This window comes from Pseudomonas sp. C9-3, from assembly GCF_032392015.1.
Taxonomy (GTDB): Bacteria; Pseudomonadota; Gammaproteobacteria; order Pseudomonadales; family Pseudomonadaceae; genus Pseudomonas; species Pseudomonas nitroreducens.
In genome coordinates this window covers 3,079,670-3,309,144 of sequence record NZ_CP135919.1, presented here as the reverse complement: position 1 = coordinate 3,309,144, position 229,475 = coordinate 3,079,670, and the positions used below count along the sequence as shown (strand labels likewise).

200 protein-coding genes and 1 pseudogene (2 of these 201 running past the window's edge) are annotated in these 229,475 nt (G+C 65.1%); 108 read left to right on the top strand and 93 right to left on the bottom strand.

Annotated features, from left to right (window positions below; all coding sequences use genetic code 11):
- On the bottom strand, positions 1-406 hold the 5' portion of the coding sequence (locus RS899_RS14755) for an SDR family NAD(P)-dependent oxidoreductase (RefSeq protein ID WP_233297842.1). It extends 368 nt beyond the left edge of the window; the window shows 406 of its 774 coding nt (coding positions 1-406); its start codon is at positions 404-406; its stop codon lies beyond the left edge, outside the window.
- Between the two features lie 179 nt (positions 407-585).
- Between RS899_RS14755 and gcvA the strand changes: the two genes are divergently transcribed.
- Positions 586-1,503: a transcriptional regulator GcvA gene (gene gcvA, locus RS899_RS14750; RefSeq protein WP_315810375.1), complete on the top strand. Its 918-nt coding sequence runs from the start codon at positions 586-588 to the stop codon at positions 1,501-1,503.
- Between the two features lie 112 nt (positions 1,504-1,615).
- Here gcvA and RS899_RS14745 read toward each other — a convergent pair whose 3' ends face one another.
- The gene (locus RS899_RS14745) at positions 1,616-1,960 is read right to left on the bottom strand and encodes a VOC family protein (protein WP_315810374.1); all 345 of its coding nucleotides are present in this window, start codon (positions 1,958-1,960) and stop codon (positions 1,616-1,618) included.
- Between the two features lie 131 nt (positions 1,961-2,091).
- Entirely contained in the window at positions 2,092-2,748 is a 657-nt protein-coding gene (locus RS899_RS14740; protein ID WP_315810373.1) for a hypothetical protein, read from the bottom strand.
- 272 nt (positions 2,749-3,020) lie between these two features.
- On the opposite strand from RS899_RS14740, the gene RS899_RS14735 reads away from it, so the two are divergent.
- From RS899_RS14735 to RS899_RS14680, 12 genes are all read left to right on the top strand, one after another.
- Complete coding sequence (locus RS899_RS14735; protein ID WP_315810372.1) at positions 3,021-4,949, top strand: LTA synthase family protein; 1,929 nt, start codon at positions 3,021-3,023, stop codon at positions 4,947-4,949.
- A gap of 179 nt (positions 4,950-5,128) precedes the next feature.
- Positions 5,129-5,473: a cupin gene (locus tag RS899_RS14730; protein ID WP_315810441.1), complete on the top strand. Its 345-nt coding sequence runs from the start codon at positions 5,129-5,131 to the stop codon at positions 5,471-5,473.
- A 406-nt stretch (positions 5,474-5,879) separates the two neighbouring features.
- A complete protein-coding gene (locus RS899_RS14725; RefSeq protein WP_315810371.1) occupies positions 5,880-7,394 on the top strand; it encodes an ABC transporter substrate-binding protein in 1,515 nt (504 codons plus the stop codon).
- A 14-nt stretch (positions 7,395-7,408) separates the two neighbouring features.
- Entirely contained in the window at positions 7,409-8,404 is a 996-nt protein-coding gene (locus RS899_RS14720; RefSeq protein ID WP_315810370.1) for a flavin reductase, read from the top strand.
- Between the two features lie 21 nt (positions 8,405-8,425).
- Positions 8,426-9,478 carry an LLM class flavin-dependent oxidoreductase gene (locus RS899_RS14715; protein WP_084357586.1) on the top strand — a complete coding sequence of 351 codons (1,053 nt, stop codon included), beginning with the start codon at positions 8,426-8,428 and terminating at the stop codon, positions 9,476-9,478.
- A complete protein-coding gene (locus tag RS899_RS14710; protein ID WP_037015607.1) occupies positions 9,478-9,687 on the top strand; it encodes a tautomerase family protein in 210 nt (69 codons plus the stop codon). Before RS899_RS14715 ends, RS899_RS14710 begins: the two co-directional genes overlap by 1 nt.
- A gap of 11 nt (positions 9,688-9,698) precedes the next feature.
- Positions 9,699-10,478: an alpha/beta fold hydrolase gene (locus tag RS899_RS14705; RefSeq protein ID WP_315810369.1), complete on the top strand. Its 780-nt coding sequence runs from the start codon at positions 9,699-9,701 to the stop codon at positions 10,476-10,478.
- Positions 10,479-10,582: 104 nt separating this feature from the next.
- Entirely contained in the window at positions 10,583-11,539 is a 957-nt protein-coding gene (locus RS899_RS14700) for an ABC transporter permease (protein WP_054909865.1), read from the top strand.
- 10 nt (positions 11,540-11,549) lie between these two features.
- Positions 11,550-12,365: an ABC transporter permease gene (locus RS899_RS14695; protein ID WP_315810368.1), complete on the top strand. Its 816-nt coding sequence runs from the start codon at positions 11,550-11,552 to the stop codon at positions 12,363-12,365.
- A 35-nt stretch (positions 12,366-12,400) separates the two neighbouring features.
- The gene (locus RS899_RS14690) at positions 12,401-14,014 is read left to right on the top strand and encodes an ABC transporter ATP-binding protein (protein ID WP_315810367.1); all 1,614 of its coding nucleotides are present in this window, start codon (positions 12,401-12,403) and stop codon (positions 14,012-14,014) included.
- A 27-nt stretch (positions 14,015-14,041) separates the two neighbouring features.
- The gene (locus RS899_RS14685) at positions 14,042-15,523 is read left to right on the top strand and encodes an aldehyde dehydrogenase (RefSeq protein WP_315810366.1); all 1,482 of its coding nucleotides are present in this window, start codon (positions 14,042-14,044) and stop codon (positions 15,521-15,523) included.
- 76 nt (positions 15,524-15,599) lie between these two features.
- Positions 15,600-16,250, top strand: coding sequence for a TetR/AcrR family transcriptional regulator (locus RS899_RS14680; protein WP_193452284.1), 651 nt, complete (start codon positions 15,600-15,602; stop codon positions 16,248-16,250).
- 54 nt (positions 16,251-16,304) lie between these two features.
- Here RS899_RS14680 and RS899_RS14675 read toward each other — a convergent pair whose 3' ends face one another.
- The gene (locus RS899_RS14675; protein ID WP_054909862.1) at positions 16,305-16,994 is read right to left on the bottom strand and encodes a GNAT family N-acetyltransferase; all 690 of its coding nucleotides are present in this window, start codon (positions 16,992-16,994) and stop codon (positions 16,305-16,307) included.
- A 501-nt stretch (positions 16,995-17,495) separates the two neighbouring features.
- Between RS899_RS14675 and RS899_RS14670 the strand changes: the two genes are divergently transcribed.
- Both RS899_RS14670 and RS899_RS14665 read left to right on the top strand, forming a co-directional pair.
- Positions 17,496-18,590 carry an NAD(P)-dependent alcohol dehydrogenase gene (locus tag RS899_RS14670; RefSeq protein ID WP_054909861.1) on the top strand — a complete coding sequence of 365 codons (1,095 nt, stop codon included), beginning with the start codon at positions 17,496-17,498 and terminating at the stop codon, positions 18,588-18,590.
- A gap of 336 nt (positions 18,591-18,926) precedes the next feature.
- Positions 18,927-19,997, top strand: coding sequence for a DUF748 domain-containing protein (locus RS899_RS14665; protein WP_315810365.1), 1,071 nt, complete (start codon positions 18,927-18,929; stop codon positions 19,995-19,997).
- Positions 19,998-20,288: 291 nt separating this feature from the next.
- On the opposite strand, the gene RS899_RS14660 is transcribed toward RS899_RS14665, so the two are convergent.
- The 6 genes from RS899_RS14660 to RS899_RS14635 all read right to left on the bottom strand — a co-directional run bounded on the left by RS899_RS14660 (position 20,289) and on the right by RS899_RS14635 (position 24,598).
- Entirely contained in the window at positions 20,289-20,816 is a 528-nt protein-coding gene (locus RS899_RS14660) for a ProQ/FinO family protein (RefSeq protein ID WP_315810364.1), read from the bottom strand.
- Between the two features lie 198 nt (positions 20,817-21,014).
- Complete coding sequence (locus RS899_RS14655; protein ID WP_315810363.1) at positions 21,015-21,578, bottom strand: fasciclin domain-containing protein; 564 nt, start codon at positions 21,576-21,578, stop codon at positions 21,015-21,017.
- Between the two features lie 74 nt (positions 21,579-21,652).
- Complete coding sequence (locus RS899_RS14650; RefSeq protein ID WP_315810362.1) at positions 21,653-22,360, bottom strand: anti-sigma factor; 708 nt, start codon at positions 22,358-22,360, stop codon at positions 21,653-21,655.
- A complete protein-coding gene (locus RS899_RS14645; protein ID WP_315810361.1) occupies positions 22,357-22,932 on the bottom strand; it encodes a sigma-70 family RNA polymerase sigma factor in 576 nt (191 codons plus the stop codon). Before RS899_RS14645 ends, RS899_RS14650 begins: the two co-directional genes overlap by 4 nt.
- Before the next feature lie 290 nt (positions 22,933-23,222).
- Positions 23,223-23,864, bottom strand: coding sequence for a glutathione S-transferase family protein (locus tag RS899_RS14640; RefSeq protein WP_315810360.1), 642 nt, complete (start codon positions 23,862-23,864; stop codon positions 23,223-23,225).
- Between the two features lie 131 nt (positions 23,865-23,995).
- On the bottom strand, positions 23,996-24,598 hold the full coding sequence (locus tag RS899_RS14635) for a glutathione binding-like protein (RefSeq protein ID WP_315810359.1): 603 nt from the start codon (positions 24,596-24,598) through the stop codon (positions 23,996-23,998).
- Between the two features lie 226 nt (positions 24,599-24,824).
- Between RS899_RS14635 and RS899_RS14630 the strand changes: the two genes are divergently transcribed.
- The 8 genes from RS899_RS14630 (at position 24,825) to RS899_RS14595 (ending at position 34,890) form a co-directional block, all read left to right on the top strand.
- Positions 24,825-25,724 carry a LysR family transcriptional regulator gene (locus RS899_RS14630; RefSeq protein ID WP_315810358.1) on the top strand — a complete coding sequence of 300 codons (900 nt, stop codon included), beginning with the start codon at positions 24,825-24,827 and terminating at the stop codon, positions 25,722-25,724.
- Between the two features lie 186 nt (positions 25,725-25,910).
- Entirely contained in the window at positions 25,911-26,603 is a 693-nt protein-coding gene (locus tag RS899_RS14625) for a gamma-glutamylcyclotransferase (protein WP_315810357.1), read from the top strand.
- A 31-nt stretch (positions 26,604-26,634) separates the two neighbouring features.
- The gene (locus RS899_RS14620) at positions 26,635-27,807 is read left to right on the top strand and encodes an efflux RND transporter periplasmic adaptor subunit (RefSeq protein ID WP_315810356.1); all 1,173 of its coding nucleotides are present in this window, start codon (positions 26,635-26,637) and stop codon (positions 27,805-27,807) included.
- A 12-nt stretch (positions 27,808-27,819) separates the two neighbouring features.
- A complete protein-coding gene (locus RS899_RS14615; protein ID WP_315810355.1) occupies positions 27,820-31,059 on the top strand; it encodes a multidrug efflux RND transporter permease subunit in 3,240 nt (1,079 codons plus the stop codon).
- Positions 31,060-31,069: 10 nt separating this feature from the next.
- A complete protein-coding gene (locus tag RS899_RS14610) occupies positions 31,070-32,551 on the top strand; it encodes an efflux transporter outer membrane subunit (RefSeq protein ID WP_315810354.1) in 1,482 nt (493 codons plus the stop codon).
- Between the two features lie 106 nt (positions 32,552-32,657).
- Entirely contained in the window at positions 32,658-34,199 is a 1,542-nt protein-coding gene (locus RS899_RS14605) for an MFS transporter (RefSeq protein WP_315810353.1), read from the top strand.
- A gap of 51 nt (positions 34,200-34,250) precedes the next feature.
- Positions 34,251-34,565: an antibiotic biosynthesis monooxygenase gene (locus tag RS899_RS14600; protein WP_315810352.1), complete on the top strand. Its 315-nt coding sequence runs from the start codon at positions 34,251-34,253 to the stop codon at positions 34,563-34,565.
- Positions 34,552-34,890, top strand: coding sequence for a LysR family transcriptional regulator (locus RS899_RS14595; RefSeq protein ID WP_315810351.1), 339 nt, complete (start codon positions 34,552-34,554; stop codon positions 34,888-34,890). Before RS899_RS14600 ends, RS899_RS14595 begins: the two co-directional genes overlap by 14 nt.
- 521 nt (positions 34,891-35,411) lie before the next feature.
- Here the strand turns inward: RS899_RS14595 and RS899_RS14590 are convergent.
- Entirely contained in the window at positions 35,412-36,443 is a 1,032-nt protein-coding gene (locus tag RS899_RS14590) for an IS110 family transposase (RefSeq protein ID WP_205335385.1), read from the bottom strand.
- A gap of 158 nt (positions 36,444-36,601) precedes the next feature.
- Between RS899_RS14590 and RS899_RS14585 the strand changes: the two genes are divergently transcribed.
- Entirely contained in the window at positions 36,602-37,222 is a 621-nt protein-coding gene (locus RS899_RS14585; protein ID WP_196708768.1) for a tyrosine-type recombinase/integrase, read from the top strand.
- A gap of 132 nt (positions 37,223-37,354) precedes the next feature.
- Here RS899_RS14585 and RS899_RS14580 read toward each other — a convergent pair whose 3' ends face one another.
- On the bottom strand, positions 37,355-38,146 hold the full coding sequence (locus RS899_RS14580; protein ID WP_315810350.1) for a helix-turn-helix transcriptional regulator: 792 nt from the start codon (positions 38,144-38,146) through the stop codon (positions 37,355-37,357).
- 129 nt (positions 38,147-38,275) lie between these two features.
- Here RS899_RS14580 and RS899_RS14575 point away from each other — a divergent pair, with 129 nt between their 5' ends.
- Together RS899_RS14575 and RS899_RS14570 are read left to right on the top strand one after the other, a co-directional pair.
- Positions 38,276-39,091, top strand: coding sequence for a carbon-nitrogen hydrolase family protein (locus RS899_RS14575; protein ID WP_315810349.1), 816 nt, complete (start codon positions 38,276-38,278; stop codon positions 39,089-39,091).
- Between the two features lie 79 nt (positions 39,092-39,170).
- Positions 39,171-40,265 carry a polyamine ABC transporter substrate-binding protein gene (locus RS899_RS14570; protein ID WP_315810348.1) on the top strand — a complete coding sequence of 365 codons (1,095 nt, stop codon included), beginning with the start codon at positions 39,171-39,173 and terminating at the stop codon, positions 40,263-40,265.
- A gap of 92 nt (positions 40,266-40,357) precedes the next feature.
- Here the strand turns inward: RS899_RS14570 and RS899_RS14565 are convergent, their stop codons facing one another.
- Entirely contained in the window at positions 40,358-41,278 is a 921-nt protein-coding gene (locus tag RS899_RS14565; protein WP_315810347.1) for a LysR family transcriptional regulator, read from the bottom strand.
- A 117-nt stretch (positions 41,279-41,395) separates the two neighbouring features.
- Between RS899_RS14565 and RS899_RS14560 the strand changes: the two genes are divergently transcribed.
- Genes RS899_RS14560 through RS899_RS14550 form a run of 3 tightly spaced genes read left to right on the top strand, consistent with a single transcriptional unit; the run spans position 41,396 to position 43,936 of the window.
- Positions 41,396-42,310 carry an alpha/beta hydrolase gene (locus RS899_RS14560; protein ID WP_315810346.1) on the top strand — a complete coding sequence of 305 codons (915 nt, stop codon included), beginning with the start codon at positions 41,396-41,398 and terminating at the stop codon, positions 42,308-42,310.
- A gap of 27 nt (positions 42,311-42,337) precedes the next feature.
- Positions 42,338-43,267 (top strand): alpha/beta hydrolase, encoded by a 930-nt coding sequence (locus tag RS899_RS14555; RefSeq protein ID WP_315810345.1) that lies wholly within the window; start codon positions 42,338-42,340, stop codon positions 43,265-43,267.
- Positions 43,268-43,297: 30 nt separating this feature from the next.
- Complete coding sequence (locus RS899_RS14550; protein WP_315810344.1) at positions 43,298-43,936, top strand: SDR family oxidoreductase; 639 nt, start codon at positions 43,298-43,300, stop codon at positions 43,934-43,936.
- Between the two features lie 218 nt (positions 43,937-44,154).
- Here RS899_RS14550 and RS899_RS30965 read toward each other — a convergent pair whose 3' ends face one another.
- The 5 genes and pseudogenes from RS899_RS30965 to RS899_RS14530 form a co-directional block, all read right to left on the bottom strand.
- Positions 44,155-44,370 carry a DUF7661 family protein gene (locus RS899_RS30965; protein ID WP_425475327.1) on the bottom strand — a complete coding sequence of 72 codons (216 nt, stop codon included), beginning with the start codon at positions 44,368-44,370 and terminating at the stop codon, positions 44,155-44,157.
- Positions 44,371-44,469: 99 nt separating this feature from the next.
- Positions 44,470-44,714 (bottom strand): annotated as a pseudogene (locus RS899_RS14545) (tyrosine-type recombinase/integrase); the annotation flags it as partial.
- 287 nt (positions 44,715-45,001) lie between these two features.
- Positions 45,002-46,102, bottom strand: coding sequence for a polyamine ABC transporter substrate-binding protein (locus RS899_RS14540; RefSeq protein ID WP_315810343.1), 1,101 nt, complete (start codon positions 46,100-46,102; stop codon positions 45,002-45,004).
- A gap of 33 nt (positions 46,103-46,135) precedes the next feature.
- A complete protein-coding gene (locus tag RS899_RS14535) occupies positions 46,136-47,473 on the bottom strand; it encodes a hypothetical protein (RefSeq protein ID WP_315810342.1) in 1,338 nt (445 codons plus the stop codon).
- Between the two features lie 117 nt (positions 47,474-47,590).
- Positions 47,591-48,838, bottom strand: a complete 1,248-nt coding sequence (locus RS899_RS14530; protein ID WP_315810341.1) for a serine hydrolase — start codon at positions 48,836-48,838, stop codon at positions 47,591-47,593.
- Between the two features lie 145 nt (positions 48,839-48,983).
- Here RS899_RS14530 and RS899_RS14525 point away from each other — a divergent pair, with 145 nt between their 5' ends.
- Positions 48,984-49,586 carry a TetR/AcrR family transcriptional regulator gene (locus RS899_RS14525; RefSeq protein WP_315810340.1) on the top strand — a complete coding sequence of 201 codons (603 nt, stop codon included), beginning with the start codon at positions 48,984-48,986 and terminating at the stop codon, positions 49,584-49,586.
- A gap of 321 nt (positions 49,587-49,907) precedes the next feature.
- The gene (locus tag RS899_RS14520; protein ID WP_315810339.1) at positions 49,908-50,294 is read left to right on the top strand and encodes a hypothetical protein; all 387 of its coding nucleotides are present in this window, start codon (positions 49,908-49,910) and stop codon (positions 50,292-50,294) included.
- A 402-nt stretch (positions 50,295-50,696) separates the two neighbouring features.
- Here RS899_RS14520 and RS899_RS14515 read toward each other — a convergent pair whose 3' ends face one another.
- From RS899_RS14515 to RS899_RS14505, 3 genes are all read right to left on the bottom strand, one after another.
- Positions 50,697-53,168, bottom strand: a complete 2,472-nt coding sequence (locus RS899_RS14515; protein ID WP_315810338.1) for a TonB-dependent siderophore receptor — start codon at positions 53,166-53,168, stop codon at positions 50,697-50,699.
- 113 nt (positions 53,169-53,281) lie between these two features.
- Positions 53,282-54,238 (bottom strand): FecR domain-containing protein, encoded by a 957-nt coding sequence (locus tag RS899_RS14510; protein WP_315810337.1) that lies wholly within the window; start codon positions 54,236-54,238, stop codon positions 53,282-53,284.
- Complete coding sequence (locus tag RS899_RS14505; protein WP_315810336.1) at positions 54,235-54,744, bottom strand: sigma-70 family RNA polymerase sigma factor; 510 nt, start codon at positions 54,742-54,744, stop codon at positions 54,235-54,237. The genes RS899_RS14510 and RS899_RS14505 overlap by 4 nt, the downstream gene beginning before the upstream one ends.
- A 309-nt stretch (positions 54,745-55,053) precedes the next feature.
- Here RS899_RS14505 and RS899_RS14500 point away from each other — a divergent pair, with 309 nt between their 5' ends.
- A complete protein-coding gene (locus RS899_RS14500) occupies positions 55,054-55,914 on the top strand; it encodes an SDR family NAD(P)-dependent oxidoreductase (protein ID WP_315810335.1) in 861 nt (286 codons plus the stop codon).
- A 198-nt stretch (positions 55,915-56,112) separates the two neighbouring features.
- Here RS899_RS14500 and RS899_RS14495 read toward each other — a convergent pair whose 3' ends face one another.
- Complete coding sequence (locus RS899_RS14495; RefSeq protein ID WP_315810334.1) at positions 56,113-56,541, bottom strand: hypothetical protein; 429 nt, start codon at positions 56,539-56,541, stop codon at positions 56,113-56,115.
- A gap of 65 nt (positions 56,542-56,606) precedes the next feature.
- Here RS899_RS14495 and RS899_RS14490 point away from each other — a divergent pair, with 65 nt between their 5' ends.
- Positions 56,607-57,149, top strand: coding sequence for an autotransporter outer membrane beta-barrel domain-containing protein (locus tag RS899_RS14490; protein ID WP_315810333.1), 543 nt, complete (start codon positions 56,607-56,609; stop codon positions 57,147-57,149).
- Between the two features lie 361 nt (positions 57,150-57,510).
- Positions 57,511-58,995, top strand: a complete 1,485-nt coding sequence (locus tag RS899_RS14485) for a lytic transglycosylase F (RefSeq protein ID WP_315810332.1) — start codon at positions 57,511-57,513, stop codon at positions 58,993-58,995.
- A 158-nt stretch (positions 58,996-59,153) separates the two neighbouring features.
- Here RS899_RS14485 and RS899_RS14480 read toward each other — a convergent pair whose 3' ends face one another.
- Positions 59,154-60,410 (bottom strand): hypothetical protein, encoded by a 1,257-nt coding sequence (locus RS899_RS14480; protein WP_315810331.1) that lies wholly within the window; start codon positions 60,408-60,410, stop codon positions 59,154-59,156.
- A 221-nt stretch (positions 60,411-60,631) separates the two neighbouring features.
- Here RS899_RS14480 and RS899_RS14475 point away from each other — a divergent pair, with 221 nt between their 5' ends.
- Positions 60,632-61,108 (top strand): hypothetical protein, encoded by a 477-nt coding sequence (locus tag RS899_RS14475; RefSeq protein WP_054910662.1) that lies wholly within the window; start codon positions 60,632-60,634, stop codon positions 61,106-61,108.
- A 166-nt stretch (positions 61,109-61,274) separates the two neighbouring features.
- Here the strand turns inward: RS899_RS14475 and RS899_RS14470 are convergent, their stop codons facing one another.
- Entirely contained in the window at positions 61,275-62,312 is a 1,038-nt protein-coding gene (locus RS899_RS14470) for an ABC transporter substrate-binding protein (RefSeq protein ID WP_315810330.1), read from the bottom strand.
- 157 nt (positions 62,313-62,469) lie between these two features.
- Positions 62,470-63,438, bottom strand: coding sequence for an agmatinase (speB, locus tag RS899_RS14465; RefSeq protein WP_315810329.1), 969 nt, complete (start codon positions 63,436-63,438; stop codon positions 62,470-62,472).
- Between the two features lie 256 nt (positions 63,439-63,694).
- Here speB and RS899_RS14460 point away from each other — a divergent pair, with 256 nt between their 5' ends.
- Positions 63,695-64,594, top strand: coding sequence for a LysR family transcriptional regulator (locus RS899_RS14460; protein ID WP_315810328.1), 900 nt, complete (start codon positions 63,695-63,697; stop codon positions 64,592-64,594).
- Positions 64,595-65,015: 421 nt separating this feature from the next.
- On the opposite strand, the gene RS899_RS14450 is transcribed toward RS899_RS14460, so the two are convergent.
- Both RS899_RS14450 and RS899_RS14445 read right to left on the bottom strand, forming a co-directional pair.
- Positions 65,016-65,486, bottom strand: a complete 471-nt coding sequence (locus tag RS899_RS14450) for a hypothetical protein (protein WP_315810327.1) — start codon at positions 65,484-65,486, stop codon at positions 65,016-65,018.
- Positions 65,487-65,892: 406 nt separating this feature from the next.
- Positions 65,893-66,741, bottom strand: coding sequence for a helix-turn-helix transcriptional regulator (locus RS899_RS14445; protein WP_315810326.1), 849 nt, complete (start codon positions 66,739-66,741; stop codon positions 65,893-65,895).
- Positions 66,742-66,899: 158 nt separating this feature from the next.
- Here RS899_RS14445 and RS899_RS14440 point away from each other — a divergent pair, with 158 nt between their 5' ends.
- A complete protein-coding gene (locus tag RS899_RS14440; protein ID WP_233297824.1) occupies positions 66,900-67,286 on the top strand; it encodes a hypothetical protein in 387 nt (128 codons plus the stop codon).
- A 19-nt stretch (positions 67,287-67,305) separates the two neighbouring features.
- The gene (locus RS899_RS14435) at positions 67,306-67,632 is read left to right on the top strand and encodes an antibiotic biosynthesis monooxygenase family protein (protein WP_315810325.1); all 327 of its coding nucleotides are present in this window, start codon (positions 67,306-67,308) and stop codon (positions 67,630-67,632) included.
- Between the two features lie 171 nt (positions 67,633-67,803).
- Here the strand turns inward: RS899_RS14435 and RS899_RS14430 are convergent, their stop codons facing one another.
- The 9 genes from RS899_RS14430 to RS899_RS14390 all read right to left on the bottom strand — a co-directional run bounded on the left by RS899_RS14430 (position 67,804) and on the right by RS899_RS14390 (position 82,952).
- The gene (locus tag RS899_RS14430) at positions 67,804-69,537 is read right to left on the bottom strand and encodes a ShlB/FhaC/HecB family hemolysin secretion/activation protein (protein WP_315810324.1); all 1,734 of its coding nucleotides are present in this window, start codon (positions 69,535-69,537) and stop codon (positions 67,804-67,806) included.
- 2 nt (positions 69,538-69,539) lie between these two features.
- Positions 69,540-73,505 (bottom strand): MBG domain-containing protein, encoded by a 3,966-nt coding sequence (locus tag RS899_RS14425; protein ID WP_315810323.1) that lies wholly within the window; start codon positions 73,503-73,505, stop codon positions 69,540-69,542.
- 318 nt (positions 73,506-73,823) lie between these two features.
- Positions 73,824-75,179 carry a DUF1329 domain-containing protein gene (locus tag RS899_RS14420; protein WP_054910673.1) on the bottom strand — a complete coding sequence of 452 codons (1,356 nt, stop codon included), beginning with the start codon at positions 75,177-75,179 and terminating at the stop codon, positions 73,824-73,826.
- Positions 75,180-75,193: 14 nt separating this feature from the next.
- Positions 75,194-77,044: a DUF1302 domain-containing protein gene (locus tag RS899_RS14415; protein WP_315810322.1), complete on the bottom strand. Its 1,851-nt coding sequence runs from the start codon at positions 77,042-77,044 to the stop codon at positions 75,194-75,196.
- Between the two features lie 112 nt (positions 77,045-77,156).
- Positions 77,157-78,173, bottom strand: coding sequence for an MBL fold metallo-hydrolase (locus RS899_RS14410; protein ID WP_054910675.1), 1,017 nt, complete (start codon positions 78,171-78,173; stop codon positions 77,157-77,159).
- A gap of 51 nt (positions 78,174-78,224) precedes the next feature.
- On the bottom strand, positions 78,225-80,126 hold the full coding sequence (locus RS899_RS14405; RefSeq protein ID WP_315810321.1) for an acyl-CoA synthetase: 1,902 nt from the start codon (positions 80,124-80,126) through the stop codon (positions 78,225-78,227).
- Positions 80,126-81,079: a fumarylacetoacetate hydrolase family protein gene (locus RS899_RS14400; protein ID WP_315810320.1), complete on the bottom strand. Its 954-nt coding sequence runs from the start codon at positions 81,077-81,079 to the stop codon at positions 80,126-80,128. The genes RS899_RS14405 and RS899_RS14400 overlap by 1 nt, the downstream gene beginning before the upstream one ends.
- A gap of 75 nt (positions 81,080-81,154) precedes the next feature.
- The gene (locus tag RS899_RS14395) at positions 81,155-82,258 is read right to left on the bottom strand and encodes a VOC family protein (protein ID WP_315810319.1); all 1,104 of its coding nucleotides are present in this window, start codon (positions 82,256-82,258) and stop codon (positions 81,155-81,157) included.
- A 79-nt stretch (positions 82,259-82,337) separates the two neighbouring features.
- On the bottom strand, positions 82,338-82,952 hold the full coding sequence (locus RS899_RS14390) for a TetR/AcrR family transcriptional regulator (protein ID WP_054910679.1): 615 nt from the start codon (positions 82,950-82,952) through the stop codon (positions 82,338-82,340).
- Between the two features lie 253 nt (positions 82,953-83,205).
- Between RS899_RS14390 and RS899_RS14385 the strand changes: the two genes are divergently transcribed.
- From RS899_RS14385 to RS899_RS14360, 6 genes are read left to right on the top strand one after another with little or no spacing between them, the layout of a single operon-like run.
- Positions 83,206-84,831: a bifunctional 3-(3-hydroxy-phenyl)propionate/3-hydroxycinnamic acid hydroxylase gene (locus RS899_RS14385; RefSeq protein WP_315810318.1), complete on the top strand. Its 1,626-nt coding sequence runs from the start codon at positions 83,206-83,208 to the stop codon at positions 84,829-84,831.
- Positions 84,828-86,474, top strand: a complete 1,647-nt coding sequence (locus tag RS899_RS14380) for an FAD-dependent monooxygenase (RefSeq protein ID WP_315810317.1) — start codon at positions 84,828-84,830, stop codon at positions 86,472-86,474. The genes RS899_RS14385 and RS899_RS14380 overlap by 4 nt, the downstream gene beginning before the upstream one ends.
- Positions 86,475-86,476: 2 nt before the next feature.
- Entirely contained in the window at positions 86,477-86,857 is a 381-nt protein-coding gene (locus RS899_RS14375) for a hypothetical protein (protein ID WP_054910682.1), read from the top strand.
- Positions 86,858-86,887: 30 nt separating this feature from the next.
- Entirely contained in the window at positions 86,888-87,961 is a 1,074-nt protein-coding gene (locus RS899_RS14370) for an amidohydrolase family protein (protein ID WP_054910683.1), read from the top strand.
- Positions 87,962-87,976: 15 nt separating this feature from the next.
- The gene (locus RS899_RS14365; protein ID WP_315810316.1) at positions 87,977-89,170 is read left to right on the top strand and encodes an amidohydrolase family protein; all 1,194 of its coding nucleotides are present in this window, start codon (positions 87,977-87,979) and stop codon (positions 89,168-89,170) included.
- Between the two features lie 4 nt (positions 89,171-89,174).
- Positions 89,175-90,404, top strand: coding sequence for an NADH:flavin oxidoreductase/NADH oxidase family protein (locus RS899_RS14360; RefSeq protein WP_315810315.1), 1,230 nt, complete (start codon positions 89,175-89,177; stop codon positions 90,402-90,404).
- Between the two features lie 6 nt (positions 90,405-90,410).
- Here RS899_RS14360 and RS899_RS14355 read toward each other — a convergent pair whose 3' ends face one another.
- Both RS899_RS14355 and RS899_RS14350 read right to left on the bottom strand, forming a co-directional pair.
- Positions 90,411-91,058 carry a TetR/AcrR family transcriptional regulator gene (locus tag RS899_RS14355; protein WP_054908504.1) on the bottom strand — a complete coding sequence of 216 codons (648 nt, stop codon included), beginning with the start codon at positions 91,056-91,058 and terminating at the stop codon, positions 90,411-90,413.
- A gap of 64 nt (positions 91,059-91,122) precedes the next feature.
- Positions 91,123-92,703 (bottom strand): bifunctional 3-(3-hydroxy-phenyl)propionate/3-hydroxycinnamic acid hydroxylase, encoded by a 1,581-nt coding sequence (locus RS899_RS14350; RefSeq protein WP_315810314.1) that lies wholly within the window; start codon positions 92,701-92,703, stop codon positions 91,123-91,125.
- Positions 92,704-93,190: 487 nt separating this feature from the next.
- Between RS899_RS14350 and RS899_RS14345 the strand changes: the two genes are divergently transcribed.
- Positions 93,191-94,243, top strand: coding sequence for a DUF2235 domain-containing protein (locus tag RS899_RS14345; protein WP_054908506.1), 1,053 nt, complete (start codon positions 93,191-93,193; stop codon positions 94,241-94,243).
- A 91-nt stretch (positions 94,244-94,334) separates the two neighbouring features.
- On the opposite strand, the gene RS899_RS14340 is transcribed toward RS899_RS14345, so the two are convergent.
- Positions 94,335-95,078 (bottom strand): class I SAM-dependent methyltransferase, encoded by a 744-nt coding sequence (locus tag RS899_RS14340; RefSeq protein ID WP_315810313.1) that lies wholly within the window; start codon positions 95,076-95,078, stop codon positions 94,335-94,337.
- Positions 95,079-95,706: 628 nt separating this feature from the next.
- Here RS899_RS14340 and RS899_RS14335 point away from each other — a divergent pair.
- The 3 genes from RS899_RS14335 (at position 95,707) to RS899_RS14325 (ending at position 99,295) form a co-directional block, all read left to right on the top strand.
- Entirely contained in the window at positions 95,707-97,092 is a 1,386-nt protein-coding gene (locus RS899_RS14335) for an APC family permease (protein ID WP_315810312.1), read from the top strand.
- A gap of 101 nt (positions 97,093-97,193) precedes the next feature.
- A complete protein-coding gene (locus RS899_RS14330) occupies positions 97,194-98,087 on the top strand; it encodes a LysR family transcriptional regulator (protein ID WP_315810311.1) in 894 nt (297 codons plus the stop codon).
- Between the two features lie 107 nt (positions 98,088-98,194).
- A complete protein-coding gene (locus tag RS899_RS14325) occupies positions 98,195-99,295 on the top strand; it encodes a M14 family metallopeptidase (RefSeq protein WP_315810310.1) in 1,101 nt (366 codons plus the stop codon).
- 7 nt (positions 99,296-99,302) lie between these two features.
- Here RS899_RS14325 and RS899_RS14320 read toward each other — a convergent pair whose 3' ends face one another.
- The gene (locus tag RS899_RS14320) at positions 99,303-100,211 is read right to left on the bottom strand and encodes a LysR substrate-binding domain-containing protein (RefSeq protein ID WP_315810309.1); all 909 of its coding nucleotides are present in this window, start codon (positions 100,209-100,211) and stop codon (positions 99,303-99,305) included.
- A gap of 158 nt (positions 100,212-100,369) precedes the next feature.
- Here RS899_RS14320 and RS899_RS14315 point away from each other — a divergent pair, with 158 nt between their 5' ends.
- From RS899_RS14315 to mrdA, 6 genes are all read left to right on the top strand, one after another.
- Positions 100,370-101,668, top strand: a complete 1,299-nt coding sequence (locus RS899_RS14315; protein WP_315810308.1) for an FAD-binding oxidoreductase — start codon at positions 100,370-100,372, stop codon at positions 101,666-101,668.
- 66 nt (positions 101,669-101,734) lie between these two features.
- The gene (locus RS899_RS14310) at positions 101,735-102,826 is read left to right on the top strand and encodes a polyamine ABC transporter substrate-binding protein (protein WP_315810307.1); all 1,092 of its coding nucleotides are present in this window, start codon (positions 101,735-101,737) and stop codon (positions 102,824-102,826) included.
- Complete coding sequence (locus RS899_RS14305; protein WP_315810306.1) at positions 102,823-104,091, top strand: FAD-dependent oxidoreductase; 1,269 nt, start codon at positions 102,823-102,825, stop codon at positions 104,089-104,091. The genes RS899_RS14310 and RS899_RS14305 overlap by 4 nt, the downstream gene beginning before the upstream one ends.
- A 52-nt stretch (positions 104,092-104,143) precedes the next feature.
- Complete coding sequence (locus RS899_RS14300) at positions 104,144-105,043, top strand: DMT family transporter (protein ID WP_315810305.1); 900 nt, start codon at positions 104,144-104,146, stop codon at positions 105,041-105,043.
- A gap of 51 nt (positions 105,044-105,094) precedes the next feature.
- Positions 105,095-105,493 (top strand): heme-binding protein, encoded by a 399-nt coding sequence (locus tag RS899_RS14295; RefSeq protein ID WP_054908516.1) that lies wholly within the window; start codon positions 105,095-105,097, stop codon positions 105,491-105,493.
- Between the two features lie 582 nt (positions 105,494-106,075).
- A complete protein-coding gene (mrdA, locus tag RS899_RS14290; protein ID WP_315810304.1) occupies positions 106,076-107,968 on the top strand; it encodes a penicillin-binding protein 2 in 1,893 nt (630 codons plus the stop codon).
- Positions 107,969-108,006: 38 nt separating this feature from the next.
- Here the strand turns inward: mrdA and RS899_RS14285 are convergent, their stop codons facing one another.
- From RS899_RS14285 to RS899_RS14270, 4 genes are read right to left on the bottom strand one after another with little or no spacing between them, the layout of a single operon-like run.
- On the bottom strand, positions 108,007-108,228 hold the full coding sequence (locus tag RS899_RS14285) for a formate dehydrogenase subunit delta (protein WP_315810303.1): 222 nt from the start codon (positions 108,226-108,228) through the stop codon (positions 108,007-108,009).
- Positions 108,225-111,128, bottom strand: a complete 2,904-nt coding sequence (gene fdhF / locus RS899_RS14280; protein ID WP_315810302.1) for a formate dehydrogenase subunit alpha — start codon at positions 111,126-111,128, stop codon at positions 108,225-108,227. The genes RS899_RS14285 and fdhF overlap by 4 nt, the downstream gene beginning before the upstream one ends.
- Positions 111,125-112,684: an NADH-quinone oxidoreductase subunit NuoF gene (locus RS899_RS14275; protein ID WP_315810301.1), complete on the bottom strand. Its 1,560-nt coding sequence runs from the start codon at positions 112,682-112,684 to the stop codon at positions 111,125-111,127. Before RS899_RS14275 ends, fdhF begins: the two co-directional genes overlap by 4 nt.
- Entirely contained in the window at positions 112,678-113,160 is a 483-nt protein-coding gene (locus RS899_RS14270; RefSeq protein WP_315810300.1) for a formate dehydrogenase subunit gamma, read from the bottom strand. Before RS899_RS14270 ends, RS899_RS14275 begins: the two co-directional genes overlap by 7 nt.
- Positions 113,161-113,544: 384 nt before the next feature.
- Between RS899_RS14270 and RS899_RS14265 the strand changes: the two genes are divergently transcribed.
- From RS899_RS14265 to RS899_RS14235, 7 genes are all read left to right on the top strand, one after another.
- Positions 113,545-113,910: a c-type cytochrome gene (locus RS899_RS14265; RefSeq protein ID WP_054908521.1), complete on the top strand. Its 366-nt coding sequence runs from the start codon at positions 113,545-113,547 to the stop codon at positions 113,908-113,910.
- A 16-nt stretch (positions 113,911-113,926) separates the two neighbouring features.
- Positions 113,927-115,321 carry a D-arabinono-1,4-lactone oxidase gene (locus tag RS899_RS14260; protein ID WP_409978066.1) on the top strand — a complete coding sequence of 465 codons (1,395 nt, stop codon included), beginning with the start codon at positions 113,927-113,929 and terminating at the stop codon, positions 115,319-115,321.
- A 16-nt stretch (positions 115,322-115,337) separates the two neighbouring features.
- Positions 115,338-116,615 carry a DSD1 family PLP-dependent enzyme gene (locus RS899_RS14255; RefSeq protein ID WP_315810299.1) on the top strand — a complete coding sequence of 426 codons (1,278 nt, stop codon included), beginning with the start codon at positions 115,338-115,340 and terminating at the stop codon, positions 116,613-116,615.
- A gap of 190 nt (positions 116,616-116,805) precedes the next feature.
- Entirely contained in the window at positions 116,806-117,846 is a 1,041-nt protein-coding gene (locus RS899_RS14250) for an AraC family transcriptional regulator (RefSeq protein WP_054908529.1), read from the top strand.
- Positions 117,847-117,937: 91 nt separating this feature from the next.
- Complete coding sequence (locus RS899_RS14245; RefSeq protein ID WP_315810298.1) at positions 117,938-118,390, top strand: universal stress protein; 453 nt, start codon at positions 117,938-117,940, stop codon at positions 118,388-118,390.
- A 159-nt stretch (positions 118,391-118,549) separates the two neighbouring features.
- A complete protein-coding gene (locus RS899_RS14240) occupies positions 118,550-118,801 on the top strand; it encodes a hypothetical protein (RefSeq protein WP_409978065.1) in 252 nt (83 codons plus the stop codon).
- 133 nt (positions 118,802-118,934) lie between these two features.
- The gene (locus tag RS899_RS14235; protein WP_064979916.1) at positions 118,935-119,537 is read left to right on the top strand and encodes a hypothetical protein; all 603 of its coding nucleotides are present in this window, start codon (positions 118,935-118,937) and stop codon (positions 119,535-119,537) included.
- A gap of 113 nt (positions 119,538-119,650) precedes the next feature.
- Here the strand turns inward: RS899_RS14235 and RS899_RS14230 are convergent, their stop codons facing one another.
- From RS899_RS14230 to RS899_RS14220, 3 genes are all read right to left on the bottom strand, one after another.
- Positions 119,651-120,550 (bottom strand): acetoacetate decarboxylase, encoded by a 900-nt coding sequence (locus RS899_RS14230; RefSeq protein WP_315810297.1) that lies wholly within the window; start codon positions 120,548-120,550, stop codon positions 119,651-119,653.
- Positions 120,551-120,698: 148 nt separating this feature from the next.
- Positions 120,699-120,884, bottom strand: coding sequence for a hypothetical protein (locus tag RS899_RS14225; protein WP_315810296.1), 186 nt, complete (start codon positions 120,882-120,884; stop codon positions 120,699-120,701).
- Positions 120,885-120,999: 115 nt separating this feature from the next.
- Positions 121,000-123,783, bottom strand: a complete 2,784-nt coding sequence (locus tag RS899_RS14220) for an ATP-binding protein (protein WP_315810295.1) — start codon at positions 123,781-123,783, stop codon at positions 121,000-121,002.
- Between the two features lie 463 nt (positions 123,784-124,246).
- Here RS899_RS14220 and RS899_RS14215 point away from each other — a divergent pair, with 463 nt between their 5' ends.
- On the top strand, positions 124,247-124,657 hold the full coding sequence (locus RS899_RS14215) for a helix-turn-helix domain-containing protein (protein WP_233297795.1): 411 nt from the start codon (positions 124,247-124,249) through the stop codon (positions 124,655-124,657).
- A gap of 188 nt (positions 124,658-124,845) precedes the next feature.
- Positions 124,846-125,475 (top strand): isochorismate family cysteine hydrolase YcaC, encoded by a 630-nt coding sequence (gene ycaC / locus RS899_RS14210; RefSeq protein ID WP_054908536.1) that lies wholly within the window; start codon positions 124,846-124,848, stop codon positions 125,473-125,475.
- Between the two features lie 712 nt (positions 125,476-126,187).
- Here ycaC and yghU read toward each other — a convergent pair.
- Entirely contained in the window at positions 126,188-127,024 is an 837-nt protein-coding gene (yghU, locus tag RS899_RS14205; RefSeq protein ID WP_315810294.1) for a glutathione-dependent disulfide-bond oxidoreductase, read from the bottom strand.
- A gap of 253 nt (positions 127,025-127,277) precedes the next feature.
- Here yghU and RS899_RS14200 point away from each other — a divergent pair, with 253 nt between their 5' ends.
- The 7 genes from RS899_RS14200 to RS899_RS14170 all read left to right on the top strand — a co-directional run bounded on the left by RS899_RS14200 (position 127,278) and on the right by RS899_RS14170 (position 136,255).
- Entirely contained in the window at positions 127,278-128,816 is a 1,539-nt protein-coding gene (locus RS899_RS14200; RefSeq protein WP_315810293.1) for a sugar ABC transporter ATP-binding protein, read from the top strand.
- Positions 128,809-129,831: an ABC transporter permease gene (locus RS899_RS14195; protein WP_315810292.1), complete on the top strand. Its 1,023-nt coding sequence runs from the start codon at positions 128,809-128,811 to the stop codon at positions 129,829-129,831. The genes RS899_RS14200 and RS899_RS14195 overlap by 8 nt, the downstream gene beginning before the upstream one ends.
- A 28-nt stretch (positions 129,832-129,859) precedes the next feature.
- A complete protein-coding gene (locus RS899_RS14190; protein ID WP_315810291.1) occupies positions 129,860-130,915 on the top strand; it encodes a substrate-binding domain-containing protein in 1,056 nt (351 codons plus the stop codon).
- 10 nt (positions 130,916-130,925) lie between these two features.
- A complete protein-coding gene (locus RS899_RS14185; RefSeq protein ID WP_315810290.1) occupies positions 130,926-131,609 on the top strand; it encodes a molybdopterin-dependent oxidoreductase in 684 nt (227 codons plus the stop codon).
- Between the two features lie 369 nt (positions 131,610-131,978).
- Complete coding sequence (locus tag RS899_RS14180; protein ID WP_315810289.1) at positions 131,979-134,360, top strand: TonB-dependent receptor; 2,382 nt, start codon at positions 131,979-131,981, stop codon at positions 134,358-134,360.
- Positions 134,361-134,420: 60 nt separating this feature from the next.
- Positions 134,421-135,797: an APC family permease gene (locus RS899_RS14175; RefSeq protein ID WP_315810288.1), complete on the top strand. Its 1,377-nt coding sequence runs from the start codon at positions 134,421-134,423 to the stop codon at positions 135,795-135,797.
- Positions 135,797-136,255, top strand: coding sequence for a DUF3574 domain-containing protein (locus RS899_RS14170; RefSeq protein ID WP_315810287.1), 459 nt, complete (start codon positions 135,797-135,799; stop codon positions 136,253-136,255). Before RS899_RS14175 ends, RS899_RS14170 begins: the two co-directional genes overlap by 1 nt.
- Here RS899_RS14170 and speE read toward each other — a convergent pair.
- The gene (gene speE, locus RS899_RS14165; RefSeq protein ID WP_315810286.1) at positions 136,240-137,106 is read right to left on the bottom strand and encodes a polyamine aminopropyltransferase; all 867 of its coding nucleotides are present in this window, start codon (positions 137,104-137,106) and stop codon (positions 136,240-136,242) included. The two genes, RS899_RS14170 and speE, sit on opposite strands and share 16 nt — an antisense overlap.
- On the bottom strand, positions 137,106-137,564 hold the full coding sequence (locus RS899_RS14160) for a DUF3574 domain-containing protein (RefSeq protein ID WP_315810285.1): 459 nt from the start codon (positions 137,562-137,564) through the stop codon (positions 137,106-137,108). Before RS899_RS14160 ends, speE begins: the two co-directional genes overlap by 1 nt.
- A gap of 438 nt (positions 137,565-138,002) precedes the next feature.
- On the opposite strand from RS899_RS14160, the gene RS899_RS14155 reads away from it, so the two are divergent.
- The gene (locus RS899_RS14155; RefSeq protein ID WP_315810284.1) at positions 138,003-138,518 is read left to right on the top strand and encodes a hypothetical protein; all 516 of its coding nucleotides are present in this window, start codon (positions 138,003-138,005) and stop codon (positions 138,516-138,518) included.
- A gap of 69 nt (positions 138,519-138,587) precedes the next feature.
- Here RS899_RS14155 and RS899_RS14150 read toward each other — a convergent pair whose 3' ends face one another.
- From RS899_RS14150 to RS899_RS14115, 8 genes are all read right to left on the bottom strand, one after another.
- Positions 138,588-139,184, bottom strand: a complete 597-nt coding sequence (locus tag RS899_RS14150; RefSeq protein WP_315810439.1) for an XRE family transcriptional regulator — start codon at positions 139,182-139,184, stop codon at positions 138,588-138,590.
- A 35-nt stretch (positions 139,185-139,219) separates the two neighbouring features.
- Positions 139,220-139,381 carry a hypothetical protein gene (locus RS899_RS14145; protein WP_089285704.1) on the bottom strand — a complete coding sequence of 54 codons (162 nt, stop codon included), beginning with the start codon at positions 139,379-139,381 and terminating at the stop codon, positions 139,220-139,222.
- 105 nt (positions 139,382-139,486) lie between these two features.
- Entirely contained in the window at positions 139,487-140,233 is a 747-nt protein-coding gene (locus RS899_RS14140; protein ID WP_233297784.1) for a UTRA domain-containing protein, read from the bottom strand.
- A gap of 8 nt (positions 140,234-140,241) precedes the next feature.
- A complete protein-coding gene (pnuC, locus tag RS899_RS14135) occupies positions 140,242-140,835 on the bottom strand; it encodes a nicotinamide riboside transporter PnuC (RefSeq protein WP_315810283.1) in 594 nt (197 codons plus the stop codon).
- 11 nt (positions 140,836-140,846) lie between these two features.
- The gene (locus RS899_RS14130) at positions 140,847-143,018 is read right to left on the bottom strand and encodes a TonB-dependent siderophore receptor (protein ID WP_315810282.1); all 2,172 of its coding nucleotides are present in this window, start codon (positions 143,016-143,018) and stop codon (positions 140,847-140,849) included.
- A 112-nt stretch (positions 143,019-143,130) separates the two neighbouring features.
- The gene (locus tag RS899_RS14125) at positions 143,131-144,006 is read right to left on the bottom strand and encodes a sulfurtransferase (protein WP_315810281.1); all 876 of its coding nucleotides are present in this window, start codon (positions 144,004-144,006) and stop codon (positions 143,131-143,133) included.
- Position 144,007: 1 nt separating this feature from the next.
- Positions 144,008-145,153, bottom strand: a complete 1,146-nt coding sequence (locus RS899_RS14120; protein ID WP_315810280.1) for a phosphotransferase enzyme family protein — start codon at positions 145,151-145,153, stop codon at positions 144,008-144,010.
- A complete protein-coding gene (locus RS899_RS14115; protein WP_315810279.1) occupies positions 145,150-146,070 on the bottom strand; it encodes an ABC transporter substrate-binding protein in 921 nt (306 codons plus the stop codon). The genes RS899_RS14120 and RS899_RS14115 overlap by 4 nt, the downstream gene beginning before the upstream one ends.
- 288 nt (positions 146,071-146,358) lie before the next feature.
- On the opposite strand from RS899_RS14115, the gene RS899_RS14110 reads away from it, so the two are divergent.
- Entirely contained in the window at positions 146,359-146,985 is a 627-nt protein-coding gene (locus RS899_RS14110) for a methylthioribulose 1-phosphate dehydratase (protein ID WP_315810278.1), read from the top strand.
- On the opposite strand, the gene RS899_RS14105 is transcribed toward RS899_RS14110, so the two are convergent.
- The 7 genes from RS899_RS14105 to RS899_RS14075 form a co-directional block, all read right to left on the bottom strand.
- Positions 146,982-148,451, bottom strand: a complete 1,470-nt coding sequence (locus RS899_RS14105; protein ID WP_054908558.1) for a sensor domain-containing diguanylate cyclase — start codon at positions 148,449-148,451, stop codon at positions 146,982-146,984. The genes RS899_RS14110 and RS899_RS14105 overlap by 4 nt on opposite strands.
- Before the next feature lie 225 nt (positions 148,452-148,676).
- Positions 148,677-151,217: a TonB-dependent siderophore receptor gene (locus tag RS899_RS14100; protein WP_315810277.1), complete on the bottom strand. Its 2,541-nt coding sequence runs from the start codon at positions 151,215-151,217 to the stop codon at positions 148,677-148,679.
- A 211-nt stretch (positions 151,218-151,428) separates the two neighbouring features.
- The gene (locus RS899_RS14095; protein WP_315810276.1) at positions 151,429-152,403 is read right to left on the bottom strand and encodes a FecR domain-containing protein; all 975 of its coding nucleotides are present in this window, start codon (positions 152,401-152,403) and stop codon (positions 151,429-151,431) included.
- Complete coding sequence (locus RS899_RS14090; RefSeq protein ID WP_315810275.1) at positions 152,400-152,933, bottom strand: sigma-70 family RNA polymerase sigma factor; 534 nt, start codon at positions 152,931-152,933, stop codon at positions 152,400-152,402. Before RS899_RS14090 ends, RS899_RS14095 begins: the two co-directional genes overlap by 4 nt.
- Before the next feature lie 105 nt (positions 152,934-153,038).
- On the bottom strand, positions 153,039-153,944 hold the full coding sequence (locus RS899_RS14085; RefSeq protein WP_315810274.1) for a LysR family transcriptional regulator: 906 nt from the start codon (positions 153,942-153,944) through the stop codon (positions 153,039-153,041).
- An 80-nt stretch (positions 153,945-154,024) separates the two neighbouring features.
- Positions 154,025-154,798, bottom strand: coding sequence for an SDR family oxidoreductase (locus RS899_RS14080; RefSeq protein WP_054908563.1), 774 nt, complete (start codon positions 154,796-154,798; stop codon positions 154,025-154,027).
- A 194-nt stretch (positions 154,799-154,992) separates the two neighbouring features.
- Entirely contained in the window at positions 154,993-156,915 is a 1,923-nt protein-coding gene (locus RS899_RS14075) for an alkyl/aryl-sulfatase (protein ID WP_233297774.1), read from the bottom strand.
- Between the two features lie 800 nt (positions 156,916-157,715).
- Here RS899_RS14075 and RS899_RS14070 point away from each other — a divergent pair.
- Complete coding sequence (locus RS899_RS14070) at positions 157,716-158,603, top strand: LysR substrate-binding domain-containing protein (RefSeq protein ID WP_054908564.1); 888 nt, start codon at positions 157,716-157,718, stop codon at positions 158,601-158,603.
- Here RS899_RS14070 and RS899_RS14065 read toward each other — a convergent pair.
- Positions 158,578-158,778, bottom strand: a complete 201-nt coding sequence (locus tag RS899_RS14065) for a hypothetical protein (RefSeq protein ID WP_139092928.1) — start codon at positions 158,776-158,778, stop codon at positions 158,578-158,580. The genes RS899_RS14070 and RS899_RS14065 overlap by 26 nt on opposite strands.
- Positions 158,779-158,845: 67 nt before the next feature.
- Between RS899_RS14065 and aguA the strand changes: the two genes are divergently transcribed.
- Positions 158,846-159,961: an agmatine deiminase gene (gene aguA / locus RS899_RS14060; protein WP_315810273.1), complete on the top strand. Its 1,116-nt coding sequence runs from the start codon at positions 158,846-158,848 to the stop codon at positions 159,959-159,961.
- Positions 159,962-160,028: 67 nt separating this feature from the next.
- Here aguA and RS899_RS14055 read toward each other — a convergent pair whose 3' ends face one another.
- The gene (locus RS899_RS14055) at positions 160,029-161,210 is read right to left on the bottom strand and encodes a GGDEF domain-containing protein (protein ID WP_315810272.1); all 1,182 of its coding nucleotides are present in this window, start codon (positions 161,208-161,210) and stop codon (positions 160,029-160,031) included.
- A gap of 217 nt (positions 161,211-161,427) precedes the next feature.
- Here RS899_RS14055 and RS899_RS14050 point away from each other — a divergent pair, with 217 nt between their 5' ends.
- Positions 161,428-161,691 carry a hypothetical protein gene (locus tag RS899_RS14050; RefSeq protein WP_037015552.1) on the top strand — a complete coding sequence of 88 codons (264 nt, stop codon included), beginning with the start codon at positions 161,428-161,430 and terminating at the stop codon, positions 161,689-161,691.
- Positions 161,692-161,846: 155 nt separating this feature from the next.
- Entirely contained in the window at positions 161,847-163,244 is a 1,398-nt protein-coding gene (gene hemN, locus RS899_RS14045; RefSeq protein WP_315810271.1) for an oxygen-independent coproporphyrinogen III oxidase, read from the top strand.
- A 58-nt stretch (positions 163,245-163,302) separates the two neighbouring features.
- On the opposite strand, the gene RS899_RS14040 is transcribed toward hemN, so the two are convergent.
- A complete protein-coding gene (locus RS899_RS14040; RefSeq protein WP_315810270.1) occupies positions 163,303-164,691 on the bottom strand; it encodes an aldehyde dehydrogenase family protein in 1,389 nt (462 codons plus the stop codon).
- A gap of 106 nt (positions 164,692-164,797) precedes the next feature.
- Here RS899_RS14040 and ptrR point away from each other — a divergent pair, with 106 nt between their 5' ends.
- Positions 164,798-165,697 (top strand): putrescine utilization regulator PtrR, encoded by a 900-nt coding sequence (gene ptrR, locus RS899_RS14035; protein ID WP_315810269.1) that lies wholly within the window; start codon positions 164,798-164,800, stop codon positions 165,695-165,697.
- Here ptrR and RS899_RS14030 read toward each other — a convergent pair.
- Together RS899_RS14030 and RS899_RS14025 are read right to left on the bottom strand one after the other, a co-directional pair.
- Positions 165,694-166,194 (bottom strand): ATP-dependent zinc protease family protein, encoded by a 501-nt coding sequence (locus tag RS899_RS14030; protein ID WP_315810268.1) that lies wholly within the window; start codon positions 166,192-166,194, stop codon positions 165,694-165,696. The two genes, ptrR and RS899_RS14030, sit on opposite strands and share 4 nt — an antisense overlap.
- Before the next feature lie 173 nt (positions 166,195-166,367).
- Positions 166,368-167,144 (bottom strand): helix-turn-helix transcriptional regulator, encoded by a 777-nt coding sequence (locus RS899_RS14025; RefSeq protein ID WP_315810267.1) that lies wholly within the window; start codon positions 167,142-167,144, stop codon positions 166,368-166,370.
- 143 nt (positions 167,145-167,287) lie between these two features.
- Here RS899_RS14025 and RS899_RS14020 point away from each other — a divergent pair, with 143 nt between their 5' ends.
- Positions 167,288-167,641 carry a VOC family protein gene (locus RS899_RS14020; protein WP_315810266.1) on the top strand — a complete coding sequence of 118 codons (354 nt, stop codon included), beginning with the start codon at positions 167,288-167,290 and terminating at the stop codon, positions 167,639-167,641.
- On the opposite strand, the gene RS899_RS14015 is transcribed toward RS899_RS14020, so the two are convergent.
- Positions 167,611-168,501 carry a LysR family transcriptional regulator gene (locus RS899_RS14015; RefSeq protein ID WP_315810265.1) on the bottom strand — a complete coding sequence of 297 codons (891 nt, stop codon included), beginning with the start codon at positions 168,499-168,501 and terminating at the stop codon, positions 167,611-167,613. The two genes, RS899_RS14020 and RS899_RS14015, sit on opposite strands and share 31 nt — an antisense overlap.
- 140 nt (positions 168,502-168,641) lie before the next feature.
- Between RS899_RS14015 and RS899_RS14010 the strand changes: the two genes are divergently transcribed.
- Complete coding sequence (locus RS899_RS14010; protein WP_315810264.1) at positions 168,642-170,174, top strand: MFS transporter; 1,533 nt, start codon at positions 168,642-168,644, stop codon at positions 170,172-170,174.
- A gap of 153 nt (positions 170,175-170,327) precedes the next feature.
- Positions 170,328-170,582, top strand: a complete 255-nt coding sequence (locus tag RS899_RS14005; RefSeq protein ID WP_024763757.1) for a hypothetical protein — start codon at positions 170,328-170,330, stop codon at positions 170,580-170,582.
- Positions 170,583-170,611: 29 nt separating this feature from the next.
- Here the strand turns inward: RS899_RS14005 and RS899_RS14000 are convergent, their stop codons facing one another.
- Positions 170,612-171,193, bottom strand: coding sequence for a sugar O-acetyltransferase (locus tag RS899_RS14000; RefSeq protein WP_315810263.1), 582 nt, complete (start codon positions 171,191-171,193; stop codon positions 170,612-170,614).
- Between the two features lie 199 nt (positions 171,194-171,392).
- On the opposite strand from RS899_RS14000, the gene RS899_RS13995 reads away from it, so the two are divergent.
- The 7 genes from RS899_RS13995 to RS899_RS13965 all read left to right on the top strand — a co-directional run bounded on the left by RS899_RS13995 (position 171,393) and on the right by RS899_RS13965 (position 178,445).
- Entirely contained in the window at positions 171,393-172,250 is an 858-nt protein-coding gene (locus RS899_RS13995) for a MurR/RpiR family transcriptional regulator (protein ID WP_054908575.1), read from the top strand.
- Between the two features lie 2 nt (positions 172,251-172,252).
- Entirely contained in the window at positions 172,253-172,894 is a 642-nt protein-coding gene (locus tag RS899_RS13990) for an isochorismatase family cysteine hydrolase (RefSeq protein ID WP_315810262.1), read from the top strand.
- Between the two features lie 15 nt (positions 172,895-172,909).
- Positions 172,910-174,250, top strand: coding sequence for a glutamine synthetase family protein (locus tag RS899_RS13985; RefSeq protein WP_054908577.1), 1,341 nt, complete (start codon positions 172,910-172,912; stop codon positions 174,248-174,250).
- Positions 174,234-174,977, top strand: coding sequence for an N-formylglutamate amidohydrolase (locus RS899_RS13980; RefSeq protein ID WP_315810261.1), 744 nt, complete (start codon positions 174,234-174,236; stop codon positions 174,975-174,977). Before RS899_RS13985 ends, RS899_RS13980 begins: the two co-directional genes overlap by 17 nt.
- Before the next feature lie 113 nt (positions 174,978-175,090).
- Positions 175,091-176,434 (top strand): APC family permease, encoded by a 1,344-nt coding sequence (locus RS899_RS13975; protein WP_315810260.1) that lies wholly within the window; start codon positions 175,091-175,093, stop codon positions 176,432-176,434.
- Positions 176,435-176,590: 156 nt separating this feature from the next.
- Positions 176,591-177,073: an Lrp/AsnC family transcriptional regulator gene (locus tag RS899_RS13970; RefSeq protein ID WP_024763763.1), complete on the top strand. Its 483-nt coding sequence runs from the start codon at positions 176,591-176,593 to the stop codon at positions 177,071-177,073.
- 310 nt (positions 177,074-177,383) lie between these two features.
- Positions 177,384-178,445, top strand: a complete 1,062-nt coding sequence (locus RS899_RS13965) for an ornithine cyclodeaminase (RefSeq protein WP_054908580.1) — start codon at positions 177,384-177,386, stop codon at positions 178,443-178,445.
- 3 nt (positions 178,446-178,448) lie between these two features.
- On the opposite strand, the gene RS899_RS13960 is transcribed toward RS899_RS13965, so the two are convergent.
- Positions 178,449-179,387, bottom strand: a complete 939-nt coding sequence (locus RS899_RS13960) for a LysR substrate-binding domain-containing protein (protein WP_038803648.1) — start codon at positions 179,385-179,387, stop codon at positions 178,449-178,451.
- A gap of 130 nt (positions 179,388-179,517) precedes the next feature.
- Between RS899_RS13960 and RS899_RS13955 the strand changes: the two genes are divergently transcribed.
- Positions 179,518-181,101, top strand: coding sequence for an amidohydrolase (locus RS899_RS13955; protein ID WP_315810259.1), 1,584 nt, complete (start codon positions 179,518-179,520; stop codon positions 181,099-181,101).
- A gap of 398 nt (positions 181,102-181,499) precedes the next feature.
- Here RS899_RS13955 and RS899_RS13950 read toward each other — a convergent pair whose 3' ends face one another.
- The 5 genes from RS899_RS13950 to RS899_RS13930 form a co-directional block, all read right to left on the bottom strand.
- Complete coding sequence (locus tag RS899_RS13950; protein WP_315810258.1) at positions 181,500-181,715, bottom strand: hypothetical protein; 216 nt, start codon at positions 181,713-181,715, stop codon at positions 181,500-181,502.
- Between the two features lie 15 nt (positions 181,716-181,730).
- Positions 181,731-183,767 (bottom strand): pyridoxamine 5'-phosphate oxidase family protein, encoded by a 2,037-nt coding sequence (locus RS899_RS13945; protein WP_315810257.1) that lies wholly within the window; start codon positions 183,765-183,767, stop codon positions 181,731-181,733.
- 53 nt (positions 183,768-183,820) lie between these two features.
- The gene (locus RS899_RS13940; protein WP_054908584.1) at positions 183,821-184,444 is read right to left on the bottom strand and encodes a glutathione S-transferase family protein; all 624 of its coding nucleotides are present in this window, start codon (positions 184,442-184,444) and stop codon (positions 183,821-183,823) included.
- A 317-nt stretch (positions 184,445-184,761) separates the two neighbouring features.
- The gene (locus RS899_RS13935) at positions 184,762-185,664 is read right to left on the bottom strand and encodes a LysR family transcriptional regulator (RefSeq protein ID WP_315810256.1); all 903 of its coding nucleotides are present in this window, start codon (positions 185,662-185,664) and stop codon (positions 184,762-184,764) included.
- A complete protein-coding gene (locus RS899_RS13930; RefSeq protein WP_315810255.1) occupies positions 185,661-186,572 on the bottom strand; it encodes a LysR family transcriptional regulator in 912 nt (303 codons plus the stop codon). The genes RS899_RS13935 and RS899_RS13930 overlap by 4 nt, the downstream gene beginning before the upstream one ends.
- A gap of 190 nt (positions 186,573-186,762) precedes the next feature.
- Between RS899_RS13930 and RS899_RS13925 the strand changes: the two genes are divergently transcribed.
- Positions 186,763-187,647, top strand: a complete 885-nt coding sequence (locus tag RS899_RS13925) for a DMT family transporter (protein WP_315810254.1) — start codon at positions 186,763-186,765, stop codon at positions 187,645-187,647.
- Positions 187,648-187,744: 97 nt separating this feature from the next.
- Here the strand turns inward: RS899_RS13925 and RS899_RS13920 are convergent, their stop codons facing one another.
- Positions 187,745-187,915 (bottom strand): hypothetical protein, encoded by a 171-nt coding sequence (locus RS899_RS13920; protein WP_164488274.1) that lies wholly within the window; start codon positions 187,913-187,915, stop codon positions 187,745-187,747.
- 282 nt (positions 187,916-188,197) lie between these two features.
- Between RS899_RS13920 and RS899_RS13915 the strand changes: the two genes are divergently transcribed.
- Complete coding sequence (locus RS899_RS13915; RefSeq protein ID WP_024763772.1) at positions 188,198-188,407, top strand: cold-shock protein; 210 nt, start codon at positions 188,198-188,200, stop codon at positions 188,405-188,407.
- An 82-nt stretch (positions 188,408-188,489) separates the two neighbouring features.
- On the opposite strand, the gene RS899_RS13910 is transcribed toward RS899_RS13915, so the two are convergent.
- On the bottom strand, positions 188,490-188,879 hold the full coding sequence (locus RS899_RS13910; RefSeq protein WP_054908588.1) for a response regulator: 390 nt from the start codon (positions 188,877-188,879) through the stop codon (positions 188,490-188,492).
- Between the two features lie 486 nt (positions 188,880-189,365).
- Here RS899_RS13910 and RS899_RS13905 point away from each other — a divergent pair, with 486 nt between their 5' ends.
- The 8 genes from RS899_RS13905 (at position 189,366) to RS899_RS13870 (ending at position 199,908) form a co-directional block, all read left to right on the top strand.
- Positions 189,366-190,427: a fimbrial protein gene (locus RS899_RS13905; RefSeq protein WP_315810253.1), complete on the top strand. Its 1,062-nt coding sequence runs from the start codon at positions 189,366-189,368 to the stop codon at positions 190,425-190,427.
- Positions 190,428-190,714: 287 nt separating this feature from the next.
- Positions 190,715-191,263 carry a fimbrial protein gene (locus RS899_RS13900; protein WP_315810252.1) on the top strand — a complete coding sequence of 183 codons (549 nt, stop codon included), beginning with the start codon at positions 190,715-190,717 and terminating at the stop codon, positions 191,261-191,263.
- Positions 191,264-191,356: 93 nt separating this feature from the next.
- The gene (locus RS899_RS13895; RefSeq protein WP_256546893.1) at positions 191,357-192,085 is read left to right on the top strand and encodes a fimbrial biogenesis chaperone; all 729 of its coding nucleotides are present in this window, start codon (positions 191,357-191,359) and stop codon (positions 192,083-192,085) included.
- Between the two features lie 76 nt (positions 192,086-192,161).
- A complete protein-coding gene (locus RS899_RS13890) occupies positions 192,162-194,669 on the top strand; it encodes a fimbria/pilus outer membrane usher protein (protein WP_315810251.1) in 2,508 nt (835 codons plus the stop codon).
- A 391-nt stretch (positions 194,670-195,060) separates the two neighbouring features.
- The gene (locus RS899_RS13885; RefSeq protein ID WP_054908874.1) at positions 195,061-195,594 is read left to right on the top strand and encodes a fimbrial protein; all 534 of its coding nucleotides are present in this window, start codon (positions 195,061-195,063) and stop codon (positions 195,592-195,594) included.
- Between the two features lie 86 nt (positions 195,595-195,680).
- Entirely contained in the window at positions 195,681-198,122 is a 2,442-nt protein-coding gene (locus RS899_RS13880; RefSeq protein ID WP_315810250.1) for a fimbria/pilus outer membrane usher protein, read from the top strand.
- A gap of 41 nt (positions 198,123-198,163) precedes the next feature.
- Positions 198,164-198,898 carry a molecular chaperone gene (locus tag RS899_RS13875; protein ID WP_315810249.1) on the top strand — a complete coding sequence of 245 codons (735 nt, stop codon included), beginning with the start codon at positions 198,164-198,166 and terminating at the stop codon, positions 198,896-198,898.
- Positions 198,895-199,908, top strand: coding sequence for a fimbrial protein (locus RS899_RS13870; RefSeq protein ID WP_315810248.1), 1,014 nt, complete (start codon positions 198,895-198,897; stop codon positions 199,906-199,908). The genes RS899_RS13875 and RS899_RS13870 overlap by 4 nt, the downstream gene beginning before the upstream one ends.
- A gap of 37 nt (positions 199,909-199,945) precedes the next feature.
- On the opposite strand, the gene RS899_RS13865 is transcribed toward RS899_RS13870, so the two are convergent.
- The 8 genes from RS899_RS13865 to RS899_RS13830 form a co-directional block, all read right to left on the bottom strand.
- Positions 199,946-200,353 carry a BRO-N domain-containing protein gene (locus RS899_RS13865; protein ID WP_315810247.1) on the bottom strand — a complete coding sequence of 136 codons (408 nt, stop codon included), beginning with the start codon at positions 200,351-200,353 and terminating at the stop codon, positions 199,946-199,948.
- A 554-nt stretch (positions 200,354-200,907) separates the two neighbouring features.
- Positions 200,908-201,681 carry an OmpA family protein gene (locus tag RS899_RS13860; protein WP_409978064.1) on the bottom strand — a complete coding sequence of 258 codons (774 nt, stop codon included), beginning with the start codon at positions 201,679-201,681 and terminating at the stop codon, positions 200,908-200,910.
- A gap of 8 nt (positions 201,682-201,689) precedes the next feature.
- Positions 201,690-202,103 carry a DUF4398 domain-containing protein gene (locus tag RS899_RS13855; protein WP_054908879.1) on the bottom strand — a complete coding sequence of 138 codons (414 nt, stop codon included), beginning with the start codon at positions 202,101-202,103 and terminating at the stop codon, positions 201,690-201,692.
- A gap of 119 nt (positions 202,104-202,222) precedes the next feature.
- Entirely contained in the window at positions 202,223-202,633 is a 411-nt protein-coding gene (locus RS899_RS13850) for a hypothetical protein (protein WP_315810246.1), read from the bottom strand.
- Positions 202,634-202,644: 11 nt separating this feature from the next.
- Positions 202,645-203,874: an EAL domain-containing response regulator gene (locus RS899_RS13845; protein ID WP_315810245.1), complete on the bottom strand. Its 1,230-nt coding sequence runs from the start codon at positions 203,872-203,874 to the stop codon at positions 202,645-202,647.
- A gap of 168 nt (positions 203,875-204,042) precedes the next feature.
- Positions 204,043-207,657, bottom strand: coding sequence for a transporter substrate-binding domain-containing protein (locus RS899_RS13840; protein ID WP_315810244.1), 3,615 nt, complete (start codon positions 207,655-207,657; stop codon positions 204,043-204,045).
- Positions 207,658-207,661: 4 nt separating this feature from the next.
- Positions 207,662-208,288: a response regulator transcription factor gene (locus tag RS899_RS13835; RefSeq protein ID WP_054908882.1), complete on the bottom strand. Its 627-nt coding sequence runs from the start codon at positions 208,286-208,288 to the stop codon at positions 207,662-207,664.
- 74 nt (positions 208,289-208,362) lie between these two features.
- A complete protein-coding gene (locus RS899_RS13830; protein WP_315810243.1) occupies positions 208,363-209,511 on the bottom strand; it encodes an EAL domain-containing protein in 1,149 nt (382 codons plus the stop codon).
- 406 nt (positions 209,512-209,917) lie between these two features.
- Between RS899_RS13830 and RS899_RS13825 the strand changes: the two genes are divergently transcribed.
- Positions 209,918-210,862, top strand: a complete 945-nt coding sequence (locus RS899_RS13825) for a Dyp-type peroxidase (protein ID WP_315810242.1) — start codon at positions 209,918-209,920, stop codon at positions 210,860-210,862.
- A gap of 4 nt (positions 210,863-210,866) precedes the next feature.
- Here the strand turns inward: RS899_RS13825 and RS899_RS13820 are convergent, their stop codons facing one another.
- On the bottom strand, positions 210,867-211,772 hold the full coding sequence (locus RS899_RS13820; RefSeq protein WP_054908884.1) for a LysR family transcriptional regulator: 906 nt from the start codon (positions 211,770-211,772) through the stop codon (positions 210,867-210,869).
- Positions 211,773-211,947: 175 nt separating this feature from the next.
- Here RS899_RS13820 and RS899_RS13815 point away from each other — a divergent pair, with 175 nt between their 5' ends.
- The gene (locus RS899_RS13815; protein ID WP_315810241.1) at positions 211,948-212,697 is read left to right on the top strand and encodes an SDR family NAD(P)-dependent oxidoreductase; all 750 of its coding nucleotides are present in this window, start codon (positions 211,948-211,950) and stop codon (positions 212,695-212,697) included.
- 118 nt (positions 212,698-212,815) lie between these two features.
- Positions 212,816-213,574, top strand: a complete 759-nt coding sequence (locus RS899_RS13810; RefSeq protein WP_315810240.1) for a class I SAM-dependent methyltransferase — start codon at positions 212,816-212,818, stop codon at positions 213,572-213,574.
- Between the two features lie 12 nt (positions 213,575-213,586).
- Here the strand turns inward: RS899_RS13810 and RS899_RS13805 are convergent, their stop codons facing one another.
- On the bottom strand, positions 213,587-214,285 hold the full coding sequence (locus tag RS899_RS13805; protein WP_315810437.1) for a phytanoyl-CoA dioxygenase family protein: 699 nt from the start codon (positions 214,283-214,285) through the stop codon (positions 213,587-213,589).
- A gap of 185 nt (positions 214,286-214,470) precedes the next feature.
- Here RS899_RS13805 and RS899_RS13800 point away from each other — a divergent pair, with 185 nt between their 5' ends.
- From RS899_RS13800 to RS899_RS13780, 5 genes are read left to right on the top strand one after another with little or no spacing between them, the layout of a single operon-like run.
- A complete protein-coding gene (locus RS899_RS13800) occupies positions 214,471-215,250 on the top strand; it encodes an efflux RND transporter periplasmic adaptor subunit (protein WP_315810239.1) in 780 nt (259 codons plus the stop codon).
- Complete coding sequence (locus RS899_RS13795; protein ID WP_315810238.1) at positions 215,247-216,566, top strand: efflux RND transporter periplasmic adaptor subunit; 1,320 nt, start codon at positions 215,247-215,249, stop codon at positions 216,564-216,566. Before RS899_RS13800 ends, RS899_RS13795 begins: the two co-directional genes overlap by 4 nt.
- Positions 216,563-218,659, top strand: a complete 2,097-nt coding sequence (locus RS899_RS13790; protein ID WP_315810237.1) for a site-2 protease family protein — start codon at positions 216,563-216,565, stop codon at positions 218,657-218,659. Before RS899_RS13795 ends, RS899_RS13790 begins: the two co-directional genes overlap by 4 nt.
- A gap of 33 nt (positions 218,660-218,692) precedes the next feature.
- Positions 218,693-219,493, top strand: a complete 801-nt coding sequence (locus tag RS899_RS13785) for an aspartyl/asparaginyl beta-hydroxylase domain-containing protein (protein WP_315810236.1) — start codon at positions 218,693-218,695, stop codon at positions 219,491-219,493.
- On the top strand, positions 219,481-220,461 hold the full coding sequence (locus RS899_RS13780; protein ID WP_315810235.1) for a sulfotransferase family protein: 981 nt from the start codon (positions 219,481-219,483) through the stop codon (positions 220,459-220,461). Before RS899_RS13785 ends, RS899_RS13780 begins: the two co-directional genes overlap by 13 nt.
- On the opposite strand, the gene RS899_RS13775 is transcribed toward RS899_RS13780, so the two are convergent.
- Positions 220,449-220,940 (bottom strand): GNAT family N-acetyltransferase, encoded by a 492-nt coding sequence (locus tag RS899_RS13775; RefSeq protein ID WP_315810234.1) that lies wholly within the window; start codon positions 220,938-220,940, stop codon positions 220,449-220,451. The genes RS899_RS13780 and RS899_RS13775 overlap by 13 nt on opposite strands.
- A 101-nt stretch (positions 220,941-221,041) precedes the next feature.
- On the opposite strand from RS899_RS13775, the gene RS899_RS13770 reads away from it, so the two are divergent.
- Positions 221,042-221,344, top strand: coding sequence for a DUF6916 family protein (locus RS899_RS13770; protein WP_315810233.1), 303 nt, complete (start codon positions 221,042-221,044; stop codon positions 221,342-221,344).
- A 23-nt stretch (positions 221,345-221,367) separates the two neighbouring features.
- On the opposite strand, the gene RS899_RS13765 is transcribed toward RS899_RS13770, so the two are convergent.
- A complete protein-coding gene (locus tag RS899_RS13765) occupies positions 221,368-221,940 on the bottom strand; it encodes a phage tail protein (RefSeq protein WP_054908894.1) in 573 nt (190 codons plus the stop codon).
- Positions 221,941-221,958: 18 nt separating this feature from the next.
- Entirely contained in the window at positions 221,959-222,546 is a 588-nt protein-coding gene (locus RS899_RS13760; protein ID WP_233297733.1) for a phage tail protein, read from the bottom strand.
- Positions 222,547-222,893: 347 nt separating this feature from the next.
- On the opposite strand from RS899_RS13760, the gene RS899_RS13755 reads away from it, so the two are divergent.
- Positions 222,894-229,475, top strand: the 5' portion of a protein-coding gene (locus tag RS899_RS13755) for a DUF4347 domain-containing protein (RefSeq protein WP_315810232.1). Its footprint extends 525 nt past the window's final position; only the first 6,582 of its 7,107 coding nucleotides appear in the window; its start codon is at positions 222,894-222,896; its stop codon lies off the right edge, out of view.

Sequence of the window (229,475 nt, the reverse complement as noted above, 5' to 3'; positions counted from 1 at the left end):
CGCCGCCGCCGCGCTGCAGCATGGCCTTGGCTGCCGCCTGGGCCATGAAAAACTTGCCCTTGAGGATGGTGTCGAGGAAGGCATCGTATTCCTCAGGGCTGACTTCCAGGAACGGCTTGGGCGTGAAGATGCCGGCGTTGTTGATGAGGATGTCGACGCCGCCGAACTCGCGCTGTGCCAGTTCGACCAGCGCCTGGGCGGTGGCCGGGTCGGCGATGCTGCCGGCGAGGGTGCGTACGCGTTGGCCGCTGGGGTCGATCTCACAGGCTGCGGCTTGCAGCTTGGCGCCATCGCGGCCGCCGATGACGACGCTGGCGCCGGCTTCGATGAGGCGCCGCGCGACTTCCTTGCCGATGCCTGAGCCGCCGCCGGTGATGATGGCGACCTTGTTAGAAAAACTATTCATGGTGGGAATCCTCGTTGTGTCCGGGAGGACAGTGGCCTGCGATTGTCGAGCCCTGCTCGGAGAGGCGTATCTGCTATCCTCCTGGCATGGATAAGGCTCTGGTCCGGTACGCATTGTCGAACCGGGCGAGGCGGCCAACAACGCAGAAGATCTTCGCTGGCGGAATAGAAAAACTATCAATGACCACTCCGGCCTACCTGAACGCACTGCGCGCCTTCGATGCCGCAGCACGGCACCTGAGTTTCTCTGCCGCGGCGGCGGAGCTGAATGTCACCCCGGCGGCAGTCGGCCAGCAGGTTCGCAATCTCGAATCGTGGCTGGGCGTCGCCCTGTTTTCCCGTGCCAGTAGCGGAAACGCGCGGCTGACGCTGACCGATGCGGCACGCGCCGCGCTGCCGGATATCCGCGAAGGTTTCGAGCGCCTGGCGACCGGCCTGGCACGGCTGAAGGACACCGGTGTGCAGGCCGGGCTGACGGTCGCGGTGAGTCCGGCCTTTGCCTCGAAATGGCTGCTGCCGCGCATCGAGGGTTTCCAGCAGGCTTATCCGAGCCTCGATGTACTGCTGGACACCAATGCGCGCGCAGTGGATTTCCAGATCGAACGCATCGATGTCGGCGTGCGCTATGGCCGTGGAAAATGGCCCGGGCTGCAGGCGGTGCAGCTGATGAGCGAGACGATCTTCCCGGTGTGTGCGCCGGACTTCCCGCTGCTCAAGGGCGGCAGGCTATCGGCCAAGGCGCTTGAGCGCGCCACGCTGATCCACGATCTGTCGATGGCCCACGATCCGGACTTCCCGACCTGGCGCATGTGGCTGGACGCCGCCGGCCATGGCGAGGTCGAGGCGAGCCATGGCCTGCGCATCAACAACTCGGCTGCGGTGTTGCAGGCGGCGATGGATGGCCAGGGCCTGGCGTTGGCCCGCAGCGTGATGGTGCGTGATGACCTGGACGCGGGGCGGCTGATTCGGCCCTTCGCCGACCGGGGTGTGAACTGCCCACTGACCCAGGCCTACTACGTGGTCTATCGCCCGGAGTGTGCCGAGCTGCCCAAGGTGCGGGCGTTTCGCGACTGGCTGCTGGCCGAAGCAGGGCAGTGAGGCGGTGCGCCCAGGCTGAGTCCGATTCCCGGCGTGAGCCGTCGACGAACCCTTTCTCGATCTGATTCTTGAGCGCTTCACTGCGCGCTCAGGAGCAGGTGTCGAGGCCCGTTCAGGCTGAGCTGTGCTGGGCGAAGGCCAGGTGATAGCCGTTGCAGTCGCGCACGCCGAATTCCCGCGAGCCGTAGGGCATGTCCTGCAGGGGCCAGGCGATCTGCGCCTGCTCCTTTACCGCGTCGTAGTAGCGCTGGATGTCGGCCAGTTGCAGGTAGAGGGTGCCGGAACAACCTGCCTCGCTGCCCCACAGGTCCTGCGCGGTGAACAGCAGGCGGCAGTCTTCCAGCTGCACGGTGAGCGTCCCCTCGGCGGAGTCGGTCACGGCAAAGCCGAGCACGTCGCGGTAGTGCTCGCGGGTGAGGTCCAGGTCGTGGCAGCGCAGCAGCAGGGTCAGCGGCATGGGAGCTCCGGAGGTGGGCGCGAAATCCGGATGATGGCACGGCCTGGGCCGGTCGTCAGCGTGGAATGACCTGCCGGCGGAGAACCAGGGCCGCGGCGAAGTGCAGGTCTGCCCGTGGAGGGCGAGAGGGCTTACTTGCGCAGGACGTAGATCCGCACCCCATCCACACCGGGGATCACGTTGCAATGGTGGATCTGGGAGAAGCCCAGGCGCTGGAACTCACGTTCCAGGGCGCGCGCATTGGCGAAGTCGGGGCCGATGGGGTGCGGGTCCGAGCCGCAGGGGCAGGGCTGTATGTCGTCGAGCGAATTCGAATGGCCGATGCGGGCGAACAGGATCACGCTGTCGCGGGTCACCGGAATCCATTGGTTCAGCAAGCGGATATTGCGGCTGTTGCAGGCGGTCTGGGGGATTTCCGGAAGCAGCAGGCAATCGACCGAGCCCTTGCGCAGTTCTGCGTCCTCCAGCGGCGCCGGCAAGTCGCGGATCCGTCGTTTCATCGCTTCGGGCAGCTTGCGGTGGGCGTCGGCCAGCGAGTCGCTGGACGGGCAGGTCGCGACGATGATGCGGTTGCTGTGCTCCAGCAGCACGGGCCAGGAGGCGCCGGGCGACTGTGAGACTTCCAGCATCAGGATCGGCTCCTCGGCCATGCGCAGGGCCAGGCGCAGCAGACGCTTTTCCCGCCACTGGCGAATCCGCCGGCATAGCCCGCGACCGGACGAGCTGCCGGCCAGGGCATCGTGCTGGTGTCGGGAAGAGGGGGTGAACAGGCGCTGGGGATCGTTCATGGGCGTCGACTCGTCAGTTACCGCCCATTGTCGAATCGCGCGATCAAGGTCTCGTCAAGGACATGTGAAAAAGACGTAGAGAGGGATTTTTCGTGCGCCGTTGCCTTGATATTCAGGTGAACGGTTCCGGATCGTGGGCAATTCACGAATCCCGCAGCTTAATTTGACGATTTCTTTTCCTTCTACCTTGTAGTGTCCCGCCCGGGTGCCGGTACCGGCGCCGACTTGCGCCGCGTTGTGCTGCGCAGGAAAGACTTCTACAAGGACACCCCATGCAACTCTTCCGCTCGGCTCCGACGCGCTTCCTGGCGCTGGTCGCCTTGCTCTGGCTGATCGTCTTCTTCCTGACCCGATTGGCCCTCCTGGTCGGCCATCTGCCCGAGGTGGGCACGGCCCATGTGGCGGTCTTCGCCATTGGCCTGCTCTACGACCTCAGCTTCCTGGTCTACGCCCTGTTGCCGATGGGTGTGGTCCTCCTGCTGATGCCCGCGCGGGTCTGGCGCAGCGCCAGTTGGCGCTGGCTGCTGGCGGCGATGCTGTTCACCAGCGTCTACGTGATGCTCTTCACGGCGGTGGCCGAGTGGCTGTTCTGGGACGAGTTCGGGGTGCGCTTCAACTTCATCGCAGTCGACTACCTGGTGTATTCCGACGAGGTGCTGAACAACATCCTCGAGTCCTATCCCATCGGCCTGTTGCTGAGCATCCTTGCGCTGCTTTCGCTGGGCGTGACCCTCGCGCTGTTCAAGGTCCTGGGTCGCCTGCGTGACGCCGAGGTGCCGCCGCTGTCGCGCCGCCTGCTGGGTTGCGCCGGCCTGGTGGCGATGGCGCTGGCGGCCGGTGTCCTGGTCGACCAGGATGCCCCGCGCGGCCAGGATGGCAATACCTACGCCCGCGAGCTGGCGAGCAACGGGCCGTACCAGTTCTTCGCCGCGTTCCGAAACAACGAGCTGGACTATCCGCAGTTCTACGCGACCCTGCCGCCCGAGCAGGTCACGCAGCGCATCCGTTCGGAACTGGCCGAGCCCAATGCCCGCTTCACCGGCACCGGGCCGATGGACATCCGCCGCAGTATCGCCAGCGTAGGGGCGCCCAAGCGCTACAACATCGTCCTGGTGACCATCGAGAGCCTGAGTGCCAAGTACCTGGGCAGCAACGGCGACGAGCGCGACCTGACCCCGAACCTGGACGAGTTGCGTCGCAACAGCCTCTACTTCAACAACTTCTATGCCACCGGCACCCGCACCGACCGTGGCCTGGAGGCCATCACTCTGTCGATTCCGCCCACGCCGGGGCGCTCCATCGTCAAGCGTGTCGGTCGCGAGAGCGGTTTCGCCAGCCTGGGCCAGCAGTTGAAGAACGTCGGCTATGAGGCCGTTTTCCTGTACGGCGGCCGCGGCTATTTCGACAACATGAACGCCTTCTTCGGCGGCAACGGCTACCGCATCGTCGACCAGTCCAGCGTCGCGGAGTCGGATATCCACTTCAAGAACGCCTGGGGCATGAGCGACGAGGATCTCTACGCCCAGGCGATCAAGGTGGCGGACGAGGATCACGCGCGCCAGCAGCCCTTCCTGCTGCAACTGATGACCACCTCGAACCACCGCCCGTACACCTACCCGGACGGCCGCATCGACATCCCCTCGGGCGAGGGGCGTGACGGTGCGGTGAAGTACACCGACTACGCCATCGGCCAGTTCCTCAAGGCGGTGAAGAGCAAGCCGTGGTTCGACAACACGCTGTTCGTGTTCGTCGCCGACCACACCGCGGGCAGCGCCGGCAAGGAAGACCTGCCGGTGGCGAACTACCAGATTCCGCTGTTCATCTACGCGCCCAAGCTGCTGCCGGCCGGCGAACGTGCGGAACTGGCGAGCCAGCTGGACCTGGCGCCGAGCCTGCTGTCGATCCTCAACCTGAGCTACACCTCGACCTTCTACGGGCGCAACCTGATGGTCCCGAACGCCTTGCCGCCGCGCGTGGTCATCGGCAACTACCAGCACCTGGGCCTGTTCGATGGCCGCGACCTGGCGATCCTCAGCCCGCGCGGCGAACTGCGCCGGCACAACCAGGCCCTGGGGGCGAGCACGGAAGTGCCGGCACAGGCGGACGATCCGCTGGTGGCGCGGGCGATCAGCTACTACCAGTCGGCGAGCCATGGGTTCAGCCATCACCTGCTGGACTGGAAGCCGGCGGCGGGGCAGTGAATGCGGGGCCGTTGAATCGGCCCTGCTCTTTTGCGGGAGCCAGCTGAGCTTGCTCGTGCTCGGGCGTCCTGGCGCCCGAGCAGTCGTGGGCTGAACAACCCTCCGTCACCTCGTTTCGAGTCCTGCCTGCCAGGGGCTTTACTGACAGGGAGAGCCTGTCGCTCGGCGAGGTACGCATGATGAACGGCCAGGAAGTGGCACCTGATACGCGAGGCGTGACGGTGGAACTGTTGTCATCGGTCGATCTCGGTCCCGAGATCGAGGGCATGGCGGGCCGCCAATTGCGGATGCGCCGGGTGACCATCGAGCCCGGCGGCGTCTTCGGGCCTGTCCATGACCATGTGGACAGGCCCGGCACTGTGTTCATCCTCCAGGGCACCATCACTGATCACCGCAACGGCCTCGCCACGGACTATGGGCCGGGTGTCGGCTGGCCCGAAGACCACAGCACTACGCACTGGCTGGAGAACCGCGGCAGCGTCACCGCCGTGGAAATCTCGGTGGATATCGTCCGGCGGGCCTGAGCCGGCTACGACGACCTGCAGGCAGCGAAGCAGCCGTTCCGCGCCTGCTGGCCTTGAGCGGCTTCCGGCTGGTCTTTACCCCAAGTGATCTTCCGTTGTTGTCGCGGCCGGTGCGTCATCACACCAACCTGTTTGCCAGATCATTCTGTACGACTGTACAGAAATTTCTTGCGCGCTCGGATTTTTGTCGCTAATAATCTGTACGACTGTCCAAAAGCAATCCGACAGAGAGCGCTTTGGCAGCCGCATTGAGGCGATAACAACCATCATAAGACCGCAGGTGCAACTTCGTCCTATGCCTGTACGGTCGTACAAAAACAAGTGTCTTGCGAGGTGTGGGATGAAGGAAAAGCAACCTGGGGAGCCATCCTCCGGCGTAACCCGTCGTGACCTGGTGAAAGGGACGATGGGGCTTTTGTGGGCCGGCGTGTTGCTGGGCGGCTTGCCGCTGCCGGCATTCGCCGAGCCGAAGAAGGGCGGGCGACTGGTATTCGGCCTGGCCGGCGCGTCGACCACCGACAGCCTCGATCCGGGCCTGGCCGAAGACGACTTCATGATGCTGCTGAGCCAGGCGCTGCGCGGCAACCTGGTGGAGATCGACAGCAGCGGCAACGCCATTCCCGAACTGGCCGAGTCCTGGGAGTCCTCGCCGGACGCCAGGGTCTGGACCTTCAAGCTGCGCAGTGGCGTGCAGTTCCACAACGGCAAGCCCTTCGTCGCCGATGATGTGGTGGCCACGCTCGACTACCACCGCAAGGACGGCTCCAAGTCCCTGTCCAAATCGATCGTCTCGCAGATCGACGAAGTGAAGGCGGTCGATGACTCGACGGTGCGCGTCAGCCTCAAGGGCGGCAACGCCGACTTCCCCGTGCTGATGAGCGACTACCACCTGAGCATCCTGCCGCGTGGCGCTGACGGCCAGGTCGACTGGCGCTCCGGCGTGGGCACCGGCGGCTACATGCTCAAGGAGTACAACCCAGGCGTCCGTGCCTTTGTAGTGCGCAACCCCAACTACTGGAAACCGGGCCGGGCGCACGTCGAGGAGGCAGAGCTGATCGCCATCGCCGACTCCGTGGCGCGGCAGAACGCGCTGCTCACCGGCAAGGTCAACGTCATCAACCGCGTGGAGATCAAGACCCTGTCGCTGCTGCAGCGCAGTAACAAGGTACGCATCGCCGAGGTCACCGGCCTGAACCACGCGACCATGCCGATGATCGCCAAGGTCAGCCCGTTCCAGGACAACAACGTACGCCTGGCGCTCAAGCACGCAGTGGACCGCGAGCAGTGGGTGAAGTCGATCCTGCGCGGCCACGGCAGCGTCGGCAACGACCACCCCATCGGCCGCCAGCAGAAGTACTTCAACAGCGAACTCGCCCAGCGCCAGTACGATCCCGACAAGGCGCGCTTCTACCTCAAGCAGGCCGGGCTGGACAGCCTGGATATCAGCATCAGCGCGGCCGACGCGGCCTTCGCCGGGGCGGTGGATGCCGGCGTGCTGTTCGAGGAAAGCGCGCGCAAGGCCGGCATCAACCTCAAGGTGGTGCGCGAATCCAACGACGGTTACTGGATCAACGTCTGGTCGAAGAAGCCCATGTGCATGTGCTACTGGACCGGCCGCGCCACGCCGGACTGGATCTTCAGCCAGATCTACGCCAGCGGCGCGTCCTGGGGTGACACCCAGTGGAACAACGAGCGCTTCGACAAGCTGATGCTGCAGGCCCGCTCCGAGCTCGACGAGGCCCGGCGCAAGGCCATCTACTGGGACATGCAGGCGATGCTGCGCGACGAGGGCTCCACCGTGGTGCCGATGTTCATGAACCACATCATGGGCATGGGCAACGACGTGGTGACGTCGCCGACCGTGGCCGGCGACATGGCCCTGGACGGCATGCGCGCCATCGAGCGCTGGTCGCTGGCGTGAAGCGGGAGAACGGGATGAGCAACCTCGACTGGCATTCGGTCAGCGCGGACGACACGCGCAGCCTGCGCAACGTCTTCGGCACCTTCATGACCGGCGTCACCATCGTCACCACCCGCGAGGCCGACGGCACGCCGCGCGGCTTCACGGCGAACTCCTTCACATCGGTCTCGCTGAGCCCGGCGCTGGTGCTGGTGTGCATCGCCAAAAGCGCCGGCAGCCTGGCGGTCTTCAGCGCGGCCGAGCGCTTCGCCGTCAATATCCTCGGCGACTGGCAGCGCGACCTGTCGAACCGCTTCGCCGGGCGCTCGGCCGACAAGTTCGCCGGGGTCGAGCTGTTGTCCTGCGAGGCCGACGTGCCGTGCCTGGCCGACAGCCTGAGCGTGCTCAGCTGCCGGCGCCACAGCCTGGTGGAAGCGGGCGACCACGTGATCCTGATCGGCGAAGTGCAGCGCTACCGCAGCAGTGTGGGCAGCCCGCTGGGCTACTTCCGCGGCAGCTACATCGACTTCGCCGAAGGGGCCAAGGCCATCCAGGTGGAGCGCGGCAGTGCGCTCAAGGTCGGGTGCCTGATCGCCCGCGACAACGGTGTGCTGCTGGTGCGCGAGCCGGGCCAGGAGTACTGGAGCATCCCGGAGGTGTTCTGGCGGGCCGGGGTGAGCCAGAAGGCGGTCATCGATGAGGTCTTCCGCCGGGTCGGCCTGGTAGGCGAGGTGTCGTTCATCTACTCGATGTTCGAGGAGGCGGGCGACGACTTCACCCGCCTGGTCTTCCGCGCCGATGCCAGCGCCGAACTGGCGTTGTCCGGCGACGCCGGGCGGGAAGTGCGTGTCTTCCGTGCCGAGGACGAGCCCTGGCTGCTGGTCCGCGGCGACTACTGCATCAGCATGCTCCACCGCTTCTTCAGCGAGCGGCAGGCCGACAGCTTCGGCATCTACTGCGACACCGCCGATGGCGGACGAATTGCCGGCATCGCGGGCAAGCCCGTGCATTGGCTGGACTGGAAACACTAAGACCACCGAGTGGACAACAACATGGAATTCAACCATTTCCTCAGCTCCTACCTGCCCGATCCGGATGCCTCCGGCAAACAGCTCTACGAGCACATGGTCGAGCAGGCCGTGGTGGCGGAAGAGGTCGGCTATGCCGGCATTTCCATCCCCGAGCACCATCTGATCAATATCCTGCTGGTGCCCTCGCCGCTGCAGATGGCGGTGAAGATCGCCGCGGTCACCCGGCACATCGAACTGGCTACCTCCATCGCCGTGCTGCCGATCCGCGACATGCGGGTATTCGCCGGCGAAGTGGTGCAGGCCGATGCCCTGTGCGACGGCCGGCTGGTGCTGGGCGTGGGGCGCGGCGCCTTCAAGTACGAGATCGAGATGCTCGGCGTGCCGATGAGCGAGACCCGCGAGCGCTTCGACGAATCCCTGGCCGTGCTGCAGGCCCTGCTGACGCGCAAGGAAGTGAGCTGGGACGGCAAGTACTACCAGTTCGGCCCGCTGACCGTGATGCCGCGCCCCGAGCGGGAGATTCCGCTGGTGGTGGCGAGCATGGCGCCCGAGGGCATCCAGGCCTGCGCGCGCCAGGGCTTCTCGGTGCAGACCACGCCGCTGAGCGGCGACCACCAGATGCTGCTGGACCAGGTCAACGCCTTCCGCCGTGGCAACGCCGAGGCGAAAGCGAAATCCGCCAGGCGCGCCCGGCTGTCGCTGCAGCGCGCGACCTATCTCGCCCGCGATGAAGCCGACGCCCGCGAGAAGCTGCAACTGGCCTACGAGTACTACCGCCGCTTCGACAACGTGTTCACCGGGCCGGGCATCGTCCATGGCGGTGGCATCGAAGCGCTGCCACGCCAGCAGTCCATCGAGGAGTTGGGCAGGAACCTGCTCATCTGCACCCGCGAGCAGATGATCGACCAGCTTTCCGCCTATGCCGAGGCCGGCATCGATGAAGTGATCATGACCGCCAATTTCGGCCAGTCCCAGGAAGACAGCCTGGACATGATGCGGCGCTTCGGCGAGCAGGTCATTCCGCACTTCAGTTCCCGCTCGAACCAACCCAACCTGAACAAGAGGACCGGCTGATGCCCCTGCTTACCGTAGAACTCTTCCCCGGACGTACCCCCGAAAAGAAGCGCGAGCTGATCCAGGCGCTGACCGACACCTACCTCCAGGTCTGCGGCGGCAAGGCCCAGGCGGTCACCATCCTGCTCAAGGAGGTGGACCCGGCCGACTGGGGCGTAGGCGGCCGCAGCTACGCAGAGATCATCGCAGAAGCAAAGGCCCAGGGCTGAGGAGGCGCGTGATGAACAAGGCAATCGATTGCGCCTATGTGGTGGACGGGCAGGGGCCCGCCCTGGTGATGGTGCACGGCATCGGCGCGCGCAAGACCGGCTGGGACAAGGTTACCGAGGCGCTGAAGGACAGCTTCACCTGCATCCGCTATGACCTGCGCGGCCACGGCGAGTCGCCGCTGCCGACCGGGGACTTCGGCCTGGAAGAACTGGTCGAGGACCTCGAAGCGCTGCGCGCGCGGCTGGGCATCGAGCAGATGCACATCATCGGCCATTCTCTCGGCGGGATGATCGGCCCCGCCTATGCGCACAAGTATCCGCAGCACGTGCTGAGCGTCGGGCTGCTGTCCACCGCGGCATTCCGCTCGCCGCAGGACAGCGAGAACGTGCGCAAGGTGGTCCGCGCCATGGAAGAAAAGGGCATCGGCCCGGTGCTGGATACCCTGACCCAGCGCTGGTTCACCGAGAGCTTCTGCGCGGCGCATCCGGAGGTCATCGAATGGCGCAAGCAGCAGGTGATGGACACGCCCGCCGAGGTTTTCCTCAACGTCTTCCACATCTACGCGGAGACCGAGATGGCGCCCTGGCTGCATGAAGTGAAGCAACCGTGCCTGGTGCTCACCGGCGAGTTCGACGGCGGCTGCAATCCGGGCCTGAACCGGCAGATCGCCGAGGCGTTGCCGCACTCGCAGCTGGTGGTATTGCCGGACCTCAAGCACGCCATCCTGATCGAAGCGAGCGACCAGGTGGTGCCCCACCTGAAAGCCTTCCTGGACAAGGCCTCGCACTAACACCTGCCGATACGCCGGAGGAGGGTGGGCACTGCCCAGCCCTCCCCGTAACCGCCCAGAACCATAAGAACAACAACTGCCCAACCGATCAGCAGGTCGATACCATGGCTTTGATTTATCCCATTCTCTTGCGGCGCATTCTTCTCGGAGCCCTGACCCTGTTGGGCGTCTCCGCACTCATCTTCGCGGCGGTGCAGCTGCTGCCCGGCGACATGGCGCAGAAGCTGCTCGGCCAGTCCGCCACGCCCGAGGCGCTGCATGCCCTGCGCCACGAGCTGGGGCTGGACCAGCCCGCGCTGAGCCGCTACCTGCACTGGCTGCTGGGCAGCCTGCAGGGCGACTTCGGCACCTCGCTGTCCAACGGCCGGGCGGTGTCCGAACTGATCGGCCAGCGCCTGCTGAACACGCTGTTCCTGGCTGGCTACACGGCACTGATCGCGGTGCCGCTGGCGCTGCTGCTGGGGCTGTTCGCGGCGCTCTACAAGGATTCGATCTACGACCGGGTGGTGAACATCGTCTCCCTGGCGGCGGTGTCGCTGCCGGAGTTCTTCATCGGCTACATCCTGATCCTCTGGCTGGCGGTGAAGCATCCGCTGTTTCCTTCCATCGCCGACGTACCGGCCTCGGCGAGCCTGCTCGACCACCTGCAGGCGGCCTTCCTGCCGGCGCTGACACTGACCCTGGTGATCACCGCCCACATGATGCGCATGACGCGCATCGCGGTGCTCGACCTGCTGCAGCTGCCCTACATCGAGATGGCCCGGCTCAAGGGCCTGTCGCGGCTGAAGATCGTCCTGCGCCACGCGTTGCCCAACGCCTGGGCGCCCATCGTCAATGTCATCGCGGTGAACCTCGCGTACCTGATCACCGGCGTGGTGGTGGTCGAGGTGGTGTTCGTCTACCCCGGCCTCGGGCAACTGATGGTGGACTCGGTGATCAAGCGCGACGTCATGGTGGTCCAGGCTTGTTGCTGCATCTTCGCGGTGGTCTATATCGGCATCAATCTGCTCGCCGACGTGCTGTCCATCGTTACCAACCCGCGCCTGCTGCATCGCCAGTGAGGACGAGCCGATGAATGCCTTGATCGCAACCTTCAAGCAGATGACCTGGACCGCCCGCATCGGCCTGCTGATCATCCTTTTCTACACCTTCCTCGCGCTGTTCGGCCCGCTGGTGGCAACCTTCGGCGAGACCGAGATCGTCGGCGGCGAATACGACCCCTGGAGTGCGCAGCACTGGCTGGGCACCGATGCCCTGGGGCGCGACATGCTCTCGCGGGTGATCTTCGCCGCGCGCAACACCATCGGCATCGCGCTGCTGTCCACCGCGCTGGCCTTCTTCATCGGCGGTTCGCTGGGGCTGATCGCCGCTGCCATGGGTGGCTGGGTGGACAGCGCACTGTCACGCCTGGTGGATGTGCTGATGGCGGTGCCGCAACTGATCTGCGCGCTGCTGTTGCTGACCATCTTCGGCACCAGCATCGCCAACCTGGTGTTCGTCATCGCCCTGGTGGACGCCACGCGCATCTTCCGCCTGGCGCGCTCGGTGTCGCTCAACGTGGTGGTGACCGACTACATGGAAGTTGCCCGGCTGCGCGGCGAAGGGTTGTTCTGGCTGGTGGCGGTGGAACTGCTGCCCAACGTGCGGGCACCGCTGGTGGCGGAGTTCGGCCTGCGCTTCTGCTTCGTGTTCCTGACCATTTCCTCGCTGTCGTTCCTCGGCCTGGGGCTGCAACCACCGTTGGCGGACTGGGGCAGCATGGTCCGCGAGAACGCCTCGCTGATTTCCTTCGGTGACCTGACGCCATTGATCCCCGCAGCCGCCATCGGCGTGCTGGCGATCGCCGTCAACTTCGTTGCCGACTGGTTCCTCGCCCAGCGGCGATGACCGTCCTGCCCACGTATTGTCCGAGGACACGCAGCATGAGCGAACCCCTACTGAAGATTACCGGCCTGCGCATCGAAGCTGGCGGCGCGGATGGCTGGAGCGAGATCGTCCACGGCATCGACCTGCAATTGCAGCGCGGCAGGATACTCGGCCTGGTCGGCGAGTCCGGCGCCGGCAAGTCCACCATCGGCCTCGCCGCCATGGGCTACACCCGCGACGGCTGCCGCATCAGCGGCGGCGAGATCCTCTTCGACGGCATCGACCTGCGCCAGATGCCCGAAGCGCAGCATCGCGAGCTGCTCGGCGCGCGCATCGCCTATGTGGCGCAGTCCGCGGCGGCGAGCTTCAACCCGGCGCACCGGCTGATCGACCAGCACTGCGAGAGCGCCCTGGAGCACGGCCTGGCGCCCCGCGAACAGGCGCGCCGGGATGCGGTGGAACTGTACCGGAAGATTTCCCTGCCCGAGCCCGAGTCGATCGGCGAGCGCTATCCGCACCAGGTGTCAGGCGGCCAGTTGCAGCGGATCATGACGGCCATGGCGATGTCCTGCCGGCCGGACCTGATCATCTTCGACGAGCCGACCACGGCACTGGACGTCACCACGCAGATCGACGTGCTGCTGACCATCCGCGAGCTGGTCCGGGAGTTCCAGGTGGCGGCCATCTACATCTCCCACGACCTCGCCGTGGTGGCGCAGATGGCCGACGAGGTGATGGTGCTCAAGGACGGCCACATGGTCGAACGCGGCGACAAGCGCCGGGTGATCGCCGAGCCGCAGGCGGACTACACCCGCTCGCTGTGGGCGGTACGCAACCTCGCGTGTGAGGCGCGTCCGCCGGTGGCCGCCGACCAGCAACCGCTGCTGGAGCTGCGCGGCATCCGCGCCGGCTACGGCAACAAACAGGTGCTCGACGACGTGTCGCTGAAGGTCTTTCCGGGGCGCACGCTGGCCATCGTCGGCGAGTCCGGCTCGGGCAAGTCGACGCTGGGGCGCTGCATCACCGGGGCCTTGCCCAGTCGCGAGGGCAGCATCCTGTTCCAGGGCAGGCCGCTCGCGGGGCATTACGCCAAGCGCAGCCGGGACAAGCTGCGTTCGATCCAGATGATCTACCAGATGGCCGACACCGCGCTGAACCCGCGCCACCGCATCGGTGACATCGTCGGGCGGCCGCTGCAGTTCTACGGCGGCCTGAGTGCCGCGCGACGGGAGGAGCGAACTCGCGAATTGCTCGATGCCGTGGGCCTGGAACCCGGCCGCTTCATGGCGCGGCGGCCGGGCGAATTGTCCGGCGGGCAGAAACAGCGGGTGGGCATAGCCCGCGCCCTGGCGGCGGACCCGGCAGTGATCGTCTGCGACGAGATCACCAGCGCCCTCGACCAGCTTGTCGCGGAGGGCATCCTGCGGCTGATCGACGACCTCAAGCAGCGCCTGGGCATCACCTACCTGTTCATCACCCACGACCTGTCGGTGGTGAAGTCCATCGCCGACGACGTGCTGGTGCTCAAGGCTGGCCGCGTCGTCGATTTCGGCGACAAGCAGCGGGTGTTCACGCCGCCGTGCGACAGCTACGTCACGCGCCTGCTCGACAGCATGCCGCAGATGGACCCGGACTGGCTCGACGGCCTGTCGCAACGGGGCGTGGCCTGAACTCATTTCCGCTCAAGGAGCAAACCCATGACCGCAACAACCCTGCAGGACTGGAGCGAGCGCGCTGCAACGCTCGCCATCGAAGGTCGCTGCTTCATCGACGGTGACTACTGCAGCGCGCAGGACCTGCGCACCTTCGACAAGGCCAGCCCGCTCGACGGGCGCCGCCTGGCGGCGATAGCCCGTGGTGGCGCAGCTGACGTCGAGCGCGCCGTGGCCAGCGCGCGCCGGGTATTCGAGGCCGGGCACTGGTCGCGCATGGCACCGGTGCAGCGCAAGCGCATCCTGATCCGCTTCGCCGACCTGCTGGAAAGCCACGCCGAGGAGCTGGCGCTGCTGGAAACCCTCGACATGGGCAAGCCCATCGCCCATTCCCTGGCCACCGACGTGCCCGGCGCGGCCAACGCCATTCGCTGGTCCGCCGAGGCCATCGACAAGGTCTACGGCGAGATCGCCACCACCGCCGAGGACCAGCTGGGCCTGGTCACCCGCGAAGCCGTGGGCGTGGTCGGCGTGATAGTGCCGTGGAACTTCCCGTTGCTGATGGCCAGCTGGAAGCTCGGCCCGGCGCTGGCGTGCGGCAACTCCGTGGTGCTCAAGCCGTCCGAGCGCTCGCCGCTGACGGCTATCCGTATCGCTCGGCTGGCCTGCGAGGCGGGCCTCCCCGAAGGTGTGCTGAACGTGGTGCCGGGCTACGGCGCCGAGGCCGGCGACGCCTTGTCGCGGCACATGGACGTCGACGCCATCGCCTTCACCGGCTCGACCGGCGTGGCCAAGCGCCTGATGGTCGCCGCCGGGCAGTCCAACCTCAAGCGCGTGTGGACCGAGGCTGGCGGCAAGAGCCCGAACATCGTCTTCGCCGATGCGCCCGACCTGCGCGCGGCGGCTATCAGCGCCGCCTCCGCCATCGCCTACAACCAGGGCCAGGTCTGCACTGCCGGTTCGCGCTTGCTGGTGCAGGAGTCGGTGCGCGAAGAGTTCCTCGAGCATCTGCGTGAAGCACTGGCCGCGTGGAAGCCGAACGACGCCCTTGATCCGACCAGCCGCTATGGCGCATTGGTCGACAGTCAGCATCTGCAATTGGTGCAGGGCTACATTGCCAGCGGCCTGGAGGAGGGCGCCCGGCTGGTGGCCGGCAGCGGCGAAAGCGAGGGTTGCTACCTGGCGCCGGTGGTCTTCGATGGCGTGCGTAACGACATGCGCATCGCCCGCGAGGAAATCTTCGGCGCCGTACTTTCGGTCATCAGCTTCAAGGATGCCGAGGAAGCGGTGGCCATTGCCAACGACACGCCCTACGGCCTGGCGGCGGCCTTGTGGACGTCCAACCTGTCCCGCGCGCACCAGGTTTCGCGTGCGCTGCGGTCCGGCTCGGTGTGGGTCAACCAGTACTCGGGCGGCGACATGACCGCGCCCTTCGGTGGTTTCAAGCAGTCCGGCAACGGGCGAGACCGTTCGCTGCACGCCTTCGACAAATACACCGAACTCAAGGCGACCTGGATCAGGCTCTGAATGAAGTAACTTTTGACCATGACGGACGCGGGGCGGAATAATCCGCCCCAACTGCCAACCTTGGAATCGGCACGCCATGTCACAACAGAAGGTGGCGCAGCAGAAAGCGGCGCAACAGAAAACGAAAAAGGTCTACGACCCTGAATTGCGCCGCGAGGAGATCATCAAGGCTGCCTTTCTCTGCCTGAGCGAAGAGGGCTACGCCAAGCTGTCCGCGCGCAAGGTGGCAGCGCGTGCCGAGATGGCGCTGGGGCACATCAGCTACCACTTCAAGGACATGAACGAGCTGCTGGTGGAGGCCTACAAGTACGCCTCGCACCAGCTCTACGAAGCCACCCGTGCGGGGCTGGTGGCCGAGCCGCGCACGTCCATGGCGCAGCTGGAAGTGTTCCTGCGCAGTGGCTTCACCAGCACTTTCCTCGACCGCAGTTACTTGTCGGTGCGCATCGACCTGTGGTCCGCCTCGCTGTTCCAGGAAGACATCGCCGATACCGAGCGCAAGCTCTACGCCATCTACCGCGAACGCCTGGTGGAAATCCTGCGCAGGATCGCCGAGGAGCGCGAGGTGGGCGCCGAGCGTATCGAGAAGTCGGCCGACGCCATCATGGCCATGCTCGATGGCTTGTGGCTGGACTGGCAGCGTCGGCGCAACATGAAGGCCATCGAGCATGGCATCAGTGCCTGTCTCGATCTGGTGGCGTTCTACATGCCCGAATCCGGGCGCTGAGACGGCGCGCGGGAGGGCCTGTTCGGGTACGCGGCAGACGACTCGAACCGCCCCTCAGTGAATCGTCGGGAAGCGCGCCTTGACCAGTTCCTGGGCCTGCCAGGTCATCTGGTCCAGCAGGCGATCGCGTTTCTGCTCGGCCTCGCGCATCGCCTTGCTGCCCTTCTGCTTCACCAGATAGGTGTGGATCTGCCGCACTTCCTTGGACTGGTAGATCGGCGCGAGATCCTGCACCGCGACCATGCCGTCGGAACGCTGGTCGCGGGTGTTCAGCAGCACGTGCGGCCCCTGCGCCGCCAGGACGCGGAAGCCCATCGCCTCGAAGACCGGCACCTTGCCCGCCGCGCAGGCCAGTTCCGCGTGGGGGCGATGCTCGAGCATCTTCTGCAGCATGGCGCGGGCGATACCGCGCCGGCGGTGGCTGGCCTGGACGGCGAGGTAGGCCAGGGTGCAGGCCTCGGCGTCATCCGCGCTCGGCAGGTAGAGGGCAAAGCCGAGCACCTGCGACGGGTCTTCATCATCCAGGGCGAGGATCAGCCGCGCGGGGCTCTGCGCCGAACCGTCCATGGCCTGCAGGTACAGGTGCACCTCAAAGCCGATCACGTACTGGTACAGCTGGAACAGCGGGTTGCTCGGGGTCAGAGGCACCGGGCTGATGTCGCTGAAATAGTCCACCACCATCTGCAGCACCTGGCTTTTCAGGGATTCGGGGGGCGAGGTGTCGAGGTTTACGAGGGTGAACATCTGAAGCTGGCTCCGGGCGTGCCTGATCCGGGGGAATCGGCGTGGTGCCCATTGTAACCTCCGCGGGCCTCGAACGATTCCTCCGGTGGGCGCTTGGCGGCAGGCGTTGCGCAGCTTCCCAGCTATCCCCCCGAGGGGCTTGTATAGGATCACTGCTGCGGCGCACCGGCACCCAGGCGTCGATTGGAGCTGGATGCGCGCACCTTCCACGCGTGCTACCAGGGCATCGCGCTGGACCTCCCGCTGGTGGAGTTGCGCATGCTCGCCGGACTGGCCGCGCGCCTTGTTTTTTGGCGATTCCGGTCAATGCTCTATCAGCCCGCCAGCGTTCCCGGCGGGCAGGCTGCCGAGCGAGCTTCCCCTTGGCTTGATATGTGTCAACGGGGTTTCGTTCCGGCCAAGCACACTGGGTCCGTTCGGCCGAGGGCGCCGCGGGCATTCGCTCCCTGCGATCCCCGGCCCTGTGCACCCATGGCGCATTCCAAGCGAGGAGAAACAACGATGGCAATGATGAAAGCGGCGATCTTCGTGGAACCGGGGCGAATCGAGCTGGCGGACAAACCCATCCCCGAGGTCGGCCCCAACGACGCGCTGATCCGCATCACCACGACCACCATCTGCGGCACTGACGTGCACATCCTCAAGGGCGAGTACCCTGTGGTCAGGGGGCTGACCGTCGGGCATGAACCGGTCGGCGTGATCGAGAAGCTCGGCAGCGCGGTCAAGGGCTACCGCGAAGGCCAGCGGGTCATTGCCGGTGCGATCTGCCCGAACTTCAATTCCTATGCCGCGCAGGATGGCGTGCCTTCGCAGGACGGCAGCTACCTCGTCGAGAGCGGCCGCTGCGCCTGCCACGGCTACAAGGCCACCGCCGGCTGGCGCTTCGGCAATCTGATCGACGGTACCCAGGCCGAGTACGTCCTGGTGCCCGATGCCGAAGGCAACCTCGCGCCGATCCCGGACAGCCTCACCGACGAACAGGTGCTGATGTGCCCCGACATCATGTCCACCGGCTTCAAGGGCGCCGAGAACGCCAATATCCGTATCGGCGACACCGTGGTGGTCTTCGCCCAGGGGCCGATCGGGCTGTGCGCCACCGCTGGCGCCCGCCTGCTGGGTGCCTCGACCATCATCGCGGTGGATGGCAACGCACACCGGCTGGATATCTCCCGCAGCATGGGGGCCGACGTCACCCTGGACTTCACGAAGTGCGACGTGGTGGAAGAGGTGATGAAGCTCACCGGTGGCCGCGGCGCCGATTCGTCCATCGAATGCCTGGGGCTGCCGAGCACGTTCGAGCAGGCGATGAAGGTGCTCAAGCCGGGCGGGACGCTGTCGAGCCTGGGGGTTTACTCCAGCGATGTGCACATCCCGCTCTCGGCCTTCGCCGCCGGCCTGGGGGATCACCGCATCAATACTGCCCTGTGCCCTGGCGGTAAGGAGCGCATGCGCCGCCTGATGAGCATCATCGAGTCGAACCGCGCCGACTTCGGCTCGCTGGTGACGCACCACTATGCGCTCGACGACATCGTCAACGCCTACGACCTGTTCGCCCATCAGCGCGACGGCGTGCTGAAGATCGCTATCAAGCCCTGAGGCTTCGCAAGGAGTGATCTGCTGCCGGCAGGCAGCAGATCATTTCTCGCAGTGCGGTCGCCGTCAGTGTTGGCTCCGCCTGATTGCGCCGGACGGGAGATATCCAGTCCAGAGTTGTTGAGAGCGATGATCACTGGACGGTCGCGCTCAACGGCAGCAGCCTGTCCGACAAGCCGTACTACCAGAGCGTGGGCGCCGTCTCCTGAGGCAATTTCTACGGTGACCGCGCTGCTTCATGGCGACCCTTCTGCGCTGTGCCTGGATGGGGGCGCCAAATTGGGGCTGAACTCCCCTCAGCTGCGCCAGTCCACTGCCAAAGAGTCTCTGGAGGCAGGGATGAAAAGACGCTACAGCGTACCCATGCTGAGCATCCTGGCGGTCCTGCTCGTGCTGCTGATCGCGCACATCGCCTTGCCCTATGTGATCCGTGATTACCTCAACGGCAAGCTGGATCGCATGGGCGATTACCACGGTCAGATCACCGACGTGGACTTGGCGCTTTGGCGTGGTGCCTATCGGATCAACGGCCTGAAGATCGTCAAGGTCAACGGCCGGGTGCCGGTACCGCTACTTGACGCACCGGTGATCGATCTGTCGGTGAGCTGGCACGCGCTGTGGTATGACCATGGCATCGTTGCGCGGGTAGTATTCCTGCGGCCGGAGCTGAATTTCGTCGACGGCGGCGACAAGCAGAATTCCCAGAGCGGTGCCGGCACCGACTGGCGGGAACAGTTGAACAAGCTGCTGCCCATCACCCTGGATGAAGTGCGCATCGACGACGGCCGCATTCATTTTCGCAACTACCATTCCAAACCGCCGGTGCACCTGACAGCCAGTGCAGTGCAGGCGAGTTTGTACAACCTCACCAATGTGGCGGACGAGAAAGGCGAGCGGGTGGCACGCTTCGACGGCCACGCACAGCTGTTCGGCCAGGCACCTGTGGAAGTGCAGGCGGCATTCGATCCGTTCGAGAACTTCGAGGATTTCGAGCTGCGCCTGCGCGCCAGTGACGTGGATTTGCGGCGAGTGAATGACTTCGCCTCGGCATACGGCAAATTCGACTTCAACCGTGGCCACGGCACGCTGGTAATTGAAGCCCGGGCGAACAAGGGGCAGCTCAGTGGTTACATCAAGCCTCTGCTGCGTGACGTCGACGTCTTCAACTGGCAGCAGGACGTGGAAGAGAAGGACAAGGGCGTGTTCCGCTCCATCTGGGAAGCCCTGGTCGGGGGGGGCGAAAGTGTGCTGAAGAACCAGCGCAAGGATCAGTTCGCGACCCGAGTTGATCTCAGCGGTAACGTCCACCGCCAGGACGTCAGCGCCTTCCAGGCCTTCCTCGGCATTCTGCGCAATGCCTTCATCGAGGCCTTCAATGCGCGCTACGAGCGCAATGCTCCGGACGAATGAAGGCGCCACCCGTTCGCTAACCAACTTGCGCTTCCCGCCGATTATTGACCCGATGAGAGACGACTGGCGATTGCAGACGACCATGTCGGCGAGTTGCCCCGACATGGCCGCCGGTAGTGTTGTCAGGTCATGGGCTGTGAGTAGAAAAGGGGACAGGTTTATTTCTCCACCCTAAAGGTCCCCTTTTGGCCGGCAGCTGCCCTTGGCCGATGTACGTTTCAGACGTCCAAAGGGACGTATAAGGCAGCTAGTAGTTACCTTGCCAGTGATCTAAGATGTCGGCGACTTCACTCAGGGGGCGACTGAGTTTGGCTCCGTTCCTTGTTTCTTCTCGGCATCGGCGGCAGGCCCTGGACTGGTGGTTTCCGACTTCGCACGATTTCGTCGGTCTAGGGTCCGTTGCCGAGAAGCCTGCTGCTTCGCGTACAACGCTTGAGCAGATGTCACAGTGCCGGCTGCCTGGCCGTTCAAGTCCAGACGCGGTGCATTCTCCACCATGCTTGCCCAGTATCGAATTCCTCGGCACCAGGTGGCGATGCCGAGCTTGAGCTGTTCGCTGGTTATTCCGAGCTGCTGCAGGTGTTGCTCAGCATCCTTGAGAATGCCCTCCTTAAGCGGCACTTTGGGAGCCGGATTGACAGGGAAGGCCAATGGAAAGTGCTTCTGCAATCTCCAGATCGCTTCCACCGCGGGATCTTGGTCGCGAGGCTTTACCTGGGAGGAGGTCTTCCGTTGGCGGTGCTTGGTGCTTTCGGCTTTTACCTGCTCTTTTTCAGCCCGCAGGCGGTCGCGGAGCACGGCTAGTTGTTCAAAACCCATCGTTCAGTTCACAGCTTCTTGGTTGATTGCTTGGCGCACGATTATTCCACGTATCCATTGGGAACATCTGGATCAGCACAAATCGCCTCTGATTTAGCGGTCCCTCGATGGCTGCTCCTAGACGATTTCTGCCTTTGACGTGGGGCAGCTACCGACCCATAGCGGACACTCAGGGGAGTGCCCGCCAGAGTCAGCCTGTTACTTCGGCATGAGTACGGTATCGATCACGTGGATCACACCGTTGGACTGCATCACGTCGGCAATGGTGATGGCTGCCTTGCCACCTTTGGCATCGACTACCCAAAGCTTGCCGTCGTGCAGTTTGACGGTCAGCGATTCACCTTGAACCGTTTTAAGCATGGTCATGCCGCCATTCATCTTGGCGTCGGCCATCAACTGCTTCGCGGTATGGGTGCCAGCCACCACGTGGTAGGTCAAGATCTTAGTCAGATCGGCCTTATGCTCGGGCTTGACCAGCGTGTCGACCGTGCCTGCCGGCAGCTTGGCGAAGGCTTCATTGGTCGGTGCGAAGACAGTGAACGGCCCCTTGCCATTGAGTGTGTCGACAAGGCCCGCAGCCTTTACTGCCGCAACCAGCGTGGTGTGATCCTTGGAGTTGACAGCATTCTCGACGATGGTCTTGGTCGGGTACATCGGCGCACCGCCGACCATCACTGTGTCGGCGGCGAAGCTGATGGAAGCGGTGGCGCAAAGTACGGCGAGACTGGCTACAGCGGCAATTCGTTGAAGAAAGGTGTGCATGATGCGTCTCCTGAGTTCTTCGGCCCTCCGGATGAGGGTGATGAATGTACGGAGCAGCCCGCGAAACGGATGCATCAAAGTGAAGTTATTTTGCCCTGGGCGATGACCGGTCCAGTGGGGAGCCCGGTCGGCGAGCCTGCTGGTGGCTCGAGTGATACCGCAATCACGGCGCCACCGGACACCGCGGCGGAAAGCTCGGCGGGCACCGCCAGCAACACTGCCGTACCGGCCGGGAGCAGCCCCAGCGAGTGCGGCTTGCCGTCAGCGGCGATGATCCAGGCCTGGGCGCTCTTGTCGTGCCAATCGGCCTTGCCCGTTGGAACGAACAGGACCTGCCGGCCGTCACGCTGCACCGTGGCGCTGAACAACAGGTTTCCATCGCTCTGTTCCAGGCGCGCGAGCAGGGTTGGCGCAGGCGCCTGTGCCGGGTGCAGCACCACGAGCACGGCCAGCACAAGCGAAGCGGCCAGCGCGATGGCTGTCGTCCAGCGCCACAGACGCGGGTTGTTCCATTGCCATGGCGGCTCAGCTGGTATCTCTTCTGCCGGGAATAGTCGTTGCTGGAGACCCTGCCAGACGCTGGCGGGGGGCTCGACGGTCGGAAACTCCGCGAGCCAGTCCGCGAAGTGTCGCTGCCACGCCGCCAGCAGTTCGCGATGCACAGGGTCCTGGCGCAGCAGTTCCTCCACTTGTATGCGCTCGTCGGCAGCCAGGACTCCCAACGCGTACTCCGCGATCAGAATCGAATGTTCCTCGGCGGGTGGAAGATCGTCTTCGCTCATAGTCCCAGGCACGCTCGCAGTTGCAGGAGTCCTCGCCGAATCCAGCTTTTCATCGTGCCGAGCGCGATGCGGTGCCGAGCGGCTAGCTCGGCGTACGAATAGCCCTCGAAGAAAGCGACGCGGATGTAGGTCTGTTGATCCTTCCCGAGCGTTTCCAGGCAATGGTCGATCTGGCAGCTTTGCCGGTGCGCTTCAAACACCCCGGCAACCGACTCCTGTGCCGGCAACTCACTGATGCTTTCGAGCGGCTCGTGACGGTGCTGCGCCCGGCGTCGATCAATGGCCTTGTGGCGAGCGATGGTCGCCAACCAGGTAATCGCGGCGGCAAGTCTGGGGTCGAAGGTCTCGGCCTTGAGCCAAACGGCGATATACACCTCCTGCAGCACCTCTTCAGCCTCTGCGCGGTCGCTCAGGTATTGCAGGCAGACGCCGAACAGCCTGCCTGAGGTGACTCGGTAAAGCGTTTCGAAGGCTAGGCGGTTTCCTTGGCCACAGGCTTGAAGCAGAACATTGAGAGCAACGGGTTCAATGCTCTCCGAAGTGCTGGCCGATGTTGTTGGGCTGATCGTCAAGGAAGACTTTCCGACAAGGTTTGCAGGAAATGTAGTTCTATTTCGTCAGGTGGGTAATTGCATGGACTTGCCCACCCATTTGCATTCGACCTGACCAGTCATTTGCATTCGTTCTGACCACCGATTGCATCGGCTTTTACCAGGACGATTTGTGGGCATGACCGGCAGAGAACGACCCAACGCGAGCTTTACTGACTTGCATGAATGAAGGGCTCGTACCGAGTAATGCTGATATGCAAGGGCGGTGAAAGTGCCCGGACGGGGATCTGATCCCCATCCGGGGGTGGGTATCAGGCGGTAGTGAGAGCCTTGTGCTGCGCGACTATCTGGGCTTGATCTTCAATGGTTTTTTTCGCTGACGGGCGTCCGTCGATTCGAGCCTTGTAGGCCATCAGGTGCTTCAGGTGGCCAATCTGCGCGCCGGAGCGTTCGTGCCACATGGTGGCCCAGACGTATGCGTCGGCGACCGTAAACTGGTCACCAGTCAGGTATGGACGGCCGTCGGAGAGACGCTGGTCCAGGGTGGTATAGGCGTTGACCAGCTTATTGCGGGTCCACTCCGTGCCTTCTTCGGTCAGCAATTTACGCATCAGCGGAATGTGTTTTTGCGCGATTTCTGTGGCGACGAAGGTCAGGAGCTGATTGAGCTTCGCACGCTCAAGACTGCCTTGCGGCGGTACCAGATTCGCCTCCGGGAAGGTATCGGCGAGGTAGGAGGTAATGACGATGGTTTCCGTGAGCACGTCCTTCTGCTCGTTATCCAGTTGCAAAGCAGGGACATAGAGCAGCGGGTTGACCTTGGCGAAATCTTCGCCGCTGGAGGTGCTCCTGTCCCAGACGTCAAAATGCACCAGTTCCAGCTCCAAGCCGAGCTCGTTGGCGATGATTTGTACGGCTTCGGAGCAGGTCTGGTCGGCAATGTAGAGTTTCATGAAGCGTCACCTTGATGGAAGGAAATTCCGCCCCGAAGCGGGGTCGGTGAGCGCAGTTTCGAAGTTTCCTTCCAAGGGATAAACGCGGCTTCAGGAGACGCTTTGTCGTCTTCCGCGCGACAATTAGCCTCTCATTCCAACTCGGCAATGAGCGCCGCTTTTACGGCTGGCCGTTGTCCGACCCTTTCCTGGAACAATGCCAGTGCTGGCCATCGCTCGAAGCCGATGGAGAACCAGCGCAGCCAGCTGAGCAAAGTGAACAGATAGGCGTCTGCCACGCTGTAGCGATTCTCGAGCTGGTAAGTCTGGTCATTCAGTTCCCGATCGAGCAGGTCGAGACGCTTGAACAGGCGTTCTCTGAACAAGGCTTTCACCTCATCGGGAATGGCGTCCTTGAACAGAGGATTCATGGTCGAGTTGAGTTCGCAGGAGAGAAAGCTCAAGCGTTCGCGCAGCCGCACACGCTCCCAGCTGTCGGCAGCAGGGGCCAGGCCGGCGTTGGGCTTCAGATCGGCTAAATATTCCAAGATTGCGGAGCCCTCAGTCAGCACGCGCCCATCGTCCAGCCTTAGCGCCGCCACATACCCGCAGGGGCTGATATCCAGGTAATTGTCGCCCTCTGAGGTAGTTTTGGTTGGGTGGTCGACTCGAACGAGCTGGAAGGGGATATCCAGTTCGCGCAGCACTATGTGCGGGGCGAGCGAGCATGCCTCGGGAGAGTAGTAGAGCTTCATGGTATGCCTCGGCGATCAGACACAACTGAGCCTAGCTGCCCAGGCATATTGTGGCGCTGCGGGCGATGAGCTGTTTCCGTTGTGCGGTTTATTCGCGAGTCGTGCCTTTGTAGTGTCGCGGCGGGCACCACCGCTAATGACGTGGGGGCTGACTGATTGTAGAGGTGGCGAAATGACGGCTAAGCTCGCAAAAACTCGCCCCATTGGCGCTCCTGGAGATACAGCCGTGGAACAGACAGATGCCTCCCTGCCGGAAATTGCAGCCTTCGTCGCTGTCGCGCAGACGGGGAGCTTTACCCGTGCGGCAGAACATTTGGCAACCAACAAGTCCAATGTGGGGAAGGCGGTACAACGGCTGGAAGCGCGATTGGGAACGCGGCTCTTCCAACGCACCACGCGCGCGGTCCGTCTCACCGAGGACGGCGAGACTTATCTCAGCGCCGCCCGTGGTGCCCTGGATACCCTGCGAGATGCTGCACAGGCGTTGGCTGCGCGCCGTGATGAGCCGATTGGCAGGGTACGCTTGGACATGCCCTCCGGCTTCCGCCAGCTCTTCCTGCCTACGCTGTCTGATCTGAGAAAACGCTATCCGAAGGTCACACTTGAGCTGTCGGTGACCGATCGCATGTCCGATGCGGTAGGTGAGGGGTGGGACCTTGTGGTACGGGCAGGGGAGTTGTCCCAGGACAGTGAGATGACTGTCCGCAAGCTCTGTGACATTCGCCTGCAGCTGTATGCCGCGCCGGAGTACCTGCAGCGAAACGGCATGCCTAGCTCTATTTCCAATCTACTGGATCACGATGCAGTGATCTTCCGTGGTTTCACGGGCCGGCTACGCCCCTGGACGCTGATGGAAAACAGCTACGCCAAGGAGTTTTCCCCCAATCCGGCACTGATTCTTTCCGATGGGCAGGCACTGATCGACTCCACTGTGACCGGCCTTGGAATCGCGCAGATCTATGACCGAGTTGCGCGCCCCTATGTCGAGAAAGGGCAGTTGGTTCCGATACTGCCCGAAACTGCGGTGCCAGGCCCGCCAGTACATGCATTGATCCCTGCGGGACATCGCATGCCCGCCAAGACCAGGGCCGTGCTCGAATACCTCGCTGAACGGCTGCGCGCCTGACGCGAAGTCCAGTGGGTTGGTAGTGCAGCCGCCCCGCCTCGTTACGGGAGTTTGCACGTTTGAAACCGCCCGATTGTAGAAGCAGGAACGACAAAGCGTCGCTCAGCAGCGAGTTTATCCACTTCAAACCCAGCGACAGAATTCCTCCCCATCAAGCACCACTTTCCTGGTGCGAGGAGGATTCCCATGCTGACCAAAGATGCGCTGAGCAACGGACTCTACCTGAAGAGCTTCTCCGCACTGGCGGATCTCGTCTGGAGTGAGGAGCGCATTCTCGAGTCGCTGGCCAACACGTTGGCCCGGCGGCCGGAAGGCGGTGATATCTGGCTGTTTGCCTACGGATCGCTGATCTGGAATCCGCTGCTGGACTTCGTACGTCGCGAAGCTGCGATCCTCACTGATTGGCACCGCAGCTTCTGCCTGAGGATGGTTGCTGGCCGCGGCAGCGTCGAGAAGCCCGGCCGCATGCTGGCAGTCGAGCCGGGAGGCCACACTCAAGGCATCGCCTTCCAACTGGGTGGACCGACTCTCGAACACGACCTGCAGTGCGTTTGGCGGCGGGAGATGGTGTTCGGTTCCTACATTCCGGTCTGGGCCAACATCACGCTGGCCAACGGCGCCCCGGTCCAGGCCCTGGTATTCGTCGCTGATCCGACCTACGCGCTGTACGAGCGCGACTCCACCATCACCCGCATCGCCCATCAGGTCGCTGTTGCCTGTGGGCCTCACGGCAGCAATGCCGAGTACCTCTATCTGCTCCGCAATGCCTTGCACGACAACGGGCTCAGCGACGGCTATGTCGCTGCACTTGCCCTTGAGGTCGAGCGCTGTTCCCGCGGTTGTCCTGCCGTCGCCGCTTCCCCATCGGACTGCCTGTAACTCAGCCAACCCTATTTCCAGGAGAAAAATCATGTTGGTCAAACGTAAAACGCTCGCGATCGCAGTCAGCGCACTAATCGCCTTTGGTGGGGCAGCTGGGGTAGCCATTCAGCATGGCAGCCCGTCCATCAGCCCTGCCCAAGCCGCCGCCGAAGCGCCGGCCGTCGAGGTCGATGTCGCTCCGGTTCTCAGTCAAACGATCACCGAGTGGCAAAGCTATTCCGGCCGGCTTGAGGCCATCGAGCACATCGAACTGCGTCCGCTGGTGTCCGGCACTATCGTGTCGGTGAACGTGAAAGATGGGGGCTTCGTCAAGAAAGGCGACCCGCTGTTCACTATCGATCCGCGGCCTTATGCGGCTGCAGTCGAGCGGGCCAGCGCCGAGCTCGCCGCCGCCGAATCGCGGGCCGGCTATGCGTCCGTTGATGCGGCTCGTGCGCAACGCCTGATCTCCAGCAATGCCATTGCCAAGCGGGAGTTCGATGAGCGCAGCAATGCCGCCCGTGAAGCGGCTGCCGCGGTCAAGGCAGCCAAGGCTGCACTGCAGGCCGCTCGAATCGACCTGGATCACACCCAGATCAGCGCTCCAGTAACCGGTCGCGTATCACGTGCGGAACTCACCGTTGGCAACATCGTCAGCGCCGGTGCGACTGCACCGTTGCTGGCCACTCTGGTTTCCGTATCGCCGATCTATGCCTCCTTCGAAGTGGATGAGCAGACCTACCTGCGTTACTTGCGCCATGCCGATGACAAGCCGGTGGAGGTAGCCCTTGGCCTGGCAGACGAGACTGGCTATTCGCGCAGCGGAACGCTGGTGTCTGTCGACAACCAATTGAACACCGGCACCAGCACCCTGCGGGTCAGGGCACGCTTCGACAACGCGGACGGATCGCTGCTGCCGGGGCTGTTCGCGCGGGTCAAGGTCGAGGGTGGTAAGCCCCAGCAGGCCGTGTTGGTCGATGACTCGGCTGTCGGTACCGATCAGGCCAAAAAGTATGTGCTCGTCGTGGATGCGCAGAGCCGCGTGCAGTATCGAGAGGTCCAACTGGGCGGCCTGCACGATGGCCTGCGCATCGTCACCAAGGGGTTGAGTGCCGGAGAGCGCATCGTCGTCAACGGTGTTCAACGGGTACGGCCGAACGATCTCGTTCAGGCTCATGACACCAGCATGCAGGTCAGCCAACCGCTGGCCATTGCCAACTGAGGCACGGCCATCATGAATATCTCCAAGTTCTTCATCGACCGGCCCATCTTCGCCGGCGTGCTGTCGGTTGTGATCCTGCTGGCCGGGATCATTGCACTAATCAAGCTGCCCACCGCGGAGTATCCGGAAGTTGTGCCTCCTTCGGTGCTGGTTCATGCGCAGTTTCCCGGCGCCAACCCGAAGGTGATCGCGGAGACTGTGGCTTCGCCCATCGAAGAGCAGATCAATGGCGTTGAGAACATGCTCTACATGCAGTCGCAGGCCAACAGCGACGGAAACATGACCACTACCGTGACCTTCAAGCTGGGCACCGACCCAGATAAGGCTCAGCAACTGGTGCAGAACCGCGTTTCCCAAGCTCTGCCGCGCTTGCCAGAAGACGTACAACGTCTAGGCGTGACAACGGTCAAGTCGACCCCGACCCTGACAATGGGCGTCAGCCTGCTGAGCAGCAACGATCGCTACGACCTGACTTATCTGCGCAACTACGCGGTCATCAACGTCAAGGATCAGCTCGCGCGTATTCCCGGTGTGGGACAGGTGGTGATGTGGGGCTCGGGCGACTACGCCATGCGCGTATGGCTCGATCCCCAGAAGGTCGCTCGCCAGGGCATGACTGCTTCCGAGGTGGTGGCTGCTATTCGTGAGCAGAACGTTCAAGTGGCTGCTGGCATTATCGGTGCGGCGCCGATGCCGGCTGACGTGCCGCTTCAACTGAGTGTTAATGCCCAGGGCCGGCTGAAGACTGAAGAAGACTTCCGCAACATCATTCTCAAGACCTCGGACAATGGGGCGATCATCCGCCTGGCGGATGTCGCTCGGGTGGAAATGGGGGCTGCAGAGTACGCGCTGCGCGCCATGCTCGACAGCAAGCCGGCCGTCCAGTTGATCATCTTCCAGCAGCCCGGTGCCAACTCGCTGCAGATCTCCACCGATGTGCGCCGCACCATGGCAGAGCTGAAAGCTGACATGCCGGAGGGCGTGGACTACGCGGTGCGTTACGACCCGACGCAGTTCGTGCGTGACAGCATTAATGCAGTCATCGATACCTTGCTTGAAGCCATCGTCCTTGTGGTGCTGGTTGTAATCCTGTTCCTGCAGACCTGGCGTGCCTCGATAATTCCCTTACTGGCAGTGCCCGTCTCGATCGTCGGCACCTTCTCCTTGCTACTGATGTTCGGCTTCACCATCAACGCGCTGTCGTTGTTCGGCTTGGTGCTGGCCATCGGAATCGTGGTGGACGACGCGATCGTTGTGGTGGAGAACGTCGAGCGGAACATCGCAGCCGGGATGTCGCCGCGTCAGGCAACTTACAAGGCCATGCAGGAGGTCAGCGGCCCGATCATCGCGATCGCACTGACGCTGGTGGCGGTGTTCGTACCTCTGGCGTTCATGTCCGGTCTCACTGGCCAGTTCTATCAGCAGTTCGCTATGACCATCGCGATCTCTACGGTCATCTCCGCATTCAACTCGCTGACCCTGTCGCCGGCCTTGGCCGCTCTGTTGCTCAAAGGACACCACGAACCCAAGGATCGCCTGACTCGCATGATGGATGCGCTGTTCGGTCGTTTCTTCTCACTGTTCAACCGAGTTTTCCATCTGGGCGCCGAGTCTTACGGCAGCGGCGTACGTCGCGTTATCACTCACAAGGGCGCGATGCTGCTGGTGTACGGTGTGTTTCTGGCCATGGCGGTCTATCTGGGCAAGATAGTTCCCGGCGGCTTTGTGCCTGGCCAGGACAAGGACTATCTGGTGGCCATCGTACAGTTGCCCAGCGGTTCGTCCTTGGAGCGTACCCACGAGATCACCAAGCTGATGAGTGACATCGCTCTGGCCCAACCGGGCGTGGCACATGTGCCGTCCTTCCCAGGACTGTCGGTCAATGGGCTGACTAACTCGTCCAGCAGCGCTCTGGTGTTCCCGGTGCTCAAGCCGTCACGCGAGCGGGGGGCTGGTGAAAGTGCGGCCGAAATTGCCCAGGCATTGAATGCCAAATACTCCCAGATCAAAGGCGCGACCATCGCCGTGTTCCCTCCGCCACCAGTATCAGGGCTGGGGACCGTTGGTGGCTTCAAGCTGCAGATCGAGGACCGTGGTGCACTGGGCTACGAAGCGCTGAATGCGGCTACGCAAGAGTTCATGAAGCGTGCAGCACAGGCCCCTGAGCTGGGCCCGATGTTCACCAGCTTCCAGATCAACGTGCCGCAACTCAATGTCGAGTTGGACCGGGTCAAGGCGAAGCAGCAGGGCGTATCCGTTCGTGATGTGTTCGACACCCTGCAGATCTACCTGGGCTCGCTGTACGTGAATGATTTCAACGCCTTCGGTCGGGTCTACCAGGTACATGCCCAAGCGGATGCGCCCTTCCGCGCAACCGCGGAGTCCATCGGCCAGTTGAAGACTCGTAACGCTGCCGGCGAAATGGTCCCGTTGTCGTCCCTGGTGAAGGTATCGCCGACTTACGGGCCGGAAATGGTCGTGCGCTACAACGGCTTCCTGGCGGCAGATATCAATGGTGCTCCGGCTCCGGGTTATTCCTCCGGGCAGGCCGAAGCGGCAGTCGAGCGCATTGCTGCAGAAGTCTTCCCACGCGGTATCAAGTTTGAATGGACGGACCTGACTTACCAGCAGGTACTGGCCGGAAATTCTGCCCTGTGGGTATTCCCGATCAGCGTGCTGTTGGTGTTCCTGGTGCTGGCGGCAATGTACGAAAGCCTGACCTTGCCGCTGGCAATCCTGCTGATCGTGCCGATGACTCTCCTGTCCGCGTTGGCTGGCGTTTGGTTGACCAACGGCGACAACAACATCTTCACCCAGATCGGCTTGATGGTACTGGTGGGGCTGTCGGCGAAGAACGCCATCCTCATCGTCGAGTTCGCCCGTGAACTTGAAATGAGTGGCCGCAGCGTTGTGCAGGCGGCCATCGAGGCTAGCCGTTTGCGTCTGCGGCCGATCCTCATGACCTCGATCGCTTTCATCATGGGCGTGGTGCCTCTGGTGGTTTCCAGTGGTGCCGGTTCGGAAATGCGCCAAGCCATGGGCATTGCGGTGTTCTTCGGAATGCTCGGTGTGACCCTGTTCGGACTGCTGCTTACCCCGGTGTTCTACGTCTTGCTACGCAAACTGTCGGGTGTCGAACACCTGGTCGACAAGCACGGCAAGCATGGCCACACCGATTCACTCGACGCTGACGCTTCTCATCCATCCACGCCTGCCTATCGGCCGACCGCCGAAGCAGCGATGCTCGATTGAGGACTGAATCATGAACGTCACTCTGACTAATCGTTCACTGCGCCTGGGTGTCCTGGCCAGTCTGCTGATTGCGCTGATCGCCTGCTCGGTTGAACCAACTTATGAACGCCCCGAGGCCCCGGCCTCGGCGGCATTCAAGGAAGAACTGTCCCCGGCGGAGCGCGGTACCTGGAAAACTGCTGAACCGGCGGACTTCAATGCGAGAGGTGAGTGGTGGAAGGTCTTCGCAGATCCGGCGCTTGATGCACTGGAAGTCCAAGCACTCGCGGCCAACCAGAATCTGCAAGCTGCCGCTGCCCGTATCAAAGAGGCGCGAGGGTTGAGCCAAAGTGCCCGTGGTGGGCTGTTCCCCAGTATTGATGGCGGGGTGGGGGCCACGCGCCAACGTGTTTCTGAAGCCGCTCAACCGGATGGTTCGAGTGCCTATCAGAACACCATGGTTCGCGCTCAGACCGGTATCGCTTATGAGGTCGACCTGTTCGGTCGAGTATCGTCCTCTGTACATGCAGCCCAGGCCGATCTTGAGCAGAGCGAGGCGTTGTTCAGGTCAGTACAGCTCGCCCTGCAGGCCGACGTCGCGCAGAACTACTTCTTGGTACGTCAGCTAGATGCTCAGGCTGGTGTACTGGCCGATGCTGTTGAGTTGCGCGAGCAGGCGTTGAAGTTGGTGGAGACGCGTTTTGCTGACAGCGAAATCGACGAGCTGGACGTATCCCGCGCCCGTGCCGAGTTGGCTACTGCTCGCTCCGATGCCATGACCGTCGCTCGCCAACGTGCCGCTGCGGAACACAGCCTCGCCGTTTTGCTGGGCAAGGCTCCCTCGGAATTCAGCCTGGCAGCAAAGCCTCTGGAAAGTGTGAAGGTACATGTTCCCGCGGGTCTTCCTTCGGCGCTTCTCGAACGGCGTCCGGATATTGCTGCCGCCGAGCGCGCGATGGCGGCGGCGAATGCCCGTATCGGGATTGCCAAGGCTGCATTCTTCCCATCCTTGTCATTGACCGGTTCGGCCGGCTTCGAAGGCTCTACGCTTGGCGATCTGTTCAACTGGAGTAACCGTACCTTCCTGCTTGGGTCGTTGGCCGGTACGGCTCTGAACATCCCGATCTTCGATGGCGGTCGCCGCAGTGGCAATCTCGCGGCAGCCCGCGCGCAGTATGAAGAGGACGTCGCCAACTATCGGCAGCAAGTCCTGGTGGCCTTCCGCGAGGTCGAGGACAACCTTTCTGACCTGAGCATTCTGGAGAGACAGACCCGAACTCAAGGAGAGGCGGTAGCGGCGTCGTCCAGGGCTGCGGATATTGCACGTACACAGTACGTCGAAGGTGCAGTGGCCTACCTAGATGTCATCGATGCCGAGCGTTCGGTTCTCCAGGCGCAGCGAGCCGCCATTGATCTGCAAGGTGTACAGGCCATCGCCACGGTAAACCTCATTCGAGCCTTGGGCGGCGGGTGGGGGACCACTGAAAGTAATGCCGTGGCGAGCAGCCGCTAACGCCCTTTGTGCCTGACTGGCTCAGGCCTCAACTTTCAACACTGTTCCCTCCACAGGTGGAGCGCCATGCGCTCCGCCAGAGGTAACTCTTTGCGTAGGAAAAACCATGACTGCGATAAGCAACGCTCGTTCTGACGAGCAAGGGAAAATCTGGATCTTGGTCTCGATCTGTTTGGCTGCGCTGGTTCTGCCCATGAGCTTCACCGGTGGGGCCGTGGCGCGCCCGGCCATCGGCCATGAGTTGGGCGGTACGGCAGTACAGCTGACCTGGATTACCAACGCCTTCATGCTGACGTTCGGAAGTCTGTTGATGGCTGCTGGGGCCTTGGCCGACCAGTATGGCCGCAAGCGGTTGTTCACGCTGGGAACCGGCCTGTTCACCCTCACTTCATTGGCTCAGGGATTTGCACCATCGGTTCCGTGGTTGGATGTGCTGCGTGCGCTCCAGGGTGTAGCCGGTGCCGCCGCCCTGGCCAGTGGTTCGGCGGCGCTGGCCCAGGAGTTCGAGGGGCATGCCCAAACTCGTGCCTTCAGCATGCTCGGCACCACATTCGGTATTGGTCTGGCCTTCGGCCCGCTGCTGTCCGGGGTGCTGATCGAGAGCTTTGGCTGGCGGGCCATCTTCTTCGCCACCGCGGCTCTCGGCGCTCTTTCGATGGTTTTCGGTCTGCCTCGTATGCGCGAGACCAAAGATCCTGGTGCCACCGGTCTGGACTGGCCTGGAACGCTGACTTTTACCGGAACGCTCGCCACCTTCACCTTCGGTGTAATCCAGGGGCCTGAGAGTGGCTGGGGAAGCCCACTGGTCATCGCGCTGCTCGTTTCATCAGCGGTTTTGCTGGCAGCCTTTATTGCAGTGGAAAACCGAGTGGCTCGTCCGATGCTGGACCTCAGCCTCTTCCGAATTCCGCGCTTCGTCGGTGTCCAAATTCTGCCAATCGGTACCTGTTACTGCTACATCGTGCTGGTGGTGATCCTGCCGTTGCGCTTCATCGGCATTGAGGGCATGAGCGAGATCGAGGCCGGCTGGATGATGCTTGCGCTTTCCGCACCGATGCTCGTCGTACCGTTCCTCGCGGCCAACCTGACGCGTTGGTTCTCGCCTGGTCTCCTGAGTGGCGTCGGTTTCCTGATTTCCGCAGTAGGGCTGCAGTGGTTCAGTCGAGCCGATGTGGGGGCTTCAGGTGCATCGGTGATTGTGCCGATGCTGTTGATCGGTGTCGGGGCAGGTCTTCCGTGGGGGCTGATGGATGGTCTGGCCATTGGCGTGGTCCCGAAGGAGCGAGCCGGCATGGCTACCGGTATCTTCAACACTGCGCGTGTGGCAGGCGAAGGCGTTGCCCTGGCGATTGTTAGCGCCATTCTTGCATCCCTGGCCCAGCAATACCTGATGCAGGCTGCTCCGACTGCACTGCCAGGGTTGGCGAGTGCAGCCCAGCAGGTGGCAGCGGGCGATCTTGCCCATGCCTCAGTTGCCCTACCTGAAGTATCGAGGGAGACGTTAGTTGCAGGCTACGCCAAGGCATTTGAGCTGCTGCTGCACATCCTCACCGGTATCACCATTCTTTCGAGTCTGGCGGTATTTGTCTTCCTTTCTCGTAACGCTTCCCAGGACGCAGCCAGTGAGGGTTTGGAGGCTGGCCACTAACGCTGATACAGCCGGCGCGCCGCGCCGGCTCCACTTCAAGAGGACATCGTCATGTCTATCAACGCCGTGAGCACTCTTGAAATCGAGTGGGGCAAGGGCATAGACGCTGAGCTAGCAGTCGGAATCAGAAATAGCGTCGCCGAGCTTCAGTGCTTGCAGGGGTGCCACAGCTATACCCTTACAGAGAGCGTCGGTCAGTCTCACCGCTGGTTACTGAGCGGGTATTGGTTGAGTGAGGAGGCGATGGATCGCCACTTCACCTCCGTTGCTATGGAGTTGCTACTGATCGCTATTGGCAACTCCGCCGCCGCAGTTCGCTTTGGCAGCTTCTCCCGGCGATTGGGTGAGCAACATGGCACTCGATGAGCAGCTCTTACGTAGCTTGGATCTGAATGCGCTCGTGGTCTTCATGGTGGTGTATCGCGAGCGCGGAGTTTCTCGTGCGGCAGAGTTGCTACACATTACTCAACCTGCCGTCAGCAATACGTTGCGGAAGCTACGCCGACACTTTGGTGACGCACTGTTTATGCCCAAAGGCAAGCATGTTTGTCCCACTGCTTTGGCCGTCCAGATAGCATCGATGCTGGAGCCTGCACTTTCAGAGCTGCAAAGTGCTCTTCGGGCTCGCAGTAGGACAGATGGGGACTTGACGTACGAAATGACCAACGGCGTAAGGTTGGCCCCTGCCTGATTGATATCTCAATCAGAGGGAAGACGGGCGCTTCAGGCCGTTTTCTGCCAGTCGTTGTGACAAAGCATGCTGGCAATCCAATGCAGTCGGTGGTCAGTACGAATGCAAATGACTGGTCAGGTCGAATGCAAAAGGGTGGTCAAGTGGAGTGCAATTTCGCAGTCAGCGCTGCGGGGCAAGATCTGCTGAGTGCGCTATGGCGTAGGTCCTTCGCCAACAGGTGATAAAAGTCGCGAAGCTCCCTATGTCCATATATGGACTCCCCCTCATTGCAAGCTCCCGTCACTTTGGCGCCCGTGCCGACTGCACACGTATATCCGGCCTCTGATTTCGGCATCGTCTTCTGATGCTGGGCCATGATGGGCTATTCGCGCGCGGGCTCCCAATCGCTTCTACGTGCTCTGCGCACATGGACATTTGAGGGGTTTGCTCGCGCCGGTTCGACCGGTTTGCCATCGTTCAGGTTGCTTCGCAATCGTGGGTGACGGTCACTCTCTCGTAGCGTTTTGACTGATAGTGAGTCAGGCCGCAGCCCGTTCCGGCTGGTAGGCAGTGCCATTGCGCAGCATCGCCCAGGCCATGCGCGCGGTCTTGTTGGCCAGCGCGATGGCGGCCACGTTGGTGTGCGATCGTTCAGCCAAGCGGACGGCCCATTGGCTCAGCCGGTCATCCTTGGATGGAGCTGTGCGCAGCACGGATCGAGCGCCATGAATCATCAGTGTTCGCAGGTAGGCATCGCCGCGTTTGCTGATGCCCAGCAGTCGATCTTTGCCACCGGAGCTGTGCTGCCTCGGCGTCAATCCCAGCGAGGCAGCAAACTGTCGACCATTGGCAAACTGACGGGCGTCACCGATGGCCGCGACGAGGGCGGTGGCGATCATCGGGCCGACGCCGCGCAGTTGCTGCAAGCTCTGAGCGCTCGGCTCATTGGCCGCAATCCCGGATATCTCGCAATCCAGCTCCTTGACCCGTTCATCCAGCATGCGCAAGTCGCGCCATAACCCATCCAGCAAATGCCGAAAGCGCAGCGTTAAACCGTTGTCTGCATCCTCCAGCCAGCAGGGAATGGCGCGTCGCAGTGCACACAGTTCTTTCGGTGCAATCAGGCCGTACTCTGCGACCAGGCCACGAACCTGGTTGGCCTTGGCGGTGCGTTGCTCAATCAACCCTGCTCGAATGCGATGTGCCGCCTGAATGTCCTGCTGTTCAACCGTCTTGATCGCCACGAAGCGCATGCTGGGCCGGCTCATTGCCTCACAGATTGCTTCCGCGTCATTGGCGTCGTTCTTGTTGCTCTTCACGTAGGGCTTCACGAACTGGGGCGCGATCAACTTGACCCGAAATCCACGCGCCTCAAGTTGCCGAGCCCAATGATGGGCTCCACCGCAACTCTCCAAGCCAATCTCACAATCGGGCTCGGCCTTCTCCAGGATCGCTTGAAGCCAGCGTTCGCGAGATAACCGCTGCCGCCAGACAGGCCTCTCCTGGCAGTCGACGCCGTGGATCTGGAACACGCTCTTGGCCAGGTCGACCCCAATGCGCATAAGCTTCATGTCTGGACTCCTTCTCATCAGTGACTGCGGTTCGCACCTTCAGTCTGGCACTCGAAGTGCCGAGGTGAGGGGGAGTCCATCCCATTGCTTCTGGCCGGAAGCGGACCTGAGGCTACGAGCGATGCACCCTAGTCCTTCACCCATGTGGAGGACAAATCATGGCCACACTCACATCGAAAGCTCGCGAACCTTGGAACAAGGGCAAACTGGTCGGCCAGAAAGCACCGCTGCGACTTCGGGACATTTGGGCTATCAGAGTGCGACTGGAAATCGCAAACAAGGATCGTGATCTGGCGCTGTTCAACCTTGCCATCGACAGCAAGCTTCGAGCCTGCGATTTAACGAAGCTGCGCGTCAGGGACATAGCTCATGGTGACCACGTGTCGACGCGCGCGATCGTGATGCAGCAGAAGACTCAGCGCCCGGTGCAGTTCGAAATCACCGCTCAGACGAGAGCATCAGTTGAAGCTTGGATCCGTGCTGCTCGCCGTCGCAACGACGATTATCTCTTTCCCAGTCGTGCTCGTCGCTCAGCTCACATATCCACAAGGCAGTACGCCCGCATTGTGAAAGCCTGGGTAACCACAATCGGTCTCGACCCCACGCTCTACGGAACCCATACGCTCCGTAGAACCAAAGCATCACTGATCTATCGCAGAACGAAAAACCTGAGAGCAGTGCAGTTGCTGCTTGGCCATACAAAGCTGGAGAGCACTGTTAGGTACTTGGGTATCGAGGTTGATGACGCTCTGGAGATGGCGGAGCAGACTGAGGTTTGATCATGCTCCCCTGTTGGCGCCGCGCCGCAAGCCGGCGCCTCTTTGAGGTCGCTAGCGGCCATTAGCGGACGCTTAGAGTGGAGAGTGAATCTGCACTCTTGCCCGACAGCCCGCCCCGGACGCCGCTCCACTTCAGGCCCTGGTCTGTGCCTTATGGAATATCTTGAACAGCTCGGCCTGCGACTTGACCTTGAGCTTGGCGTAGACGTGGCGACGATGGACCTTCACTGTCTCGGCGGAAATGTCGAGTTTTGCCGCGGTTTCCTTGTTGGAGCAGCCGCTCAAGACCAGCCGGATGACGTCCAGTTCGCGGTCGGTTAACGGGGTTCCCAGGCGCGTCATCATCTCTTCCAGATTTCCCTGCCAGTGCCCACTCGATGAGTTCGGTGGCTCGCTGACGCCGGCCTCGAAGAACAAACGTTGGCGCATCAGTCCGCAGACCCACGGGCGGACCAAATCCAGTAACGCGATCTGCTGCGGCTCGAAGCGCGTGCGGCTGCCCAGAGACAGGCACACCGTGCGTCCGCCGCTCAAGCAGACGTTGTACTGCACCTCGTCCTGCACCACGTTATGGGTGAAGTACAGCCGATAGTACTCAGTGTCGCCGAAGCACTCCGGCGCCACCTCGGCCAGGCGAAACAGGCCGCTCGCCGGCTTCTCGCGGTTGGCGATGTAGAACGGGTCGAGCAGATACAGGCCCTGCACATAGTCATGGAACAACGGATCGGGCCCGCCGCCCTCGTAGGGGCTTTCGGCAAAGATGCGCGGACGCTCGTCGCTGAACAGCAACGCCACCCAGCTGCCGAGCTGCACATGCTGGTCGAGCACATCGGCCAGCGCGCGCCAGAAATCCGGCTGGTCCAGGCGCTCGGCGAGCTGCCCGAAAGCGCGGTGCCAGGCTACGTCCAGGAGCGTCAATTCCATGCATGTACCCCCAGGGTTAGCTAAACGGCGGAATAGGAAATTCGATGGCGGCTCGCATACTTGCACTGGCCTGGCGCAAATGTCACCGACTTTCCCGCCCGGCCCCGGTTCATCGACAAGGTCCGAACAATGAAGCTTGAACTCGTGCAACAGGCCGCCCGCGACGGCGACACTCCCCACAACCTCCACCGCATCCTGCAAGCGATTGCAGGATGCTCGCCGGACACCGATATCGTCGTCTTCCCCGAAGCGCAGATCACCGGCTTCCTCAATGCACAGAACATCGCCGCCAACGCCGAAACGCTGGACGGTCCGAGCGTGAACGCCGTCCAGCGTGCGGCGCGCGAGCGTGGCGTGGCGGTGGTGGTCGGTCTGATCGAGAACGATGGCGGCCAGTTCTACAACACCACCGTATTCGTCGCCCCCGAAGGGCTGCTGTTGAGCTATCGCAAGACCCACCTGTGGATCTCCGAACCGGGCCTGGTGCTGCCCGGCGACCGCTACGCCACCCTGCAATGGCGCGGCGTGCGAATCGGCCTGCTGATCTGCTACGACAGCGAGTTCCCGGAAAGCGCCCGTGCCCTGGCGGAGCTGGGCGCCGAGTTGATCCTGGTCACCGATGGCAACATGGAGCCCTACGGGCACGTGCACCGCACCTCGATCGCCGCGCGCGCCCAGGAGAACCAGGTGTTCGCGGCGGTGGTGAACCGCGTGGGCGAAGGCGAGGACGAGATCACCTTCGCCGGCTGCAGCGCCGTGGTTGATCCCTTCGGGCATACCCTGTTCGAGGCCGGTAACCGCGAGTGCCGGCACTTCGTCGAACTGGACTTCGGGCAGATCGCCCGTGCCCGCGAGCTTTACGACTACCAGGTGGAGAAGCGCTTCCGCCTGCCGGGGGAACGCATCGAGCACGCCGATGGGCGCCATGAACTATTGATTCCCTGACCCCAGCGCTTTTCGCTACCTGCCAACAAAAACAGACTGCCGGCCGTCCACAGCAGGACAGGCCGGCCAGGAGCCCTGCATGAAACACCCGCTTCTCTTCTCGTTTGGCCTGGCCTCCTTGCTCGTGCTGGGCAATGCCCAGGCCGAGCAGCCGACTGTGCACCTGTACAACTGGTCCGACTTCCTCGCCCCGGACACAGCTAAAGAGCTCCAGGCCGCCGCCGGAATTACCCTGGTGCAGGACGTCTTCGACGATGCCGAGGTGATGCAAAGCAAGCTGATGGCCGGCCGCAGCGGCTACGACGTGGTCATGGTTCCGGACGATTTGCTGCCCAACTTCGTCAAGGCCGGTGTGCTGCAGGAACTGGACCGCGCGCAGCTGACCAACTGGCCGCACCTGGACCCGGAAGTGCTGAAGAAGCTGCAGGTGAACGACCCCGGCAACCGCTACGCGGTGCCCTACATGTGGGGCACCACCGGCATCGGCTACAACGTCGACAAGGTCACCCAGGCGTTGGGGGCCAATGCGCCGGTCAACTCCTGGGACCTGATCTTCAAGAAGGAAAACATCAGCAAACTGAGCGCCTGCGGCGTGGCCATGCTCGACGCGCCGGTGGAGATCATCCCCATCGCCCTGCACTACCTGGGCCTGCCGCCCAATAGCAAGAACCCGAACGACTACGACAAGGCCGAAGCACTACTGCGCGACATCCGCCCGTACATCCGCTACTTCGACTCGTCGAAATTCCCCTCCGACCTTGCCAACGGCAACATCTGTGCGGTGGTCGGCTGGGGTGGTTCGGTGTACAGCGCCCAGCAGACTGCCGAGCGTGCCCACAACGGCATCAAGATCGCCTACAGCATCCCCCGCGAAGGCGCGCCGGTTTGGGTGGAGAACATGGTGCTGCTCAAAGATGCGCCCCATCCGCAGCAGGGCTACGCGTTCATGGACTACATCCTGCGGCCGCAGATCACTGCGCAGAACTCCAACTATGTGGGCTATCCCAACGGCAACAAGGACGCCACCGCCCTGATCGACGCCCCTCTGCGCGACAACCCGTCGCTCTACCCGTCCCAAGAGATCATGAGCACCCTCTATCCGCTGGAAACCCTGCCCCTGCGGCTTGAACGCGTGCGTACGCGCAGCTGGACCAAGATCAAGACCGGCACCTGATCGGCCTGGAGTCAAAGCAAGAGAGGTCGATTTCTGCTGGTTGTTGCCGGCAGGAATCGACCAGCAGCGGACATTGAGCAGCCCCATCCGATTCAGCCCAGGGCCCCACGCTTCTCTACAAGGAAATCGATCAGCGCCCGCACCTTGGCCGGCATCTGGGCGCGCGTGGGGGCATACAGGTAGAAGCCGGGGAAAGACTGGCACCAGGGCTGCAGCACGCGAACCAGTTCTCCGGATGCCAGTTGCTCACGGACGCAGACGTCCAGGTACTTGATCAGCCCGACGCCCTGGACGGCGGCCTTTAGCATGCTCTCGTCGTCGTTGAAGACGACGCTGCCCCTTGGCTCGAACACCTGAGTGATTGCCTCATCCTCCGGCGACGTGAAAGCCCAGCGATCCAGCGTCCCACTGCTGGTGAAGCGGTAGGCGAGGCAATTGTGCTGGACCAGGTCGGCCGGTGTCTGCGGGATGCCATGGCGTTTGAAGTACGCCGGTGATCCGACGATCGCCATCTCGATTCGCGGCGTGATCGGCACGGCCACCATGTGTTCGTCCAGGCTCTCGCCCAGCCGAATCCCGACATCGGCTCCGTCGGCAATGATGTTGGCGAAGCCATCGTTGAGCGCCAGTTCCAGCCGCAATCCGGGATAGCGGGAAAGGAATTCCCCCAGGTGGGGCTCCAGCAATGTCCGTGCGGCGATGCGCGAGGAGTTGACACGAATCAGCCCCGTTGGCGCGGACGTCACTTCACTTAGCTCGGCAACGGCTGTGTCGATCATCTTTAACGCGGGCGCTACCGCCTCGAACAGGCGCCGGCCCTCCTCGGTCAGCGACATATCCCGTGTCGTGCGATGCAACAACCGGACGTTCAGCTGCTGCTCAAGGCCTTTGAGGTGCTGCGAGAGTGCCGCCCGGGAAATTTCCATCTCCGTCGCCGCCTTGGTGAAGCTGCGATGGCGGGCGATGTGGACGAACCAGGCCAGGCCGGGAAGCAGCGCAGGATTGATCGACATATTGTTTAGCCTTGCTTACGAGTCATGTCAATTTTGGCACGTTTTTCCAAAACAAAACTGGGCCTAGCATGAATCCATCGAGCAACGCCCTGTTGCTCACTCCCAGGAGCCAGGCTCATGCAACACATCCGCATTCAAACCCTCGATGGTCATGGCATCACACTCGCCGCTGATCTCCATCTGCCTGCCGGTTTCGACCAGAACAAACAGCACCCCACCATCGTCGTTGCCCACCCGGGCGGTGGCGTCAAGGAGCAGGCTTCCGGCCTGTATGCCCGCAAGCTGGCCGAACAGGGCTTCCTGGCAATCGCCTTCGATGCATCCTTCCAGGGTGAAAGCACCGGCTTGCCGCGCCAGCTGGAGAACCCCTACATCCGCACCGAAGACATCAGCGCCGTAATCGACTACCTGACGACCCTTCCGTATGTCGACGTCAACCGAATCGGCGCGATGGGCATCTGCGCAGGCGCCGGCTACACCGCCAATGCCGCAATCAATGACCGCCGCATCAAGGCAGTCGGTACGGTCAGCGCCGTAAACATCGGCCAGATGTTCCGCAACGGCTGGGAGAACACCGTCAAGGATGCCGAGGCCCTGCCGTACATCGAGCACGGCTCCCAGGCCCGCACCCAGGATGCACAGGGCAAGGAGTTGGCCACCCTGTCCCTGGCACCGATGCGCGAAGAAGATGCTCCCAACGAAGAACTACGCGAAGCCTGGGAGTACTACCACACCCCGCGCTGCGAACACCCCAATGCACCGGGCTTCATGACCGCCCGCAGCCTGCCGCAGATCATCACCTACGACGCCTACCACAAGGCCGAAGCCTTCCTGACTCAACCGTTGCAGATCGTCGCGGGCACCCAGGCCGGCAGCAAATGGATGAGCGATGACCTGCTCGCCCGTGCAGCCTCCGGCGACAAGCACATGCACCTGATCGAGGGCGCCAACCACATGTCGCTCTATGACAAGCAACCCTATGTCGACGAAGCCGTGTCGGTGTTGGCCGGGTTCTTCCAGAGCCGCCTGTAAGCCATTCCCTTGTTCGGAGCACGCAGCATGACCACCATCCAGCACGTCACCTACCGCAATCTGGGCTGGGACTCGGCCGCCAACCTGTACCTGCCGTCGGGTTTCGATGAGAGCAAGAAATACCCCACGATTGTCAGCACCCACCCCATTGGCAGCTGCAAGGAGCAGACCTCAGGTAACGTGTACGGCCAGCAACTGGCCGAACAGGGCTTCGTGGTGCTCGCCTTCGATGCCAGCTTCCAGGGTGCCAGCGGTGGCGAACCGCGCTTTATCGAAGACCCGGCCATCCGCGTTTCCGACATCCGCTTCGCTATCGACTTCCTGGTCGCCCAGCCCTATGTGGATGCGCAACGCATTGGCGCCATCGGCATCTGCGGTGGCGGTGCCTACACCATCAACGCAGCGATCACCGACCATCGCATCAAAGCCCTCGTCTCGATTACCGGCGTCAACTTCGGACGGCTGATCCGCGAAGGTTTCAGCCAGTTCGATCCGCTCGGCGCCCTGAAAGCGATGGCCGCCCAGCGCACCGCCGAAGCCCAGGGCGCGGCACGCCATGTGATCAACTACCTGCCGGAGTCGGTAGAAGCCGGGATACAGGCCGGCCTGACGGACATCGACGTACTGGAGGCCACCGAGTACTACAAATCCACACGCGGCCAGCAACCCCATGGTGCCACCAGTGGCCTGTTCTCCTTCAACAGTGCAGCGATGGCCTGGGATGCATTCGCCCATGCCGAAACGCTGCTGACCCAACCGCTGCTGGTGGTGATCGGTGACAAGCCCGGCGCCTTTGGCGCCTACCGCGACGGCTGGGAGATTTATGGTCGGGCGGCGTCCGCAGCCAAGCAGATTCTCGTCGCCGAAGGCTGGTCGCACTACGACCTCTACGACAAGCCGGAGCCGGTGGCCCTGGCCATGGCCCAGGTCGTGCCCTTCTTCAAGGAATACCTGTAGTTCACGCAAATCGCAGACGCGGAGCGCCTCATGAAAAATGTACTCATCCTCGGCGCCACTGGGCAGATCGCCTCGTGGGTCGTACGAGGGCTTGGGCAACTGAACGGAGTGCAGCAGACCATACTGCTGCGCGACCCCAGGAAGCTTTCCGGAGCGGAGCCCGATAATGCTCGAGTGGTTATCGGCAACGTGCTGGATCAGGAACTGCTGCGCGAGGTCATGGTTGGCCAGGATGTTATCTACGCGAATCTCAGCGGCGACGATCTGGAGGAGCAGGCACGCAGCGTGATCGAGGCCATGCAGGCCAGCAAGGTCAAGCGCCTGATCTTTGTCCTGTCACTGGGCATCTACGACGAAATCCCTGGCAAGTTTGGCCAGTGGAATCACGAAGTCATCGGCGAACCGCTCAAGTACTACCGGCGCGCCGCCGATGCCATCGAAGCCTCAGGGCTGGATTTCACCATCCTGCGCCCAGCGTGGCTGACCGACGAGGACGAAGTGGACTACGAAACCACCGGCAAGGGTGAGCCATTCAAGGGCACGGTGGTGTCGCGCAGGAGCGTGGGTGACCTGGTCATTCAGCTGATCCGAAACCCCGGCCTGCATGTTGGCGCGAATCTGGGCGTGAATAAGCCCGGGAGCGATGGCGACAAGCCTTACTTCATGTAGTCCCTGACGGAGCGTTCCCGCCAGCCACGTGGCGGGGACGACATTGAGGTCGGATTGGCGGCGTACCTGAACATCCGCTTTGGGTCGGTAGCGGCCTCTCGCCAGGGGCAGCTACCGACCCATAGCGGGCGTTGGGCAGGTTGGCCAGTCAATGGTGGCTCACTAGGGACTGTTGCCAAAATATCTCCAGAAAATCAATGACCTAGCACAGAGGTAACTTATCTCAGGCGAACCACACAAGGCCTCTCAGCGCTTGCGGATTCGTGATAAACATCGTCCAGCCAACTCAAGATTTCATCCGCACCTATGAAATTGGGAATGACTACATCCGCAGCCCTTGATCGCTTTCCTGTACTTTGATCAAGAGAATAAACCTGCCATTTATCTTCTTCTTTCTGGACACCTAGCGTCCTTCCAAATACGTCATAGACCATCATCACTCTTCGTCCTATATGATTCAGCGAGTCGATAGGCCTGCTCGTGGCTGGTGTCGGGGTGTGGTGGCTTGTGGATATGGGAGCTCAGCGTCGAGCACGGCTGGCAAAAAGAAGATCGTCGTTGGGACAGCGAGCAGTGCGGTTCCAAGCTTCATCTGACTCTCTCGTCTGAGCGGTGATTTCGACGCTGGGTCTTTTGCTGCATCACGATCGCGCGCGTCGACACATGGTCACCCTGGGCTATGCCTCTGACGCGCAGCCTCGTTAAATCGCAGGTGGATGGCGAGGTTGAACCGTGCCAGATAACACCCCTTGTTTGCGAACTCCGGTCGCACTCTGATATCTCAGTAATTGTCCTGTCTCTGCTCGGCAGTCTTGCATTGAGATCATAGTTGTTTGATCAATCCATCACCCACGACTAACCGCATAGGCAAGGCTGCATCCTAAGTTGCCTGCCTTCCAACGCCCCAATCAGCTCTTTTGGGCTCTCTGCATAGTCGATCCGAGGTCTCTGTTTCCTCACCGACACTCCCCCCGTTTCAGTTTTTTTCACCGGTAAATCCACAGTCAGCAGCCTGCTTCCGCCCAGACATGGGCGGAAGTGGCCTGCAAAGTGTTGGAGGCTGCCTCAGGTTCCGGACTTGATCTTCGTCCAACTGCGGGTCATGGCGCGCTCGATGCTGATGGGTACCGGCGACAGGGTGAACAGGTTGCCGCGCTGGTCGGCCGGGATGAACATCGCGTGGTTCTGCAGCAGTTCCGGGGCGACAGTCTCCTGCGCGTCACGGTTGGGGTTCGGGTAGCCGATGATGTTCGATACCTGGACAATCACCTTGGGGTCCAGCAGGTAGTTGATGAACGCCTGCGCCTCCGCAGGGTGTTTCGCGCCCTTGGGAAGGGCCATGGTGTCAGCCCACATTAGGGTGCCTTCGCGCGGCAGCAGCATGCGGATGTCGTTGCCGTTCTTGGCACTGGCGGCCATTCCCTGGGCCTGAAGCACTGCCGCGGACCAGCCGACCACGATGCACACGTCGCCGTTGGCCAGATCGGAAGCCAGCTTGGCGGAGTTGAAGTAGCGGATGTAGGGGCGGATTTTCAGCAACAGCGCTTCGGCCTTCTGGTAATCCGTGGGGTTGCGGCTGCTCGGGTCGAGCCCCAGGTAGTGGAGGGCGATGGGCAGCAGCTCTTCGGGCGCATCGAGGAAGGCGACGCCGCAGGATTGCAGCTTGCTGATGTTCTCCGGCTTGAACAGCAGGTCCCAGCTGTCCAGCCTGGCCTCGGCGCCGAGGGCTTTGCGCACCTTGTCGGCGTTGTAGCCGATCAGGGTGGTTCCCCACAGGTAAGGCACGGCGTACTGGTTGCGCGGGTCCACCCGTTCCAGGTTGTGCATGATGCCCGCGTCCAGGTGCGACCAGTTGGGCAATTGCTGTCGGTCCAGTTTCTGGATGGCGCCGGCCTGGATGAACTTGGCGATCTGCACGGTATTGGGGAAGACTAGGTCGTAGCCGGAGGTGCCGGTGAGCATCTTCGACTCCAGGGTATGCGGGCTGTCGAAGACGTCGTAATTGACCTTGATGCCGGTCTGGGTTTCGAAGTCCTTGATCACCTGCGCCGGCAGGTAGTCGACCCAGTTGTAGATATTCACTTCACGTTGCGCAGCGCTCGCAGGGGTGAACGGAAAGCTGGCGCAGACGAGCAGGGCGGCGAACCATTTCTTGTCTAGTTTCATCGGATCAGCTCACGTTGAGGGTGGCGGCCAGGATCACAGCTTGTAGATGAAGAACCATTCCAGGGTGTCGAAGCGGTCGTTACCCAGTACTTCCTTGGCGCCGGCCTGCGGATCGACCCAGTTGTAAGCCAGCGAGGTGTAGATGTGCTCGGTGGGCATCCACTCGACGTACACCCCGGTCTCGTTGGCGAAGTCGCGGTCGCTCACCGGGATGCCGAAGTAGTAGTTGGAGTTGAGCTTGAACTGGTGGTATTGGGCGCCGGCAGACCATTGCTCGTTGAAGTGCACTTTGCCACGCCAGGTCTGGGCTTTCTCGTTGCTGTTGTAGAGCAGGTAGTTGCCGACGACGTCGCCGATCACCCAGGTGCCCCAGTCAACGTAGCCCTTGCTCAGCGGATCCCAGTCCTTGCGGGTGTTGTCGTTGGGATCGTTGTCGCCGGAGAAGTCGGCGTAGCGATAGCCCAGGGTCGGTTGCAGCGGCAGGTCCTGGAAGCTGTAGTCCGCAGAGGCGTACCAGGCGCTGGCATCGTAATCGATGCCCTTGCCGCTGCCGCGCTCGATGGCGTATTCGCCGTTGAGCTGCAGGGCTTCCAGGCCCGGCGGGCTGGCATTGAGCACACGCAGGTTGTAGACGTCCATGCCGTCGCGCGGGATGAAGGCATTCTGCTTGTTGTCCTTGGCGTCGACGCTGAAGGCCATGGCGCCCAGGGTAGCGTTGGGCAGCTTGAAGTCGAAGTTGGCACCGGTCATGCGCAGGTCGCCCAGATGGTCGTCGGTGCGCAGGCTGAAGGCTTGCGCCGAGAACATCTCGTGCTGCCAGGACAGCACGCCGGCATCGCGGAAGGCCGTGCGCGGCGCGCTGAAGTAGGCGCCATCGCCGTACTGGTCGAGGTTACCGTCCATCACCAGGAAGCCGTTGCCGACCATGTAGTTCTGGTCGCCCAGGGTCAGGCGCCAGTCGCCGGCACGAAAGCCCGCGTAGGCCTCTTCCACCGAGGTGTTATGTTCGTCACCGCGGGTGTAACCGCCTGGGTCGCCGTCACCCGTGGTCCCGGCGGCTATCAGCGAGCCGCCGCCGAGAAAAGCGAAGTCCGGGCTGACTGCGTACTCGAAGGTCACGCCTGGCTTGAGGTAGTACTCCTGCCAGTCGTAGTTTTCTTTGTTGCTCAGTTCGCCACTGCGCAGGTCGATGCGACCCAGGCCGAAGTTGGCGTTGTGGCTGTTGATCGCGGTGGCCGATGCACTGAGCGAGTACTCGCCCTTGAAGTCGCCGCTCTCGAAGGCTACGCCCGCGGTCGCCAACGGGCTGCCGGCGATGAGCGTCAGCGCAAGGGCACTGCGGGGCGCAGACGGGAAGCGTCTGGTTGTCATGGCAAAGCTCCTGTATGTCGTTCTTGTTGGAACAGGGCAGTCACGCGGGAAAGGGGGCCCGCAAGGACGCATGCACGGAGTGCGTCCGTCTTTTTTTTGCTGGCTGATAGGGTTGTGTCAGGTCTCGCTCAGGGATTGGGCGAGCGTCTTGAGCAGGTGCACAGTGTCGGTATCGATCACGTTCTCCGCTTCGGGCGCGGAGGATTGCTTGATGATTACTACCTCGGCCTTGAAGTCGATGAAGATCCACTGGCCATGGATACCGACAGCCATGAGCGCGCGGTCATTGAAGACATACCACTGGCTCTTGTAGGAGGCTTGCGGGCTCCATTCGGAGAACTCCTTGTTGGTCGCATACACCGCAGGGTCATTGCCCTTCAGCAGGCGCTCCACCGCCGCCGTTGGCAGTACCTGATGTCCGTTGAAGTGGCCGCGGCCCAGCAGCATCAGGCCAAAGCGGCCCATGTCGCGCAGCGTTGCGTTGAAGCCGAAACCGACCACGCCCTGGCCCGACGGATCGGCTAATAGGAAACCATCGCGCTCGCAGCCCAACTGCCGCCACATGCGTTCGAACAGCACATGGCAAGGCAGGCCGCTGGCGCGCTCCATGATCCAACCCATGGCTTCGGTGGTCGCCGTGACATAGCGGAAGAAACCACCATGCTCGCCCTTGCGCGGGAAGGTGCGCAGCCAGTCGTGGATCGAGGCGGATTTCTCGAACCCCGGCGGCACCGGGGTGAGGCCCACGGTGTAGTGCAGCCGCGAGGTCGGCGAGTTGGGGTCTTCGTAGTGCTCGACGTAGTCGATGCTGATGGCCATGTCCATCACCTGGCGCACGCTCGCCGTCTCGAAGGCGGTACCGGCAAATTCGGGCACATACGAAAGCGCGGGGCGGTCCGGGTCGAGCAGGCCCTGCTCGATGAGTTGCTCAGCCAAAGCACCAGTGAGCGACTTGGTGACCGAGAACATGATGTGGCGGGTGTCCGGAGCCTGGTGGTTGAAATAGCGCTCGCACAGCACGCGGCCTTTCTTGAGCACCAGGAAGCCATCGGTGAAGGTGGCGTCCAGGTGCTGCCGCAGGCTGACCTGCTCGCCGCTCAGGCTACGGAAGGTGAAGTCCTGCAGCAGGTCCTGCGTCGGCCCGAGGTCACTGACCGGCGCATTGCCGGCGGCTACGACCAGAGTTGGGCAGAGTTGGCTCATGTGCTGGAAGGTCCAGCGGTTGTGAGGCGGCTGCAGCACGTCGGCGGCACCCACACTCAGTTGCGCGGCGTACGAACGCTCCTGCGGCTGTGGCGGATTCGGCTGGAGACTCAGGCGTTCGGCGTAGGCTCGCACTAGGGCCGCTTGCAGATCGAGGGACATGGATCACTCCTGGGAGAACGAATAGGCCACAGACGCTGGCCGTGGAGAATTTTTCTCACCATAAAAACTTTTAGTCAACTAAAAGTTTTATCCGGAGAAAACCTATAGAATCTCGCGCAGACAGATCCAGCAGTGAGGAGAGGCCTTGAGCGGACTTCGTGAACGACAGAAAGAGGCGCGGCGCCAGGCGATCAGCCAGGCAGCGGTCGAGCTGTTCCGCCTCCAGGGTTACGGCGCTACCACCGTCGAGCAGATCGCCGAACGGGCGGGCGTATCGCCGCCCACGGTGTTCAATTACTTCGGCAGCAAGCAGGAGATTCTCAACGACCTGCTGCGTGCCACCGACGAGCGCGTCGTCAAAGAGATGGTGCAACTGGCGCTGGACTTCGAGGATCCGGTGGATGTGCTTTGCCACCTGGAGAGCCTGGTTCTGAAGTACGAGCTTGAAGCGCTGCCGATATCGGTCTGGCGCGAGCTGTTGGCGATGCACTACAGCGGAGCGTCGCCGGAGCAGCTCAAGCTCAATAACGAGGTGCTCAATGCCGAGGTCAGCGTCCTGCTAGGTCATCTTCAGAAGGCCGGCATGGTGCGTCACGATCTCTGCCCGGACTACGTGGCGCAGTTGCTCAACGAGTTTCTCACCCTCGAATTCCTCAAGCTGGTCAGCGTCGAGCCCTTGGATTTCGATGCCCATCAGCTAAGTGTGCGGCGTTTCGTCGAAGTCCTGTTCACGGGCATCAGGCAATAGATGCCGGGGGTCTCCCTACGGCGACCCAGGGAAGTCTGCTTCCGACCCGAAGCTGCCCTTCGCACAGGGCAGCTACCGGCCAGGAACGGACAATCAGCCTGCCAGTGGAAATGGGGAGGTTTCTCTCGAATGTTAGGAGCTAAGCAAATCGGGAGCGACGTCAGCCCCATGCTTGACCCCTGATCCACCTGGAATTATTTTATGTTCGTCCTTCTCGGCTTGCCGCGAAGCTGACACAGCATTTCCCTTACCGGTGAGTCTTTTAGAAGCTGTACTCCGTACCTTCTTGACTCGTGTATACCTTCTCATTGGAGATTGATTATGCCCGCCTACTTCAAGATCGAAGTATTTTCCAACATCCTGCGCTACCTCGTGTTTGCGGCCCAGAGCAAGCGAGTTGTTCCCTACAGCGAGCTTGAGAACGTGTTTGGCCTCAGTCACAACATGGCCGGTTTCTACTCTGGCATGGTTGGTAACTTTTGCCGCGACAATCAATGGCCGTTGCTTAATGCGCTCGTCATCAACATGACAACGTGCAAGCCCTCTGATGGTTTTGACGCGTATCTTGAGAAAGCCGGTATGACTTGGGGGGATTGCCTGGCCCAGTGCTGGGCGAATTTCCACCTGAAAACCTCTCGCGAGCACCAGGTGACGAATTTCTCGGGCCTCACTGCGCTTGTCCGTGAATGGGGTGAAAGCGCGGCCTAAAAGGTTCCTAGCGCGTGCGTCAAAGCCGCGAGATGAGGTGCGCAGCTTTCAGCTATCTGCTTCACCTCGCGGCCTAGTGTTCAGGCAAATAAAGCGTTACTACTGCTCGTGCCGAGCCATTAGCTACGTTTCCCGAGAGTCCGCTTCTGGCCGATAGCTGCCCCTGGCGAGAAACGGTTCCCCACCCTTCGCAGATATTTAATACCGTTTGACCGTCGCCGCAGCGCCTTGACGTGAACTCACAAGCACAGTTTGGGGCACCGCTTTGCAGAAGCCGTAGTGCAACGCTTCAAGGGGCAGCCGTAACTCGCATGCAGCCATTGGATCCAACCGAGCTGGGTGAGGTGAGCGGCAATCCCTTTCAGCAGAATCATCAGGAGGAATTGCCGCTACCTACTCACCTCAGAAGTCGGCTTTCAGGGTGACGGTGTAGTTGCGTGGGTCGCCGTACTGGTTACTCGCGTTCAGCCAGCCGATGGAGGAGTAGTACTTCTTGTCGAAGAGGTTGTTTCCATTCAGTGCAACGCTGAAGTTCTTGTTGATCTGGTAGCCCAGGCGCGCGTTCCAGATGGCGTAACCGGATTGCTTGATATCACCTACGCCGCCAGTGCCACCGAAGTTGGTGTTGTAGTTTTCGCTCTGGATACTGGCGCCTGCGCCAGCGGTCCACTGGCTGAGTTCGCCCGGCAGGTTGTAGTCGCCCCAAAAGCGCAGCAGGTGGCGCGGCGTGTAGCTGTTGAAGGTGGAGCCGGATGACGAGGTGCCATCGCCCGGGTCGTTGAGGAACTTGGTCGAGGTGTAGGTATAGCCGGCAAACAGTTGCAGGCCCCTGAGTACCTCGCCGCTGATCTCCGCATCGAAACCTTCGGCGCGAACCTTGCCGCCGTCCACGTAGCAGTTGTCTTCGCCGTTCTGCCCGCACTCCGAGGCATAGTCATATTGGGCTCGGTTTTCCTGGTCCACGCGGAAGATCGCGAAGCTGGTGTTCACGCGGCCATCCATCAGTTCGCCTTTCAAACCGACCTCGTAGTTCGAGCCTTCGATGGGCTTGAGCGGGGTGCTGTCCTGGGTCAGCTCGGTCTGTGGCTTGAAGATGTCGGTATAGCTGGCGTAGACCGACCATTGATTGTTCAGTTCGTAGATGAGGCCGCCGTACGGAGTGAATTCGCCGGTCTCCTTCGAATGGGCTGGAGCGGGCGAGGAGGTGGTGAAGCGGCGCAGTTCATAATCGTACTTGTAGTTGCTGGTTCGCCCGCCCACGACCAACGTCAGCGGCTCCGCCAGCTTGTAGCGTACGACGCCATAAAGCCCGTTCTGGCGAATCCTGCCTTCGGAGGCGCCGGCGTAAGTGGTGCTCAGCATCTCTTCTTCGGTTGGTTCGCGCGGGGAAACCGGGTCGTAGATGTTGATCGGCCCGAGATTGAGCAGACCTCCCTGCACATCGTCAGTCTTCAGGTCGCTGGCGTTGGCGCCGACCACTACCTGGTGTTCCAGGTCGAAGGCGCGCCACTTACCGGCGAGGTTGATGTCAGCGCCCTTGTTGATGTTTTCGAAGTCGTACAGGTAGGCGCGTGACTGCATGCCGTCACCGGTGGCTGGGTCGACCGCCCCCCGGCCGAAGCTGTAGAGGATGTCGTTGGTCTCGCGGATGTAGCTGCCCGAGGCATTCAGGCGCCAGTCATCGTTGAAGTCATGGGTGACGTCGGCGAAGTAGGTCGTCTGCTTGTTGTTCCATTTGTTCCAGTCGGCGCCGGTGAAGGTGGAGCGGCCCGCGTGCACCGCGCTGCCATCCTTATTGCGCGGCAGGCCGCCGAAGGACGGTGTCGAGTGCAGGTCCTCGACGCTGGCGCCGGCGGCCACCTTGGTGTCGTCGGTCAGGTCGTATTCGAGAATCCCGTAGAGCACGTTCTTGCGGCTTTCCGCCGTGTCATAGAAGTAATCCCGATCCTCGTGAGCGGCCACCAGGCGACCACGCAGCTTGCCGTCGGCAGTGAGCGGAGAACTGGCATCGATGCTCTGCCGGTAGGTGTCCCAGGAGCCGGCGCTGGCGGTGAGGGACAGCGACGGCTCGGCCTTCGGGCGTTTGCGCACGAGGTTGATGGCCGCGCCGGGGTTGCCGCTGCCTTGCAACAGGCCGTTGGCACCACGGAGCACTTCGACGCGGTCGTACAGCAACGTATCGGAGGTGAAACTGCTGCCGATGGCGTAGTAGCGGCGATCGAGCGGGACGCCATCGTACTGGATGGTTTCTACCTCGAAACCGCGCGAGTAGATGTACTTGCCGCCGGAGGGGCTCTGGTAGGTGGTGATGCCGGTGGTTTTCTCCAGCACCTGGTCCAGGGTATCGAGGCGCTGGTCGTCCATCGCCTTGCGCGTGATGACGGTAACCGATTGCGGGATGTCCTTCAGTCGCTGGGTGGACTTGCCGATAGTGGCTTCGCTCGAGGTGTAGGAGCCGGAGCCTTCCGTCGTTGGGCCCAGGCCCTGGCCGGTAACGACCGTGTCGCTCATTTCCAGTGCTGTCGGGATTTCCTCCAGTACGTAGCTGCCACCCTGATCGACCGCGCGCAGGCCGGTGCCGGCGAGGAGGGCGGCGAACCCGGCTTCTCTCGAATAGCTGCCATGCAGACCGTCCGATTGCCGGTTGGCAGTCCTGCTGGCATCGAATGACAGCGCTGCCCCGGCCTCGCTGGCGAAACGGCTGAGCACTTCGGTCAGCGAGCCGGCAGCGATGTCGTACTGCCGGACGCTTTGTACCGCGCCGGACGATACCGGCTCTGCGGCCTGGATGGCGGGTACGCCCACGATGGCGACGCTGAAGAGGGCGGCCTGCACATGGATGGCGAGCCGATGGCGAACGAACGGATACAGCATGGTCTCTCCCCGGTAGTGGTGACCAAGTGGGTCACTGATGCCGGGAAAGCCGAACCAGGGACGAAAAAAGTGCACGGTGTTCAGAATTATTTTTTGCCGGCGTCCTGACAGCGTCAGCTGCGTGGAATCACGGTTACCCAATACCCCGTGCGATACACCGCCGTGACGGGGAAGCTGCGCTCCAGGGATCGCAGTGCGAGGTCGGTGTCATCCAGGGGGAAGGCTCCGGAAATGCGCAGGCTGCTGATGCGCGGGTCACACCTCAGCCAGCCGTGGCGGTAACGTCCGAGTTCCTCGAGCAACTCTCCCAGCGGGCGGTCGATCGCGATCAGGCTGCCCTGTTCCCAGGCACCCACCGAGGCGCTGTTGATCTGCGCAGGGCCGATGACTCCGGAGGTGACGCGGGTGTGCTGGCCTGCTTCCAGGCGCAGGACGTTGCGCTGTCCCGGAACGGTCACTTCGACGGCTTTTTCCAGGACCGCCACATCGGTGCCGCCGCTCCAGCTGCGCACGGTGAAGCGAGTCCCGAGTGCGCGCACGCTGGCATCGGGGCTCTGCACGCGAAATGGCCTGTCGAGGCTATCGCTGGCGGTGCTCACCAGCACCTCGCCGGCACGCAGGATGATCAGGCGCTGGTTCGCGTCAAAGCGCACATCCACCGCGCTATCAGTGTTGAGCAGCATCTGGCTGCCGTCCGCCAGGGTGAAGGTGCGGCGCTCACCCACTGCGGTCTTGTAGCCAGCAGTGAAGCGTTGGCGCGTATCGCTGCGCCAACCCAGGGTGGCCAGCCCGCCCAGAGAGGCGAGCACCACGACACTGCGCAGCATCTGGCGCCGCGACGCTCCGGCCGAGGCCAGGGTTGCAGCAGCCAGGCGACCCGGTACCCGGGCCATCTGCAGGTTCACCGACTCGATGCGCTGCCAGGCGCGCTGATTGATCGGGTCGGCCGCCAGCCAGCGCTGCCAGGCTTGCTGGTCGCTGGCAGCAGGCGATTCATTGGCGAGTCGCGCATACCAGCGTGCTGCTTCGCTGATGGCCTCGCGCTCATTCGGCTTGAGGGCGTCGTTCACGAGAGGCCCGCCATGGCCAGGCAACAGTGTTCCATGGCCTTGGCCATGTACTTGTTGACGGTGCGGATGGAGATGCCCAGTCGCTCGGCAATCTGGCTGTAGGTCAGCCCTTCGAGCTGGGACAGGATGAAGGCCTGCCGGGTCTTTTGCCCCAGGCCATCCAGCATTCGGTCGATTTCCGTCAGCGCTTCGAGGAGCAGGGCCTGCTCTTCGAGGGACGGCTGGACCGCCTCGGGCAGCAGGGCCAGCGCGTCCAGGTAGGCACGTTCCAGTGAGCGGCGGCGGTACAGGTCGATCACCAGTCCCCGTGCGATGGTCTGCAGGTAATGCCTGGGCTCGCGAATCGCCCCGGCGCTCTTGGCCATCAGCACGCGCACGAAGGTGTCCTGCGCCAGGTCGGCCGCATCGGCGGAGTCGTTGAGGCGCTGACGCAGCCAGCCACGCAGCCAGCCGTGATGGTCGCGGTACAGCATCCCTACCGACTGCAGCGACGAATCTCCCTGCATTGCAATCCCCTAAGAACAATTTGCAAACGACAATCGTTATCAAATATACGGGATGTGGCAGGGCTTGAAAACTGCATTCTGGTGGGGGGGGCGCAACTGGTCGATAGCGCTTGATCAAGCATTCAAGGTGCTCTGCGAGCGGTGCAGTGGCTTGCGCCTGACGATTATCGGACACCGGCCCATCGGAGAGCGGTCTTCCATCCTGCGGACCTGGTCATGGCCCTGGAGCCAGCGCTTTGGCCGGCTCGGACATGGGGCGAGCGCCACGGCTCACACTAGACTGCGGCTACCCAACAGAAGGAGTGGCACATGACTTTCAACCACCAAGTGGTCTGGATCACCGGGGCATCCTCCGGCATTGGCGAGGCGTTGGCGCGTCTGCTGCTGCAGCAGGGCGCGTGCGTCATGCTCTCCGGCCGGCGCGAAGCCGCGCTGCAGGCTGTTGCCGAGCAGGCGCCACAACGCGCCCTGGTCCTGCCCTTCGAAAGCACTGACTATGCCGCGCTGCCGCAGGTGGTCGAGCAGGCCTGGGCCTGGCAGGGTCGTATCGACTGTTTGATCAACAATGCCGGCATCAGCCAGCGCAGCCTGGCCGTGGATACCCGCTTCGAGGTGTACCGCGAGTTGATGGAAGTCGACTACCTGGCTCCAGTGGCCCTGACCCAGCAGCTGCTGCCGCGCCTGGTCGCTCAAGGGAGTGGCCAACTGGCGGTCGTCAGCTCTGTGGCCGGCAAGGTCGGTGCCCCACTGCGCACAGGCTACTGCGGCGCCAAGCATGCCGTAATCGGCTACTTCGAAGCCTTGCGCGCCGAAGTCGAACAGGCCCATGGCATCAGGGTCAGCGTGATCCTGCCTGGTTCGGTGCGCACCGGCGTGGCGGTCAACGCGCTGGGTGGCGACGGTGCCCGTCGCGGCCGCTCCGACGTCAATATCGATAACGGCATGCCTGCTGATGAAGCCGCGCGGCGCATCGTCGAGGGGCTGGCAGCCGGCTTGCGCACCATCGAGGTAGCGGAGGGCACCGAGAAGCTCGCCCTGCAACTGCGAAGCGCCGATCCTGAGCGTCTGTTCGCGCTCACCGCCGCCGAGGGCGCGCGCCTGGCCGAAGAGCGCGCTCGCAACGGCAATGCCGATATCGACCCGAGAGCTGTGCAGCGCCTCGGTAGCTGAGGTCCGCCATCACGAAGAAAAAAGCCCAGGTTCACCCTGGGCTTTTTTCTTCAGTGGTATAGGGCGTGGCCTGAATTCGGCCTGCTTTCGGAGCAACTCAGTTTCACCCGCGGCGGGCGCTGCTGACTGGTATTGCAGCAAGTCCCTGTCTGCCGGACCTGCAGAGGCCGCACCTTTCAGACAGGGCGATTGCGCAGGCTACTTTTTCGGGTACGAGAACGAATAGGAGTTGCAGGCATCTCCTACGCTTTTCCAGGTTTTGAAGTCGGTGATGATGTTCTGGGTATTGAATGTCAGTTCCAGACGGCACTCTTTACCGTAATTCTCCTGATAGGAGTGCGGGGTTACCGTCACGCTCCCGGCTGTCGGGCCGGCTGACAGTTCGTTATAGCCCTGGGTACGGGTGAATTGTTCAGAGTAAATCCAGCGGGCGACCGAGTTGTTCTGGTCGTCCTTCACCACATCGGTGGGTTTGCCGAAAGTATCCACGGCTTCCTGCAGCGGGCGTCCTTTCCAGTCGCCCGCGTCGATGATGTCCGGGATGCTCTGAAAGTAGTGGCCGCACCCTGAGAGCAGGCTGAGGCTGAAGGTGAGCGTGCTGGAAAGCGGAATCGATTTTGCAGACATGAACGGTCCTTCGTCAGTGGGGGTTATCGCCGGTGTTATGCGGTGGAGTCTATCGAGTAGGAGCTTTGCGGGTAACCTGCCGCGACAGGCCGCTCCTGAAAATCGATCTGGCCTCGTGTTCCCGTCTGGGCGCCTCGCATGCCTGGAACGACATCGACAGCCGCCGCCACGTCCAGGCCGGTGACTTCACCCTGGAACCCTTCGCGGGCCTCGCGCACGTCAAGGTCGACAGCGACAGCTTCAAGGAACACGGCGGCAGCAGCACCCTGCGCAGCGACAGCGAGCAGGACGAGATGACCTACGGCACCCTCGGCCTGTACTCCTCGACGACGCTGACCACGCTGGGCTCGGTACCGCTGGCGCTGCAAGGCACGGCCGGCTGGCAACACGCCTACGACGACCTCGATCCGAAACGCCAGCTGTCGTTCGCCGGCAGCGACTCGTTCACCGTCAAGGGCACACCGCTGGCGCAGGACACCGCTCTGGCGCAACTGGGTGTGACCGCGCAAGTGGCCAGCGGCACCACGGTGGGCCTGGGTTACTCCGGGCAATTCGGCGACGGCTACACCGACAACGGCGTTCGCCTGGGACTGAACGCGAGCTTCTGAGTCCGCCAACCCGTTGCCTTTGGCTTTGTGAATCCCAGAGGCTCTCGCGCAGTCGTGAGAGCCTCTGGGGCGTCCGGCAATCCGGTGTCGCTAGGCGTGGTTCATGTAACGCAGAACGACCGCCACGGATGATCGTAAGTCCGCTACCAACCCAAGGCAGACTTGGATGGAGGCAAACGGTACGAGACCTCCGCAGCTGGGAAGCGAGTGGCGATGCGTTTGACGGGCCTTGAACTAGTCTTCAACTGACGGCGGAGCATCCCCAGTTCCGCCAGCGGTATTCGCCCAGGGCTCGGCGCCGGCCACGTGACCTGGGCCTGTATTGCGACCGGTCATCCAGCTCAACGGGAAGGTTCGAACCATGGGACGCCGCAGCCTCGCTTCCGTGTGCCTGTCGTTCACGCTGTTGTCATGTCTTTACGCCTATGCCGCGCAACCCTCACTGCCCGATGCCCGGCTGACCCAGCAGGAAGAGGCGGAGGTCCGGGCCATGGTGCTGCCGATTCCGCCGGCCTGGAAGGGCGACCTGGACGGAATGCGAGAGCGCCGGCTGGTACGCATTCTCGTGCCCTATAGCCGGACTTTCTTCGCCGTCGACCGAGGGCGGGAGGCCGGAATCAGCTACGAGCTGGGCAAGGCACTGGAGGCTTGGCTGAACAAGCAGTACCCCTATGCGGAAAAGTCGCTGCAGTGGAGGGTCCTGTTCATCCCCACGCCCCGGGACCAGTTGATGCCCCAGTTACAGGCCGGCGTCGGCGACATTGCCGCAGGAGGATTGACGATCACTGACAGCCGCCTGCAGGCGGTGGACTTCGCCGCGCCTTTCGCCACGGGGATCAAGGAAGTGCTGGTGACAGCGCCCGGCAGCAAATCACCGGACCAGCTCGAAGCGATGTCAGGACAGGAGGTCATGGTGCGGCCGTCGAGCAGTTACTACGAACACCTGCAGGCGCTGAACAGAACCTTCGCCGAAAAGGGGCTCGCCCCGGTACAGATCAAGGCGGCAGACGAGAACCTCGAGTCCGAGGACCTGTTGGAAATGGTCAATGCCGGACTGGTCCCGGCTACTGTCGTCGATCTTTACATCGCAAAGTCGTGGGGAGCGCTGTACCGGCAGATGCAGGTACACGAGAACATCGTGATCAACGCTCAGGGGGCCGAGTTCGCCTGGGCCATTCGCAAGGGCAGCCCGCAGTTGCAGGAGGCCCTGGGGGCATTCGTGCAAACGCACAAGGTGGGGACGACCTTCGGCAACTCCCTGCGCAACAAGTACGTGAAGAACAGCAAGCGACTGTTCGACGCCACGTCCGAAGCCGACATGGAGAACTTCCGCAACATGGTCGGGCTGTTCCAGAAGCATGCCGGGACCTACGACTTCGATTATCTGATGCTGGTCGCCCAGGGTTTTCAGGAGTCGCAGCTGAACCAGAAAGCGCGCAGCTCGCGCGGGGCGGTTGGGGTGATGCAGATGAAGCCCAGTACCGCGGCGGACCGCTCGGTCGCCATTCGCGGCATCGACAAGAGCGCGGACAAGAACATCGAGGCGGGCACCAAGTACATGCGGCTGCTTGCCGACAAGTACCTCAACGACTCGCAGTTGACGCCACTGAATAAGACACTGATGACCTTCGCCGCCTACAACGCCGGCCCCGGCAACCTCATGAAGTTCCGTCGCCTGGCCCAGGAATCGGGTCTGGACCCAAACATCTGGTTCGGTAACGTTGAGCACGCCGCTGCAAGAGTGGTTGGGCGAGAAACAGTCGATTACGTCGGCAACATCTACAAGTACTACGTGGCGTACAAACTGGCCGAAGACAAGAGGCGGCCTCAGCAGACGGCGCAGTGATGGGCCTCAGGAAAGGAAGATTGCGCGCGTCGGTTTCTGGGCGGAAAGCTACCGGCCCAAAGCGGCAACTGCGATGGGCGGCTTATTGTCGTTTTGTACCATTCCATGCTGGTCTCAACATTGGATGCCACGTCCCCACATCCAGTTGGACTCGTTTCCTAGAGATTTTCGCCAACTTTTCTGAACAGGCAGGCCGGCTCAAAAGTCTGACGGGGAGTTGGCTTCAATACCGCAGCATAATCCTTCGTGCCTTCCGATCGACTGCTCACGCCGATAAAGCTTTCGCCATTGGAGATAAAGGGGAAGACCTTCGTGTATCTAGCGCGAAAAAAGACACTCTTGTCTTTTTCGCCAGTCATAATAGTGAAACCCGCTTCGCTGTTATCAGATGAGAAGGGAGGACAGTTGAGCGTCATATATTTTACGGAATCCAGTTGGCAGGGGATAAGCCAGGAACTGACCTCCGAAGGAGCGCTTGATACGCTCAGTTTTTTGGACTCTCCCCCTGAGTCGACCAGCATAACAGTTCCATCAAGGTAACCTGATGAGAAGTCCTTGGCGATAACTCGATCGAGATTTCCATCATTGTTAAAATCAAAAATACTTTCGTCACTCCCTCTCATCATTTTTGGGAGAGATGATGGCGATTCGCTCCATAATGGGATCTGAAACTTTTCCGTCCTCAGACCAGCATAGAAATCAAAAAGAGAAAAGTCCCGAGCCAGTTCTTCCTGAACCGCTTTACAGACTGGATCCGAGCCCGCAAGCAGTTCGACTTCCCCAACAAAAGGGGCTGTCCTTCCCTGTCCGGGGTATTCCAATTCGTCTTGTGGCAATAGATTTACATCTGAATTCACACAAGCGGGTATAGGCTTGACCTTAAGGCCATTGCCTTCGGATTTCGCAGCGACCGATCTAGCCGTGTGGCATGTCTGTGCAATTTCCTGCCCCCCACGCCAAGAAACCCTGAAGCTAATATTGGGTTCATCACTTTCTTCCCAGCAGTGGCCCGCGAACCAAGCGCGCGATGCCATTTTTCGTTCATTCACCCAAATAGAGCCATATACCTCTGGATCGGCGCCGCACATACCGTAGGCGCGTGCTTCACCTTCAGCAACCTTCACGCGGACCTTGTTCCCAGAGGGGAATACGCACTCAGCATATTTGCCGACCGGGACTATGAGAGTGGACCGTTCGGAATCAGCTTCTCGCGTAAATATTTTGCTTTCGGTGGCTTCTCCCTCGTCGCCGACAATCCCTCCCCTAATAATGACCTCTTCTTCCTGAGCGCCGTTGCGTTCTGAATAGCTGCACTGAACGGTCAATGCCCGTGTGGGGTCATCGCCTCGGTCCGCAAGTGAGTGAAGTGGTGTCCCGGTCAATAGCGCAACGACGATTGCTGTGGTCCTTTTCAAGATTGTGGCCTTCCATGGCGTTGTTTTGATGAATGGCGGAACCATGCTAGTTAAAGCTACGAACTCCCGCAAACAAGCCAAAAGACTAACGATTCAAATATTTCCAAGGTCCCCTCCTGGCCGATAGCAGCCTGGGAAAGCGTACCCGAACGGATGCCGGCCTTTTGCCTCGTAATGCTGCACCGTTGCTACCTCTGAACATCATTCCGAGGACTGCCGAAGTGAGCAGCACGCGATTCGTAGGGAATGCGAAAGAGCTGAAGAGCGCCCTGAACGACAAGGCCGACAACATCGTGATCACTGATCGCAAGCTCGCTTTGGCGGTGCGTGTGATCAAGTCCGTGACGTACACCAAGCTTGCATTGATCGCAGGAGGAGCAGGGGTCGCGGCGGCCAGCTTCTGGAACCCGGTGGGAGCTATCTCTGGCGGTGTAGCCGGAGCCAGCGGTTTGGTGGCCTTTGGCGCGGCAGCAGGTGCGGTAGGGGCCACCGGTATCAGCGGCGGTGCGGCTGCGGTTGCCGTTGCTGCGATTGCCACCGTCGGCGTGCTTGGGTTGGCAGCAATGGTCATGCACAAGGACTACGCGCTTTCAATTGATGGTGGGGCTAATGGCAAAGCCACTACCACTGACGATAAACCCGATGTAAATGGGAAGTTCTCATTCAAGATGACCCTCAAACGCAACGGCAGCCGCTGAGGGGCGAGAGGCATGGCTGTCCTGTGAAGCACTCGCGTGCGACTCATCGTCCGGATACCCGATATGCACTGTGCTTTCATTCAGGCCGATGACAGCCGATGCCCTCTACGCTTGATGTGCGACGTTTATATACGCCGTATGGGGTATTGCAGCGTGATGGACAGCGTCAGTTCAAACCCCTGGCTGCCCAGGCATTGAAGCGCTCCTCGAGTTCCTCTCCGTGATCAACCCAGAAAGTGTTATCAATCCGCAGGGCTTGAGCCAGGTTGTTCGGTGCCGTGTTGATGCGCTCAGCCAGGCTCTGCTCCAGCAGAGCTTGAGTGTGGACGTTGGTGGAGCCGTAGCCGAGCTTTTCGGTATGCAGTTTCTGGTGTTCAGGCCGTAGGGAAAGATTGATGAATTTTTCGGCGGCCAATTTGTTCTTGCTGCCCTTGGGGATTGCCCAGGAGTCAATGTCGTAGATGCTGTCCTGCCAGATTATCTTGATATTCGCTCCGGACTCCTGGGCGGAAAACACTCGACCGTTGAATGCGCTGGTCATTGCGACATCGCCGCTGGCCAGATATTGCATGGGTTGGGCGCCAGCTTCCCACCATTGAATGCTGCTCTTGATCTCGTCAAGTTTGCGGAATGCCCTATCGACGCCTTCCTTGCTTGAGAGTGCCTTGTAGACTTCTGCAGAGGGAACGCCGTCTGCCATTAATGCAATCTCAAGCGTGTACTTGGCACTCTTGTGCAGGCTTCGCTTTCCCGGAAACCTCTTCAGATCCCAGAAGTCTGCCCAGCCGGTGGGTTCCACTTTGAATCTGTCTGCGTTGTAAGCCATCGCAGTAGACCAGACCAATACACCAGCTCCGCATTGCGAAATAGCTCCCGGAACAAAATCTGTCGCCTCACCGATGTTCGATTGGTCCAGCGTTTCGAAAAGTCCCTCTTCGCAGCCGGTAATCAATTCTGCGCCGCCGACTTCCACTACATCCCAATTGACACTTTGAGTGTCGACCATGGCTTTGATGCGACCCATCTCGCCATTGTATTCCGTCGCTACGACGGTATTTCCCGTTTCTTTTTCATAGGGCTTGTAGAAGGCTTCGGTTTGTACTTGTTTCGCTACGCCACCGAACGAAACAACAGTGATTTCATTGGCCAGGGCCGCAGAGGTTGCCGTGGTGAGAAGGAGAGTTCCGAGAATGCTTGCTTTCATGTTTACCTCTGGCGTTTCTTGTTTTGATTATTGAACGGCGCGCGGCGAAGTGCCGGTGCTGGTTACCGTTGGCAACTCACATGAATCGTTCTTGGTGTGGCACTAATCAGTCAGTGACTTGTAGAAGGGCCGCCACGATATCGGGCGGCTTCCATTGTCATTTCACGCGGGCATCGGCGAGTACGCAGAGCATTTCGAACATCAGTGTCGCGGCATTCAATGCAGTCATGCCGGAGGGGTCCAGGTCCGGAGCTACTTCAACCACATCACCGCCGATGAGATTGAGGCCCTTCAGCCCCTTGATCAGGCGGAGCGCTTCGCGCATGGAAATCCCCCCTGCCTCGGGCGTGCCGGTACCTGGGGCGAACGCGGGGTCGAGACCGTCGACATCGAAGGAGACATAGGTTTGCCCATCGCCGACGACTCGTCGCACTTCCTGAAGCACACCGTCCACGCCAAGCTCATCGAACTCTTCGATGAAGATAACGCGCATACCGCACTCGAGGCTGTAGTTCGGTGTACCGGAATGCTCGGATCCTCGAATCCCGATCTGGATCGTGCGATGAGGGTCCAGCAGGCCATCCTCGACTGCTCGGCGGAACGGGGCGCCGTGGAAGAACTTCGAGCCGTAAAGACTATCCCAGGTATCCGTGTGGGCATCGATGTGCACCATGCCGATAGGCCCGTTCTTGGCCAGTGCCTTGAAGATCGGATAGGTGATCGAATGGTCGCCGCCGACGGTCAGCGGCATGATGTTTCTGGCGCAGACTTCCTGGTAGTACTGCTCAATGCACGCGTGGGCGTCCTCGATGTTGTACATGCGCTCCAGGTAAACGTCGCCCAGGTCACGAATAGTGCAGAGCTCGAACGGGGCAATGCCTGAAGCATGGTTCCGGGTACGCATGAGACAGGATTGCTGGCGGACGCCGCGTGGGCCAAGGCGTGCTCCGGGCTTGAAGGAAGTACCGCCATCATAGGGAACCCCGATCAGGCCGATATCGATGCCATCGAGTGATTCCGCGACAGGCGCGCGCATGAAGCTGGCGATTTCGTTGAATCGCGGGCGTTTCTGCGGGTCGTAGGCGGTTCCGTCGGCAAAATTGGTATTGAACTTGGAGTCAGGCATAACCACCTCTTTCCCCGCAGGACGGATTGCGGAAATATGTTGTTAGTGTTTTGAACTGTCTGAGTAACTTGCTCGCCTCAAGGGTTTTAGCGGCAAAATACGATTACACCTTTGATTTAAACAGCTGTGCATCAGGGGGTAAATTCATTGGTGTGAAACCTAATGTTAATCAGATTATTAATGTAATACTATGCGGGCTCTGCGATTTTTGGATATCATCGGAGCCGACGTGCTGATTGGCTTGCTGGGGTGATTGGTGAAGGAAAGTATATATAATATTCGCCTGTTGAGAGTCTTCGTTGCAGTGGTGGAGCGAAAAGGCTTTTCTGCGGCGCAGCAAGATCTGAACATGTCCACGCCGGCCATAAGCAATTACATGGGCCAGTTGGAGATGCAGCTTGGAATGCAACTCTGCAACAGAGGGCGCTCTGGTTTCAGTCTGACCAGCAAAGGGCAGCTGATATTTGATGAAGCCAAGCGTTTATTGAGTCAGATCGATGGCTTCGAGAACTATGTTCTGGAGTTGAAGGGTGAGTTGAGAGGGGCTGTGACAGTAGGCATCCTTGATTCGATGCTCACCGACAAACAAGTCAATATCGTTGACTTGCTGGGGAACTTTGCCTCGAAACATCCCAAGGTCCACGTCAATCTGAAAGTTCTGAATCCCTTCGAACTGCAGAGGGAGGTGCTGGAAGGTAAGATCGACCTTGCCATTGGTTCATTGCCAATTAGGATGAGCGGGCTGAAGTACATAGAGTTATATGTCGAACAGCATTGGCTGTACTGCAGCGATCGGCATGAACTGTCCAAAGTGACGAAACTTTCGCCTGAGATTGTCAGGGACAATGCTTTGCTCAATCGAGGTTACTGGTCCAGCGCCGAAGCCATGCGGCACGGCTTCAAGGATTGCTCCGCCACGATAGACAGCATGGAGGCCGCGCTGATTCTGGTGCTGTGCGGAAGTTACGTCGGCTATCTTCCTGATCATCTGGCCCTGCAGTGGGAGCAGAAGGGGAGGCTGTTCAGACTGCTCCCTGAAACGTTTGGATATCGGGCTGAATTTTCGTTGATCATGAAGAATGGGCGCAGTCGCGAACCGCTCATACAGGCTTTCAGAGACGAGATGGATAAGCTTTATATCAAGGATATAAGTTGAGGAAGAACGCGGCTCGAAATCACTGATCGCTCCGGAGAAGGTGCTTGAGCCGCTTGCTGAAGGCCGGTGTCTTGGCTCGTTCAAGGGCTTATGAGGGGGCTGTACTGACCTGAACGTTCTGCGAGGTCAGCCGCCGTTGCCGATGGCCCCATGCCGCGTTGACGCTCCGACTCTGTGCCGTGTGCTATTTCCAGGTAGTGATCGACCTCTCCCTGAAGGCAGGGCTCGCTGCGGCACGGATGGTGAGGGACGCCCGATCGCGCGACGACTCCAGCTTCAGCGTGCTTCCCTACTTGCTGCTCACCCTGGTATTCGTTTCGTTGGGCCCGCTGTTGTATATCGTGGTCAAAGGCAGCAAGCGGAATGGCGGTAAATTCGGCCAGCAGTAAAGGTCTGTTTCCGACCCATCGCGGACTCTCATTTAATGTGCAGCACTTATCTTTCGCTTGGCTGTGCGATACATGAACCAGAGAGCAATAGACAGAGCTGTAAAAAGACCGATGGCGAGCCACAGAAGGCCAGTACGCGAGTGCTGTATACGGGCCAATGTCTGCTGTCGGCTGATGACATCTGTATCGGCACTTTTCAGGATGACCAGTCTGTTGGTTTCGACCAGGGGCGCGAGCCATATCCGAGTCCAGGAAGCGACGACGTTCTGGCCGATATAGCGCGATGCCTCTTCGTCGGTGAGGCATCGTGAGTAGCCGCCAAGATGATCAACACAAGTCAGGAGCAAAGGTTCGTTGTCGTGAGCGATCACGGTGTAATAGTTCTTTCCGATCCGCTCAACGGAAAGAATCCCCGTGGTTTCGTTCAAGGTTGCGGGAATCTCGATGGCATAGGTGAATAACAGCAAGGTTGCCATGGCCAGAGAATAGAACAACTGAGCCAAAACCATGTTCCGGCGTAATTTCCTAAGGGTGGCTGCATTTGGTTGTTCCGTACGGGGAGCGCTTCCCGGCGAGGATGGGATGGGTTTCGGTGAACTCAAAGCCACGGCGAATCCTCCATTGACTCGACTGATTCGAGCATAGATCAGTCGTTACCCGGAGGAACGAATAGCTAAGGATTTGCGTGCTTCCGGCGCATACGCCGCCAGTTCAGATTGCTTGATGCACCGGCCATTTCCGCATTAGCGTTCGATCAGGTCTTGGGGAAACGATGGCACTGGCTCTGAGCATGTGGACGATATTTGTCTAACGTCCGCTCCTGGCCAACAGCAACCATCACCCGCTGACAATGCGCCCTGTTCGACCCTCTCGAATCAGGGTTGCTCTTCGCGTTGGAGCGAGGACCTTTCAAGGCCGCAGCACGATGCCACTTCCGGCTGTTACGTCCGTGCTGCCTGCGTTGGTCGCATGCTCCAGCAGGTAGCGCGCTGGTGGTTTTCCCATTGTCTTGCGGAACATGGTGACGAAGCCGCTGGCGCTTTCGTAGCCTAATTCCAGGGCAACGGTCTGCACGCTGTCTCCCTGCGAAAGTCGCCGTAGCGAAAGGATGATGTGCAACTGCCGGCGCCACTGTCCGAAGCTCATGCCGACCTCCTGCATCAGCAAGCGGCTCATGCTGCGCTCGCTCATGCCGATGCACTTGGCCCATTGGGCCATGGAGGTTCTGCTTGAGGGATCGGCCAGCAGCATTTGTGCAAGCTGACGTAGCCGCGCGTGCTGCGGCATCGGCAAATGAAGATGCTCGACACTTGCCTCGCGTAACTCATCCAGCAGCACGGCGATCAATCGCGCCTCCGAGCCACTCTCGTCGTACAACGGATCGAATCCCGTTGCCTTGAGCAAGAGCTCGCGCAGCAGCGGCGAGACGGAGAGGGTGCAGCATTGGCTAGGCAAGCCTTCGATGGCGTTCGGCTCAACGAAGAGGCAGTAGCACTCGGTTTCTCCTGCGCCGCGAGCCGAGTGAGACATATCTCCAGGAATCCAGAGCGCACATTGCGGTGGTACGACCCACATGCCCTTTTCCACTTCGCAGCTGAGGACCCCGCGCACTGAGTAGATCAGTTGCGCTTTGCGATGATGATGAAGTGCATGCTCCCAATCCCTGGCAACCTGGGACGCATTCAATGCGGTGACCTGACGCGCGATGCTATCAACGTCCCTCGCGAGCAGCGGGTCGTCGGTGGGGTTGGAGTCCATGGCGGTCCTCGAAGCAGGCTCGAACGCCTGGCCGAAATGAAAAATATTGTGGCCGAATTGTGCAATGACGCAAGCTGGTCCGGCTGGTTATCTTGCTGGTGAACGAACGGCGTCCGCATTCGGCGGGCGCCCACCTGGCAACGCAGGAGACGGCCCACATGGTTATCGATTCCACGCTCTTTCCAATGGTCTGGATGAAGGTCGGCGCATCCGCCATCGACACCGGCGATGAGGGATTCAAGGCCTTTGAAGCCTTGCTGGCACGGGCAGAGCCTTTCGTGCTGCTGGACGAGGGGAGAGCGGAACAGCGTGCCGAGGAACAGTCCCATGAAGAGAGAAAGCAGTTGTCCTTGTGGATGAAGCGCCACAAGGCCGCCTTGCGATCATTCGTCAAAGCCCAGATCTACATCGAGCCCGATCTGGACAAGCAAAAGGCAGCCGAGCAGTTCGCCGGCAAGTTCGAATCGTTCTGGGGATACCCCCTGCTGGTTGTCGCGACCCGAGGGGACGGCTGGACGCTGGCGCGCAAGCTGCTGGGCCGGTGAGCGTTGGGCGATGACCTCCATGCGCATCGTGGCAGTGAATACAGTCGAGATTGACCCGGCCATCGGCTCGATGGCGGCGCTTAGAGAGGGATTGGAGGCGTTGCTGGACGACCTGGGTCATCTCTCCGGCTGTACAGCCTATCGCCTGACTTGCGGCAATGATCCTGGTGAAAGCTGGATCCTCACCGGGTACTGGGATTCACCTGAGCGCATGACCGCGCACTTCAATCTGCCGTGCCTGGCCAGGCTGTTCGAACTGGTGTCGGAGCGACTGATCAGTGGGCTGCGGTTCGGGACATTCCTGGTGTCGCCGCTCATTGAATCCTCCGGCGAGACGGCTCGATAGACTGACGTGAGGGAATCCCCAGGCGCGCGCACCCGGATGAGCCTGCCAGTGGGCGAGCATGGTCCTGGTATGGCGCGACGAAGAGCCGCTTGCCGATGTCGGCTACCGACTCGAAGCGGGTCCTTTCAACATCTCCCGAAGGCCGGCGGTTGGGTGCCGCCGGCGATTCCATCAGAAGAGCTTCAGGAAGTTCAGATAGAAACGCGGGGCCTTGCCGTTGTCATCGTCAAGCTCCTTGGCGGACACGGAGCGGGTCAGCGGGAACGCAACCTCGGGAGAAATGTAGGTGTCCTTGAGTACATTCAGGTGCGCGCCGATACCGGTGGAAGAAAGGCTTTCCGTGCTCACCCAGCTGGGGTCTTCACTCCAGACCTTGCCGAAGTCCCAGAAGGCGTAGTACTGGGTCGGCACGGCGTAATCCTTGAAGGTGTGGATGCGGTTGTACTGCAGCTCGGTCTTCACCGCGAAACCGCTGTCACCGGTAATCTCCGACGGGTCGTAACCACGGCCGAACTCACTGCCGCCCACGCCGAACTGTTCGGGGCTGAGCAGCGGCTGGCCGAAGGATGTCTGCGCGGTGGCAGCAACGTAGAGGTTCAGGCCATCCATCAGTTTCGACAGGTCCTGCAGGCGCTGAGCATCTACCTGGAGTTTGGTGAAGTCGGTCTGGCCGTCTTCGCGCGAGGGATTGAGGCGACTCTCGCTGCTCGCGCCCATGATTGCCAACCCCTTGCTGATCTCGCTCTTGACCAGGTTCTTGCCGCCGTAGGCATCGAACCAGTCGTAGCTGGCACCGAGGCGCAGAGCGCGGATGCGGTCCTCGCTGGAGGGCGGCAGGTTCTTGTCATCCAGGTATTCGGAGGTGCCGTTGTAGTAGGTGAAGGCAGCCGAGGTCTTGAGTGTCTCGTCGCGCTGGCGAATCCACGGTCGGGTAATGCGCACGGCGAAGGTGTCGCCGGAGCTGTTGGCATTGAGGAAGGAGTAGGTGTCGGCGTGGCCGTCGTTATGCTGGGCGAGGAAGCTGACGACATCCCCTTGGCTGCCGACCGGCAGTTCGTACTGGCCTTCGAAGAAGGTCATCTTGTTGCCCTCCAACGATTTGCCGGCGCGGATGCCGAGGTGGTCGCCGTGCCCGGTGAGGTCGTTTACGCCAACGCCAGCGTAAATCTGCCAGGGGCCGAAGTAGCGGCTGTCTCGGTTGTCGAAGCCGAAGAAGCCCTCGTACTTGCGCAAGGCGTTCTCGACGAGCAGGTCAGTGCCGCTTTCCACTGGCGAAGCCTGCAGCGTGCCGCGGCTGTCGTTGCCGGAAACATCGTTCATCAGCAGCAGGTTGCGCTCGATGGTCTTGGCGGTCGGCGGAGTTTCCTGGCGGATATTGTCCGCGTAACGCGCCAGTGCCTTGTTGCTGGGGCCGGCGAAGCTGACCTGGTTCACCTTGCCCTCGAAGACCTGGAGTACCAGGTTGCCGCCTTCCAGGCGTTGGGCCGGCACGATGGTCCGGGCCAGGAGGAAGCCGGCCTTGCGGTAGCGTGCGGTGATGGTATCGGCGACGGTGTGGATCTCGGCCAGATTGACTTGATGGCCCTCCAGGCGCTTGAGCAGCGGGTCGAAAGTGCCTGCCGGATAGCTGTTGGCGCCCACCAGCGTCACGTGGCTCACCGGGAAGCGGGTGTCCGGTAGCGCCTCCAGCTCCTGGGCCACGGGCTCGGGCGTCACGACGGTATCGGGCATTTCCAGGGTGCCGGGCATCTCGGTGGGCGAAGTGCGGATACCCGCCTTGTCGGGCATTTCCACCCGCCCGGGGTTGAGCTGGCCCAGCGGCGCAGCCTGTATCTGGCTGGTGAGCATCAGGGCGGACACTACCGCGATGGCCAGACGATGCAGAGAAGATGCATGCGATTTCATGATCATTTACCTCCCTTGCCGGGTGCCTGCAGGTCATGCGGGATCACGCTGCGGTTCCAGTCCGGGACGATGAGCTTGCCGTCCTTGAACAGGCTGTTGGCGTAGGTGAGTACGTCGCGCAGGTCTGGCGTGGTGCTCTGCTGGTTGCCGTAGGAGCGCGGCTTGCAGATCAACTGGACGGAATAGGTACGCGCGATCGCGGGCGAAACGGTGTAGTTGGCCGAGACGGCGCTGGGGGACTCCAAAGCGTCGCAGCGAGTGTTGCCGGGCGACTGGGCCGTGATGGGCAAAGCCACCGCAGGTGCCTGGGCGGGCACCACGGGGCCCTCTGGCGCGACGGGCTCCGCGGGAGGGACCGGCTGTATCGGGGCCACCGGGCCGCTGATGGTCAGCGTGCCGTCGCGGAACACCACCCTGTAGTTGCTGCCCGCGCTGAACGAAGTGCCCTGGCCGATGGCGTAGCTGCCAGTCTCTTCGCCGGGGGCACGGCTCAAGCTGCCTGTCGCGATATCCGCGCTGTCGCCATTCTTCAGGCCGCTGACCCGATGGGTCAGTTGCGGGTCGACTTGCCCCTGCGTCTTCGACTTGTCGTCCGCGCTCACCACCAGTTGGGCCGGGGTGATCTGCAGGGTGCCGTCCTTGAACACCAGGGTGTAGTTGCCGCTGGCCAGCGCCAGGTTGCCCTGGCCAATGGCGTAGCCCTGCGGGCGGACGTGCTCGCCGGCCTCCCGTTGCAAGTCGCCGCCGTTGAGCACAGCGCTCGCCTGGTCACCGTTTTTCAGTCCGCTCACGGAGTAGGAGAGCGACGGGTCGGCGTCGCCGTAGACCTTGCTCTTATCCTGGACGACCACCTCCAGCGGGGCCGGGGTGATGTGCAGCAGATTGCCTTCGTAGGTGATGCGGTAGTTCCCCGAAAGGCCGGCCACGCCACCCTGGTGGATGCCATAGTCGCCGACATTTTCGCCAGCACTGCGGGCGAGGTTGCCGCTGACCAGGTCGGATGCGTTCTCGCCGAGCTTCTGCCCGCTGACCTGATAGGTCAGGGTCGGGTCCTGGTCGCCGTAGACCTTCGACTTTTCATCGGCCTTGACCTTGAGTTCCGCCTGTTCGACGGTCAGCGTGCCCTTGTTGTCCTCGATCCGGTAGCGCCCCTGGGAGCGCTCATCCGCCGTGATCTGGTTGGTGATGTCGTAGCCGCCAGGTTTCACATCGCTGGTCGCAGTGGCGGTCGTGGCGGGGGCGCCCACCTGGATGCCGCCGCGCCCCAGTTGCTGGTTCACGTAGTCGTCGATGCCTTTCACGGCCTGGGCGTTGCTGTCATGGCGGGTGGTCTGGGTGAGCGCCGGATTGGCATCGCCGTACTCGCGGGCCTTGTCGTCCGCGCTGACGCTGACCGTGGCCTGGGCGGCATGATTGAGGATCACGCCCGGCTCGCCGGTCTTGTCGACGGTCTCGTAGAAGTGCACCCGACTGCGTTCGAGGGCCTGTTCGCCGGAAGCGAGCGAGGGGCCGTTGTTGTCGGCCTTCTGCAGCCAGGGTGTGTCGTTGATCAGGTTCGAAATCAGCGCATCCAGCGAGTCGACCTTGCTGCCGAGGTCGACGATGAGCTGCTGGCTCCTGCCATCCTGGGCGTTGTGCTGGATTTCCTTCTGGTCGCTCGCGCCCTGGATCGCCGAGTACGACTCCACGCCCCAGCCATGCTCGTGCAGCGTGGAAACGACCTGCAGCCCGCCATTGGCGCCGAACGCGAACCCTACGGGCAGCGATGCGGAGGACTGCGTGCCATCGGTATCGATACGAATGACGTTGGAAAGGCTTGGGGCGGCGGCATCCGGCGTGATCTTCCAGGTGATGCCCGCCGAGTCCTTGAAGGTCAGGCCGCTGACCAGGTAGTCCGAGCTGTCGAGGTAGTTCAGCAGCACGGCCGGGTCGATTTCCTGGTAGCCGCCCTTGCCATCGGGGGTGACGTAGCCAGTGGCCTCGAACACCAGGTAGTCGAAGGACGAGCCGTCCTGGGTTTTCAGCGTCACCGCGCGGGTATTCGCGCCCCAGGTCTGGGACGGCTCCGCCACGACGTCCTGATAACCGCGGTAGACCAGTTGCTGGGCGGTCACGCCGGTCAGGGTTTCGCCGGAGTAGGGCGCGGTGACGGTGCCGGTGGTCGTCGTGCCGCTGGCATTGGTCTGGTTGAAGCGGAACACGCCATTGCTGGCCTTGCCCGCCAGCGTACCGGCGTAGTTGAGGTTGCTCTCCATCCGCACGCTGGCACCTTCCAGGGCAACCTGCTTGCCCATCACTGCGGTGCCGTCCTGCTGGATGATCGAGGCAACGTTGGAAGTGCGCAGCCAGGCGATGCCGTTGCCGACATCGATGATCGCCCGCTGGCTGTATTCCGGACCGGTGTTGTTCAGGCGGATGTCGCCGGTGGCGGCGATGAACAGGTTGCCGTCCTTGAGCAGGATCGGCGCGTTGATATACACCGAGCCACTGTCGCTGCTCAGGTCGGTGCCTTCGTAGGATTTGCCCTGCACGGGATTACCGGTGGCGATCAGTGCCAGCGTGCCGGGCTGGCCATTGCCGTCCTGGCCGATGTTGGTGGCCACGATGGCGGTGTTGACGTTGATGCGCTGGCTGGCCGAGACCTCGACATTGCCATTGGCCAGGCCGTTGACGATGGCGCTGGCGGCGACGTTCCACAGGTCGGCGGTGCTGGGCCCGGTGGCGGAGCCGTTAAGCACGCCCGTCCCCGCGTCGGCCTGGGCATCGCCGACGATGTTGACGGTCGCCGGATCGAGCAACCAGGTGCCTTTGACGGCGCCGCTGGTATCGACCCTGGCGTCGCTGGTGACTCGCAGCTGCTGGCCGGAGGTTTCCACCACGCCGCCTTGCTGCTGCCCCCTGGCGCTGGCGTTGCCGGCGAAGTGGGTATTGCCGTCGCTCCAGACGACGACCTGGCCGCCCTGGGTATGGCCATCGGCACGCAGCTCGGCGCCTTTGGCAATGCTCGTATTGCGGGCTCGTTGTTCGCTGCCCTTGCCCTGGTAGCTACCGCCGACCAGCACCTTGCCGCCGGCCCCGCCGGCAGCCGAGGCATCGATCTTCGCCGTGCCGGCGACACTCACTTCATCGCCCAGCACTTTCACGGTGCCGCCATTGACGCCCCTGGCACTGAGCGAGCCGCTGACCTGGGTCCGCGCCGCGTTGCCCAGGACAATGGTGCCGCCGTCGTTGCTGACCGAGTTGGCGGCAACGCTGCCCGAGACGTTGATCACCGAATCGAGGTGTTTCGCCGCGCGGGCGGCGCTCATGGCGACGACACCGTTGCCCACGTCGATCTCGCCACTGTGAGCGACACCGCCGGCGACATCGGCATTGACGCTGGATGCGTCGCCCGGCTCGCCATTGATACCGATGCTCAGCAGGCCGTCGCCCTGGAAGTCCAGCGTGGCCCTGGGGCCGGTGGCCAATTGCACGAGGCCTTTCTTCGCGTGGATGACGCCGGCGTTGTTCACCTGGGCGCCGAGCAGGGCGACCATGCCGTTGTCGTGGACGGTGATCCTGCCCTGGTTGGTGACGTTGCCGGTCAGCTGGACATCCAGCTTGCCGGTCTGGGCGAACAACCTGGCCTGCTCGTCGGTGAGGAACCCGGCGCTGGCCACCAGCGCGCTGGCGGAAATATGCGCGTTTGGCCCGATCATCAGCCCATTGGGGTTGACCAGGATCAGCTGGCCATTGGAGGTGACCGCACCATAGATCTTCGACGGATCGGTACCGATCACCCGGTTGAGCGTCACGGACTTTCCGTTCGGCTGGTTGAAGGTGATCCTGTGATCCGGGCCAACGTTGAAGCTCTGCCAGTCAATGGCGGTGCGCGGGCCGGATGTCGTGACGTCGACGCCGTTGCCCTGGCTGGAGATGGTGGCCTGGCCACCGATGACCTTGCCGCCCTGGGGCAGGTTGTCCGCCATCCCGCAGAACGACCACGAAGACCCGAGGGTGGCTAGTGCGACCGCCACAACGAGGCGTTTCAGGCGAAGTGATGGGTGCGCGCTTGTGTGCACTGCAGGGCTCTGCATGGCGACTCTCCTGGAGTTTTTCTCTAGGGGAGATCATTCGCCTTGGCCCGGTTGCGGGTAATAGTGCATCCGCGCGATGCGTTGTAGTGCGTCCCTGATACGGATTGAGCAGGGCGGATGGCGGCAGAGCGGACGAGAGTCCCAGCTGTTGCCGCCAAGGGTGTATCGGGCCGAGGGGACGTCAGTCCGCGGCTCGGCCCGACGCAGGGATCAGCGGATGCCCTGGTTGCGCAGCGCCGTCGGGGTGTAGTCGACACTGCTGGCCCTGAAGCCGAATTCCACCTGGGATTTCTCCTGGTTGGTCAGGCCCGAGACCAGGTAGCGGCCATTGATCAGGTCGTAGATGGCTTCCACGCCCAGCCAGGGAATCTGCTTGTCGTAGAGCGGTGTCATGAAGCTCTCGCCCACGCGCCACAGGGTGCCGCGGCCGTCGTAGTGGTCGGCGAGCACGGCCTGCCAGGTGTCCTCGTCGAGGAACAGCACGCGGCGCGCGTAGATGTGCCGCTCGCCAGCGCGCAGGGTGCCCTCGACTTCCCACACGCGGTGTTTCTCGTAGCGCACCAGGTCCTGGTTGAGGTGGCCGGGCTTGACCAGGTCGTCATAGCGGTGGGCGGTGGAGTCGAGGGCGAAGCTGTTGTAGGGCACGTAGATTTCCTTCTTGCCCACCAGCTTCCAGTCGTAGCGATCCGGCGCGCCGTTGAACATGTCCAGGTTGTCCGCCACGCGCAGGCCGTCCGAGGCCGGGTAGGGGCCGTCGTAGGCAATCTGCGGGGCGCGCCTTACGCGACGCTGGCCGGCGCTGTAGACCCAGGCCATGCGCGGCTCGCGGACCTGGTCGAGGGTTTCGTGGACCAGCACCACGTCACCGGCCAGCCGTGCCGGCGCGGTGACCAGCTGCTTGTAGTAGAAGAGGACGTTGTTGTCCTTGTCCGGGCTGTAGTCGGTGAGCTGGTCGCGGTAGCTGAACTGCTGCTGGAAGTACGTGGGCGTGTAGGTGCCGTTGGCGGTGGGCGTCGCTTGCACGTGCAGGCGCTGGGCGCTGCCGCCGCGGTAGCGGGTGATGTGGTTCCACAGCGCCTCGACGCCACTCTGCGGAATGGGGAAGGGGATCGCCGTCTGGAAGTCCTTCAGGCCGTTGCCGCCCTCGACCAGGCTGGCATGCCGCGCATTCGCGGCCACGGCTTGCAGCACCGCCGCCGGGTAGGTAGCCGAACGATGTGCGGGATAGACGTTGAGGTGGTAGTCCGGGTAGCGCTGGAGCATCGCCTGCTGGCCGGGCGTGAGGTTCGCCGCGTACTGCGCCATGTTCTTCGCGGTGATGCTGAACAGCGGTTTGTCGGCGCCAAAGGGATCGCTCAGGCGCCCGTCCGCGCCACGGCTGCCGGCGTTGGTCGGCAGGCCGCCGTCCCAGGCGGGAATGCTGCCGTCGGCATTGCCGGCACGCTCTGCGCCCAGCGGTGTGAGGGTGCTGCCCAGCTTTGCCGCTTCCGCTTCGGGAACGGCGGCCTGGAGGTTGAAGGGCAGGGACAGGAGGAGCAGGGAAGCGCACGCAAGTTTCTTGTTCATCGGGTTCTCTCCGCTTAGAACGACACGCCAAGGCTCAAGGCAAGGAAGTCCCGGTCGGTATTCACGTTGTACTTACCGCCGAAGAAGTTGGTGTAGGAAAGGCTCATGTTGTAGGTGTTGAGGTAGGTGCCATCGACGCCGACGCTGATCGCCCGCGCGCCCTGGTTGAAGCCCGGTTCCGGGGCATAGCCGTGGACGTCGTGGGACCACGCCAGGTTGGGCCGCACCGTGGCGCCGTCGATGAGGTCGGCGTATTCCCAGATCGCCCGCGTCTGGTAGCCCCAGGCGGTGCTGGTGACGAAGCCCGAGTCGTTGCAGTACTGCGGCGTGACGCTGTTGCCGGTGCACAGGCTGTTGTCGGGGTACAGCGCACCCTGGCCGAACACCGGGCTGCGGCCGTAGCGCAGCTCGTCGTCGCCGCCCAGGCCGCCGACATGGGTGACGCCGATCTCGCCGATCAGGGTCAGGCGGTCGGCGCCCATCACCTGGTCGAAGAAGTGCGTCGCGGTGACCTGCGCCTGGCTCACTTCCTTGCGCCGGTAGCCCTTGAGGATCGCGTTGTTGGCCGGTGCCGGCGCATCGCCGTAGACCGGTGTGAGCGCTGGTATGCCCAGGGTCGAGGTGACCAGGTCCACCGGGTTGATCTGCACCGGCATGTTCGGCCGGTAGCTGATCTCGCCGGCCAGGGTGGTGCCGGTGGGCAGGCTGGTGCTGAAGCTCAGGCCGTAGAGCTGGATGTCTTCGGGGTAGTCGGCGAAGTACTGGGCGCTGCCCAGGCGATAGGCCTGGGTCAGCTGCTGGCCGGCGCCGCTGCCGATCACCGCGCCGCAGAGGGCATCCGGAATGCCGAGGTTGCCGCACAGCTGCGGGGCGAAGCCCAGGTCGGCCGCGTGCGGGCCGCTGCGAACGCTGAGGTAGGGCTGGCGGCTGTGGTAGTTGATGAAGTAGCCGGCGAACTCGCTGTCCAGCTCCGGGGCGAACCAGCGCAGGGCCGCGCCCCACTGGCCGTCGTCGCGTGCTTCGCGGTCCTTGCCGCGGGGGATGACGATGCCCTCGTCGGTCAGGTTGATCCCCGCTGGCGCCAGGGCCTGGACCGCCAGTGGGTTCTGGTTGATCACCGGGCCGGCGGCCAGGCCGTTGCAGCCGTCGGCCATCACGTCGGTGGTGGAGAAGAAGGTGCCGCAGTTGTCGATCACGGTCTTCTGCCATTCCAGTTGGTAGAAGGCCTCGGCGGACAGGTGCTCGCTGAAGTTCTGCGAGACGTAGAACATGTTCACCGGGATCAGCCCTTCCTTGATCTCCGAGCCGGGCCGGCGGAACGCCGCGACATCGATCGGGTTGATCGCGTTGATGCCGCCCTGGATGAAGGTGCTTTCGCCCCAGCTCACCACCTGCTTGCCCAGGCGCACGGTGCCGGGCAGGTCGCCGATGCTGTAGTTGTGGTAGAGGAAGGCATCGAGGAATTCGGCGCCGGAGGCCTTGGCGCCTTCCTCGCGGCCGTGGTCGTCGATGTCCTTGAAGTGCAGGTGCTCGTCCTTGAGCTTGAAGTCGTACCAGTACTTGCCGCGGACGAAGGCACCGGAGTCGCCGTACTTGAGCTCCAGGTCATGGATGCCTTTGAACACCTTGGAGAAGGTGTCGCCCTCGCGGAAGTTGCGTTTGCCGTCGTCGGAGCTGTGGCTGTGCAGCAGGCCGGCGTCGGCATTGCGCATGGCCCAGCTGGCGCCGACCGAGAGGCTGGAGTCGAACTGCCCCTCGATCTCGCCGAGGGAGAAGGTGAAGGCCTGCGCGCCGTCGCCGTAAACGGCCAGGCCGATGGCGGCGGGAAGCGCGAGCAGGTGCAAGGCGGGTGATCTGCGGTTCATCTGAAACGACCTCTTGTTGTTGTTCTGTCGTCTGCCGGCCCTTTTTCGGGCGCAGCGGGGCCCCGCTGGCCCGCGGCGTGCGGGCCAGTTGATGAAGGTGGTGGGTGAGGTGCTAGAGGCTCAGGTCGAGGGCGTCCTCCCCGAGCGTGATCTCGCCCGAATACTCATCGGCCATGCCGCTGACGAACATCCGTCTGGCGAGGAAGTTGTCCGGGGCCGGGATCAGGTGGGTGAGCAGCAGATGGCGGACGCCGGCTCGCTGGGCCATGCGTGCCAGCTCCAGGGTGTCGGCGTGGTAATCGAGTACGCGCACGGCCTGCTGGCCACGGTCCTTCTGCCCGGTGCGTTCGAGCGCGGCGGCGCCCTCGTGCACCAGATGCGCATTGATCGCCTCGTGCACCACCAGGTCGGCATCGCGCATGGCTTCCAGGTAGCGCTCGCTGACGCGGGTATCGCCGCTGATGAACAGCTTCCTGCCCTGGTAGCGCAGCACATAGCCGTACGCGGGTTCCACCGGATGGTGATCGACGCGGTAGGCATCGATGGTCACGCCGCCCTGGTCATAGACGCGCACCGCTTCCTGTCCTTCGGCAATCTCCACCCGGCGCGGCTCGGCGAATGCCAGGCGCCGGTCCGTGGCGGGCAGGGCATGGGCGCTGCGGTAGCTGGCGTCCTGGGCGTAGGCCATGGCCAGTCCCTCGACAACCTGCTCCACGCCGGTCGGGCCGTAGACCACGAAGGGCGTCTGCCGACCGTAGATCCAGCTGTGGTTGATCAGCGCGCCGAGGCCATTGAAATGGTCCGAGTGCCAGTGGGTGATGAACACCTGGTTCAGTGCCTGGATCGGCACGTGGCTGGTCTCCAGGTTGCGCATGGCGTTTTCGCCGGCATCGAAGAGGAACAGCCGGCCGCCAGCGGCCACCAGGGTGCAGGCCTGGCCGCGGGTGGCATTGACCTGCGGCGTGCCGGTGCCGCAGAGGATGACGCGAATGGCATTGCCGCCCTGGATCAGGGACTGGTCGGTGTGGTCCTTGACCATGGCATCCAGCGCCGCGTGCTGGATGCGTTCGCAACCGGGCAGGGCGAGGACGAGCAACAGGGCAAGGGCTCGGGGCAGTCGGGGTCGCATGGCACTTCCTTCGTCTTGTTCTTGTTCTGTGTGCGAGCGCTGTGGTCGGGCTCAGCCGTGCCAGTCCACCGCGAAGCTGTAGCGGCCCAGCGCACGGGCCAGTTCATCGCGCCCGGAGCCGGCGCGAACCTGTGCCACCAGTCCGCGACGGGCGTCCTGCACCACCTCCACGGCGATGCCGGCCAGGCCCTGGTTGTCCGCTTCCTGGCGGATCACCCGGGCGATTTCGCGTTGCTGCAGCGCGGGCTTGAAGATCTTGCCCACCGGCGTGACCGGCAGGGCGTCGAGAATCTCGATGCGCTTGGGCACCGCGGCGCGTTCGCTGATCCGCTGGTTGGCGAAATCCAGCAACGCAGCGCTGTCGGCACGTTGGCCGGTGGCGAGCTGCACATAGGCCACGGGAATCTCGCCGGCGTGCGGGTCGGGGCAGCCCACCGCCGCCACCAGTGCCACCGCCGGGTGTGCCTGCAGCGCTTCCTCGATCTGCTTCGGGTCGATGTTGTGGCCGCCACGGATGATCAGTTCCTTCTTGCGCCCGGTGAGCCAGAAGTAGCCCTGGGCGTCCTGCCGGCCGAGGTCGCCGGTGTTCAGCCAGCGCCGCCCGCCGATGTCGATCCACAAGCCCTTGTTGTGGCTGTCGTCGAGGTAGCCGAGGAACACGTTGGGCCCGTGGATGGCGATCACCCCGACCTCGTCGGTCTCGGCATCGCGCAGGTAGGCGCCCTGATCGTCGAGGGTCACCGCACGCATGTCCTGGTAAGCCAGGCGCAGGCCGATGGAGCCGATCGGTCGTTCGCCGTCTGGCGGGTTGCTCGAGGAGACGCACGCGCCTTCGGTGAGGCCATAGCCTTCGAGGATGCGCACGCCAACCACCCGCTCGAACTCGCGGAACAGCTCCACCGGCATCGGCGCTGCGCCACACAGTGCGTACTGCAGGCTGGACAGGTCCTGGCCGGCGACGGGTTGCTGCAGCAGGGCCGAATAGACGGTTGGCACGCCAGAGAAGAAGTTGATGCCGAAGTGCTCGACCATTGCCCAGAAGGCCGGGATCACGCCCTCGCCGCGATAGCCCTGAGGCGTGCCGATGATCACCCGGTCGCCATGGGTCCAGGGCATCAGCCCGGTCACCAGCTGGCCGTTGACGTGGAACAGCGGCAACCCGCAGAAGATCACCTGGCCGGGCTGGCGCGGCTGCATGTTGGCGGCCATCGCCCAGGCGTTGAAGACTTCCGAGCCGTGGCTGCGCCGGGCGATCTTCGGCAGGCCGGTGGTGCCGCCGGTGCAGAAGTAGGAGGAGGGTTCTTCCGCGCGGATGACACGGCCGCTGCTGAGTTGCTTGCCGCTCTCGCGGCGCATCAGGCGGCGCAGGTCATGGATGCGCAGGCGCGGGTGGCGCTGGCGTTCGCGCCGGGCCATCCAGCGCAGCGCGAGGGATGCCACGGTGCCGACGTAGGGCGCCATGCTCACCCAGAGCACCTCTTGCACGCCGGGCAGGCTGTCGAGCTGGCTGGCCAGCTTGGGCCACAGGTCGCTGCCGGGTGTCGGCGCCAGGGTCACTACCAGCCGCGCATTGGCGGCGCGCAGCAGGTCGCCGATCTGTGCGGCCTCCAGCAGCGGGTTGATCGCCAGGACGATGCCCGCGGCCTCGCCGCCCCAGATGACGAAGTGGGTTTCCGGCAGGTTCGGCAGGAGGAAGGCGACCACGTCCTTCGGCCCGATGCCGAGCCGGTGGAAGGCGTTGGCGGCGCGGGTGATGTCGGCGAACAGCTCGGCGTAGGTCCAGTCGTGGGTACGACGGAAGTCCTTTGCTTCGAGGAAGAAGCTCAGCGCCGTCGACGTGCCGTGTTCGCCGGCGCAACGGCGCAGCGCTTCGTAGGTGCTGGCGGGCAACTCACGGCGGGCCAGCGCAACGCTCTCCAGCGCCTGGATATCGGCGAGGGTCTGCACGGCCATCAGGCTTGCTCCACCACGCGGTTGCGCTGCACGCCCAGGTCGACCACGCCGTCGGCGCTGCGGATGCTCGCCTCGACCAGGTCGCCGGCCTTGAGGTACTGGCTGCGCCCCGCCTGCGTCTTGAGGAAGGCCTTCCACTTGATGTGCTCGGGCAGCAATGCGGCGATGCGCTGCTTGGCCGGCGAGGGCACCGACAGCGCACAGCCTGCCGGCGTGCCGGTGGCGATCAGGTCGCCGGCAGCGAAGTCCTGCACCCCGGACAGCTCGCTCAGGGTCTCCGCCGGGCCATGCACCAGGTTGGCGGTACTGTCGCTCTGGCGCACCTCGCCGTTGACCGTCAGGCGCAGTTGCAGCTCCTTGAGGTAGCCCATGTCGCTCTTCTGCAGCAGGCACAGGTACGGGCCGACCGGGCCGAAGGTGCGGAAGCTCTTGCCCTTGTAGAACTGCATCTGCGGGATCTGGATGTCGCGCGCCGAGTAGTCGTTGACGATCACCACGCCGGCGATGAACTCGTGCAGGTTGGCGTCGTTGGCCGTGATCTTGCTGGTGATCTCCCGGCGCAGCACCAGGCCCAGCTCGATCTCGTAGTCGAGGAAGTGCACCTGGCGCGGTTTGATCAGGTCGCTGTCGGCGGCGACGATGCAGCTCTGCGCCTTGGTGAAGATCATGTTGAAGTGCTTGGCGTCCGGGTCCATGCCCGACTCGATCATGTGCTGCCGATAGTTGGCGCCCTGGCAGACGAACTGCTGGTCGCGGGTGATCGGCGAGAGCAGCTTGACCGCTTCCAGCGCCAGTTCGTCGCCACGCAGCTTGGTGAGCTCTTCGACGTCAACCTGGCGGATCAACTCGCCGGTGCTGGCGTAGCGGCCGGGCAGGGGGCTGATGCGGCCCTGGCGCAGGACGCCCCAGCGGGTTTCGTTCTGGTGTTCGAAGCGGACAACGTGCACGGGCATGGCAACGACTCCTGGTACGGCGGTGGGCCGCGTCGGGGCGGCGATTGTTGTTGTGCTTGTGGTTGTGCGGCGGGCCTAGCCGAACATCCGCGCCAGCGTGATCAGCTTGCGCACTGTCAGGTCCGGGCTGTGCCGCAGGTTGTGCAGCAGGATGCGCAGCTTCTGCAGGTTCATCGCCGGCTTGGTGAAGCTCTTGGGCATGCGCTGGCCCCATTGCGACATGGCCTCCGGGCTGACGGCGTGCAGCCCGGTGGGGCGCTCGGCGGTGAACAGGTCGCCATCGCAGTAGTGCTCGTGCTTGTCGCCCCAGGGGTCCTGCCAGTAGTCGAAGATCTGGCTGCCGAGGATGTGCCGGCCGATGCCCCAGGCGTGCTTCCAGCCACTCTCGCGCAACACCCGCTGGCCCATGCCGACGGCGTCGGCATCCACCACTTCGTAGGCGCTGTGGCTGTAGGCGGCCATGAAGCCCTGGGCCAGCGCCAGGGTGTGGTGGTCGGCCGGCGTGTCGCCCAGGTCCAGGCGCAGGAAGGCCACCGCCGGAGAGCCATCGGGCAGTACCTGCACGTCGCTGGGAATGAAACCGAAATGCTTGGTGTACCAGCCGGCGGTGGCCTGGTAGTCGGCCACTTCGAGTACCACGTGGCCGAGCTTGATGATGTCTGGCGGAGCCACGGGCGGGCGCTGGGTGGCGTTGATCCGCGGCGCCTCGTCGACCTGGTTCAGCGGCAGCGCCAGGCGGTGCGCCAGCGCGCTGGCCGGCTGTTGGCCGTGGATCGCCTCGACGACGAAACCGGAGGGGTCACGCAGGCTCACGCTTTCGCCGCCGCCGGGTGCAGTCGACTGCCGGATTGGCGATGCGCCCGGCAGGCGCGCCAGTCGCTGCAGGTCCTCGCGTGACTCGACGGCCAGGCCGAAGCCGACGAAGCGTGCCTGCGCCGCCCGTTCCACCCGATAGCAGTAGGGCGCGGGGCCGGTGCCGCGCAGGTACAGGCAGTCCGCGTCGCGGCGTGCCAGGGTCAGGCCGAAGTCACCGAGAAAGCGCTCGGCCTGCTCCAGGTCCGGGCGTTCGAAGATCAGGTGGGCCAGCGCGCGAGCCTTGACCGTCGGCTGCGGATGGCGTGCCGGCTGCGGCGTCGCCAGCGCGGTGGACTGGCTTGCGGAAGGGTGCTGACGGCTCATGTTTGTTGTTCTCCGTGGCTTTCGTCAGGCAAGGCTTCGCCATCGCCCCTGAAAAGGGGCGTTGGCAGGTTCGGGTGGATCAGTCCGCGGGTGGCAGCACCGGTAGCTCACCGGTGGACAGGCTGCGCGCTTCCTCCGGCGCCACGCCGAGCGCGCGCAGGGTCAGCTCGGCGGCGTCGCTGCCGGCCTGGCGCCAGGTGCGATGTCCCTCCAGGACCAGGAACATCGAACTGAGCACGGCGCCGGCGATCATCGAGATCGCCGACGGCAGCTGCTCCTGGCGGAAGCTGTAGCGGCCGTTGGCGAGCCCGCTGAGCAGGTCGGCAGTCGGCGGGCCGAACCACATGCCGCGCAGCGATTCATCGCTCATCGAGAAGCGGCTGATGAAGGCGCCCCAATGGGGCTCTTCATGGGCCCGGCGAATGAAGAAGCGGATGCCGTTGGCCAGGCGCAGGGCCGGGTCCGAGGTCTCGCCGAAGCTCTTCACCACACGCTGGTGCATCTCCGCGGCCAGGTGGCTGGCCACGTGCTGGAAGAGGTCATCGATGGACTGCAGGTTGTTGTAGATCGTGCCCCGGGCCACACCGGCCTCCTGGGCCAGGTCGCTGATGTTCACCTGGCTCGCGCCCTTCTCGGCAAACAGGCGCAGGGCGGCCTGGTGGATACGGCGTTGTACGGGGTTGAGGGTTTCCATGAAAAGACGGCTCCAACGTCAAGCTTGGGCTGATTGAACACTTGCGTTCAAAATAAGTCAACAGGGTCTATCGGGTGTCATTTTTCCTGCCTTCCCCGTGGATTCTCCCGTCTTTCGCGCTTATCCGGCGCTGTAACGATCCCTTGGAAAGGCTCTGGCCGGAGGGTTTCAGCGAGGAATACTGTTCTTCAGTTGACTGAATTGAACACTGGTGTTCAAAATGATTCGGCGATGTATTCCTCTGGAGCGAGCAATGCAAGAGTCCATAACAACAACGACAACCTGTGACGTGATCATCGTCGGCCTCGGCCCCACCGGGGCGGTGCTGGCCAACCTGCTGGGCCGCTACGGCTGGTCCGTGGTCGGCCTGGAGCGCGACGAGGACCTTTACTATGCCCCGCGTGCCGTGCACTTCGATGACGAGATCATGCGCATCTTCCAGTTCGCCGGCCTGGCCGGCGACATCGGCCGCACCAGCGAGTCGTTCACCGACATGGAGATCATCCTGCGCCCTGGGCGCAAGCCGGTCACCCGTTCGCGCATCGGCAGCCAGGACCGCCGCTACGGCCATCCCGGCGCCTGGTGGTTCCATCAGCCGACCCTGGAGCGGCATTTCCACGACGGCCTCAAGCGCTACCCCAACGTCACCCCGGTGTACGGCTGTCGCGTTACCGGCGTCGAGCAGGACGCCGAAGGCGTGCGCGCCACCGCCGTGCAGCGTGACGGCAGCGAGCGGGTATTCCAGGGGCGCTACCTGATCGGTTGCGACGGCGGCAAGAGCTTCGTCCGCCGTGAGGCCGGGCTGCGCCTGGAATCGGCCGACTTCGACGAAGCCTGGGTGGTGGTGGATACCAAGACCCGTTCCGGGGAGAAGGATGCGCTGCTGCCGGCCAACCACTCGCAGGTGTGCAACCCGGCGCAGCCAGTGACCTACGTGCCCATGGCCGGCCCGTACTACGAATGGCAGTTCATGGTCACCGGCGGCAAGTCCGAGCGCGAGGCCACCGATCCCTACCTGGTGCGCCAGCAGCTGCGCGACTTCGTCGACCTCGACAAGATCGAGATCACCCGCATCGCCTACTACAAGTTCCACGGCCTCTGGGCCAACGACTGGCGCAACGGCCGGATCATCCTGGCCGGCGACTCGGCGCACCAGATGCCGCCATTCCTCGGCCAGGGCATGTGCTCTGGCGTGCGCGACGCCAGCAGCCTGTGCTGGCGCCTGGACATGGTGCTGCGCGGTGCTGCGCGGGAGAAACTGTTCGACGACTACGAGGCCGAACGCTCGGCCCATGTGCGCGAGATCATCAATGGCGCGATGTTCCTCGGCAACGTCATCCAGACCCGCCACCGCGGCGTGGCCTTCCTGCGCGACTGGCTGCTGTTCCGCATCGCCGGCCTGGTGCCTTTCGCCAACAAGGCGTTCGCCGACAAGGCCAACCGCAAGAAGCCGCTGGCCGCCGGTTTCTGCGGCTGGGGGCACCGGCTGTCCGGTCACCTGGCCCTGCAGCCGAAAGTGTTGCGGGACGGGGAGGACGAGCGGCTGCTGCTCGACGAGGCGCTTGGCCACGGCTTTGCCGTGCTCGCCCGACGCGGTTGCCTCGACACCCAGCGAGCGCAACTGGAGCGCCTGGCGCAGCAGGTGGACCTGCGCGTGCTGGAGTTCGCCGAAGACCCGTCCGGCCCGGTGCTGGGCGACCCCACCGGCGCCCTGCAGGACTGGTTCGACGAAGCGGACATGGACTTCGTGCTGATCCGCCCCGACCGCTATGTCTTCGATGCCGGCCGCGCCGACCAGCTGGGACGCGTCGCCGAGTGCTTCCTCGCCGGCCTGTCGCTGGTCCGCCACAGCAATCAACCCCAAGGAGTGGCGGCATGATCGACACCCCCGTTCTCATCAGCGGCGCCGGCCCGGTCGGCCTGACCCTGGCGCTGAACCTCAGCCGCCTGGGGATTCGCTCAGTGCTGCTCAACGATCGCCGGCAGACCACCACGCATCCCAAGCTGGACGTGGTGAACTGCCGCTCCATGGAAATCTTCCGCCAGCTGGGCCTGGCCGAACGCATCCGTGCGGCCGGCAACCCGACCGACGCCAACCAGTATTCGGCGATGGCGGCGTCGGCCAGCGGTCCGTTCTACAGCGTGATGTCCGACCGGCACCTGATCTACCAGCCGGTCAGCCAGGCCGAGCAGGCCATCCGCGCCTGCCGCGACGGCAGCCTGCCGCTGGAGTCGATGCAGCGCATCGCGCAGATGCACCTTGAGCCGGTGCTGATGGCAGAAGTGGAAGCCGACCCGAACATCGAGCTGCGCATGGGCTGGCGCCTGTATGGCTTCGAGCAGGGCTCCACCGGCGTGGTGGCGATGGCCCATGAAGTGGATAGCGGCGAGGCGCAGCAGTTCTTCGCCCAGTACCTGATCGGCTGCGACGGGCCCAACAGCCGCGTGCGCAACTTCCTCAACATCGATTACGACGGCACCCGCGACCTGGTCGGCGAGCTGTTCATCATCCACCTGCGCTCCGATGAGATTGCCGGGCTGTTCCCCAACAACCAGCCCTACTGGCATACCTGGCTGACCCGGCCGGGCTTCGCCGGCCTGCTGGTGTCGCCGGACGCCAGCCGCAATGACTACGTGCTGCACCGGCCATTTGCGCCGCGCCCCGGTGAGTCGCTGGAGAGCGTGGTGGACGCCGCCCTCGGCACCCGGCTGCGCTACGAGATCGTCCAGTCCGGCCCGTGGCGCCCGCAGTTCCTGGTGGCCCGCTCGTTCGGCCGGCAGCGCGTGTTCATTGCCGGCGATGCCACCCACCAGTTCATGCCCACCGGTGGCCTGGGCATGAACACCGGGGTGGCCGAGGCGCACAACCTGGCCTGGAAGCTGGCCGCCTGCCTGGCCGGCTGGGGCGGTCCGCGCCTGCTGGAAAGCTACGAGGCGGAGCGCCTGCCGGTGGCCCGGCGCAATCGCGAGCACGTGAAGAAGTGCGCGGCGGCGACCTTCGAGGCGCAGATGCGGCGCGACGATGCACTGCTCGCCCAGGGGGCGGCAGGCGATGCCGCGCGGCAGAAAGCCGGGCGCGAGTTCGAGCGCAAGGTCTCGCGGCTCTACGAATCGCTGGGCGTGGAAATCGGCTACCGCTACCACGGCTCGCCGGTGATCGAGCCGGACACCGCCAGCGAGCCGGCCTACGAGGAAGTTCGCTACACGCCCACCACCTGGTCCGGCGCGCGGCTGCCCAGCGCGTTCCGCGAGGATGGCACGGCGCTCTTCGATCAGCTTGCGCTGGGTGGCTACACCCTGCTGGCGTTCGACGCCGAGGCCGAAGCCTGCGCGCCGTTGCAGGAGGCGGCGCAGGAGTGCGGCGTACCGCTGAACGTGCTGCCGATCCACGAGAAATACCTGGCGACCCTGTACGAGCGGCGCTTCGTGCTGGTGCGGCCTGACCAGCATGTGTGCTGGCGCGGCGACAGCCTGCCGGTCGATTGCTACTCGCTGTTCAACCGTCTGCGCGGAGCCCGCTGACCATGAGCCTGTTCATCGATTCACTGAAACTGCGCCTGCTGCTGTTGGCGTCCATCCCGTTGCTGCGCCGCGCCGAACGCCGCTCGGCGCGCCTGCGCGAGCTGCTGCACGAGGACTCCTTCGTGCTGCAGATCCGCACGGCCGATGGCGTCGGCGGCTACTACCGGCTGCGCGGCGGGGTGCTCAGCCTGCATCGCGGCGAACACCGTCGGCCGGACTTCACCCAGCACTGGCAGCGCAGCTCGGATGCCCTGCGGGTGATGCTCAGCCGCGACGAGACCGACATGCTGCGCGCCGTCGAAGGCGGGCAGTGCCAGCTGCAGGGACGCTTCGCAGTAGCCCTGTGGTTCAACGAGGCGATGAAGATTGCCCGTGCTGCCTGAACCCTCCCGGATCACACAAGGACAACAACAATGACGATCCAACAAGGTCGAATCGACGTGCACCACCACATCATCCCGCCGGCCTTCGTCGAGGTCATGGCGAACAAGGGCCTGGACATGGTGGCCGGCGCGCCGCTGCCGAAATGGTCGCCGCAGAAGTCCATCGAGGTGATGGACCTCAACGGCATCCAGACCGCCATCACCTCGCTGTCGGCGCCGGGCGTGCATTTCGGCGGGGGAGTGGAGCAGGCCCGCGAGCTGGCGATGCGCTGCAACGACTTCGCCGCGCAGATGCGCAGCGATCATCCGGGGCGATTCGGCAACTTCGCCGTGCTGCCCACGCCTTTCACCGAGGCGGCGTGCCGCGAAGCCATCCGCGCACTGGATGAACTGAAGGCCGAGGGCGTGGTGCTGCTGGGCAGCACCGATGGCGTGTTCCTCGGCGACGCGCGTTTCGACGAACTGATGGCGGAACTGGATCGCCGCGCAGCCATCGTCTTCGTGCACCCGAACATGCACGAAAGCAGCGAGAAGCTGGGCATCGCCGCGCCGGGTTTCCTGGTCGAGTTCCTCTGCGACACCACCCGCGCGGCGGTGAACCTGATCCTCACCGGCACGCTGGAGAAGTACCCGCGCATCCGCTGGATCCTCGCCCATGGCGGTGGCTTCCTGCCCTACGTGGCCTGGCGCGTGTCCCTGGCCAACGCCCTGCCGCAATTCCAGGACAAGGCGCCACAGGGCGTGATGACCTACCTCAAGCGCTTCTACTACGACACCGCGCTGTCGCCCTCGCGTTACTCCATGGCGGCGCTGAAGGAGCTGGTGGCGCCCTCGCAGATTCTCTTCGGCAGCGATTTCCCCTTCGCCCCGGCGCCGGTCACCACCCTGACCTGCCAGACCCTGGAAGAGAACCCGTTGTGGTCGGACGAGCAGCGCTACGGCATCAATCGTGGCCATGCACTGAGCCTGTTCCCGCAGTACCGAGAAGCGCAGGAGCAGGTGGCCGCGGCGCCGATCTTCAGTGGCGAGTCCTTCGGCAGCCGGGTGAAGCGCAGCCTGACCCGGCCGCTGGGCGCCTACGTCGAACGTGTGCGCAGCCGCTGATCCGGGGGGAAACGCATGAATCGCCGAGAATTCGTGATGGGCGCCGGCGTACTCGCCAGCGCCTCGTTGCTGGCCGCTGAACTGCCAGCCCTGTCGCCGACAGGTGCTCCCTCCGATGCCGTTGCGCCCGCGCAGCGCCCGTCGCCACCGGCGCCCGGCCGCATTGACGTGCACCATCACATCCTGCCGCCGTTCTACGCCGAAGCGTTGCGTCGCCAGGGACTGGACAAGGTGGCGGGGGTGGCCTTGCCGGAGTGGTCGGCGCAGCGTTCGCTGGAGCTGCTCGACGGGCAGGGGCTACAGACCGCAATCACCTCGATCTCGTCGCCGGGTGTCTGGTTCGGCAACGACCGTGTCGCCGCCGAACTGGCGCGCCGCTGCAACGAGTTCGCGGCTGAGCTGGGCCAGCGGCATGCCGGGCGTTTCGGCAGCTTCGCCTGCGTGCCGCTGCCGGCCACCGAAGTGGCGTGCAGCGAGGCGCTCCACGCGCTGGATGTGCTCAAGGCCGATGGCCTGGTGCTGCTGGCCAGCAATGACGGCGTGTTCCTCGGCGATACGCGTTTCGACGAGTTGATGGCCGAGCTGGATCAACGCGGGGCGACGGTCTTCCTCCACCCGAACCTGCACCCGAGCAGCCAGACGCTGGGGTTGGCGGCACCGGGCTTCCTGCTGGAGTTCGTCTGCGACACCACGCGGGCGGCAGTGAACCTGATCCTCAGCGGCACGCTGGAACGCTATCCGCGCATCCGCTGGATACTCGCCCACGCCGGTGGCTTCCTGCCGTATGCGGCCTGGCGGGTGTCGTTGGCCAACGCCTTGCCACAGTTCGCGGAGCAGGCGCCGCTGGGTGTGATGACCTACCTTCGGCGCTTCTATTTCGACACTGCGCTGGCACCGGCCGCACCGTCCATGGCGGTGCTGCGCGAGTTGGTCGAGCCCGGCCAGGTGCTGTTCGGCAGCGACTTCCCGTTCGCGCCGCAGGCGCTGGTGGCCGAGCAGGTCAGCACGCTTGCCGCCAGCCGCGTCTGGAGCACGGCGGATCTCGCTGGCATTGGTCGTGGGCACGCGTTGAGCCTGTTCCCGCGCTTCGCCGCGCCGGGCGAAGCGGTGGCCGTTGCATTGCCGCATGAATCCGAGTCGACCTTGCACTGGTTGGGACGAAGCGCCGGCAAGCCGCTCGCCGCCCTGGCCCAACACCTGAAGGACTGAAGCCATGAGTCAATTGTTCGAGCCGCTACGTCTGCCCAATGGCCAGGTGATCCGCAACCGCATCGCCAAGGCGGCGATGGAGGAAAACCTCGCCGATGCCGACCACGCGCCCGGCGACACTTTGTTGCGTCTGTATCGAAGCTGGGCCGAGGGCGGTGCCGGGTTGATCATCACCGGCAACGTGATGGTCGATCGCCGCGCGCTTACCGGCCCGGCCGGCGTGGTGCTGGAAGACGAGCGCCTGCTGCCGCGCTTCCGGCGCTGGGCCGAGGCCTGTCGCAGCCATGGGGTACACGCCTGGATGCAGATCAACCATCCGGGCCGCCAGTTGATGGCCGATCTGGGCCAGCCGGCCCTCGGGCCTTCGGCCATCGCGGTGGATATTCCCGGCCTGAAGAATGTCTTCGCCCAGCCGCGCGCGCTCACCGGCGCGGAGATCGACGGGCTGATCCAGCGCTACCTGAATGCCGCGCTGCTGGCCGAACGCGCCGGTTTCAGCGGGGTACAGGTACACGCTGCACACGGCTATCTGTTCAGCCAGTTCCTCTCGCCGCTGAGCAACCGGCGCGAGGATGACTGGGGTGGCAGCCTGGAAAATCGTGCGCGCATCCTGTTGCGCACGGTGGACGCGATCCGCGCGCGGGTAGCGCCTGATTTCTGCGTGGCAGTGAAGCTCAACTCCGCTGATTTCCAGCGCGGCGGTTTCGCGGCGGAGGATGCCGAGGCCGTGGTTAACCTGCTCAACGACCGGGGCGTAGACCTGGTCGAACTGTCCGGTGGCAGCTACGAAAGCCCGGCGATGCAGGGGCAGACTCGCGACGGCAGCACCCTGGCGCGGGAAGCGTACTTCCTGGAGTTCGCCGAGCGCATCGCCGCCACGGCACGCATGCCGTTGATGGTCACGGGAGGCATCCGCCGGCGGGAGGTCGCCGAGCGCGCCTTGCAGGGGGCGGTCGCCATGGTGGGGATGGCCACGGCCCTGGCCGTCGATCCGGCCCTGCCCAGGCGCTGGCAGGCCGGCGAAGGCGCGCGGGTCGAGCCGATAGTCGTGGCGTGGAAGAACAAGGCCTTCGCCGCGGTGGCAACCCAGTCGGTGGTGAAGAAACAGCTGGTGCTGCTCAGCCAGGGGCGCCCGACCAATCCGCGTACTTCGCCGCTGCTGGCGTTAATCGGCAACCAGTTGAAGCTGCGCAAGCAGTCGCGCCGCTACCGGCACTGGGTCGCCCAGGGCTGACGCGGCTCAGCCGCCCTGCGGCAAGGGCAGGGCGGCAATCTTCGAAGCCCTGGCGGGGGTGGCGCCCAGGGCGCGCAGGAGCATTTCGCTGAGCAGCACGTCCTGGCCTTCGGGTGCCCGACCCTCAAGGGTGGCGCGGATGGCCCCGGTGGCGCCGGCAATTACCAGGTCCAGCGCCACATCTTCATCGGCATAGCTGAAGACGCCTTCGGCCAGGCCGCCGCGCAGGTCCTCGCGAACATGGTTGGCCAGCGTCGAGTGCATGGCCTGGTCGTAGTGGATCACCCGCAACAGCGCGCTGGCCCATTGCGGGTCGGACTGTGCGTGCAGGACGAACATGCGCACGCCGATTGCCAGCCGCCGGGAGCCGCTGGAAATGCCGGCGCTGAGCTGGCTGATGGTCTCGGAGAAGTCGCCGGCCAGCGAGATGCCCACCGCCTCGGCCAGTTCCTCGCGTGTCTTGAAGTAGTTGTAGATGGTGCCGGTGGACACCTGGGCCTCGGCGGCCAGGTCCTGGAACACCGTTGCGGCGATGTCCTGCCGGGCGAATACCCGCAGGGCCGCATCGAGCAGGCCCTGGCGGGTTCGCGCGCGTTTCTTGTGGCCGCGGGTGAGCGGCTCGCTGTGGTCTTCGCAGGGGGGGCGGTCGGTCATGGCGGGTCGTCGGCTGCGGGGCTGCGGCGATGATACGGGAAGCCCATGGCCGACCGGTACCCGCTCATGCCCGCAGCAGCGCCTGGCAGTGCTGCAGCAGGTCGCCAGCCTGCTCGGGGCGGCACTGGTGCATGATGATGCGGTCCGGCCGTACCACCGCCAGGGCCGGGGCCGGCCAGGGTGTCAGCAGGGCGCCGTCGAGGGTCTCGGCGAAATCCGCACGGCTGTCGTCGCGGGCATGGCCGATCTGCAGGAAGCTGCCGCCCAGCTCCAGCCATTGCCTCTGCTGCGTGGCGTCGAGCCAGCGGCGCGGGTCGGTGCCCAGGCCGACCAGTTGCAGGTGATCGCCCAGCAGTTGGTCGCTCAGGCAGATGCGCCCTGCATGGCGGACCCAGGCCTGCGGAAACAGCCCGCCGCTGACCAGCCGGGCGCGCCGCGGGCTGCGTATGAACAGGCCGCGGCGGAATCGGTGCCTGGGCTTGATGTCGAGGTCCTCGAGGTGCCGCCGTGCCGCCGGGATGATCCGCAGGGTTTTCATGAACCCGTGGATCAGGATGGCCGCCAGGGCATTGCCGGGCATGACCAGGCGGCCCATGAGCTTGGCCAGGTCGATCATCTCGCGGGCATGGGGCTGGCGCTCCTGGTCATAGCTGTCGAGTATTCGCGGCGTGGCACGCCCCTGGAGGACCCAGGAGAGTTTCCAGGCGAGGTTGGCCACGTCGCGCAGGCCGGCCACCAGGCCCTGGCCGACGAAGGGCGGGGTAATGTGCGCGGCATCGCCGACGAGGAACACCCGGCCCTGCTGGAAGCGCTCGCAGCAGCGAGCGTGAAAGCGATAGACCGCCTGGCGCTCGATCTTCAACTGCTGGGGCTCGATCCAGGGCGCCAGCAGGGAGCGGATGCGTTCCTGGTCTTCCATCTCGTCGCGGGGTTCGCCGGGGCGCAGCATGAACTCCCAGCGCTCGCGGCCGCCGGGGGCAGGCATGTGCGGTGTCGGCCGGCGGTGGTCGCAGAGGAACTCGATGTGGTCGATGGCCTTTCCCTGGCGCGCGCCGGCATCGACGATCAGCCAATCCTCCGAGTAGCTCTGGCCGTTGAACTCCTGCCCGATCAGCCCTCGCACCCGCGAGCTCGCGCCGTCTGCGCCGACGAGGTAGCGGCAGCGAACCGGGTGCGACTGGCCGCGCTCATCGAGCAGGGTGGCGGTAATTCCGCTGTCGTCCTGGGTGAAGTCCTGCAGCTCCAGGCCGCCCCGGCAAAGCAGGTTCCCATAGCGCTGCGCCTGCCGCCGCATCGCCTGCTCCAGGTCGGGTTGGTAGAAGGTCACCAGCTTGTGGTGGCCGTCGATGCGGCCGCTGGTATTGGCCTGGCCGAACTGGCCGACGATGGGGCAGTGCATCTTCACCTGGGGAATCACCACCGTCTCGAAGGCGTCCTCCTCCAGCCCGGCGAGTTGGAGAATGCGCAGCGCTTCGTTGTCCAGGGCAATGGCCCGCGGCATGGGCAGGATGTCGTGGGTCTTGTCGATCACCAGGCTGTCCACGCCGTAGCGGCCCAGCAGGGCCGCCAGCGTGGCGCCGACCGGGCCATTGCCGACCACCAGCACGTCGACCGATTCGGGGAGGAACTCATTGTTGTTATGCATTGGGAGATCCGGGTCCGTGGGGAGTAGCCCGGATCCTGCTGATCCGGGTGGAGCGGAATTTATCAAAAATGACGAATACGTCAATATTGGTTATTTCATCATAAATTCCGTCGAAGCAATCGAGTGCCGGGCGAGCGGGAGAAGGTGTCGGGAGGAGGCCGTGCTTTCGGCTTCGGTTTCCGAACCGTCAGCGTCGACCGACTGGTAGCCGTTGTTCGTCACTCAGGGCGAATCAGCGCAACGGGATCGCCCGCCAGCGCAGTCCGCCGTGCGGCGATGCAGCCCTGCCGATGGGCAACTACAGTTGCCCATCGAGGGCGATACCGACGAAGGGGCTTCGGACCTTTGCTCAGAATGAAAAGTCATCCGTCGTGCATTCTTGCGAGGGCCTTCTCCACTCGTGTTTCCGGTTTGAACCTCGCCTGCGAAAGCAGCAACGGAGCGGGAAGTTTCGAGCAGCCAGAACGACTGGCGTTGGAGAAAAGGCATGCCCAAGAAAATCATCATTTCCTTCGACGGAACCTGGAACACGCCGGACGCGAAGTCCGAGATCAAGGGCAGTAAAAGCACCAATGTGTGGAAGCTGCATGCTTCCATCCTGCCCACCGACAAGGACGGCACGACGCAGGACAAGTGGTACGACAAGGGAGTCGGCACCGCGTGGTACGACCGTCTCGCGGGCGGAGCCTTCGGTGTGGGGCTTTCCGAGAAGATCCTCGATGGCTACCGGCAACTGGTCACGACCTATGAGGCCGGTGACCAGATCTACCTGTTCGGCTTCAGCCGTGGGGCCTATACGGCGCGCAGCCTGGTGGGGCTGATCCGCAATGCCGGCCTGCTCAAGCCCGAGCACATCGACCTGACCAACGAAGCCTACGGCCTGTACCGGACCCGCGACGAGGGCGCGGATTCCGACAGTGCCAAGCTGTTCAGGGACAATTTCTCGCGGGTGATCTCCATCCACATGCTCGGCATCTGGGATACCGTGGGCGCCCTGGGCGTGCCGCTGGAATCCTTCGACTGGTTCAACAAGGCCTATTACGAGTTCCATGACACCGAGCTCAGCTCGATCGTCCACAACGCCTTCCAGGCGCTGGCCATCGACGAGTGGCGCAAGAATTATCAGTGCACGCTGTGGGACCCGAAGAGCAAGCCCAACCAGCGCGTGGAGCAGGTCTGGTTCTCCGGTGCGCACGCCAACGTCGGCGGTGGCTACCCAGACAACAGCCTGTCGGACATCGCCCTGGTGTGGATGGTCAACAAGGCGATCGAGTGCGGCCTGGCGGTGGATACCGGCAAGACCCCGAGCCTGCCCACGACAACGCAGCCCATCACCAACTCCTACAAGGAATTCCTGGGCGGCGCCTACAGCCAGCTCACCCCGCCGTATTACCGGGATATCGGCAACACGCCCTTTGGCCAGGAGGCGATCGATCCCAGCGTGGAGGACCGCCTCAAGCACGATGCCCAGTACAAGCCGAAGAACCCGGTGGGCGGCCATCTCACCGGCAACTTCACGCCGGTGGGCAAGATCCGCTGACGATCAGCACGCTGGCCGGTGGCGTGGTTGCGTATTCCTCGTCGAGCGGCCGGCACAGTCGCTCACGCCGCGGCGAATACCATGGCCCTCGTTAGCGCTTCACGCAGACGAACAGCGCGTTGCCTGAGCTGCCGGCCCAGGGCGTGATCCGTTCGTAGTCGTGCTCGAAGACCTGAACCTCGAAGAGCGGCTCCAGCATCCGCTGCAACTCGGCGAAGGTCACCGCGACCATCGCGTGTTCGTCCTGCCAGGCCTGGGTGTCGCCGGCGCTGGTCTTCTCGATACTCAGGCGCAAGGCTTGGCGCTCGCCCGCGCCGCTGTAGTACCAGCCGGAACCGAAGGTGAACTGGCCACCCTCGTGCTCGACCGAATGGCGCACGAAGGAGCGGTTGTCGATCTGCCCCTTGTCCACGCTGTTGAAGCAGAACACGCCGCCGTCCGCGAGGGCTGCGTGCACGCTTGCCAGGCACGCCTGCAGCTGTTCCACGCCGGGGTTGTAGTGGATCGAGTAGAGGAAGCAGGTGATCAGGTCCAGCGGCGCGTCGACGCGGAAGCTGGCCATGTCCTGCCGGCTGAAGTGCGCGTCGGGGCAGCGCTGCCGGGCGATGTCCAGCATCGGCTGGTTGATGTCCAGGCCGGCGCTCTGGTAGCCGAAGTCGAGGAAGTGGCGCACGTGCGGCCCGGTCCCGCAGGCGAGGTCCAGGTGCCTGTGCCCCTGGTTGCCGAACAATTGGTGCAGGCGGCGCACGCAGTGGCTCTGCGCCTGGTAGTCGATGTCGGCGCACATCAGGTCGTAGTAGGAGGACAGGTCGGTGTACAGCGCGTTGGAGGACATAGGCAGCCAGGGAAAGGGTTCGCCGCAGGTTGGGGCGCGGCATGGTACATCAGCCGTGGCCGATCCCCGCGGAAATCGGACTGGCGTGGTCGACGAGGCAGGTGTCATGGCGAGCATCCGGTGCCTGGATCGGGTTGCCCGGGCTGATGGCCAGCCACCGCGTCCGACAGCGGAACCGGTCGCCGGCTCCGCAATGCACGGCCATTTTTTTCATTGGCCTCGAAAATATTTTTACTAATTTTCCTCCGCGAAAAGCTGAAGCACCATGCCGCCCCATTCCAACAACAACGTCCTTCGAGGCGGCCAGCAGGAGTGCCCAGGTGCAAGCGTTCAACGAGTGGCGGCAGTGTTTTGCAGCACGGACATTCATCGATGACGCACTGAGCGGCGCCCCTCGGCTCGCACTGCGGGAGGGGGCCGCTGCCATGCACCGCCTCCCGGCTTCCCTGGCCCCGCACGCTTGCCGGGCCGCCCCGACCGACCCCCGCTGAGTTCCTCCGGCAGCGGCTGCCCGAGGCTTGGCTTCGGCTGAGGTCACCGGGCATTCGACCGCTGCGCAGGAAGCCTCGACCGGCATCGCGCCGTTCCAGTCCAACGAGCCCAGAGGCTCGCAGTCCATGAGTCAGCCATGAAAAAAACAACAAGCGCTTCCGCTACGTCCTTGCCTGCCCATCCAGCCCATAACCCATCGCCGTCGTCGCGCAGTTTCCGCAAGTCGCTGGGGATTCCGGCGCTGGTGCTGTTCGGCCTCGCCTACATGGTGCCGCTGGCCGTCTTCACCACCTACGGCCTGGTGACCCGGATGAGCAAGGGGCATCTGCCAACGGCCTATCTCTTCACCCTCGCGGCCATGCTGCTGACTGCCTACAGCTATGGGCGCATGGTGCAGGCGCACCCGTATTCGGGGTCCGTCTACAGCTATACGCGCAAGACCTTCGGCGCGGCCTTCGGCTTCATGGCGGGCTGGACGCTGCTGCTGGACTACATCTTCCTGCCGTTGCTGAGCTACCTGCTGATCGGCATCTACATGACCGACTACTTCCCCTCCGTGCCGCTGTCGGTGTGGATACTCGGGTCCATCGCGCTGGTGACCCTGCTCAACCTCGTCGGTATCGAGTCGATCACCCGGGTCAACTGGGTGCTGATCGTCGCGCAGATGGTTTTCGTGGTGGTGTTCATTGCGCTCTCGCTGAGCCACCTGGGTGCCCAGGCGGAGCCGGTGGCGCTGGTCCAGCCGTTCTATGACGAGCACTTCAGCCTGCCGCTGGTGATGTCCGGTGCGGCGGTACTGTGCCTGTCCTTCCTCGGCTTCGATGCCGTCTCGACCATGGCCGAGGAAACCCCGGAGCCGCGCCGGCAGATTCCCGCAGCGATCATGCTGGTAACCCTGATCGGCGGCGTGCTGTTCATCGTCATGGCCTACTTCGGCCAACTGGTGTTCCCCGAGTGGCAGGCGCTCACCGATGCCGATTCCGCGGCGCTCGACGTGCTGCGCCGGATCGGCGGCGAGTGGCTGGTGACCTTCTTCACCGCGACCTACGTGGCGGGCTGCTTCGCCTCGGCGATGGTGTCCCAGGCGAGCGTCTCCCGCGTGCTCTTCGCCATGGGCCGGGACGGAGCGATTCCCCGTGTATTCGGCAAGCTGGTGACGAAGAAACGCGTGCCGGCGAACGCAATCATCCTGATCAGCCTGCTGTCGCTGATCGCCCTGTTCGTCACCCTGGATACCGTCGCCAACATGATCAGCTTTGGCGCGCTCTTCGCGTTCTCGGCGGTCAACCTGGCGGTGATCAAGCACTACCTGATCGATGAGCGCCTCACCGGCAAGGGCAACTACCTGCGCTACGGGGCGCTGCCGGCCGTGGGCTTCCTCAGCACTATCTGGCTCTGGTCGAGCCTGTCGGGGATGTCCTTCCTGATCGGCTTCGGCTGGATGTGCCTGGGGTTCATCTGCCTCGCCAGTGCGACGCGCATGTTCCAGCAGCAACTGCCTGACCTCAACATGGCGGAGTGATCGCCTGCCCGGGAGGAGCCGCGGCCGAGCCCCGGCTTCTTTCCTGCGCAGCCGATACTGGTTAAGGTGGCGCGACTTCGAGGAACGGGCCGGATCTCGCCATGAAACTGCACCAATTGCGCGCCCTGCGCACCATTGCCGAGAGCGGCAGCCTGCAGGAGGCTTCGCGGCTGCTGGAGGTCACCCAGCCGTCGCTGTCCAAGGCGGTGAAGGAACTCGAAGGCGAGCTGGGCGTGCCGCTGCTGGTGCGTTCGAACCGCGGCGTGACAGTCACGGCCTATGGCGAGCGGCTGGTCAGCATGGCCCGCCTGGTGACCGAGGAAGTGCGCCGTGCGCGCGACGAGATCGACACACTCAAGGGCGAGGCGGCGGGGCGCGTAGCCATCGGTGTATCGCCGGTGACGCCCAGCCGCGCCTTCGCCAACTGCTTCAAGCGCTATCGCGAGCTCTACCCCAGCGTGCAGTTGCAGATATTCGAGCTGCGCTCGGTGCAACTGTTCGAAGGACTGAAGGAAGGGCGGCTGGACCTCGTGCTGACCACCCAGCCAGTGCAGGAAGCCGCCGTCGGGCAGGTCTGGCACGAACTGGCGCCGCAGCCCTCGGCGCTGGCGGTGCGCAAGGGGCACCCGCTGGCGGGCGCACGTTCGCTGCACGAGCTGCTGGATCAGGAGTGGCTGCTGTCCGACCCGCTGGAAGTCGCCCTGGCCGGGCAGTTCTTTCGCGAGCGCCAGGTGGCGCCGCCCGAGCGCATAACGGAGTGTTCCTCGTCGTTGCTCTACTTGGAGTTGGCGGCCAGCACCGATGCGGTGAGCTTCTGGTCGCAGCGCATGCTCCAGTTGCCGATGGTGGCGCAGGCACTGGTCCCCCTGCAGATCGCCGAGACGCCACCGGTGGCGAGCATCTCGATGGTCACCCGGCCGCAGGAGCTGATGACCCGCGAGGCCCGTCTGCTGACCGAGGAAGTGCTGGCGGCGTTCAATACCGCGGAAGCCTGACCGGCATAACCAGCTTCAATGCTCATGTGTAGAGATCATTACTCCGTGCCGCCGCGCTGATGCATCCTGCCGGCCGCCAGATGCCCCACGAAACGGCCGGAGTCTCCATGAAAGCATCGTCATACTTCTCCCAGAGCTACGCCCAGGCGCGCAGCAGGTTCCTCGATGCCTGCGCGGCCGCCGGCCTGCTGGTGGAGTCCCATGTCCATCCGCTCACCGGGCGCGATGGCGAGACGCTGGCGCTGGACGTCGCCCGCGAAGGCGCGCCCGATGCGCAGCGGCTGCTGATCATCAGCAGCGGCTGCCATGGCGTCGAAGGTTTCTGCGGCTCCGCTGTGCAGAGCGCACTGCTCGCCGACGCCCAATGGCGCGAGCATGCGCTGCGCCACGATTGCGCGGTGCTCTACCTGCATGCCGCCAACCCCCATGGCTTTTCCTGGTGGCGCCGCTGGACCCAGGAGAACGTCGACCTCAACCGCAACTTCCGCGACTTCACCCAGGCGGCCCCGGAGAACCCCGGTTATGCGCGCCTGGACCCGGTACTCGCGCCCCGTCGCTGGCCGAGCCCGTTGGGGCGCCTGCGGCTGCTCGGCTATGCACTGCGCCATGGCCGCTGGGAATTGCAGCGGGCGATTTCCTCCGGCCAGGCCAGTCATCCAGATGGATTGTTCTTCTCGGGCACTCAGCCGACCTGGAGCAACCGCACCGTGCGCCAGGTGCTGCGCCAGCACGGCCGGCAATGCCGCGAAATAGCCTGGATCGACGTGCACACCGGCCTCGGCCCGACCGGCTACGGCGAGTACATCTACTCGGGTGATCCGCGCCCCGCAGCGTTGCTCCGCGCCCGCGCCTGGTGGGGCGACGAGGTGCGCTCCACGGAGGAGGGCAACAGCGTGTCGGTGAAGCTCAGCGGCAAGCTGGTCCACGCGGCATTCGAGGAGTGCCCGCAGGCGCTGCTGATCTCCATGAGCCTGGAGTTCGGCACCGTGCCCGGCTCGCAAGTGCTCGAAGCGCTGCGCGCCGACCAGTGGCTGCACCGCAACCCCGGTGCGCCGGTGGCAACGGCGCAACGGATCAAGCAGCAGCTGCGCGATGCCTTCTACGTCGACACCGACCAGTGGAAACAGGCCGTACTGACTCGCGCGCGGGATACCGCCTGGAAGGCGGTAGAGGGCCTGTGCAGCGAGATTCCACGAGAGCTGGCCTGAACTCGGGTCAAGCTTGCAACTGGTTGCGCTGCTCCTCGAACCAGTCGAGCACCGCCTGGCAGGCTGGGTGGGCGGCGCCGCTGTCGCGCAGCCACAGGGCGTAGCGGCCGCCGGTCTTCAGCGCTTCGCCGAAAGGCACGATGAGGTCGCCACGCTGCAGGGCGTCGTGGGCCAGCATGCGGTCGGTCATGGCCACGCCCAGGCCGCGGGTGGCGGCGTCCAGCGCCAGGTCGTCGAGGTTGAACAGCATGTGCTTGAACTGCGCCGGTGGTGGCGCGGCCTGCGCGCGCAGCCACTGCGGCCATTCCAGGCCGCCGCTGGAGGCGTGGATCAGCGGGTGGCGAGCCAGTTCCTCCAGTGAGCGCGGCGGCTCCTGGCCGTCGTCCAGGCGCGGGGCGCAGACCGGGATCAGGTATTCGTCATACAGCGGCGTCAGCGCACGGCCCTGGGGGTCGCTGCCGCTGGGCAGGTAGAGCACGTAGGCGTCGCAGTCGCCGCCATCGTCCACCACTTCGCCGCCCACCGTCTCGATGGACAGGCACAGCTCCGGGTGCCGCGAGTAGAAGGAACTCAGGCGCGGCAGCAGCCAGCGTACCGCCAGCGAGACGAAGATGCGGATGCGGAAGGGGCGGTCCGCCGAGGCCGGCGCCAGGCGTTCCTCCAGGCGCAGCAACTGCTGCAGCATGCCTTCGGCCACCGTGTACACCTCGCGGCCGGCGTCGGTCAGCGCCACCTTGCGGCTGGTGCGGTCGAACAGCGGCACACGGTAGTACTCCTCCAGTTGCTGGACCTGCCGGCTGATGGCGCTCTGGGTCAGGTGCAGCTGTTGCGCGGCCGCTGTGAAGCTGCCGGATTCGGCAACGTGCACCAGTGCTTGCAGTGCCTGCAGGGAGGGAACGCGCAGCAGTTTGTCCATGAATCGTCCATCCACAATCTATGCGTTTTGCGAATACAAGGATGAAAAATGAGCGTTGGTGCGCCCAGCGCTACTGCCCGTAGATTCTGGTCATGACGCGCCATCGGGGAAATCGCTTGGATACGCCCGGCGCATGGATTGTGAAGGAGTGCCGGGCAATGAACAATCACTGCGGCTGGATCGCCCTGGCGGGCGAGTTGCCCGCGCGGCCGACGCTGAGTGCAACCCAGCGGGCGGACTGGCTGATCATCGGCGGCGGCATCACCGGGTTGTCCGCCGCTCACACGCTGGCGGCGCGCTTTCCGCAACAGCGCGTGGTGCTGCTGGAGCGCCAGCGCATCGCCCAGGGCGCCTCCGCGCGCAACTCCGGTTTCGTCGTCGCCCACGAGTTGCCGGCGGCCGGCGAACGCCTGGGGCAACCCGGCCATGCCGCTTACCAGGTGGCCTCGCGCATCGGCATCGCGGCAGCGCAGGAGGTCCGCCAGCGCATCGCCGAACTGGCCATCGACTGCGAGCTGTACAACGACGGCTACCACTTCGCCGCCCACCGCGCCGAGCATCTGGGCGATATCGACGGCATCCTCGCCACGCTGGCTTCGGTCGGCGCCAACGCTCGCTACTACGAGGGCGCCGTGCTGGAGCAACAGCTCGGCAGCGCATTCTATGCGCGGGCCATTCATTGCGCCGGCGGCAACGCACTGCTGCAACCTGCACGCTATGTGAAGGGCCTGGCCGACAGCCTGCCGGCGTCAGTGGAGATCTTCGAGCAGAGCGGCGTGACCGACCTGCGCCGCAGCGGCCAGGGCTGGGTGGCACGCACCGCCCAGGGCGAAGTCCAGGCTTCGCAGGTGCTGGTCTGCCTGGGCGCATTCATCGCCCGCGCCGGCCTGCACGACAGCGGCGCTTTCCCGCTGGAACTCAGCGCCAGCATTACCCGCCCGCTGGATGAGCCACGCTGGCAGTCGCTGTTCGGCGAGCGTCAGTGGGGCGTGCTCGCGCCGTTGCCCGGTGGCGGCACCGTGCGCCTGCTGCCGGGGCGCCGGTTGCTGATCCGCAACACCGTCGAGTACCGCCATCGCGACCTCGACAACCGCGCGCTGGCCGAGCGCCGTCGCCGCCATCTCATCGGTTTGCAGAAGCGTTTCCCCGGCATCGTCGACGCCGACATCGCCTACAGCTGGACCGGCCACCTGAGCGGCACCCGCTCCGGCGAGCCGTATTTTGCTCGCGTCGACCAGGGCCTGCATGCCGTGGCCGGCTGCAACGGCTCGGGCGTGGCGCGCGGCACCCTGTGGGGGCGCCTGCTGGTGGAGATGGCGACAGGGGGAAGCTCGCCGGTGCTGGCCGATGTGCTGGCGCAGGCGACCCCCGGCTACCTGCCGCCCAGCCCGTTCTTCGATATTGGCGCTTCGCTGCGCATGGCCTGGGAGGTGCGCCGCGCGCGCGCCGAGGCCTGATCCATCGCTTTACCCACGCACGACCATCCGTACAGACCATCTCCAAAAACAACAACCGAGGGCAGCATGATCAACCGTCCCATGACCCTGGCAGGCCTCGCCCTGTCGCTGTTGGCTGGCACTACCCAGGCGGCGCCGACCGTCACCATCGCCAACTGGAGCAGCTACATCGCCGACGACACCCTGGCGAACTTCACGAAGCAGACCGGCATCCAGACCACCTACGACCTGGTGGACAGCAACGAGACCACCGAAGCCAAGCTGATGACTGGCGCCAGCGGCTACGACCTGGCCAGCCCGTCCAACCACTTCCTGCCGCGGCTGATCAAGGCCGGCGCCATCCAGGAACTGGACAAGAGCAAGCTGCCCAACTGGAACAACCTTGACCCCAAGCTGATGAAGATCCTCGAGGTCAGCGACCCGGGTAACCGCTACGCCATTCCATACCTCTGGGTGACCGTCGGCATCGGCTACAACGAGGACAGGATCAAGGCCATCTTCGGCAACACCGACGTTACCCGCAGCTGGCAACTGCTGTTCGATCCGAAGAACGCGGAGAAGCTCGCCCAGTGCGGCATCGCGGTGATCGACAACGCCACCCAGATGGTGCCCATCACCCTCAAGGTGCTTGGCCGCGACCCGGCCAGCCAGAACCCGGACGACTTCAAGGCGGCCGAGGCGGCGCTGCAGGTGATCCGCCCGTCGATCCGCTACTTCCACCAGTCCAAGTACGTCAGTGACCTGGCCAACGGCAACATCTGCGTCGCGATCGGCTTCAGCGGCGACGTGCTGCAGGCCATGACCACTGCCCAGCAGGCCGGCAACGGCGTGAAGATCGGCTACAGCCTGCCGCGTGAAGGCAGCACCATCGCGGTGGACACCGTGGTGATTCCCAAGGGCGCACCGCACCTGGACAACGCCTACGCCTACATGAACTACCTGCTGCAGCCCGAGGTGATCGCCAACATCACCAACGCCGTGCAGTACCCCAACGGCAACGCCGCCGCGAGCCAGTACGTGAAGCCGGAACTGCGTGCGAACCCGGCCGTCTATCCGCCGCAGGAAGTGCTCGACACCCTGTTCCCGATCAAGACCCTGTCGCCCTCCGGGATGCGCATGAGCACCCGCCTGTGGACCCGAGTGATGAGCGGCAAATGACCCAGCCCAACGACCTGCGCCGCCACGCCCTGGTGGTCGGCGCCGGCGTGGTCGGCCTGGCCACCGCGCTGCAACTGCAACGCCGCGACTTCCGCGTGACCCTGCTGGACCGCAATCCGCCGGGCCTGGCCACCTCATTCGGCAACGCCTGCACCTTCGCCACCTACTCGGTGGAGCCGGTGGCCACGCCCGGCATCTGGCGCAAGGCGCCGGGTATGCTGCTGCGCCCGGACAGCCCGCTGGCGATCCGCCCGGCCTACTTGCCGCGCATCGCGCCGTGGCTGCTGCGGTTCCTGGCGGCTTCGCGGCGTGATCGCGTCGAGGCCATCGGCCACGACCTCAACACCCTGCTGCGCCCGTGCATGGATGCGTGGCAGGGACTGTTCGACGAGGCCGGCGCCAACGACCTGATCCGGCACGACGGCTCGCTGTACATCTTCGAAGCCCACGAGCGCGGCGACGCGCAGGCCATGGTGGATTACCACCGGCGCTTCGAGGTGCCGATCCGTTTCGTCGAAGGCGGTGAATTGCGCGAGCTGGAACCTGCACTCAACGCCCGCGCCAGCTGCGCGGTGGAGCTGCCCGGCGTGAGCCGCACGCTCGATCCGTACGCGTTGAGCCTGCGCCTGTTCGAGCGCTTCGTTTCCATGGGGGGCGAGTTCCGTCGCGGCGAGCTGCTGGGCATCGATCCGGCCGGGCAGGGCAGGGACGCGGTGCAGGTGCAACTGGCGACCGGCGAGCGGCTGGCCGCCGACCGCGTGGCGCTGTGCACCGGCGCCTGGTCGCGAACCTTGGTGGACCAGCTGGGCGATGCCGTGCCGCAGGACACCGAGCGCGGTTACCACGTGCTCTTCGGCCATGCCGGCCAGGTGCTCAATCGCCCGGTGTGCTGGGGCGCCGGCGGCTTCTACATGACGCCCATGGCACAGGGCCTGCGGGTGGCCGGCACGGTGGAGTTCGCCGGACTGGAAGCGCTGCCGAGCCCGGCGCGCTACCGCTGCCTGACCCGTGGCGCGCGGCGCTTCCTGCGCCTGCAGCACGAGCCGGTGTCGCAGTGGATGGGCTTCCGCTCCTCGGTGCCGGACAGCATGCCGGTGCTCGGCCCGTCCCGGCGGCTGCCGCAGGTGTTCTACAACTTCGGCCACGGCCATATCGGCCTGACCCTCGGCGCCATCACCGGCCAGTTGCTCGCCGAGCTGGCCAGCGACGTCGTCACCAGCGTGCCGGTGGCGCCGTTCCTCGCCAGCCGCTTCAGCCCACGCTGAAGCGCCGGCATTCATCACGGACATTCACCCCGAACAGGAAGGAGAACACGACATGCCCCAGCTGACCCTTGTTGCCCCTCGCAGCCATGTCATGCGCAGCGTGGGCCTGATGCTGTTGTCGATGTTCTGCTTCGCCGTGGTGGATGCACTGGCCAAGGTCGTGGCGCTGAAATACCCGGCCAACGAAGTGACCTTCTTCCGCATGGCCTTCGGCGTGCTGCCGGCCTTCCTGCTCTGCCTGCGCGGGCGGCCGCTGGCGCAGCGCTGGCGGCAGCTGGACGTGCGCGGGCAGACCATCCGCGCGGTGACGCTGCTCGGGTCATCCGCGCTGTTCTTCGCCGGGTTGCCCTATGTGCCCCTGAGTGAAGCTATCTCCATCGCCTATTCCGAGGCGTTGCTGGTGATCGTGCTGGCGCCGCTGCTGTTGGGCGAACGCCTGCTGCCGCGCAATGCGCTGGCGGCGGTGCTCGGCTTCCTCGGCGTGCTGATGGTGGTCAAGCCCGACAACGCCGAAGCCAGCCTGGTCGGTCCGGCGCTGCTGGTGGCCAGTGCCTTCTTCGGCGCGCTGTCGATGATCCAGATCCGGCGCATCCGCGAGACCGACGACTCGACCACCACGGTGCTGTATTTCACCGTGGTCGGCACGCTGGTGACCGGCACCACGCTGCCGTTTTCCTGGAGCACGCCGAGTCTGCCGGACCTCGGCCTGATGCTTGCCCTCGGCCTGCTGGCGACGCTGGGCCAACTGCTGTTCACCATCGCCGTGCGCCGCGCCCACGCGGCCACCCTGGCGCCTTACACCTACACCAGCATCATCTGGGCGAGCCTGCTTGGCTACCTGATCTGGGGCGAAGTACTCAGCCTGCTGTCGTTGGTCGGCATCGTGCTGATCGTCGGCAGCGCGGTGGTCGTGGCGGTGCTGGAGCAGCCGCCGGAAGGCTCGGTGGTCTGACTTTCCAGGCTTCCCACTTGGCGCTGCGCGCCGATTCACAAGAGAGATTTCATGCAACAGAAAGCCGTACTCGACCAGCTCGACGTCACCCGCATCGTCGCTGCCGCCACCGACGAAGCCCGGCGCCAGGGCTGGGCGGTCTGCATTGCCGTAGCCGACGACGGCGGCCACCCGCTGGCGCTGGTGCGCCTGGATGGCTGCGCCCAGGCCAGCGCCTACATCGCCACCGAGAAGGCCCGCAGCGCGGCTATCGGCCGGCGCGAGACCCGCGAGTACGAGAATATGGTCAACGGCGGTCGCACGGCCTTCCTCAGCGCGCCGCTGCTCACCTCCCTGGAGGGCGGCGTGCCGATCCTGGTGGCGGGGCAGGTGGTGGGCGCGGTGGGGGTTTCCGGCGTCAGGGCCGAGCAGGACGCACAGGTCGCCAGGGCGGGGATCGCCGGGCTCTGAGGTAGGCGTTGGCATCGCTTGCGGGAGCAGGTCATGCGTGTTCCTCCAGCTGGCGCCGGCATTGCCATTTTCGTAGGAGCAACCGTCTTCTGCCGGGAAGTCCATACCTGTGCATCCCCTCTCCCCAGCCAGGGCTGTGCGCCCCGCTCCGAAGGGAGAGGGGGCAGCCCGAGCCGACTGATACAAAGGTTTCAACCTGTACCGAACGGATTTCTCTCCCTGGGAGGGAGGGCAGTCAGGGCCGAGTGACGCAAAGGTTTCAACCTGCACCCAACCAGTCCCCTCTCCCTTCAGGGAGAGGGCTAGGGAGAGGGTAGGCCCTGGCGCCAGCGCTCCACTTACAGGCGAACTTTGCGGGATCGCGAAGGCAACGCCTCGACTACCGGTCAGAATCCGGCCTGTCGGTCTGGTACCATGCCGCGCCGGCCTGCCAGACGACGCGTGATTGCACCGCGCCAGGTGCTGCCGGCTTCTTCCGTCCAACTGCGCTGCAAACAGGCCGCATCGATCGGAAAGCCCCCGCGCACGGCGTGGTTGAACCGCTTTTCCGCAGGATCGATGGGGACCTTCTGGAATCTCCCGATGCACGATCCGATCAAACTCAAGGACCACCAGCAGGAGTCGACGCAGGTCAACCGCCGGCTGATCGCCTGCGGCCTGCTGGTGGCCATGATGAGCGTGACCCTGGTGGCAAGGATGTACTTCCTCCAGGTCACCGACTACGCGACCAACGCCACCGTCTCCGAGAACAACCGTATCCACGTGCTGCCGATTCCCCCGGAGCGCGGGCTGATCTTCGACCGCAATGGCAAGGTGCTGGCCGAGAACCTGCCCAGCTTCAACCTCACTCTGACCCGCGAGCGCGCCGGCAACTCGGTGGCGGTGCTCGATCAGGTCACCGATATTCTTCACCTGAGCCCCGAGCAACGCCTGCAGTGCGACAAGGCCTTGAAGAAGAGCCGCCACCCCTTCGAGCCGGTCACCCTGCTGCATGAGCTGAGCGAGGAGCAGATCGCCCTCATCGAGGTCAATCGCTACAAGCTGCCGGGCATCGATGTGGATGCCGAATTCGTCCGTCACTACCCTTACGGCGAGCATTTCGCCCACTCGGTCGGCTTCGTCGGGCGGATCAACGAGCGCGAGGCCACCCGCCTCGACAGCACCGAGTACCGCGGCACCGAGTACGTCGGCAAGACCGGCGTCGAGCACTTCTATGAATCGCAGCTGCATGGTCATGTGGGCTACGAGGAAGTGGAAACCAACGCCCAGGGCCGCGTCATGCGGGTGCTGAAGAAGGTTGCGCCGGTGGCCGGGGAAAACATCGTGCTGGGCCTGGACGTGGACCTGCAGGTCGCCGCCGAGAAGGCCCTGGGCGATCGCCGCGGCTCCGTGGTGGCGCTGGACCCGAACACCGGCCAGGTGCTGGCGATGGTCAGCAACCCGAGCTTCGACCCCAACCTGTTCGTCAACGGCATCAGCTCGGCGCAGTACGCCGAACTGCGTGATTCCATCGACCGGCCGCTGTTCAACCGGGCGCTGCGCGGCCTCTATTCGCCGGGCTCGACCATCAAGCCGGTGGTGGCCATCGCCGGGCTGGATACCGGCACCATCACGCCGGCCACGCGGGTCTTCGATCCGGGCTATTTCCAGCTGCCCAACTTCGACCACAAGTACCGCAACTGGAACCACAGCGGCGATGGCTGGGTCGACCTCGACACGGCCATCAAGCGTTCCAACGACACCTACTTCTACGACGTCGCCCACAAGCTCGGCATCGACCGCATGCACGACTACCTGAGCCGCTTCGGGCTCGGCAGCAAGGTCTCCATCGACATGGCCGAGGAATCCGCCGGGCTGATGCCGTCCCGCGAATGGAAACGCGCCACCCGGCGCCAGGCCTGGTTCCCCGGCGAGACGGTGATCCTCGGCATCGGCCAGGGCTACATGCAGGTGACGCCGCTGCAACTCGCCGAAGCGACCTCGCTGATCGCCAGCAAGGGCGCCTGGCACCGTCCGCGCCTGGCCGAGTCGGTGGGCGGGGAAGACGTCGTCGATGCCAATCCCATGCCCGACATCCACCTGAGCAATCCTCGCGACTGGGACGCGGTGAACTACGGCATGCAGCTGGTCATGCACGATCCGGGCGGCGGCGCGCGCGCCGCAGGGCAGGGCGCGCAGTACCGCATCGCCGGCAAGAGCGGCACCGCGCAGATCGTCGCGATCCGCCAGGGCGAGCGCTACAACCGCCTGAAGACCCAGGAGCGCCACCGCGACAACGCCTTGTTCGTCGGCTTCGCCCCCGCCAGCGATCCGTCCATCGTGGTCTCGGTGACCATCGAGAACGGCGAGGCCGGCGGGCGGGTGGCCGGCCCTGTGGTGCGCGAGATCATGGACGCCTGGCTGCTCGACCAGGACGGCAAGCTCAAACCGCAGTACGCGGTCCCGGCTGAGACTGCTTCGGGCAAACACGCCTGAGGCCTTGCCAGCAGCCCGGTCTGTGCACCGGGCTTCGGCTAGGTCTGCGCGGTCGTCTCTGCCAGCGCCGCCCGCACCAGGCCGTGCAACTCCTCGCCCGGGTTCTGCTCATTCCAGGCCTTGATTTCGCGGCGCATGGCGGGCGTCCAGAAGTTCTGCAGGTGTTGCTGCACGCCCTGCACCGCCAGGGCAGGGTCTGACTCGGTGGAGAAGTACTGGCCGATCTGGTTGGTCATCTTGATCAGGTTCTCGACGCTCATCGACGGACCTCGGCTCTCTCGTTTTGCGCGGCTTGGGCATGGCGGCGCTCCTTGAGCAGGCGGCGTTGTTCGTCGCTGAACGCCTGGTAGCGCTTCTGCCATTCCGAAGGCTGGAACACGCGCACCACTTCCACCGCCGTGACCTTGTATTCCGGACAGTTGGTGGCCCAGTCGGAGTTGTCGGTGGTGATCACATTGGCGCCCGATTCGGGGAAGTGGAAGGTCGTGTAGACCACGCCCGGCGCTACCCGCTCGCTGACCTTGGCGCGCAGCACCGTCTGCCCGGCGCGGCTGCCCACGCCGACCCAGTCGCCGTCGTTGATGCCCCGGCTTTCGGCGTCGCTGGCGTGGATTTCCAGGCGATCTTCCTCGTGCCAGGCGACGTTGTCGGTGCGCCGGGTCTGGGCGCCGACGTTGTACTGGCTGAGGATGCGCCCGGTGGTGAGCAGCAGCGGGTAGCGGGCGTTGACCTTCTCTTCCGTGGGCACGTAGCCGGTGAGCATGAAACGCCCCTTGCCGCGCACGAACTGCTCGATGTGCATGGTCGGTGTGCCATCGGGCGCGGCGTCGTTGCACGGCCATTGCAGGCTGCCGTGACGGTCCAGTTCGGCGTAGCTGACGCGGGTGAAGGTCGGTGTCAGGCGGGCGATCTCGTCCATGATCTGCGATGGGTGCTGGTAGTCCATGGCATAGCCCAGCGCGTTGGCCAGGGCGACTGTGGCTTCCCAGTCGGCCTTGCCGCCCAGTGGCTCCATCACTTTTCGTACCCGCGAGATGCGCCGTTCGGCGTTGGTGAAGGTGCCGTCCTTTTCCAGGAAGGAGCTGCCCGGCAGGAACACATGGGCGAACTTGGCGGTCTCGTTGAGGAAGATGTCCTGTACCACCACGCATTCCATGGCGGAGAGGGCCGCGGTGACGTGCTGGGTGTTGGGGTCGCTCTGGGCGATGTCCTCGCCCTGGCAGTACAGCGCCTTGAAGGTGCCGCCCAGCGCTGCTTCGAACATGTTGGGGATGCGCAGGCCCGGGTCGGGCTGCAAGGTCACGCCCCAGGCCTGTTCGAACTGGCTGCGCACGGTCTGGTTGGAAATGTGCCGGTAGCCGGGCAGCTCGTGGGGGAAGGAGCCCATGTCGCACGAGCCCTGCACGTTGTTCTGGCCGCGCAGCGGGTTCACCCCGACGCCTTCGCGGCCGACGTTGCCGGTGGCCATTGCAAGGTTGGCGATGCCCATCACCGCGGTGCTGCCCTGGCTGTGTTCGGTGACGCCCAGGCCGTAGTAGATCGCCGCGTTGCCGCCGGTGGCGTAGAGGCGGGCGGCGGCGCGGATTTCCTCGGCAGGTACGCCGCAGACCGGGCCGAGTACTTCCGGGACGTTCTCCGGCAGGCTGACGAAATCGCGCCAGCGGATGAAGTCGCTGGCCTCGCAGCGCGCGTCGACGAAGTCCTGCTTGACCAGGCCCTCGCTGACGATGACGTGGGCCAGCGCGTTGAGCATGGCGACGTTGGTGCCAGGGCGCAGTTGCAGGTGCAGTTCGGCGCGGGCGTGGGGCGAGTCGACCAGGTCGATGCGCCGGGGGTCGATGACGATCAGTTGCGCACCCTGGCGCAAGCGGCGCTTGAGCTGCGAGCCGAACACCGGGTGTGCGTCGGTGGGGTTGGCGCCCATCACCAGCACCACGTCGGAGTGCATCACCGAGTCGAAACTCTGGGTGCCGGCAGACTCGCCGAGGGTCTGCTTCAGGCCGTAGCCGGTCGGCGAGTGGCAGACTCGCGCACACGTATCGACGTTGTTATTGCCGAACGCCGCGCGCACCAGTTTCTGTACCAGGTAGGTCTCTTCGTTGGTGCAGCGGCTGGAGGTGATGCCGCCGATGGAGTCGCGCCCGTATTTCGTCTGGATGCGGCGGAATTCGCTGGCAGCATAGGTGACGGCCTCGTCCCAGCTGACTTCCTGCCAGGGGTCGCTGATGTGCTTGCGGATCATCGGCTTGGTGATGCGATCCGGGTGCGTGGCGTAGCCCCAGGCGAAGCGGCCCTTGACGCAGGAGTGGCCGTGGTTGGCCTGGCCGTTCTTGTCCGGGACCATGCGCACCAGCTGGTTGCCCTTCATCTCGGCGCGGAAGGAGCAGCCCACGCCGCAGTAAGCGCAAGTGGTGATGACGGCGCGCTCGGGCTGGCCGATCTCGACCACGCTCTTTTCCATCAGCGTGGCGGTGGGGCAGGCCTGCACGCAGGCGCCGCAGGAGACGCATTCGGAGTCGAGGAAGTTCTCGCCGCCGGCCGCCGCCACACGGGACTCGAAGCCGCGCCCAGAGATCGTCAGGGCGAAGGTGCCTTGGGTTTCCTCGCAGGCGCGCACGCAGCGGTTGCAGACGATGCACTTGCTCGGGTCGTAGTCGAAGTAGGGGTTGGAGACGTCCTTGGCATCCTTCAGGTGGTTGGCGCCGTCGTAGCCGTAGCGCACTTCGCGCAGGCCGACCTGGCCGGCCACGGTCTGCAACTCGCAGTTGCCGTTGGCGGAGCAGGTCAGGCAATCCAGCGGGTGGTCGGAGATGTACAGCTCCATGACGTTGCGGCGCAGGCCCGCCAGCTTCGGCGTCTGCGTGCGCACCACCATGCCCTCGCTGACCGGCGTGGTGCAGGAGGCCGGGTAGCCGCGCATGCCGTCGATCTCCACCAGGCACATGCGGCAGGAGCCGAAGGCTTCCAGGCTGTCGGTGGCGCAGAGCTTGGGAATGCTGGTGCCCAGCAGCGCAGCGGCGCGCATCACCGAAGTACCGGCAGGGACGCTGATTTCGCGGCCGTCGATGCTCAGGCTGACCTGCACGTCGCTCTCGCGGGCGGGTGTGCCGAGGTCGATGTCACTCGTGCTGGACGTTGCGGGATCGAAGAAATTGATCACGAGTCGGCCTCCGAAGTCGCCAGACCGAAGTCGGCGGGGAAGTGCTTGAGGGCGCTGGCCACGGGGAAGGCGGTCATGCCGCCGAGGGCGCAGAGCGAGCCGTATTGCATCGTGTCGCAGAGGTCGGTGAGCAGCCGCGCCTGTTCCTCGCGGGCGCTGAGGTCGGTAGCGGCGATCAGCCGGTCGACCACCTCCACGCCACGGGTCGAGCCGATGCGGCAGGGCGTGCACTTGCCGCAGGATTCCTCGGCGCAGAACTGCAGGGCGAAGCGTGCCATGCGTGCCATGTCGAGCGTGTCGTCGGCGACCACCACGCCGCCATGACCGAGCATGGCGCCGACGGCGGCGAAGGCTTCGTAGTCCAGCGGGGTGTCGAACTGCGAGGGCGGTACCCAGGCACCGAGCGGGCCACCAACCTGCGCAGCCTTCAGCGCTCGGCCGCTGGCGGTGCCGCCGCCGTAGCCTTCCACCAGCTCGCGCAGGGTCAGGCCGAAGGCACATTCCACCAGCCCGCCGTGGCGTATGTTGCCCGCCAGTTGGAAGGGCATGGTGCCCAGCGAACGGCCCATGCCGAAGTCGCGGTAGTACTGTGCGCCCCTGGCCAGGATGATCGGCACCGAGGCCAGGGTGAGCACGTTGTGCACCAGCGTCGGCAGGCCGAACAGGCCTTGCAGCGCCGGCAGCGGCGGCTTGGCGCGGACCACGCCGCGCTTGCCTTCCAGGGAATCCAGGAGGGCGGTTTCCTCACCGCAGATGTAGGCGCCGGCGCCGACCCGCACTTCCAGCTCGAAGGCGCGGCCACTGCCGCAGACGTCCTCGCCGAGGTAGCCGGCTTCGCGGGCGATCCTCAGGGCGAGGTTGAGTGTCACGATGGCGTCCGGGTACTCGGAGCGCACGTAGATGTAGCCCATGCTCGCGCCGACGGCGAGACCGGCGATGGCCATGCCTTCGATCAGCAGGAAGGGGTCGCCTTCCATCAGCATGCGGTCGGCGAAAGTGCCGGAGTCGCCTTCGTCGGCGTTGCACACCACGTATTTCTGCGGGCCAACGGCGTCACGCACGGTGCGCCACTTGATGCCGGCGGGGAAGGCCGCGCCGCCACGGCCGCGCAGGCCGGAATCGAGCACGGCGGCAACCACCTCGGCGCCGTCCATGCCGATGGCGCGGGCCAGGCCTTCGAAGCCGCCATGGGCACGGTAGTCATCAAGCGACAGTGGCCGCGTGATGCCGGCGCGGGCGAACAGCAGGCGCTGCTGGGTCTTCAGGTAGGCAATCTCTTCCACCAGTCCCAGGGCCAACGGGTGGTGTGTAGGGTCGTCGGCCAGCGCATCGAAGAGGGCGGGGACATCGGCTGCCGCCAGTGGGCCGAAGCCCAGCCGGCCTTCGCCGCTGTCCATTTCCACCAGCGGTTCCAACCAGTACAGGCCGCGGGAGCTGGTGCGCTGGATCTCCAGCGGAATCTGGCGTCGCTCGGCTTCGGCGACCAGGGCGTCGGTCACCTCATCGACGCCCACCGCGCGGGCCAGCGAATCGCAGGGGATGAACAGCTTCAACATGCGGCGTCCTCCCGGCAACCGTTCACCAGCTCGCGCAGGCGTTCGGCGGTGAGGCGCGCGTGCACCCGGCCGTCCAGTTCCAGGGCTGGCGAGCAGGCGCAGGCGCCCAGGCAATAGACCGGGCGCAGGGCGATGCGGCCGTCGGCGCTGGTGCCGTGGTCGTCCAGCCCGAGCTGTTCGCGCAGTTGTGCGGCGAGGGCTTCGGCGCCGCGGCTCTGGCACGACTCGGCGCGGCACAGGCGCAGCGTATGGCGGGCCGGGGGCGCGGTGCGGAAGTCGTGGTAGAAGCTGATCACCCCGCGCACCTCGGCGACGCTGAGGTTCAGGGCGTGGGCGATTTCAGGGAGGGCATCGTCGGGGATGTAGCCGACGTAATCCTGGATGGCATGAAGCACTGGCAGCAGGGCGCCGGGCGTGGCTTTCAGGCGCTCCAGAACATCATGGATCAGGGGCAGGTGAAGCGAATCATCAGGCATTCAGCGCACCTCGATATCACGGATGCCTGCCATCGGCGGCGATCCGGAATCCTTCGGCTGCGGCGTACCGGCCACGTCACGGTCGGCGTGGCTGTTCGGGGCGCCATTCTTATTATCCGGCCAGGCATCTGGGCGCGCCCGGTCCTCGACAGTATGGAAGCTTGCCATCCCTTGTGTTCAAGGATTGCACCGCAGCGACCCTGCGCATCCTGAAACCGACAGACCCTTAAACCGACAGACTGCCGAAACGGCCACGCTGTCCGCTCAGAGCCCCCTCGTTGGCCGGCAAAGCCCTCGGCCGCGAGCGGCGCTCGACTTAACCTGCTGCTGCCCATGACAACAAGAATCCGCGCCGTTCCCGCGCGCGGGAAGAAGGGGAGCACCATGCATAAACCCGCAACGGCCTGGCTGCCGGTTGCCCTGCTGGCCCTGGTCGGCCTGCTCGGCGGCTGTGGCGATGACGCCGCGCCGCCTACCCGCAACGCCGCCGCCCTGGCACCTGCCGATCCCGCGTTGGCGAAAATCTATGACAGCAGCTGCAAGCTCTGCCACGCCAACCCGGCGTCGGGAGCACCGCAGGCCGGTGATGCGAAAGCCTGGCAGCCCCGTGTCGCCCAGGGCGCCGACAGCCTGCTGGACCACAGCATCAATGGTTTCAAGGGCATGCCGCCGATGGGCATGTGCATGCAGTGCTCGGAAGACGAGTTCCTGGCGCTGATTTCCTTCATGTCCGGCCAGTCGGTCCGGTAAGGGCGGGGTTGCTTCGATGCCTATTCATCTCACCCGTCGCCAACTCCTGCACAGCGCTGGCATTGCCGGCGCATTCGCGGCGCTGTCGAGCAGCCCGCTGGCCGCCGAACTGGCCCGCGCGCCACGGCTGATTCCCTGGCGCAACTGGTCCGGCGGGCAGAGCTGCCTGCCCGCGGCGCGCCTGGCTCCGCAGAGCCTCGATGAGCTGGTGCAGGTCATCCGCCAGGCCGAAGGCAAGGTGCGCCCGGTGGGTTCGGCGCACTCCTTCAGCGCCCTGGTACCGACCGACGGCACGCTGGTCTCGCTGGCCTACTTCAACGGCCTGCTTGGCCACGATGCCGACACATTGCAGGCGGAATTCGCGGCCGGCACGCCGATGTCGCTCATGGGGCCGGCACTGAAGGAGGTCGGCCAGGCACTGCCGAACATGGCGGACATCGACTACCAGACCCTGGCCGGGGCGATCTCCACCTCGACCCACGGCACCGGAGTCGGTTTCGGCTCCTATTCCTCGCGCGTCACCGGCTTGCAACTGGTGACCGCCAGCGGCGAGGTGCTGGACTGCGACGCCCAGCGCCACCCCGAGGTGTTCAACGCCGCGCGGGTATCCCTCGGCGCCTTTGGCATCGCCACCCGCGTGCGCTTGCAGAACCGCCAGGCCTATCGCCTGCGCGAGCGGCAGTGGGTGGCCAGCACCGAGGAATTGCTGGAGGACGTGGAGAAGAACACCCGCGAGAACCAGCACTGGGAAATGCAGGTCATGACCCATTCCGACTACGCGCTGTCCATCGCCCTGAACGAGACCACCGACCCGGCCACGCCGCCGCTGGACCCGGCCGAGGAGGGCGGCAACCAGTTCGTCAGCATCATCGAGAACCTCGACAAGTACGGCAGCGACTTCCCCGCCGCGCGGCGCTTCCTGCTCAACAGCCTGCGCCATGTCGCCAGCTTCGACGACCGCGTCGGCGACTCCTACGACATCTACGCCAACGTGCGCAACGTGCGCTTCAACGAAATGGAGTATTCGGTCCCGGCGGAACACGGGCCGGCCTGCCTGCGCGAGATTCTGAAGAAGATCAACGACAAGGACCTGCGCACCTGGTTCCCCATCGAATACCGCTACGTGAAGGCCGATGACATTCCGCTGAGCATGTTCGAAGGCCGCGACAGCTGCTCAATCTCCGTGCACCAGCACTACAGCATGGACCACCACAACTTCTTCGCCGCCATCGAACCGATCTTCTGGAAGTACGCCGGCCGGCCGCACTGGGGCAAGCTGCACACGCTCAACGCGCGCACGCTGCAACCGCTGTACCCGCGCTGGAAGGAATTCACCGAAGTGCGCCGCGAGCTGGACCCGCAGGGCAAGTTCCTCAATGCCCACCTGTCATCGATCCTGGGCGTGGCCTGACAAGGAAGAACAACCCATGAAACGACGCCATTTCATCGTCGGTGCGGCCGGGGCAGGTGTTCTGCTCGCCGGCGCCGGTGCCTGGCTGCGCCCGTCCGACCACGGCGCGCCTTACGACGACTACTTCGCCCGGCTGAACCGCGAACTGCGCGAGCACGGGCCGATGCGCCCGGTGATGCTGATCGACCTCGACCGCCTGGACCACAACGTCGACGTGGTGATGCAGTCGGTCGCCCGCACCGGCAAGCACCTGCGCGTGGTGGAGAAGTCCCTGCCGTCGCCGCAGTTGCTCGACTACATCGCCAAGCGCGCCGGCACTCGGCGGATGATGTCGTTCCACCAGCCGTTCCTCAATCACGATGCCGAGCGCTTTCCCGACGCCGACCTGCTGCTGGGCAAGCCACTGCCGGTCGGCTCGGCACAGCAGTTCTACGAGGAACTTCGCGGCCCGTTCGACCCGACGAAACAGCTGCAATGGCTGCTCGACACCCCCGAGCGTCTGCAGCAGTACCTGGCGCTGGCGCAAGGGCGCAATACCCGCCTGCGGATCAACATCGAACTGGACGTCGGCCTGCACCGTGGCGGTGTGGCGGACCACGCGACGCTGGACAGGATGCTCACGATCATCGGCGCCAACCCGCAGCATCTGGAGTTTGCCGGGTTCATGGGCTACGACCCCTTCGTCGGCATGGGCGTGCCCGAGGTACTGGGCTCCTCCGAGGAGCTTTTCGCCAAGGTCATGACGCGCTATGACGGCTTCGTCGACTACGCGCGCACCCGGCATGCGCCGCTGTGGAAGCCGGGGCTGACGCTCAATACCGCCGGCAGCCCCAGCTACAAGATGCACGAGAACGAACGCACCAGCACCGAAGTGTCGGTGGGTTCGGCGCTGGTCAAGCCGACTCACTACGACCTGCCGTCGCTGGTGGACCACCAGCCGGCAGCCTTCATCGCCACGCCAGTCATCAAGAGCACTGGCCCGGTGCGGATTCCGGCACTGGACGACAAGTCGGCACTGTTCTCCTGGTGGGATGCCAACCAGCGCGAGACCTTCTTCGTCTACGGCGGCAACTGGATGGCCGAACCCGAGTCGCCCAGGGGGTTGCAGTTCAACGGCCTGTACGGGCGCAGCTCGAACCAGGAGATGGTCAACGGCTCCAGCGCCGTGAACCTGAAAGTGGACGACCAGATGTTCCTGCGCCCGACCCAGTCCGAGTCGATCCTGCTGCAGTTCGGCGACCTGCTGGCGATACGCGGGGGGCGCATCGTCGAGCACTGGCCGGTTTATAGCTGAGCGGCGCAGCGTTGACGTTGGGCGGGCGACATTGTGCCGTCCGCCCACGCCAGCGGGGGCATTGCGCGAGGTCGTCTGTAATATTCTGTTACGCCCGCTCTTGGCGAGCCTGCGAAAGCGTTATGATGCGGCCATCGTGCGCCGCCCACATGACAAGAATCGCCGGCGCCCCCGCTCGAGAGCAGCCTACATGCCCAGCACAAGCATCGACGCGCAATTCGACCTGGCCCTGGTTTCACCTTTCCTGCTGCAGACCCTCGCCGAAGTCGCCAGTGACCAGGGAGTGAGCAGCGAACGCCTGTGCCGTGGGCTCGGCTTTACTGCCGAGGAGCTGCAGGACCCGGCGCAGCGCGTCACCTACCGGCAGACGGTGGCGATGATCCAGCGAGCCCTCGCGGCGCTGCCCGAGCGTGGCCTGGGTCTCTGGGTCGGCCATCACAACGTGCTGGGTACACTCGGCCTGCTCGGCCACGTACTGTCCCTCTGCAAGACCCTGCGCGACGCTTTCGAGGTGGGCCGGCGCTTCCAGCACACCACTGGCGGCATTGCGCTGTGCAACCTGATCGAGGGGCCCGAGGAAAGCTTCATCGAAGTCGAATGCCGGTTGCCCTACGCCGACATCCAGGTGTTCGCCGTGGAAGAGTTCTTCGCCAGCCTGCTGGTCTACAACCGCACGCTGATCGGTCCCCAGTTCCAGCCCCTGCGTTTCGAGTTCACCCATGCCGCGCCGGCCTACGAGGCCGAGTACCGCCGGCTGCTCGGGCCGAACCTGCAATTCGGCTGCCTGCACAACCGGGTCGTCATCGCCAGCCATTGGCTGGATGTGCAACTGCCCAGCCACCACCCGGTCGCGCTTCGCCAGGCGCTCAGCCTGCTGGAGGCGGAGTACGCCCAGGTGCAGCAGAAGACCGGCCTGCTGGAAACGGTGGAACGCGCTATCGCCCGCGACCTGGCCAACGGCAGCCCCATCGACAAGGTTGCCGGCGAGCTGAACATGAGCAGCCGCACCTTGCGCCGCCGCCTGAGCGAGCACGGGATGAGCTTCGACGCCCTGCAGGAACAGGTGCGCCACGCACGCGCCATGAGCCTGCTGAACAACCCGGAAATGCCCATCGAGCGCATCGCCGAGGCGCTTGGCTACAGTGATGTGCGCGGCTTCCGCCGGGCCTTCAAGCGCTGGACCGGGCAGAGCCCGTCCGCCTGCCGCGATGAGGCAATGCCGGCGCACTGAAGCGCCACGGGGCGATTACATTGACGCGGCACAAGGGCGCTCTCGGCCCGCGTGGTTAAGGTCGTAGTGCCCAATCAACGAGGAGCACAGCATGTACAAGCACGTACTGGCCGCCGTCGACGGCAGCCCCGTTTCCTTCAAAGCCCTGGCCGAAGGCGCAAAGCTGGTCCGCATGAGCGGTGGTGAACTGCACGTCATTACCATCGTCGACCGCCCGCTGGGCCATCTGCCTTACTACGCCAAGTATTACGACGCCGAGGCCCTGCAAGCCGCCGCGCTCAAGGCCGCCGACGACATCCTGGGCAAGGCGCGGGAAGTGGTCGCCGAGTATGCCGTGCCGGCCAGCTACCAGCGGGTCAGCATGGAAACCGCCGGCGAAGAAGTGGCCGACCGCATCGAAAGCGAGGCCGACGCCGTCAAGGCCGACGCCATTGTCATGGGTACCCATAGTCGCCGCGGCGTGCGGCGCCTGATGCTGGGCAGCGTGGCCGAGGGTGTGCTGCAGTCGAGCAGGCGCCCGGTGCTGCTGGTGCGCGAGCAGTAGGCCTGCGGAGCCGGCTGCGCTGCGTGGCAGATGCCCGCGGTCGCAGCCGGGGCTGCCTTTCGTCGAGCAGCGCGGCGAACCCCGCGCCACCATCGGCAAGCCAGCGGGAAATCGGCTGTACTGGACATTCCCGATCCCTGCGCAGCAGGAGGTGATGCCATGCCCCGTTCCCTGTTCACCGCGATTCTGATGGCGAGCTTTCTCGTCGCCTCGGCCGGCTCCACCTGGGCTACCGAGCAGGGCAGCCAGCGTCGTCAGGCGCGGGACGTGCGCCAGGAAACCCGCCAGGACGCCCGGCAGACCAAGCAGAACTGCCGTGCCGCCGACCAGCAGTACAACGCCCAGTGCCGCCAGGACAAACGCCAGACCAAGCAGCAGGGGCGCGAGACTGCGCGGGATATCAAGTACTGAGTAACCTGCGTGGCGCATCACCGGGCAAACGCTACGCTCGGTGAATTCATGCAGCCGCGGCGGACCGGCCTGCTCGTGCTACGTCATTTCCCTGATACCAACCCGCAAACACCCTGATGCAAGGAGTCGCCCGATGAGTGTGTCCCGTTGGATCTACCTGTCTCTGGCCGCCAGCGTGCTGGTCGGTTGCCAGAGCCAGAAGAACGATGAGCTGAGCTACCAGTTCGACAACACCGAGTCAGTCGCCAAGGGTGTGCCGGGCGGCGCGATGACCGAGACGGAAGAGATGCAGGCACGTGTCAGCGCCGTCGACCGGACCAAGCGGGCCTTCACCCTCACGGATGACCAGGGCAACAGCCGCACCCTTCAGGCTCCGCCGGAGATGCGCAACTTCGACCAGCTCAAGGTGGGTGATCGGGTCCGCGCCATCGTCACGATGGAGCGCCTGGTCTACCTGCGCGAGCCGGGCCAGAAGGCTGGCAGCGGCGAGGCAGGCCTGCTGGCGACGGCGCAACCGGGCAACAAGCCAGCCATGCTGGCGGCCGATACAGTGGAGATTACCGCCGTGGTCAAATCCATGGACACCACCCGGCGCACCGCGACCCTGCAGTTCGCCGATGGCAGCCAGCACACGGTCAATGTCCGCCCGGACGTGGAGATGAAGCCCGAGTACCTCGGGCGCCAGCTGGTAATGCGGGTGACCTCTGCGGTCGCCGTCAGCGTCCAGTCGCAGTAGACCGCGCCCAGCAGCGCCGCGTGGTCCGGGCGGCGTAGCAGGCGACGTGGCTGACGAGGTGGAGGATGCGCTCGCCCAGGGTAGGCGCGGTCTTTCGGTATCGAGGGGCAGATTCAGTGCACACCTTCCAGCGGCGCAGGAAGGTGCAGGACGATCTGCGCGTCCTTGACCACGTCCAGGCGCAGGATGCGCGACGCGCCAAGGCCATCCAGCAACTGGCTCAGCGGCCCGCCGTTGCGAGCCAGGCGCACACCGCGGGGCAGCAGTTTCTGCGCATACGACAGGGTATTGCTCTGCACGCAGGTCCGGTGCCAGCGGCCATCGACCTGGTGGACCATGGTAGTGGTGCCCAGGCGCGATTGCGCAGCGGCGATCTGCAGTGGCGGCAGCGGTGCCTGGAGCAGCAGGTCGGCCTTGCCGCTGGGCCCCTGGATGCTGGCGGAAACTTCGCTGCCAATTTTCACCTCGATGCCGGTGCGCCACTTGGGGAACTGGTAGCCGTGCACCCCGCGTACCCGCGCGATCTCGGTGGAGACCGGCAAAGCCAGCACATGGGCGACGAAGCTGCGCCGACGCATCGAGTCCAGCAGTTCAAGGGCGTGGCTGCCGGTGGCGCCTGGCCTGCGGACGACGATGGCGACCGAGACCTCGTCGTACGGGTCATTGTCACACACCGCGTAGGAGAAAAAGGTGAGCGCCACCAGCCCTTGGCCGGGCAGGGCGCGCAGGGGTTCCAGCGGCGCCGGTAGCGTCGCGCGCAGGCGGCCGATGGGCGCCAGGAACAGCAGCTGGATGCTGCTGGTGCGGTAGTAGAAGTTCGGCGCCCAGGTCGGCCCGACGCGCGAAGCGACCAGCTGTTTGGGAATGCGCCGGAAGTAGTCGATGTTGCCGGCGGCGGGGTCCTTTGCCACCTGGTCCAGGTCCGGGTTCATCCGGTAGCGGTCGTAATAGCCGCCCTCGATCACTTCGACGCTGTGGGTACCGAACTCGATTTCCTTGAACCGTGCCTTCATCTGCCTGACCTTCTGGTTGCCCTGTGGGATTCCGCCTGGCGTGGTAGCCGGGCGGCTGTCGAGGGCTACCCTAAGTTTAAAGTTAACTTTAATGTCGAGCGCATTGCCGCCAGGCGTGCGACGATTCCGACGCGGCGCAACGCCGCGCTCATAAGTCGTAACGCAGGTTCATCATCAGGCTGCGCGGCGCACCGTAGTGGGCGTAGCGGCCAAAGAGCCCGGTGTCCAGCTCGTCGGTGATCACGCAGGCCGCGACGTTGGTATTCGGCTGGCCGTCGTGGAACGCACCTTTCCAGCCCGCTTCGTAGTTCTTGCCCGCCACCGAGTCGAGCACTTTGCCGCTGCGGCCTTGGCCGGCCTGCCGTTTGAAGATGTCGGTGTCGCTGATGTAGACAAACTGGCCTGGCGTGAGGTGGTAGTTTGTGCCGAGGCGCCACTGGCAGCGGATATCAGCGGCCGCAGAGTTCCAGGCACTCCCGCGCCCTGCGCAGGTCCGGTAAGTCGAACCCTTCCGTGAAGCGCTGGTAGACCGGGGCCAGCAGTTGGTGCGCCTGTTCCGGTTTGCCCTGTGCGTTCCACAGCTCCGCCAGGCAAGTGGCCGAACGCAGCTCCCAGGCCAGTGCGCCTTGTTCCTGGGCCTGCGCCAGCGCGCGGGTCAGCAGGGTTTCGGCGCCCAGGAGGGATTCGCGGTCGCCGCGCTGCAGCAGGGCCACGGCCTCGTTGCGCAGGATTTCCGGCGCGCACCAGCCTGCCGTGCCGGTGCGTGCGCGCATCAGCTGCGCCTGGTCGGTGGGAAGGGCGCGGCCGCCGAGGGTCTGCACGATGTCGCGGACCAGGCCGACGGCGGGTGCTGCGGCGCTGGCCATTTCGTCGAGCTGCATGGCCCACGCGTAATGCCGCGCCCAATCGGTGAACAGCGGGACGCGATAGCGCTCGGCGACTTCGATCATCTGCCGCACGCGTTGGCGGGCCTTGTCGAACTCGCCGTTGTAGAAGGCGATGACGCAGCCGGCCACGGCCAGGCTGTAGGCGATGGACGCGCTGTGGTCGATCTCGCAGGCCAGTTCGATGGCCTGTGTCGCCATGCGTCCCGCCTGCTCGGGCAGGCCGCGCAGCCAGAGCGTGCGCGCCTGGGTGGCGAGGGAGGCGACCTGCTGGTCGTACTGCACGCCCAGGCAAGGCGCGAAGCGGTTGGCCCGGCGCTGTTGTTCCAGACGCTGCAGCACTTCTTCGCCGACGGCCTGGGCGCGCAGCTGATCGCCCGCGTAGTGCAGCGCCAGCACCTTCAGGCGCAGGGCGCTGGTGGCGAGCATCTCGCCGTGGCCATCGCTGAGGCGATCGAAGTGCCGGCTCTGCTCCGCCGCCTGCTGGTACTGGCCTGCCCACAGCAGCACGGCCAGGCCGCCCGAGAGCGCAGTGAGTTCACCGTCGAGATCGCCGATCTGCCGGGCGAGGAAGCGCGCGTTCTGGAAGGCTTCGTCCGCCTGGCTGTTGCGCACGTCGTGGTAGGTGGTGTTGCCCAGCGCCAGTTCCAGGCGCATGGCCAGTTCCAGCGACGAAGCGGATTCGGCGCTGAGCAGGCCGAGCGCGGCGCTCACGTAGGGACCGTATTCGTGCAGCAGCGAAAGCTCCTGCCACAGCGGCGACGAGCAGGCCGCGAGATGGATCGCCCGGCTGTGCCGGACCTCGCCCTGCAGCCCCCAGTCGAGTGCGGCGCGCACATCGGCGAGCCAGGGCGCATGGCGTTGCAGCCAGCCCTGGGACGCTGATCGTTCCCACTCGTTCTGCGCAGCCTGCATCGTGCTCTGGCAGAGCTCCAGGTGACGCTCGCGGGCCTGGTGCAACTCACCGTTGGCCTGGAGTTTTTCCAGGGCGTAGAGGCGGGTCGGTTCCAGCAGCCGGTAGGTGACTTCGTCGCCACGGATCTCGGTGCTCAGCAGCGACTTGGCCGTCAGGTGGTTCACCAGCAGGAACGCCGCGCCGAGGTCCACCGGTTGGCCAAGGACGGCGGCGATGGAGTCGAGCGTGAAACCGCCACGGAACACACTGAGGCGGCGCAGGCAGGATTGTTCCGCGGGGCGCAGCAGCGCGTAGCTCCAGTCGAGCATCGCGCGCAGGTGTTCGTGGCGGTCGGACTGCAGGGGAAGGTCGAGGTAGCCGCCCTGCAGCAGCGCATCGATGCCGCCGTCGGCCTCGCCCAGGTAGCCGGCGGCGAGTTCCAGGGCCAGCGGGATGCCTTCCAGGCGACGGCAGATTTCGCCGACCCGGGGCAGGTCCTGGGGGCCGAATTCGAAGTCCTCGTGGGTCTCCTTCGCCCGCTCGATGAGCAGCGCCACGGCAGGGTAGGCGAGGGCGTCCTCGATGCCGTCGACCTGCGCCGGTGGGCAACCGAGCGGCCGCAGCGGCTGGATGTGCTCGCCGGTGGCGCGCAGGCTTTCGCGGCTGGTGGCGAGGATGTGGATCTGCGGCGCGTGGCGCAGCAGGCATTCCACCAGATGCGCGGCGGACTCGATCAGGTGTTCGCAGTTGTCGATGAGCAACAGCATCTGGCGTTCGGCGACCTGGGCGCAGATGTGTTCCAGGGATTCGCCCGCCAGCCCCGGAATGCCCAGCACGCAGGCGAGGCTGCTGTTCAGCGGCCGAGCGTCCTGCAACTGGGTGAGGTCGAGCATGCGGATGCCGTGGGGGTAGTGACCGATGAAGCGCTCGGCGGCCTGCAGGGCGAGGCTGGTCTTGCCGATGCCACCGCTGCCCACCAGGCTGATGCAGCGGCGCCGGGGCAACTCGGCGACCAGACGCTCGAGTTCCGCCTCGCGGCCCAGCAGGCGATTGCGCCGGGGCGGCAGGTTGTGGTCCGCCGATTGGCGCTCATCGGGCGCCGGCGTCGATTGCGCCGAGGCGGTCAGTGGCTCGACGAAGCTGTAGCCGCGCAGTGCCACCGTGACGATGAAGCGCCGGCCGTTCTGGCCGTCGCCCAGCGCCTTGCGCAGCGCGGTCATGTGCACCCGCAGGTTGCCTTCGTCGATGTCCTGGCCGGGCCAGGCGCGAGCCAGCAGTTCGCCTTTGCTCACCACCTGGCCGGCGCGCTCCAGCAGCGCCAAAAGGATGTCCAGTGCACGCTGGCCCAGGCGCAGCGGACGGCCGGCCTCGAGGATCATGCGTGAGGTGGGGAATATCTGGTAGGGGCCGAAATGAAGCACGGTTTCGACCGTCGCCACGGGCTCGGGAGTCATCGTCTGGTCGTCGCTTTCGCACGCTGGGGCAGGTTTCGCGCCGGCCCAGGTGCTGGCCCTGGTGGCGCATGTCCATCGACTCTGCGGTCGATTGGCCATTGTTTTTGTGAATGACACTCAGGGTAAACGACGGCTCGGCGTTGGGCCATCCTGTGCCGGGCAGCCTGCTTCGCGCAGTTTGCTTAATAACGATTAACGCCGCGCTCGCCCCGGCATCGCCTGTCGGCTGCACAGCGTGGCGTGCTGCTCTGCTTCGCAAGCCTTGACGGGCAAGGCTTGGCGAGCGTCGGTCGGGAGCTTGCGCGATGATCGCGAGCGACTACGCGGGCGATGGAAATCCGCTCCCCGGCCTTTGATCCACTGCTTTTTCGCTCCCACGGGTTAATGCCGTTTAACCAGCTTTAACTCGCCGCCGCCCCTGCGCCCACAAAAAATGGCCACCAGACCGCAGGGGAGGGACAGCATGCTTCAGAGACTGATTGGCCAGATGCCAGTGGACGCGCCAAAGCGTGATCTTGCGCCCTGGCAGCGCGAGCGCGCCCAGGCCTTGCTGCTCAAGCATCTGGACAGCGGCATCGCGGTGAGCGACCTGGCCGCCGCCTGCGCCCTGTCGCGCAGCGATTTCACCCGCAAGTTCAAGGTCGCCACCGGTCACTCGCCCCAGGCGTGGATGCGCATCCTGCGTGTGGAGAAGGCCAAGCAACTGATGCGCGAATCGTCCTTCCCGCTGGCGGAGATCGGCCTGCAGTGTGGCTTCTGCGACCAGGCGCATTTCTGCCGGATTTTCTATCGCATCGAAGGCGTTACGCCCTTGAGCTGGCAGCGCCAGTTCTTCCATGAGGAACACCATTCGACCTGGCGGCACGCGGGCTAGCTCGAGTGCCCAGCGGTGCTCCATGTCTTTATCGTTCTGTGAATGGAACGCTAGAGACAATTTTTGCCGTCTAGTGGATCAATGGTGTTGAAATTAATCTTTGCTCCATGCAGTGACGCACTGCAGAACAAGTCCAAATCCTTTCCGGCCAAGCCGGCACCCACTGAAAGCAAATCGAGGATTTCACCATGACCAACGCTACCTACAACCGCCTGGACAAAGACAACGCCGCCGTACTGCTGGTCGACCACCAGGCCGGTCTGCTCTCGCTGGTCCGCGACATCGATCCGGACAAGTTCAAGAACAACGTCCTCGCTCTGGGGGACCTGGCCAAGTTCTTCAACCTGCCGACCATCCTCACCACCAGCTTCGAAACCGGCCCCAACGGCCCGCTGGTTCCCGAGCTGAAAGCGCAGTTCCCGGACGCGCCGTACATCGCGCGCCCCGGCCAGATCAACGCCTGGGACAACGAGGATTTCGTGAAAGCAGTGAAGGCCACCGGCAAGAAGCAGCTGATCATCGCCGGCGTGGTGACCGAGGTCTGCGTGGCGTTCCCGGCGCTGTCGGCCCTTGCCGAAGGCTTTGATGTGTTCGTGGTGGCGGATGCGTCCGGCACCTTCAACGAGATGACCCGTGACGCGGCCTGGCGCCGGATGGAAGCGGCTGGTGCGCAGCTGATGACCTGGTTCGGCGTGGCCTGTGAGCTGCACCGCGACTGGCGCAACGATATCGAAGGGCTGGCGGCGCTGTGCTCCAACCACATTCCGGATTACCGGAATCTGATGACCAGCTACAGTGCGCTGACTGCTGGCAAGTAACAGCTCGCTGGAATGAAAAACCGGAGCCTCGAAAGGGGCTCCGGTTTTTTGTTTTTTGTAGGAGCGAGGGGGGACGCCTAGTTCTTGCTCGCGAACATGCCGTGGCACGGTGCCTGTTCGTAGGAGCGGACTCCGTCCGCGATGTGTCTGCTTCGCGCCTTGGTTTCCTGCGTCGCACCGTCGTGCGCTTGGACTTCTCGTTTCGCCCCCTCGGGCGACCTCCTTTGGCAAACGCCCCAAAGGAGGCAAAGGTCTTGCCCCGGACATCCGGTTTTTCGCTTGGGGCGAAAAATTCCCTCGTTGAATCGAAGTTTCAGGGGCACGCCGCGAAGGGCCATCCCTGGCCCATCGCGGCTCTCGCGGCATCCATGCCGCTCAACCCCTGAAACTCCAATCCAACGAGGCCTCCTGAACGGGGCGATCCGGAGTACGCGGGTGTTTCTCTGGAAGACTTATCAAGCCAGAGCCAGAGCCAGAGCCAGAGCCAGAGCGCGGTGCATGGAGTTCCTGTAGGAGCGAGCTTGCTCGCGAACCTTTGAACCGAGGTCGCTGGCTGGCCAATCGCGGACGGAGTCCGCTCCCACGTAGCCTGATGTTTTTGTAGGAGCGGACTCCGTCCGCGATCGCCATCCAACTGCAGAGGATTGACGGAAAACCTGGGATCGGGCCATTCCTTCGATCTGTCGGCAGGAACGGCGTCAGGCCGGATGACTCAGCGCGTGAAATCCTCCGCGCTGTGCCGCTCCGGTAACGCATCATCGCCCCAGGTACGGTTCACTCGGCGCCCGCGCTGCACCGCCGGGCGCGCGGCGATTTCGTCGGTCCAGCGGCGCACGTGGGTGTAGCTTTCCACGTCGAGGAATTCGGCGGCTTCGTACACCTGGTTGTTCAGCAGCGCGCCGTACCAGGGCCAGATCGCCATGTCGGCGATGCTGTATTCGTCGCCCGCTATGTAGCGGTTTTCGGCCAGCTGGCGGTCGAGCACGTCGAGCTGGCGCTTGACCTCCATGGCGTAGCGGTTGATCGGGTACTCGTACTTCTCCGGCGCGTAGGCGTAGAAGTGGCCGAAGCCGCCGCCGAGGAAGGGCGCGCTGCCCATCTGCCAGAACAGCCAGTTCAGCGTCTCGGTGCGCTTGGCCAGGTCTTTGGGCAGGAAGTGGCCGAACTTCTCCGCGAGGTAGACCAGGATCGAACCGGATTCGAAGATGCGCAGTTCCGGATCGACGCTGGTGTCCAGCAGGGCGGGGATCTTCGAGTTCGGGTTGATCTCGACGAAACCGCTGCCGAACTGGTCGCCGTCGCTGATCCTGATCGGCCAGGCGTCGTACTCGGCTTCGGTCACGCCCAGCTCCAGCAGTTCCTCGAGCAGGATGGTGACCTTCACGCCGTTGGGCGTGGCCAGCGAATACAGCTGCAGCGGGTGCTTGCCGCGCGGCAGCTGCTTGTCGTGGGTCGGGCCGGCGATGGGCCGGTTGATGCTGGCGAAGGCGCCGCCGTTGCTCTTGTCCCAGGTCCAGACGCGGGGGGGAGTGTAGGTATCGTTCGCCATCTCGAGTGCTCACCTTGTGGGTTGAATGCGTGGATGCTACCCGCCCGATCTGCGTCGCGTCAGCCGTTTTTCTCGGGCTGCTGTTGCTGGGCGAACAGTGCGCGCGCCTCGCTCGGGCGGTTGTTAGCATATGCATAAACGATATTAAAAATTAGTTGATGCATAGTTTGAGATTATAAAAGAATCGCCGCTCAGTCCAACGGCGAAGCTCTGAAATGACGCTCTCGCTCTTTCGCGTCCTATCGAGAGTCCCATGTCTGCCCAGCCCGCTTGCGCTGCATTCTTCCGCCTCGAAGGCGTCGGCAAGTCCTTTGCCGAGAACCGCGTGCTGGTCGACCTGGACCTGGAAATCCGCCCCGGCGAGGTGCTTGCCCTGCTCGGTGCCAACGGCGCGGGCAAGTCGACGCTGGTGAAGATTCTTGCCGGTTCCCACAGCCACGATGCCGGACACTTGCTGATCGATGGCGAGCCGGTTCGTTTCGCCTCGCCCCAAGACGCCCGCCGCCACGGCATAGTCGCGGTGCACCAGCAGGTGGAGCAGGGCGTGGTGCCTGGCCTGAGCGTCGCGGAGAATCTGCTGCTGGACGAACTCTGCGGCGCCACCGGCTCGTTCCTTTTCTGCCCAGACGAAGCGTTGAAGCGCGCCGCTGAAATAGCTGCCGCGCTGGAACTGCGCCTGCCGCTGCAGGCGCCCATCGAAACCCTGGGCACTGCCGAGCGGCAACTGGTGATCCTGTCCCGTGCGCTGGCGCTTAAGCCACGCCTGCTGATCCTCGACGAGCCCACGGCATCTCTGTCGACCCTCGAGGCCGAGCGTCTGTTCCATCTCATCGACCACCTGCGCGAACGCGGCGTGGCGATCCTCTACATCTCTCATCGGCTAACGGATTTGCAACGTGTGGCGGACCGCGCGCTGGTGCTGCGTGATGGGCGCCTGGTAGGCGAATTCGAGTCGCCGCTGGACCTCGCCGCGGCCGTCGAATCCATGCTCGGCGCCGCGCTGGGCGAGGTCCAATTGCAGCCTTTGCAGCGCGGCGCGAAGGTGCTGTCCCTGTGCGACTGGCAGCTTGAAGCGCACAGCGCAGTATTCGACCTGGACCTGCACGAAGGCGAAGTGGTCGCCCTGACCGGTCTGCTCGGCGCGGGCAAGAGCGAGATCGCCGAGGTGCTGTTCGGCCTGCGTCGGCAGCACGCTGGATCGATCCGCCTCGATGGCCGTGACTGGCAACCGCGTTCGCCGCGCGAAGCCATCGCCGGCGGGGTGTTCTTCGCTGCGGAGGACCGCGCGCGCAACTCGCGGGTGCCGGGCTTCTCGGTGCGCGCCAGCATGACGTTGCCGTTTCTGCGCAGCTTTACGCGCCTGGGTTTCATTGATCGCAACGCCGAGCGTGCCGAGGTGGCCGGGCAGATCGAAGCGCTCGGCATCAAGGGGCCGGGCCCGGAACACCCCCTGGAGCTGCTTTCCGGCGGCAACCAGCAGAAGGTCATTCTTGCCCGTTGGCTGCTGGGGCAGGGCCGGGTGCTGATCCTCGACGAACCCTTCCAGGGCGTCGACGTGCGCGCCCGCCGCGACATTGGCCAACGTATCCGCGCCAGTGCCGCCGGCCGCGCCACGCTGGTGATCTGCAGCGACCCGGACGAAGCCCTGGAAATTGCCGACCGCATCCTTGTCGTGCGCGAGGGCGCGGTGGTCGCCGAGCTGCCCCGGCAGGACCTGCAACGCAGCGAGATCGTCGCCCACCTGGCGCCAGCGCAATTCCACTCTTCACGCCAAGGAGTCGCGCGTGTCTAGAACTGCAGTGGGCAGCCCGGCGACGTCCTCCGTCGCACGCCTGCTCGACTTCCTCATCCACTACGCGCTGCTCCTGCTGCTGGCTGTGCTGGTGCTGGTATTCGCGCTGCTGGAGCCGGCTTTCCTGCGGGTCGGCAATCTGTTCCTGGTGTTGCAGTCGGTGTCCATTGTCGCGCTGCTCGCCCTGGGCGTGACCCTGAGCATGGCCGTGGGCGGGCTGGACCTGTCCATCGGTGCCGTCGCCGCACTGAGCCTGATGACTGCCAGCTACGTGATGGTGGTGCTGGACTGGGGGCCGCTGGCGGCAATCCTCATCAGCCTCGGCCTCGGCACCCTGGTCGGGTTGCTCAACGGCTGGCTGATCGTGCGCATGCGCGTGCCGGACATCCTCGCCACACTCGGCAGCATGTTCCTGGTAGTCGGTGTGCAACTGATCCCCACCGGCGGCCGCTCCATCGCCGTCGGCATGACCTTGCCCAATGGGGATGAAGCGCCGGGCGCCTTCGCCAGCTGGTTCCTCGCCCTTGGTCGCGCGCAGTTGTGGGACCGCGTGCCGGCGCCCGTGGTGGTGTTGCTCGGCTGTGCGCTGCTGGTCTGGCTGTTCCTCGAACGTACCCGGCCGGGCCGGCTGTTCTACGCCATCGGCGGCAACGAGCAGGCCGCGCGCCTCGCCGGTGCACCGGTGGAGCGCTACAAGCTGCTCGCCTATATGCTCTCGGCGCTGCTGGCCGCGCTGGGTGGATTGCTGCTGGCGGCGCGTCTCGGCCGAGGCGATGTCAGCTCCGGCAACGGGCTGGTGCTCGATGCTCTTGGCGCCGCGCTGATCGGTTTCGCGGTGCTCGGCGCGCAGAAGCCCAATGCCTTCGGGACATTGGTGGGCGCGGTGCTGGTCGCGACCCTGCTCAACGGCCTGACCATGCTCAACGCGCCTTACTACGCCCAGGACTTCGTCAAGGGTGCGGTCCTCGTTTCGGCCTTGATGTTCACCTTCGGTCTGGCCCGGCGCGGGCGCTGATCACTTACCTTTTTCGGAGATTCAACGGATGAAGTTCACCCCCGCCAAGTCCCTGCGCGCGCTGTTCGCCGCCGGGCTGTTGTTGTCCGGTGCAGCGACCGCCGAAGCGGCTGGCCTGCCCGGTGCGCCGGCACCTTTCGACAAGGGCGGTGTGCAGATCGCGCTGGTCGGTTACCTGTTCTCCGGTGACTTCCCGGAAGCCTACCTGCGCGGCGTGGAGAAACAGGCCAACGCGCTGGACGTGAAGCTGCGCGTGTTCGATGCCCGCCAGCAGGCGGCCACCCAGCGCGAGATGCTGGAGCAGGCCATCGACCTGGGCGTGGACGGCATCATCGTTCAGCTCGGCCTCGCCGAGACGCTCAAGGATTCCATCGACAAGGCGCTGGCCAAGGGCATCAAGGTGGTCACCTTCGACGTCGACGTGAACGACCCGCGCATCACCCGCGTCGAGCAGGACCACCGCGAGCTGGCACGCCTGGCGCTCAAGCAGGTGCTGCAGGACAACGGCAAGGCCTTCGAGGCCGGCTACGTGTACATCGACGGTTTCACCCCCATGGAGCGCCGCGACGAAATCTGGCGCCAGGTGAAAGCCGAGAACCCCGGCATCGTCGAGAAGGCGCGCTTCGGTACGCTGAATGCGCCGATTGCCAACTCGGTGGCCGACCAGGCCAGCGCAGTGTTGCGCGCCAATCCTGGCATCAGCGTGTTCTTCGCGCCCTTCGACGAGTTCGCCAAGGGCGTGAAGATCGCCGTGGACGAAGCCGGCCTGGGCAGCCAGGTGAAAATCTATAGCGCCGACATTTCCACCGCCGACATCCAGATCATGAAGGAGGAGGGCAGCGCCTGGAGCGCCACTGCCGCGGTCAACCCGGAAGTGGCCGGGGCCATCAGCGTGCGCAGCCTTGCGTTGCGTATCGCTGGGGAGAATCCGGGCGAGCAGGTATTGGTGCCGCCGACCCTGATCACCCGCCAGCAACTGCTCGACCTGGACGTGAAGAACGTCCGCGACCTGGCGCGCAAGGTGCCGGCCTTCGGCGAGGCGCAGAAGGTCGCGCAGGCGCCGTGGATTCCGTTGGCAAACTGAGGGCCCGGGGATGCACGACAAGGCCAGGCGCCTGCAGAAGGCACGCTCGCCAGCGGGCGACCCGCGTTACGGCGAACGCTTGCCGCCGGGGCAGGTGCTGACCGAGCGCTTCCCGATTCTCCATGAAGGCGCGGTGCCGGAGTACGAGCGTGAAACCTGGCGCCTGCGGCTCACCGGTGCGTTGTCTCGGCAAAATCCTGGGCCGCAATCGCTGGAGCTGAGCCTCGACGACCTGCTGGCGCTGCCGCAGCGCGAGCTGGTCTGCGACATCCATTGCGTCACGCGCTGGTCGAAGTTCGACACCTCATGGCGAGGCGTGCATCTCGCCGACTTGCTCGATCATTACGGCGTGCGCTCGACCGGGCAGTTCGTCGTGGCCCATGCCGACCACGACTACGAGACCAACCTGCCGCTGGCAGAACTGCTGCGTCCGGACAGCCTGCTCGCCACGCACTACGCCGGCGAACCGTTGACCCCGGTGCATGGCTGGCCACTGCGCCTGGTGATCGCCGGGCGCTATTTCTGGAAGAGCGCGAAGTGGTTGCGCGAGCTGGAATTCAGCGACACCGACCGGCCCGGATTCTGGGAGCGCAACGGCTTCCACAACGAGGCCGACCCGTTCCGCGAGGAGCGATTCTCCGGCGCGGCGCTGGATATTCCCGAGGACGAATGGACGCGAAAAGCCTTCGACTGAAGGCAGGCGCTGTTGCTCTGGCAACACTGGCCGATGTTGCTTGGCGAACAGGGTAACTGGTTATAACCAAAGCATTTTTTATTCGTTTAAAAGCATTCTGCCACTAGCTAGGATGACGCCTTCCCCATCGGGTCAGGGATGACCTGCGATACCGAGAGCCGCGCCTTTTCGCTCATCACGAAGAGAGACCGGCCGTGACACCTGGAGCGTTTTCCCGAGCACTGTTTTCTCCACCCTGAGGGGAACAGTCGCTCGCGGTTTCCGGACTTCCGACACCAACCGCTCAAGTCAAAAGAACCCAAAAAGCGGAGTTCCGGACTCGCCGCCAACGGCGAGTGGCGCTCTTTAAGCGAGACAGGAGTATTTCGCGTGTTATCCCGTTCCCTTATTGCCGTTGCGGTGGCCTCGGTCATCGCCCAGGCCTCCGCGCATGCCGACGAAAGTTCGTCGACCCCCGAGGCCACCACCAAGCTGGAGACCGTGCTGGTCACCGGCGCCCGCGGAAACAACCGCACCCTGCTGGATTCCCCCGTCCCGGTGGATGTGCTCACGGCGCAGGACCTGCAATCCACCGGCGCCGTCGGCGGCGAACTGGGCCAGGCCCTGGCGACGCTACTGCCGTCCTTCAACTTCCCGCGCCAGTCCAACTCCGGTGGCGCCGACCACGTGCGCGCCGCCCAGTTGCGCGGCATGAGCCCGGACCAGGTGCTGGTGCTGATCAACGGCAAGCGCCAGCACACCTCGGCGCTGGTCAACGACTCCTCGAAGATCGGCCGCGGCACCGCGCCGGTGGACTTCAACTCGATCCCCATCAGCGCCATCAAACGCATCGAAGTACTGCGCGACGGCGCCGGGGCGCAGTACGGCTCCGACGCCATCGCCGGGGTGATCAACATCATCCTCGACGATGCCCCCGAAGGCGGCGAGGTCACCACCAGCTACGGCGCCTACCACACCCACCAGGACGCCATCGGCAAGACCACCACCGACGGGCAGAACTCCTACACCGCGGCCAAGGCCGGCACGCGGCTGGGCGAAGACGGCTTCATCCGTGGCGGTGCCGAGTTCATCAACCGCGAGCCGACCAACCGCGCCGGCTACGATGGCTTCGCCGATACCCCCGGCCAGCGCAACTACGTGATGGGCGATGGCCTGGCACGTGACGTCAACGCCTGGTTCAACGGCGACCTCGCCCTGGGCGGCGGCAAGCTCTACTCCTTCGGCCTGTACAACGAGCGCCACACCACCGGCGCGGAGTTCTACCGCTACCCGGACGAACACCCGGAGATCTACCCCAACGGCTACCTGCCGCAGTCCCTGGGCGACAACACTGACCTGTCCGCAACAGTCGGCTACAAGGGCCTGATCGCCGAGACCTGGGATTACGACGCCAGCGTCACCCACGGCCGCAACCGCTTCGAATCCTCGACCCGGCGCACCCTCAACGCATCGCTCGGCGAAGACACGCCGACCCGCTTCGACACCGGCGACTACGAGCTGCGCCAGAGCGTCGCCAACCTCGACCTCAGCCGCGAGCTGAGCCTTGCCGGGCGGCCATTCGTGCTCGCGCTCGGTGGCGAGTACCGCTACGAAAACTACATCACCACCGCCGGCGACGAGGCCTCGTACTACGGCGTCGGGGCGGATGGCGCGGCGGGCCTGCGTCCCAGCGAAGAGTCGGACATCGACCGCAACGTCTTCGGCACCTACATCGACCTGTCGGGCGACCTCACCGACCAGTTCTTCGTCGACGCCGCTGCGCGCTGGGAGCGCTACGACGACGCCGGCAGCAAGCTCACCGGCAAGCTCAGCGGGCGCTACCAGCTGACCCCGGTGCTGGCCCTGCGCGGCGCGGCGTCCACCAACTTCCGCGCGCCGTCGCTGGCCCAGGTCGGCTTCCAGAACACCACCAGCAACTTCGGCGACGGCGGCACGCTGACCGACATTCGCGTGCTCTCGGTGAACGACCCGATCGCCCGCGCGCTGGGCGCGGAGAAGCTCGACCCGGAGACCTCGAAGAACTTCAGCCTGGGCCTGACCGCGCAGCTCAACGAGCGCTTCGACCTGTCCTTCGACGTGTTCCGCATCGACGTCGACGACCGCATCACCCTGTCCCAGCGCATCGGCAGCGACGCCATGGAGCAGTTCATCCAGGACAACTTCGGCGTGGCCGGCGTGCATGACGTGAACTTCTTCACCAACGCCGCCGACACCCGCACCGATGGCGCCGAGCTGGTACTCAACTACCACCAGCCCTTCGTCGGCGGCCAGTTGGGCGTGACCACCGCATACACCTACAACCACACCAAGGTGCGCAGCACCAAGGCCACTCCGCAGCAGCTCTCCAACCTGGGTATCGGCGAGGACGCGCTGGTGGGCGTTGAGGAACGCAACACCCTGACCGACGCCGCGCCCCGGGATCGCTTCATCCTCACCACCACCTGGAGCGATGCGCAGTGGAACCTGCTCGGCCGCCTGACCCGGCAGGGCGAGACCACTCGCGTGTTCGACTTCGGCGATGGTTACCACCCGGAGCAGACCTACGGCGCGGTATGGCAGCTGGATGCCGAGGTGGCCTACAAGTTCACCCCGCAGTTCAGCCTGGCGGTGGGCGGCAACAACCTCACCGACAACTACCCGGAACGCTCCAGCTCCGAGATCAACTACGGCGGCAACCTGCCGTACGACGTGCTCTCGCCGATCGGCTCCAACGGCGCGTACTACTACGCCCGCGCGAGCTATTCGTTCTGATCTGCGCTTTTGAAAATCCAGGGGCCGCATCGCGGCCCTTACTACTTCCGGAGCCAATTCATGGCTGACAACTTCGCCGCTGACAAGCCGGCCGGCCCGCGCCGGCACCTGGGCGCCGTCCACGCGCTGCTGCTGACGCTGGGCATGGTTATCACCAGCGACATCCTCAAGACCGCGCCCACCGTGGCGCTCAACGTCGGCCAGGAGCACTTCTACCTGGTGTGGATTCTCGGCGGCCTGCTGTCAATGGTCGGCGCCCTGTGCTACGTGGAGATGGCCTCGGCTTTCGCCCATCCCGGTGGCGACTACCACTTCCTCGAACGCGCCTACGGCCAGCGAGTGGGCTTCCTGTTCGCCTGGTCGCGCTTCGCCATCCTGCATACCGGCTGGATCGCGCTGATGGCCTTCCTCTTCGCCGATCACTTCAGCGCCTTGCTCGGCCTCGGCCAATTGGGCAACGTACTGCTGGCCGGTGGATTGGTCGCCGCGCTGGTGGCGTTGAATCTCATTGGCTGGCGCGTGAGCTTCGGCACCCAGGCCGGCCTGGTGGTGCTGGTCGCTGCCGGCTTCCTGGGGATCGTCGGCGCCGGCCTGTGGCTGGAGTGGCGCGGCTTCGTGCCGCCCGTTGCGCCGCCGGTGGAGCCGGAGCAGGTTGGCCTGGCCGGATTTTCCGCCGCGCTGATCTACGTCTTCCTCGCCTTCGGTGGCTGGAGCGATGCGGCCACGCTGTCGGCAGAACTGCGCGACAACCGCCGGGGCATCTTCACTGCCATGCTCGGCGCGCTGGCGGCCCTGCTGCTGATCTATCTGGCGCTGAACTGGGCGTTCATTCGCGGGCTGGGTTTCGACGGCCTCGCCGCCAGCGGTGCGCCGGCGCTGGAACTGCTCGGGCTGGCCTTCGGCGCGCCGGGTATCGGCCTGATCATGGCAGTGGTGGTGGTGTCCGCCGTCGCCAGCATCAACTCCACGCTGATCGTCGGCAGCCGCACCACCTACGCCGCCGCCAGCGATGTGCCGGCGCTGCGGGTGCTCGGCCGCTGGGACGTGCGCCACGGCGTACCGCGCGCCGCACTGCTGGCCGAGGGGCTGGTGGCGCTGCTGCTGATCGCGGTCGGCGGCTGGAGCGGCCACGGCTTCAACACCATGGTGGAGTACATGACACCGGTGTACTGGCTGTTCCTCAGCCTGAGCAGCGTGGCGCTGATCGTCCTGCGCCGCCGCCACCCGGAAGTGCCCCGGCCGATCCGCGTGCCGCTCTACCCATGGCTGCCGCTGGGCTTCCTCGCGGTGTGCCTGTACATGCTGTATTCCAGCGTCGCCTTTGTCGGTTGGGGCGCGCTGCTCGGTGTGGGTGTACTGGCGCTGGGCGCGGTGCTGCAACTGCTGCTGCGTTCGCGCACGGCGTCGTCTGCCAGCTGGCAGGAGGAGGGCGCCTGATGCGCAGGAAACGCTTGTGGCGCAATGGCGCCATCGTCGTGGTGCTGGCGGCGTTGATCGGCCTGTGGCTGAACGAGCCGGCAGCCAATAGCGCCAGCGGTGGCGAAGCCAGCGGCCGGCGCATGCTGCGCACCGAGCTGTACCTGGAGGCGGTGGAACTGTCGCAGTGGGAGGATTTCCTCGCCCGCGAGGTGACGCCGCGTTTCCCCGATGGCCTCAGCTGGCTCGACCTGCACGGCCAGTGGCGCGGCCCCAGTGGCGGGCCGGAGAAGTTGCCGTCGCGGATGCTGATCCTCATCCACGCCGACAACCCCTACACCCGCCAGGCGCTGGCGCAGATCGGTGCCGACTTCAAGCAGCGCTTCGGCACCGCGGTGCTGCGGGTCAGCAGCCCGGTGCGCGCCCGCGACCCGGACTGGACGCCGCAGCGCCTGGACAACCCTCAGCTGTCGCGCTGAAGCCCGGCCTCGATCAGGTCGAGCATGTAGCGCGGCAGGGCGAATGCCGCCTGGTGTACCTCGGGGGTGTAGTAGCGGGTCACTAGTCCGCTTTTCGCAAAGCGCTGGCGCAGGGTTTCCAGGTCGGTGCGGCGGACCTTCTCGCTGTTCGACGCCCAGCCGAAGGCCATGCTGCCGCCGATGTAGGTTGGCACCGCGGCATGGAAGAAACCCCAGTCGGCGAAATTGTCCGCGAGCCGCCGCGCCGTGCCGCCCAGCTCTTCGGGCTGGAGGAAGGGCACGCCATTCTGCGTGGCAAGGATGCCGCTGGCACCGAGGCGTTGCTGGCAGTTGCGGTAGAAGGCGTCGGTGAACAGGCTCGCCGCGGGGCCGCCCGGATCAGTCGAATCGCAGAGGATCAGGTCGAAACTCTCCCGGCTCTGCGCGAGGTATTCCAGGCCGTCGGCGTAGATCAATCGCAGGCGCGGGTCGTCCAGCGCACCGGCCGAGTGATTCGGTAGTAGCTCGCGGCACAGGTCGACCACCTGCGGGTCGATCTCCACCGCGACGATTGCCTCGATACCGGCATGCCGCACGATCTCCCGCAGGATGCCACCATCGCCCACGCCGATCACCAGCACGCGGCGTACTGCGCCATGGGCGAGAATCGGCACGTGGGCGAGCATCTCGTGGTAGACGAACTCGTCGGCCTCGGTGGTCTGCACCACACCATCCAGCGTCAGCACGCGGCCGAAGAGTCGATTGCGGAATACCTGCACGGCCTGTTGGCCGGTGTTGCCCTGGTAGATCGGCTCATCAACGCTCAGCGCCTGCGCGTAACCCTCGTACAGCGTTTCGCGGAATTCGCTCATCAGAAGGACACCTGAGCCGGTTGCGACAGCCGCAGCACGGAAAGGTCGCCGGTGATGCGCTTCCACGCCAGGCGGATCGCCTCGATGTCCTGGCCACGCGCGGCAGTGTCTTCATGCAGGATCACGATCACCTTGGTGCTCAGCCGCTCCGGCGCCGGCGCGCCGTGGTCACGCCACTGGCCGTACGCGTCGTAGGCGGTGAAGCCGTCCGGGAAGCGCGGCGTCACTTCCTGGTCGAGGAACTGCCGCCAGCGCTGCTCGCTTATCTTTTCCTTGCCGTCCTCCTGGCCCAGCGCGAAATACAGCTCGGTGCGTAGCCACTGCGCCTGCGCCGGCCGCGTGGGGTCGCCCTGCAGAGTGGAAGTGGAAGCGTTGGTGGTATGGACAGAAGGAGCGGGCGGGGTGGCGCAGCCAAACAGCGCCAGGGCGAGGCTGGCGGCGAGCAGGTGGCGGAGCATGGGACTTCCTTGCGATGGGATGACAGTTGGACCAAACCGCCACTATAGAAGCTCGTCTGTTATTTCCTTAAATATTAAAAACGCATTCTCATATGCCGGAATTCGAGGCTCGTGAATTGGCATGGAAACGCTCTAGGACGCGGATAGCCGCCCGAAGCGAAGTTTTTGCGAGCTGGTTAGATTCAATATTCACTACGGTTCTTTACTAAGCACTGGATGAGATATCCATGTTGCCGAAATTCACTTCGAGGATTCTTTTAACGCCGTTAAAACGTCGCAATTGAAATCATGACGAACAACGCCGCCATCATCGAACCAGAACCGCGAGAAGGCACGCCAGAAACCTCCGTTTCCCCGCCATCTTGTCCCGCCGCCGCGCCTTCCTAGAATCGGCCCCATTCGCAGCACTTCATTCCAATCGATTCAGGGAGCTCCACCATGATGAACGCCATGCAGATGCCGATGAACACCAACGCCATGATGCCGATGATGGGCATGCCGATGATGATGGCGACCATGGAGTGCGAGATGCTCGACGACGGCATGATGTGCCGCATGAAGCCGGCCATGGGCATGGAAATGGCCATGTTCCGCAACAGCGCCGAGATGATGGCGATGATGATGAACTGCGGCATGCCGATGATGATGCACTGCGGTAACCTGATGATGATGGGAATGTCCCAGCCCGCCATGGCCATGATGCCGATGATGGGCATGATGAACCCGATGATGCAGATGCCGATGATGGGCATGAACATGGGCATGCCCGCCATGAAGTGCATGATGGAGTGCTCCATGCAGGGCGACATGATGCTGTGCAAGATGATGCCCATGCAGGGCATGAGCATGGACATGCTGAAGAACTGCTGCATGCTGATGAACAAGATGATGGACTGCGGCATGCCCATGATGATGAGCTGCAACGGCATGCCGATGATGTGCTGCACCTGCTGATCGCGGGGCGTTGAATGAGAAAGGCTCGGCGGGGGAACCTGCCGGGCCTTTTATATTTTGCCTGGCAACTCAGTCCAGCCGTTCGGCGTAGGTGGTGACGAGGTAGGCGACGGCCTCGCTGTCCGACGGGTTGCGGTAGCTGTGCGGCTGGTCGGCGTAGAACAGGATGGAGTCGCCGGTGCCGAGAAGGAAGCGCTCCTCGTTCACGCTGATTTCCAGCACGCCCTGGGCCACTACCAGGTTTTCCTGGGTGCCCGGCGCATGGCCGGTGGAGTGTTCGATGGCCAGGCCCTTCAGGCGCAGTTCGTAGAATTCCACCTGGCGCGAGACGTCGAAGGGGAACAGTGCGCGGCTGACGAAGGCGCCGTCGCCGCTGACCAGGCGTTTGCTGTCGCGCGCGGGCAGAACGGCCACGCCTTCGAAGGCGCGGTCGTCGAGGAAGGCGGCAACCGAGACCTTCAGGCCCTGGGCGATCTTGCACAGTACCTTGATCGACGGGACGCTGCGGCCGGACTCGATCTGCGCGAGCATGGTGCGGCTCACGCCGCAGAGGCGGGCCAAGCCATCGAGGGAGAGGTTGCGCTTGGCGCGCAGGCGCAGCAGGTTGCTGGCGACCCGCTCGCCGATGGGGTCTTCGGTGGTGCCGGGCGTGGCGTCGAACTCCACGGCCGGCAGCTCCGTGGAAAGCGACAGGCCCACGATCAGGCCTCGCGGCGGCCGCTGTCGCGGCTCTGCTGGACGATCTGCAAGGCGTCGTAGCCGGCACGCTGCGCGTACAGCATCCACATCAGCTCGGCCTGGCGGCGTGCCTGGCGGCGCGTGCGGTGGCGGGCGAGGTCGATGATGTTGTCGGTGCGGTCCATGGCGGCTCCAGAAGGCTTTGGGACAAGCCGTTAGTGGTGAGTTGGAGCTAGCCTAGCGTTGATCCTGTTAGAACCAGAAATACTGAATTAGCATTTGTTAATTACTTATTCGGCTATTGGCGGTCGTGACGGAAAATCCGCCTGCACGGCCACCGATACGGCGTCCGGCCGCCAGAATTCCTGGTCGAATTCCACCAGCAGGCCGTCCTCGGCGTAGTTCAGGCGTTCCAGCACCAGGTTGCTGGCGCCGGAGGCCAGTTGCAGCAGCTCGGCGTGATCGTCATTCACTGTGCCCAGGCGCAGGTTCAGCGTGCAGCGCGTCTGCACCTTGCCGAAGCGCTCGCGCAACAGCGTGGTCAACGAACGATCCAGCCGCGCATCCAGCAACTCCGGGCACCAGCTGGCGAGCAGGGTGTTGATCTCCACCAGCACTGGGCGGCCGTCGATCAGCCGGCGGCGGTGCAGGCGGAAGACGGGCTCGTCCGGCGAGGGGAGGTTCATCCGCGCGGCCAGCCAGGCGCCGGCGCGGCGGCGTTCGGCGCTCAGGCATTCAGTCAGCGGCTCGCGGCCTTGCAGGCGCACGTAGTCCATGAAGCTGACCAGCCGCGTTGGGTCGTAGTCGATGCGTGGTGGGCTGAGGTACCAGCCGCGGCGGTTCTCGCGGTAGATCAGGCCTTCGGTTTCCAGCTGTTGCAGGGCCTGGCGCAAGGTCACGCGGGTGCATTCGAAGCGCTCGGCGAGGTCGCGCTCGGGTGGCAGCTTCTGTCCGGCGAGGAAGCGCCCCTGGGCGATGTCCGCGGCCAACTGGTCGCGGATACGCGCGTAGTGCGGCGGGATGGCCTGGTAGAGCATGACGGTCCTCAGGAGTTGCCGGCCAGTGCCGGAGCGCTGGGCGGTTCGTCATGCAGCTCGCGCTGCCAGGCCAGCAGGCCGTAAATCGCCAGCATCACGAAGCCGGCGTAGAGCCCGGCGGTGAGGTACAGCGCCTTGTAGAGGAAGACCCCGGTGTAGAGCACGTCGAGGATGATCCACAGCCACCAGCTGGCGACGTATTTGCGCGCCGCCCAGAAGCTCGCCACCAGGCTGAAGGCGGTCAGCGCGGCGTCCATCCAGGGCAGGGCGGCGTCGGTGTGGGTGTGCATCGCCCAGCCAAGGGCGAAGGCGCCCACGGCACCGGCCAGGCAACTGGTGATAGCGGTGGAGAGGGGCAGGCGTTCGACGCGCACCTTGCCGTGGTCGCTGCCGCCCTTGCTCCACTGCCACCAGCCATAGAACTGCAGGACCACGAAGACCAGTTGCAGGAGCATGTCGGAGTAGAGCTTCACGCTGAAGAAGATCCAGGCGTAGAGCAGCACCGCCACCACGTTCACCGGCCAGCACCAGCGGATGCGCCTTGCAGTGAGCCAGACGCCGAGTACGTTGACGATCACCGCGATGATTTCCAGAGCAGACATTCGCGCTTACCTCAGAAGTTGACGCTCGCCGTCAGGCGAGCCGTGCGCGGCGCACCCTGGAACAGGTAGCCGTCGCCGAAATATTCACCGACATCGCGCCAGTAGCGCTTGTCGAACAGGTTGTCGACGCTCAGCCGCAGCACGGTCGGGTAGTCGCCGATGCGGGTGCTGAAGCGTGCGCCGGCGTCATACACGGTGTAGCCGCCGACTTCTACTGCGCCATCGCGGTCAGCATATTTGGCGCCGCTGTAGCGCGCCGCGCCCAGCAGCGAAAGCCCCGGCACTTCGGCCAACGCGTAGTCCGCCTGCAGGCTCGCGCGCAGGCGCGGGACGTTGATCGCCTGGTGGCCTTCGTAATCGTCCGTGCCGCTGTTCACCACCCGCGAACGGATCGCCGCGAGGCTGCCGCTCAATTGCAGCGCGGAGGTTACCCGGCCACTGGCGGACAACTCCAGCCCGCTGTTCTTCTGCTGGCCCTGCTGTACGTAGGTGAAGCTGCCGTCGCCGTTGGGTCGGGCGAACTGGTAGGCCTGGTGAATCTGGAACAGCGCGGCGCTCCAGTCGAAGCCGGCCAGCTCCTGCTTGATGCCGAATTCCACCTGGCGCGAGGAGGTGGGCGCCAGGGTGTCGCCGGCGTTGCTGGCAAACCAGGGGGCCTCGCCGCCCAGGGACAGGCCCTTGCTGTAGCTGCCGTAGATGGAGATGTCCGCACGCGGCTTGAAGATCACCGCGCCGTTGGGCAGGAACTCCGCGCGGCGGGTATGCCGGGTGGTGTCGCCCTCGCTGTCGAAGGTGCGTTCGTCCAGGCGCACCTGGCGCCCGCCCAGCACGACCTGCCATTGGTCATTGAAGGAGATGCGGTCGCTGGCGAACAGGCCGTACTGGCGGCTGTCGAGGTGGCGGTAGCTGTGGCCGGGCTCGCCGTCGAAAGGCTCCACGGCGCCGATGCCGGTGTAGATGTTGCCGGTGCCGACCCACTCGTTGAGTTCCGGGCGGCTGTCCAGCACACGGCGGAAGGCCGAGGTGCCGACGGTCAGCTCGTGGCGCAACCAGCCGGTGGCGAACTGGCCGTGCAGGGCGGCTTCCAGTTCGTCGTTGCGGCGGGTGTCGTCGGGGCTGCGGAAGTCGTAGAGGTCGTAGTCGCCTTCGGGGCTGAAGTAGTTCGGCACGGCGGAATCGGCGCAGCTGGCCGCGCCGTAGCAGCCCCAGGGGAAGGCGCTGTAGTCGTCGATCACCACGCGGCTGCGCGAGGCGCTTAGGGTGCCGGTCCAGGCGTCGTCGAAGCGGTACTCGAAGCGCGTGTTGAGGTTCAGCGATTCGATGCGCACCGGGTCGGCCCAGCTCTGGTAGCCGATGCGGTCGTGCGGGTCGATGTCGTGGGGCAGCTGCGTACCGCCGAGCAACTGGTAGCCGGGTGCTGAGGGCTGGCGACGGTTCTGGTATTCGGCGTCGAATTGCCAGAGAGCGTTGGGCGAGAGGTTCCAGTCCAGTGCCAGGGAGGCGAAGTCGCGCTGGCCGTCGGTGTGGTCGATGTAGGAGCGCAGGTCGTCGTGGGCGAGGTTGACCCGCACGCCAACCGTCTGCTCGCTATCCAGCCAGGCGCCGACGTCGGTGGCGATGTAGCGGCCACCCTCATCGTCGGTGCCCAGCGTCACCGAGCGCACGTCCTGCGGGCGCTTGGTGACGTAGTTGATCACCCCGCCGGGCTCGGACACGCCGCTCTGCAGGCCGGACAAGCCCTTGAGCACTTCGACCTGTTCCTTGTTCTCCAGCGCCACGTTCTGCTCGCCGGTGATGGTGCGGCCGTTGATCTTGTAGCTGCTGGCGGCGTTGAGCGAGTAGCCGCGGATCTCGAAATTCTCGTAGTAGCCCACCGGTGCGTAGGCCTCGCCGGTGGAGGCGTCGTTCTTCAGCACATCGCTGAGCAGGCGTGCCTGCTGGTCCTTGAGCAGCGCCTGGTTGAACACCGAGATGGAGGCGGGCGTATCGAGCAACGGTGCCTCGCTGAAGCCGCCGACCGAGGCGCGGCCGCTGGCGTAGCTCTCGGTGTCGTGGCCGATCACCGTTACGGTGTCCAGGGTCGTGGCGTCTTCGGCGTGGCCGGGGCCGCTGGCCAGCAGCACGGTCAGGGTCAGCAGGCTGAGGGGAAATCGCGTGCGCGCGGGGCGCGGCAGGTACTGCATGGAACGCTCCTGAAAATCGCCGGGGCGTGCGCCGGGAATGCACGGGGCCGAGCCCCTCCCGCGCGAAACGGATGGCCTTGGATGTGAAACGTGAGTGCCCGCGAACGGGCGGTCAGGCCGGAGCTGCTCCGGTGGTCAATGGCAGGGTCGGCTCTGCGGCCCACTCCTGCAGCGAGCCGTCGTAGATCGCGACCCGGGTTTCCCCGGCCAGCGTCAGGGCGAGGGCCAGGGCGGCGGCGGAAATGCCGCCGCCGCAGTAAAGCAGCAGCGGCGCTTCGGCCTGTCGCAGCCCGGCAAGGGCCTCGTCCAGAGCCGCGCCGCGCCGGTAGCAGCCGTCGTCGTCGAACAGACTGCGCGCGGGCAGGTTGGCGCTGCCGGGGATGTGCCCACGGCGCGCGTAACGGGTGACGGCGCTGCCGTCGAAGAGGGCGGCGGACAGGGCGCAGACCAGCGTGCCAGGAGACGCTCCTGCGACGACTTTCTCGACGTCGTGGCGGTCGATCCAGAAGCCGTCCCGGTACTTCGCCGGGGCCGACAGCGTCCCGATTGCCGTCAGGGAAGATTCGCCTTGTTCCAGCGAATATCCGGCGGCGATCCAGGCACGTAGTCCACCATCCAGCACGGCTGCATCAATGCCCAGGCTGCGCAACATCCACCACAGGCGCGCGGCCCAGAAACCGTCGCTGCGGTCATAGATCACCACCAGCGAGTCGTCGTCCACACCGAGTGCCTGCAAGGTGCCCATCGCCACTTGCGGGTCGGGCAGGGCGAAGCTGAAGGAGGAGTGCGGATCGGCCAGCTCGTCCAGCAGGTCCGCATGGCGTGCGCCGCGAATGTGCCCGGCGAGCCAGCCGTCGTGGCCGCTCTTTACGCGGTAGTCGCCATCGAATTCAGGGGCGGCCAGTTCCACGCTGGCGTCCAGCAGGCACAGGCGCGGGTTGTCCAGCGCGGCGGCCAGCCAGTGCGCGGTGACCAGAGGTTCGCTCATCTCATTTCACCGTCGCGGCCAGTTGGCGAATGTGATTGAGCAAACGCTGCCCTTCGGCTTCGAGGAACCAGCGGGTGTGGCCGATCAGGTAATTGTCGTAGGCCAGCGAGGCGCTCTCGGCCGAGCCGAGGATGCCGTGGAAGTAGATGACCTCGGACAGAGCAAAATCCGCATGCACCAGTGGCAGCAGCGCAGCCAGGGCGAGCAGGTCGTCGCGGCTCAGTGGGCGCACGCTGGCGTAGCCCTGCAGCAGGGCGGCCAGTGCATCGAGGTCGGCGACGGCGGAGCGGCCCTGGTCCAGCTCCAGCCAGGGCACCAGGTTGCGCTCGATGGCGGTGGCCAGGTCGAACAGCGCGAAGCTGCGGTCGCTCAGGCCGAAGTCCAGCACCGAGACCACCTGCGCCTGCGGGCCGTCCTCGCTCCACAACAGGTTGGAGGCATGCCAGTCGTTGTGCGTCCAGAGTGCCGGCTGGCGCTGCAGGTAGGGCAGTAGCTCGCGTTGCAGCGGCAGGTGCAGTTCGCTGAGCGTTTCCTTCCAGGGGCGCGCTTGCAGGTACTCGGCGAGGGCGGGTGCCTGGGCGAAGGTCGCTTCGATGGCGGCCAGCGGGGCCGGCGTGCCGAACAGGTTGAGGTTGCTGACCAGCACACCGGCGCTGCGCGAGGGCGCGTCGAAACTTTCGGCGGCGCGGTGCAGTTTCGCCAGCGCGGCGCCAGCGGCGAAGGCATGGGTGTTGTGCTGGAACGGTGTCCAGGACAGCGCGTCGCGGTACAGGTCGAGGCCTTCCGCCTTCTGGTGGACTTCATAGGTCCAGCCGTCGCGCTCGATGGCGCTGCGATCGTGCCGATCCCGCAATACCTGCGCGACCGACGCGCCGTGGCGGGCCAGGTGAGCGAGGAACGCGTGCTCTTCCTCAAGCCACGCGGCGCTGCGCACGCTGGGGTGATGGCGCTTGACGAACAGCGGCCCGCTGGCGGTCTCCACCAGCGCGGCGGCGGAGAAGGGCCGTGGGCTGTGCCAGCTCAGGCGGGCCTCGTCGCCGGCCTGCGGGAAGTCTTGTAGCAGCGCGGCGACCTCCGCTTCGGTCAGCGCCGGCCAGTCGGCTTCCACCGGCTCCAGGCCCATGCCATGGCTCAGGCGCTTCGTCATGCTGGGTTCTCCACTTGCCAGGCATTGCTGGTGGCGCCGCGCCAGACTTCCGGGTCGCGCAGTACGCCGTATTCATGCAGCCACTGGGCATAGGGCTGCAGCAGTTCTTCGCGCTGTTCGCCCCAGCGGCCCTGATGCAGCCAGCTGGGCGCGATGCGCCGCAGGGATTCTGCCAGCATCTCGCGGGGAAAGTAGGGAATGGTGCGCTCGTAGACCGGTAGTGCAGCCTCTGGCTCCGCTGCTGCGGCGAGGAAACCTCGTGCGGTGACTGCAAGGAAACGCCGCGCGATGTCGGGGTTGGCATCGAGCCAGTCATCACGCGCGCCCAGCAGATAGCTGTGGTAGGGCGGCGCGCCGATCTCGTCCACCGGCAGCACCACGCGGCGCTCATCGGCGATGGGGCTTGGCAGCAGCGCTTCCCAGGCCCAGTAGCCGCCGAAGCTGGCGTCGGCCAGGCCGGCGGCCAGGTCTTCGGGGCGCAGCTCGCGGAAGCCGGCGTCCACCAGTTCCACCGCATCGGGGTCGCCGCCGTCCTGGCTCACCAGGTGGCGCACCATGGCCAGGCCGCGCGGCGTCGGGTTGAGCGCCAGGCGCTTGCCCTGCAGGTCGCGGGGGCGACGGATGCCGCTGTCGGTGAGGGTCTGGATCGATTCCAGGCCGCGATGGTTGATCGCCGCCACGCCGATCAGTGGCTGGCCGAGTTCACGGCGCACCAGCAGGCGATTGCTGGGGAACACGCCGAACGCCGCGGCGCCGCGCATCAGGTGGTCGAGGGTGTCGCCGTGGTAGGGGTCGTGCACCACCAGTTCCACGTCCAGCCCCGCCTCGCGGTACCAGCCGCGTTCGCGGGCGAGGTAGAAGCCGGCCGAATTGGGCCAGGGGTGGAAGTATTCGAGCATGACCCTCAGGGCGAACATGAAGCCTTTCTCCAAAACGGCCAGCGGCCGATGACTGCGATGGGGCGTATTGCAAGGCAGAACAATTGGTATATACCAATATGAATTTCACAGGTTTTTATAACCTTAGCGAATAATAACTTCTCGGCAGCGGGCGGCGGGCAGATAGCTGTGCGCGAGGAGCCGTCGCTGCGATGGATCGCTCTGGCGCGGGCGTGCGCGAGTTATGACCTCATGCGATTAAGGTATTTCTAGCAGCAGGTGAGCATGGCTAGAGTGGCGGCCTCTTCCAACAGCACCGGCGCTCGCATGACTGACACCCGCCAGCAACTCACCCGGCAGATCATCGACGCCGGCCGCTTCCTCTACGGTCGTGGCTGGTCGCCGGCCACCAGCAGCAACTATTCCACGCGCCTGGCCGCCGACCGTGCGCTGCTGACCGTTTCGGGCAAGCACAAGGGCCAGCTCGGCGAGGACGATGTGCTGGAGACCGATCTGGCCGGCAACAGTCTCGAACCGGGCAAGAAGCCCTCGGCGGAAACCCTGCTGCACACCCAGCTCTACGCCTGGCGCCCGGAGATCGGCGCGGTGCTGCACACCCACTCGGTGAACGCCACCGTGCTGTCGCGCCTGACCGCGGGCGACCGCCTGGAGCTGGAAGACTACGAATTGCAGAAAGCCTTTTCCGGGGTTACCACCCACGAAGGCCGCGTCACCGTGCCCATCTTCGACAACGACCAGGACATCGCCCGCCTGGCGGCCAAGGTGCAGGCCTGGCTGGATGCGCACCCGGATTGCCCCGGCTACCTGATTCGCGGTCATGGCCTGTACACCTGGGGCGCACACATGAGCGATGCGCTGCGCCAGGTGGAGGCGTTCGAGTTCCTGTTCGAGTGCGAGCTGAAGGTGCTGAGCCTGCGTGGCGCTCGAAGCTAGGAGGATTCGACCTCGGCGGGGTGGAAGCCGACCACGCGGTTGCGTCCGCCATTCTTTGCCTGGTACAGCGCGCTGTCGGCGGATTGCAGCAGCTCGGCCCAGTTGGCCGGGCTGAAGCGTGAGGTGCTGGCGACGCCGATGCTCAGGGTGAGTACGCCCAGCGGGCCGTGTTCGTGCGGTACGGCGAGCCCCTGCAGGCTGGCGCGGATGTGTTCGGCCAGCGCCAGGGCGTCGGCCTCTTCGCTGTCGCCCAGCAGTACGACGAACTCCTCGCCGCCGAAGCGCGCCGCACAATCGGCCGGGCGCCGGGTCCACTCGGCGATCACCTGGGCCACGGTCCTGAGCGCCGCATCGCCGGCGGGGTGACCGTAGTGGTCGTTGTAGGCCTTGAACTTGTCGATATCCATGAGCATTACCGAGAGTGCCGCACCGCTGCGCTGGTAACGCGACCACTCGTGGCCGGCGCGCAGGTCGAAGGCGCGGCGGTTGTTCAGCCCGGTCAGCGGATCGGTGCTGGCCGCCATCTGCAACTCGGCTTCCTTGCGGTCGCGCTGGCGCATCTGGCGCAGGGCGATCAGTGCCAGGCCGATCACCGTGCCATCCAGGGCGAGACCCAGCAGGGCGATCAATCCGCCGCGCCAGTACCAGTCCTCGTAGATCTCGCTGGAGGGCAGGGCCACGCTGAAAACCAACGGGTAGCCCTCCACGGGGCGGAAGTCGTGCCAGCGTTTGACGCCGTCGCTGCCGCGGTCGAAGAAGGTTTCCTCACCGCTGGCCAGGTAGTGTTCCAGCGCTCCGGCCAGGGTCCCGGTGGGCGGTGAGTCGGGCCAGCGTGCCAGCAGCGTACCGTCGCGCATGTGCAGGCTGACGGTGCCGCCTTCGCCCAGGTTGAGGCCGCTGAACAACTCGCGGAAGTAGCTCAGTTCCAGATTGGCGCCGACCACGCCGGCGAAACTGCCGTCCTCGAGCTCCAGGCGTCGGCTCAGGGCAATGCTGTTGCGGGCGTTGCTGGAGTAGGGAATGTAGGGGTGGCTGATGAGCAGCTCGTTTCCGCTCGCCTCGCGCTGCGCCTGGAAGTACTCGCGCCGGGACAGGTCGATACGCCCGGGGATTTCCTTGCCGAAGTTGAAGGTGGCTATGCCCTGGGCATTGGTGATGAACATCGAGCCCATGCCATGGGTCGGTGCGGTGTAGTCCTCGAGCAGCGATTGGCGTACCTCGCCGGAGAGTGCGCGCACCTCGGGCTCGGCATGGGCATGCACGACTGCCTTCAGGCTCATGTCGTAGAGGTCGAGATTGCGCTGGATATCGCGTTGCACCAGCAGGGCGATGTTGTGGCCATTGGCGCTGGCGACTTCCAGCGCGTCGTGGCGCATTTCCAGGATGGCCCAGAGCGACAGGGCGCTGATGGCGGCAGTCAGGCCCAGGCTGCTGGCCAGGATGGTGCTGGAGCGGTGGATCGGCATGCCGGTGTCCATACGAAGGCGCAAGAAGAGGCGGCCGCGCGGCAGCGCGTGCCTCAAGGCATATAGCAGCAATCTGCCGGGTTGTCCGGGCACGGGCGCGAGAGTGCAGCGATTTTCGGGCAAAAAAAATGCTGCCTGGAACAGGCAGCATTCATGGGGCACGCACCATTGGTGACTGGGTTCAGTCTGCCGGCGCGAGATTAAGCTTTGATGAAGGCGCGATCCTCAGTACGTGGCACGCACGGTCAGCATGAAGTTGCGCGGGTCGCCGTAGACGTTGCCGTAGGTCGAGGTGCCGACTGTCTGGTAGTACTTCTTGTCGAACAGGTTGTTGCCGTTGAGTGCGACGTTCCAGTGTTCATCGAGCTGGTAGTCGACCAGGGCGTTCCACACCGCGTAGCCGCTTTGCTGGTAGTCGAACGGCACGTTGCTCTGCACCACGTTGCCATTGCCGTCATAGGTGGAGGCGGTGCCGCTGACCTTGGTCGCGCTCTGGATATCGACGCCGCCGCCGACGCGGAACTTCGACCAGTCGCCCGGCAGGCGGTAGGTGGTGAACAGCTTGGCCATGTGCTTGGGCGTGACGGTGCTCAGCTGGCCCCCGGCGGTGCGGTTCTTGTTGAGGTTCAGGGTGTAGCTGGCCATCAGCATCCAGTCCGGCAGCAGCTCGCCGGAGATTTCCATGTCGACGCCCTTGCTGGTCACCTCGCCGCCGTTGACGTAGCAGCAGTTGCCGCCGAACAGCACGGAAGTGGCTTCGTACTGCGGGTCCAGCACGGCCTGGTCTTCACGCTTGGTGTAGTAGAGCGCCACGCTGGTGTTCACCGTGCCGCCCAGCAACTCGCCCTTCAGGCCGGTTTCGTAGGTCTTGCCGGTCATGGGGTCGAGGGTGCTGCCGCTGCCCAGCGGGCCGGCCATGTAGTTCTGCTGCGGCTTGAAGATTTCCGCGTAGCTGGCATAGGCGGCCCACTCATCGGTGAGGTCGTAGACGATGCCGCCAAACGGGGTGGTCTTGGTCGGCTCGCGCATGTCGACGCGCGACTGCACGCCCCATACGCCATTGGCCAGGCTCTGGTAGGTCTGGTCGAACTTGTAGTGCTGCACCCGCGCGCCGAGGATCAGGTGCAGGGGGTCGGCCAGCTGCAGGCGCAGGCTGGAGTAGAGGCCGTACTGGGTCTGGCTGTTGGGGCTGTAGTCGCGGGTGACGTCCGGGCGCACGCCGGGGTCGGTCCAGGGCGTGGAGTTCGGGTCGAACACGTCCACCGCGCCGCCGGCGCTGGCAAAGCGCGGCGTGCCCTGCCAGCGGCTGTCGATGTCCTGGTAGTCGCCGCCGACGGTGAGCTGGTGGTTCAGGCCGAACAGGCTGAAGTTGCCCGAGACGTTGGCGTCCCAGAGGTCCTGCTCGCTCCACTGGGTGATCCAGGTGCCGTAGCGGGTGACGCCGGTGCCGGTCACCGGGTTCACCGAGCCCAGGGTGGTGGCGTTGTTGGTCTCGATGGTGTCGTAGATGTTGGTGTAGCTGAGGTTGAGCTTCCAGTCGTCGTTCAGGCGGTGGTCGAGCTTGGCGAAGTATTCGCGGGAGAAGCCGTCGGCGTAGGCCCAGGTGGTGGACAGCCCGGTGTGCCGCGGCAGGCCCAGGTCGACGCCGTTGCTGTAGCGCGGCAGGGCATTGGCGGTACCGGTCTCGTGGACCTTGTTGAAGCGCAGCCCGCCGGTGAGCATGGTGTCGTCGGTGACGTCGGCTTCCAGCACGCCGTAGAAGATCGGCTTGTCGGTGGCGCGGTTGTCGGTGAAGTACTGGCGGTCCTGGTAGGCCACCACCGCACGCCCGCGCAGCTTGCCGTCGAAGCCCAGCGGGCCGGTGACGTCGAGCTCGCTGCGGTAGTTGTCCCAGGTGCCGGCGGAGGCGCTGAACTTGAGCTGGTAGGTATCCAGCGGGCGCTTGCGCACCAGGTTGATGATGCCGCCAGGGTCGCCGGTGCCGCCGAACAGCGCGGAGCTGCCGCGCAGCACTTCGACATGGTCGAACTCGGCCATGTCGTAGACGTTGGAGGAGTAGAACGAGCCCGCGGTGGTTCCCAGCGCCATGGGGGCAGCGCCATCGAGCTGGATGTTCTGGATGGCGAAGCCGCGCGAGTAGAAGTCCTGGATGCGGAAGGTGTTGCTCTGCACGGTGATGCCCGGCACGGCCTTCATGGCGTCGTTGAGGTCGGCGATCTGGCGGTCATTCATCAACTGGCGGGTGAGCACCGAGATCGACTGCGGGGTTTCCTTCAGCGAGGTCGGTGTCTTCGAGCCGACGCTGGTCAGGCCCGGCGTGTAGCTGCCGGAGTTCTCGGTGGCCTGGCCCATGCCCTGGCCCATGATGGTGGTGTCGCTCATTTCCAGGGCGGCGTCGTCCTGTGGGATGAGCACCAGCTGGTAGCGGTTGCCGCTGCCCTGCTGCGTACTGCGTTGGGCGCTGAGGCCGCTGCCCATCAGCATCAGGTCCAGCGCTTCCTCGGCGCTGTAGTTGCCGCGCACGGCCTGGCTCTGGCGGTCGCGGGTCAGCTCGGCGTCAGCGGCCAGCAGCAGGCCGGTCTGCGCGGCCAGTTCGTTGAGCTGGCGGGCGAGGGGGCCGGCGGGGATGTCGAAGTTCTGCCGTTGAGCTTGCTCGGCGATGGCGGTGGAAGGCGCCGAGAGTGGGCCGACGGTGGCCAGGCTCAGGGCAATGGCGAGAAACAGGGGATGCTTTTTGCTCGGGAAGTGCTGGTCTTGGCGTGACATTCCGGTTCCTTGGCGTCCGGTTATTAGGGGTGTTTCCTAGTAATCCGAAGCAGGACGGAAAATCGGAACCATTCTCGAAAACTTTTTTCTCGGGCGCGAAACCTGAATTGGCAGATGCGTCGGCAGTTCGCGAGCAAGCTCGCTCCTACAGCTGGGGTTGGGTTCTTCGTAGGAGCGAGCTTGCTCGCGAACCGGGGCTCGACTCGGTTGCCTAGCGGCGCGGGACCACTGTCATCCACCAGTCGAAACGCCGCTGCACGCGCACCGGCAATGCTTCTTCGAGTTGCGCCAGGGCCTGGTCGGTATCGGCCAGCGGGAAGCTGCCCATGACGCGCAGCCGTGCCACCGCGGGGTCGACACCCAGGTGCCCACGCCGGTAGCCGCCCAGCTCCTCGATGAATTGCGCCAACGGCATGTCCTCGGCCAGCAGCAGGCCACGGCTCCAGGCTTCGCGGCGGGCTTGGGCGTGCGTCACGGCGCCGGCTTCGCGGGCATCGAAGATGACGCCCTGGCCTGCCTTGAGGACGAGGCTGGCGCCACTGTCCTGCAGGGTGGTGCGCACCGCGCCCTGGTAGACGTTGAGCTGTGTGCGCGGGCCGAGCTCGCGCACGCTGAAGCGGGTGCCCAGCGGTTGCAGCAGGCCGGCACGGGTGCGTACCTGGAAGGGGCGGCTGTCGCCGTGCCCGGTCTCGATCAACACTTCACCGGCGTACAGCACCAGCTCGCGGCGGCCATCGTCGAAGTGCACGTCCAGCGCGCTGTCGCTGTTGAGCCAGAGTTGCGTGCCGTCGCTCAGCCGTTCGCTGCGGCGCTCGCCGATCGCCGTGCGGTACTGCGCGCGCCAGGCGTGCAGGCTGTCGATGGGGTTGGCGCGCCAGCCCAGCCAGCCGAACAGGCCGGCGCCCGCCAGCACGCTGAACTGGCTGAGCAGCCGGCGGCGCGTCTGCTTGCCGTTGCGCAGGGTGGCCAGCGTGCGGTGTGCTGCGGGGCCTTGCTGCTGGATGCCGGCGAAGCGCTGGCTGATCCGTTCGATGTAGCTCCAGGCCAGGCGCTGCGCCTCGCCCTGGTCGAGCCAGCGGCGCCATTGGGCGTGCAGCTCGGCGTCGTTGGGCGCCTCCTGCAGGCGCGCGAACCAGTCGGCGGCGCTTTCCAGCGTGGCGTGGTCGAGGCCGGGTTTTGCACTCATTGCAGCACTCCGTCGAGTTCCGCTTCGAGCAGGGCGCACTGGAACATGGCCTGGGCGATGTACTTGGTCACGCTGCGCACGGAAACGCCCAGCTCCTCGGCGATTTCCCGGTAGCCCAGGCCGTGCAGTTGCGACAGGCTGAAGGCGGCGGCGACCTTGGGGGGCAGGCGCTCCAGCAGGTCCTGCAGCTGGCCGAGGGTTTCGAGGATGATCGCCTGGTGTTCCTGGGACGGCCAATGGCTTTCCGGCACCTGCGCCAGGGCTTCGAGCCAGGCCTTTTCCAGTTGCTTGCGTCGCCAGAAGTCGACGCACAGGTGCAGCGAGATGCGGCTCAGGTAGGCGCGGGCGTGCACGTCGCTCTCGAACTCCCGCGGCTGCGCCAGCAGGCGTACGAACACGTCCTGGGCCAGTTCGGCGGCGTCGCTGGCGTTGCCCAGGCGGCGGTTGATCCATTGCTGGATCCAACCGTGGTTCTCGCGATAGAGGCTGGCCACTTGGGCGCGGTGGGCGCAGGCGATGGGTCGTGTCATGGGAGGCCGGGCGAGAATCCATGCAAATGCGAATTATTATCAAAATAACCGAATGCCCGGCCTCAGGGCAATCCTCTGGGCAATCGCGCTGCGCAGGTAATCTCCTCAGGGCGCCAAAAAGGGCTGCATCTGCGTGCCGAACCAATCGAGGAATACGCCCAGCCGACGCGAGCGCTGGCGGCGGTTGGGGTAGAGCATCGATACCGGCATGGGAGCGGGCCGGTGCCCGGGCAGGACTTCCACCAGCGCGCCGGCATCGAGCAGGTGCTGCACGTCGAACAGCGGCACCTGGATCAGGCCGAGCCCGGCGCAGCAGCTGGCGATATAGCTCTCGACATTGTTGACGATGACCCGGCTGGGCAGTTCGATGCTGTGTTCGCGGCCCTCGTCGATGTACTCCCAGGGCCACGCCTGGCCGTCGGTGGATGGGCTGTAGCCGATGGCCTGGTGGCCCTTGCGCAGGTCGTCCAGGTGGCGTGGCACGCCGTGCTCGGCGAGATAGGCGGGGCTCGCGCAGTTGACCAGCAGCACCTGCCCCAGCGGTTTCACCACCAGGCTGCTGCTGGCCAGCCGGCCGAAGCGGATGACGCAGTCGACGCCTTCGCTCACCGGGTCGATGAGCCGGTCGGTGGAGCCCAGCCCCAGTTGCAGGCGCGGGTACTGGCGGAGAAATTCCGGCAGGGCGGGAATCAGCAGGCGCCGGGCGATGCGGCTGGGTACGTCGACATCCAGGCGCCCGCTGATCTGTTGCGGGTGCGTCTGGAACAGTTGGTCGACCTCGTCGTACTCATGCAGCAACTGTCGGGCTCGCTCCAGCAATTGCAGGCCATCCGCCGTCAGGCTGACCTTGCGCGTGGTGCGATGCAGCAGGCGCGTGCCGACGCCGGCTTCCAGTTGCTGGACGGCAGCGGACACCGTCGCGCGGGGCAGCTTGAGCACCCGCGAGGCCTGGATGAAGCTGCCCAGCTCGGCGACCTGGATGAAGATGCGGTACTGCTCGATGCGCTCCATGGCACCTCGGGGGGCAAGCCGGCGCCAGCCTGGCGCGGGGACGCCGGAGCGGCGGCCAGGGCCGGTCCGGCGTCACGGGGTTACTTGGTGGTATAGCCGCCATTGATCAGCAGCGTCTGCCCGGTGATCCACCAGCCGTCGCTGACCAGGTGGCGGATGAAGGGCACCACGTCCTCGATGTCGGTCAGGCCGGTCTTCGAGAAGGGTGACAGGGCGGCGGCGGTCTTGTGGTAGTTCACCGCGTCCTGGCCTTCGGCCGGGTAGAAGAACGGCGTGTCCATCGGCCCCGGGCCCACGGCGGTGACGGAGATACCGCGTTCGCCCAGCTCCTTGGCGGCGGCGCGGGTGAAGTGCTCCACCGGTGCCTTGCCTCCGGCATAGGCGGCATAGAAGGGCGTGAAGGCGCCCAGCAGCGAGGTGACGATGGTGCAGATCTTGCCGTTGTCGTTGAGGTGCTTGCCGGCTTCCTTGATGAAGAAGAACGCCGACTTGGCGTTCACCGCCATCATCTCGTCGTACTCGGCTTCGCTGATCTCGGCCATGGGTTTCTTCAGCACCTTGCCGACGGTGTTGATGGCGATGTCCGGCTTGCCGACGGCAGCGAGTGCATCGGCGAAGAGCTTCTCCACCGCGCCGGCGCGGGTGAGGTCGGCTTGCAGGGCGACAGCCCTGGCGCCCAGTTCCTGCAGCGCGGCAACGGTCTTGTCGGCCTCGGCCTTGCTCGAGGCGCTGTTGTAATGCACCGCCACGGCGGCGGCTCCCTGTGCGGCGAGGTCACGGGCGATGAGCCCGCCGAGGTTCTTCGCTCCTCCGGCGATGAGTACCACTTTTCCCTTGATCGAATGGTCGGCCATGCTGGTCAGTCCTGCTGGGTTGAAGGCAAGCCTGAGTCTAGTGGGGCAGGCGACGAAGATAATTCCGTGGTGATGGGATGGACTGTCCAGGCGCGCTGGACAATCGTGGCCCACGGTTTTGGCGAGGGGCCGCGGCGCGTGACGCAAAAAAACAGGCCGGCGGTGGTGCCGCCGGCCTGCCTGTTGCGGCCCGATCAGGGCGTGACGATGTTGAACCAGAAGTCGAAGTTGTCCATGTAGCTCATCAGCTCGTCCAGCTTGCCCTGGTCGCCCTGCACCTTGAGCTCGCCCGATCCTTCCGCGTCCTTCAGCGTGGTCTGCTTGAGCATCAGCTTGTTCAGGGTGTCGCGGGTCAGGGTGATGGTGGCGTCGGCATCTTTCGCCTGCGCGCCTTCGGTGTGGTTGAGCACGCCGTTGACCATCTCCAGGGTGTACTTCTGCTTCAGGTCGGTGAAGTCGAAGTTGAGGGTGATGTGCTTGTCCGCGACTTCAGGCCCTTTCAGGCGCATGGCCAGGTAGTCGAAGAACAGGTCCAGGTCCATCGCCTTGACGGTATCGGGGCTGGCGGTGTCCGGGGTCGGCAGCTTCTGTACGCCGTTGCGCAACTCTTGCGCGCCGGTCAGGTAGAAGTTGCGCCACGGGCCGCTCTCGGCCTGGTAGCCGAGCTGTTCCAGTGCATCGGCCTGCAGGTTCTTCGCCGCCTGGTTGTTCGGGTCGGCGAAGACCACGTGGTTGACCACCTCGGCCACCCAGCGGAAGTCACCCTTGTCGTAGTACTCCTTGGCTTTCTTCAGCACGGCGTCGGCGCCGCCCATCATGTCGACGTAGCGCTTGGCTTCCTCTTCGGGCGGCAGTTCCCAAAGGGTGGCGGGGTTGCCGATGAACCAGCCCAGGTAGAGCACGTAGGTGGCCTTGACGTTATGGTTCAGCGAGCCGTAGTAGCCACGGTTGGAGAAGCGATCGGCGATGCCCTTGGGCAGTTTCACCTGCTCGGCGATCTCGGTCATGGTCAGGCCCTTGTTGGCCAGGCGCAGGGTCTCGTCGTTGATGTAGCGGTACATGTCGCGCTGCGAGGAAAGCTGGTCGCGCACTTCCTTGTTGCCCCAGATCGGCCAGTGGTGCATGGCGTACATCACCTGCACGTCGTCGCCCCACATCTTCAGCGCCTCGTTGAGGTACTTCGACCAGGGCAGCGGCTCACGGATCTTCGCGCCGCGCAGCGAGTAGGTGTTGTGCAGGGTGTGGGTGGAGTCCTCGGCGGTGTTGAGGGCCTTCTTCTCCTTGATGTAGTACATCATCTCGGCCGGCGCCTCGCTGCCCGGCGCGTAGAGGAACTCGTAGGTGAGGCCGTCGATGACGCGCTTCTCGCCGGTCTTGGAGATGATGTCGGTCGGCGGGATCAGGGTCACGGTACCGGCGGAGGTGGTGGTGCCCAGGCCGGCGCCGAGCTGGCCGGTTTCGCTGGGCGGCAGCAGGTTGCCATACATGTAGCTGGCGCGGCGGCTCATCGCGGTGCCGGCCATGACGTTCTCCGCCACGGCGTGTTCGAGGAAGCCCAGCGGCGCGTAGATCTTCACCTTGCCGGCCTTCACGTCCTTCTCGTCGACCACGCCGCGCACGCCGCCGTAGTGGTCGACGTGGCTGTGGGTGTAGATCACCGCGACCACCGGTTTTTTCGGCCGGTGCGCGTAGTAGAGGTCGAGCGCTGCCTTGGCGGTCTCGCTGGAGATCAGCGGGTCGAAGATGGTGATGCCGCTCTTGCCTTCGACGATGGTCATGTTCGACAGGTCGTAGTTGCGCACCTGGTAGATGCCGTCGGTGACTTCGAACAGGCCGGAGATGTTGATCAGCTGCGATTGCCGCCACAGGCTGGGGTTGGTGGTGGCCGGCGCGGCTTCGCCTTCCTTGATGAAGTTGTACTTGGCCGGGTCCCAGATCATGTTGCCCTTTTCGCCTTTGATCGGCTCGGTGGGCAGGGGCGCGATGAATCCCTTGTGAGCCAGTTCGAACGAGGTCTTGTCGTTGAACGGCAGCTCCTGGAGCAACGCGTCGTTGGCGGCCTTGGTGGCGTCGGTGGCCGGCTTCGGCTGTTCGGCAGCCCAGGCCTGGGTGGTCATGGAAATGGCCGCAGCCAACAGGAACGATGAGCTGAATTTCCAGAGCCTGGCAGCTCCCTGGCCATCCATTGCATTCGAAGATTGCGCGATCAGTTTCATTTCAAGCTCCTTCTTGCTTGATGCGCTGTACCCTTCGAGGTAACTGCCAGCGAGTTTTGGGTGTTCACTGCATCGGGTTTCGGGGCCTCATGTGCGCTGCATAGGTGGGGCCGGGTCGCTCATCAGCATGCCGGGGCGCTGGCAAGGCACGCGCCTTCACGCCCGGCCTGGTCCATCCAGATGCCGGTCGCGGCGACCGTGCCGGAAAATAGGATACAAAGTGATGTCGCAATGGTGGCGCGGTCGATCCTCTTTGCGCCTGGTACGCATGCTGTCATCGAGCATCCCCTGCTGGTCCCTGACGGGCATTCACCGCCTGCGGGCAGTTGAATGGCATTCGTTGCGAATCCGGCCTGGAGACAGCTGGGCCTAGTCCCGTGCAGGATCCGTGCGTGCAGATGAGCCTAGATAGCGATAGGGGATATGCAACCGGGTTTTTGCTGCGAGACGCGATCAATGTGCCCTGCACGACACAACAGCGGGCACGAAACGTATCCAATCTGCATGTTGAGACGGGCTGAGGTCGCGGCGTTGACGACGTTTCGCGGAATGCAGCGAGCTTTCGCGGAGTGGCGGCTGTCATGAATTGAATTACTTCCGCCACAGGCTGCGTTTCGCGATGTGTCGCAAGGTTCTGCCTTGCATCGGGCCCGGCGTGTCGGTCAGCATGCCGGCCGCCTTTTCGAAAAGATGCTCCGCCCATGCGCCGCCTGCCTTCGCTTACCGCCCTGCGTACCTTTGAGTCCGCTGCCCGCCACGCGCACTTCGGCCGCGCCGCCGCCGAGCTGTGCGTCACCGACAGCGCGGTCAGCCACCAGATTCGCCAGTTGGAAGAGCAGCTGGGGGCGACGCTGTTCGAGCGCCAGGGTCGCCAGGTGCAGCCCACTCCCCAGGCGCGCCGCCTGCTGCACAGCCTGCAACAGGCCTTCGAGCTGATCGGCACGGCGTGCGATGAGCTGCGCGATCCCGGGTCCCAGGCCCAGCTGCATGTGGCGGTGACGGTCGAGCTGGCGCAGAAGTGGTTGGTGGGCCGGCTGGCGGATTTCGCCGAACGCTACCCGGAGATCGTCCTGCACCTGCACGAACAGCCGCTGGAGGCAGCGGGGCCAGCCGCGGAGATCGACCTGGCGATCACCTACGGTACCGGCCCGGCAGACGCGAGCAGCTATTTCGTGCGGCCGTTGCCGACCCTGCAGTTCTTCCCGGTGTGCAGCCCCAGCCTGTTCAACCAGTCGCCGCTCAAGCATCCGCGTGACCTGGCGCGGCATTGCCTGCTGCACGACGACCAGGACGGCAAGTCCTGGACTGCCTGGCTGACCACCCATGCCAGCGACATCCGCCCCAGCCGGCACGTTTACCTCGGCCACGCCGGGCTGACCATGGAGGCGGCGGTGCGCGGGCAGGGCGTGGCCATCGGCGACAACCTCACCAGCGCCGAGGACCTGGCCAGCGGCCGGCTGGTCCGGCCCTTCGCCGCGCAGATCACCTCCCTGGGGCAGTACGCCCTGGTCTGCGAGCGCCTGCGTCTGGAGAAGCCGGCGGTGGCGGACTTCATCGAGTGGTTTACCGATCAACTGGTTGATAGCTGATGCGGGTGGAGATCGCGTTGGAGCGGGCTCTGTTGGCGATCGACTGACCTCCGTTCCAGTACGCCAGGGAGCCGGGCGAGACCATCGCGGACGGCGTCCGCTCCTGCTTTGCATGGAAATTCATCGTTTTTGCAGATGAATGATGAATCCAGTTCAGGTATTCCGCGAAATTCATCAATGGTGTCCGCCGCTCCGGGTCGGCAACCTTGGGCCATTCCCCTCCCTGAATCCGGAGCGTCACGATGTCCCGTACCCACTCGACAATGCCCAAGGCGGACGGCTTCCGCCTGCCCGGTGAATTCGAACCCAAGGCCCGCTGCTGGCTGGGCTGGCCGGAGCGGCCGGACGTCTGGCGCAACGGCGGCAAGCCGGCGCAGAAGATCTGGGTCGAGGTGGTGACGGCCATCGCCAGCAGCGAGCCGGTCACCGTCTGCGCTTCCGCCGCGCAATACGCCAACGCCCGCCGCATGCTGCCCGAGCAGGTGCGGGTGGTGGAAATGACCTGCAACGACACCTGGTTCCGCGACAGTGGCCCGGCCTTCCTGGTCAATGACGAAACCGGCGAGATGCGTGGCGTGGACTTCCAGTTCAACGCCTACGGTGGTCTCGACGGCGGCCTCTACTACCCCTGGGACAAGGACGACCAGATCGCGCAGAAGATCCTCGAGATCGAAGGCTTAGACCGCTATCGCGCGTCGATCATCGCCGAGATGGGCAGCATCCGCAGCGACGGTCAGGGCACCCTGCTGACCACCGAGCAGTGCCTGCTCAACTGCAACCGCAACGCTCACCTGGGCAAGGAGGAAGTCACCCGCCGGCTCTGCGATTACCTGGGCGCCGAGCAGGTGATCTGGCTGCCCCGTGGCTGCAAGTTCGACGAAACCGATGGCCACGTCGACGATCTTGCCTGCTTCGTGCGGCCCGGCGTGGTGGTGATGCAGTGGACCGACGACCGCGACGACCCGCAATGGGAGATTTATCAGGAGGCCTACGACGTGCTGCGCAGCGCGCGCGATGCCCGCGGCAATGCGCTGGAGGTGCACAAGCTGCTACAACCGCGGGTGCTGGAGTGGACCGCTGCCGAAGCCGAGGGACTGGACCAGGTCGATGGCAGTTTTGATCGCCAGGAAGGCACGAAGATCTGCGCCTCCTACATCAACTTCTATACCGGCAATTCCGCCATCGTCATGCCGTTCTTCAACGACCCCAACGACCGCATTGCCCAGGGCGTGCTGGCCGAGCTGTTCCCGGAGAAGCGCGTGATCGGCATCGACAACTCGCGGGAAATCCTCCTGGGCGGCGGCAACATCGGCTGCATCACCATGCCCCAGTACGCGGTGCCGGTGCGCCGCAGCTGAGTCGTTTCAGGGAAACGCCACAGTGCTTGCGCAGCTGTGGCGCTGGGGCCTGATCCTGCTCCGAACATCAGCCCAGCCGCAGCGGATCGCCACCAGCCAGGGTGCGGTCCATCAGGCGGATGCTGTCGCGGCCGCCGCGCTTGGATTCATAGAGCGCGGCGTCGCCTTGTTCGATCAGCGCGGCGAGGCTGGCCGGCGGCTGGTCGAACAGGTTGGCGCCGATGCTCAGGGTGACCGCCTGGGGCGTGGCAAAGTTCTGCGTGGCAGTGGCCTGGAACTGCTCGCGCAGCTTGTTGGCCAGCGCCATCACCTGCTCGCCGCCGACATTGCTCAGCAGGATGACGAACTCATCGCCACCCAGGCGCGCCGCCACGGCCCGCTCGGGGAGTGCCGCGCGGATCATCTCGCTGAGCGTCACCAGCAGGCGGTCGCCAGCGGTGTGCCCGTGCAGGTCGTTGACCTGCTTGAAGTTGTCGATGTCGATCAGCAGCAGTGCGCCGGGGCGCTCGGGGGAGATTTCCTCGAACACGCGGGGCGCGCGCATTTCCAGGGCCCGGCGGTTGTACAGGGCGGTCAGCGGGTCGCGCGCGGCGAGGCGGGCGATGCGCTTTTCGCGGCGGTAGCGTTCGGTTCCGGTCATCGACAGGGCGATCAGCATGATCGCCATCGCGCCCTCCACCAGGGAGATCTGGATGATCTCGCCACGGAAGGCGGCGAGGTCGATCAGCGTGCCGGGGATGATCACGGTCGCGCCCTTGGCCAGGTAGAAGGCGCCATGCACCAGCATCACGTAGCGCAGCTGCACCGCGCCCACGCTCAGGGACTTGCCGTGGGGCCGCAACAGGTAGCTGGCGCGCAGGGAGAGCAGGGCGACCAGCCAGGAATTGGCCAGTAGCATGAGCTTGGACCACAGCGGGCCGCCGTCGGGCAGCGCCAGCAGCGCTATCCAGGTCAGCGGAACGAGCAGCCAGCCCCGTGACAGCCGTGCTTCGGTGAACTTCGCCACCCCGCTGAGGAAGAACCAGTGCGCGAGCACCAGCAGGCCGTTGGCGAACCAGATGCCGACCAGCAGATAGCCGCTCATGCGCAGCAACGCGAGGGTGGAACCGAGGGTGATGGTGGCGAAACCGGCGCTCCAGTAGAGCAGCGAGCGTTCGCGCACGCTGCGCCATTCGATGGCCAGATACAGCGCTGCGGCCGCCGCTAGGGCGACCGAAATAGTCAACATGGTGGGTGGATCGAGCGCCATTTCCTGAACCGTACTGCACTTGCGGTAAAAAACGTGATTGTAAGCGCCCTTGCTGGTTTTCCGGTATGTCAGCCGGTGCTTCCGGTCGGGTTTGCCCTCCGTTCTGTCGCGTCTGGAAAGCGCTTCTTCCGCTTTTGTCGCATTGCCGAAGCGGCCACTGGCCATCAGACTGTGCGGATTCGTGAGTATTCGCTGTGGGGCTGGGAGGCCCGAAGCCATGGAAAAGCCGACACGCCGGCGCTGGAGTCCGCTCTGGTTCCTGATCGTCGCCGCCAGCTACCTGATTGCGATCCTGTTCACCGTGGCCCTGGCGGGGCTGGGATGGATCCTCTTCTCCGGCGGGCTGGACATGACGGTGGTGAAGGAGCGCCGCTACCTGCTGCTGGGCAGTGGCGGGTTGATGCTGGTGGTGTCGGCCTACATCCTGTTGATGTCGATTCCCACGAGCTTCCTCTCGACCATCCGCCGCGACGGCTCCTGATTCTGCGCCAGCGGTCGGATACTGGCGTGAGAGTGCTGCGATATGCCTGACTGGATGGAAGTCTTGATCCTGCGCAGGGAGCGCTCCCGCGGGCAGGTGTAAGGTTGCCGCGCGACTCGCAGCGTCAGACTGCCAGCGCCTCAGGAGCCCGTGTCATGCCCGAATCGATGAGTTTCAACCGCGCGCTGGTGGAGAAGTACGACCGTCCCGGCCCGCGCTATACCTCCTATCCCACCGCGCCGCAGTTCCATGGCGCCTTCGCCGCTGACGACTACCGGGCGGCCGCCCAGCGCAGCAACCAGCGCGGCAACGAGAGCGCGGCCAAGCCGCTGTCGGTGTACATCCACATCCCGTTCTGCAAGAGCCTCTGCTACTACTGCGCCTGCAACAAGATCATCACCCAGAAGACCCACCGCGCCGTGGAGTACCTGGAGTACCTCAAGCGCGAGATCGCCCTGCAGGCGGCGCTGTTCGACGGGTCGCGCAAGCTCACCCAGCTGCATCTGGGCGGCGGCACGCCGACCTACCTGAGCAGCGAGCAGCTGGGCGAGGTGATGGACAGCCTGCGCGAGCATTTCAACCTCGACGAGAGCGATGCTCACGAGTTCTCCATCGAAGTCGACCCGCGCACCATCAGCCGCGAACGCATCGCCGAGCTGCGCGCCCAGGGCTTCAACCGCCTGAGTTTCGGCGTGCAGGATTTCGACGAGCAGGTGCAGCAGGCGGTCAACCGCGTACAGAGCGAGCGGCAGGTCTTCGACCTGGTACAGGCGGCCCGCGAGGCGCGTTTCAAGTCGGTGTCGGTGGACCTGATCTACGGCCTGCCGCTGCAAACGGTGGAGAGTTTCGACACCACGCTGAGCAGGATCATCGCCCTGCGCCCGGACCGCATCGCCGCCTACAGCTATGCCCATCTCCCGGAGCGGGTGCGCGCGCAACGGCTGATCCGCCGCGAGGACATGCCGCCACCCGAGCGCAAGCTGGAACTGCTGGAACTGACCATCCAGCGGCTGACCGAGGCGGGCTACGTCTATATCGGCATGGACCACTTTGCCCTGCCGGACGACGAGCTCACGGTCGCACGCAACAACGGCACCCTGCAGCGCAACTTCCAGGGTTACTCGACCCACGCCGACTGTGACCTGATTGCCCTGGGCGTCTCGTCCATCAGCAAGGTCGGCGATACCTACGGGCAGAACGTGAAGGAGCTGTCGCAGTATTACGCGCGGCTCGACCAGGGCCTGCTGCCGGTGCACAAGGGCTACCGCCTGACTGACGACGACTGCCTGCGCCGCGAGGTGATCAGCGCGCTGATGTGCCATGGCCGGGTGGATTACGCGCCGCTGGAGGAGAGCCACGGCATTCGTTTTGACGAGTACTTCGAAGGGGCGTTGCGGCAGTTGCAGGAGCAGGTTGGCGACGGCCTGATCGAACTGCACGACGATGCGCTGGTGCTGCTGCCCCAGGGGCAACTGATGATGCGCAGCGTGGCCATGGCCTTCGATGCCTACCTGGGCGGCGGGCAGCAGGAGCGTTTCTCGCGCACGATCTGATACCGCAGCCGGATGCAAAACGGCCCGCCTTCGAGGCGGGCCGTTGCGTTTTCAGTGCTTAGCGGCGGTCGACCCACACGGTCTGCGCGTTGCAGAACTCGCGTACGCCGAAGTGCGACAGTTCGCGACCGAAGCCGCTCTTCTTCACACCACCGAAGCCGACGCGGGGATCGCTGGCGCTGTAGCCATTGATGAACACGCCACCGACATCCAGCTCGGCGGTCATCTGCCGTGCACGGGCGACGTCGGCGGTGAACACCGTGGCAGTCAGGCCGAAATCGCTGTCGTTGGCCAGCTCCAGCGCATGACGAGCGTCCTTCGCGCGGATGATCGAGGCCACCGGGCCGAACAGCTCTTCGCGGAACGAGGTCATGTCCGGGGTGACGTCGGCCAGCACGGTGGGCTGGTAGAAGTTGCCTGCGCCGTCGACCTTGCCACCGCCCAGCAGCAGGGTGGCGCCTTCGGCCAGGGTGCGCTGTACCTGGTCGTCAAGCTCGTCGCGCAGGTCGAAGCGGGCCATCGGACCAACGTAGGTCTGCGCCTGGGTCGGATCGCCCATCGCCAGTTCGCGGGCGGCAGCGACGAAACGCTCGGTGAAGACGTCGGCAATGCTGTCCTCGACGATGAAGCGCTTGGCTGCGGCGCAGACCTGCCCGGAGTTCTGGAAGCGCCCGGCGACGGCCGCCTTCACGGCGACATCGAGGTCGGCGTCGGCAAGCACGATAAAGGCGTCCGAGCCACCCAGTTCCAGCACGCACTTCTTCAGCGCTGCGCCCGCCTGGGAGCCGATCGCCGAGCCGGCGCGCACGCTGCCGGTGACGGTCACGGCGGCGATGCGGTCGTCGCGGATGGCCTGGGATACCAGGTCGTTACCGACGTTGATCACCTCGAACACGCCTGCCGGGAAGTCCGCCTGCTGGAACGCCTGCAGCATCAGGTAGGCGCTGCCCATGACGTTCGGCGCATGCTTGAGCACGTAGGTGTTGCCCGCCAACAGCGCCGGCACCGCGCCACGCAGCACCTGCCAGATCGGGAAGTTCCACGGCATCACCGCGAGGATCGGGCCCAGCGGGCGGTATTCGATCCAGGCGCGCTCGTGCTCCACGCTGGTCGGCTCGGCGGCGAGCATCTGCGGACCATTGGCGGCGTACCAGTCGCACAGGCCGGCGCACTTTTCCACTTCGCCACGGGCCTGGGTGATCGGCTTGCCCATCTCGGCGGTGATGGTGGCAGCGAAAGCGTCGGCATTGGCGCGCAGGGCCTGGCCGAGACGCACCAGGGCGGCGGCACGCTGCTCGATGGGCGTGCGCTTCCAGCCGGCATAGCCTTGGGCTGCGCGGGCCAGGGCCTGCTCCAGGGCCTCGGCGGATTCGAAGGCGTAGCTGTCGATCACCTCGCCAGTGGCGGGGTTGCGGGAGATCGCGTGGGTCTGCGGGGTGACGTTCATGGCTCGCTCCTGAGGGTGAGTGGGCGGGATGGAGCCAGTGTCGCGTTGAATGATGCTTATGAAAACTGAATAATAATGACGATTACACTCTCGCTTGGAGAATGAAATGGATCTGGTCCAGCTGGAAATCTTCTGTGCCGTGGCGACCCACAAAAGCATCGCTGCCGCCGCCCAGGCCATGCACCGGGTGCCGTCCAACCTCACCACGCGGATCAAGCAGCTGGAAGCAGACCTGGGTGCCGACCTGTTCATCCGCGAGAACAATCGCCTGCGGTTGTCCCTGGCCGGGCACGACTTCCTCGTCTACGCCACGCGCATCCTCGGCCTGGTGGAAGAGGCGAGGGTGGTGGTCTCCGGCAAGGAGCCCACCGGGCGCTTTCCCATCGGCTCGCTGGAGAGCACCGCGGCGGTTCGCATCCCGCGCCTGCTGGCGCGCTACCACCAGCAGTACCCGAAGGTGGAGCTGGACCTTTCCACCGGGCCTTCGGGCGAGATGATTGACGGGGTGATCGCCGGCGAACTGATCGCGGCCTTCGTCGATGGGCCGATCAGGCATCCGGCGCTGGAGGGCGTGCCGGTGTTCGACGAGGAGATGCTGGTAGTCGCGCCGTCGCACCATTCGCCGATCCGGCGCGGCCGGGATGCCGATGGTGAGATGATCTACGTATTCCGCGACAACTGCTCCTATCGCCATCACTTCGAGCGCTGGTTCGCCGCCGATGGTGCGGCGCCCGGCGCCATCCGCGAGCTGGAGTCCTACCACAGCATGCTCGCCTGCGTGAGCGCTGGTGGCGGCCTGGCGGTGATGCCGCGCAGCATGCTGAGCAACATGCCCGGCAGCGCCTCGGTCAGCGCCTGGCCCATGGCCGGCGACTTCGCCCGGCTGAACACCTGGCTGATCTGGCGCAGCGACTCGCGCTCGCGGTCGCTGGAGCTGTTCCGCCAGTTGGTCGATGAGCAGGCGGTGGTGCTGGACATGGCGGGCGACTCGAACACCCAGGCTTAGTGCCGTGACGATTGGGCGAAGGTGCGGCGGGTGTCTACCGGGCCGATGCGTGCCAGGGTGCGGCGCCCCAGCAGCAGCGGATAAAGCATGTCCTTGCGGTCGCGCAGGGAGAACTCTTCCACCAGCACCTGCTGGCCGATGCCTATCTCCATCGTCACCACCGGGCGGTGATCGACGCCGCCTGCGCCGCGCAACCGCACCCGGCGCACCAGCGGGCGTTCGAATTCCTGGCTGAAGGATTCGCCGGTTTCGCGGTTCCTGCCAACCACGCGAAACCGCACCCATTGCTGCGAAGCGCGGCGAAAGTAGCGGATGTCCCGTGCGTCCAGGGAAGAGGTGAGGGCGCCGGTATCCAGCTTGGCCTTCAAGGTTATCGCGCCAGGGTAGAGGCGTGCCTCCTCGATCCAGCCCGCCACGGGAAGCTGCTCGGAACGGGATTTCAGCGTGGCCGCGAAGGCCAGCACCAGCATGGCGAGCGAGAGAGAATTCAACTCCATGGTCATTCTCCGAGGGAATCGCGTGGCGGACGATTCCATGCTTGAGCTCGGAACGTTATGGCGGCGTTAAAGTGGGGTGGTCGGCGTGTGCATTTGATGGCATATGGCTATTTCCCGACGAGTGGGAGACCGGAACCGACCACTCGGGCCGCTCATCGCGCCCGATCACAGGGTTAGGCGCTGCTCGCTGACGCCTGATAGCTGCTCGGTGCCACCCCAAGGCTGCGGCGGAACATGCTGGAAAAGGCACTCGGGCTGTCGTAGCCCAGCTCCAGGGCCACGCGCGTTACCGGCGTACCCGCGGAGAGGCGGGTGACGGCGGCGAGCAGGCAGGCCTGCTGGCGCCAGGCGCCGAAGGAGAGTCCGGTCTGCTGGCGGAACAGGCGACTGAAGGTGCGCGTGCTGCAGTGCAGCTCGGCGGCCCAGGCATCCGCTGTAATGCCGATGTCCGGCGCGCGCAGGAAGTCGCGGCACAGCTCTGCCAGGCGCGAGTGAGCCGGCAGCGGGGCGAACAGCGGCAGGCTCGGAGCCTGGCGCAGTTCATGGAGCAGCAGGCGCAGGAGGTCGCCGTCGCGGCCATCCTCGTCGTGCAGCGCCGGCACTTCGACACTGGCCAGCAGCAGCTCGTGCAGCAGCGGCGAGACGGTCAGCGCCTGGCACAGGAAGGTGTCGCGCACCGGCACCTGCGGGTCGATGTACAGGCTGCGGGTGCTGACCCCGCGCATCAGCACCCGGTGCCGCTTGCCGGCGGGAATCCACACACCGCTGTAGGGCGGGATTACCCAGGCGCCGTCCTCGGTCTCCACCTCCATCAGGCCGCTCATGCCATAGAGGAACTGTGCGCGCCGATGGGAGTGCGGCTGGAGCAGGGTGCCTAGCGGGTAGTCGGTACCGATGGCGAGTACGGCGCGGTCGACGTCGTCGACGCTGGCGAGGGGAATGTTGAGCATGGCGACGGGTTTGGCTGGGTTGCGATGATTATTCGTCAATCCGTGCAAAATGGCCAATGACGCTGCGGCTGACTGGCGCAACATGCTCTGCATAACGGAATTTGCCGTAGGATCAGGCGGTCATGACTTGCCAGGAGGCGACTATGGGTATTCGTGGAAACGACCGTCAGATCGACAACATCGAGTTCAACGTCAGCGATATCGCGCGCAGCAAGGCCTTCTACGGCAGCGCCTTCGGCTGGACCTTCACCGACTACGGCCCGACCTACAGCGAATTCAGCGACGGTCGCCTCACCGGCGGCTTCACCACCGGTGAACCGGTGCGCCCCGGCGGCCCGCTGGTCATTCTCTACACCGATGACCTGGTGCAGGCCCAGGCCCGCCTGGAGGCCGCCGGCGCCACCATCAGCCGCGCCACATTTGCGTTCCCTGGCGGCCGGCGCTTCCATTTCATCGACCCGGACGGCTACGAGCTGGCGGTCTGGTCGGCGGACTGAGTCCGGACCTGCTCGATGTAGCGTCGGGCCACTGGTGATTTCTCGAAACGCCGGTGCAGCAGCGACAACCACGAGCGAGGCTGGCAATCGGCGAGCGGGCGGTAGTTGACCCGCGGCAGCTGCACGCGGCGCACCACCGACTCGGGGACGATGGCGATGCCGCGGCCGAGCGAGACCAGCGCAATCACCGCGACCAGGCTGCCGGGCTGCTGGCCGAGGTGCGGAGAGAAGCCGCCGGCGCTGGCGACCTCCAGGGTGCCGGAGATCTGTTCGGGCAGGATGAAGGTTTCGTCGCTCAGGCGGGCGGCGCGAATCTCCGGCAGTTCGTTGAGGCGCGAGGCGGCGGGCAGGGCGAGGACGAAGCCTTCCTCCAGCAGCGCGATGGCTTCCAGCTCCTCCGGCAGGTTCATCGGCGAGCGTACGTAGGCGAGGTCGAGGGCCCCGTCGCGTATTTGCGCCGGCAATTGCGCCATGGGCGCTTCGCTGATGTCGAGATCCACGCCCGGCGAGGTACGGGTGAATTGCTCGACATGCTGCTGCAGTACGCCGGAATAGGCCGCCGAGGCCACGTAGCCCACGCGCAGATGCCCGGTTTCACCCCGGCCGGCGCGCTGCGCGCCGAGTTGCGCCGCATCGAACTGGAGCACCGCCAGTTCGGCTTCACTCAGCAGCGCCTCGCCTGCAGCGGTCAGGCGCACCTCGCGTTGGCTGCGCTGGAACAGCAGTACGCCCAGTTCCTTCTCCATGTCCTGGATCTGTCGGCTGAGGGTTGGCGGGGCGATGCCCAGCTGTTCGGCCGCACGGGTGAAGTGGCCGTGGCGGGCGACACTTAGGAAGTAGCGGAAATGGCGGATTTCCATGTTCGTTAGTCGCAGGCTAATGACGAAGGCCGCCATGGCTAACAAGCCCGGCGCGCGTGGGCGTTACCGTGGGGCAACACTACAAGGCCGCAAGCGCCAGAGCAAAGAACGGCTGCGCGGCCGCCGCCGGAAGCCTTGCCATGTCTGAACGTCCCTCCGCTCGCTTCACCCTGCTGACCGCCTCGGCGGTGTGCTCGCTGATCATCCTCGACACCAACATCGTTGCCGTCTCGCTGCCCAGTATCGCCCGTGACCTGTCGGGCTCTTTTGCCGACATCGAGTGGGTGGTCAGTGCTTACCTGCTGGCCTTCGCTGCCTGCCTGCTGCCCGCCGGCAGCCTGGCCGACCGCTTCGGCCGGCGGCGCATGTTGCTGCTCGGGCTGGTGCTGTTCGGCGCGGCCTCGCTGGCCTGCGGGGCCGCGCCGAGCCTGCTGTTCCTGGACATTGCCCGTGCGGCCAAGGGCGTCGGCGCGGCCCTGTTGCTGACGTCGGCGCTGGCCGCCATCGGCCACCGTTTCCACGAGCCCGAAGAGCGCCTGCGGGCCTGGGCCTTCTGGGGCGCGTGCATGGGCGCCACCATCACCTTCGCGCCGCTGCTGGGCGGGGTCATCTCCGCCACCCTGGGCTGGCGCTGGATCTTCTACCTGAACCTGCCGCTGGTGGCGCTGCTCGGGGGCATGGCGCTGCGCAGCATCGAGGAATCCCGCGACAGTGCCGCCGCGCGCCTCGACCCGCTGGGTAGTCTGACCTTCGCCGGTGGCCTGGGTTACCTGATCTGGGCGTTGATCGACGCCAATCGCGTGGGTTGGGACAGCCCGCCGACCCTCGCGCGCCTGCTGGTCAGCGCCGGCCTGCTGGGCCTCTTCGTGATGGTGGAGCGCAGCCAGGCGCGGCCGATGATCGATTTGCGGCTGATGCGCAGCGGGCGCTTCATCGGCGCCTTGCTCGGCATGTTCGCCTACGCCGCCTGCGCCCAGGTGATGATGACGCTGCTGCCGCTGTACCTGCAGAACGGCCTGCAGCTCTCCGCTGTCGCGGCCGGTGCCGGGATGCTGCCCTTCGCCGTCGCCATGCTTCTGACCCCGCGCCTGGGCATGCGCCTGAACAGCCGCTTCAGTCCGGCGCAGGTCTTCGCCCTGGGGCTGGTGCTGGTCGGCGCGGGCAACCTGCTTTGCGCACTGGCGGCCGGGCAGGGGGAGTACTTGCCGTTCGCCCTGGCCAGCCTGGTGCTGGGGGCCGGCGCCGGGCTGCTCAACGGCGATACGCAGAAGAACATCATGGCCTGCGTGCCCCGTGAGCGCACCGGCATGGCCTCGGGCCTGAGCACCACGACGCGCTTCGCCGCCATCGTGCTGGCCATCGGCATTCTCGGTGGCGTGCTGTCCGCACGCAGCGCCCAGTTGCTGCGAGATGTGCTGGCAACGGTGGCGCCTGCGCAACTGGACAAGGCCGCCGAGATGGCGACCCGTGCGGCGGCTGGCGACTTCAGCGCTGCGCTTTCGGTGATTGACCCGGCACTGCGCGACGCGTTGGCACCTGCTGTGCGCCAAGCCTTCATCGGCGGGTTCGAGAGTGTGCTGCTGGTGGCGGGCATTGCGGCGCTGGTGTTTGCCGTGATGGTTGGCACGCTGCTTGGCCGGCCGATGCCGGTCCACGAGCCGGTGCCCGCTTGAAACGGCCGTTTGTCCGCTGGCGGGCAGGAGGGCGGTGGTTGCCGGAACTGTGGTTCGCCCGGCCGGGTCAGGAATCAGGGAGAGTGCGCGTTGTGCGCTTCGTCTCCGCCACTCAGCGCAGAACGGGCCATCCGCGGCCAAGGGGAGAACCGCATGCAGCAGTCAGTCGAGCCGGAATTCATGGCACCCAGTGAATACCTGACTTCCACCGGCGTCGCCGTGTTGATGTCGCCACGCTACATCGCCCCCGGCAAGGTGGGCGAAGTGCTGCTGTCGCTGGCGAAGGTTCCCGCTGGCGTCTCGCCGCTGGACGTGGTGGTCGGCCCGTGGGAATCCCACGAAGAGGCGTTCCAGGCGTCCCACGATGCGGCGGAGCGCTGGGTCGAGCGCCTCGACCACGACGCCTGAGGAAGCGCCGCGCACCCTGGCGGTAGCCGTCAGCGGTAGCGTTGGCGGTCGGCCTCGGTGATCGGGCGAATCACGCGCGCCGGATTGCCGGCTGCCAGCACCCCTTCGGGAATGTCGCGCACCACCACGGCGCCAGCGCCGATCACGCTGTTCGCGCCGATGCTCACGCCGGGCAGGATGTTCACCCCCGCGCCGATCCACACGTTGTCGCCAACGCTCACCGGGTGCGCGTACTCCAGGCCCTGGTTGCGCCGCTCGGCGTCCAGCGGGTGGCCGGCGGTGTAGATGCCGACGTTGGGCGCAATGAACACGTCATTGCCGATGCTGACCTTCGCGCCATCGAGGATCACCAGGTTGACGTTGGCGTAGAAGCGCGCGCCGATCTCGATGTTGAAGCCGTAGTCGCAGTGCAACGGGCCTTCGATGACGAAGCCTTCGCCAATGCTGCCAAACAGCCCTGTGAGAATCGCCTCGCGGCGCGCCCGGTCATCCGGGTGGCTGTGGTTGAAGTCGAAGAGTTTCGCCTTGGCCTCGGCGCGCTGGCGCAGCACCTGCGGGTCGTGATTGGCGTCGTAGAGCAGCCCGGCGGCAGCTTTTTCCAGCTCGTTCATCAAGGTTGATTCCTGGCGGCTTTGAAGGCGTTCGACGTCCTGGAGAACGCACCGGTTCCCTTTGCGGAAAATGGCAGGCGCGGCTCTGCTTCGAGCGGTCGATGGGCGTGCCCAGGTTTGGTAGTGAATACTACAGAAAATAGATATTGAAAGTTTATGGAGCACATTATACAAATTAGCCACAACAAGAGGCGCACCCATGCTCACACTCAAAGACCGCCTGAATACCCCGGAAGTCGAACTCACCAAGGCCGAGCGCAAAGTCCTGCGCGCCTTGCTCGACGACTACCCGCGCAGCGGCCTCGGGCCGATGTCGCGCCTCGCGCGCCAGGCCGGCGTCAGTGATCCGAGCATCCTGCGGCTGGTGAAGAAGCTCGGCTTCAGTGGCTACAGCGACTTCCAGAATGCCCTGATGGCCGAGGTGGATGACCGCCTGCGTTCACCGCGCACCCTGCTCGCCGGGCGCCGCGAAGGCATGAGCCGCGACGACGTCTGGTCCAATTACCTGAGCGACGCCAGCGAAGGCATCCAGCGCACCCTGGCCCTGACCCAGGCCGACGACGTTCGCCTGCTCGCTGACTGGCTGCTCGATCCCAAGCTGCGCGTTCTCTGCCATGGCGGCCGTTTCAGCCGCTTCGTCGCCGGCTACCTGGTGGCGCACCTGCGCATGCTGCGCAGCGGCTGCCTGCTGCTGGATGACGGCGCAGCGCTGCCCGACCAGTTGGGCGATATCGACCGCCAGACGCTGGTGGTGGTGTTCGACTACCGCCGCTACCAGGCCCAGGCGCTCGGCGTTACCCGTGCGGCCAAGGCCCGTGGCGCACGCGTGGTGCTGTTCACCGATATCTACGACTCGCCGCTGCGCGAGTTCGCCGACCTGATCATCAGCGCCCCGGTGGAGTCCCCGTCGCCCTTCGACACCCTGGTGCCGACCATGGCCCAGGTCGAAGCGCTGATTGCCAGCCTGGTAGCGCGCATGGACGGCCAGCTCGACGAACGCCTGGAAGGCATCGACCACCTGAGAGCTGCCTTCGGCAGCCACATCCTTGAGGAATGACCGTGTTCAGCTTGCCCCACCACTCGCCCCGTGACCTGCCATTCACCCGCGGCCAGACCGCCATCCTGTTCGTCGACATGCAGAACGCCTGGGTCATTCCCGGCCGCGATGCGCATGTCGATCCGCAGACGCACCGCTACTTCTACGACCGCGTCGAGGCGAGCGTGATACCCAACCAGCAGCGCCTGCTGGCGGCCATGCGCGAAGTCGGCGGGGAAGTGCTGCACACCATCATCGAGAGCCTTACCGCCGATGGCCGCGACCGCTCGCTGGACCACAAGCTCTCCGACATGCACCTGCCCAAGGGCAGCCCGGACGCCCAGGTGATCGATGCCCTGGCGCCGCGGGAAAACGAGATCGTCCTGCCGAAGACATCCTCGGGCGTCTTCAACTCCACCGCCATCGACTACGTGCTGCGCAACCTCAATACCCGCCACCTGATCATCTGCGGCGTGGTCACCGACCAGTGCGTGGACATGGCCGTGCGCGACGCCGCCGACCGTGGCTACCTCGTCACCCTGGTGGAAGACGCCTGCGCCACCCACACCGCCGAACGCCACCAGGCCTGCCTGGAAGCGATCAAGGGTTACTGCTGGATCGCCGACACCGACAGCGTGCTGGCCCGCATCGCCGCGCTGGCCTGAGGCCGGGAGAACGTCATGAGTCAGAACAATAACAATCCCGCTCCGATGCGCCTGACCAGCTTCGTCACCACCGACCTCTGCGGCATCACCCGCGGCCGCTCGCTTCCCGAATCGGAAGTCGCCGAGCAACTGGCCACCGGCTGTGGCTGGGTGCCCGCCAACAGCGCGCTGACGCCACAGGACATCATTGCCGACGACAACCCCTGGGGCAGCCACGGCGACCTGCGCCTGCTGCCCGACCCGAGCAGCCGGGTGCGCCTGGAAAACGGCCCCGATTCCCAGGCCGCGCCGCTGGATTACCTGCATGGCGATCTGGTGACGACTACCGGCGCGCCGTGGCCGGTCTGCCCGCGTACGCTGCTGCGCGAAGAGATCGCCCGTTACCGCGAACTGGGCCTGCAGGTCACCGCCGCCTTCGAACACGAATTCAACCTGCTCGGCCTGCCGGACGAGCATGCCGCCGCCTTCTCCCTGCAGGCGCAGCGGCAGACCGGCAACTTCGGCGGTTGGCTGATGAGCGCGCTGGAGCAGATCGGCGCCGAGCCGGAAATGTTCCTGCCCGAGTACGGCCGCAACCAGTACGAGGTCACCTGCCGGCCGACCCAGGGCGTTGCTGCGGCGGACCGCGCGGTGAACGTCCGCGAAGTCACCCGCGAGATCGCCCGCCAGTTCGGCTGGCGCAGCAGCTTCACGCCGCTGCTGGCGCCCGGCGCCGTGACCAACGGCGTGCACCTGCACCTGAGCCTGCAACGCCTGGATGGCACTCCGGTGTTCTACGACGAGGCCGCGCCGACCAACCTGTCCACGCTCGCCGAACACTGGGCCGCCGGCGTGCTGCGCCACCTGCCGGCACTGTGCGCGCTGACCGCACCGACGGCGGTGTCCTACCTGCGGCTGAAACCGCACCACTGGAGCGCCGCCTATGCCTGCCTGGGCCTGCGCAACCGCGAAGCGGCGCTGCGCATCTGCCCGGTGGTGGAGATTGGCGGCAAGCCCAAGGCGCGTCAGTTCAACCTGGAATTCCGCCCTATGGACGCCACCGCCAGCCCGCACCTGGCCATGGCTGCGGTGCTGATCGCCGGGCGCCTGGGCATGCAGCAGGAGCTGCCGCTGTCGGCGGTCACCGATGTCGACCCGCACAGCCTCAGCGATGCGCAGCGCGAGGAGCTGGGCATCAAGTCCCTGCCCGGTTCGCTGGAGGAGGCCCAGCGCCTGCTGCTGGCCGATAGCGAACTCTGCGCGCAGCTGCCGCCGGCCCTGCTGCAGACCTACGTCGCCATGAAGCGCCAGGAACTGGCCCTGACCCGTGAACTCAGCGAAGAACAACTCTGTGAATCCTATGCAAAGTTCTACTGAATCCGGCCTTTACCGGCGCCCGCCGTTCGAGATCGTCAACCCGCAGGGCAAGAGCCCGGTGCTGCTGGTCTGCGAACACGCCAGCCGCTACATCCCCGAGGAGCTGGCGCAACTGGGCCTGGACGACACGGCGGCCGCCGAGCACATCGCCTGGGACATCGGCGCGCTGGACCTGGCCCGCGAGCTGTCGGCGCGCCTGGACGCCACGCTGCTGGTGGCCAACTACTCGCGCCTGCTGATCGACCTCAACCGGCCGCTGTCTGCTCCGGATGCGATTCCCGAGCACAGCGAGATCTACCCGATTCCCGGCAACTGCAACCTGAGCGCAGCGGCCCGGCAGGAGAGGGTGGCGCGCCTGTTCGAGCCGTTCCACCAACAACTGACCGCGCTGCTCGACGAGCGCCTGGCTGCTGGCCGGCCGACTCGTCTGGTGGGCGTGCACAGCTTCACTCCGAGCTATCGCGGCGAGCCTCGCCCGTGGGTCGCCGGGGTGCTCTACGCCAAGGCCGAAGCCTACGCCCAGCGCATGGTGGCGGGGCTGCGGGAGAGCGGCGAAGAGATCGGCGCCAACCAGCCCTATGTGATCGACCCGTTGGAGGACATGACCGTCCCGGTACATGGCGACGAACGCGGCGTGGACGCCGTGCTGATCGAAATCCGCAATGACGGACTGCGGACCCCGCAAGGGGTGGAAGCCTGGGCATTACGCCTGGCTCCCTGGCTCTGAGGACCCCAACCCGGCTGGCCCCGTTCGACTGGCCGGGCAGGTTCTGAAAACAACAACAATTCAGCGCATGAGCGCCGAACCCTTACAGCTGCCGTTCCCAGAGGAAGTGCCCCGTGGCTATCGAACAGTTCGGATACAAGCAACAACTCCGCCGCAGCCTGACGCTCGGCGACCTGGTGATCTACGGGATGATCTTCATGATCCCGATCGCGCCCTTCGGCGTTTACGGCTGGGTCCACGCGGACGCCCACGGCATGGTGCCGATGGCCTACCTGGTGGGCATGGTGGCGATGCTCTTCACCGCGCTGAGCTATGGCGCGATGTCCCGCGCGTTTCCCATCGCCGGCTCGGTGTACTCCTACGCCCAGCGCGGCATCCACCCCAACGTCGGCTTCATCGCCGGCTGGGTCCTGCTGCTGGACTACCTGCTGATCCCGCCGCTGCTCTACGTGTTCAGCGCGCTGGCGCTGAACCACCTGTTCCCGGCGATTCCCAAGCTGGTGTTCATGCTGATCTTCCTGGTGTCCGCCACGCTCATCAACCTGCGCGGCATCACCCTGGCGGCCCGCTTCAACCTGCTGTTCCTGATCGCCGAACTGGTGGTCCTGGCGATCTTCCTGGTCGTTGGTTACCAGGCGCTGCAGGGTGGCATGGGCAATGGCCGGCTGACCCTGGAACCGCTCCTGCAACCGGAGCATTTCAACCTCGGCCTGGTGATGAAGGCGGTGTCTATCGCGGTGCTGTCGTTCCTCGGTTTCGACGCGATTTCCACCCTCGCCGAAGAGGTCAAGGGCGACCCGGCCAAGCAGATCGGCCGCGCCTCGCTGATCGCGCTGTTCGTCATGGGTGCCATCTTCATCGTACAGACCTGGCTGGCCACCGACCTTGCCGCCGGCATGACCTTCAAGTCGGCGGACACCGCCTTCTACGAGATCGCCGAAGCGGCCGGCGGCAGCTGGCTGTCCACGCTGACCGCAGTGGCCACTGCGCTGGCCTGGGGCGTGACCGTGTCGATCACCTCGCAGGCTGCGGTTTCCCGTCTGCTGTACTCCATGGCCCGCGACGGCAAGTTGCCGCGCGTGCTGGCCAAGGTGCACCCGAAGTACCAGACCCCGCACATCAGCCTGTACCTGGTGGGTGTGCTGTCGCTGGGCATCGGCATCTACTTCCTCGACTCGCCGGACGCGCTCACCTCGCTGGTCAACTTCGGCGCGCTGACCGGCTTCTGCCTGCTGCACATCGCAGTGATCAACCATTACTTCATCCGCCAGAAGAGCGGCCGGGTACTGCGCCACCTGGTGTTCCCGCTGGTGGGGCTGGTGATCATCGCCTACGTGCTGTTCAGCATGAGCCGTGAAGCACAGGAGCTGGGGGTGGGCTGGATCGCCATCGGCCTGGTGTACCTCGCGGTGCTCAGCCGACGTGGCAACGGCAGCGAGCTGGCGCGGGAAATCTGACCGGGTGCGCCGTGCTGTCGCAGACGGCACGGCGCACTTTGACAGACGGCGGGGCGTGCCCCATAAAGATCCGGGTCGGTGGCGGGCAGTGTTTCCACCGACTGCTTTCGCCGGGGCAGGGAAGCCGGCACGACTGACCAATCATCGCGAAGCATCATGAGCAGGAAAGATCAGGACAGCCCCTTCACCCTGGACCGCATCGACGAGGAGATCATCCGCATCCTCCGTCACCAGGGCCGCATCACCTACGGCAAGCTGTCCGCCCTTGTGCACCTCACCCCGCGCCCCTGCCAGGAGCGCGTCCGCAAACTGGAGCGACACGGCATCATCCGTGGCTACGGCGCCGTCATCGACGAGCAGAAGATTTCCGCCGGGCTCTCGCTGCTGGTACTGGTCGCACTGTCGAACCAGAGCGGCCGAAGTGCGCAGAAGGCCTTCGAGGCCCGCGTCATCGCCTGCCCGGAAGTGCTGCACTGCCAGCTGATCAGCGGGACCTTCGACTACAGCGTGCGCATGCGCTGCCGGGACATGGAGCACTACCGCGCGCTGACCGAAACCTGGCTGAACGACGAGAGCCTGCACATCGACAAGCTGGTCGCCCATCCCGAGCTGACGACCATCAAGGAATCTGCCAGCTAGCCCTTCGGCGTCCCCTCCGGCGGCGCCAGTTCCTTGGGTTTTCCGCCTGCAATATCGGCCTGTCGAAGGCTGCTAGACGCACAGCCGAATCGGCTGTTGCCGCTCGCCAATACAGCCGGATCGGCCGGCGCGGGCCCGTATTACAGCCGGGATTTCACCACGACGAGTGGGAAAATCGTCTTGCCCCTCTCTGACGTGCAGACCTGTTCCAGGGCCTCTGCGACGTTGTTGTGCCCGCTGTTCGAGACACGGCGGAGGCGGGCTGCAGTCCAATCAGAAGACGCCAATCACAACAATCGGAGGTCCCACCATGACCCGCTTCGTCGACGTCCCCACGATGTCCCAACTGGTCCAGCAGATCGGTGTCGCCCGCTTCATCGGCGAACTCGCCGACACCATCGCTCAGGACTTCGTGCGCTGGGAGTCCTTCGACAAATCCGCCCGCGTCGCCAACCATTCCGAGATCGGTGTCATCGAACTGATGCCGGTGTCCGACACCGCCCGCTATGCCTTCAAGTACGTCAATGGCCACCCGCAGAACACCCAGCGCGGGCTGTTCACCGTCATGGCCTTCGGCGTGCTGGCCGATGTCGAGACGGGTTATCCGGTGCTGCTCTCCGAGCTGACCGTGGCCACAGCGCTGCGCACCTGCGCTACCTCGCTGATGGCCGCCCGCGCACTGGCGCGTCCGAACTCGCGACGCATGGCGCTGATCGGCAACGGCGCGCAGAGCGAGTTCCAGGCGCTGGCCTTCCACCACCACCTGGGCATTGAGGAAATCGCCGTCTACGACATCGATCCGCAGGCCACTGAAAAACTGATCCGCAACCTGTCGGATTTCCCCAACCTGAAGATCATCCGCGCCGGCTCCACCGCCGAAGCGGTGCGCGGCGCCGACATCGTCACCACGGTAACCGCCGACAAGGCCTACGCGACCATCCTCACCCCGGAAATGATCGAGCCGGGCATGCACATCAATGGCGTGGGCGGTGACTGCCCGGGCAAGACCGAGCTGCACGCCGACGTCCTGCGCGCCGGCAAGGTGTTCGTCGAGTACGAGCCGCAGTCGCGCGTCGAGGGCGAGATCCAGCAGATGCCGGCGGACTTCCCGGTAACCGACCTGTGGCGGGTGCTGGCCGGCCAGGTCGGCGGGCGTGACAGCGCCGAGCAGGTGACCATCTTCGACTCGGTCGGCTTCGCGCTCGAAGACTACTCGGCACTGCGCTACGTGAACGAACAGGCCAGCCGCTTGGACCTCGGCGAGCGCATCGACCTGGTGCCGTGGAGCGAGGACGAGGACAACGATCCCAAGGACCTGTTCCGCTACACCCGCTCCGGCAAGGCGCGCAAAGGGCTGCGCCGCATCGCCTGACGCTCAGCGCGCCTCTTCGGGAATCGCCAGCGGCGGTCGGCTGAGGTCGCTGGCGCTCTGCGTGGTGGCGGCGACACGGGCCTTGAGCCATTGGCTGAAGGCCTTCACCACCGGGCGCTCGGCCTTCACCGGGTCGGTCACCAGGAAATAGCCCCGGCTGGACTGGATGGTGATGTCGAACGGGCGCACCAGCAGGCCGCGCGCCAGGGCATCGCCACTGAGCAGGTTGTCGCCGATGGCCACGCCCTGGGCGGCAATGCAGGCGGCGATGGTGCAGGGCGCGTCGGCGAACAGCACGCCGGAGCGGTGGTCGATGGCGCTCGCGCCCACGGCGCCCAGCCACAGGCGCCAATCGGCGAAATCGTTCATGTGCAGCAGCGTGTAGTGGGCCAGGTCCGCCGGCTGCGTGAGGCCGCCGCGCGAGTGGATCAGGCGCGGGCTGCACACCGGGAAGAAGTGCAGGGCCACCAGTTGCTCCACCGTCTGGTTCGGCCAGTCGCCGCTGCCGTAGGCGATGAACAGGTCGGCATCGCTGGCGCTGGTGTCCTGCGGCACGCGCGGCGTCACCACGTGCAACTGCACCTGCGGGTATTGCGCGAGGAAATCCCCCAGGTGCTGGCATAGCCAGTAGGTGGCGAAGCCGGGGTTGCAACTCACGCACAGCGGCCCGCTGACCTGCTGCTCGTCGAAGCTGCTGCCGGCCAGTTGCACCTCCGCGAGGATGCGCTGCACGTCGCGCGCATACCTCTCGCCCCGATAGGTCAGGCGGATGCCGCGCCCGGTGCGCTCGGTCAGGGCGAAGCCCAGGCGTTCCTCCAGCGTGGCGATGCGGTGGCTGACCGCGCTGCGGGTGAGGTTCAGCTCCGTGGCGGCGGCGGACACGCTGCCCAGCCGGGCCACGGCATCCAGCGCGCGCAGGGCGGTCATCGAAGGAAAGTGCATGGGCGGTCCAATTCTCGATTGGTGAAACTATCCGGACATGGGATGGCGAAATCCTGCGCTTGTTGCAAATTCCGCTTCACCAATACTAGGCCACACGACAACAACAACAGGCAACGATGAGGAAGCCGCCATGTCGAAATTCAAGGCCTACGTCCAGCAGTGGATCGACGAGCACCGCCAGCAGCTGTCCGACTGGCACCAGGTGATCTGGCATTTCGCCGAGCCGGCCTTCCGCGAGTACAAGTCCTGCGCCTGGTACGTGGAATTGCTGCGCCGCGAAGGCTTCACGGTGGAAGAGGGCAGTGGCGGCATGCCCACCGCCTTCGTCGCCACCTTCAGCAACGGCGAAGGGCCCATCCTCGCCACCTACGCCGAATACGACGCGGTGCCGGGCAATTGCCAGGCGGCGGCGACCAAGCCGATGCCGCGCGAGGGCCTGTCGAAGTACGCGCCCGGCCATACCGACCCGCACTCCGCGCTGGGCATCAGCGCCCTGGGCGGCGTGCTGGCGGCCAAGGCGGCGATGCTGGAATTCGGCATCGCCGGCACCATCAGGTTCTTCGGCGAGCCAGCGGAAAAGCTGCGCGCCTCCAAGCCCGTGCACGCCGCCAAGGGCTACTATGACGACCTCGACGCCGCCGTCAGCTTCCACCCCACCTACATGCTGCCGCTGAACAACACCACCACCTGGGACACGCACTGCGGCATCGCCTATTCGTACATCTACACCTTCACCTGCGAAGACCCGCAGAACTGGATTGCCGCCGACCGCTACAGCCCGATCCCGCAGAACCACCTCGCGGCTCGCGCGCCGGGCGCCAACGATGCGCTGGTGCACTTCTACACGCTGAACGAAAGCCTGCGCCGCTCGACGTTGCCGTTTACCGGGCTGTGGAGCTTCAACGAGGCGATCCTCACCGCCGGCCAGGCCACCGCCGACAATCTGCCGCCGCACATCTCGCAGATCCAGTACCTGCTGCGTTGCGACTCCATCGAGCAGGCCGAAACCATCTCCACGGTGATGGACAACAACGCCGCCGCCGCGGCCATGGCCACCGGCTGCCAGTGGAAGAAGACCTGGGTCTGCAAATCCCGCGGCGGGCTGGCCAACCACGTACTGGCGCAGGCCTGCTACGACAACCTCGCCGCCATCGGCGCGCCGACCTGGGGCGAAAAGGCCATCGCCGTGGCGCGGGAAATCCAGGCGAACCTCGGCCTCGACCCGATGGACGAGCCCTTCCTGCCAGCTACCCAGGCGCTGATCGAGCCCCAGGAATGCGAGCGGCAGATGCGCCTGCAGATGCCGGCGTGGCAGAAGTACCTGACCTCCGACGATTACCCCGAATACACCTGGCACTGCCCGACCGTGCGCCTCTACGTGGCCCGGCCGATGCTCAGTGCGCCGGCGGGCTTCACCTATCCGGACTGGGTATCCAACGCCCTGGGCGGCATCCGCGAGACCATCGACCCGATGATCGACGTGGCGTCGAAGACCATCGGCAGCACACTGATCGAGCTGTTCACCGATGCCGATCTGCTGGCCGAGGCGACCCGCGAGTTCAACCAGCGTACCGGCGGCGGCATCGGTGGCGAGCAGTGGCAGGCGCCGTTGCTGCCGAAGGACTTCAAGGTCCCGCACCGCTTCCGTTGGCCGGAATACATCCGCACGGTGCGCGGCGAGGAGTGGTGGATTCCGGCGCGGGAGGACGAGTGATCAGCGCCGACCCGATCTCCCAAACCTGACGGGAAACGCGGCCGCAGGATGGCTTTTTGTAGGAGCGAGCTTGCTCGCGAACCGCGCTCCACCCAAGCGTCGGTGTGAGCGCCAGATTGTTCGCGAGCAAGCTCGCTCCTACAGGGACTTCGCCGAGATATGAGCGGGTTTGAACCAGCGCACGAGCACCGCCCGCATCTCCACGGTGCACGAGTTCCGTAGGGCGCATAACGCGCCAGCGTTATCCGTCGTTATGGCATCGGCGCATAACCCGTTCCGGGTTATGCGCCCTACGCGGTTGTAATTTGGCGCGAGTGGGGTTCAGTTCGCGAGCAAGTTCGCTCCTGCAATTGAATCCGAGCCCAACCTGTAGGAGCGAGCTTGCTCGCGAACAGCGCCTATCGGGTGCGCTTGAACCAACGCACCAGCGCCGCGCCGAACGCCACGGCGCGCGACCGCGACGGACAACCCGGCGACGAAAGCAGTTGTGGCAACAGGAAGCCCACCTCCGCCTCGCTGGGCCCGCAGAAACCGGTTTCGGCCGATTCGGCGAACTCCGCGTCCCAATGCGGAAAGCGCGCGCTCCCACCCTCGAATGAATCCAGTGTGTTCATGATCGATTCGCCTCCCTAGAGGTCCAGCACCAGCGGTTGCACGCCGCTCTCGTCCTGCGCCGGGATGGCGCAGCAGATCAGTGCGCTGCCGGCTTCGGGCAGTTCCGCCGGCGGGTTGGGGTAGTGCACCTGGCCGCTAACGATCTTCGTCCGGCAGGTCCCGCAGGAGCCGCCCCGGCAGCTGAAGTCGGGTGAAAGTCCGCGCGCTTCGGCCAGCTCCAGCAGCGTGCCGCTGTCGGGTTTCCAGCGGGCCTCCTTGGCCGAGCCGGCGAAGTACACCGGCACCGGCTCGGTGGCGGCCGGCGGCTGCACCAGCGCGGGTGCCTGACCGTCGCCCCGGCGCTTGAGCGTCGAGGGGCCGAAGGTCTCGGCGTAGATGCGCGCGTCGGCGATGTTCAGCCCGCGCAGGCCATCGTAGATCGCCTGGGTGAATTCGCCGGGGCCGCAGACATAGAAGTCGTAATCGTCCAGCGGCAGCCGGGCCTTGATCGCCTCGATATCCAGGCGCCCGGCCTGCTCGAAGTCGCGGCCGAACACGGCTTCCGGTTCGGGGCGGCTGAGCGCGCGATGGACTTGCAGTTGCGGCGCGCGCTGGCGCAGTTCGGCGATTTCCCGCTGGAACGGTAATTGGCCCAGCGTCCGCGCGGACTGGAACAGATGCACGCGCCGCGCCGGGCCCGCCGCCAGTTCGCGCAGCATCGAGAGCAGCGGGGTGATGCCCACGCCCGCGCCGATCAGCACGACCGGGCGCGCGCTGTCGCCCTTCAGGGTGAAGCTGCCCATGGGCGCGCGGACCTGCAGGCGGTCGCCCAGCCGAACCTGCTCATGCAGGTGACGCGAGGCCGGGCCCTGGGCCTTCACGCTGATGCGCAGCTCGCCGTCCGACGGCGCGCTGGACAGGCTATAGGTGCGGATCAGTGCCTGTTCGCCAATTGCCAGGCGTACGGGCAGGTGCTGGCCCGGCGCGAAATTCACGGCGATGCCGGCCGGCGGTTGCAGGTAGAACGAGCGAATGTCCTCGCTTTCCTGCTCCACGCGCAGCACCTGCCAGTCCTGCCACTGCTGGCGCTGCTCGCGTTCCTGCAGCTTGGCGTCGGCCTCGGCCCAGGTGCCGGTCATCAGGCTGGTGGGCGAGTACTCGCGGAAGCTCCAGCGCAGCGCCAGGGCGCTGCGGCGCAGCACGGCGTGTTCTACGTCCAGCGTCCACAGGCGCTCGGCGCCTTCGAAGGCGGCCAGCAGCGGGCTGTCGAAGAGGATTTCGCTGCGGCCATGGACCTGCAGCACGTCGCCGCTGGCGAAATCGACGAAGAGCAGCCCGGCCTGCGGGTTGGCCTGCAGGTTGCCCAGGGTGTTGAAGTGCAGGTTGCCGGCATAGTCGGGGATGGTCAGGCGGCTGCCCTCGACCCGGACGAAGCCGGGGCGGCCGCCGCGGTGGGAGACGTCCACCGAGCGCTCGCCATCCTCATGCTGCACGTAACTGGCGACGAAGAAGGTGTCGGCGTTGCGGACGATGGCGGCCAGCTCCTCGTTCAGCACGACGAAGTCCTCGCGCGGGGCACGCTGGCTGTAGCGCTGCTCGTCGCGGCTCCAGTCGCGTTTCTGGATGTACTGCGGGCAGTTGCCGAAAGAGTGCTCGACGGCCACCGTCAGCAGGCCGCCGTCGACCTCGCGGAGGACGCCATTCATGCGGTTGCGCCGCCGGGTGTGCAGCTCGATGCCCAGCAGGCCGATCGCCTTCCCGGCCTGCAGGCCGCTGGCGGCGGGGTCCTGGTCGTCGGGGGCGCTGTCGAGCTGCAGGCTTTTCGGATCGGGCGAGGTGATAAAGCCTTCCGCGCCTTCGAGCAGGGTCGCCCAGGGCCGGCCCTGGTCATCCACGGCGCCGACGATGATGAACGGCAACTGGTGGTAGAACTCGCGGTGCTGGTCGGGCATGTAGTCGCGGATGACTTTCTGGCCGTGCACCTCCATGCGTTCGGCCACGCCGACACGCTCCTGGATTGCCTTCTCGCCGGCGTGCCAGGGGGAGCTGCGGTGTTTGGGCAACTGGAACATGACGGGCACCTCGCAGAAGGTGCCGCCGGGTCAGCCCGGCGGCGAGGGTTGCATCAGGCTTGCAGGCCGATGGCGGTGCGCTGCATCGGCACGAAGTGCGGCAGGGCTTCCACGCGGGCCAGCCAGGCGCGCAGGTTCGGGTACTCCTGCAGGGACACATTGCCCTCCGGCGCGTGGGAGATGTAGGAGTAGTTGGACACGTCGGCGATGGTCGCCTCGTTGCCGGCCAGGAACGGTGTTCTGGCCAGTTCCAGCTCCATCACCTGGAACAGCGCGTGGGCACGGGTGATGACTTCCTGGGCGTTGAAGGCCGCGCCGAACACGGTGACCAGCCGTGCGGCGGCGGGGCCGAACGCCACCTGCCCGGCAGCTACCGACAGCCAGCGCTGCACGCGGGCGGCGCCCAACGGGTCTTCCGGCAGCCAGCGGCCGTTGCCGTATTTTTTCGCCAGGTAGACGAGGATGGCGTTGGAGTCGGCGACGATGACGCCTTCGTCATCGATCACCGGCACCTGGCCGAAGCTGTTCAGGGCGAGGAAGTCCGGGTGCTTGTGCGCGCCCTTGGCAAGGTCGACATCGATCAGTTCGACGGGCAGTTGCAGCAGCGAGAGCATCAGCTCGATGCGATGGGCGTGGCCGGACAGCGGATGGCGGAAGAGCTTGATGGTGTGGGACATGAGGGTGACTCCTTGGCTTGTGTGGGTAGGCAGCGCGAGTCGGTCGGTGGCGGGTTGCTCGAGCTGATGGGTGAATGCTGCGCTCGACGGCCGGCGCGCAGAATCCCCAGGGCGGACAATCCAGCGTTTCAGAATGCGGAAGAATGGGCGCAGGGCTGCCAGTGGGTGCAGCCGTTACCCTGGGTCCGCAGCGGCGATGTTCGCGAGCAAGCTCGCACCTACAGAGAAGCTCGGGAGTTGACCTGTAGGAGCGAGCTTGCTCGCGAACCGCCCAGAGCGCAGAGGGGGGAATGGGACGCACGTGGACACTGCGTGATTCAGCCGCGCAGCGCCGGGTGCGCCCGCAGGCGCGGGACAGCGAAGTCGAGGAAGGTGCGCACGCGCGCCGCCGCGCGGCGGCCTTCGCGGTAGATCAGCTGCACCGGCAGGTCGGGCGCGGCATAGTCCTGCAGCACGACCTGCAGCTGTCCGCTGCTCAGTTCGGCATGCGCCTCGTGGCTCATGCAGCGGGTCAGCCCGAGCCCGAGGCTGGCGGCGCGGATCGCCGCGGGGATGGTGCTGCAGGCGAGCCGTGGGGCCAGGCGCACCGAGCGCGCCGCGCCCTGGTGGCGAAAGCGCCACTCGCTGATCGCTCCCAGGCTGCCGGGAACGATGATGTGGTGCGCCTTGAGGTCTTCCGGCGCTTGCGGCACGCCCTGGCGCGCGAGGTATCCAGGCGATGCGCAGATCACCGGTCGCACCGTGCCCACCGGCAGGGCGAAGCCGGAGGAGTCGGGCAGGGCGCCTATCACCAGGGCGACGTCGATGCCGTCTTCCAGCAGGCGCGGCAGGTCTTCCCGGTGCCGGCTGACCAGGCGCACTTCAGGAAAGGCGGCCAGGTAGTCCAGCGCGATGGGGGCGAAGATACGGTCGGCCATCAGCAACGGCAGGGAGAGGTTCAACTGCCCGGCCGGATGCGCCTGCAGGCCGCCGAGCGAGCCCTCTGTGTCCTCGATGTCCTGGAAAATCTGCCGGCAACTGGCTGCGAACGCTTCGCCACGCGGGCTCAACTCGATTCCCCGCGGGCCACGCAGCAGCAGCTCGCACTGCAGGCGCGACTCCAGCGCGGCAATCAGGCGCGTCACCGTTGCACTGGATAGCTGCAACCGGCGAGCGCCCGCAGCGAGGCTGCCGGAGCGCGCCACGGCGTCGAACGCCTGCATTTCCCGGTAGCGACTCACGGCTTCGCCGCTTGCAGCGCCGGGTTGGCGCGCAGCCGCGCGGCGCAGTGGTCGACGAAGCTGCGGACCTTCGCCGGCAATCGCGCGCCGTCCTGGTAGAGCAGGTGGATGGGCAGCGGCGCGGTGGCGAACGCATCGAGGACGATCTCCAGCTCGCCGCGTGCCACGGCCTCGGCGGCCTGGTACGAAAGCACGCGGGTGTAGCCTGCGCCCAGGCGCACGGCGTGGATGGCGGCGTTGTTCGAACTGACCACGAAGCGCGACGGTGGGCGCAGGGTCAGCGGTCCGTCCGCGGTGACGAACTGCCAGTCGGTGAGCAGCACGCTGGTGGCAGCCATCACCACCGGTGCATCGACCAGTTCGCTGGGGTGCTGCGGCCGGCCGTGGCGGTCGAGGAAGGCAGGGGAGGCGCAGACCACCGGGCGGATTTCGCCGACCCGCAATGCGGTCAGGTTGCCCTCGGGCAACTGGCCGATGCGCACGGCGACATCGATACCCTCGTCGAGCATGTTCACCACGCGGTCCACCAGCAGTGCGTTGACCGTCACCTCGGCGTGGGTGTCCAGGTAGCTGGCGACCAGCGGGATCAGGTACAGCTCGCCGAACAGCACCGGGGCGGTCACCGTCAGGTTGCCGCGCGGGCGCAGGGCGCTGCCGGAGGCCAGCTCCTCGGCATCCTCCAGTTCCTGCAGGATGCGCCGGCAGTCCTCGACATAGCGCTGGCCGGCCTCGGTCAGCCGCACGCTGCGCGTACTGCGGGCCAGCAGCAGGGTGCCCAGGCGCTTCTCCAGCGCGGCGATGGCGCGGGTCACGCTGGGCGGCGAAAGGCCCAGTTGCCTGGCGCCGGCGGCAAGGCTGCCGGCTTCGGCCACGGCCAGCAGCACTGTCATTTCCTGAAACCTGTCCATGGATCACCGTTGTGGCCTTGAGCGGGTCGCCAGACTGTAGAGGGAAGCGGCGCGGGATTGAAGTGCCGGTGGCCTGCGGGCGACATCGGCGTGCTTGCCAGCGCCGCCTGGCTTGACCGCGCCCCGGCCGCTCCGGCACAAGCGCTGGAGGCGCCCGCAGCGAGGCGCCACCGCCTGCGAGCCTTCCCCCATGACCAGCAAGACCACGGCCACTGCGCTGGCCGCTACCAGCAACCCACGCCTGGGTATCGGCCTGTGCCTGCTGTCGATGCTCATCTTTGCCTGCCAGGACGGCATCACCAAGGTGCTCGTCCGCCACCTGCCGGTGAGCGAACTGGTGATGGTGCGCTACTGGGTTTTCGTGCTGTTCGCGCTCATCGTCTGTCGTTCGCAGGGCGGCGTGCGCCAGGCTGCCCGCAGTGCCAGCCCCTGGCAGCAGGTGGTGCGCGCGTTGCTGGGCGTGGGCGAGATCGCGCTGTTCGGCCTGGCCCTGCGCTACCTCGGTCTGGCCGAGACCCACGCGCTCTACGCGGTCTTTCCGCTGCTGACGCTGGGCCTGGCGCGGTTGCTGCTCGGCGAGCGGCTGGTCGGCCGGCAATGGCTGGCGGCGGCTGTCGGGTTCGGCGGCACGCTGCTGATCCTGCGCCCCGGCATGGGCGTGTTCGAGCCGGCGGCGCTGATTCCGCTGGCGGCGGCGCTGACCTTTGCCTTCTTCAACATCCTCTCGCGGCGTATCAGCCAGACCGACTCCTTTGCCACCACCACGCTGTACATGGCGGTTGCCGGAGCGCTGTCGGTAAGCGCGGTTGGCCTGCCGGCCTGGGTCACGCCAACGCCTCACGAAGCCATGCTGATGTCGATCGTCGCCGTCTCCGGTGTCGTCGCGCAGTTGCTGCTGATCCAGGCGCTGAAGTACGCCCAGGCTTCGACGCTGCAGCCGTTCAACTATTCGCTGCTGGCCTTCGCCACGCTGATCGGCCTCATCGTCTTCGGCGAGGCGCCGACCGCCTGGACGATCACCGGTGCACTGCTGATCCTGCTCGCGGGGTTGTTTTCGATCAGGCCGGCGGCCTAGTTCCGAGGCGGTGGACCAGCCCGAGCCTGGCGCACAAATGACAAGGCCGTATCGAGGGATACGGCCTTTTCTGTGCTGCCCGCGGATCAATCAGGCGTCAGGCGTCAGGCTTCCTGGGCTTGGCGAGGGTGAATTCGGCGCGCTTGTAGGGCTCGGTCCGGCCATGCTTGCCCGCAGGGATTTCCTGGATCTCGCCGCCTTTTGAAAGAAATGCTGAGATTTTCTTATCCAGCTCCGATCGTTTGCTTTTCGTCTCTGACTCGGACATTCGGTCACCTGAGGTGATGAGCCACCTGGCTGGCGGCTAGCGGACACTATACCCACCTCGACCGGTGAATACCGACCGCCCGGCCGATTTAAGCATTTTCATGCGAAATCGCTACTTATTCGCTGCCAAATCTGTATGCTGGACCTCTGCCTGCTCGGTTTAGCGGCACCGTCCGATGTTTTGTCTTCTTGATTCTCCATCTCTGCGGCCCCCTCTTCACTTCGCATACAGTCACGCCAGGCATGTCGCATGGCCTGATTTCCTTTTGATTGGAGATTCATCATGGCAACTCGCCAAACCGGTACCGTTAAATGGTTCAACGCCGAGAAGGGCTTCGGTTTCATCACCCCGGAAAGCGGCGCGGACGTCTTCGTCCATTTCCGTGCCATCGAAGGCACCGGCTATAAGTCGCTCGACGAAGGCCAGGTCGTGACCTTCAACGTCACTGCCGGCGCCAAAGGCCCGCAGGCCGAGCAAGTGCAAGTGATCTGACCGATCGCTCGCTGAAAAAGCCCCGCTGATGCGGGGCTTTTTTGTTTCTGCTGCCCGGTGCGCTGCGCCGGGCGCTGCCGATTCAATGGCGTGTTCCCAGTGCCTCGTCGATGAGGCCGGTCAGCGTCGGAAGGTCGAATGGCTTGTCCAGGAAGCGGCAGGCGGGATAGTCATCGCTCCATGCGTCGCCGGACATGATGATGATCGGAATGGCCGGAAACCGTCGGGCGACCTGCCGCGCCAGTTCGGCGCCATCGATGCTGCCGGGCATGGATATGTCGGTCAGCAGCAGTGCCAGTTGCCCGGGGTTGCCGTTGATCCAGGCGAGCCCGTCGTCGGCATTGCCCAGGACCACGGCCTCGATGCCGTGATCTTCCATGGCCAAGCCGAGCATCCTGGCCAGGTTCGAATCGTCATCAAGAATGAGCACATAGCTGGGGGGAGCGGTGGGTGGGCTTCCGAGCTTGTCCATGCGATCTCTTCCTGCGTGGGTGTGCTGCGGTAGAGGGCCTTGCCGGCAATGCGTTCAGATTACCTGAGCAGAAGGTAAACCCGCCGACCGAAGGCTCTGCGGCGGGGAGTGCGGAGGCCGGCAGCGGTCTCGCCCTCGGCGCAGGTGAAAACTCGACATCGGGGCCGGGCCGGGGCGCTCGCCCTTCGTCCGGCACTGGCTGGAACGCCGCTGAAATCCCCGAGATAGAGCAGTCATCCGCTCTGCCAGCGCTCTGGAACGGAGGGAGTCGTGCAGCGTCGGCAGGTGCCCGAAGGCGCTTCGGTGGGTGGGTACGGCCAGGCTTTGCGTGAGGAAATTTCCTACAAGTTCGCCGGATGGGTTCTACAGGTCGCGTGGCATCCATTCCTGATAATTCAGCCCTCATCTGGCTTTGCCGCCAGACCTCGACCAACAGGCAGGTGATCGCAATCCGCAGATGCGAGCGCCTGCAGGAGGGCCATCAGCATGAAATTCAGAACTCGACTCCTGGGATGCCTGGCAGTGCCGTCCCTGCTGCTGGCGGCAGCACCGGCCATGGCCGCCTGCACCTGGAACGGCAGCGACTGGACGCCCAAGCAGCTCACGCTCACCGGCGGCACCGTGTATGCCCCACGCGATGTGCCGATCGGCACCACGCTGAACAACAACGCACCCATTCGCACGATCAACTTCGGCGATTCTCTGGTTTGCGGCCCGCCGGCCAACTACGGCGCCAACCTGGTCGGCCCGGTAGTGAACGACATTCCAGTGGACGTGCTGCGGGTGCCGGCTAACTCCATCCTGCAGACCAACGTACCCGGCGTCGGCCTGGCGATCTACATGACCGGCTTCGCCACCGGTTGGCAGATGGAGCCGAGCAACCCCAGCCGCTTCATGCCGTTCAATGTCACCTGGAACAACAGCTGGGCGGTGTCCATGCCCTCGGCGATGATGCGCTACATGCTGATCAAGACCGGCGACATCCCGCCGGGCACCCACAGCATCAACCAGCTCGTTGCCCAGGCTTATACCGACCGCGGGCGTATCTTCGACCTGACCTTCACTGCCACCGTGACCGTGGCCGGCTGTTCGATGCCGCAGGCGCCGGGCAACCAGATCAACGTGCCCATGGGGACCTGGGAGAAGCGCGTGTTCAATGGCAAGAACTCCACCACCGATGCCCAGCCGTTCGCCATCACGCTGAACTCGTGCATCGCCGGGAGCGGCTATCCGTCGAACACCAACGGCTACTTCAACGGCAACTACGCCAACATCCAGATCGACAGCGCGAAGACATCCACCGTCCTCGACGCCGCCAATGGCGTGCTCAGCCTGTCCAGCGATTCCACCGCCCAGGGTGTCGCCATCCAGGTGCTTCGCGACAACGGCACGCCGATGAACCTCGGCCAGTCGGTGCGGCTCAACCGGGTGGTCAACGGCACGACCACCGTGCCGCTGAAAGCGCGCTACATCCAGACCGGCGACGGCCCCACGCCGACACCGGGCACCGCCAACGGTTACGCGAGTTTCTCGGTGACCTACCGCTAGAACGGCCTTGCGCATCGACGCCACGGCCCCGGCGACCGCTTTGACCAGCGGTTTCCGGGGCCGTGGCGTTTTTCTTGGCGCGTCGACGAGCAGGGTGTTTCCCAGGGAAATATCCCTGGGAAACGTCCTACAAGCACAGCGAAACGTCCTACATAGACGACCTGCACCCATCCCGATAATGAACCCAGACGAAACGCGCTGACCCCGTAGTCGGGGGCGCTACGTCGATCCTTCTGAAGGCCTGGAGAAGGCTTGCAGATACCTCCTTCATCTATCTGGATGTGATCATGAAAAAGTTTGCTCTCAAAGGTTTGGCTCTCTCCCTGGTTCTGGCTGGCGCTTCGCAGATGGCGATGGCGGCGGACGGCGAAATCAACTTCGTCGGCAGCGTCACCGACAACACCTGCCCGGTCGTGGTCGATGACCTGAACGGTTCCGCCGGCGCCGGCGACGTCTCCCTGGGTTCCGTGCCGGTCACTTCCCTGGCTTCGGCCGGCCAGGTCGCAGGCGGCGGCGCATTCACCCTGACCATCGACACCACCGCGCCGGGCTGCAGCGTTGCCGGCAAGAAAGCCGTGGTCAAGTTCCTCTCCCTCAGCGGCAGCGCCGGCTCCAGCGGCCAGTGGATCGGCCTGACCCCCGAAGCGGGCGTCGCCACCAACGTCGCCGTGCAGATCAAGGACGCCAGCGGCAAGGACCTGCAGATGGGCCTGGAGTCCTCCCCGTACCTGGACCTGACCCAGCCGCTGCGCTTCACCGCCAACTACATCGCCACTGGCGCCGCGACTGCCGGTCCGGCCAACGCCAAGGCGGCGTTCACCGTCGACTACCAGTAATCCCGTCGATGCAACAGCCAGGAGCCTGGGCTCCTGGCTGGCCTTTCCCCCGCAGCGAAGCTGCATGGCCGTGGCGCCAGGAGGATGTTCGAAATGACCTCATTGAAGAAAACCGCGGTTCTGGCCCTGGCACTGGGCAGCGCGCTGCTCAGCGGTATCAGCCAGGCCGGCGTCATGCTCGGCGGTACGCGCATCGTCTTCGACGGCAACAAGCGCGATGCCTCGATCACCGTCAGCAACACCACGCTGCAACCCTATGCGGTGCAGACCTGGATCAACACCGAGGCCGACGACAACAGCACCTCCACCCCCTTCGTGGCGACGCCGCCGCTGTTCCGCCTGGACCCGCGCAAGGAGCAACTGGTGCGCATCCAGAAAGTCCCCGGCGACCTGCCCCAGGACCGCGAGTCGGTGTTCTATTTCAACGCCCAGGAAATCCCGGTGGCCGGCAAGGCCGACGAGAACACCCTGAAGATCGCCATGCGTACCCGCATCAAGCTGTTCTATCGCCCGGCCGGTCTCAAGGGCAATGCGCTGGACGCGCTGCCCCAGCTGCGCTGGAACCTTGCACTGGAGCAGGGCGAGCCGGTGCTGGTGGTCAGCAACCCCTCGGCCTTCCACGTTTCCTTCATCGGCGTGAAGGTCCTCGCCGGCGCCCGCAGCGTCGAGGTCAACGAGCCGAAGATGGTCGCGCCGATGAGCAGCCAGCGCTACCCGCTGCCGGGCTTCACCGGCCTCAGTGGTGAGGTGGTGTTCTCCGCGATCAACGACTTCGGCGGTTACACCGAGCCTTCGAAAGTCGCCGTGACCCGCGCCCAGTAACGCCTTCGTCCTTTCCCCCGCGAACGAGCCCGCGCGCTGCCCCGAGCAGCGTGGCGGCAGCGTATTGAGTATTGCCATGCGAACCGATGCCATGAACCTTGCCCGTCCGTCCGTGCCCTTTGCCCGCCGTCGTCTGCCCGCAGCCGTTTTCGCCGCGCTGATGAGCGGCCTGGTGCAGGCTGCCGAGTCGACCGAGTTCGATTCCAGCTTCATGCAGTCGTTCGGTGGCAGCAGCGCCGGCCCGAACCTCGACCTGGACGCCATCGCCAACAGTGGCAGCATCGGCCCCGGCACCTACCCGGTGGTCATTCGCCTGAACCAGAGCTTCTTCGACCGGCGCGACATGACCTTCGCCAAGGACGAGAAGAGCGGCGAAGTGCGCGCCTGCCTGTCGGAGGCCTTCCTCACGGAACTGGGCGTCAAGCTCGACGCCTTCAAGGCCGCGGGTGAAACGCTGCCTGAGTGCATCGACCTGCCTGGTCTGATCGAAGGCGCGTCGGTGAGCTTCGACGCCAACCGTCTGGCCCTGGACATCAGCGTGCCGCAGGTGGCCATGCGCCGTGACGCCGCCGGCTACGTCGCGCCGAAGGAATGGGATCGCGGCATCAACGCGGCGATGCTCAACTACCAGCTCTCGGCGGCGCAGACCAACTCCGACTACCGCGGCAGCGGCTCGCAGTACAACCTCTACAGCAACGGCGGCTTCAACCTGGGCGACTGGCGCTTTCGCTCCAGCTCGTCGTTCCGCCAGGACGAGGAGGGCACGCGCGAATGGCAGCACAGCAACACCTACGCCCAGCGTGACCTCACCGCGATCAAGGGCACCCTGACCCTGGGCGAGAGCTTCACCCCGGGCGACGTGTTCGACAGCATTCCCTTCCGTGGCGCGCAGATCGCCTCGGACATCGGCATGCTGCCCGACTCGATGCAGGGCTACGCGCCGGTCATCCGCGGCATCGCCGAAACCCAGGCCAAGGTCGAAGTGCTGCAGAACGGCTACTCGCTCTACACCACCTACGTTGCGCCGGGCGCCTTCGAGATCGATGACCTCAACGCCGCCTCGGGCAGCGGCGACCTGGAAATCATCATCACCGAGGCCGACGGCCGCGAGCGCCGCTTCACCCAGCCCTACGCCACCCTGGGCAACATGCTGCGGGAAAAGACCTGGCGCTACAGCCTGACCGCCGGTGAATACAACGCCGCCGATGGCGGCCAGCGCCCGGCATTCGCCCAGGCGACCCTGGCCTACGGCCAGCCGTTCGACCTGACGCTATACGGCGGTGCACTGGGCGCCGACTTCTACCGTGCCGGCGCCCTGGGCGTCGGCAAGAGCCTGGGCAGCCTGGGCGCCGTGTCGCTCGACGTGACCCAGGCGCAGACCGACGTGCCGAAGGAAGTCAGCGGCCGCGCCGAAACGAAAAAGGGCCAGAGCACCGCGCTGCGCTACGGCAAGGCGTTCGAGACCGGAACTTCCGTGCGCTTCGCCGGCTATCGCTACTCCACCGAGGGCTACCGCGACTTCGACGAAGCGGTGCGCCTGCAGGAGCCCAACCAGTACAACGACATTTCCAAGCGCAGCAAGGTCGAGGCCAGCGTCAACCAGATGCTCGGCAGCTATGGCTCGCTCTACCTCAACCTGAGCCAGCAGGACTACTGGGGCACCTCGCACCAGGACAAGCAGATGCAGCTGGGCTTCAACACCCAGTACAAGGGCGTGACCTACGGCCTGTACGCCAGCAAGACGCTGACCGACAACTTCGGCCAGAACAACCAGCTGGTATTCACCGTCTCCATGCCCCTGGGCCGCAGCGGCACCACCGGCAGCTACTCGCTGACACGCAACAACGACGGCAGCCTGGACCACCGCGCCGGCCTCAACGGCCGCGAAGGCGAGATGACCTACAACGTCAATGCCAACCGCTCGGACAACGGCGGCAATAGCGGCTCGGCGCTGGTCGGCTACCGCACGCCCTTCGCCCAGCTGGGCGCGGGCGTCAGTGTCAGCGACAGCACGCGGCAGCTCTCGCTCAGCGCCGCGGGTTCGGTGCTGGCCCACCGCGACGGTGTCGAGTTCGGCCAGACGCTGGGCGAGACCGTGGCGCTGGTGGAGGTCAAGGACACGCCGAACGTGGGCGTGCTCAACGCGCCGGGCACCCTGACCAATGCCGAGGGCTACGCCCTGGTGCCCTACGTCACCCCGTACCGCCGCAACCGCGTGGCGGTGGACACCGGCGAGATGGACACCAGCGTCGATATCGAGGAAGGCGTCACCAATGTCGTGCCGCGCCGTGGTGCGGTGGTCAAGGCGAGTTTCGCCGCCAAGCGTTCGGAGAAGGTGCTGCTCAACCTGCGACTGCAGGACGGCTCCTTGCCGCCGTTCGGCGCGACCGTGTCCGACGACAAGGGCGCCAGCGCCGGTGTGGTCGGTCAGGCCGGGCAGGTCCTGCTGTCGGCGGGCGAGGGCAGCGAATACCGCCTGAAGTGGGGAGAGAAGGCCGCACAGAACTGCTCGATCAGCCTGGACCTCAAGCAGGCCCCGGTGGTCGACGGCTACCGGGTGATGGACGCGGTCTGCCGCCCCTGATGGTGAGTTCCCTTGGCGCAGGCAAGGACGCCCTGCGCACTCGACGGCGTTCGTCTTTCCCGGCTCCCCGCCCGGATAAGACGAACGCTTTTTTTTGCCTGCGCGACAGGGAGAAATCCGAGGGAAAGGTCCTACGAGCCGGGAGGATTGGTCCGACATTTTTAGGGGTTGGTATTTAGCAACATAGCTCCTGTGTCAGACGCATCTGACGTTCAACAGGAGCATTGCCTGCAAGCTTTTCCTACAGCCAGCCACCGCGATCACTGACTTCGAGCGGGCCTGCTGACGGTAGTGGATGGGGGCCGAAGTCTCGCGAGGGATGGGGCGGGCAATGAGCAAGGGACGCAGGGCGACTGGCTCACCTAAACAATTATCCATCGAGATGTATTCAATGAAAAAGTTCGTCGCTGTTACCGCCGCTTCCGTCGTCATGGGCCTGACCACCTTCGCCAACGCCGCCACCCCGGCCAGTGGCAACCCGGGCACCGTTCGCTTCATCGGTGAAATCGTTTCCGGCGCCTGCGGTATCGATGCCAAGTCTCTGGACCAGACCGTTTCCCTGGGCCAGGTTCCGGCCAACAGCTTCAAGGCCGTCGGCGATCGTTCGACCCCGACCAAGTTCGACATCGTCCTGACCGATTGCGACACCACCACCCAGCAGAACGCCCGCTTCACCTTCAGCGGCGTGCAGGACCCGGCCGTACCGGCTCTCTTCGCCACCACCGGCCTGGCCCAGAACGTCGGCATCCGCCTGCAGGCCAGCGCTGGCGAAATGCTGGAAAACGGCAAGGAGCAGGTCGCTCCGGTCGTTCTGCAGGACGGCAACAACACCGTGACCTTCGCTGCCATGTACGAAGCGACTGCCGCGACCGTCACCACCGGTGAAGCCGACTCCGTCGCCAACTTCACCGTCGCTTACAACTGATCCGCCCCTTTCGGCTGGTTGTAAGAAAAAGGGGCGCGAGCCCCTTTTTTCTTGTTTGTCTCTTTCCGGATCAACAGGTGGCTTTCGTGTGTCGTCGCAAACTTCTTCTGTCTTGCGTGCTGATCTCCTGCGCACGCTATTCGGCTGCGGTGGAATTCAACTCGGAATTCCTCAACATCGATGACAACGAGGGCGTCAGCCTGGAGAAGTTCGCCCGCGCCCAGTACACCGAGCCGGGCAGTTACCTGCTGGATATCGCCGTCAACCAGCGCTACTTCGGCACCCGCTCCATCGAATTCCGCCTGAGCGCGGACGGCCAGGGCAGCTTCGCCTGCCTGCCCGAAGACCTGGTGGCCATGTTCGGCCTCAAGCCCGAGCTGCTGAAAACCCTGCCACGCCTGGCGGGCGGGCAGTGCGTCGACCTGGGCGGCATCGACAACGCCACGGTCAAGTACCAGCAGAACCTCGGCCGGCTGACCATCAGCCTGCCCCAGGCTTCGCTCGAATACGACGACCCCAGCTACATCCCGCCGGCGGCCTGGAGCAACGGGCTCGACGGTGCGCTGCTGGATTATCGGGTCATCGCCAACCACCGCGAGACCGACGCTACCGGCGATTCGACGCTGTTGCAGAGCTACGGCACCGCCGGCCTGAACATCGACGCCTGGCGTCTTCGCGCCGACTACCAGGCGCAGCAGGAAAGCGGCAGCCAGGACAGCGGCATGGACAACCAGGGCTTCCAGCTCAACCGCCTGTATGCCTACCGCGCGCTGCCCTCGATCCGCTCCAAACTGTCGGTGGGCGAGGACTACCTGAACTCGGACGTCTTCGACACTTTCGCCCTGCGCGGCGTCAGCCTGAGCAGCGATGACCGCATGCTGCCGCCCAACCTGCGCGGCTATGCGCCGCTGATCAGCGGCCTGGCGCGGACCAACGCGACGGTCACGGTTTCCCAGCAGGGCCGCGTGCTCTACTCGACCACCGTGACGCCGGGTGCCTTCAGCATCCAGGACCTCAACAGCAGCGTGCAGGGCACTCTGGACGTGACGGTGCGCGAGGAGGACGGCAGCGAGCAGACCTTCACCGTCAACACCGCCGCCGTACCTTTCCTCTCCCGCGAGGGCGAGCTGCGCTACAAGGTGTCGGCCGGCCAGCCGCGCCTGACCGGCAACGGCGGCCGGGAGCCGAACTTCGTTGCCTCGGAACTGGCCTACGGCCTGCCCTGGAACATGACCCTGTATGGCGGCCTGCTGGTGGCGCAGGACTACCTGTCCAGCGCCGTGGGCGTGGGCAAGGACCTCGGCGCCTTCGGTGCGCTGTCCGGGGACGTCACCAACTCCCGCGCAACCCTGCCGTGGAACGGCCAGAAGGTGGTGGGCAACTCCTACCGCCTGAACTACTCCAAGCGCTTCGATGCCATCGGCACCGACCTGCGTTTCCTCGGCTACCGCTTCTCCGACCGCACCTTCACCAACTTCTCGCAGTTCGTCGGCGACCCCGATTCCTACTCGCTGAACGCCGGCAAGCAGCGCTACTCGGTGATGCTCGCCAAGCGTTTCTCCTGGCTGTCGACGAGCCTTTCCTACGACCACTCGACCTACTGGGACGTGGCGCCGACCGACCGCTTCGGGCTGTCCCTGGCGCGCAGTTTCGCCGCCGGCAAGGTCAAGAACATCAACGTCAACCTGTCCGCGTACCAGACGAAGAACGCGCAGCACAACGACTCGCAGATCTACCTGGGGGTGAGCATTCCCCTGGGCGGCAGTTCGCTGCTGTCGAGCAACGTGCAGCGTTCGAGTTCCGGCGCTACCTCCACCAGCGTCGGCTTCAGCCAGGACGTTGGCGACGGCCTGAGCTACCAGCTGTATGGCGGCGTGGGCGACAACAAATACGCCAACGCCTACGTCGCCAGACGCGGCTCGACCTACCGGGCCAACGCGTCTGCCACCACCGATGGCAGCACCTACCGCTCGTATACCGGCGAGATCGACAGCTCCCTGGTCGCCACGCGCCATGGCATCGCCGCTCACGGCAACGGCTCCAAGGGCGACACGCGGCTGCTGGTTTCCACCGACGGCGTGCCCGACGTGGCCTTCAGCGGGCAGGCGCGTTCCAACGCGCGCGGCTACGCGGTGATGGACGGCCTGCCGTCGTTCCAGGCCTACGAGGCCCGCGTGAACATGGAACAGCTGCCGCTGGATGTCGACGTGAGCAACCCCGTGCAGCGCCTGGCGCTGACCGAGGGCGCCATCGGCTACGTCAACTTCGCCGCGGGCCGTGGCCGCAACGCCTATGTCGCGCTGACCCAGGCCAACGGCAAAGCGGTGCCTTTCGGCGCCTCGGTACAGGACAAACAGACCCACCGGGAAGTGGGCATCGTGGGGGAAGAAGGTGTGGCCTACCTGCTGGGAGCCAAGGCTGGGGCGGAGCTGGTCGCCCGTTGGGGGGATACCGGCAGTTGCACCCTGGCCGAGCTGCCCACAGAGGCTGCCGTGACCAACGTCGCCAAACCGTTGCCGTGCCGATAGGCAGACGGCCATTCCCGATCACCTTGTCTGGAGAATCCTCCATGTTCCACACCTTCATCCCGCGTCACCCGATCTTCCGCGGCGGCCTGCTGGCCGTCCTGCTGGCTCCGCTGCTGGCCCAGGCCGCGGTGGTTCCGGACCGCACCCGCGTCATCTTCGAGGAAGGCGCGCAGGCGGTCAGCGTCACCCTGACCAACAAGAACCCGCAACTGCCCTTCGTGGTGCAGTCCTGGATCGAGGACGCGCAGGGCAAGAAGATCACCACGCCGTTCATGGTCCTGCCGCCGCTGCAGCGCATCGAGGCCAACGAGCGCAGCGTGCTGCGCATCGTCAAGCTGCCGGAGACGACCCTGCCGGCGAATCGCGAAGCGGTGTTCTACCTCAACGTGCGGGAAATTCCGCCCAAGAGCGAGGCGGTCAACTCCATGCAGATCGCCCTGCAATCGAAGATCAAGCTGTTCTACCGCCCGGCATCGGTGAAGCGCGAACGCGGCCAGGACCTGGCGCGCGGGCTGGAACTGAAGATCGAAGGCAAGCAGCTGCTGGTGAGCAACCCGACGCCGTTCCACATCACCGTGGTCGGCCTGCTCGCGGGGCCGGAGAAGGCCAAGCTGCCGATCGACACCGTGATGATCGATCCCCGTGGCAGCGCACGCTTCTCCCTGAGCCAGACCGGTTTCACCACGCTGCGGGTTTCCAACATGAACGATTTCGGCGGCCAGACCGACACGCTGTTCACCTGCACGGCCAGTGCCTGCAAGGCAGAGAATCCATGAACCGTCGCTGGATCAGGCTGTGCCTGGCCGCGCTGTTGCTGAGCCTGTCGCAGACGTCCTGGGCGATGATCTGCAAGGCGATGGATGGCAGCAATTACCTGAGCGAGTACATCGGCCCGGTCTCGGTGCCGGATACGGTGCCCGACGGCACCATCATCTGGCGCTCGAAGACCCACGTGGTGCCGGCCAAGTGCTGGAAGGTCTACGACATCCACTATGCCGAGGATGATCCGATCTACTTCTACGGCAACCCGGCGGGGCTCGACGCCACCGGCTGGGGCATCGAGTTTGGCCTGGTGTACAAGCAGCAGACTGCCTGGGACGGTGACTGGAGCGCCAACCCGACCCAGGGCGTGAACAGCGGTTTCATCTCGCGCGGCTGCCCTCAGGCGGCAGGCAATGGCGACATGAGCTGCTCGGAAGTGCAGCCGACCATTGCCTTCCAGGTGGTGATCCGCAAGCGCGGCCTGCTGCCGTTGCAGCGGCCCTCGCAGGACACCTATGACGTGTTCCAGTTCGACGGCCTGTACGGCCTCAACGGTGGGCCCAGCAACCCGTTCGGCAACTTCCGTTTCCAGCTCTCGGGCCTGCAGAACATCGTCGGCACCGCCTGCACGGTGGACGTCACCGTGACGCCGGAGCCGGGCACCGTCGACTTCGGTGTGATCCAGAAGACCACCACCGGTTTCTCCCCGCCGCGGCCGAGCAAACCCTTCAGCCTGGCGCTGGAGAAGAAGTGCAGCAGCGCCATCAACATCGGCGCCACCTTCGTCACGGCGAATCAGGACGGCGAGTACACCGTCGTGCCGGCCGGCGACAGCCAGTTCGGCATCCAGGTGCGTGACCGCCACGACAACCTGGTGCCGATCAACGAGCCCTTCCCGCTGGCCAACTTCGCGGCGGATGTGAGCCATATCGACGTACCTTTCAGCGCCACGGTGGTATCGCTGGGCGACCCCAAGGTCGGGCCGTTCGAGGCGATCATGGTGGTGCAGGTGGTCTACTACTGAGATGCAGCAGCGGGGCGGCACTGCCGCCCCGAGCCTCTCAGCCGATCGCCCGCGGCGGGCGTTGCGCCAGCGCCGGCAGGTCGCCCAGGTTCAGCCAGGTCATGCCTTGCCAGTGCAGCACGTCCAGTTCCCGCTCGTTCCAGTGCAGGGTTTCGCGCAAGGGGCGCAGCGTGCCATCCTGCTCGCGCAGACGCGGGATCACCTGCCGGTTGATCCACTGGCGCAGGCTGCGGTTTTCCGGGTGGTAGTAGAAGATCAGCACGGCATACAGGCCGGACTCGCTGACCAGATGCTCCTGATCGAAGCCACCGTGGCTGTTGCGCATCCAGACCCGTTGCAACGGGTCTTCGTCCAGATTGCGCTGTACCCGTTCGGGAACCAGCACGTGGTTGATCAGCCGGGCGAGATCGCCAAGGGCGAACCACGGTTCGTCATCCAGCAGCAACGCGCGCAGCTGGCGCTTGTGGCGGGTGAACAGGCTGGGGATCAGGACTTCGGCATCTGCCGAAATGGCGGGTTCGAACGCGGAAGGTCGGGCATATCCATTACCTCTGTCGGGTCATGAAAAGCCGCTTGTCTTTCGGGAGCGGTTTGGCCGTTGGGTGATCAGGCGTTTCTCAGGCGCCGGGACGACAGCTTGGGAGAAGGGCGGGTAAGCAGCAGTGGCGTTCGTGGGTGGGATCTTGCTGATTGAGACTGCGTGGTTTCGTGTAGGAAGACAGCTGATGGAGTCGGGAGTTGAGAAACCCCAAGCAATTGGCCGGGCTTATTCCCCTTGCGGGTGTTGTATTCGCCCCCTCCCGACAGAGCAGAGATCTTCCTGGCTTTCCCGAACAGTCTGGCTGACTTCATTCCGGCGCCGGGGAACACCCTAGGGGGTAGTTAGGGTAAGCAGCAACGGCGTTGGCGTGTGGGATTCGGCTGATCGGCGTGTCGGCGTTTCGCGGGGGCAAGCCAGAAGCCCATGGCGCGGCGGGCGCCGCACCATGGGCAGTCGGGTCAGCGGCGCGGCGGAACCGCCGAGCTGCCCTGGGAAATGATCACCTCCACACGGCGGTTCATCTGCCGGCTTTCCGCGCTGGCGTTGCTCGCCACCGGGTACTCCTTGCCGTAGCCGGCGCTGATCGTGCGATCCGGCGCCACGCCCAGGCGCTGCAGGGCGAAGGCTACCGACTGCGCGCGGCGCTCGGACAGTTGCTGGTTGTAGTCATCGCCGCCCACCGAATCGGTGAAGCCTTCCACGCGTACGCGGCGTTCCGGGTTGTCGCGCAGGAAGTCCGCCAGCTGCTGCAGGTTGCGCACGCTGCCGGAGCGCAGTTCGGCCTTGCCGGTATCGAACAGCACGTCACCGAAGGTGACCACAGTGCCGCGATCGCTCGGCTTGGCGTTCAGCGCCTGCAGGGCCTTGAGTTGCGCGGTGCGCACGTCCAGGCGCGCGCGGGTGCGCTCGGCGTCCAGGCCCTGTATGCCGGTTTCGGCCTGGCGCAGCAGGATGGTCTGCTCGGCCACGGCGATCTTGCTCGATGCCAGGTAAGCCGCCTGGTCGATGGCCGGGTCCTTGCGGTTCTGGTTCGACAGCGTCTCGGCCTTGGCCAGGGCGCTGAAGGCGTCGCGGGTTTCCAGGGCGGCGAGACGGCTGGCGTCGGGCTGTTTCTGCAGGGTTTCGAACTGGGTGCGCGCGGCCACCAGCGAGGGATTTTCCGGCGTGGCGCTGCAGCCGGCGAGGGCCAGGGCGAGGAGCGACAGGGCGGGAAGGAAGTGTTTCATCGGCATGGTCGGTCTCACGGCTGCTGGGTGGGGGCGGTCTGCGGGGCGTCCGGCGCCTGGAGCATTTCCTGGCGCAGCACCTGGATGCCGTTGCGGCCGGCGGCGAGCGTCTGCTGCGCCTTGCCGGCCTGGGCCTTGCGTTCGGCGAGGACGGCGTCGGCCTCAGCCTGCTGGGCGATCAGGCGCGCCTGTTCGTAGCGCTTCTCGCCCAGGGCGCGCTCCATGCCGAACAGCTTGTCCTGGGCCATCTTCATTTCCACCGGGGCGTACCGGGTGGCGTCCGCGGCAACGGCACGGTTCACCGCGTTGCGCGACAGTTGCACCTGCTCTTCAGGCATCGGCACGCTGGAACAGGCGCTGAGCGAGCCCAGCATCAACACCAGCACGGCACTCATCGAGGCGTATTCGCCCAGAGTCTTTCTGCTCATTTGTCACTCCAAGGTCTTGTCAGAGAGCCGCGTCGTTGCGCGGCGTTCGTGCACGGGCGAGCCCCGCCGGGTGGCGGTGCTCGCGGCACTGGGGAAGGGCCCGCGCCGGCGGGCCGCAATCAGGGATGCAGCGCCAGACTCCGCTCGCGGGGGTACGCCGCCTGCGGATCGACCTGCGCCATGAACGCGCCCAGCTGGGCGAGCTCAAGCGGCCCGGCCAGGCGTGTGGCGACGCCGTCGACGGTCAGTGGGTCGAAGCCTTGCGGCAGGTACTGGCTCTGGTAGATCAGCCCGTTGAGGCTGACCCCGGCCAGCGCCGTGCCGTCGAGCGGCTCGCTGACGATGAGGCGCCCGCTGATGATCAGCACGTTGAAGGGGCGGCCGGTACAGCGCCCGAGAATGCGTGCTTCATCCAGCGACGAGGCCGTGGCGATGCGGTGGTAACCCAGCCGGTTGAGCAGGCGCTCCACCAGCAGTGATTGGGTGTGGCGGCTGTCGGCGATGAGGATGCGCAGTTGCTTGTTGGCCATTGCCGGGTTCCTCAGTGGCTACCCAGGCGGACGCCCGGTTGGCTGCCCGGCGGGATGACGCTGTCGAGCCCTTCCCGGCGCAGCAGCCGGGCCAGCGCATGGCCCATGACCGGTTTGCAGAAGTAGTGCCCCTGGGCGCGCTCGCAGCCCAGGCGCTGCAGGTGGCGCAGCTGGCTCTCGTTCTCCACGCCTTCGGCCACCACTGGCAGCCCCAGGGCACGGCCGAGGGCCAGGGCGCTGGCGAGCACCGAGCTGCGGCGTGGGTCTTCGTCCAGTTCGGTGAGGAAGCGGGCGTCCAGTTTCATTTCGGTGAAGGGCAGTTCGACCAGGCGCTCCAGCGTGGATTGACCGCTGCCGAAATCGTCGATGGCCAGGCCGCAGCCGAGCAGGCGCAGGCGCAGCAGGTTGTCCAGGCTGATCGCCGGCATCTGCAGTGCGCCCGTTTCGGTCAGTTCGAAGGTGATGCGCCGCGGGTCGACGCCCAGGCGCAGCAGGCGGTGGGCGACCTGCGCGGCGAAACCCGGCTGGGCCAGTTGCGCGGGCTCCAGGTTGAAGGCGAGGTGGAAGTGCCGGTCGCCGTAGGCCTGAAGGGCGCACACTGCCTGGTCGATCAGGGTGAAGAGCAGGGCGTCGAGCAGGCCGTTGCGGCGAAGCGCCGGCAGGAAGCGGCCGGGCAGCACGATGTCGTCGTCAGCGCGTTGCCAGCGGGCGAGCACCTCGAAGCCGCTGATGCCGCCGGTGCTGACCGAGATCTTCGGTTGCAGGGCGGCGCGTATCTCGTCGCGGGCCAGGCCGCCGATCACCTCCTGATCGCTGGGGTACTCCCGCAGCGAGGGCAGGGCCGGTGTGTCGATGCCTTGCGCAGCGAAGCCTTCGAGTGCTGTCGTCAGGCGCTCCGCAGTGATCGGGCCGGCGCCCAGGCGCAGTACCTGCAGCCCTTGCAGGCGCAGCAGGCGGGCCAGCGCCGGCCAGGTGCCAGGGGCCAGTTCGCCGATGACGGCGACACCCCGCGCCAGGTGCTCGCACGCGACCGCCTGGAGGAAGTCCAGCCGGGCTGCCGGGTCGACACGCAGATCGCACAGCAACAGATGCACCCCGCCGATTTCGCGCAGTTGGCGCAGTGCCAGCCCGTCGTTGGACATTTCCAGGGTGGTGGCATAGCCGAGCCGCTGCAGCGAGGCAGTGGCAATGGTGCGGTGAAGGCTGGGGTCCTGCAGGTTCAGGGCGGTAAGCGGACGCATGGGCCAGCTCCAGGAGGGAGGGAAGATGGCCGAATTTTGCGGGGCTGGTCGCAGGAGATATCGAGGCAGTTTCCGTTGAGCTTGTAGGACGTTTCCTGCGCCTCGGAGTGCCGTCCAGGCACCGGCGCCACGGCTTACGCCGCAGCGCTGGCCCTCCGGTGGAATGGCTCAAGCCAGTTGAATGCTGAGCTCCTCGGCGAGGTCGTCCAGCGCTTCGCGGACTTCCTCGATGGCGGCGGGTCGCTCGCTGGCTGCCACATCGCCGCGGCAGACTGCCTCCAGCCGCTCGCAGGCTTGCAGCAAGGGCGTGGCCCGCGCCATCCGGGCACCGCCCTTGACCCGATGGGCAAGGTCGGCCAGTTGGTGGGCGTCCGTGTCGTCGGGCAGCCCGGCGAGGCGTTCGCGGTCTTCGTCGATGCTGCGGGCGAGGTCGCCCAGCAGGCCGCGCAGCGCCGCGCTGTCGCCCCGTGTCAGTTGCTGCAGGTAGGGCAGGTCGAAGGTGGCGCTGGCGCTTTGCTGGCGTTGCCGGGGAACGATGCCGGCCAGCTGGCGGCGCACGTCTTCCAGGGTGATCGGCTTGAACAGGCAGTCGTCCATGCCGGCATCCCGGCAGCGCTGGCGCTCTTCGGGCAGGGCGTTGGCGGTGAATCCGAGGATGACGCAGGGCGGCCGGCGCTGTTCCTGCTCCTGCTGGCGGATCGCGCGGGTGAGGTCGTAGCCGTTGAGAATGGGCATGTTGCAGTCGGTGATCACCACGTCGAAGTTGCCCTGGCGCCAGGCGCGCAGCCCGTGGGCGCCGTCCTCGGCGTCACGCACGCTGTGGCCGAGGAAGCCCAGTTGCTGCGCCATCAGCAGGCGGTTGGCGGGGTAGTCGTCGACCACCAGCACGTTGAGGGACGGCCCATTGCTGCTGGGGACTTCCACCATCGGCAGGGGGCCGGACGTGGCGCTTTCCAGGCGTGGAAGATGCAGCTCGATCACCACCCGCGTTCCGCGACCCAGTTCGCTGGAAAGCTCCAGGGTGCCGCCCATCATCTCGCACAGGGTGCGGCTGATCGCCAGGCCGAGGCCGGTGCCGTTGCGCGCGGAGACCTGGTTGTTGCCGGCCTGGGAGAAAGGCTTGAACAGTCGGGGCAGGTCTTCGGCGGCGATGCCCTGGCCGCTGTCGATGATCTCGATGCGGGCGAACAGCTGGTCGCCCTGCGCCTCGGCACGATAGACGACGCGCACCTCGCCCTGCTCGGTGAACTTGATGGCATTGCCGATCAGGTTGGACAGCACCTGGCGGAAGCGTAGCGGGTCGACCTGTACATCCGTCGCCGTGTCGCCCGAGCATTCGAGCTCCAGGCCGATGCGTTTCTGCCGCGCCAGGCCCTCGAAGACGCGCAGGGTGGATTCGCTGAGGCTGCGCAGGTTGGCGCGTTCGGGGTTGAGGCTGAGCTTGCCCGACTCGATGCGGGCGATGTCGAGGATGTCGCCGATCAGGTCGAGCAGGCCGCGTGCGGAGTTGGCGGCGACGTCCAGGGCGAAGCGGTCGATGATGCCCTGGTCGGACTTCTTCTGCGCCAGTTCGAGCATGCCGATGATGGCGTTCATCGGGGTGCGGATTTCGTGGCTCATGGTCGCCAGGAAGGTGGTCTTGGCGCGGTTCGCGCTTTCCGCCGCGTCTCGCGCTTCCTGCTGGGCGTCGAGCAGGCGCTGGCGCTCGCTGATGTTCATCCAGCCGCCGATCATGCCTTCCACCGCGCCGTCGCCGCCGCGATAAGGCAGTACCCAGTGGTAGATGGTCAGCACTTCGCCACCGGGCAGGGTCAGGCGCCGGTCGCCCACGTCGGGTTCGCCGCTGGCCATTACCCGCTCGTAGTTGGCGCCGTATTCGAGTGCTTCGGCGGAGGAGGCCAGTGCACCGTCGGTGACTTTGCGGCCGAGCACGTCTTCCAGGCGCAGGCCGAGCATCTCCAGGTAAATGGAGTTGCAGGACACCAGGCGTCCCTGGCGGTCGCGCACATAGATGGGGTGGGGCGTACCGTCGATCAGCACGCGCATGAACTCCATCTGGTCGCTCAATGCCCGCTCGGCTTCCTCGCGGCGGCGAATCTGCCGGCGCAGCCAGTAGACCCAGGCGAGGGTCAGGCCCAGGGCAACGCCGGCGATGGCGAAGCCCTGGATGATCAGCGTGCCGTAGCGGCTCCAGTAGCTGTCGGCGACCACCACTTCGCCGCGCCAGCGACGGGTGAGCGCCGCCATCTCCGAGGGCGGGATGCTCAGCAGCGCCTTGTCGAGGATGGCCTGCAGCTCCAGTGCGCCGCGCCCCGTGGCGAAGGCGACCTGCGCCGGCGTGCGGCCGACCGTCGAGGTGATGCGCAGCACGCCCTGGTAGTGTCGGCTGATCAGGTAGCGTGCGCCGATCAGCGAGTTCACCGCGGCATCGGTGCGGCCACGGGCGACCATTTCCATCGCCTCGGAGGCGTTGGCGGCGTCGACGATCCTGATGCCGGGGAAATGCCGGGTGAGGTACTCGCGCAGGTAGTTGCCACGGATCAGGGCCAGGGTCTTGCCGTTCAGGTCGTCCAGTGTTGGCGGCTGGTCGCTGTTGTCCCGGCTGACCAGGACGAAGGAGGTGGTGAAGTAGGGGCGGGTGAAGCTCAGTTCGCCCTCGCGCTCCACGCTGGGGGTGAACGCCGCGAGCATGTCCGCCTCGCCGCTGGCGACCCGCGCCACCATGTCCTGTACCGGCCCGGCTCGCGTGACCTTGAAGTGCAGGCCGGTGCGCTGGCTGACTTTCTCCAGCACGTCGGCACTGACGCCGCGCAGGCGTCCCTGGTCGTCGAGGAAGGTGAACGGCAGGAAGTTCTCGTTGATGACGACGCGGACTTCCGGGTGTTGTTCGATCCAGCGCTGCTCGGCGTCGGTCAGTTGCAGCGCGCCGCCGGGGATGTTGATCTCGTCGGCGTCCCAGCGTTGCAGGATGACCATGCGCTCGCGTTCGGGAGTCGCTTCCAGGGCCGCATTGACGATTCGCAGCAGGCGCTCCCGGTCAGGCGCGAGGGCGAAGGCGAACGGCGCGGCGTCGATGCGCGCGAAGTTCACCAGGTGCATGTTGTTCAGGTAGCTGCGGTTGATCAGGTAATTGCTGGCGATGGCATCGCCCAGGTAGACGTCGGCCTGGCCGAAGGCGACGGCGCCCATGGCCGCGAGCGTCGAAGGGTAGAGCTGCAGTTGCGCATCGGGATAGTGCTCGTGGACCGTGTCTTCGGAGAGATAGTGGTAGGCCATCGCCACGCGCAGGTCCTTGAGTTCCGGATCCAGCGCACGGTGATCGCCCAGCCGCGATGCGAGCACGGGTTGGTCGGTCGTGTAGGGGGCGGAGAGCGCCACGCCATCGGCGCTGTCGTATTCGTTGGCGCTGGCCAGGAGGTCGATGCGGTGTTCCTTGAGCGCGTCCAGCGCCTCCTTGCGCTCATCGAAGGCCTGCAGCTCGATGCGCACATTGAGCAGGTCGCCGAGCAGCGCGGCGTAGTCGGCGGTGATGCCCTCGTAGTCGCGGTCGTTGCTCAGGATATCCAGCGGCGGGTATTCGGGGATCGAGATGCCCAGGCGCAGTACGCGCTGCTGGCGCAGCCAGCGCCAGTCGTCCTCGTTGAGCTCGGCCTGGTAGCCGTCTGCTGTCGAACGGCCGAACAGGCGCAGGTCCTGGCCGTGCGCCGTGGGGAAGACGACGGCCAGCAGGCAGCCGACCAGGAGCGGTGTGCGCAGGCGCTGGAGCAGGGAGAGCAATGCCATCGACTCAGACCAGGCCGTTGCGCCGCGCGAGATCGGTGAGGTCGACCAGCGTCTTGACGTTGAGCTTCTCGATCATCCGCGACTTGTAGGTGCTGATGGTCTTGTTGCTGAGCAGCATGGCGTCGCCGATTTCCTTGTTGGTGAAGCCGCGCGCCAGTTGCTGGAGGATCAGCAGCTCGCGATCGGAGAGCAGGGCGATGCGGTCCGATTCACTGGCGTCCATGTCGGTACGCCGCACCGAACTCACCGAGATGCTCGGGAAGTAGGTGTAGCCGTCCATCAGCGCCTTCGCCGCCTTGGCCAGTTCGCTGAGGTCGCCGGTCTTGGAGACGAAGCCGGAGGCGCCGGCCTTCATGCAGCGATGGGAGAAGTACTCGGCGGACTGCGAGGTCAGCACCAGCACCTTGATCGCCGAGGCGGAGCCGTTGAGCCGGCCGATCACTTCCAGGCCATCCAGGCGCGGGATGGCGATGTCCAGGACGATCAGGTTGGGCAACATTTCGCGCGCCATCTGTACCGCATCCGCGCCGTTGTCGGTTTCGCCCACGATGTCGAAACCTTCCTGGCTCAGGACCAGCTTCACGCCGGCACGAATGAAGGGATGGTCATCCACGACCAGTACTCTGGACATTGTCACCTCTTGCACATGCTCGATGGGGGCGCCGGGCGCCGCTCAGGTTCAGGTTAGGCGTTATCGGCCTTTCCTCAATAGGGTTTCAGCCATTCCCGGACGCTCGCGCAGTCCATGGCGGGGGCGTAGTACGGCCCTTGCGCCTGCGGGCAGCCCAGCTCCAGCAGTGCCTCGTGCTGCCGGGCCTTGCTGACGCCGCCGACGACCACCTGCATGTTCAGCGAGCGGGCCAGCGCGAGGGTGCTGGTGACCAGTGCATGACCGGAAGGATTGTCCAGCTCGCGGGCAAACTGGGGCGCGAGCTTCAGCTGCTGGAAGGGCCGCCGACAGAGTAGCTGCAGGGAGGAGAAGCCGGAGCCGAACTGGTCCACGCTCAGGCCGCAGCCCAGCGCGCGCAGGCGGTTGAGTTGTTGCACGGCGATACCGGACAGGTCGAGCAGGCCGTTCTCCCCCAGCTCGAAGATCATCCGCTCCGGCGGCACTGTGTAGTGGTCGAGCTTCTTCAGCAGGCGTTCGACGAACTTCGGGTCGTCCAGCTGGGAGGCCTGCAGGTTGATCGCCAGGCGCAGCGGTGTGCGGCTCGGGCCGAGCTCCGTCAGGCACGCCAGCCCCTGGTCCAGCAGGCGCTCGAACAGTTCGTCGATGAGGTCGTAGGCGACCATCGCCGGGATGAATTCGGCGGCGGGCAGCGCAGCCTTCCCCTCGCGCGCCCAGGCGACGCCCAGTTCCAGCGCTCGTGGCTGGCCGCCGGGCAACTCGATGATCGGTTGCAAGCGCGCCTGGAACTCGCCGGCGGCCAGGGCCCGGCGCACTTCGTTCTCGGCCGGCAGTACGGAGCAGGCGCGAGGCGGGGCAGGGTAGCGGGTGAGAATCCCCTCCAGCTCGTGACCGCGCACGGGCAGGTCCAGGCAGCCGAGAATCGGCAGGCGCCCCACCTGGCTCAGGCGCCGCGCCTGGCGATGCAGTTCGCCGCTGTCGCCCATCAGCACCAGGGCGCCCAGGCGCCCTTCATGCCCGGCCAGCGCCAGGGCTTCCAGTTGCCCGGAGCCCAGCCCGCAAATCCCGATACCGACTCCCGGCGTAGTGCGCAGCAAGGCCAGGGCCATTTCCGCGGAGCCCGCCTGCAGCACCTGGGTGACGCCGAGTACCTCCAGTGCATCGGCGATCTGGCAACGGCGGCGCTCATCGGCTTCGAGGATCAGGACGTTGGGGTAATTCTTCATGGCTCTTCTGCGGCTCCATTCCAGGCCAGGTCATTGTCTGAAGATATTCCCGGGCGATTGCGAGGCTTATTCCTAGTGGCTTGTAGGACGTTTCCTACTGATGGGCCTCGTTCGGAGGCTGGCAGTCATACATGCTGACTGGGGGCGGCTGCCACGCGGTGCCACCCGTGCCGCGCATTCACGGGGTGGCTATCCGGACATGACGGGGCCTTGAGGCGATGGTCCGGACTGCTCGTTTTCGGCATCAAGCGGGCAGCGATGCGCCAGGGCGTAGCGGCGCATTGGCTGTCTCGAAGAGCTGGCTCGATTGAACGGCCCGTTGTCATGCGCGCCCGCATTGTCAGCGCGGTAGGCGACCTGCTTTGATAGCCCATCCTCTCAACCCCGATGGCGGCGAATGGAAACCATGCTCAACGAATCCCCCGTACCCCAGACAGTCGACAGCCCGATCACCCGCAGCGCGATCTTCCTCGTTGCGACGTTGACGCCGGGGAAGGACTGGAGCCCGGTTCGAGCCCTCTGCGAGGACGTGGCGGCGCTGGTGCGCTCGGTCGGCAAGCGCGTGCCGGCGGGCAACCTGTCCTGTGTGGTGGGCTTCGGTTCGGCGGCCTGGGATGCACTGTTCGGCGCCCCGCGTCCGGCGTCCCTGCATGCCTTCCGCCAGATCGGCACAGGCGAGCGGGTCGCCGTCTCCACGCCGGGCGATCTGTTGCTGCACATCCGCGCCGAGCAGATGGACCTCTGTTTCGAGCTGGCGTCGCAACTGGTCGCGCGCCTGGGCGAGGCGGTCACGGTGGTCGATGAAGTCCAGGGCTTCCGCTACTTCGACATGCGCAGCATCATCGGTTTCGTCGACGGCACCGAGAACCCGGAAGGGCGCGAGATTCCGCACTTCACCCTGATCGGCGACGAAGACGCGGCGTTCGCCGGCGGCAGCTACGTCCTGGTGCAGAAGTACCTGCATGACATGGCCGGCTGGAACCAGCTTCCCACTGAAACCCAGGAGCGCATCATCGGCCGCACCAAGCTGGCCGATATCGAACTGGCCGACGACGTCAAGCCGAGCTGCTCGCACAGCTCGCTGACCACCCTGGAGAAGGACGGCCAGGAAGTGAAGATCCTGCGCGACAACATGCCGTTCGGCAGGCCCGGAGCAGGGGAGTTCGGCACCTACTTCATAGGCTACGCCCGCTCGCCGGCACCGGTGGAGGAAATGCTGGAGAACATGTTCATCGGCCGCCCGGCCGGCAACTACGATCGCCTGCTGGACTACAGCAAGGCGGTGACGGGCAGCCTGTTCTTCGTGCCCTCGGCCGACCTGCTCGAAGCGCTGGCAGACAGGGCGCCCTGAGCGCTCAAGCGGCAACCCGTGGCGGGAAGCACTCCACCAGCCAGTCGATGAACACCCGCAAGCGGTGAGTGACGTAGCGGTTCTGCGGGTAGACGACGTGGAAGGGGTAGGGCGGTGGGCGCCAGTCCGCGAGGATTTCCACCAGCGTGCCGTCGCGCAGGGCGGCACCGGCGGCGTAGGAGAAAGTCTGGATGATGCCCAGGCCGGCGACGCAGGCCGCCAGGTGCGCGTTGCTTTCATTGACGCCGATGCGGTGCTCGATCTTCAGCTCGCTGCGTTCGCCGTCACGCTCGAAGCGGAAGGGCACCGCGCGACCGTTCTGCGGTGACAGGTAGCTGACCAGCCGGTGGCCGTTGCGCAGTTCCTCGGGGTAAGCGGGGATGCCGTTGTGGCGCAGGTACTCGGGCGAGGCGCAGGTGACCATGGTCGCCTGGCCGATGCCGCGCGCCACCAGTGACGAGGCGTCCAGCGCGCCGCCGCGGATCACGCAGTCGACGTTGTCGCCGATCAGGTCCACCGAGCGGTCGGACACGCCCAGGTCGATGCGAATATCCGGGTAGCGCGCCAGGAAGTCCGGCAGCAGCGGTATCAGTACGTCCCGCGCGGTCGAGCCGCCGACATCGATGCGCAGATGGCCGCGTGGCTTGCTGCGGGCAATGTTGAAGGACGAGTCGATGTCTTCCAGGTCACGCAATACGCGGCTGGCCTTGGCGTAGTAGTCCTGGCCTTCGGGCGTCACCGTGACGCGCCTTGTGGTGCGCTGCAGCAGGCGGACGCCCAGGTGCGCCTCCAGCTCCTGCACCAGCTTGCTGAGGGTGGCGTTGGGCATGTCCAGCGAGTCGGCGGCGCGGGTGAAGTTGCCGGCTTCCACCACGCGGGCGAAGGCACGGATGGCCTGGAGTTGGTCCATGGGAGTTCCTCTAAGGGGATCGCCTGATTATCCATGGGTATGGATAGTCATTCCATTGTATGCGCTTTTTCCATCAATTGCCGGGCCCTAGAGTAGCGCCATGCCTCACCGCAAAGCCGCGCCAGATGCCGGCCAGGAGGCAGAACCCTCAACTCGCAAGGCTCAGGAGCTCATCATGAACAAGTCCCTCACTGGTAAAGTTGCACTGGTCACCGGCGGCAGCACCGGCATCGGCCTCGGCGCCGCACAGGAACTCGCCGCGCAAGGTGCCCGCGTCTTCATCACCGGCCGCCGCCAGGCCGAACTGGACGCCGCCGTTGAAGCCATCGGCCCGGCCGCCACGGCCATCCGTGCCGACGCCTCGGTGCTCGCCGATCTCGATGCGGTGTACGCGCAGATCGCAAAAACTGCCGGCCGGCTGGATATCCTCTTTGCCAACGCGGGCGGCGGCGACATGCTCCCGCTGGGCGCGATCACCGAGGAACACTTCGACCGAATCTTCGGCACCAATGTGCGCGGCGTGCTGTTCACCGTGCAGAAGGCATTGCCGCTGCTGGTCGATGGCGCGTCGGTGATCCTCACCTCGTCCACCACTTCGATCCAGGGCACTGCCAACTTCAGCGTGTACAGCGCGAGCAAGGCCGCCGTGCGCAACTTCGCCCGCTCCTGGGCGCTGGATCTGAAGGACCGGGGCATTCGCGTCAATGTCGTCAGCCCCGGCCCGGTCCGTACTCCCGGCCTCGGCGACCTGGTGCCCGAGGAAGCGCGCCAGGGCCTGTTCGATGCGTTGGCCAGCCGGGTACCGCTGGGCCGGCTGGGCGAACCTCGCGAGATTGGCAAGGCAGTGGCCTTCCTGGCCTCGGAGTCGGCCAGCTTCATCAACGGCATCGAGTTGTTCGTCGATGGTGGCATGGCACAGGTCTGACCATGCCATGGGCCGGGCAGGGCGTGCGTCCTGCCGCGGCCTGGGTGGCTCTGGTGTGCTGGCCCGTTTGCCCTATACAGTCGCGGCAAGCCAGTTTTCAAGAGAGGAGCCGCCAGCCATGAATGACACGTCAACCGACCTGCGCAACTGGTTCGACCAGGGCGGCCAGGCCTACGCGCGCTTCCGCCCCGAGTACCCGGCGGAGCTTGCCTCCTGCCTGGCCTCGCTGGCTCCCGACCGGTCGCTGGCAGTCGACGTGGGTTGCGGTAGCGGCCAGCTGACCCGGCAATTGGCCGAGCATTTCAGCTCGGTCGTCGGCTTCGATCCCAGTGCGGAGCAGATTGCCCATGCCGCCCCTCGCGCGAACCTGAGCTACGCCTGCGCCCAGGCCGAAGAACTCCCGCTGGCCGACCGCAGCGCCAGCCTGATCACGGCGGCACAGGCCGCGCACTGGTTCGACCTGCCGAAGTTCTACGCCGAGGTCCGGCGAATCGCCGAGCCCGACGCGGTCCTGGCGCTGATCAGCTACGGCGTGCTGCACCTGGACGGCGATCCGGGCAAGCGCTTCGAGACTTTCTACTGGCAGGAGATCGGCCCCTACTGGCCCGCCGAGCGCAAGCTGGTGGACAGCGGCTACGCGACCCTCGATTTCCCCTTCGCCGAGTTTCCGGGGCCGGAGATCGCCATCCGCCTGGAATGGACCCTCGACGAGTTCCTCGGCTACGTCTCCACCTGGTCGGCAGTGCGCAGCGCCCGGGAAGCCGGGCGCGAAGACCTGCTGCAGCATTTCGCCGCCGACCTGGCCGAGCGCTGGGGCGACCCTGCCGCGCGGCTTGCGGTCAGATGGCCGATCAACATGAGGATTGGACGGGTGTGAAATCCCCGTCACTCATCGGTTGGCGCAAGGCCTGGCAGCGTTTTGTCCGGCGATTGCGGGATCGAAGCGCTCGCTGGTGTCCATACGGACATTGCGCAAGGCCAGCGTCTCCAGATGCGCTGCGTGGAGGAGTTCCGCACGGTAGCTGATCAGGATCGTGCGGCGGCGGGCACCGTTGATGTTCAGGCTGCCCGCGTGCACCAGGTCGACGTCGAAGACCAGGATGTCACCGGCCCGCCCGCTCAGATGCACGGCAGCGGACTCGTCCAGGAAGTCGAGCGGCGGTGCTGCGGGAGTCGGCCGATGGCTGCGGGGAACGATCCGGGTGGCGCCATTTCCCTGAGCGAAGTCATCGAGAAAGGCAAGGGCGCTTACCATGTCGCCCGGACGCCGGGCCGACAGATCGCGATGCAGCTGTTGATGACCGCCGCCGGGCAAGGGCTCGCGCCCTTCGACCTGAGCGAGGAAAAAACGCTCGCCGATCAGCATGCCCGCTGCCGACAGCAGTTGCGGCAGGCGACACGCCGCCTGCACGGCCGGCTCCAGGTCCATCTGCGCATGGCGCCAATCCATTCCGCGGGGCACCGGCCATTGATCCGATGGCAGGACATTGGCCTCGAAAGCCGCACGCAGCTCCTCGAGCATCGCGTGCGGGATCACCTGGCGCAGCAGCGCGTAGCCCTCCCGGTGAAGTTGTGCCTGATCCAGCATGGCTTGGTCCATTCCCCTCTCGTCCATGATCGCGGCCCCAAGGGCCAGTCCAGAGCGTCTGCTGCTTGCCGCCGGCATTTTATCGGTGCTGGCCGGCTGCCTAGCGTACGAAGGATTTCTGCTACGGCCAATATCCGGCGCTTGCGGAGTACCGTAGACTCCCGCGATCTGCCGGGGAGACCACTATGCATAAAGGGATTTGGCTAGGTTTGGGGTTGTCGTTGTGCGCGTTCGGAGCAGCCCACGCGGCGCAGCCCGGCCAGGACGACCCGCTGCTGTCGAGCCCGTCGACGTCCAGCGGGGCCGGCGATGTACGGGGCATCCTGCGCGCGCGCGATCAGGCGATGCTGTCCAGCGAGCTGGCCGGGCGCATCCTGGAGATGCCCTTCGCCGAGGGGCAATCCTTCCGCAAGGGCGACGTGCTGGTCCGTTTCGATTGCTCCGCGTATCAGGCTCAACTGAACGCCGCGCAGGCCGGTGCCAAGGCGGCCAGCGAGCAACTGGCGCACAACCGCCAGTTGGCGGCGCTCAACTCGGTAGGGCGCTTCGAGGTCGCGCTGGCCGAGGCCAAGCTTGCCGAAGCCCAGGCCCAGGCCCAGGTCTACCAGGTCCAGGTGCGCCGCTGTGCGCTCACCGCGCCCTTCGACGGCCAGGTCGTGCAGCGCAAGGCGCAGCCTTTCGAAAGCGTCAGTGGTGGTGCGCCGCTGCTGGAAATCGTCGACAACCGCAGCCTGGAAATCCGCCTGCTGGTGCCCTCGCGCTGGGTCGCAAGGCTCAAGGCGGGGCAGTCCTTCACCTTCGTTCCCGATGAAACCGGCGAGCCGCTGCAGGCCGAGGTTAAGCGCCTGGGTGCGCGGATCGACGAGGGCAGCCAGATGCTGCCGCTGATCGCCACCCTGCCGGCCGAGACCAAGGGCCTGCTGGCCGGCATGAGCGGGACGGCACGCTTCGCGGAGACGCCATGAACGCACCGCAGGTCGGCCTGGCCGAGCGGCTCTTCGCCCAGTTCCTCGAGCTGGAGCGCCAGGCCCGCGCAGCAGGAACCGTCGAGCAACTGGCTTACCACATCGTCAACGATGGGCAGGCACTGTTCGGCTACCGCCACGCGGCGCTGCTGATCGCGGGCAAGGTGCAGGCGCTGACCGGCATCAGCGTCGTCGAACCCAATGCGCCCTTCGTCGCCTTCGTCGAGCAGGCCTGCGCCCAACTGCAGAGGCTCGGCGCCCTGGACAAGCCGCAGCGCGTCGACTTCCAGGCCCTGGGTGCGCAGCAGCAGGCTGATTGGCAGGCGCTCTCCGCCGGAGACGTCTTCTGGCTGCCGCTGGCGGACCAGCAGGGGGCTGTCTTTGGCGGCCTCTGGCTGGCTCGCGAGCAACCGTGGAGCGAAGCGGAGCAGGCGCTGCTGGTGCAACTGGGCGATGCCTACGCCCACGCCTGGAAAGCCCTGCAGCCGCGCAAGCCCTGGCGAGCGCGTTGGCCGAAGAAGAAGTTGTCGATGATCGCCGCCGGGCTGTGCCTGTTGCTGCTCGTACCCGTGCGCCAGTCGGTACTGGCGCCGGCTGAGGTCGTCCCGCTGGACGGCCAGGTCATCGCCGCACCGCTGGACGGAGTGATCCAGCAGGTGCTGGTCAAGCCCAACCAGACGGTCAAGGCCGGCGACCTGCTGGTGCGTTTCGACGCCACCACGCTGCAGGCGCAGGCGGACGTAGCCGAGCGCTCCCTCGGCGTGGCCGAGGCCGAACTCAAGGCCAACTCGCAACGCGCCTTTTCCGACGCCGAATCAGGCGCCAGGGTCGATCTGCTGGCGGCGCGAGTGGAACAGAAGCGCGCCGAGCGCGACTACGCCCGCGACCTGCTGGCGCGCGCCGAGGTGCGGGCGCCACGCGACGGCATCGCGGTATTCGCCGACGCCGAGCGCTGGACCGGCAAACCGGTGCAGACCGGCGAGCGCCTGATGGAGCTGGCCGATCCTCGCCAGGCTGAGCTGCGTATCGACCTGGCGGTGGGCGACGCCATTGCCCTCGAACCCGGCTCCGAAGCCGTGCTTTTGCTCGACAGCGACCCGCTGCGCCGCCATGTCGCTCGCCTGGAGCGCGCGGCCTACGAGGCCCAGACCACCGCCGCCGGGCAACTGGCGTACCGGCTGGACGCCGCCTTCGAGGAAGCGCCTCCGCGCATCGGCCTGCGCGGCACCGCCAAGCTGTATGGTGATCGCGCGCCGCTGGCCTATTACCTGTTGCGCCGGCCACTGGTTGCCGCGCGCCAGAGTCTGGGGCTGTGATGCTGCCGGCGCTGCGCCCGGACCTGCAGTTGTCGCCGGCGGCGCCGGGGCTCGACGGTGCGCCGCAATGGACGCTGGCCGACCCGCTGCGCGGACGCTACTTCAAACTCGGTGGCGCTGCCGTGCGTCTGCTGCGCCACTGGACCCTCGGTGACCCGCAGCGGGTGCTGGGGGCGGCCAATGCGGAAGCTGGCGAAGCCCTGGGAGAGCAGGAGCTGGAAGACTTCCTGCGCTTCCTGCGTGGGCATGACCTGATCGCCGCCGTCGACGCCGAACAACGCGCCAGCTATGGGCAAAAAGCTGCATTGCAGCGGCACAGCCTCTGGCAGAAAGTGCTGCACCAGTACCTGTTCTTCCGCATTCCGCTATGGCGCCCGGACGCCTTCCTCAATCGCGCTTGGCCGGTACTGCGCCGCCACGGCCCGTGGATGCTGCGCTGGGGCTTGCCGCTGACCTTCGCCCTCGGTGCCTTCCTGGTGGCGCGCGACTGGGAGCGCTTCCTGGCGACCTTTCCGCACCTGTTCAGCCTGGGCGGGGCGCTGGCTTTCGGCGTGGCGCTGACCTTTGCCAAGCTCTGCCACGAGTTCGGCCACGCCTTCATGGCCAAGCGAGCCGGTTGCCGGGTGCAGAGCATGGGGCTGGCCTTCATGGTGATGTTGCCGATGTTCTACACCGATGTCAGCGATGCCTGGCGGGTCAGTGACCGTCGTTCGCGGCTGTTGATCGGCGCTGGTGGCGTGCTCGCCGAACTGGTGCTGGCGGTACTCGCGCTGCTGGCCTGGTCGCTGCTGCCGGACGGGCCGCTGCGCACCTCGGCGTTCATGCTCGCCAGCGCGACCTGGATCACCACCGTGCTGGTGAACCTCAATCCGTTCATGCGCTTCGACGGCTACTTCCTGCTCACCGACCTGCTGGGCGTGGAGAACCTCCAGGCGCGGGCGTTCGCGCTGTGCCGCTGGCGGCTGCGCGAAGCCCTGTTCGGCTATGGCGAGCCGATGCCCGAACCCTGGCCGCCGACCTTGCGCCGGCGCCTGCTGATCTGGGGCTACGGCTCGTGGATCTGGCGCGCCGTGCTGTTCTTCGGCATCGCCCTGGCGGTCTACCACCTGTTCTTCAAGCTGCTGGGCATCTTCCTGATGCTGGTGGAGCTGGTCTGGTTCATCGGCCTGCCGATCTGGCGGGAGCTGCGCGAATGGTGGCAGCGCCGCGAACAGGCGGCGCCGCACAAGGTCGTCGGGCTCGGGCTCGCATTGCTCGCCGCAATGGCGCTGCTGGCGGTTCCCTGGCGTGGCTCCGTGGAGGTGCCGGCCATGCTGGAGGCGATGCGTGCCGCGGCGTTGCATGCGCCGCTGGCCGCGCAGGTCGGACGGGTGCTGGTGCACGATGGGCAGGCGGTGGAACAGGGCGAACTGCTGCTGGAGCTGATTTCGCCGGACCTGGACGCCAAGCAACTGATCGTGCGCCGCGAGATCGACCTGCTGCAATTGCAGTTGCGCCGCCAGGCCGGACGCAGCGAGACGGCCTCCGATGTCGGCATTCTCGAGCAGCGGCTCGCCGAATCGGTTGCCCAGTACCGGGGCCTTGCCGCCCAGCGCCAGCGTCTGCAATTGCGCGCGCCACATGCCGGAGTGGTGCGCGACCTGCTGCCGGACCTGAGCCAGGGCCGTTGGCTGAAACCAGCCGACGTGCTGGTGCGGGTGGTGGAGCCCGGATTGCGCCTGCGCGGTTATCTGGCCGAAGCCGATCTGTGGCGCGTACAGAGTGGCACGCAAGGGCGCTTCATCGCCGACGACCCGGCGCGCCCGGCGCTGCCGGTGAAACTGGACGAGGTGGACGCCAACGGTACGCTGTTCGTCGATCTGGAGGCGCTGAGCTCCGACCACCATGGTCCGATTGCCGTGCGCCGCGATGCCCAGCACCGCGCCGAACCGGTCCAGGGCCAATACGGCGTGCGCCTGAGCCCGATCGAAGAGCCCTGGCAACTGGCGCAACCACAGCGCGGCATGGTCGTGCTGAAGGGCAGTGGCCAGTCGATCCTGGGGTTAGCCTGGCGGCGCCTGGCGGCTCTGGGTGTGCGGGAGAGCGGATTCTGAAGCGGCGCCTTTTCTCGGAGCAAGGATGGTTCCATGAATGCGACATCGTTACCCCGCTGTGCCCGGCTTGGGCTGGATATACCTCTACAGCCTTTGCTCGAGGCATTGGCTGCCGTTGACGAGGCGGCCTGGCAGCGGCATTTCAACAGCGATTTCTACGAAGGTGACTGGAGTGGGGTGGCGCTGATCACGCCCGAGGACGCGCCGTTGCCGTTGGCTCCGGGGCAGGGTGCGCCGCTGGTCAGCGAATTGCTCAGGCGCAGCGCGGTGTGGCAGGCCGCGCTGGGTGCCTTTCGCACGACAATACGCAGCGCGCGCCTGCTGCGCCTGGGGGCCGGCTCGCGGATCCACGAGCATTGCGACCCTGACCTGGGGCTGCCCGACAGTGACCTGCGCCTGCACCTGCCGTTGTTGAGCGCGGACGGCGTGGAGTTTCTGGTCGATGGCCTGCAGGTGCCGATGCGCCCGGGGCAATGCTGGTTCGTCGATCTCGCCCGCCCGCACCGGGTCGACAATCCAGGGCCAGGCGAGCGTATCCACCTGGTGCTCGACTGCCAGCGCAACGACTGGCTGCTGGACCTCATCGAACAGGGCCTGGCGAATACGCCGAGACTCAGTCCTGGCCGGGCAGGCCAGGCGTTCGAGTGCTTCCGCGAACAGGTGGCGCAGGAGCCGGAGCTCACCCGTGCACTGTGCGAGCTGACCGATAGCGCGGCCTTTGTCGAACGGGTCGTTTCACTGGGCGCCGCCCGCGACCTGCACTTTTCCGACGCCGAAGTGCGTGCCGCGATGCGTCTTGCCCGGCGCGCCTGGAGTGACCAATGGCGAGCCTGAAGCCTGAATTCGAATTTCGTGGTTGGCGGCCCATCCGTGCCTGGCATGAAGCACAGGGCTGGCGCCTGGACTGGTGCTGGTTCGGCGAGCAGCGCCTGACCCTACCCTTCTTCCATGACGACGTGGAGCAGGCTCTGCGCCTGCCCTTCAACCTGGCGTTCCGCCGCGAGACCGGTCTGGCCGAGCTGCTCGATTGGCAGCGCGCGAGCCCCGGCCTCGCGCCGAGCCTGCTGGTCTTCCACGCTTCGCGCTGTGGCTCGACGCTGCTGGCGCAGATGCTCGCGGGGCTCGATAGCCACCTGGTGCTCTCCGAGCCGGGCCCGCTGGACAGCCTGCTGCGCAGTCACTATCGCCACGCTTGGGAGGAGGGCAAGCAGGAGCAGGCCGTCATCGCGATGCTGTCGGCGCTGGCACAGAGCGCGGGGCCGCCGGCGCAGCACCTGGTGGTGAAACTCGATGCCTGGAATCTATTCGAGCTGCCGCTGATTCGCCGCTGCTTCCCCGATACGCCATGGATTTTCCTTTACCGCGATCCGCTGGAGATCGCCGCATCGCACCTGAACATGCCGGGCATGCAGATGATTCCCGGCCAACTGAACCCGTCGCCGCTGAACCTGGCCGATGAGCCGGTAGCGCCGCGAGAGGCGTACATCGCTCGTCGTCTTGGACGGTTGCTGGCGCTGGCGGTAGAGGCATGCCGCGAACATGGCGGCCTGGTGGTGGCATACGAGGAGTTGCCGCAGGTGTTGGCCGGGCGCCTGCGCGAGCGCTTGCGGCTGACCCATGAGCAGGTCGAGCAAGCCATGGCGGTCAGCCAGCGCAATGCCAAGCGTCCAGGCGAGGCTTTCATGGCGGACTCCCAGGGCAAACGCGACTCCGCTTCGGCGCTGCTGCGCGACTCCGTGGCGCGTTGGGCTGGGGCGCCTTACCGGGAGTTGGAGGCGTTGCGCAGGGATCAGGCGGATTGAGCGGGCTCGCGGCGCATCTGCCATTGCGCCTCATCCGGCACACCCGGCAGGCTCTCGAAGCCCAGGCGCTGGTACAGGCGCACCGCGGGATTGTGGCGCATCACGGCGAGCTCCAGCGCCTTGCCCTGGCGGTCGGCGTGGGCGATGACCTCGCGCAGCAGGCACTCGCCGATGCCGCGACCGCGCTGGTTGGCCTCCAGGCCTATTTCGACGATGCGCAGGCTGTTCGGGCCTTCGTCGATGGTCAATACGCCGATGGGCTCGCCGTCGAGCAGGAGCAGTTCGGTACGCGCACCGGGAAAGTCGCTGGCGAAGATCCGCTGCTGCAGTTGCCACTGCTGCTCGAGCAGGGCGGGGCAGGCCTCGATCAGCGCCGCATCCAGGCCGCGCAGCTGCGCGAACAGGCGCTTCAGCCAGGGTTCGTCGGCGCTGCCGGCGGCGCGGCGAAGCAGGGTAGGGCGGGTCTTTATCTCGCTCATGGGCTGTTGTAGTTTTCCTGGCTTGGTCTATTCAGGTGCAGGTTCAGGTTTCCAGGCTTCGCAGGGCGCAGCTTGCCATTCAACGATCAGGGAGTGACCTCATGCTCATCGACCTCCAGGGCCTGACGGCCCAGGCATTCAGCTCGGAACTCGGCCAGGTGTTCACCGCGCACACCGTTCCCGACCCGGTCCAGCTGACCTTGCACAACGTCATCGAAGGTCGCGAGGTCGGCAATGGTTTTCGCACGCCCTTTACGCTGATCTTCACGACGCCAATGAGTGTGCTGCTGCTGGAGGCCCAGTATCGCCTGAGCAGCCCGGGCGGGCGCGACTACGAGTTGTACCTGGCTCCGCTGGCGGCGACGGTCGGCGGCCAGCGCCACTACCAGGCCCTGTTCAACTAGGGCCTGGTAGCGGGCTGTCCCGATCAGTTGCGGCTGGGGAATACGCCGAAGGCGCAGATGCACTGGGTCAGCGCCAGATAGGGCTGCATGACGGGGGTAGGGTAGCTGCTGCCGGCATTGGCCAGTGTCACGCCAAGTTGCGCCTGCACTGGTATCCCCACCGTGCCCGGCGCAGGACCGTAGATCTGCACCGTGACGGTGTCACGCCCACTGGCGCCCACCGACTGCCCCAGCGTATCGCTGGCCGTCGCCTGGCTGGAGCTGGCCGCGCTGCTGGACTGCTGCAGCAGTACGGTTGCCTCGGCGGTGGCGCCGTGGGTGTGGTACGGCAGGTTGGTTGGGAGCAGGGTGATCTGCTCCGTCCCGGCTACAGCGCCCAGCGGCAAGTTGGCGCTCTGGCCCATGGCAACGCGCCCACCCAGATTGGGCAGGCAGAAGGTGTTGATACCGTCGCCTCCGTAGACGGTGCCCAGCAGCGAGTAGAGTGTCTGGTTCTGCGCAATAAGGATCTGCTGGCCATTGCAGGTCATCCAGTTTTTCGGTGCGAAACTGCCGGCAAACGGTGCGACGACGCCTATGTAGCTGTCGACATCCATGTGATGCTCCTTGAGTCGTCAGTTGCGGGAAGGGAAGAGCCCGGCGACGCAGATGATGTAGTTGATTGCCTGGAATGGCTGCACGATGGAGAACGGCTGGGAACCTCCGGTCGGCTGGACGTTGACCGTCGCTGAACTGGTCAGCGGCAGGTTCACCGAGCCCGGCGCCGGTGCGTAGATCTTCACGTCGACCGTATCGCGACCGTAGAGGCCATTGGCTGTCGCCAGCACCAAGGTATCGGTCGGCGCGGCCGAGGTAGCAGCTGCAGTGCTGGTCGGCAGCGAGGCACTGATGGTGCTGGTGGCGGTGTGGGTGTGTATCGGCATCTGGGCGGTGGTCAGGGTTGTACTCTCGTTGCCGCCAATGGCGCCGAGAGGGTAGTTGGATGTGCCCGGCGACTGACCCGCGCCGACGGGGACGCGCCCCTGCAGGTTGGGCAGGCCGAAGGTGTTCTGGCCGTTGCCGCCGTAGGTGGTACCCAGCAGCGAGAACAGGGCGCTGTTCTGCTGGATGGCGAGGATCTGCCCAGCGCAGAACATCCAGCCGCGAGGTGCGAAGCTCGGGGCCCAGCCGCTGATCGAGCCGAGATAAGACTGTTCACTCATGATCATTTCCCTAATTTGAGTTGTTATTGCTTCATCACGGAAGACGCGACCCGGCCACCAATCCCCTGGCGGCTGGGCCGCCTGGAAACATAGACGAAATCCGCCAGAGCGCAGGGCGATCGGTTGCCTGCCCATCCTTTGATCGAAATACCCGATGCTCCGGCATTCTGGCCATTGACGGCACATGGCCTTCAGGCATTATGGCGAGATCATTCCAATAACAATTTGCCAGCTTGCAGTCGCTGTACCGGAGCGGTACGGCAGTGTGGGTGTGCTCTCAGGGAGGAGGCCATATGTTCAGGCATTGGTTTGGATCGTCGGCCGTTCGCAAACATCAGTCCGGCGCCATGCGCTCCCCACTGGCGATGAGTCTCGAAGCCAGGATGATGTTCGACGGCGCGGTCGCCGCGACCGTGGCGGATACCGCCGCCAGCCAGGGCGCGGATCATCCCGCCGGCAAGGACAGCACCCCCACCGATCAGCCTTCCCACGACAGCCTCGCTGCTGCTCCCACCGCCTCCAGCGACCAACGCCATGAAGTGGTGTTCGTCGACAGCAAGGTCGCCAACTACCAGCAACTGGTCGCCAGCCTGAAGCCGGGCACCGAGGTAGTGGTGCTGGATGGCAACAAGGACGGCCTGCAGCAGATCGCCCAGTACCTCAATGGCCGCAGCGGCATCGACGCTATCCATATCCTCAGTCACGGCGAAGAGGGCGAGGTGCACCTGGGCAATACCGTGCTCAGCGCCAACAACCTGGCCAGCAAGGCCGGCGAGCTGTCCGCCATTGGCGACAGCCTGGATGCCAACGGCGACATCCTCATCTATGGCTGCGATGTGGCCAAGGGCTCCGGCGAGGTGCTGTTGCAGCAACTCTCGGCGTATACCCGCGCCGACGTGGCGGCCTCTACCGACCGCACCGGCGCCGCGGCGCTGGGCGGCAACTGGACGCTGGAGGCGCACACCGGCAACATCGAGACGAGCCGACCCTGGGCTGCCGATGGTGGCCCCGACTATGCCGACCTGCTGGCGCTGCCTTCGGCAGTCCAGAACCTGGGCAACACCTACTGGACCAACAACACCGGCGCCAACACGGTGGACGGCTTCACCCTCAGCGAGTCCACCGGGGCCACCCGCGCCAGCTCGGCGAACTCGATCTACTACAGCACCGGGGTCGCCCAGGACGGCAGCGCCAACTACTACTATCAGTTGACCTGGACTGCGGATAACGTCGACCTTGGCAAGTTCGACCTGGACGGCATGGTGATCCAGAGTTTCGGCGGCAACTACCGGCTGGACTTCTCGGCCGTCTCCGGCGGGAACACGGTGACCCAGAGCTTCACCTACAACGGTGCCCAGGGTCCGCTGACCGTCGACATCAACAGTGCACTGTTCAACGACATCAGCGCTTTCACTGTGCGGGTCACCAACCTGAACGGCTCCACGTCGGTTGCCAACATGGACCTGCAACAGGTCATCCTGACCGACCTCAAGGGTCCCAACGCCGACCCGGTGCTGGGCGGGCTCAATGGCAAGACCGCCAGCTACACCGAGGGCGGTAGCGCCACGCTGATCGACGCCACGGGCGTGGCCACGGTGACCGACAGCGACTCGGCGAATTTCGACGGAGGCCAGTTGAGCGTGGCCATCTCCTCGGGCGGGCAATCGCTGGAGGATGTGCTGGGTATTCGCAACCAGGGCTCCGGTGCGGGCGAGATCGGCGTGTCTGGCGCCAACGTCACCTACGGCGGCGTGGTCATCGGCACTTACAGCGGTGGCAGCAACGGCACCAACCTGGTGGTCACCTTCAATTCCGCGGCTACCGCGGCCGCCGCCCAGGCGCTCGTGCGCAACCTGACCTATGTGAACAGCAACGGGTTCGACCCGGGTACGACGACGCGCAACATCAGCGTGACCGTCACCGACGGCGATGGCGGCACCAGCGCGAGCGCCAGCGTCGCGCTCAGCGTGGTGGCGGTGAACGACGCCCCCGTGCTGTCGCCCGCCAGCAACCTGGTGAGCTACACCGAAAACGGTGCCGGTTCGATCCTGAACCCTGGCCTGACGCTGGTGGACGATGGCAGCAGCTTCCAGAAGGCCACGGTCGTCATCACCGATGTGCGCGTCGGCGATTCGCTGAACTTTGTCGCCCAGAACGGCTTCTCCGCGACCTACAACGGCTTGACCGGCACCCTGGTCATCACGGGCACCGGCAACGCAGCGGCGCTGCAGACCGCTCTGCGCTCGATCAGTTTCTCATCCGGCTCGCACGACCCGACCTTTGGCGGTAGCGACACCTCCCGGCAGATCAGCTTCATCGTCACCGACAGCGCTGGCGCGGATTCCAACATGGCCGTCGTCGACGTGGCAATCAACGCAGTCAACGACGCGCCGACCCTGTCCGGTGGTCCCTACACCTGGGTGGGGACCGATGAAGATACCAGCTCCTCGGAAGTCACAGTCGCCAGCCTGGTGGCCGGCATGAGCTACCAGGACAGCGACACCGCCGCCGTCGGTATCGCGCTGACGGGCAGCACCGGTAGGGGTACCTGGCAATACTCCACTGATGGCGTCACCTGGACCACGGTCGGCGCGGTGTCCAATACCAGCGCGCTGCTGCTATCGGGCAGTACCCAGCTTCGCTACATACCCGATGGCGCCAACGGTGAGACGGCCGCACTGACTTTCCGCGCCTGGGACCAGACCGCTGGCAACGCCTCCGTCGATGGCGTGCGCCACACCGCCGATACCAGCACCAACGGTGGCTCCACGGCTTTCTCGACGGGCACTGCGCAGGCAACGCTCAGCGTCAGCAGCCTCAACGATGCGCCGGTGCTGATTCCGTCCAGCCCGGTGCTCAACGGGCTGACCGATAGTGACGTGGACAATGTCGGGCAGGCGGTTTCCAGTTTCATCAGCGGGCAAGTCAGCGATGTGGATACTGGCGCGGTACAGGGCATTGCCATCACCGGCATGAACTCGGGTGTTGGCGGTACCTGGCAATTCAGCGTGAACAACGGCGCCAGCTGGCAGAACGTCGGAGTGGTCTCCTTCAATTCGGCGCTGCTGCTGCGCAGCGTCGACCGCGTGCGCTTCGTGCCGGACGGCATCAATGGCACCACCGCAAGCATCACCTACAGAGCCTGGGACCAGACCGACATCACAGCCGGCCTGCAAGGCACCAAGGCCAATGCATCCGGCGCTGGTGGCGGCTCGCCGTACTCCATCGGCAGCGACACCGCCTCCATTACCGTTACAGCGATCAACGATGCGCCGCTGATCACCGCCAGCAGTGGCAGCGCCGCGTTCGTCGAAGGCGCTAACGTCGCTTCGACTCCGGTGGTGATCGACAGCGGCCTCATGGTGACCGACGCCGACTCGCCTTTGCTGCAGGGCGCCAGGGTGCAGATCGCCGGCAATTTCCAGATGGGTGAGGATGCGCTCGGTTTCACCAGCAATCCGGCTACCATGGGCGACATTGTCGGCGTCTATGACAGCACCACCGGCACCATGATCCTGAGTTCCGCCGCCGGCGCCACCGCCGCGCAATGGCAGGCGGCGTTGCGCTCGGTGACCTACAGCAACAGCTCGGACACCCCGAACACCTCCACCCGCAGCATCAGCTTCAGCGTGAACGACGGCTCGCTCGAGAGTGCCTCAGCCACGCGCACGGTGACGGTGACGGCTGCCAACGACTCTCCGCAGCTCAGTCTGCCCTCGGTGATCAACCTCATTGAAGATAGCGCGGGCAGTATTACCGGCATCAGCGTTTCCGACGTCGACGCGGGCACCGGCAACGTCCAGGTCACCTTCACTCTGCCTGCCGGCTACGGCACCCTGAACGCGGCGGTCAGCGGCACCGTCGCCGTCGGCACGGCGATGTACAGCGTGATCCTTACCGGGCGGGTCGCGGACATCAACGCCTACCTTGCCGGCAACAACCTGACCTACATGCCGTCGCCGAATTACTTCGGCGACGTCAGCCTCGACGTCCGCGTGAGTGACCTGGGCAACAGCGGTGGCCCGGCGCAGACCAGCAGCGGCAGCCTGACGCTGCACGTCGAAGGGGTGAACGACGCCCCGAACCTTCCCGTGGTGCCGTCGTCCCCGGTGAACGCCAGCGAGGACGTGCCCCTGGTGCTGACCGGTATCAGTTTCAGCGATATCGACGCCGGCTCCGGACAGGTCGAGGCAAGTTTCAGCGTACTGCCCGACAAAGGCACCTTCAGCGCGTTGGCGGCAGGCGGCGTGACGCTGACGGGCTCGGGCAGCAACCACCTGGTGCTCAGCGGCACCCTGGCGGATATCAACGCTTTCGTCGCCAGCGGCGCGGTGAGCTACCTTTCGGCGGCCAATGCATCGGGCACTGTTACCGTGACGGTCAGGCTCGATGACCTTGGCAATACCGGTATGGGCGGCAACATGTATGCGTCGAGCACCTTCAACCTGGCCATCAGCCCGGTGAACGACGCCCCGGTGAACAGCGTACCGGGAAGCCAGTCGGTGCTCGGTGGCCAGACGCTGTTCTTCGGCGTCGGCAGCGGCAACCCGATTTCCATTTCGGACGTGGATGTGGGCAGTGGAACCATGCGGGTGACACTCACCGCCGTCAACGGGACGATCACCCTGGGCAGCGTCACCGGCCTGGCGTTCAGCGTCGGCAGTGGTTCCGCTGACAGCACCGTCACCTTCGATGGAAGTCTCGCCGATATCAACCATGCTCTGGCCGGCATGAGCTTCAGCCCTACGGCCGGCTACAACGGCCCGGCCTCGCTGCAGATCGTCAGCAACGACCTGGGGCAGTCCGGAAGCGGCGGCAGCCAGACCGACAGTGACTTCATCCTGATCACGGTGGAGCAGCCCAACCCGCGTATCGTCAGTGTCAGCGCCGGCAATCCGGATGGCACCTACAAGGTGGGCGACCTGATTGTGGTACAGGTCCAGTTCGACCGCTCGGTGTTCGTCAACACCAGTGGTGGCGTCCCCAGCCTGTTGCTGGAAACCGGCCTGGTCGATCGCGAGGCGGTCTATATCAGCGGCTCGGGCAGCAACATCCTGACGTTCCAGTACATCGTGCAGGCCGGAGACCGCAGCGCCGATCTCGACGCCCAGAGCACCACGGCATTGCGACTCAATGGCGCGGTACTGGCCAACGCCAACAACGACCTGGCGATCCTGACGTTGCCCACCATCGGCGGCGCGGACTCCCTCGGTGGTCGCAGCGATATCGTGATCGATGGCGTGGCGCCCACGGTCACCAGCGTCGGCGTGCCGGCCAACGGTACCTACGTGGCGGGGCAGAACCTCGATTTCACGGTGAACTTCAACGAGAACGTCATCGTCGACAGCAGTGGCGGTACGCCGCGCATCGCCGTGACCCTGGACAGCGGCGGCACCGTCTTTGCGCAATACGTCAGTGGCAGCGGCGGCAGTGCCCTGGTGTTCCGCCTGGTGGTGGCCAGCGGTCAGCTGGACGCCAACGGCATCACCCTCGGCTCGTCCATCCAGGCCAACGGCGGTACGATGCGCGACGCTGCCGGCAACAACATCGTCAATGGCCTCAACAGCGTGGCGAGCACCAGTGGCGTGCTGGTCGATGCCGTGGTGCCCACGGTCAGCAGCGTCAGTGTGCCGGTCGGCGTTCCCTACAATGCCGGCGATACCCTGACCTTCGTGGTCAACACCAGCGAGGCGGTTGTGGTCAACGGTGTCCCGCGGCTGGCCCTGGATATCGGCGGCCACACGGTATTCGCCGATCTGGTCGCCGGCTCCGGTACTTCGACGCTGGTGTTCCAGTACACCGTCCAGGCGGGTGACAACGACGCCGACGGCATCAGCGTGGGCGCTCTGTCGGCCAACGGCGCCACCCTGCGCGATGTCGCCGGCAACGACATGAACCTGACGCTCAACAATGTGGGCGGCACCAGTGACGTTATCGTCGATACCGTCGCACCGACCCCCAGCGCCATCGTCACCCTCGATCCGTCGCCGACCAATGCCGGCAGCGTGCGTTACACCGTGACCTTCAGCGAGAACGTCAGTGGCGTCGACCTGGGTGATTTCACCCTGGTCGGCAGCGGTACTGCCGCCGGCAGCCTGAGCGGCCTGCAGCAGATCGACGCGCGCACTTACCAGATTACCGTCAGTGGCATCTCGGGGACGGGCACGTTGGGCCTGAACCTCAACGGCAGCGCCACCGGCATTGTCGACGCAGCGGGCAACCCATTGAGCGGCGGCCTGGCCGGCGCGGTGTACAGCGTCGACCGCGATGCGCCGACCATCACCGCGGTCAGCGTGCCGCCGGGCGCACTGAACAATGCGGGCAGCACCCTCGAGTTCGTGGTGCAGACCAGCGAGGCCGTGGTGGTGGATGGCTCGCCGAAGCTGGCGATCGACATGGGCGGGCGCACCGTCTATGCCGACTACGTCAGTGGCTCTGGCAGCACCAGCCTGGTGTTCCGCTACACCGTCCAGGCTGGCGACAACGACGCCGACGGTATCCAGGTCAGCGGGCTTTCCGCGAATGGCGGCTCCCTGCGCGACGCCACCGGCAATGCGCTGAATCCATCCCTGAACGGCGTCGGCGACAGCCACGGCGTGCTGGTGGACACCCGCGCGCCCACGGCGACCGGAATCGTGCGCCTGGACCCGTCACCCACCGGCGCGAGCACGGTGAATTTCCTGGTGACCTTCGACGAGGACGTCAGCGGCGTCGATGCCGGCGATTTCTCCCTGGTGACCAGCAACTCGGCCAGCGGCAGTATCGTCTCGGTCGTGCAACTGGACGCACGCATCTACCGCGTGACTGTCGGCAGCGTGAGCGGGCAGGGCAGCCTGGGCCTGACGGTCAACGCCGGCGGCATCAATGATGCCGCCGGCAATGCCCTGGGCAATTCCCTGCGCGGCGACAGTTACGTGATCGGCTCGCTG

Bases quoted from the DNA above. Each gene is read 5' to 3' on its own strand.
- RS899_RS13815 (WP_315810241.1), top strand. From the start codon at position 211,948: ATGAACAAGTCCCTCACTGGTAAAGTTGCACTGGTCACCGGCGGCAGC.
- RS899_RS14615 (WP_315810355.1), top strand. From the start codon at position 27,820: ATGAATATCTCCAAGTTCTTCATCGACCGGCCCATCTTCGCCGGCGTG.
- RS899_RS14115 (WP_315810279.1), bottom strand. From the start codon at position 146,070: ATGTTCGCCCTGAGGGTCATGCTCGAATACTTCCACCCCTGGCCCAAT.
- RS899_RS13825 (WP_315810242.1), top strand. From the start codon at position 209,918: ATGCTCAACGAATCCCCCGTACCCCAGACAGTCGACAGCCCGATCACC.
- RS899_RS14220 (WP_315810295.1), bottom strand. From the start codon at position 123,783: ATGACTCCCGAGCCCGTGGCGACGGTCGAAACCGTGCTTCATTTCGGC.
- RS899_RS14355 (WP_054908504.1), bottom strand. From the start codon at position 91,058: ATGACCGACCGCCCCCCCTGCGAAGACCACAGCGAGCCGCTCACCCGC.
- RS899_RS14705 (WP_315810369.1), top strand. From the start codon at position 9,699: ATGAACAAGGCAATCGATTGCGCCTATGTGGTGGACGGGCAGGGGCCC.
- pnuC (WP_315810283.1), bottom strand. From the start codon at position 140,835: ATGTCTGCTCTGGAAATCATCGCGGTGATCGTCAACGTACTCGGCGTC.
- RS899_RS14375 (WP_054910682.1), top strand. From the start codon at position 86,477: ATGAGCCTGTTCATCGATTCACTGAAACTGCGCCTGCTGCTGTTGGCG.
- RS899_RS13995 (WP_054908575.1), top strand. From the start codon at position 171,393: ATGCTCACACTCAAAGACCGCCTGAATACCCCGGAAGTCGAACTCACC.
- RS899_RS14640 (WP_315810360.1), bottom strand. From the start codon at position 23,864: ATGAAACTCTACATTGCCGACCAGACCTGCTCCGAAGCCGTACAAATC.
- RS899_RS14110 (WP_315810278.1), top strand. From the start codon at position 146,359: ATGACTGACACCCGCCAGCAACTCACCCGGCAGATCATCGACGCCGGC.
- RS899_RS14365 (WP_315810316.1), top strand. From the start codon at position 87,977: ATGAATCGCCGAGAATTCGTGATGGGCGCCGGCGTACTCGCCAGCGCC.
- RS899_RS14040 (WP_315810270.1), bottom strand. From the start codon at position 164,691: ATGAACGTCACCCCGCAGACCCACGCGATCTCCCGCAACCCCGCCACT.
- RS899_RS13800 (WP_315810239.1), top strand. From the start codon at position 214,471: ATGCATAAAGGGATTTGGCTAGGTTTGGGGTTGTCGTTGTGCGCGTTC.
- RS899_RS13775 (WP_315810234.1), bottom strand. From the start codon at position 220,940: ATGAGCGAGATAAAGACCCGCCCTACCCTGCTTCGCCGCGCCGCCGGC.
- RS899_RS14320 (WP_315810309.1), bottom strand. From the start codon at position 100,211: ATGGACAAACTGCTGCGCGTTCCCTCCCTGCAGGCACTGCAAGCACTG.
- RS899_RS14000 (WP_315810263.1), bottom strand. From the start codon at position 171,193: ATGAACGAGCTGGAAAAAGCTGCCGCCGGGCTGCTCTACGACGCCAAT.
- RS899_RS13765 (WP_054908894.1), bottom strand. From the start codon at position 221,940: ATGGATGTCGACAGCTACATAGGCGTCGTCGCACCGTTTGCCGGCAGT.
- RS899_RS14520 (WP_315810339.1), top strand. From the start codon at position 49,908: ATGCCCGCCTACTTCAAGATCGAAGTATTTTCCAACATCCTGCGCTAC.
- RS899_RS14300 (WP_315810305.1), top strand. From the start codon at position 104,144: ATGCCCCAGCTGACCCTTGTTGCCCCTCGCAGCCATGTCATGCGCAGC.
- RS899_RS14095 (WP_315810276.1), bottom strand. From the start codon at position 152,403: ATGAGTGCAAAACCCGGCCTCGACCACGCCACGCTGGAAAGCGCCGCC.
- RS899_RS14625 (WP_315810357.1), top strand. From the start codon at position 25,911: ATGCTGACCAAAGATGCGCTGAGCAACGGACTCTACCTGAAGAGCTTC.
- RS899_RS14400 (WP_315810320.1), bottom strand. From the start codon at position 81,079: ATGCCCGTGCACGTTGTCCGCTTCGAACACCAGAACGAAACCCGCTGG.
- RS899_RS14435 (WP_315810325.1), top strand. From the start codon at position 67,306: ATGCGCATCGTGGCAGTGAATACAGTCGAGATTGACCCGGCCATCGGC.
- RS899_RS14440 (WP_233297824.1), top strand. From the start codon at position 66,900: ATGGTTATCGATTCCACGCTCTTTCCAATGGTCTGGATGAAGGTCGGC.
- RS899_RS13780 (WP_315810235.1), top strand. From the start codon at position 219,481: ATGGCGAGCCTGAAGCCTGAATTCGAATTTCGTGGTTGGCGGCCCATC.
- RS899_RS14470 (WP_315810330.1), bottom strand. From the start codon at position 62,312: ATGAAAGCAAGCATTCTCGGAACTCTCCTTCTCACCACGGCAACCTCT.
- RS899_RS13890 (WP_315810251.1), top strand. From the start codon at position 192,162: ATGCGAACCGATGCCATGAACCTTGCCCGTCCGTCCGTGCCCTTTGCC.
- RS899_RS14085 (WP_315810274.1), bottom strand. From the start codon at position 153,944: ATGGAGCGCATCGAGCAGTACCGCATCTTCATCCAGGTCGCCGAGCTG.
- RS899_RS14370 (WP_054910683.1), top strand. From the start codon at position 86,888: ATGACGATCCAACAAGGTCGAATCGACGTGCACCACCACATCATCCCG.
- RS899_RS14735 (WP_315810372.1), top strand. From the start codon at position 3,021: ATGCAACTCTTCCGCTCGGCTCCGACGCGCTTCCTGGCGCTGGTCGCC.
- RS899_RS14240 (WP_409978065.1), top strand. From the start codon at position 118,550: ATGCCCCGTTCCCTGTTCACCGCGATTCTGATGGCGAGCTTTCTCGTC.
- RS899_RS13955 (WP_315810259.1), top strand. From the start codon at position 179,518: ATGTCGAAATTCAAGGCCTACGTCCAGCAGTGGATCGACGAGCACCGC.
- RS899_RS14105 (WP_054908558.1), bottom strand. From the start codon at position 148,451: ATGCCGATCCACCGCTCCAGCACCATCCTGGCCAGCAGCCTGGGCCTG.
- RS899_RS13915 (WP_024763772.1), top strand. From the start codon at position 188,198: ATGGCAACTCGCCAAACCGGTACCGTTAAATGGTTCAACGCCGAGAAG.
- RS899_RS14170 (WP_315810287.1), top strand. From the start codon at position 135,797: ATGCGCAGGAAACGCTTGTGGCGCAATGGCGCCATCGTCGTGGTGCTG.
- RS899_RS14145 (WP_089285704.1), bottom strand. From the start codon at position 139,381: ATGGACCGCACCGACAACATCATCGACCTCGCCCGCCACCGCACGCGC.
- RS899_RS14305 (WP_315810306.1), top strand. From the start codon at position 102,823: ATGACCCAGCCCAACGACCTGCGCCGCCACGCCCTGGTGGTCGGCGCC.
- RS899_RS14275 (WP_315810301.1), bottom strand. From the start codon at position 112,684: ATGTTGAAGCTGTTCATCCCCTGCGATTCGCTGGCCCGCGCGGTGGGC.
- RS899_RS14175 (WP_315810288.1), top strand. From the start codon at position 134,421: ATGGCTGACAACTTCGCCGCTGACAAGCCGGCCGGCCCGCGCCGGCAC.
- RS899_RS14285 (WP_315810303.1), bottom strand. From the start codon at position 108,228: ATGAGCGTCGAGAACCTGATCAAGATGACCAACCAGATCGGCCAGTAC.
- RS899_RS14560 (WP_315810346.1), top strand. From the start codon at position 41,396: ATGCAACACATCCGCATTCAAACCCTCGATGGTCATGGCATCACACTC.
- RS899_RS14185 (WP_315810290.1), top strand. From the start codon at position 130,926: ATGCACGACAAGGCCAGGCGCCTGCAGAAGGCACGCTCGCCAGCGGGC.
- RS899_RS14680 (WP_193452284.1), top strand. From the start codon at position 15,600: ATGTCACAACAGAAGGTGGCGCAGCAGAAAGCGGCGCAACAGAAAACG.
- RS899_RS14670 (WP_054909861.1), top strand. From the start codon at position 17,496: ATGGCAATGATGAAAGCGGCGATCTTCGTGGAACCGGGGCGAATCGAG.
- RS899_RS14495 (WP_315810334.1), bottom strand. From the start codon at position 56,541: ATGTCTGCAAAATCGATTCCGCTTTCCAGCACGCTCACCTTCAGCCTC.
- RS899_RS13900 (WP_315810252.1), top strand. From the start codon at position 190,715: ATGAAAAAGTTTGCTCTCAAAGGTTTGGCTCTCTCCCTGGTTCTGGCT.
- RS899_RS14650 (WP_315810362.1), bottom strand. From the start codon at position 22,360: ATGAGCGAAGACGATCTTCCACCCGCCGAGGAACATTCGATTCTGATC.
- RS899_RS14620 (WP_315810356.1), top strand. From the start codon at position 26,635: ATGTTGGTCAAACGTAAAACGCTCGCGATCGCAGTCAGCGCACTAATC.
- RS899_RS14745 (WP_315810374.1), bottom strand. From the start codon at position 1,960: ATGCCGCTGACCCTGCTGCTGCGCTGCCACGACCTGGACCTCACCCGC.
- RS899_RS13930 (WP_315810255.1), bottom strand. From the start codon at position 186,572: ATGGACAGGTTTCAGGAAATGACAGTGCTGCTGGCCGTGGCCGAAGCC.
- RS899_RS13970 (WP_024763763.1), top strand. From the start codon at position 176,591: ATGAGCAGGAAAGATCAGGACAGCCCCTTCACCCTGGACCGCATCGAC.
- RS899_RS14445 (WP_315810326.1), bottom strand. From the start codon at position 66,741: ATGGACTCCAACCCCACCGACGACCCGCTGCTCGCGAGGGACGTTGAT.
- RS899_RS14010 (WP_315810264.1), top strand. From the start codon at position 168,642: ATGTCTGAACGTCCCTCCGCTCGCTTCACCCTGCTGACCGCCTCGGCG.
- RS899_RS14730 (WP_315810441.1), top strand. From the start codon at position 5,129: ATGAACGGCCAGGAAGTGGCACCTGATACGCGAGGCGTGACGGTGGAA.
- RS899_RS14315 (WP_315810308.1), top strand. From the start codon at position 100,370: ATGAACAATCACTGCGGCTGGATCGCCCTGGCGGGCGAGTTGCCCGCG.
- RS899_RS14155 (WP_315810284.1), top strand. From the start codon at position 138,003: ATGATGAACGCCATGCAGATGCCGATGAACACCAACGCCATGATGCCG.
- RS899_RS14665 (WP_315810365.1), top strand. From the start codon at position 18,927: ATGAAAAGACGCTACAGCGTACCCATGCTGAGCATCCTGGCGGTCCTG.
- RS899_RS14065 (WP_139092928.1), bottom strand. From the start codon at position 158,778: ATGAATTTCGCGGAATACCTGAACTGGATTCATCATTCATCTGCAAAA.
- RS899_RS14295 (WP_054908516.1), top strand. From the start codon at position 105,095: ATGCAACAGAAAGCCGTACTCGACCAGCTCGACGTCACCCGCATCGTC.
- RS899_RS14235 (WP_064979916.1), top strand. From the start codon at position 118,935: ATGAGTGTGTCCCGTTGGATCTACCTGTCTCTGGCCGCCAGCGTGCTG.
- RS899_RS14380 (WP_315810317.1), top strand. From the start codon at position 84,828: ATGATCGACACCCCCGTTCTCATCAGCGGCGCCGGCCCGGTCGGCCTG.
- RS899_RS14565 (WP_315810347.1), bottom strand. From the start codon at position 41,278: ATGTCGATCAATCCTGCGCTGCTTCCCGGCCTGGCCTGGTTCGTCCAC.
- yghU (WP_315810294.1), bottom strand. From the start codon at position 127,024: ATGGCGAACGATACCTACACTCCCCCCCGCGTCTGGACCTGGGACAAG.
- RS899_RS13855 (WP_054908879.1), bottom strand. From the start codon at position 202,103: ATGAGCAGAAAGACTCTGGGCGAATACGCCTCGATGAGTGCCGTGCTG.
- RS899_RS14250 (WP_054908529.1), top strand. From the start codon at position 116,806: ATGCCCAGCACAAGCATCGACGCGCAATTCGACCTGGCCCTGGTTTCA.
- RS899_RS13905 (WP_315810253.1), top strand. From the start codon at position 189,366: ATGAAATTCAGAACTCGACTCCTGGGATGCCTGGCAGTGCCGTCCCTG.
- RS899_RS14350 (WP_315810314.1), bottom strand. From the start codon at position 92,703: ATGCATAACAACAATGAGTTCCTCCCCGAATCGGTCGACGTGCTGGTG.
- RS899_RS14335 (WP_315810312.1), top strand. From the start codon at position 95,707: ATGAAAAAAACAACAAGCGCTTCCGCTACGTCCTTGCCTGCCCATCCA.
- RS899_RS30965 (WP_425475327.1), bottom strand. From the start codon at position 44,370: ATGGTCTATGACGTATTTGGAAGGACGCTAGGTGTCCAGAAAGAAGAA.
- RS899_RS14385 (WP_315810318.1), top strand. From the start codon at position 83,206: ATGCAAGAGTCCATAACAACAACGACAACCTGTGACGTGATCATCGTC.
- RS899_RS14230 (WP_315810297.1), bottom strand. From the start codon at position 120,550: ATGAAGGCACGGTTCAAGGAAATCGAGTTCGGTACCCACAGCGTCGAA.
- mrdA (WP_315810304.1), top strand. From the start codon at position 106,076: ATGCACGATCCGATCAAACTCAAGGACCACCAGCAGGAGTCGACGCAG.
- RS899_RS14270 (WP_315810300.1), bottom strand. From the start codon at position 113,160: ATGCCTGATGATTCGCTTCACCTGCCCCTGATCCATGATGTTCTGGAG.
- RS899_RS14080 (WP_054908563.1), bottom strand. From the start codon at position 154,798: ATGGCCGACCATTCGATCAAGGGAAAAGTGGTACTCATCGCCGGAGGA.
- RS899_RS14415 (WP_315810322.1), bottom strand. From the start codon at position 77,044: ATGAACCGCAGATCACCCGCCTTGCACCTGCTCGCGCTTCCCGCCGCC.
- RS899_RS13850 (WP_315810246.1), bottom strand. From the start codon at position 202,633: ATGGCCAACAAGCAACTGCGCATCCTCATCGCCGACAGCCGCCACACC.
- RS899_RS14020 (WP_315810266.1), top strand. From the start codon at position 167,288: ATGGGTATTCGTGGAAACGACCGTCAGATCGACAACATCGAGTTCAAC.
- RS899_RS14030 (WP_315810268.1), bottom strand. From the start codon at position 166,194: ATGGAGTTGAATTCTCTCTCGCTCGCCATGCTGGTGCTGGCCTTCGCG.
- RS899_RS14685 (WP_315810366.1), top strand. From the start codon at position 14,042: ATGACCGCAACAACCCTGCAGGACTGGAGCGAGCGCGCTGCAACGCTC.
- RS899_RS14025 (WP_315810267.1), bottom strand. From the start codon at position 167,144: ATGCTCAACATTCCCCTCGCCAGCGTCGACGACGTCGACCGCGCCGTA.
- RS899_RS14635 (WP_315810359.1), bottom strand. From the start codon at position 24,598: ATGAAGCTCTACTACTCTCCCGAGGCATGCTCGCTCGCCCCGCACATA.
- RS899_RS13830 (WP_315810243.1), bottom strand. From the start codon at position 209,511: ATGAAGAATTACCCCAACGTCCTGATCCTCGAAGCCGATGAGCGCCGC.
- RS899_RS14720 (WP_315810370.1), top strand. From the start codon at position 7,409: ATGAGCAACCTCGACTGGCATTCGGTCAGCGCGGACGACACGCGCAGC.
- RS899_RS14340 (WP_315810313.1), bottom strand. From the start codon at position 95,078: ATGTCCTCCAACGCGCTGTACACCGACCTGTCCTCCTACTACGACCTG.
- RS899_RS14100 (WP_315810277.1), bottom strand. From the start codon at position 151,217: ATGTCACGCCAAGACCAGCACTTCCCGAGCAAAAAGCATCCCCTGTTT.
- RS899_RS14015 (WP_315810265.1), bottom strand. From the start codon at position 168,501: ATGGAAATCCGCCATTTCCGCTACTTCCTAAGTGTCGCCCGCCACGGC.
- RS899_RS14090 (WP_315810275.1), bottom strand. From the start codon at position 152,933: ATGACACGACCCATCGCCTGCGCCCACCGCGCCCAAGTGGCCAGCCTC.
- RS899_RS14055 (WP_315810272.1), bottom strand. From the start codon at position 161,210: ATGGCGCTCGATCCACCCACCATGTTGACTATTTCGGTCGCCCTAGCG.
- RS899_RS14725 (WP_315810371.1), top strand. From the start codon at position 5,880: ATGGGGCTTTTGTGGGCCGGCGTGTTGCTGGGCGGCTTGCCGCTGCCG.
- RS899_RS14330 (WP_315810311.1), top strand. From the start codon at position 97,194: ATGAAACTGCACCAATTGCGCGCCCTGCGCACCATTGCCGAGAGCGGC.
- RS899_RS14395 (WP_315810319.1), bottom strand. From the start codon at position 82,258: ATGAGCCGTCAGCACCCTTCCGCAAGCCAGTCCACCGCGCTGGCGACG.
- RS899_RS13860 (WP_409978064.1), bottom strand. From the start codon at position 201,681: ATGCCGATGAAACACTTCCTTCCCGCCCTGTCGCTCCTCGCCCTGGCC.
- RS899_RS13985 (WP_054908577.1), top strand. From the start codon at position 172,910: ATGAGTCAGAACAATAACAATCCCGCTCCGATGCGCCTGACCAGCTTC.
- RS899_RS13940 (WP_054908584.1), bottom strand. From the start codon at position 184,444: ATGTCCCACACCATCAAGCTCTTCCGCCATCCGCTGTCCGGCCACGCC.
- RS899_RS14690 (WP_315810367.1), top strand. From the start codon at position 12,401: ATGAGCGAACCCCTACTGAAGATTACCGGCCTGCGCATCGAAGCTGGC.
- RS899_RS13910 (WP_054908588.1), bottom strand. From the start codon at position 188,879: ATGGACAAGCTCGGAAGCCCACCCACCGCTCCCCCCAGCTATGTGCTC.
- RS899_RS14360 (WP_315810315.1), top strand. From the start codon at position 89,175: ATGAGTCAATTGTTCGAGCCGCTACGTCTGCCCAATGGCCAGGTGATC.
- RS899_RS13820 (WP_054908884.1), bottom strand. From the start codon at position 211,772: ATGGACCAACTCCAGGCCATCCGTGCCTTCGCCCGCGTGGTGGAAGCC.
- RS899_RS14675 (WP_054909862.1), bottom strand. From the start codon at position 16,994: ATGTTCACCCTCGTAAACCTCGACACCTCGCCCCCCGAATCCCTGAAA.
- aguA (WP_315810273.1), top strand. From the start codon at position 158,846: ATGTCCCGTACCCACTCGACAATGCCCAAGGCGGACGGCTTCCGCCTG.
- RS899_RS14530 (WP_315810341.1), bottom strand. From the start codon at position 48,838: ATGTCCCTCGATCTGCAAGCGGCCCTAGTGCGAGCCTACGCCGAACGC.
- ptrR (WP_315810269.1), top strand. From the start codon at position 164,798: ATGGATCTGGTCCAGCTGGAAATCTTCTGTGCCGTGGCGACCCACAAA.
- RS899_RS13760 (WP_233297733.1), bottom strand. From the start codon at position 222,546: ATGAGTGAACAGTCTTATCTCGGCTCGATCAGCGGCTGGGCCCCGAGC.
- RS899_RS14075 (WP_233297774.1), bottom strand. From the start codon at position 156,915: ATGACCACCCAGGCCTGGGCTGCCGAACAGCCGAAGCCGGCCACCGAC.
- RS899_RS14160 (WP_315810285.1), bottom strand. From the start codon at position 137,564: ATGCTCCGCCACCTGCTCGCCGCCAGCCTCGCCCTGGCGCTGTTTGGC.
- ycaC (WP_054908536.1), top strand. From the start codon at position 124,846: ATGACCAACGCTACCTACAACCGCCTGGACAAAGACAACGCCGCCGTA.
- RS899_RS14570 (WP_315810348.1), top strand. From the start codon at position 39,171: ATGAAACACCCGCTTCTCTTCTCGTTTGGCCTGGCCTCCTTGCTCGTG.
- RS899_RS14595 (WP_315810351.1), top strand. From the start codon at position 34,552: ATGGCACTCGATGAGCAGCTCTTACGTAGCTTGGATCTGAATGCGCTC.
- RS899_RS14550 (WP_315810344.1), top strand. From the start codon at position 43,298: ATGAAAAATGTACTCATCCTCGGCGCCACTGGGCAGATCGCCTCGTGG.
- RS899_RS13770 (WP_315810233.1), top strand. From the start codon at position 221,042: ATGCTCATCGACCTCCAGGGCCTGACGGCCCAGGCATTCAGCTCGGAA.
- RS899_RS14005 (WP_024763757.1), top strand. From the start codon at position 170,328: ATGCAGCAGTCAGTCGAGCCGGAATTCATGGCACCCAGTGAATACCTG.
- gcvA (WP_315810375.1), top strand. From the start codon at position 586: ATGACCACTCCGGCCTACCTGAACGCACTGCGCGCCTTCGATGCCGCA.
- RS899_RS14610 (WP_315810354.1), top strand. From the start codon at position 31,070: ATGAACGTCACTCTGACTAATCGTTCACTGCGCCTGGGTGTCCTGGCC.
- RS899_RS14345 (WP_054908506.1), top strand. From the start codon at position 93,191: ATGCCCAAGAAAATCATCATTTCCTTCGACGGAACCTGGAACACGCCG.
- RS899_RS14425 (WP_315810323.1), bottom strand. From the start codon at position 73,505: ATGGCGGACAACCTGCCCCAGGGCGGCAAGGTCATCGGTGGCCAGGCC.
- RS899_RS14255 (WP_315810299.1), top strand. From the start codon at position 115,338: ATGAAACGACGCCATTTCATCGTCGGTGCGGCCGGGGCAGGTGTTCTG.
- RS899_RS14190 (WP_315810291.1), top strand. From the start codon at position 129,860: ATGAAGTTCACCCCCGCCAAGTCCCTGCGCGCGCTGTTCGCCGCCGGG.
- RS899_RS14050 (WP_037015552.1), top strand. From the start codon at position 161,428: ATGGAAAAGCCGACACGCCGGCGCTGGAGTCCGCTCTGGTTCCTGATC.
- RS899_RS14485 (WP_315810332.1), top strand. From the start codon at position 57,511: ATGGGACGCCGCAGCCTCGCTTCCGTGTGCCTGTCGTTCACGCTGTTG.
- RS899_RS13840 (WP_315810244.1), bottom strand. From the start codon at position 207,657: ATGGCATTGCTCTCCCTGCTCCAGCGCCTGCGCACACCGCTCCTGGTC.
- RS899_RS14715 (WP_084357586.1), top strand. From the start codon at position 8,426: ATGGAATTCAACCATTTCCTCAGCTCCTACCTGCCCGATCCGGATGCC.
- RS899_RS13885 (WP_054908874.1), top strand. From the start codon at position 195,061: ATGAAAAAGTTCGTCGCTGTTACCGCCGCTTCCGTCGTCATGGGCCTG.
- RS899_RS14655 (WP_315810363.1), bottom strand. From the start codon at position 21,578: ATGCACACCTTTCTTCAACGAATTGCCGCTGTAGCCAGTCTCGCCGTA.
- RS899_RS14120 (WP_315810280.1), bottom strand. From the start codon at position 145,153: ATGACGAAGCGCCTGAGCCATGGCATGGGCCTGGAGCCGGTGGAAGCC.
- RS899_RS14310 (WP_315810307.1), top strand. From the start codon at position 101,735: ATGATCAACCGTCCCATGACCCTGGCAGGCCTCGCCCTGTCGCTGTTG.
- RS899_RS14430 (WP_315810324.1), bottom strand. From the start codon at position 69,537: ATGAAATCGCATGCATCTTCTCTGCATCGTCTGGCCATCGCGGTAGTG.
- RS899_RS13965 (WP_054908580.1), top strand. From the start codon at position 177,384: ATGACCCGCTTCGTCGACGTCCCCACGATGTCCCAACTGGTCCAGCAG.
- RS899_RS14700 (WP_054909865.1), top strand. From the start codon at position 10,583: ATGGCTTTGATTTATCCCATTCTCTTGCGGCGCATTCTTCTCGGAGCC.
- RS899_RS14505 (WP_315810336.1), bottom strand. From the start codon at position 54,744: ATGCAGGGAGATTCGTCGCTGCAGTCGGTAGGGATGCTGTACCGCGAC.
- RS899_RS13895 (WP_256546893.1), top strand. From the start codon at position 191,357: ATGACCTCATTGAAGAAAACCGCGGTTCTGGCCCTGGCACTGGGCAGC.
- RS899_RS14405 (WP_315810321.1), bottom strand. From the start codon at position 80,126: ATGGCCGTGCAGACCCTCGCCGATATCCAGGCGCTGGAGAGCGTTGCG.
- RS899_RS14695 (WP_315810368.1), top strand. From the start codon at position 11,550: ATGAATGCCTTGATCGCAACCTTCAAGCAGATGACCTGGACCGCCCGC.
- RS899_RS14420 (WP_054910673.1), bottom strand. From the start codon at position 75,179: ATGAACAAGAAACTTGCGTGCGCTTCCCTGCTCCTCCTGTCCCTGCCC.
- RS899_RS14125 (WP_315810281.1), bottom strand. From the start codon at position 144,006: ATGAGCGAACCTCTGGTCACCGCGCACTGGCTGGCCGCCGCGCTGGAC.
- RS899_RS14600 (WP_315810352.1), top strand. From the start codon at position 34,251: ATGTCTATCAACGCCGTGAGCACTCTTGAAATCGAGTGGGGCAAGGGC.
- RS899_RS14500 (WP_315810335.1), top strand. From the start codon at position 55,054: ATGACTTTCAACCACCAAGTGGTCTGGATCACCGGGGCATCCTCCGGC.
- RS899_RS14515 (WP_315810338.1), bottom strand. From the start codon at position 53,168: ATGCTGTATCCGTTCGTTCGCCATCGGCTCGCCATCCATGTGCAGGCC.
- hemN (WP_315810271.1), top strand. From the start codon at position 161,847: ATGCCCGAATCGATGAGTTTCAACCGCGCGCTGGTGGAGAAGTACGAC.
- RS899_RS14660 (WP_315810364.1), bottom strand. From the start codon at position 20,816: ATGGGTTTTGAACAACTAGCCGTGCTCCGCGACCGCCTGCGGGCTGAA.
- RS899_RS14265 (WP_054908521.1), top strand. From the start codon at position 113,545: ATGCATAAACCCGCAACGGCCTGGCTGCCGGTTGCCCTGCTGGCCCTG.
- RS899_RS14200 (WP_315810293.1), top strand. From the start codon at position 127,278: ATGTCTGCCCAGCCCGCTTGCGCTGCATTCTTCCGCCTCGAAGGCGTC.
- speB (WP_315810329.1), bottom strand. From the start codon at position 63,438: ATGCCTGACTCCAAGTTCAATACCAATTTTGCCGACGGAACCGCCTAC.
- RS899_RS14605 (WP_315810353.1), top strand. From the start codon at position 32,658: ATGACTGCGATAAGCAACGCTCGTTCTGACGAGCAAGGGAAAATCTGG.
- RS899_RS14070 (WP_054908564.1), top strand. From the start codon at position 157,716: ATGCGCCGCCTGCCTTCGCTTACCGCCCTGCGTACCTTTGAGTCCGCT.
- RS899_RS13785 (WP_315810236.1), top strand. From the start codon at position 218,693: ATGAATGCGACATCGTTACCCCGCTGTGCCCGGCTTGGGCTGGATATA.
- RS899_RS13870 (WP_315810248.1), top strand. From the start codon at position 198,895: ATGAACCGTCGCTGGATCAGGCTGTGCCTGGCCGCGCTGTTGCTGAGC.
- RS899_RS14410 (WP_054910675.1), bottom strand. From the start codon at position 78,173: ATGCGACCCCGACTGCCCCGAGCCCTTGCCCTGTTGCTCGTCCTCGCC.
- RS899_RS14215 (WP_233297795.1), top strand. From the start codon at position 124,247: ATGCTTCAGAGACTGATTGGCCAGATGCCAGTGGACGCGCCAAAGCGT.
- RS899_RS14325 (WP_315810310.1), top strand. From the start codon at position 98,195: ATGAAAGCATCGTCATACTTCTCCCAGAGCTACGCCCAGGCGCGCAGC.
- RS899_RS14540 (WP_315810343.1), bottom strand. From the start codon at position 46,102: ATGAAACTAGACAAGAAATGGTTCGCCGCCCTGCTCGTCTGCGCCAGC.
- RS899_RS13920 (WP_164488274.1), bottom strand. From the start codon at position 187,915: ATGTCCGAGTCAGAGACGAAAAGCAAACGATCGGAGCTGGATAAGAAA.
- RS899_RS13950 (WP_315810258.1), bottom strand. From the start codon at position 181,715: ATGAACACACTGGATTCATTCGAGGGTGGGAGCGCGCGCTTTCCGCAT.
- RS899_RS14575 (WP_315810349.1), top strand. From the start codon at position 38,276: ATGAAGCTTGAACTCGTGCAACAGGCCGCCCGCGACGGCGACACTCCC.
- RS899_RS13960 (WP_038803648.1), bottom strand. From the start codon at position 179,387: ATGCACTTTCCTTCGATGACCGCCCTGCGCGCGCTGGATGCCGTGGCC.
- RS899_RS14245 (WP_315810298.1), top strand. From the start codon at position 117,938: ATGTACAAGCACGTACTGGCCGCCGTCGACGGCAGCCCCGTTTCCTTC.
- RS899_RS14555 (WP_315810345.1), top strand. From the start codon at position 42,338: ATGACCACCATCCAGCACGTCACCTACCGCAATCTGGGCTGGGACTCG.
- RS899_RS13845 (WP_315810245.1), bottom strand. From the start codon at position 203,874: ATGCGTCCGCTTACCGCCCTGAACCTGCAGGACCCCAGCCTTCACCGC.
- speE (WP_315810286.1), bottom strand. From the start codon at position 137,106: ATGAGCGAATTCCGCGAAACGCTGTACGAGGGTTACGCGCAGGCGCTG.
- RS899_RS14535 (WP_315810342.1), bottom strand. From the start codon at position 47,473: ATGACAACCAGACGCTTCCCGTCTGCGCCCCGCAGTGCCCTTGCGCTG.
- RS899_RS14130 (WP_315810282.1), bottom strand. From the start codon at position 143,018: ATGCAGTACCTGCCGCGCCCCGCGCGCACGCGATTTCCCCTCAGCCTG.
- RS899_RS14740 (WP_315810373.1), bottom strand. From the start codon at position 2,748: ATGAACGATCCCCAGCGCCTGTTCACCCCCTCTTCCCGACACCAGCAC.
- RS899_RS13795 (WP_315810238.1), top strand. From the start codon at position 215,247: ATGAACGCACCGCAGGTCGGCCTGGCCGAGCGGCTCTTCGCCCAGTTC.
- RS899_RS13945 (WP_315810257.1), bottom strand. From the start codon at position 183,767: ATGTTCCAGTTGCCCAAACACCGCAGCTCCCCCTGGCACGCCGGCGAG.
- RS899_RS14140 (WP_233297784.1), bottom strand. From the start codon at position 140,233: ATGCTCTACCAGGCCATCCCGCCGCACTACGCGCGTATCCGCGACCAG.
- RS899_RS14590 (WP_205335385.1), bottom strand. From the start codon at position 36,443: ATGAAGCTTATGCGCATTGGGGTCGACCTGGCCAAGAGCGTGTTCCAG.
- RS899_RS14260 (WP_409978066.1), top strand. From the start codon at position 113,927: ATGCCTATTCATCTCACCCGTCGCCAACTCCTGCACAGCGCTGGCATT.
- RS899_RS14580 (WP_315810350.1), bottom strand. From the start codon at position 38,146: ATGGAATTGACGCTCCTGGACGTAGCCTGGCACCGCGCTTTCGGGCAG.
- RS899_RS14585 (WP_196708768.1), top strand. From the start codon at position 36,602: ATGGCCACACTCACATCGAAAGCTCGCGAACCTTGGAACAAGGGCAAA.
- RS899_RS13875 (WP_315810249.1), top strand. From the start codon at position 198,164: ATGTTCCACACCTTCATCCCGCGTCACCCGATCTTCCGCGGCGGCCTG.
- RS899_RS14710 (WP_037015607.1), top strand. From the start codon at position 9,478: ATGCCCCTGCTTACCGTAGAACTCTTCCCCGGACGTACCCCCGAAAAG.
- RS899_RS13925 (WP_315810254.1), top strand. From the start codon at position 186,763: ATGACCAGCAAGACCACGGCCACTGCGCTGGCCGCTACCAGCAACCCA.
- RS899_RS14390 (WP_054910679.1), bottom strand. From the start codon at position 82,952: ATGGAAACCCTCAACCCCGTACAACGCCGTATCCACCAGGCCGCCCTG.
- RS899_RS13810 (WP_315810240.1), top strand. From the start codon at position 212,816: ATGAATGACACGTCAACCGACCTGCGCAACTGGTTCGACCAGGGCGGC.
- RS899_RS13835 (WP_054908882.1), bottom strand. From the start codon at position 208,288: ATGTCCAGAGTACTGGTCGTGGATGACCATCCCTTCATTCGTGCCGGC.
- RS899_RS13980 (WP_315810261.1), top strand. From the start codon at position 174,234: ATGCAAAGTTCTACTGAATCCGGCCTTTACCGGCGCCCGCCGTTCGAG.
- RS899_RS13805 (WP_315810437.1), bottom strand. From the start codon at position 214,285: ATGCTGGATCAGGCACAACTTCACCGGGAGGGCTACGCGCTGCTGCGC.